This window comes from Microbacterium sp. Leaf320 (assembly GCF_001423485.1).
Taxonomy (GTDB): Bacteria; Actinomycetota; Actinomycetes; order Actinomycetales; family Microbacteriaceae; genus Microbacterium.
In genome coordinates this window covers 331,856-556,674 of the sequence record NZ_LMOD01000003.1, presented here as the reverse complement: position 1 = coordinate 556,674, position 224,819 = coordinate 331,856, and the positions used below count along the sequence as shown (strand labels likewise).

The window sequence follows — 224,819 nt, the reverse complement described above, 5'->3', positions numbered from 1 at the left end:
CACGACCTCGATCTCGGCGAGGTCGATGCCCACGGCCTCGCGCTGGGCTGTTCCAACGATCGCCCGCACCTTGAACGCCGGATGGCGCCATTTCTCGCCCGCGCGGTAGACGAGCCACGCGCCGTCCATGCGCAGATGGGAATGCAAGGTGCTGTCGCCGATGCGCAGCAGCAGGTGCTTGCCCCGCGCGATCGACGAGTGGATCGGCTGGCCCGTCAGATCGAGGGTCGCGAAGCGGGGGACGCGCAGGTCGAAACGGGTGACCTCGCCGCCGACCAGGGCCTCGTCGAGACGTCTGGCCGCGCGGAAGACGGTGTCGCCTTCGGGCATCAGACGCGTCCTGGGCCGGGACGCGGCGGAGCGGCCGGCGGCGGGACGGCCGGCGGCGGGACGGCCTGCGGCGGGAGAAGCGGTGCGGGGGTGGCGCCCGATGCGGGCGGCGGGAGAAGCGGTGCGGGGGTGGCGCCCGATGCGGGCGGCGGGGGGAGCGGTGCGGGGGTGGCGCCCGATGAGGGAGGCGGGGGGAGCGGCGCGGTACTGGAGCCCGGCGCGGGCGGCGGCGGAGTCGCTGGCGCGACCGCCTGCAGGGCTGTGCGCTGCAGCATGGTGCGGGCGAGGGTCGTCGCTCCGGCCACGGCCGCCGGCATCACCGCGACGGCACCGCCGGGGATCAGGAAGCACAGCTGCGTCGCGACGCCGAACCCGAGCACCCGCGCCCTGCTGCCTCGGAACAACGCGGCGCGGTCGGCGGGCGAGAGATCGCGGGCGTCGAAGGCGCGGCCAGTGAGCTCGCGTGCCAGCATCCGTCCCGAGAGCACGACACCGGCGACCGCGGCCACGAAACCGCCCACGAGAGGGACGAGCCCCAGGAGCAGCACGAAGAGCGCGATCAGGATGCCGAGCAGCACGAGGCGGAGGCCTTCGCCCACCGCCATCCAGAAGCCGCCGCCGTCCGTGGCGGGGGCGTCGCCGAGATCCGTCTCGACGGCTCGCCAGATGCGCTGATAGAACGGGTCGCCGATCGCCAGAGCGAGAGCGCTGAACACGGCGCTCGCGAGAGCGAGTGCGGCGACGAAGACGACGATGCCGACGGCTGCCCGGAGCGCGGAACGCCACGCGGGGATCCAGCCGTCGGCGAACGGCGTCAGCATGTCGGAGATCGGGCCGAGCGAGAGAGCGAGGGGGATGAGCCCCGCGAGCAGGACGATGGCTGCGATGACGCCGGGAACGAGTCCCAGTGCCATGAGGCCCGGACGTCGCCGCCACGTGCCGAAGCCGCGCAGCAGAGTGCGGACGCCGTCGAAGAACTCCCGGATCATGCGTCCAGCCTAGGAGCAGGCGCCACGCGCACCGTCAGATCGCCTTGCGAAGCGTGTAGCCGCGAGGCGTCGCCACGAACCCGGCCTCCTGCAGCGCCAGCGCGAGATCGGTGCCGTAGACGCCTTCGCCGTTGACCTTCTCGACCGTGAGGGTGTCGAGACGTCGTGCGCGGGCGGTCGTGGCCAGGTCCGTCGCAGCCGCCCGCAGCACTTCGGCGTCGTCGGTGAAGCACAGCACCGTGCGCCCGCCGCGTTCGAGATAGAGGACGAGTGATCCGTCGACGAGCACGACCAGGCCGCCCGCCTTTCGGCCGGGGCGGTGCGACACGTCGTCGCGCTTGGGCCATCCGAGCGCGGCGCCGTAGGGGTTGGCGGGGTCGGTCGCGGCGAGTGTGACCGCCTTGCGCGGAGGAGGATCCGCGAGGCCGGCGAAGGTGCGAAGACGGTCGACCGTGGCGGATGCCGCGAACTGCGCCGCCCCGAGTCGCTCGATCACGTAGCCGCGCCGGCAGTGCCCCGCCTCCTCGAAACCGGCGAGCACCCGATACGTCTGGGCGAAGCCGCCGGGTACGCCCTCGGCCTGCACGGCTCCGCGCGTGACGACGCCGTAGCGGTCGAGAAGCAGACCCGCGGTGACGGTGGCTCGGCGCGCAGCATCCGTCTCGACGGAGGGGAGCAGCGACCAGCGTCCGCCGATCGAGGACGCGCGCGGTGCTGTGCGGGCGAGCGACATGCCCCGGTAGGCGCGCGTACGCGGGGCCCGCCGCGTGACCCGATGCGCCTGCGACCCTCCGGCGAGCAGCGACCGGATCGGGGCGAAAGTGTCGTTCGTCACTCGTCCTGCCCAGGTGAGCGCCCACAGCGCTTCGAGGACGGACTGCTCGTTCTCGGCGGCGGCCATCTCCTTCAACTGCGACGCGAAGTAGGCGCCACCCGCCTCGAGCGCCGTGAGCACGCGCGCCTCGAGAGAGTCGGCGGCGATCTCGTCGTCGGGTTCGGGAAGGGTGAAGGGCGCGAGATCTGCGGGGTGCAGCGATACCCAGCCGTCACGACCGGGCAGGGTGCCGTGGCCCGACCAGATGACCTCGCCTGCGGCGGTCAGCTCATCGAGCAGTGCGGGCGAGTAATCGCGCACGCGTGACGGCAGAACGAGGGACTCCCAGGCACTGGCGGGGATCGGAACGCCGGCGAACTGCTCGATCACGGCAAGGACTCCGTCGAGTCCCTCCAGCGGACGCCCCAGATGCTGCCAGTCGGGGAGGAAACGCGCGTACGCCTCCGGTGATACGGGTTCGACGCTGCCGCGGATAGCGGCGAGCGACCGCATCCGCAGGCGGCGCAGCACCTCGGTGTCGCACCATTCGGTCTCGTTGCCGGAGCCCGAGGCCTCGGGAAGGAAGTAGCCGCTGGTGAGGCGGCCCGAGTGCTCGAGTCGTTGGAGGGTGTGGCGGGCGACGGCGGCGCCGAGCCCGAAGCGCGCAGCGACGGCATCCGTCGTGAACGGACCGTGCGTGCGCGCGTAGCGGGCGACCAGGTCGCCGAGCGGGTCGGCGAGCGGTTCGAGGAACGCGACCGGAATGCCGGTGGGCAGCGCCGCACCGAGCGCATCGCGCAGACGGCCGGCGTCTTCGATCGCGGCGACCCTGGTGGTACCGGCGACCGTGACCGGGATCGCGCGTCGTGCGGCGATCAGCGCGTCGAGGTGGTCGGAGCCCGAACCCGTCTCGGGATCGAGCCTTGCGTCGATCTCGGCCGCGTCCATGGGCCCGAGCATCCGCAGCAGGTCGGCGACGCCCTCGAGTCCGCGAGCGCGCCGCTCGGGGTCGAGCCGCTGCGCCTCGCGCTCGAACTGGGCGATGACGTCGGGGTCGAGGAGCTCGCGCAGCTCGACCGTGCCGAGCAGCTCGCCGAGAAGCGCGGGGTCGACCGACAGTGCGGCCGCACGGCGTTCGGCGAGCGGAGAATCGCCCTCGTACATGAACGCGCCCACGTAGCCGAACAGCAGGTCGCGTGCGTAGGGCGAGGGCTGCGACGGCTGGGTCTCGATCAGTCGGATGCGGCGGTCGGCGATCGACACCGCGAGCTTGCGCAGCGACGGAAGATCATAGACGTCCTGCAGCACCTCGCGGAGCGTCTCGAGGATCACCGGGAAGGTCGGATGCCGTCTCGCCACCTCGAGCAGCTGCGCGGATCGCTGCCGCTGCTGCCAGAGCGGTGTGCGCTTGTTGGGGTTCATGCGCGGCATCAGCAGCGCTCGGGCGGCGCACTCGCGGAACCGGGAGGCGAAGAGCGCCGAGCCGCCGACCTCCTGGGTGACCAGCTGCTCGAGCTCGTCGGGGTCGAACACGAACAGCTCGGCGCCGGGCGGCTCGGCCTCGGCATCCGGGATGCGCACGATGATTCCGTCGTCGCTCGCCACGGCCGACCCCTCGACGCCGAGGCGCTCGCGGATGCGCGCGTTGATCGCCAGAGCCCAGGGCGCGTGCACCTTCATGCCGTATGGGGAATGCAGGATGACCCGCCAGTCGCCGACCTCGTCGTGGCCGCGTTCGACCGTGAGAGTGCGGTCGGTCGGCAGTGTTCCCGTCGCCTCGCGCTGCTCGGTCAGGTGCGCCATCAGGTTCATCCGCGCCTGCTCGTCGAGTCCGGCCTCGATCAGCCGCTGCGCCGCCTTCTCGGGGGTCGCCGCCGACACCTCTCTCGAGAACTTGCCGAGGGCCTCTCCGAGCTCGAACGGACGGCCGATTCCGTCGCCATGCCAGAACGGCACTTTGCCCGGCTGCCCGTAGGCGGGGATGACGTTGACCCTGTCGTGAGTGATCTCGGCGATCCGCCAGCTCGTCGTGCCGAGCGTGAAGACGTCGCCGACGCGGGACTCGTAGACCATCTCCTCGTCGAGCTCGCCGACACGGGCGCCGGTGGACTCGCCGGCCACGAACACCCCGAACAGGCCGCGGTCGGGGATCGTGCCACCGCTTGTGACGGCGATGCGCTGTGCGCCGGGGCGTCCGGTGAGGGTGCCGGCATCTCTGTCCCACACGAGACGCGGGCGCAGTTCGGCGAACTCGTCAGAGGGAAAGCGCCCCGCGAGCAGGTCGAGAGTCGCTTCGTACGCCGACCGGGGGAGGGACTGGAAGGGTGCGGAGCACCGCACGGTCTCGAACCACTCCTCGACGCCGATCTCGCCGAGCGCGCTGGCCGCGACGGTCTGCTGGGCGAGGATGTCGAGCGGATTGCGAGGCACCTGGATCGCCTCGATCTTGCCCGCCAGCATCCGCTCGGTGACGATCGCGGTGTGCAGTACGTCGCCGCGGTGCTTGGGGAAGAGCGCCGCGCGGCTGATCTCACCGACCTGGTGGCCCGCTCGTCCGACGCGCTGCAGCCCGGAGGCCGCAGACGGCGGGGCCTCGACCTGGATCACCAGATCGACCGCACCCATGTCGATGCCGAGCTCGAGACTGCTCGTCGCGACGACGCAGCGCAGCACGCCGGATTTGAGTTCCTCCTCGACCTGGGCGCGCTGCTCCTTCGACACCGAGCCGTGGTGGGCCTTGGCGAGCACGGGGTCGGCACCGGCCGTTGCGCCGGCCTGGGCCATCATGGCGGCGGGCACCGATGCCTCGGGAAGCGCGACGCCGATGCGCTCGGAGTAGATCTCGTTCAGTCGTCCGGTGAGACGCTCGGCGAGGCGGCGCGAGTTCGAGAACACGATGGTCGACTTGTTCTGGAGGATGCGATCGACGATCGCCTCCTCCACGTGCGGCCACACGGAGCCGGTGACCTCGGTGTACTCGGCGTCGGCGGCATCTCCGGCATCCTTCGGCGCGCCGGGAGGCGGCGGCGGGTTCGTCATGTCGTCCATCGGCACGACGACGCCGAGCTCGAAGGTCTTCGATGCGGGTGGGGCGACGATCTCGACAGGGGCCGCGCCGCCGAGGAATCGCGCGACCTCGTCGATCGGGCGCACCGTCGCCGACAGGCCGATGCGCTGTGCAGCGGCTTCGTGGCCATGAATGCGGCGCAGTGCGTCGAGTCGTTCGAGGCTCACCGCGAGGTGGGCCCCTCGTTTGGTCGCGGCGACCGCGTGCACCTCGTCGATGATGACCGTGTGCACGTCGCGCAGGGTCTCGCCCGCGCGGCTCGTGAGCATCAGGTAGAGCGACTCGGGGGTCGTGATGAGGATGTCGGGGGGATCGGCCACGAGCTTGCGGCGATCGCTCGAGGTCGTATCGCCCGAACGCACGCCGACCGTCACCGCCGGGGCCTCGACGCCGAGGCGCCGCGCGGACTGCCCGATGCCGATGAGAGGGGACCGCAGATTGCGCTCGACGTCGACGCCGAGCGCCTTCAGCGGCGAGATATAGAGGATGCGAGTGCGGGAGCCGTCTTTCTCGCGCGCAGGCTTCCGCTCCCTCTTCTCGTTCTTCCCCGCGCGCTCGATGCTCGCCGTGCGCTCGCGGAAGACGCTGTCGATGGCCCAGAGGAACGCCGAGAGGGTCTTGCCCGACCCCGTGGGGGCGACGACGAGCGCATGCTTGCCCGCCGAGATCGCGTTCCAGGCTCCGGCCTGAGCGGGAGTGGGTGCGGGAAAGGCACCCCGGAACCAGTCTTGCGTGGCAGGGGTGAAGCGGTCGAGCACGTCGCTCATCCCTCCATCATCACCCGAGCCACCGACATCGGCGTCGCCATTGTCGGAGGGCGAGGGCATGCTGTAGGCATGGCAGCGCACACCACCAACTACGTGAGCACCTTCATCGAGGTCGCAGAGGACTGCCCCGTCGACCACGCCGAAGAGCCGCCGGTAGGCGAGAAGCCGACGATCGCGGCCCTCCACTACCGCTTGATCGCGGAGCATCCGTATGCCCACACCTCCGACGACGTGATCTTCACGACCCATGCGCTGCGGAACGGACTCGATCCCGACGACGCGGCGGCCCGAGAGACGTTCTTCTCGAAGGGGCAGCCATGCCTGCGCTCGTCCCCGTTGGGCAAGCGCTACGGCTGGGGCATCGCCCACGACGGCGAGGGGCGGGTCGCACTCGTGTCTCGCGACTCCGAGGACTACGCAGAGTTGGCCGCCGACCCCGCGATCGCTCACACGCGGGCGATGCGAAGTCGGCGGGCCTGACAGGACGTCAGGCGAGGGGGAGCAGTGCGAGCGCACCCCACGCGGCCAGGGCACACACGACGGCGAACACTGCCGCGGCGATAGGAGACCTTCCGGCCGCGAGCCCGATCGCCCCGAGGCCGGCCGCGACTGCCGCCGACAACAACGTGATCGCGGCCCACGTCGAAGCGATCTCGGGGGCCGAGGGTTCGCCGCGAAGAGTGGCCACGAAAGTCGTGATCAGCGTGATCACGACCGAGATCCCGCAGATCACCCATACGATCGCGGTGATGTTGTCGACGATGTCGGCGAATCGTGTGGGTGTCGGCGCAAGGACTGACGTCAACATCTCGGACACTCGCGCCTCGACCGCCGGATCCTCCGGCAGGCGACTGAGCTCTCGCATCCGTTCGTCGTCAGCGCCCAAGCCGCGCAGCAACGACGAGTACTGGCGAATCTCGTCTTGAGTCGCGAGGCCATCGACCGCGATCGCATACCGACCCGCCTGATCGCCGTGACCAACTCCGCGGTACCAGGTGACGAGGCCGAGACGTGCCTCATGGTCGAGTGGGTCGGCCGCGAGGCGCGCCTTGAACACACCTCGCTCCTGCGGACTGAGCGAAGGCGCTGTCGGGTTCTCTGACACGAGAACATTATGGCGTGGGCACGGTGCCCGACCTCAGTGGGTCGCCGCCGCGAGCGAGCCGTCCGACTGGATCTCGAGCGTGAGGTCCAGATCGAGCCTGGCGAGGAACGCGTCGTCGTGACTCACGACGAGCACCGCCCCGCGGTAGGCGCGCAACGCCTCGACGAGCTGATCGACGGTGTCGATGTCGAGGTTGTTCGTCGGCTCGTCGAGCACCACGAGATGCGGCGCCGGATCCGAGAGCAGCAGCTTCGCCAGAGCCGCCCGGAAGCGCTCGCCGCCGGACAGCGCGGCGACCGGCCTCTCGGCGGTGGCGCCTCTGATCAGGAACCGCGCGAGTCGGTTGCGAAGCTCCTTCTCGGGCACCTGCGGCGCGGCATCCGCGATGTTCTCGAACACCGATCGGTTCTCGTCGAGCCCGTCGACGCGCTGCGGCAGGTAGCCGATGCGATCGGTGAGAGCTGTCGCGGTCAGCACCGGTCGTTCCATGCTGGTCGCCGGCTGTTCCGTATTCAGCAGGGATTCCTCGAGGGCACCCTCCGTGCCGCCATACGCGCGGATCGGCGGCATCTGTGCTGAATCGTGAACGCTGGCGGCATCCGCCACGAGCCGTTCGAGCAACGTCGTCTTGCCGGCGCCGTTGCGCCCGATCAGCGCGACACGATCGGGGCCCTGGATGACCCACGACCGTTCGCCGTCGCCGATCATCGCGATGCGGCGACTCCGGGACACCTGCGGATCGGGCAGCTCGATCTTCATCGACGCGTCGGATCGCAGGCGTCGCCCGGCCTCGTCGAGAGCGGTGCGAGCGGCATCCTCCTTCGCGCCGACCTCTGTGCGGAGCCTTCCCGCCGACACCTCGGCCGCCATCTTGCGGCCGTGGGCGATGATCTTCGGCACGCGCTTCTCGATCTCGGCCTTCTTCGCCGTGCGGGCTCGGTGGGCGAGCTTCACTTCAGCCTCGATGCGCTGACGCTTCTCCTTGCGGAACTCCTGCTTCGCGGTGACCTCGGCCTGCCTCGCCGCCTCCTGCTCGGCATCCAACCAGGAGCGCCATTCGGAGTACGGTCCGCCGAAGACGCTCAGTGTCTGGGCGTAGAGCTCGGCGGTGTCGTCCATGAGTTCGAGCAGTGTCAGATCATGGCTGACCACGATCAGCGTGCCCTTCCAGGACCTCACCATCGTCGCCAGCTTCGCGCGGGCGTCGCGGTCGAGGTTGTTGGTCGGCTCGTCGAGCAGTGTGATCGGGGCGCGGCGCAGGCGGATGCCGGCGATCGCGACGAGCACTGCCTCTCCGCCGGACAGCTCGCCGACCCTGCGGTCGAGGAACTCGGGAGAGAGGCCCGCTTCGGCCAGGGACATCTCGGCGCGTGCCTCGATGTCCCAGTCGTCGCCGACTGCATCGAAGTGCACCTGATCGACGTCGCCGGCACCGATCGCCCTGACGGCGTCCAGGGGCACGGCGACTCCGAGGAGATCGGCGACCCTGCGATCGACGTCGAGCGTGAGCTGCTGCGGCAGATAGGCCACCTCGCCGGTCGCCGTGAGGAAACCCGAGGTCGGGGTCAGCTCGCCCGCCATGAGCCGCAGCAGCGTGGACTTGCCTGCACCGTTGCGACCGACGAGTCCGGTGCGACCGGTGCCGAAGGATCCGGACACGGCGTCGAGCGCGGTCGTGCCGTCCGGCCAGGTGAACGTGAGACGGTCGAGAGTGACCGAGGAGTGAAGAGTGGGGACTGACATGGTGTCTCCTGTCGAGTGCGAGGGTGCACTGACACCGGTCGCCCAGGGCCCCGTCTGAGCGGGGATGCCGTCGCGAAGGACAGCGGGCGATGGTCTGCCGTGGAGTCGGCGATCGTCGGGTCAGCGCGCGAAAGAATGAGCGCGGAGGCGACGGATCAGATCAAAGGACTTCCAGACACGGCGGACAGGACTCCACGACGATACCCGGGCGTGTCGGAGTTTCGCAACCCCGGGCGTGTCGCGGTTCTGATCGCTCCGAGGTGCAGCTCAGCTCTTCGCTTTGCGGCTCAGCTCTTTGCTTTGCGGCCTAGCCACTTCGTGAGGAAGGCGTGCACGTCGCCGAGCTCGTCTTCCGAGATGCTGTGCGTGAGTCCGGTGTAGACGCGCCCCGACAGCTCCGAGTGTGCAGGAAGCCATTGCGCGGTGTGCGCGACGCGGGCTTCGGGGATCACCTGGTCGTTCGTGCCCCGACCCCAGAACACGTGAGGCTTCCGCTCGGTCAGTGCCTCGTCGTTCGGCAGCTCTCCCGAGGCGACGTATCCGCTGAGTGCCACGACGGTGTCGACCCGCTCGGGGTCGAGGCGCATGGCCTGGAGGGCGACGGCCGCGCCCTGCGAGAATCCGAGGAGCGCCACGGCTGGAGCATCCGCCGCGGCCTCGTCGAGCCAGCGGAGGAAGGCCTCGGCGGCGGCGGTCACCGAGTCCGAGCTGCGTCCGTCGAGTCCCTCGATCGCGTACCAGGAGCGGCCGGGCATCGGCCAGGGGGGTGAGAGAGGGGCGGCGACGGATGCCACGGCGACGCCCTCCGGCAGATAGGGCGTCAGCCCGAAGAGGTCGTGCTCGTCTGCTCCATAGCCGTGCAGCAGCACCAGCAGCGGCATCCCCGCCCGATCTGCGGTGGACCAGCGGGTGAGGGTGCCGTCGATCGTCAGTTCTTCGCTCACCTGCCCCATCCTGCCAGCGGGCTCGGACACGCGCCCGGTCGGCCTGACGAATCGTATGCCGGTGCGGGATGTCAAGTCAGTGTCGGGCCGAAGGTGCGGCTGGTAGAAAGGACACATGGCCGTCCGCACACCTGATCCCGACCCAGAGCCCGACGACGGGATCGAGGGCTTCGGCGCCGCTCAGCCCCCTGCGCGAGACACGAACCCCGGTTGGCTGAGCGAGTTCGAGCTCGAAGAGGCGCGTCGTCATCTGCCGATGCTCTACGTCGAGGCGATCCCGGTGCGCACCGACGGATCAGGGCAGGTGACCGAGATCGGCATCCTGCTGCGCTCCACCCCGATGGGCGAGATGACGCGCACGATCGTGTCGGGGCGCGTGCGATTCGGAGAGACGATCCGCGACGCGCTGTTCCGCCACGTCGAGAACGACCTCGGGCCCATGGCGTTCCCGCTGCTGCCGCCGCAGCCGCTGCCGTTCACGGTCGCCGAGTACTTCCCGATCCCCGGCGTCAGCGCCTACCACGACGACCGGCAGCATGCCGTCTCGCTGGCGTTCGTGGTCCCCGTGACGGGCACCTGCGAGCCCCGTCAGGATGCGCTCGAGGTCACCTGGTTCTCGGCGGAGGCCGCAGGGTCCGACGCGGTGGCCGCCGAGATGGAGGGCGGTCGGGGCACGCTCATCCGTCTGGCGCTCGCCAACCTCGGGCTGCTTCGCTAGCGGCCGATCCACGTCATACGCGAGAGACCCACCGTCACGACTTCTGACGGTGGGTCTCTTCGTATGTCGCAGGCGCCGTGACCGGATTCTCAGCGCGAGGTGAGACGGGCGAGTTCGGCGACGAACTCGTCGACGTCGGACTCCTCGGTGTCGAACCCGCACATCCAGCGGACCTCGTTGCGTGCGGCATCCCAGTCGTAGAAGCGGAACGACTCGCGCAGCTGGTCGGCAACGCCCTCGGGGAGCTGGGCGAAGACGCCGTTCGCCTGGGTCGGCTGCGTGAACGAGACGCCGTTGATCGCGCCGTCGGCGATGCCGGCCTCGATGGTGCCGCGCAGACGCTGGGCCATCGCGTTCGCATGCTGAGCATTGCGCAGCCACAGGTCGCCCTCGAGCAGCGCGATCAGCTGCGCCGACACGAAGCGCATCTTCGACGACAGCTGCATGTTGAACTTGCGCGAGTACTGCAGGCCGTTCGACGCCTCGGGGTTCAGAACCACGATGGCCTCTCCGAGCATGGCGCCGTTCTTGGTGCCCCCGAAGCTCAGCACGTCGACGCCGGCGTCGCGGGTGAAGGCGCGCAGCGGCACGTCGAGGGCGGCGGCGGCGTTCGAGATGCGCGCGCCGTCGAGGTGCAGCGTCATCCCGCGCTCGTGCGCGTGGTCGGCCAGTGCACGGATCTCGTCGACCGAGTACAGGGTGCCGAGCTCGGTCGACTGCGTGATCGAGACCACGAGCGGCTGCGCGCGGTGCTCATCGCCCCAGCCCCAGGCCTCGCGGTCGACGAGCTCAGGGGTGAGCTTGCCGTCATCCGTCGGCACGGCGAGGATCTTGAAGCCGCCGATCTTCTCGGGTGCACCGCCTTCGTCGACGTTGATGTGCGCGGATGATGCTGCGATCACCGCGCCCCACCGGGGGAGCATCGACTGGAGCCCGGTGACGTTGGCGCCGGTGCCGTTGAACACCGGGAAGGCGTGGACGCCCTCGCCGAAGTGCGCGCGGAAGACCTCCTGCAGCCGCTCGGTGTAGGCATCCTCGCCGTACGCGACCTGGTGGCCGCCGTTCGCCGCTGCGATGGCCGCGAGGACCTCGGGGTGGACGCCGGAATAGTTGTCGCTCGCGAAGCCGCGGACCGCGGGGTCATGCTGAATAGTCACCGCACAAGCCTACGGGCGGATGCGGGGCCGAGTCCGCAGATCGGGACGCGCTCTACCGAATGTCGGATGCTCCGCCTACCCTCGAACTCATGGAGCGCACCGCAGCGAAGACCGCCTTCGCGAACGTCCTCGTCAACACGCTCATCGCGAACGTGACGACGAGCTTCCTGTGGTTCGCCCTCACGTTCTGGGTGTACATCGAGACGCAGTCAGTGCTCGCGACCGGTGTCATCGGTGGCGCGTACATGCTGTTCATCGCCTTCTTCGCGATGATCTTCGGCACGATCGTCGACCGAAACCGCAAGCACACGGTGATGCTGCTCTCCAGCGTCATCTCGGCCGTCGCCTTCCTGGTCGCCGGTGTTCTCTACGTCTGGCAGCCCGAGGCGGCGCTGCTCGACCTCGGCGGTCCGTGGTTCTGGGTGTTCTCGGCCGTCATCCTGTTCGGCGGCGTCATCGAGCAGCTGCGCAACATCGCGCTCTCGACCACCGTCACGTTGCTGGTACCCGAAGACAGGCGGGCGAACGCCAACGGCCTCGTCGGCACCGTGCAGGGCCTTGCGTTCCTCGTGACGAGCGTGTTCTCCGGCCTGTCGATCGGCTTCCTCGGCATGGGATGGACGCTCGCGATCGCCATCGGCGCCATGGTGCTCACGTTCGTGCACCTGCTCTTCATCCGCATCCCCGAGGGCGCACCCAAGCCCGACCCCGACGCCACGAGCGCGCTCGACTTCCGCGGCAGCGTGAAGGCCATCCGGCTCGCACCGGGGCTTTTCGCGCTCATCATCTTCTCGACCTTCAACAACCTCATCGGCGGCGTCTACATGGCGCTGATGGATCCGTACGGCCTCACCCTGTTCGACGCCCAGATGTGGGGCTTCGCTCTCGCGTTCTCCTCGACGGGCTTCCTGATCGGCGGCGGCCTGGTCGCGAAGTTCGGTCTCGGCGCGAAGCCCATGCGCACCCTGTTGCTCGTCGTGATCGCCATGGGCATCCTCGGCTCGGTCTTCATGCTGCGCGAGTGGTGGCCGCTCTACGTCATAGGCATGTGGCTGTACATGGCGCTCGTGCCGCCCGCCGAGGCTGCCGAGCAGACGATCATCCAGAAGGTCGTCCGTTACGACCGTCAGGGCCGCGTGTTCGGGGTGGCCGCAGCGATGGAGGCCGCCGCCGCACCGATCACGGCGTTCCTGATCGCGCCGATCGCCGAGTTCCTGATCATCCCGTACATGAGAACCGACGCCGGTCAGCGGCAGTGGGAGTGGCTGCTCGGCGAGGGAGAGGCCCGGGGCATCGCCCTGATCTGCCTGTTCGCCGGCATCGTCATGGTGATCGCCGGAACACGGGCGTTCTTCACGAAGTCGTACCGCAAGCTCACCGAGCTCTACGCGAACGCGCCGGAGCAGGATCCGGCGCAGGATCCGGCGCAGGACGCAGGTGAGACGGTGCCGACCGATCCGGACGACGATGTGGATGCAGGCGCCCAGGCCTCCGATGTGGACCCGCACAACGAAGACGGGCGGCTCGTGGAGTCTCCGCCGCCGGTGCGCGGTCTGCCACCCGAGATACCGGAAGCGCGACGCTGACGGCGACGCTGACGGGGTCGCTGACGGCGTCCGGTGCTGTCGGTCGTGCCCGACGAATTCAGTCGAGCGTGATGACCTGGTCGTTGAGGTCGGCGGCGTCGGCATCCCAGAGCGCCAGGACTTTCGGCACGAGGGATGCCGGATCGAGAGCCTTCGCTCGGAAGACGACGGATGCCGCGCGCAGCGGCTCCGCGGCATCCCGTGCGGCCTTCGCGAAGCCCTGCGCGACCGCGCGGGTCCAGGCTTCGCTCGCCGCCTTCACGGCCGCATAGTTCGCGCCACCCGCGAGAGGGCGGCCCGCCGCGGTCGATGACACGATCGCGAAACGGCCGGCATCCGAGGCGCGCAGCGCGCTGTCGAACGCCCGGCTGGTCGCCCTGATCGCCTCGAGGGCGGGAAGGAGGGCGGCGAAGTCGGCATCGGTCTGTCCGGCGAGCCCGCCGCCACCGCGCCATCCGCCGACCAGCGGGATCACGGCGTCGACGGGGCCCAGCCGCGCGGCCAGCTCCGTCATCGACTCGAGGGAGGCGGCATCGGTCACCTCGACCTCGGCGCCGATCGCTCGCAGCGGTTCCAGACGTTCGGCCGATCGGCCCGTCGCCACCACCTTCGCACCCGCGTCGACGAGGGCCCGTGCGAGGGCGAGGCCGGAGTCGCTGGTGGCTCCGGCGAGGACGATCGTGCGATCCGTGACGGTCATGTGCTCAACTCTCGTGAAGAAACAGTTCTGCGGCCACCCCGGGCAGGAATGGCCGCAGACGCTGCGTCCGGTCGCACCACACGACCAGACCCCAGAAATGCGCGATTCGAGTCAGTCGTCGGTGCCTCGGATGCCGACGGTCGACTCGATGACCGTCTTCATCTTCTTGTCGAGGGTCTCGAAGAACATCGACAGCGGGAACTCGTCGTCCATCACGGCATCGGTGTACCCCTTCGGCGCGCCGGCGAGGATCTCGTCCGGCAGACCCCGAGCCCACTGCGATGCCGGGTGCGGCGTGAGCGTTCCGCGCACGAGCTCGTACGCGGCGAGCCAGTGAGCGACCTTCGGGCGGTCGATCGAGTGCCAGTACAGGTCATCGATCGCGTCGCCCAGAGCCACGACGGCATCCGGCACGTTGTCCCAGTCGAATGCGAGAGCGGTGTCTGTCCAGTGCAGCACTCCACGCTGGTGCAGCCAGGCGAACAGCAGCTGTCCGCCGACGGCGTCGTAGTTGCGCGTGCGGGTGCCGGTGATCGAGAAGCGGAAGATCCGGTCGAAGATCACCGCGTACTGCACGAGGTGCGCGTAGTCGTGCATCTCCTGCTCGGTCGCGGTGAGCTGCTCACCCGCGTCGATGCGGGCAGCGAGGGCGCGCTCGATGTTCACCGACTCGCGGAACGCCGTCATGTCGCAGCGCATCTCCTCGAGCGAGTAGAGGAAGAACGGCATCCGCTGCTTGATCATGAACGGGTCGAAGGGCAGGTCGCCGCGCATGTGGGTGCGGTCGTGGATGATGTCCCACATGACGAAGGTCTTCTCGGCCACCTGCTGGTCGTCGAGCATCGCGCTCGCGCGCTCAGGCAGCTCGAGGTTGGTGATCGCGGCGGCGGCACGGGTGACCCGGCGGTAGCGGGCGGCCTCGCGATCCTGGAAGATCGCGCCCCAGGTGAACGACGGGATCTCGCGCATGGCGACCGTCTCGGGGAAAAGTACGGCCGAGTTGGTGTCGTAGCCGGGGGTGAAATCGACCAGGCGCAGCGAGACGAACAGCTTGTTGCCGTAGTCGCCGGCCTCGAGGGTGGCGATGAACTCCGGCCAGATCGTCTCGACGATGAGCGCCTCGACGAGGCGATCGTTCGACCCGTTCTGCGTGTACATCGGGAAGACGACCAGGTGGCGGATGCCATCGACACGGTGCTGCTGCGGCTGGAAGGCCATGAGCGAGTCGAGGAAGTCCGGCACGCCGAAGCCCTCTGAGACCCAGCGGTCGAAGTCGACCACGGAGGCGGTGAGGTACTCGGCGTCGTGCGGGAAGGCAGGGGCGAGAGCACGGATGCCGGCGGTGATCGCGGCGACGAGCTCACGTGCGGCGGCGTGGTGCGCGGCATCCGGGATGGAGCCGTCCTTGATCTGCATCTCGCGGATCGCGACAGCGGCGTCCTTGAGCTGCGCCCAGGCGGCGCTCTGCTCGGCGATCGATGCGTCCTCGACGACCTCGGGTTCGCCGACGATGGCCTGAACAGCGGTGCTGTGGGCGGAAATGATGGACATCGGGACCTCCGATCGGAGAGTTTGACGGAAAGATTCCGGCATATACGGAATCCTGACGATAATCTTACATCCATGGATGATTCTGTCGACCGCGCGATCCTGGCCGCGATCTCTCGAGACGGCCGGGCGACGCTGTCGCAGTTGTCGGATGCCGTGGGCCTGTCGGTGTCGGCGGTGCAGTCGCGACTCCGCCGCCTCGAGACCCGCGGGGTCATCACCGGATACCGCGCGATCCTCGACCCCGAACTGGTCGGCACCCCGCTCTCGGCGTTCATCGAGATCACCCCTCTCGACCCCGCCCAGCCCGACAACGCGCCAGAACTCCTCGAGCACCTCGACGCGATCGAGGCGTGCCACTCGATCGCCGGCGACGCGAGCTACATGCTGTTCGTGCGCGTCGCCTCGCCCCGCGCGCTCGAAGAGCTCGTGCGCGACATCCGCCTGGCCGCGAACGTGAGCACCCGCACCACGGTCGTGCTGCAGACCTACTATGAGCACCGACCGATCATCGCCGTCGCACCGGAGTCATCCGAGTAGCAGGGGCGCCCGGCTGCTACAGCAGCGCGCCGACCATCGCCTCGCCGAGAGGGGTGCGCAGATGCATCATGCTGGCGCCGTCGCGTTCGCTCGAGACGAGCCCCGCATCGCGGAGGACCCTGAGGTGATGGGATGCCGTAGACACGGCGATCCCCGCATCCTGCGCCGCCTGTGACGTGGTGCGCTCAGCGCCGGCAGCGAGCAGGATCGATGCGCGGACGGGGCCGAGCAGGGCGCCGAGCGCGTCGGCGATCTCCTGGGCGTCGCGCGCCCAGCCCGAGGTCACGCCCCGCGCCGGGTAGAAGAGCGTCGGCTGCGCCGGCGGCTCGGTGAGCACCATGCATCCCCACGACGACATGACCGAGGGGACGAGCACGAGCCCGCTGCCGCGGCAGTCGACCTGCTCGCTGTGTCTGCGCAGCGAGACCCGCACGGCTCCGTCGCCCCAGCTCACCGTGGAATGCAGAGCTCCGGACATCCCCGCGATGCCGGACGTCGCGATGACGCGCGCTCGCACGGATACATCGGCACGCAGGAGCCGCTCGATCTGCGGCCACACCGGCGCGAGAGCGGCGTCCCACACCTCTGACCATGCGGTCGCGATCATCTCGCGGGCTCGAGCCGGATGCTCCTGCATCTCCCGCAGCGCCTGCTGACGCGATCCGGACGAGCGGAGCACCATCTTGCCGAGATCGACCCGCATCGGATCGAGGGCGGCATCTCGGAGCGCTGCGAGCTCGGCATCCGGGGTCATGTCCCACCGTGGCGTCGTGGTGAGGAAGTCCGGCAGGTAGCCGTCATCGCCGATCACGGCGGCGAGCAGTCGGAAGCTCTCACGCGGCAGCCGATCCCGCACGGCGCGCAGCCATCCCCACTGCAGCGGATGCTGCTCGGGGCGCAGCAGAATGCGCACTGCATGGGCGAGCTCGTGGCCGGGGGAGATCCCGAACCTGACGGCCTGGATGTCACCAGGGCTCAGATGGAACTCGACTCGGTGGCCCGGATGCTCGACGCCCTCGACCGGTGAATCCGCCCGCTCGAAAGATATGTTTCGATCCACATCGAAACTCTAGGACGAGGCGTCACGCCTGTCGAGACTGGGCTCATGAACATCACTCGCGCAGCGCTCGAAGCCGTCGCCGCAGCGGACATCCGCATCGGCACGGGCCGAAGCCGCAGGTTCGTCGGTGCCGAGCACGGTGCGGGGATCTCGTACTTCTACGTCGAGAACCAGCCGGGTGAAGGCCCCGGGCTGCACTGGCATCCATACCCCGAGACCTGGGTGGTGCTCGAGGGCACGGCGCGCATCACAGTCGGCGACGAGACGCTCGTCGCGACCGCGGGCGACACCGCGACGGGTCCCGCTTTCGTGCCACACTGCTTCACGAACGTCGGCGAAGGGACACTGCGCCTCATCGGCATCCACGCGTCGGCCACGATCATCCAGACCTTCCTCTCCGACGATTGACGCACCCGCACCCGCACCCACACCGACATATTCAGGAGCATCCATGTCCTTCCAGGCATACCTCGACAAGGTCGAGACCCAGACCGGCCTCACCCCACGGCAGTTCATCGAGCTCGCCAAGGAGCAGGGGTTCGACGCGACCACGAAGTCGACGGTCGTGCTCAACTGGCTCAAGGGGGAGTACAGCCTCGGTCACGGCCATGCCCAGGCGATGGTGCACGTGATCCTCAAGGGGCCGAAGATCAGCGACAAGCACGTCGGCAAGGGCGGTGCGCACGGCGATGCGTCCGACACGCTCTGGCTCGACGGCAAGGACAGCAACCCGAACGCCTGACCCGAATCATCCGGCACCTGCAGAAAAGAGACCATCATGGCTGTCCGCGTCGATCTCAACGTCTCCCTCGACGGGTTCGCGACCACCACCGATCAGACTCCCGAGAAGCCGTTCGGTGACGACTGGCCGCGTCTGGTCGCGGCGTACGCCGCCACGCGCACGTTCCGCACCCGTGTGCTGGGCGACGACTCCGGCGCCGGCACGACGGGGATCGACGAGAAGTACGCCCACGCCTACTTCGAAGGCATCGGCGCCGAGATCATGGGCGCGGGCATGTTCGGTCTGCACCAGAATCCGGATGACCCGCAGTGGCGCGGATGGTGGGGCGACGAGCCGCCCTTCCATGTGCCGGTCTTCGTGCTCACGCACACCCGCCGCGACCCGATCGAGTTCGCGAACGGCACGGTCTTCCACTTCGTCGATGCGGCGCCGGAAGAGATCCTGCCGCGTGCGATCGATGCGGCGGGCAGCGACGACGTGCGCATCGGCGGCGGCATCGACGTCGTGCGGCAGTTCCTCCGCGCGGGGCTGGTCGACCGGGTGCACCTCGCCGTCGCTCCGCTCGTGCTGGGCAGCGGAGAGCGCATCTGGGACGGCCTCCGAGGCATCGAGAACGGTTACGACGTCGAGTCGGAGGTCGCCGAGTCCGGCGTCACGCACCTGACGTTCCGTCGCGACTGACGGCCACAACCGCGCAGGCGTCCATCGCCTGCCCCAGTAGGATTCCCTGCGTGGCAGCATCCTCGAAGCGCAAGAAGAATCCGACCCGTGTGAGCGGCAACCCCGCGAAGCGGGCGAGCGGCAACCCGGCCCAGCGACCCGTCATCGAGGCGGGCCCTGTCACGGTCGGCGACTGGATCGGCGCCGCCCGAGTGCGCACCCTTCCTCTCGCGATCGCGCCGGTCGTGATCGGCACCGGTGCCGCGCGCAGCACGGGGCCGGAGTTCCACTGGGTCATCGCCCTCGCCTGCCTCGCGGTCGCGGTGCTGCTGCAGATCGGCGTCAACTTCGCGAACGACTACAGCGACGGCATCCGCGGCACGGACGCCGTGCGCGTCGGCCCTGCCCGCCTCACGGCGTCGGGTCGAGTGAAGCCTCGCACCGTGCTGATCGCGGCGCTCGTGTTCTTCGCCCTCGCCGCGGCGGTCGGCGTCGCGATCGTCATCCGCACGGAGCAGTGGTGGATGCTGGCGATCGGCGCTGCCTGCATCATCGCCGCCTGGTTCTACACCGGCGGCAAGAGGCCCTACGGTTACAACGCTCTCGGCGAGGTCTTCGTCTTCATCTTCTTCGGGCTCGTCGCGACCCTCGGCACCACCTGGGTGCAGGCCTTCACGCTGCCGCAGCAGGCCTGGCTCGGAGCCATCGCCGCAGGGCTGTTCGCGTGCGCCGTGCTGCTCGCCAACAATCTGCGCGACATCGACCAGGACCGTCTGGTCGGCAAGCGCACCCTGACGGTCCTGATCGGAAAGCGCGCGACGCAGGTGCTGTTCACGCTGTTCGTGCTGGCGCCCTTCGGCATCCTGGCGTTCATCGCGCTGCTGTACCCGATCGCCTGGATCGGACTGCTGGCGCTGCTCTCGGGGCTCCCGGCGATCCTGATCGTCTGGACGTACCGTCAGGCGAAGGAACTGGTCATCGCGCTGGCGCTGACCTCGCTGACCGCGCTGCTCTACGCCGGCGCGTTCTTCTGGGCGCTTGCCGGCTGAGCCAGTCGAACCGACGGGCTCGCGCATGGAGACATCCCGCAGGATCGACGGCTTCGTCGCACGGGCGCGGCGCCAGGAGCAGCAGAAACCTCCCCCTCAGGCTCCGACCTGGGCGGTGGTCGCGCTCGGTCTACTGCTGCTCGTGGGACTCGCGGTCGTCGTGGCGTCCGGGCAACCGGCGCTCTACGCGTTCGTCGCCGCCATGGTGGGTGCGGGTGTGCTGGAGCGTGTGCTCGACGGGCGCGCGCCGTCGTGGGGTGAAGGCCATGTCGTCGCGGATATCGAATCCGATGGTGTGATGTTCCGCACCTACCGCGGCGCGGTCGCACTCGCGGTCCTCTTCTTCGTCGCGCTCGCCGCAGCGTCGGTCCTCTTCGTCGTGGTGTGGACCACGCCCGGTCTCGACCTGCCGAGGTTCTTCGGCGGCTTCGCGATCCTCCTCTTCGCCGGGCTCGTGTATGCAGTGCGGCTCATCGTGCGCAGCATCCGACGCGTCGACATCCGTGTGAACGCCGACGGCGTCACGGCCGTCCGCGTTCTCGGTGCGTGCGAGACCGTGCGTTGGAGCTCACTCCTCGCCGCTTCCCCGCGGGGACGAGTGATCCTGCTCACGACATCGGAGAACGTCGTGCGGTGGCCGACGGACCGCTTGCGGGCCGACCCCGTCGCTGTCGCAACCATCATCGATCGGTGCGCGGCGCTCGACCATCATGATCGAGAGTCGATCGTCGCAATCATCGAGGAGATGTTCGTCGCGCCCGCCGGTCGTTGACCGAGCACGACGGCCACGCGTGACCTCTCGGTCTCGATCTCGTTCTCAGCCTCGCGGCGTCGACTCGGTGCTGCCCGACTCGGGGTGACCGGCACCGTCGATCGCCGCGTCCTCGGCGTCCGCGTCGGCCTGCTCGGCCTCGCCGCGTCCGCCCCGGCGCTCGACCAGCCGCGCCGACGCATCGGTCAGCGGTGCACGCAGGAAGAGCATCGAGATGCTGACGCCGATGAGGGCGGCGAAGATCGCGGCCAGCCACCAGAACTCGCGGAAGATCGGGAAGAAGAACCACAGGATCGCGAGCGGCACGAGGAATGCCAGCAGTCGGAGCACGGTGTAGACGAGGAAAGGTGCGCGGTTCTTCACCCGGACAGTCTACGTTCGCGACCTGAGGCGTCTGCTGTCAGCCGTCCGAGCGCTGTCCGTCGCCGAGGCCGAGAGAGCCGAACGGGATTCCCCTGACAACTCGACGCCACGGATGCTCCCCGAGAGACCACAGCAGCTTCGCGTCGAGGTCGAGGGCGAGGTCCTCGCATCCGACCGGAAGTGGCATCTCGTCGCGTTCCAGTTCGTCACGGTTGCCGGTCCAGAGGATTCCTGGGCGCATGCGGTCGGACTGCGAGATGAAGTGCCGGTCGCCCCAGCGCACCGCGCCCTGCATGTGGCGGATGCCGGGGGTGAAGCGGCTCTCCTCGTGGAAGGCGTCGTCGTCGGACTCCGGGACGGAGAACTCCGCGACGCGCCCCTGGTCGTCCTTCGTGTACTCGCCGATCAGGACGCGGCGGAGCGGCGTGCCGTCGTCGTCGAACACGCGGCCGAGGTACGAGCAGCGGATGTCGACGGGATGCACGCGGGTGCGCACCGCGACGAGTGCGGTGGCGCGCACGCCACGACCGCCGGCACCGGCGAGGCGTCGCGCGTCCGCGCCTCGGACGCGGCGGATGCGGGCGAGGTCGAACTCCCAGATGCCCTTGCCGGTCGCTGCGACGAAGAGGCGGTCGTCGAACCAGGCAAGGCCCCCGGCGTGGATCCGCGCGGGCTGCAGCTCGCCGTCCTCCTCGACGGCGAGCAGCACGTCGAGGTGGCGTGACCGGTCGAGGTCGACGAACGCGACCCGCGAGGCCAGGTGGTGCCCGTCGAGCTGTTGACGGAACCAGCTCACGGCGAGGGTGCGCCGACCGTGCCACAGTCCGAGGTCGATGCCCTGCGGATACCAGCGGCGCGTCCACGTGCGGGCGCTCAGCCAACGCAGGTCGACGGTGCCGCGGTGCTTCTGCCGCACCGGGCGCCATGTCGTTCCGAACGGCCAGAGCATGGTCCCATCGTCGCCGATCCCCGAGCGAGGCGCGAATCCGCCGTACCCGCGCTCAGCGGATGCATCCGATCGCGTCACCGCCCGTTCACCCTCGCGTCCCCGACCGGCAACGATCGCCTGCGAGCATGCCGAGACCGTCGACCCGGGGGAGTTCTGTGCGCACACCGCTCGTCACCGTCATCCTGCCCGCCAAGGATGCGGGCGCGTACATCGGCACGACGCTCGAGACGCTGACCCGCCAGTTCGACGATCCGGCGGCGCTCAAGCTCGTCGCGATCGACGACGGATCCCGCGACGACACCGGCACGCTGATGCGGCATTACGCCGAGCGTTTCCCGCACTCGACGGTCATCGAGAACCCGCAGCCCCAGGGGCTCGCGAGCGCCCGCAACCAGGGACTCGCGCACGTCGAGGGCGACGCCTTCTGCTTCCTCGACGGGGACGACTGGATGCAGCCGCAGCGGCTAGACGTGCTGACGCGTCGCCTGCGCGACCTGGACTGCGACTTCGTGCGCACGGATCACGTGACCGTGAAGGCCGGCGTGCGCACCCTCGTGTCGGCCCCGTACCCGTGGCGCGAGCGGGTGGGCTCGCCGCGCGAGGCGATCCTGCCCGAGAACGAGCCGACCATGGTCGACTACCCGTTCGCGTGGGCGGGCATGCTGCACCGCCGGCTGATCGACGACGGTCTCGCCGCGTTCACCCCCGGACTCTTCACCGCCGAGGATCGCCCGTGGATCTGGCGCCTGCACCTGCAGGCCCGCTCGTTCGCGGTGGTCGATGCTCCGGCCCTCCTCTATCGCCGAGGGGTGTCGACATCGCTCACACAGGTGCGCGATCGGCGGCAGCTCGACTTCGTGCGGGCCATGGACGAGGTGCTCGACATCGTGGCAGCGGATGCCGAGGCCGACCGCTTCCTGCCGAAGGCGGTGTGGAGCGTGCTTGCGCTGAGCTCGCGGCACCTCGTGCGGGCACGGCGGATGACGCCGTCTCTGCGCGCCGAGATGCGCGCGGGCATCCGCGGACTGCTCGCACGGCTGCCCGAGACCGAGTCTGCAGCGGTGCTGGCGCGACTCGACGGCCCGCGGCGGCGCGTGCTCGCCCCGCTGCTGCGCACGGTCGGTCGTGCCGCATGACCCAGCTCTTCGCGCTGCACAGCGCGTACGGACTCGCCACTGCCGCGGCCGCACTCGACGGAGGCCTCCTCGGAGAGCACGGCGAGCGCATCCTCGTGCCGTTCGTCTCGTCGCGGGTGCCGGAGACGTCGGTGGGCATCCTCGCCGACCCCGCGCTGGCGAGTCTTCGGGATCGGTTCGACCGGGTCGAGGATCTGAGTGCGCTGCTCGGTCCGCTGCATCCGAGCTCATGGAAGCCGGATGCCGCCGATCTGCCGCTGCTGCGCAGGCTGTTCATGCGTGCCTGGGGCCTCGACGGCGACGACCTCGAGGTGCTGGTGCAGAGCCCGCAGGTCGCCCCCGCTCGCACTCTGATGATGCTCTTCCCGCACGCCAGGCTCACGATCATCGGCGACGGGCTGATGACCTACTCGCCCATGCGTGTGCGTCTGCCCCACACGGTGACCGCCCGGATCGGCCGCGTCGTGCACGCCGACGTCGTGCCCGGAGTGACGCCGCTGGTCGGCGCACCCACCGCGACGCCGGCGCCGGTCTCTCCTGCCCTGTTCCGCGCGGTGCTCGCCGAGACGGCAGCGGGAGTGGATGACACGACCGATCTCGTCAGCGCGCTCGAGGGGGAGTCGACCGTGCTCGTCCTCGGTCAGTATCTGGCGGCGCTCGGGCTCGTGAGCGAGAGCGAGGAAGTGGCGCTGCAGGTGGGCATGATCGACCGGGCCGCGGACCTCAGGCCCGCGCACATCGTCTTCAAGCCGCATCCTGCCGCACCGCCTCGGTTGAGCGATGCACTGCGCGATCGAGCGGCGGTGCGCGGGGTCGTCTTCCACGAGTACCGCGGAGCGCTCGCCGCAGAGATGCTGGCCGAGCGGATCGACGCGCGCGCCGTCATCGCCGGGTTCTCGACCGCTCTGCCCACGGTGCAGGCGGTGTTCGGCACGGAGATCGAGGCGGTCGGCGCCGACACCGTGCTCTCTCGGCTGACCCCGTATGAGAACAGCAACCGCGTGCCCGCGACCATCGTCGATGCGCTCACCCGGCGGGACTCGCCGTATCGGCAGCCCGAGCAGATGCAGCTGCTGATCGACGCGGTCGGCTACGCGATGCAGCCGGTCGTCGCAGCACACCTGCGCGGGCGTGCGGAGGAGCTGCTGACGAGCATCCGGCCCTCCGACCGCGACAGGTACTTCGCTCCTGATCGGCTGGGCGAGCTGCGTCTGCCGGGTGCGCCGCCGGAGACGGTGGTTCGCCGCGCGCTGCGCCCGGCCGGCGGAATCGGTCGGGTCGAACAGCTGCGGCTGACGGCGCTGGGTGCGCGGCGACGGATCGGTCGCGCGTGGCGCGCACTGCGAGGACGGTGAGGGATGACGACCATGAAGACGGACATGAGCACGAGCACGAGCACGGAAGAGGGTCACGAGGACGCCGCACCCCGGGTGGTCGCGATCATCCCGGCACGGGGCGGCTCGAAGGGCGTGCCGCGCAAGAACGTGCGACGGGTCGGCGGCGTGCCGCTGATCGAGCGGGCCGTGCGCAGTGCGCAGGCAGCCGACGGCGTCGACCTGGTGGTGGTGTCGACCGACGACGACGAGATCGCCGCGGTGAGCGCGGCCGCCGGGGCGCGGGTCGTGCGGCGGCCCGCCGAGATCTCCGGTGACACGGCGTCATCCGAGAGCGCGATCCTGCACGCGCTCGACGAGCTCGACAGGTCGGGTGACGGGGTCGACGTGGTGGCCTTCCTGCAGGCGACATCGCCGTTCATCCCCAGCGGCGTGCTCGCGGACGCCGTGCGCGAGGTGCGCGCGGGCAGCGCAGACAGTGTGTTCTCGGCGCATGAGACCTTCGGGTTCCTGTGGGCGCGGGCCGACGCGGGGCAGGCTGATGCCGGGGCGGCCGTGGCACTGAACCACGACGCGACCCACAGACCGCGGCGTCAGGATCGCGAGCCGCACTTCCTCGAGACGGGCGCGTTCTACGTGTTCCGCGCCGACGGCTTCCGTGAGGCGAAGCACCGCTTCTTCGGACGCATCCGCATCGCCGAGGTGCCCGAATGGACAGCAATCGAGATCGACGACGAGCAGCAGCTGCGGATCGCGCGTGCGCTCGCTGCCCTGCACGAGACGCCCGAGCGGATTCCGGTGCGGGCGATCGTGACCGACTTCGACGGGGTGCACACCGACGACACCGCGACAGTCGACGCCGACGGCGTCGAGCGCGTGCGGGTCAGCCGGGAGGACGGCATGGGGGTGTCGCTGCTGCGTCGTGCCGGCATCCCGATGCTGATCCTCTCGACCGAGGTGAACCCGGTCGTACGCGCGCGGGCCGACAAGCTCCGCGTGCCGGTGCTGCACGGCATCGACGACAAGGAGTCGGCGCTGCGCGGATGGGCGGAGGAGAACGGCATCCCGCTCGGTGAGATCGCATACCTCGGCAACGACGTCAACGACCTGCCGGCGCTGCGCATCGTCGGCTGGCCGATCGCGGTCGCGAACGCGCATCCGCTCGTGCTCGAGGCGGCACGCGTCGTTCTGGGGCGCACGGGCGGGCACGGGGCCGTGCGCGAGCTGATCGAACGGGTGTTGCCTGCCTGACCGACCCCGGTAACCGACAGGTCTCCAGGTGTTCATCCCCGGCGCGTACTCAGAGGAGAAGGCCATTTCGACGACCGGAGGAACCATGACTGTCAGCATCGGCTCACGCGTGATCGGCGGCGGTCACCCCGCCTATCTCATCGCGGAGATCGGCCTCAACCACAACGGCGACGTCGACATCGCCAAGCGTCTGATCGACGTCGCTGCGAAGGCGGGTGCCGACGCCGTGAAGTTCCAGAAGCGCACGCCCGAGATCTCCACCCCCGAGCACATGCGCGACGTGCCTCGCGAGACGCCGTGGGGCACCATGAGCTACCTCGACTACCGCCGCCGCGTCGAGTTCGGCCGCGACGAGTACATCGCGATCGGCGACCATGCCACGATGCTCGGACTCGACTGGTTCGCCTCCCCGTGGGACGTGCCCAGCGTCGACTTCCTCGAGGACCTCAACGTCACAGCGCACAAGGTCGCCTCGGCCAGCCTCACCGACACCGAGCTGCTCGTCGCGCTGCGCGAGACCGGCAAGCCGATCATCCTCTCGACCGGGATGTCGACGATCGAGCAGATCGACCGAGCGCTCTCCACTCTCGGCACCGACCGCGTCGTGCTCATGCACGCCACGTCGACGTATCCGCTCGAGCCCGAAGAGGCCAACCTCCGGGCGATCGCCACGCTGCGCGACCGCTACCCCGGGGTGCCGGTCGGATACTCGGGCCACGAGCGCGGGCTGCAGATCTCGCTCGCGGCCGTCGCGATCGGCGCCGTCGCGGTCGAGCGTCACATCACCCTCGACCGCACCATGTGGGGATCGGACCACGCGGCCTCGCTCGAGCCGACCGGCCTCGAGCACCTCGTGCGCGACATCCGCGTGATCGAGACGGCGCTCGGCGACGGCGTCAAGCGCGTGTTCGACAGCGAGCGCGCGCCGATGGCGAAGCTGCGTCGCATCTCGGCGTGAGTGGATCGGGCATGATCAGTGCGGGCGTGAGCGGATCGGGTGCGCTGCGGGTCGTCGCGATCGCGGACGCCGATTCGTTCGTGAAGTGGTCGGCGTCGCTGCTCGGCAGTGTGCCGGGCATCCGTTCGCACCTGCTGCTGGTGCAGACGCCCCTGACGGCCAGCGTCGAGCAGCAGCGCACGGCGCTGACAGGCACCGGCATGCTGGGCGAGAACGTCATCCGGGTGGCCTTCGCGCAGGCTGCCGGGTGGCTCGAGGGTCAACGACCCGACGTCGTGCTGCTCGCCGGCCGCGGTCCGTTCGTGCGACTGATGGGCAGGGTGATCGACGGCCTCACCCGTCGCCCGGTCGTCGTGGCGGGGCTGCCCGGCATGGCGATCCCCGCCCAGCGCGGAGCCCTGGAGTATCGCCGCCACGCCGACCTGCTCGTCGTGCACTCGCATCGCGAGGAGCGGGCTTTCGCCGAGCTCGGCCGCCGGATCGGCGTGCAGGTGCCGACTGCGCTCGCGACCCTGCCGTTCGCGCGGTCGAGATCCCGGATGCTCGCGCATGATCGAGTGCGCGTCCTTGCGGCAGACCCGGCCGGCACCTCGGGAACGCTCCTCGCCGAACGGCCCACACCGTCGGAGCCGCAGCAGGACCGCCCGGTGCGGATGCCGGCCACCGACCTCGTGTTCGCCGCGCAGGCGCTGGTGCCGGTCGGCCGGGACGAGCGTGCGGAGATCGCCGCGACCCTCGTGCGGGCGGCTGAGGCCGACCCTGACCGCCGTGTCGTCGTGAAGCTGCGTTCACGGCCGGGGGAGTCCGAGACCCACCTCGAACGCGACCCGTACCTCGATCTGCTGCCGGCACGGCTGCCCGAGAACCTCGTGGTGTCGTACGGCTCCATGGCCAGGGCGCTGTCGACGGCCGCGGGGCTCGTCACCGTGAGCTCGACCGCAGCTGTCGAGGCGGTGGCGCTCGGCGTGCCGGTGATCGCACTCGACTCTTTCGGGGTGAGCAAGAGCCTGCTGAACACGGTCTTCGTCGGCAGCGGCCTGCTCGGCGGACGCAGCGAGGTCGTGGCCGGCCGCTTCCGGCATCCGCACCCCGACTGGCTGCGCGACAACTACTTCCATCCCTCGGTGGAGTCGACCTGGTGGGAGCACGTCGAACAGCTCGTCGCGCTGCGCCGGGCCGGCGCGCTGCCTGCCAGGCGAGTGCCCGCCGCACGGGGAGGGGCGATGCACGAGGCGTGGCACCGCGCGAGCGTGCTGGGTTCGGAGGATCGTACGCTCAGCGGTGCGGCCGCTCTGGCCTTCGGCGCTCCCGCGACGAAGGCGATCGCAGCCCTCCGCCGCGGACGGACACCGGTCGACGGCGGCACCTGGGCGGATGCGGCCACCGACTTCACGCTCGAGCCGAACCCGTTCCACGACTCGATCCGGCGCTGAGCGCCGGTCTCACCGATCGAGCAATGCGCCTACCTGGGTCCTGACATCGTCGGCGATCTCGTCGATGCTCGCGTCGGCGTTGACGCTCGCCGCCATGGTGACGAACATCGCGGCCGAGACGATGCGGGCGAGTGTCGGGGCGCGGTGCTCGTCGATCAGCGGATCGCGGTTCAGGATGCCGGTCAGCGCCGCCTCGGTCTCGCCGACGATCCGCAGGGCCTCAGCGTGATGCGAGTCGGCCGGATTGCCGAACACCATCTCGCGGAGGTAGGTGCGGCCGTTCTCGACCTGCACCCGATTGCACTCGATGATGGGGCGGAGAAGCGCCATGGTCGCGTCGAGGGTGTCCGCTGTCATGGCGGCCGCCGTGCGTCCGCTCTCCAGCGCCAGGGCGTAGTGCGCATTCTGCACGAGCAGAAGCAGTTCGCCCTTGGTCTTGGCGTAGAGGAAGAGCGTCCCGGTGCCGACATCCGCCTTCTCGGCGATCTGCTGGGTCGTGACGTCGTCGATGCCATGGGCGGTGAAGAGCTCGGCCGCGGCCGCCGTGATCCTCTCGAGTTTCTGCTGCTTGTTCCGCTCGCGGCGCCCGAGAGGCGTGGCCTGGCTCGACATTCTTCGTCCCCTCGGAATAGAAACTGAGTACAGTCGGTTATGACTGGAGTCGCTTGTGCGTACGCTCAGCGATGATCCACTCATTGTCGCAAAGAAGAAGTCGCACACAAGAAAGAGCGGTCCATGCCTTCACTCAACGGAGCTGTCGTCCTCGTCACCGGCGCGAACGGAGGTATCGGCACCCAGTTCGTGCACCAGGCCCTCCAGCGGGGAGCTGCCAAGGTCTACGCCAGCGCCCGCACGCCGCGCGAGTGGGACGACGCTCGGATCGTGCCGCTGACGCTCGATGTCACCGATGCGCAGTCCATCCGCGATGCCGTGGAGGTGGCATCCGACGCGACCGTGCTGATCAACAACGCCGGCGCCTCCGTGCCCACGGCGGGCATACTCACGCATACGGACGACGAGATCCGCCGCAACGTCGAGACCAACTTCCTCGGCCCGCTGTTCCTGACGCGCGCATACGCCCCGCTGCTGTCGGGACGCGACGGAGCCACGGTCATCGACATCCACTCGGCTCTCGCGTGGTTCGCGGTCGGCGGCATCTACAGCGCCACGAAGGCAGCGCTCTGGTCGGCGACCAACTCGCTGCGTCTCGAGCTGGCGCCCGAGGGAGTGCACGTCGTCGGCGTGCACGTCGGATACGTCGATACGGCGATGGCCGAGCACGTCTCCGACCCCAAGACCGACCCGGCCGACCTCGTGCGGGCGATCCTCGACGCGACCGAACGGGGCGAGTACGAGGTGCTCGCGGACGAGATCTCGGTGCAGCTCAAGGCCGGTCTCAGCGCGCCGCTCGACGCGGTCTACCCGCAGCTGCGCGGCTCGGCCGTCTGACCTCGGCCCCGCAGACAAGAAGAGGAACGATCATGCGAGCATTCGTGCTCACGAAGTACACGAGGCCGCTCGAGCTGCAGGAGACCGCCGAACCCGAGATCGGTGACCGAGACGTCCTGATCCGGGTGGAGGCGACCGGGCTCAACCAGCTCGACGAGAAGATCCGCCTGGGGGAGTTCGCGCAGATCCTGCCGTACTCGCTCCCTGTCGTCCTCGGCAACGACGTCGCCGGCACCGTGATCCGCGTCGGCGGGCTCGTCGAGTCGTTCCGCCCGGGGGATAGGGTGTTCGCACGGCCCGACGAGCGCCGCATGGGGGCGTTCGCCGAGCGGATCGCCGTCGCCGAGTCGGATCTCGCCCTCGTCCCGGCGCGCATCACGGCGGCCGAGGCCGCATCCCTGCCGCTCGTGGCGCTCACGGCCTGGCATGCGCTGGTCGAGCAGATCCCGGCGGCCCTCGCCGACCTCGCGTCCGGTGGCGGTCGGGGCAAGATCGTGGCCACGCTCGAGGTCTGAACGCGACGCCGGCCCCGCGCCTCCCGCCCGAATCGGGCGAGGATGCGCGGAGCCGGCGCCCTGTCGTCTCAGCTGCTGCGGCGGATGGCCCGCACTCCGACGACGAGGCCGATCGCGGCAACGGCCAGCGCCGATACCCAGCCCCAGAGCACGGTCGCATCGCCGAGGTCGCCGGAGAACAGCGCCCGCTCGGCCTGCACGACCCAGTTCACCGGGTTGACGGCGGCGACCGCGCGCATCCACGCGGGTCCGTCATCGAGCGGCAGCAACATTCCCGAGAGGATCAGCAGCGGGAAGATCAGCGACTGCTGCACTCCCCAGAACAGCCACTCCCGGTCCTTGGTGGCCAGTGCCAGCGAGTATGACAACGAGCCGAGCCCGACGCCGAAGACCGCGAGCAGGGCGAGCCCGATGAGCAGCCCGGGCACGTCGATCGCGAATCCGAACGGCCAGGCGATCAGCACGATCACGAGCGCCTGCACGACGATCGGCGCGATCTCCTTGAGCGCCCGTCCGACGAGCAGCGACGAGCGGGCCAGGGGAGCGACCAGGGTGCGCTCGTGCGAGCCCGTCATCATCTCGTATTGCAGGTTCGATCCGGTCGCCCCGGTGCCGAACAGCACGATCATCACGAGCACCCCAGGCACGAACCAGGCCAAGGTCTCGCTCGCCGGCTGACCGGAACCGCCGATCAGCAACGGCGCGAACAGCCCCAGGAACACGAGCGGCTGCAGCAGGCTGAAGATCAGCGTGAACGGATCGCGCAGCACCGGCTTGAGCTCACGGGTGAGCACGTTCTTCGTATCGCGTGCGAGGTTCGAACGCACAAGGGTGTCGGTGCGGGGAAGGTCGGTGGTGGTCATGAGAGGACTCCTGTCTTGTCGTTCTCGCTGCTGTCGGCTGGGCTGTCGGCCGCGGTGTCCGCGTCGGATTCGCCGGCGCCGCCCTCTCCTGCTTCGCGCAGCGTGCGCCCGGTGAGGGCGAGGAACACGTCGTCGAGCGTGGGAGGCACGCCGGTCGCCCGACGGACGAGGATGCCGGCGGCATCCAACTCGCGGACGATCACCGGCAGCAGCTGATCGCCGTCGGGGACTGCGAGCGACACCGCGTCGCCGTCGATGGTCGCGTCGGCCGTGCTGAGCCGTGCGATCACGGGGCGAGCGCTCGCCGCATCCGCCTCGCTCGCGAAGCCGAAGGTGAGCACGTCTCCGGCGAGGGTCGCCTTCAGCGACGACGCGTCGTCGTCGGCGATGATCCGCCCCTTGTCCATGACCATGACGCGTTCGGCATAGCGGTCGGCCTCTTCGAGGTAGTGCGTCGTGAGGAACACCGTCGTGCCGTGTTGCGTGCGGAGGTCGAGGATGTGCTGCCAGAGATTCGCTCGGCTCTGCGGGTCGAGCCCGGTCGACGGCTCGTCGAGGAAGATCAGCGGCGGGGCGTGCATGAGTCCGAGCGCGATGTCGAGCCGCCGTTTCTGCCCTCCGCTGAGCTGCTGCACCGTGCGCGTCGCGAACGATGCGAGGTCGAGCGATTCGATCAGCTCGTCGGCCCGACGGATGCTGTCGCGTCGGGTCATGCCGTAGAAGGCGCCCTGACTCAGCAGCTCGTCGCGGACCCGCTGCGAGAAGCTTCCGCTCGTGAGCTGGCCGACATAGCCGATGCGGGCGCGCACCCCGGCGGCATCCGTGTGGATGTCGTGGCCGACCACCCTGGCTGTGCCAGCGGTCGGGGGGATCAGTGTCGTCAGCATCCGCAGGCTCGTGGACTTGCCCGCGCCGTTCGGACCGAGGAACGCGACGAGCTCGCCGCGGACCGCGGTGAAGGAGAGGTCGGTGACTGCGTGGACCGGCGTCTTCTTGACGGTGAAGACCTTGGTCAGGCCTTCTGTTTCGATGATGGATTCGTTCGACATGGCTCGAGAGTAGAAACAAACCAGGACAGATCCTGTCCGCAATGTCTGGCAATCTGAAATCATGTCCGACACCACCACCCGCGCGCTCGCACTGCTCAACCTGCTGCAGACGCACCGGCACTGGCCCGGCACCGAGCTCGCCGGCCGACTCGGGGTCACCGAGCGCACCGTGCGCCGAGATGTCGACCGACTGCGCGAGCTGGGATACCGGGTCGAGTCGACCCCGGGTGCGGCCGGCGGCTATCGCCTGGAGGCGGGCAGCGCAGTGCCGCCGCTGCTGCTCACCGACGACGAGGCCGTCACGATGGCGATCGGCCTGCGGGTCGCCGCGACGCAGCAGCTCGTCGGCGGCGCGGAGGTCACCCTCACCGCCCTCGCGAAGCTCGAGCAGGTGCTGCCGTCGGCGCTGCGGCAGCGGGTGAATGCGCTCGCCGCCTCCGTGCAGCCGCCGCGCATCGGTGACGGGCCGGTCGTGTCGCCGGCGGTGCTGGGCGAGATCGCGCTGGCGACCCGCGATCACGAGCGACTGCGCATGCGGTACGTCGACGGGGCGGGTGTCGAGAGCAACCGGCGGGTGGAGCCGCATGCCCTCGCTCCCTCGGGACGCAAGTGGTTCCTGCTGTGCTGGGATCTCGATCGCGACGACTGGCGCACTTTCCGCGTCGACCGCATCGCCTCGGTCGAGCACACGCGAGTGCTGTTCACCCGCCGCGAGATCACCGAGGAGGAGATCGAGGAGCGGGTGCTGATCGCCGCATCGTGGACTCCGCAGAAGGTCGAGGCGGATGCGGTGATGAACCTGCCGCTGCCTGTGATGGAGGGCATGTTCGGCCCGTGGTCGGAGGGGGCGACGGCCGAGGGTGAGGACCGCACCCGGTGGCCGTTCGGCGGGTCGGACTGGCGGGAGGCGATGTACGCGCTGCTCTGGATTCCCGAGGGTGTCGAGTACACGACGAGTTTCCCCGAGCCGCATCGCGCGGAGCTCAGGGAATCCCTGGAGCGGCTGCGGCGGGCGCTCGATGCACCCGCTCCCGGCTCACGCGGGTAGCGGCCGTCGCGCGACGATCGACGGCGGGTTCGGGTCATCCCATCGCTGGAACGTCTGCACCCACCAGAACGTGGCGAACAGGATCAGGGCGACGGCCTCGCCGAAGAGCACGACCGGGGTCTCGCCGAACGCCTGGCGGAAGAGCAGAGCCACGACGAGCAGCAGGAGGTCGACGATCAGCAGCCCCGCGATCCAGCGGTAGATCGATCGTTGGCGAGGAGTGGGTGGGGTCTCGCCGGGGTCGAGCGGGCCGCCCGCATAGAGGATCGGCACCGCGGCGAACACCCCGAAGAACACCAGAGTCACCACGAAGTGGATGCTGTGCACAGGCCAGAAGTTGAAGGGGAATTGCGGGTTGAGTGCGGGCACGAAAGCCAGCGCGGCGACGGCCGCCGCGGTGATGACCGCGATGATCGACACGAGCCGGGCCGAGGGATTCGGCGTGCGGGTTCGACGGCGGATCACCGCCATCGTGAGCACCACGACGACCACGACCACCACGTAGACGGCGATGCCGAGCCGCATGTCGCCCTGGAACTCGACCGGCACGCACTCGAAGTTGTCCGGGCACTCGAATCCTCCGATCCGCTGGCGGTTCGCGAGACCGGTCGGCACGATCGCGATCAGCGGCGCGAACAGCGCCGAGATGTCGAGCAGGGTGGTCGCGCGGTCACGTCCCGACAGGGCGAGAAGAGCGAGAGATGCCGCGATCAGGGCCCCGACGAACACGGTGCGAGCCGGTGTGTAGAAGTAGTGGCTGATCGAGGGCAGCGGCTTCCATCCGAGAGCGAACGGCTCCCAGGACGTCACCACCGTCTGGATCACCACCGACGTCAACAGCGCGAAGACGATGAATACGAGCGACAGCCGCAGATAGCGGTGGGTCCTCAGGCTGGTGGGGGCGGTGTCCTCATCAACGGCCATGAGGCGAACGTACACCGCAGTCCGGACGGAGTCGGATGACGCGGCGTGACGACTCTCGTCATGCTCGGACTCACTCTGTCAATCCCCGCAACGTTCCTGGCCTTCCGGATCACGGCCGGGTAACGTCATTCCCATCGCGGCGATCCGGGCGGTCCCGGGCCTCAGCTCATATCTGACGGCGTTGCGGGTTCGACTCCCGCCGTCGCGTCCACTCTGTCAGGGTTCCGAATGCCCGTTCAGCCCCCTGAGCGACGACCGCGATGCAGGCGCTCGACAGTCTCGCCCGCTGCGATGCCGACGAGAACGATCGCGGTCGTGATCGACAGCGTGAGGGCGTTGGCGATGAAGCCTGCGAATCCGACAGCGGCGAGCAGAGCAAGAGCCACCAGGCCGACCAGCTGCGCTCGCGCCCAGTGCCCTTCGAGCACGCGGCGGAACAGCACGGTGCCGGTGAGGAAGAGGATCGGTGCGCCGACGACCACGACCGTTGCGGCGAGGCCGCGCTGGTCGGGAAGCGAGAGCGTCTCTTTGTCGCCCACGCTCATCAGCACGATGCCGGCGATGATCGGAAGATGCACCCAGGTGTAGACGGTGCGCGCGAGCCGCGCAGGTTCCTCCGACGCCTCGATCGTTTCGGCCCCGATGCGTTCGCCGTGATCGAAGTAGATCCACCAGGTGGCCGCTGCAGTGACGAACGCCGTCACCATCGCGGCGATGGATGCGACGGACGACTCCTTGCCGACGAATGCGAAGCCGGTGACGAGGAGGCCTTCACCGAGCGCGATGAGTACGAAGAGGGACGTGCGCTCGGCGATGTGGGGACCTGAGAGATCCCAGGAGCGCAGCAGAACCTTCCCCCGTCCGGGGACCGGAAAGCCGAGCGCGGTGCCGAGCAGCTCGAGTGCCAGCGCTGCGGCCCACAGCGGCAGCTGCCACTCGAGGGGCAGCAGTGCGCCGACGATCCACAATGCGCCACCGGCGACCGTCCAGCACAGGATGAGCGAGAAATCGCGGGCCACCCGCCGATCGTGACGGGCTGTCGCCCACACGATGAAGCCAGTGCGTCCGACCTGGAGCACGACGTAGGCGATCGCGAAAGCCCACGCACGCTCGCCGAACGCCTCGGCGATCGAGACGCTCATCACGAGCGCCACGAAGGCCAGTGCGATCACCGCCCCGCGCACGGGAAGCTTCACGGGGTCGAGCCAGTTGGTCACCCAGGTGGTCGACACCCATGCCCACCACAATGCGCACACCATGATGGCCCCCTCGAAGGCGCCCAGAGACGTCTGGTTCTCATAGAGGTAGGCAGAGAGCTGAGTCAACGCGAGGACGAACAGGAGGTCGAAGAACAGCTCGACATAGGTCACTCGATCCGCGCGCGGAGAGTCCGTGGGGCGCAGCACGTCACGAGCCATCCCGAATGCCATGCGACCATCCTGGCACCGCCGACACGGCGGAGGGCGTTGACGTCGCCAGGGCGGATTCAGTCCTCTGACGTCGTCAGGGCTGCCTCCACCGGGGCCCAGCCGTTCTCGAGCACCGCGAACCCGGCGTCGAGGATCCCGAGCTGGTCCTCGTTCTCGTTCACGAGCAGCTGCATCTGCAGCACGAAACGCGAGTACACGCGGATCTCCGCCGTGGGTTCGGTGAGTCCGAGCTCGCCGGCGATCGCGTCTGCGAGAGCATCCTCATGCCGCAGCCACATCTTCGCGGCGTACTCGCGCAGCGCGGGCGTCTCGTTGAGGAAGGTGAGGAAGATCCGCGTCACGTCGTTGCCGTGCTCATCGATGTTGGCGCCGACCTCGACCACGTAGAAGTCGCGGATCGCCTGGTTGATCGTGATGCCGTCGGCGCGGTCGCGGACGGCCGAGACGAGGCGATCGCGCTGCTCGTCGTCCTCGTCGAAGACGAGCGCCTCTTTCTGGGGGAAGTGCGCGAACACGGTGGTGGGGGAGACGTCGGCAGCATCCGCGACCTCGCGGATGCTGACGTTGTCGAAGCCGCGCTCGAGGAACATCATCGTCGCCACGTCAGAGATGTTCTTGCGCGTCGCCGCCTTCTTGCGTTCGCGGCGTCCGAGCGGCTCAGAGTTCGTCATGCCTCCACGCTATCGCGAACTCGATACAGAATCGGCTTGACAACAAAACTGGTATTGCTACAGTTTCGGAGTGACTTCACTAAAGAACCCGCCTGCGCGCAGCGAAAAGCGCGCCTGGATCATGCTCATCGTGCTGACGATGCTCACCGTCATCGGCATGACCGTCGTCCTCCCCGTCCTGCCCTTCGTCGTGCTGCAATACGTGTCGCACGAGGGCGATCTCGCGATCTGGGTCGGAGTGCTCGAAGCGATCAACGGCCTGTGCGCCTTCCTGGTCGCCCCCTTCCTCGGTCGCCTCTCCGACCGCTTCGGGCGACGACCGGTGATCATCGCCGCCGCCTTCGGAGCGGCATTCGCCATGGCGCTGTTCGGCATCGGGGGAGCGATCTGGGTGCTCGTGCTCGCGCGTGTCATCCAGGGACTGACCGCCGGCGACCTTCCGGCCCTCTTCGCCTACCTCGCCGACATCACGCCGCCCGAGAAGCGCGCTCAGCGGTTCGGCCTGCTCGGTGCTCTCTCGGGCATCGGCATGATGATCGGACCCGCGATCGGCGGACTGCTCGCGGCCGTCAGCCTGCAGCTGCCGGTCTTCCTCACCGCAGCCGTCGCCCTCGTGATCGCCATCCTCAGCATCTTCCTGCTGCCCGAGAGCCTGAAGCCCGAGAACCGGATCGAGCGCATCTCGGTGCGCGAGATCCAGCCGTTCGGCGTCTTCAAGGAAGCATTCGGGCGCAAGGAGCTGCGGGGGCTGATGATCGGATTCGGCCTGCTCGCGCTGCCGTTCGGCTTCTTCGTCAACAACTTCAGCGTGCTGGCGCTCGACTCGATCAGCTGGGGTCCGACCCAGATCGGCCTGCTCACCGCGGGTGTCGGCATCATCGACATCCTCATCCAGGGCGTGCTGCTCGGCATCCTGCTGCCTCGCATCGGCGAGCGCGGTGTGATCATCAGCGGCATCGTGGCGCAGACGATCGGACTCGTCGGCCTCGCGATCGTCGCTTCGGTGTTCGCGCAGCCCTGGGTGTTCATCGTCGGTGCGCTGATGCTCGCTGCAGGCCAGGGAGCATCGACGGCCGCGCTGGACGGTGCGATGTCGAATGCGGTCGGAGACGACGAGCAGGGGTGGCTCGGGGGAGCGACCCAGTCGCTCAACGCCGCGATGAACACCGCCGCACCGCTGATCGCGGGTGCTCTGTACGTCACGGTCAGCCACGCTGCCCCGTACTGGCTGGGGGTCGCGCTGATGGTCGTCGCCGTGATCGTGGTCTCCCGCGCGCACATCGCGAACACGGCGAAGACGAATGCCGTGCCGCAGTCCGAGGGCACCGCGAACGGCACCCCCCTCGAGGCGGCTGACGCACTCGGCTGATACGCGCACCCCGCGCCGGGGGATGATGGATGCATGCCCACCCCTCATCGCCCCGGTCTCCGGGTCTCGGCGGGTCTCACGATCCCCGAGGCCGAGCTGTCGTGGCGCTTCTCGCGCTCGTCAGGGCCGGGCGGTCAGGGTGTGAACACGGCGGATTCCCGAGTGGAGCTGGTCTGGGATGCGAGCGCTAGCGCGTCGCTCACTCCGCACCAGCGCGAGCGCATCCTCGAGCGACTGAGCGGCCGTCTCGTGAACGGGGTGCTGACGATCGCCGCCTCCGAGCACCGCGCCCAGCTGCGCAACCGCGACGCCGCACGCGAACGGCTCGTGGCCCTGGTCGCCGACGCTCTGCGCCCGCCAGCGCCTCAGCGTCGAGCGACCAAGCCCAGCCGCGGGTCGAAGGAGCGGCGGCTGACCGCCAAGAAGCAGCGCACCGACGTCAAGAAGCTGCGAAGGCCCCCGCGCGACGGCTGAGAAGGTCGAATCGGCGCCTCACTCCGTCAGGGCGTCCGGAGGCTCGGGAACGACCACGTGCCGTCGATGACCTCGGGTCTCGGGCGGTAGAGGCGCACCAGGTAGTTCCACCCCTCAGGCAGGGGCAGCGCATTCGGCAGGTCGACATCACCGCCGAATCGGATCGTGATCGAACCGTCGGCGTCTCGCACGCCGGTCACGCTGTTGACGCTGTACGCCCCATGCTCGTTCGCTGCGAAGTATCCGTCGCCGTCGTACAGCGACACAGACCAGAAGCCGTCGACGGGCACCTCATCGACGCGCAGCGTGTACTCGCCGAGAGGGAGGCGCGGGTCGACGTTTATGTAGAACGCCTCGTCCTCCGGCAGACCTCCCCAGCCCGCCGCCGTGGCGAGGAGATGGCGGATGGGATCCACGGCGTCGGCGCGGCCGAAGCACCGCTCGAGTCCTCCGAGCCCTTTCGCCAGGGTCAGGATCGCCGCGCGCGTCTCTGCGAAGCTCGCCTCGTCGTAGACGGGGGCGGGGAACTCGCCGCCCCCGACCGACGTCAGCGCGAAACGGTCCTGCAGGGCGTTGACCGTCGCGACATCGTCGGCATCCTCGGAATCCACCAGCACCCGCACCGCTGCGAGGACGAAGTCGGATCCGAGGTCCTGCGCCGACAGCTCGTGGGTGCCGGGGTCATGGAGCACACGATTGATGTAGTGGTCCTCGTTGACGAGCATCACCGAGATGTACCGGTCGCCGGCGTCGGGGATCGTGATGGTCGCGCCGTGCGAGACGTCGATGATCGCGGCGCTGTACAGAGTGTCGCGATTCATCCGGATCACCGTCTGCTGGTCGATCGGGGTGGGCACGCGGTAATGGTTCCAGCGATTCGACCCGCCGGCGGCGGAAGCGATCGCGTCGAACATGCGAGCGCTTTCGACCCGGGCGAAGTTCGCGAAAGTGACGGGCGCAGGAGTGTCGGTCATCGTGGGTCCTTCCTCGACGGTGACTTCATCCTGGCTGTGCGAGGCGATCCGCGCACCCCAGATCACCCCTTGTGGGTGAGCTTGCACCGGCTGGTTCGAGTCGGGTCGGCCCGGGCCGATCAGTCCTTGTTGCCTCGCACCAGTTCGAGTCCCGCACCCGCGAACTGCCGCAGCGTCGCATCCGGCAGGAACGCCCGGGTCAGGGCCGTGCCGATCGCTGCGAGGTCGGCCTCGTCGCGGAACAGCAGGTACATGGTCTCGTAGCGGGGGTGGAACTTCTGCTTGAACCGGTGCAGCGATCCGAACCCGTAGACGGGCTCGAGCGCTTCGGCGAGACGATCGCTCAGCGCGGCGATCATGCCGGCATCCGGCGGATAGTCGTGAGCGAGGGGTGCCCCCGAGAGCGACATGATCTCGGCACCCTCCTCCGAGAACTGCCGCGCGGATGAGCCGATCAGATACTCCATCACCGGGGCGAAGCCGCCCTCCCGCCGACGCATGAGGTCGAGCGTCCACCCGCGCACGGTGCCGCCCTCGCCGTAGACGGGAAGCCACGACAAGAACCCGTCGACATCGCCGTTCGGGGCGATCGCCAGCGCGAGCCGCACCTCCGGATCCTCCGCCTCCTCGAGCGTTCCGAGCGTGAAGCGCATCTCGGGGAGGTCTTTGTCGCCGACCCACGCCTCCGAGATCGCCCGCAGCTGCTGCTGCACGCCCCACGGCTCGGACTTCAGGTGCGTCATCCTGAACGTCATCGCGTCACGACCCGCGCGGTTGAGGGATGTCCGCACCGAGTTCCAGCGCTTGCCCGTGAACTCGAGCCCGGGCAGGTCGACGATCGTGTCGTCCGCGACGACGATGCTCCGCCACGTCGACGGCACAGCCTGACGGGTGGCGTCGTCCGCGCTGAAGAAGCAGGGCACGAGGCCCGCGTTCTCCGCCGTGCGGATGAAGTCCGCGACCGCATCTGCGCGAGCATCCGTCGGGCCGATCGGGTCCGCGAGCGCGAGAGCGACGCCGGCCCGTCGCTGATACGCCACGATCCCCGCGGCGCTGCGCGCGTAGCTGTTGCCCTCCCAGGTCGTCATCCACGACAGAGTGCCGCCACCGTGGGCGCGCAGTTCGGTCTTCACGTCGTCGACCGAGGGGGCCGGCTGGATGCCGAGGGGCGACTTGCGCTTCGCTCGGAAGGCCCGGCGCACGGCGATCAGATAGACGAGCAGGACCATCCAGAGGAAGCCGTTGGCGAGGGAGAGCTCGGTCTCGCCGTCCCACCGCAGGTCGACCTGGGCCTGCGAGAAGACGGTGATGAGCGTCAGCACGAGTGCCGCGATCAGGATGTTGAACAGGCCGAGCAGGATCACGAGCACCCACGACCAGTGGCGGCCCCGCAGAAGCCCGTTCATGAGCACGACGATCACGACGAGGTCGATCGCCAGATCGATGAATCCGCCGGATGCCGGCTCGGTCGGGCCGAACGGTCCATCGGTCGCCACCAGCGTCGTGATGATCTCGACGGCCCCCAGCACCAGCAGCGCGATGACCGCGATGAGCCGCTGTTCGCGCACCGTGGTCCGCTGCACGCGCAGAGTGCGGTCGGCGAACAGGATCAGCAGCACCGCGAGCAGGTGCTCGAGGTCGGCGAGTGCGCCCCAGAACAGCATCGCGATGAAGACGAACCCGAGCAGGATGAGCCAGCCTCGCACGCGCCACGGCGGGCGGAACAGCCCGACGGCGGCCGCGATGCACGCCATGGTGCCGCCGGATGCTCCGACGTCGAGCGCCTGAGCCTGAGCCTCGGCCCACGCCCACGGCAGCTGCGACGCGAAGGCGAGCACCAGAGCGGTCGCGAACATCGCGAAGAGCTGACCCACCCAGTAGTAGGCGAGTGCGACGCGGGATCCTCGACGGAACTCTAGGTACGCCATGCCCCAGAAACCCGAGATCGTGAAGAGGTAGACCCAGGGTGTGTTGACGAAGAACGTCCCGGTGAGGGGCGTCCACCACTTGCCGTCGAGGAAGTTCGGCAGCCCGTAGGCCACGGTCGAGAACAGCGGCGTGTCTTCGAACGGGCGCCACAGTCCCTGCCACGCCACGCCGACGACGAGTATCAGCGCGACCATCGTGAGCGTCGCGGGGATTCGCCGGACCACGGCGAGGACGGGATGCGTGGGGATTCGCGCCTCGGTCATGCGCTCAGCGTAGCGAGGACGACGCGCTTTCCGGAGTGGGGCGACGAGCGGAGTAGTGGCTCCACGCCCACCGGAAGCCGACGCCGCCGAAGATCATGAAGCCCGCCGCGAAGAGCAGCCCCGCGATGATCCCGAGCGCGATCGCCCAGGCGAAGGAGCCCCCGCCGGCGATGATCGCCGAGCCGACCAACAGCCCCACCACGCACGCGTTCACGACGATCAGCAGCATGACCGAGCTTCCGAGAAGGATGCTGACGCTGCGAGGCCGCAGGAACGAGTACGTCCTCTTCATGCCCGGAAGGTCGTCGTACGGCGAGGCGAGAAACACCTCTTCGACGTGCGGGTCGATGTCGACGTACGCACCGCGGATGCGGTTCATCGCGACGACGTACATCATGTCCTCTTCCGAGACGTTCATCACCCGCACCTGCGTCATGAAGCCGATGAGCGCGAGGAACGCGAGGATGGCGAGCGAGGCACCGCCGAACCAGCCGCCGAAGTCGGAGGCCTGACCCAGAAGACCGATCGTCACGAGGCCGGCCGAGACCAGAGTCAGGAAGATCGTGATCCGGGTGAGCACCTCGCTCTGCGCGGTGCTGCGCGCGGCGAGCAGGCCCCAGTGCTCGGTGGCGAGCAGCTGCGCACGACGTCCCAGCGCCGCGTCCGATTCGCTCGGCGGCGGCGCGACCTCGTCATCGGATGCCGGTGCCGTCCCCTCGCCCGGCACAGGCTGCTCCAGAGAAGAGCCCTCGCTCATATCGGTATTGTGCTCCTGCATCCGGGCTCGCCGATACGGGTTCTGTGGGGGTTCTCGGGCCGAGGCTGTCGCTCGACGTCGATACCGCGTTGGATGGAGGCATGCTCGCGAAATCCGCACTCCGCGCGTCGACTGCTGTCGTCGCGGCATCCGCGGTCGCTCTGATCGTCGCCTCGTGCGCGGCCGAGCCGGCCTCGGTCTCGGCACCGACGACCGAATCCGTCGTCGAAGGGCTCGACGCACCCTGGTCGATCGCATTCCACGACGGCGTCGCGCTGGTGAGCGAGCGTGACAGCGCGCGGGTGCTCGAGATCGCCGACGACGGCGAGACCCGGGAGGTCGCCGTGATCGACGGTGTCGCACCCGCCGGCGAGGGCGGGCTGCTCGGACTCGCGGTGCACGAGGGCGAGCTGTTCACCTACTTCACCGCTGATGACGAGAACCGTGTGGAGCGGCGAGAGATCACCGGGGAGGCGGGGGATCTCTCGCTCGGCGAGCCGACGACGGTGATCGACGGCATCCCGGCGGCGGGCAACCACAACGGCGGACGCATCGCCTTCGGACCGGACGGGATGCTGTATGTCTCGACCGGTGACGCGGGTGACCGCGACAGCGCCCAGGACATCGATGCCCTGTCTGGCAAGATCCTGCGACTCGCCCCCGAGGGAGGCATCCCCGACGACAATCCCTTCGACGACTCGCCCGTCTACAGCTACGGGCACCGCAATCCGCAGGGCATCGCCTGGGATGCGGAAGGCGCGATGTACGCGAGCGAGTTCGGACAGGACACCTGGGACGAGCTCAACGTGATCGAATCCGGCGGCAACTACGGCTGGCCCGACGCCGAGGGGATCGCCGACGATGACGACTTCATCGACCCCGTGCAGCAGTGGTCGCCGGACGATGCGAGCCCGAGCGGCATCGCGGTCACCGGATCCGACATCCTCATCGCGAACCTCCGCGGCGAGCGCCTGCGCGTCGTACCGCTCGACGATCTGACGACCAGCACCGAGCAGTTCGTGGGCGAGCTGGGCCGCCTGCGCGACGTGGTCACAGGTCCGGACGGTGCGACCTGGGTCCTCACGAACAACACCGACGGACGCGGCAGCCCCTCGCCCGGGGACGACCGCGTCCTGCGCCTCGACAGCGACTGATCCCGGGGCGGGCTCGGCAGATCATTCGTTCACGGCCTTCTCGATGGCAGCCTCGAGGTCGCCCCAGGCTTCCAGCACGACGGGCTCGCCGTCGATGAAGAAGCTGGGGGTGCTGCGCACGCCGAGGGCTTCGCCGTCGTTCTTGTCGGCCTGAACGCGCGCGAGGGTGGCGGGGTCGGCGACCGCCGCGTCGTACGCCGCCATGTCGAGTCCGAGGTCTGCGGCGAATCCGCGGAACACCTCGGGCGTCTCCTGCGACTGCTCGCCCCACTGCGACTGCGTCTCGAACAGGCGGTGATACATGTCCTCGAACCGGTCCTGCTGCGCGGCGGCCTCGGCAGCGAGTGCGGCCTGGGTCGAGTTGATGTGACCCGGCAGCGGGAAGTACCGCACGACGTAGGTGATGTCACCGGCGTACTGCTCCCGCAGGTCTTCGACGATCGGATAGAACGCGCCGCAGGCCTCGCACTCGAAGTCGAGGAACTCGACGACGATCACAGCATCCGCGCCTCCCTCGTCGAGCACGTGCGAGTCGGTGCGCACGGTCTGCAGCTTCTCGCCCTCAGGGGGAGCCGGCTCGTCGGCGCGCTGCGACATGGCGTAGGCGATGCCGACGATCGCGAGGACGATGGCTGTGGCGATGGCGATCAGGGTCGCCTTGACAGGGCTCTTCATGGGGTACTCCAACGGGTGATATCAGGCAGGGGTGAGGGTGCCGCGGTGCGGCCGGGGTCGCCGAACGGCGGCGTGCCTGATTCAGGTGCGCGAGAGGGAGAGCTGAGTGAGCGTGAGAGCGGGGACGTACAGGCGAGGGCCGGCGCGGGTCGGAGCGGCGGTCAGGAGCCCGCGGCTCCTCACGAGGAGGCGCGCGGCGCGACCGAAGCGCAGGAACAGAAGCACGAACACGAGAAGGATGCAGCACAGCGCGGCGACGACGGCTGTGCCGGTGTCCGACGACACCGCGTCGACGACCGTGACCCCGCCGTCGTGATGGACGGAGGCCGAGGCCGCGGAGACCCCGGGCGCGAGGCACAGTGCGGCATGCGCATCGGCCTTGCCGTGCGATGTCGACCACGCGCCGATGACCAGCAGCAGAGCGAGGCCGAGGGCGAGAGCGATCCGCAGGATCAGCACCCGCTCGGGGCCGTGCTGTCGCAGGCGCATCGACGGGGTGGACATGATCCGCGCAGTCTAACAATCGGGTGTCGGAACACGATCTGAGCCTCCGTCATGCCGCCGCGGCCGATCCACCTCCCGTTCACCCGCCTACACTGGAGGGGTGGCGAGACTGTTGATCGTAGGCGGGTTCCTGGCAGCCATCTTCTGGGTGTACAGCATCGTCGACTGCGCCGTCCAGCCGCCGACGAGGCACCGCGGAGTGCGTAAGGCGATCTGGATCGTCATCGTCATCCTCGTCCCGGTCATCGGCGGGATCCTCTGGTTCACGATCGGCCGCCGCCGTGCGAACGACAACGGCGGGGAGATCCGCATCGTCGCTCCTGACGACGACCCCCAGTTCCTCCGCAGCATCAGCAAGACCGAGCAGGATGCCCGCATCCGCCGCCTCGAAGAGGAGCTCGCGCGGCTCGAGGACGAGACCGACGACGGCGCTGCACCCGACGGCCCTGCACCCGACGGCACAGCGCCCGACGGCACAGCGCCGGACACGCGTCCGTGACGGCATCGCCGGCGATGCATGCCGCGGCATCCCTGATCGCCGACCTCATCGCCCACGGAGTGCGCGATCTCGTGCTCTCACCCGGCTCCCGCTCCCAGGCGCTCGCGCTCGCCGCGGTGCATGCCGCGAACCAGGGGCACCTGCGGGTGCACGTGCGCATCGACGAGCGCGTCGCAGGATTCACCGCCCTCGGTCTCTCGCGTGAGACCGGCGTCCCGACGGCAGTCCTCTGCACCTCGGGCACGGCGGCCGCGAATCTGCTGCCCGCCGCGATGGAGGCCTTCCATTCCGGGGTGCCGCTGCTGCTGCTGACCGCCGACCGTCCGCCCGAGCTCCGGGGCGTCGGCGCGAACCAGGCGACCATCCAGCCCGGCCTGTTCGGCGCCTGGGTGCGCGAGCAGAACGACGCACCCGTGCCCGGCGACGGCGACTGGTCGGGTCTCGCCTCGCGCGCCGTCGCGGCGGCGCTGGGTGCGGATGCCGCACACGGTCTGCCCGGAGTCGCCGGCCCCGTGCATCTGAACCTGCCCTCTCGCGAACCGCTCTCGGGCGAGATCCCCGCTCTCGAGATCACCCCCGGTGACGCACCGACGGCTCGTGTCGCCGAGTCTTTCGTTCTCGATCGCGGCCCGCGAACCGTCGTGATCGCCGGCGCGGACGCGGGTCCGGACGCCGAGGAGATCGCTCACGCAGGATCGTGGCCGCTGATCGCCGAGATCGTCAGCGGCGCCCGCTTCGGGCGTCAGATCGTGCACGGGTACCGCGCGCTGCTGAGCGACGACGACCTCGGGGGGCGCATCGAGCGGGCGGTCGTGCTCGGGCATCCGACGCTCAGTCGTGAGGTGACCCGGCTTCTGTCGCGCGCCGATGTCGACGTGATCGCGGTCCGCCGTGGCGGCGAGGCGCTGAACCTCAACGGACGCACGACCCCCGCGGCATCCCTCTCCGTCGCCCCCGGCGCCGCAGACCGCGAGTGGCTCGGCGCCTGGCTCACGGCATCCGCAGCTCACACCGTCGACCTCAGCGAGCGCGCGCCCGACCAGGACGGACTCGCCTCCAGCGACTTCACCGCTCGTCGCGATGCCGTGAAGGCCGAACTCGCGGCCGTGCGCCGACCTCTCGACCGCGAACTCCTCGCCGACGCCGTCTGGCGGGCGACGTGGCCGCATGACCGCCTCGTGTTCGGCTCGTCTCGGCTGGTCCGTGTCGCCGATGCGGTGCTCGGCGGCAAGAAGGTGCCGGTGCACGCCAATCGCGGACTCGCGGGGATCGACGGCACGATCGCCACCGCGACGGGTATCGCCCTGGCCAGTCAAGCGGGCGGGTCTCCCGGAGTCACCCGGGTGCTGCTGGGCGATCTCGCGTTCCTCCACGATGTCGGCGCGCTGCTGCTGCCACCCGATGAGGACGAACCGCGCATCCAGGTCATCGTCGGCAACGACGGCGGCGGCACGATCTTCGACGGACTCGAGGTGGCCTCGACGGCCGACCGCGCCGACCTCGACAGGGCGTTCTACACGCCGCACACCGTGCGACTCGAGAAGATCGCCCTCGCATACGGCTGGGAGTACCAGCGCGTCACCACCCGTACGGCTCTCGACCAGGTGCTGACCGCCCCCGCCGGCGGACGCCAGCTGATCGAGGTTCCGCTCACCCGCTGACCTGTTCTCCTCACGGCGTGAGCGCGCAGTGGCAGGATGAACGCATGACAGCGCATGAGTGGGCCAAGACCCTGCAGGTCGGCGACGGATTCCGTCTCGCGGACGTCGACCCCGAGAGCACTCCCGGCTATCACGGGGCCAAAGCCGACGGTGCGCGCGATCTCGCGGCGGGCCTGCACGAACTCAACCAGCTGCAGGAGCGACTGTTCGCCGAGAGCCGCGTGGGCGTCGCGAAGGACTCGGTCCTGCTGATCCTGCAGGCCATGGACTCGGCAGGCAAGGGCGGCATCGTGCGTCACGTCGTCGGCGGTGTCGACCCGCAGGGGGTGGCGCTCTCGGCGTTCAAGGCGCCGACCGATGAAGAGCTCGCCCATGACTTCCTCTGGCGCGTCACGCCGCGTCTGCCCGAACCGGGGTTCATCGGCGTCTTCGACCGCTCGCACTATGAGGACGTGCTGATCGGTCGGGTGCGCTCACTCGCTCCGGGTGACGAGATCGAGCGCCGCTACGACGCGATCAACGCGTTCGAGGGGGAGGCCGCGGCGTCCGGCATCCGCATCATCAAGGTCATGCTGCACATCTCGCCCGACGAGCAGAAGGCGCGCCTGATGGAGCGACTCGAGCGACCGGACAAGTACTGGAAGTACAACCCGGGCGACGTCGACGAGCGGCTGCTGTGGGACGACTACATGGCCGCGTATCAGACCGTGTTCGAGCGCACGTCGACGAGCGCAGCGCGGTGGCACGTGATCCCGGCGAATCGCAAGTGGTTCGCCCGCCTCGCGGTGCAGGAGCTGCTGCTCGACGCGCTGCAGGGCATCGACCCGCAGTGGCCGGAGGCGACCTTCGACGTCGAGGCCGAGAAGACGCGTCTCGCAGCGAGCTGAGCGGCAGTCTCCCGTCGTTGAGCGAAGAGCGCGCCCCTGTCGTTGAGCGAGGAGCGAAGCCCCTGTCGTTGAGCGAGGAGCGAAGCCCCGAGACGAAACGCGGCGAGCGACCCTCGGGACTCAGGCGAGGGCGTCGACCAGGGGGCGGAACTTGACCCGCGTCTCGAGCATCTCGGACTCGGGGTCCGAGCCCGCGACGATCCCCGCGCCGGCATAGGCCGTGACGGCGATCTCGGAAGAGGCGGGGGAGAACTGCGCGCAGCGCAGAGCGATCGCCCACTCGCCGTTGCCCGCGGCATCCACCCATCCGACCGGACCCGCGTAGCGGCCTCGGTCGAACGGCTCGAGTTCGCGGATCGCCGCGATCGCCGCAGGGGTCGGGGTGCCTGCGACGGCGGCGGTCGGATGCAGTGCGCCGACGAGGTCGAGTGACGAGCCGCCGTCGGCGAGCTCACCCTCGACGTCGGTCGCCAGGTGGAAGAGGTTCGGCAGCTTCAGCAGGAACGGCTGCTCGCTCGCGGCGAGGACCCGGGTGTGCGGACGAAGAGAGGCGAGCACGCTCTGGACGGCGTACTCGTGCTCGTCGAGATCCTTCGTGCTGGAGGCGAGGTGAGCGGATGCCACGGTGTCGGCGTCCGCATCGGCTCCACGGCCGATGGTTCCTGCCAGCACTCGCGCGGTCACGGTGCGCTGCTGCACGGTGACGAGGGTCTCGGGACTCGCGCCGATCAGTCCGTCGACCGCGAAGGCCCACGTGTCGGGGTAGCCGGTCGACAGCGCCCTCACGAGGCGACGGAGATCGGAACCTGCCGGGATGCTGCCGGTGAGGTCGCGCGCGAGCACGACCTTGCTGAGCTCGCCGTCAGCGATGCGACCGAGGGCCTGCCGCACGGAATCCTGATAGCCCTGCGGGCTCTGGGCGCCTGGGCCCACGGTGCCAGCCCAGTGCGGGCCGTACTCGCGAGTCGCCGCGTTGTCTGCCGTCGCGGCGGAAGACGAGAAGCGGATGCGGGTGAGCCAGGTGCGTCCGCTGTGACGCCCGATCACGAGCGACGGGACGATCAGCACGCTGTCGGCGGCGGAGTCCTCGTCGAACGTCAGCGCCCCGAAGGCGACGAGGCCCGAGCCGGGGAGTCCGAGTCCGTCGTCGACCTCGGCATCCTGCGCGAGCTCTCGCCAGGCGTCGGCGATCGCCGCAGAGCGCAGCGGCGCCGTGCCTGCCGGCACACGGATGGTCTCGACGACCCCGTCGCCCACGGCGACGATCCCGTCTCCGCGGCGCAGCCACGCGAGGGGCCGCGCCGGGTCGGCGAACGCCAGGAGATCCTCGACCGGATCGATCTCACGGGTCTCCACGACCAGCCTGCTGCTCACCCCTCCAGCCTAGTTCTTCGGTCGGAGGGAAGGTCGGGGGCGCGGCCTACGCTGAAGGCATGAGCGATGCGCGACCCGCCCCCGGCACCGAGATGATCTTCCAGTGGCGCAAGTGGGACGGATCCCCGCACTGGCGGCACGAGTGCGTGTACCTCGGCGCCGACGAGTGGGGCGACTGGCTCGGGCAGCCCGCCGGCTGGCACAGCGCGCGCCCCGGGGCATCCTTCGTGACTTCCGGTCCGAACGTCACCCTCGTCCCGCGGCAGACCGACTACGCGCTGACGGTCAACCGCGACCACCCCAAGGCCATGCGCATCTACATCGACATCGGATGGGACGTGCGCTGGTCGGACGACCCGCTGCTGGCTGTGGGCATCGACATGGATCTCGACGTCGTCCGGGTCGACGGCGACCGCGGGATCTGGGTCGACGACCGCGACGAATGGGAGGAGCACAGCGCGCAGTACGGGTATCCGGCAGACGTCATGACGAGGCTCGAAGCGCTGGCGCTCGACCTCGAGCAGCGCGTGCGCCACCGGACCGCACCGTTCGACGATGCGACGGGAGATCTCTGGCTCGACCGCCTCGAAGCCCTGCACCTCGCACCTAGACTGGACTCGTGACCTCGAACGATGCAAACCGCGCCGATCTCGGCAAGGACCCCGCCCGCGTCAGCGGCATGTTCGACCAGGTCGCCGCGGGCTACGACCGCACGAACACGGCGATGACGGTCGGCAACGACGCGCTGTGGCGCGCGGCCACGACCCGCGCCGTCGCCCCGAAGCCCGGCGAGAAGATCCTCGACCTCGGTGCGGGCACCGCGTCGTCGTCGGCATCCCTCGCCCGCAGCGGAGCCCAGGTCGTCGCCGCCGACTTCTCGCCCGGCATGCTCGCCGAGGGGCAGCGCCGTCACGGCAGCATCCGCAATCTCTCGTTCGTGCAGGCGGATGCGACTGACCTGCCGTTCGCCGACGGGGAGTTCGACGCCGTCACGATGTCGTATGCGCTGCGCAACGTGAACGACCCGAAGAAGGCGCTGCGCGAGCTGCTGCGCGTGACCAAGCCCGGCGGTCGCCTCGTGATCAACGAGTTCTCCACCCCTCCCGGGTCCGTGTTCCGCGCCGCCTACCGCTTCTACAACTCGCAGGTGCTGCCCAGGGTGGCCCGAGTCGCCGGCACCAACGGCGACGCCTACGACTACCTGAACGAGTCGATCCGCGACTGGCCCGATCAGAAGAAGCTCGCGGCGTGGATCCGCGAAGCGGGCTGGGCCGAGGTCGAGTACCGAAACCTGTCGTTCGGCATCGTCGCGCTCCACCGGGCGTTCAAGCCCGCGTGAACACCGCGCGCGAACCCGTACGTCTGACGAAGGTAGGCTGAGCACGTGACTTCGAGCCGCGTAGCCCCGGGTTCGCGACTGGCGAGCCGTCTCGGTTTCAGCGACCGTGTCTTCATCGGCACCGCCGGGCGACGCATCGCTCAGGCGATCGAAGACGGCCTCGAGCTCGTCGAGACGGGACTCGCCGACGACGTGCGCGTCGCCGATCCTCTGGCCGACGCCGCGAGCCGGTACCTGTACGAGGCCGGAGGCAAGCGCATCCGCCCCGTGCTCACGCTGCTCGCCGCCCAGCTCGGCGACGGCAACACCGAGAAGGTGATCGACGTCGCCAAGGCGCTCGAGATCACCCACCTCGGCTCGCTCTACCACGACGACGTCATGGACGGTGCCGATCGCCGCCGAGGCGTGCCCGCTGCACAGACCGTGTGGGGCAACAACATCGCCATCCTCACCGGCGACATCCTCTTCTCGCGTGCGAGCCAGCTGATGTCGCGCCTGGGGGAGCGGGCGATCCGCCTGCAGGCCGACACGTTCGAGCGGTTGGTCCTCGGTCAGATGCACGAGACGATCGGCGCCCAGCCCGACGACGACCCCATCGAGTTCTACATCCAGGTGCTCGCCGACAAGACCGGATCCCTGATCGCCGCGGCGACCCAGGGCGGTGTGATCTTCTCGAACGCCCCGTCGGAGTACGAGGAGCCGCTGCGCGTGTACGGCGAGAAGATCGGCGTCGCCTTCCAGCTGCTCGACGACGTGATCGACCTGTCGGCCAAGCCCGAGGACACCGGCAAGGTGCCGGGAACCGATCTGCGTGCCGGCGTCCCGACCATGCCCTACCTGCTGCTGAAGGCCGAGTCCGATGAGGCCTCGATCGACCTCGCGGCTCGCATCGACGACGGGGTCGCCCGCATCGCCGAGGGGGAGGAGCCCGCGATCCTCGACGGACCGCTCACCGAGCTCCGTGACCACGTCGGCACCCAGAAGACTCTCGCGCTCGCGCATTCCTGGACCCAGGATGCGATCGACGCGCTCGCCCCGCTTCCGCGAGGCACCGTGCGCGAAGCGCTCACCCGTTTCGCCGAGACCCTCGTCGAACGCTCCAGCTGACCGCTGGCGGCCGCAGGCCGCGTGCATCGGGCGTGACGGCATACGAAAGGACCCCTTATGACCAAGCTCAGACTGGCCATCGTCGGAGCGGGCCCCGCCGGCATCTATGCCGCCGACATCCTGCTGAAGGCCGAGCGCAAGTTCGATGTCTCGATCGACCTCTTCGAGCAGCTCCCCGCGCCCTATGGCCTGGTCCGCTACGGCGTCGCACCAGACCACCCGCGCATCAAGGGCATCATCAACGCACTCCGCGACGTTCTCGACCGCGGTGACATCCGGCTGTTCGGCAACGTGCGCTTCGGTGAGGACATCACCCTCGACGACCTGAAGAAGCACTACAACGCGGTGATCTTCGCGACCGGCGCGATCCGCGACACGACCCTCGACATCCCCGGCATCGACGCCGTGGCCTCGTACGGCGCAGCGGACTACGTCAGCTGGTTCGACGGTCACCCCGACGTGCCGCGCGAGTGGCCGCTGGATGCCGCATCCGTCGGCGTGCTGGGCAACGGCAACGTCGCACTCGATGTCGCGCGGATGCTGGCGAAGCACGCCGAGGATCTGCTGGTCACCGAGGTTCCCGACAACGTCTACGAAGGACTCAAGGCGAGCGAGGTCACCGACGTCCACGTGTTCGGCCGCCGCGGCCCAGCGCAGGTGAAGTTCACCCCTCTCGAGCTGCGTGAGCTCGGCGAGCTGCGCGACGTCGACATGGTCGTCTACGACGAGGACTTCGACTACGACGAGGCCTCGAAAGACGCCGTGGCGAGCAACAAGCAGGTCATGGTCATCGACCGCATCCTGCAGTCGTGGCGCAAGCGCCCGTCCGTCAATGACGCCAGAGGCGATGAGAACAGCGCCGGCGGCACCGCATCCCGTCGTCTGCACCTGCACTTCTGGGCCCGCCCGGTCGAGGTGCGCAAGGACGAGGCCGGCCGTGTCGCCGCTCTCGTCTACGAGCGCACGAAGCCCGACGGGCAGGGTGGCGCGGTGGGCACCGGCGAGATGCGCGAGGTGCCGATGCAGTCGCTCTATCGTGCGATCGGCTACTTCGGCTCTCCGCTTCCCGGTGTGCCTTTCGACAAGAAGCACGGTGTGATCCCGAACCGCGAGGGCCAGGTGCTCGCGAAGGACTCGAACCAGCAGATGACCGGCATCTACGCGACCGGCTGGATCAAGCGCGGGCCGGTGGGACTGATCGGTCACACGAAGTCCGACGCCATGGAGACAGTGCGCCACATCATCAACGACCAGGGCTCGTGGTGGCACCCGGAGGACCCCTCGGAAGAGGCGATCCCCGCGCTGCTGCAGGAGCGCGGCGTTCGCTGGACCGACCTCGACGGCTGGCACCGTCTCGACGAGCACGAGGTGGCCCTCGGCGCCCCGCACGAGCGTGCCCGCGTCAAGGTCGTTCCCCGTGACGAGATGGTGCGCGTCTCCCGAGGCGAGTGACCGTCATCCGATCGTTGTCGGCGCCTCGCGTGTCGGAGTCTCGCCGTCCCTAGGCTGGGCGCATGCGACTGCGCTCTCTCCTCGTGCTCGGTACGGCGGCCCTGCTGCTGGTCTCTGGATGCACTCCTGAGCCGGCCCCGACCCCGAAGCCGACGGCATCCCCGTCGGCTTCCGTGACCCCGACGCCGACACCCGAGCCGATCGTCGACCCGGAGTCGGCGTTCGACGTGACATGCGACGACGTCGCCGCCGAGATGCGCGCGCTCGTGGGCGAGCCTGAGACGCCCGTGCAACCCGTGCTGTCGGTGGTGTCGACGATGAGCTGGATCCCCGGACCCGGGCAGCACATGTTCCAGCGAGCCGGCGGGATCGCCTGCTCTGCGGGGGCGACGTTCGATCGCAACTGGGAGGTCGTGCTCGTGCCGGGTGCAGCTGCCGTGATCGCCGGTGCGACCGAGCGGCAGGGATACTGGGGGGAGCAGGCGCGCTGCGAAGACGGTGGGTGCTACTTCGAGTTCCCCGACGGAGAGGTGCTGCTCACCGCCACGGTGACCGAGCCCGGCCTCGGCGAGGCGGACACCGAGAGGATGGAAGAGGCGATGCGTCGTCTCGCGGCCTCAGCTGCATCCTCTCTCCGGGCGGTGGAGTACATCGACAGCGAGATCGTCGGCGCCCCGTGCGAGCGGTTCATCACCGAGCAGGAGGTGAACACGCTGTTCGGCGTGTCTGATGCGTTGCTCATCACCGAGTTCGGGGGATGGGGCATCCCTGCAGAGGTGTACGAATACGTGAACGGGTCGCGGATCTGCTATTTCCGAACTTCGGCGAGCGAATATGAAGGGGCGGCGTACCTGATGCTGACGACGCTCCCGGCAGGGGCGTGGGCGTTCGAGAAGCTCGATGGCACACCGGTCGACGTCGACGGGGCTGATGCCGCGAAAGCGAGTTCCGGTGACCACGGCGAGAACATCCTCGACGTGCGGGTGGGCATCGACTGGCTCCGATTCATGACCTACGACAACGGGGCGGGTGCGGCGGATCCCGCTCCTCTGGCAGCGGCGGCAGTGCGCAACCTCACGGTCGGACACACCGCTCCGCAGTAGTCGGGCAGGGGTCGGCTAGCCTGGCCGCATGCCTGAGTGGATAGCGGACGTCCTCGGCGACGAGTTCGAGCAGCTGACGCTCGAGCTCACCGCAGACGACGAGGGGCCTGTCGCGGCCACGCTCGTGCGGGCTCTGCCGAGCGAGCAGGGATGGTGGGACCGCCTGCGAGGCAGCCGCCGTCTGCTCGAGGACGTCGACGTGCTGTACGTGCACGGGTGGTCGGACTACTTCTTCCAGAAGCGGCTCGCGCGGTTCTGGACAGCGCGGGGCGCACGCTTCTACGCGCTCGACCTGCGCAAGTACGGTCGCAGCCTGCGAGACGGGCAGACGCCCGGATACATCACCGACCTCGCGACCTATGACGAGGACATCGCCGCGGCTCTCGAGGAGATGGGGCGCGGCGCCGAAGGCAAGGCATCCGCGCGTCGTCTCGTGCTGTTCGGGCACTCCACCGGAGGGCTCACGCTGAGCCTGTGGGCGTCGCGACACCCCGACACCGCCGACGCCGTGATCCTGAACAGCCCGTGGTTGGAGTTCCAGGTCGCATCGGCGCGGCCGCTCATCGCGCCGGTGGCGGAGCTGCAGGCACGCTGGGCTCCGCGTGAGGTCGCCCCGCAGGTCGATCTCGGCTTCTACACGCGCGCGCAGCAGGAGGTCGCGGATCCCGACGACCCCGTCGAGGTCGACCTGCGGTGGCGCCCCGCGCAGACGATGGCCGTGCACGCCGGGTGGTTCCACGCCGTGCTCTCGGGGCACGCCGCAGTCGCAGCCGGCCTGTCGATCGATGCCCCCGTCTGCGTGCTGCTCTCTGCGCGCTTCGCGCCCCCCACGCGGTGGTCCGAAGACCTCACCCGAGCGGACTCCGTCCTCGTCGTCGACGACATCGCGCGCGCAGCCCTCAAACTCGGACCGTCGGTCACCGTCGAGCGCATCGACGGTGCGCTGCACGACGTCTTCCTCTCTCGCCATGAGGCGAGAGAGGAAGCGTACCGCCGTCTCGATGCGTGGGTCAGAGGGTGGTCGGCAGCGCGCTGACCGCCATCAGACTCAGCGTCTCGTCGCCCGATCAGACGTAGTGCATCTGCCGGGCGAGTCGCTCGGCCTCGTCGGCGTCACCGCGCAGCACAGTGACCCGGAAGTCCCGGTAGATCTGGAGCATCCGCTCTCGATCGCCTTCGGGAACGATCCAGCCCCGAAGATTGCGGAACAGCGCCAGACTCGCGTCGTTGATCAGCACCTGGTGCTGGAGGTTGCGAGTGCGCTCGCTGAGAAACGAGAACACCGCCCACCGCGTGTTCGAGATGTGCACATCGTCATCGAGCCCGGTGTACATCTCCTCGACGAGTGCCGCGAGGCTCTCCCGTTCCTGTTGAGTCATTCTGGCGACGCCCATGCGCGCCGCCATCCCCGCCTGGTATCCGGCGAACTCGAGCGTCTGCTCCACGGTCTCCGGTGTGACCGCGGTGACCTCGGTGTATCTGCTCGGGTACATCGTCACGAGACCGAGGCGCTCGAGGCGCTGTAACGCCTCTCGCACCGGAGTCCGCGACACATGCAGTTCTTCGGCCACATCGACGTCGCGGATGCGATGCCCCGGTTCCAACACGCCTTCCACGATCTGCGCGCCGATGTGCTGGAACACCTCCTCTGCCAGAAGCTGCTTGCTCTCTCGGATACTCGTCATCGAGTTGTTGCTGTTCATGGACCGCCCCCAGTTACTTTCCAGATCCGGGCCCCCCATGATGTGCCCGGACGGCCACTACATCACGAAGTAGATCGCGATGCCAACAATCCACAGGCGCATTTTTCGGAGAGCGATTTGGCGCTCGCCGGCGGTGCGTGATCTCGGGATTGGTACAGGTGAAATTCTGCGGCCGGCGAGTGTTCAGAACACTCGCCGGCCACAGACGATGGCGTGCACGGAGCTGACTGCGCCCAGTCCCCACAAGGCGGGAACCGCGATCCGCGAAGCGCGGAACCGAGGTTCGGCAGCGCGTCATGCATCGCCGCATCGTCTGTCGCATCGGGACGCGACTCAGACCAGTCTCGGGCACTCGCGCCCATATATCGGAATGCGATCTGCGGGCATGGCGAAGGGGACGGATGCTCGGCATCCGTCCCCTTCGTTCTACGGCGTCAGCGGTAGTTGATGAACGGCCCCCGACTCATCGTCGGTTCGCGGGGGTTAGCGTGTGCGCGGTGATTCCGCGGGACGGCTGAGCGTCCAGCACTGCGGGTTATCGCCCATGAGCGTACGTTCTGCGGACTGCTTGCGGACTCCTCGACAGGTGTCCCAGATTGGGACACCTGTCGCCAGTTCGCAGGCTTGGTGTTCCCGGGAACACGAAGCCATCGCGAATCCGAGCGCTTGGGCACGCAGAGAAGGCCCCGTCCCAGCCGAAGCTAGGACGGGGCCTTGGTGGTCATTCCGTCACGTCGACGGGGTGGCGGGGCTTGTAGATCGACTCGGGCATGGCCGCGTTCATCTCGGCGTGGTCGGGCCACTGGTAGATGCGGTGGGTCTCGCTGCTGTTCCTCGACAGGAAGGTGACGAACAGGTCGCCGCCGATAGCTACCGGGTACTCCGTGCGCAGTTCGTCGTTCTCGTCGCGCAGCTTGATCGCGAGGGCCACGATCTCGTCGGGGGAATCCGGGTAGACGAGCTCGAACTGCTGAGGCGGCGGCTTCACGGCCATGCTGCTGCCACCTTCGTGCCGTTCGGGTGCGAAATCGTTCTTCGCCCGGTAGATGTACCTGACGACCTTCTCGGAGCCCTCGGGGAAGCCGAACAGGTGCACTGTGGCGTGCCCGATGTCCACCGGAGCGTGATACTCCTGCCAGCCCTTGAAAGAGTCCCTCAGCGTCTCCTGCGCCGTCTCGTTGACGTGTTCGATGTCGCGGAGCCCGGGCGTGAAGTCGATGTCCTGGAAGAACTGGTAGCCGAAGCTCCCGAAGCCCGTGACGACGCCAATCATGTTGAGGTGCGGGAATGGCTTGACCTTGTGCTGGTACATCATGGGATCACGGTTCTCGTCGCTGACGAGGGTGTCGGTGACGATCTGCACGGTGGTGTCGGTCTGGACGTAGAAGAGCAGCGACATCACATCACCCATCCCGAGAACTTCTCCCGCATTGTGTCGGGGGAGGACGGGGCCACTTCTACCTCTGGCAGGATCTCCGCTGTGCGGCCGTTCGATGCGAACTGCGCGCTCGTGGCGGGATTCTGCAGGAGCGCTCGATACGCCTCGATGACCTCGTGTCCGCCCGCGTTCCTGACCTCGTTGGCGGGGATGACGTGCTCACCGTTGGAGAGCTTCGCGTCGACGTCGTCGGAGGTTCCCGTTCCGGGCCCGATGACGCGGCCGCCGCCGGCGAACGCAGAGACGGTCTTGGACCCGACCTGGAAGGACTGATTTCCGGTCTCCGCGTCGACGAACACCTTCACGCGTCGGCCGTTGTTTAGGGTGACGAACTTGTCGACCTGCGACTGCGCCGCGGCCGTCTCGACGAGGAACGCGATCTCCTTCTCGGTCGGCATCTGGAAGATGCGATCCGCGAGGGCCTGCACCTCACCTGCGTTGTACCCAGCTGCGGTCGCGCTGTCGATGAACGCCTGCTTCTGGGCCGCGAGAGTCCCGTTCCACTTCTTCGCCGCGTCGTCAGCCGACATCGTCGCAAGGTCCTGCTCGAACTGCGCCTCGGCGGCGTCTCGAGCCTTCTCCGCGAGGTCACCCATTGCCGCGGCGTTCGCAGAACCCGACACCGTGTTCTCGTCGAGAGAGACACCAGCCTTCTCGGCCTGAGCGCTCAGCCCGTCGAGAGCGGAGAGGTAGTTCGCGTTGGCGGTGATCGCATCGACGGCGACGCCGTTCGCATCGTTGATCTTCGTGATGAGGTCGGTGAGCTTGGAGTTCAGGTCACCCACAGCGTCTGCTTCGGCCACGTACGCCTCTGCAGCGGTGTCTGCGGCTTCGGAACTCTGGCTCGTGGCCTCCGCCTTGTTGCGTGCCGCTTCCGCGGCCTGGTCGAGCGCGCCTGTCTCCTTCTCGACCTCGCCCCGAAGGTACTGAGCGGAGCTCTGCAGCTTGATCGACTCCGCGTCCCAGAAGTTGTACCCGTCGATCGCCTCTTGGGTCTTCACGTTGAGCTTGTCGATCGCGTCGGCGTCGCCCTCGATGGCCTTGCGGACCACGTCGAGAGAGATGCCGAGATCCTTCGCCGCATCCGACGCTGCGGACCCTTCGAGCCACAAGAACCCGTTCTGCTTCATCGTGAGGTTCTCGGCGATCAGATCGCGGGTCGCGTCCGTGATCTCGTGGGTACCCTCGGCGAGCGACGAAGCGTATGACTGTGCCTTCTGCTGTGCGCGCTGATGCTCGGCGGCGAGTTCACCGACGATGAGGAACAGGCCACCGAGAGCGAGCCCCGCGGCGCCGGCTGTCATGCTGATCCCCTTCATGGACATGCCTGCGTTCTCCACCGTGTTCTTGAGTTCGAGGTACTTCGGCACGGCGAGCAGCGCCGCACCACCCGACAGCCCGATCGCGGCTGTCGCGCCGCCCACGGCCATCACACTGGCCTGGACGGGCCCAGGGAGGTCGTTGTAGAGGCCGACGAGCCCCGTGAGCGCCTGAGCCATCGTGCGGAGTGTGTCGTTCGCGGTCGACCCTGTGTCGATCAGAGCCGTCTCGAACGCGCCTCCCAGGGCTTCGATGTCCCCCTTCAGGTTGTCGAGTCGCAGAGCAGCCGTCTCCGCGGCATACCCCTGGTCATCGACGGCGGCGGTCCACTCGTCGATTCCTTCCGCTCCCTGCTGATAGAGCACCGTCGCGGCGCGTACGGCGTCGGACCCGAAGATCGTCTTGAGGGTCGCGTTCTGCTGCTCCGTCGACAGGCCCGACAGTCCGGTCTTCAGCTTGCCCGCGTACTCGGACAGGCCGATGAAGTTGCCCTGCGCGTCGTACGCCTCGAGGTTGTACTTCTTCATCAGCTCAGCCGCCGCGGCAGAGTTCGGGTTGAGCGCCTGCAGCATCGACTTGAACGAGGTGCCCGCGTCAGAGCCGAGGAGACCTGCGGCCGCGAATGCTGACAGGCCCGCCGTCGTCTCTTCGATCGAGAGCCCCGTCTGCTTGGCGACGAGAGCCGCCTGGTTCAGAGCCTGGGACAGGTCGGTGACATCACCCATGGCTTTGCCGCTGCCCGCGGCGAGCAGGTCCGCGACGTGCGCCATGTCAGAGCCGTCGAGATTGAACTGCTGCAGCGCCGTGGCTGCGATACCAGCTGCTTCCGCGACACCGATACCGCCTGCCGCTGCGAGGTCGAGTGCGCCGGTCAGGCCACCACCGAGGATGTCTGCGGTCGACACTCCCGCCTTGGAGAGTTCCTCGATCGCGTTCGCGGCCTCCGTGGCGGAGAACACCGTCGACTCGCCGGCGTCGAGCGCCGCCTGCCGCAGGGTCTCCATGCCGCTCGCCGATTCGTGCGTCGCCGCCTGCACGTTGGACATGGCCGCGTCGAAGTTCATCGACGCGGTGACCGCGGCTCCGAACCCGGCGGCGAGGACAGCGCCCATCGCCACTCCGGCCGCGCCCACGGCGTTGAAAGCGTCCTTGTACGCCTTCACCTTGTCGGCGGCGGAATCGACGTCCTCACTCGTCTTCTTGGTCGCGTCCTGCGCTTCCTGCATCGCCTTCTTGTACTCGGCGATGCTGGCGGACAGCTTGACGCGGACTATGCGCTCAGGCATCTGCGGCCTCCTTCTCTCGAGCGAGGGTCTTCGCCTTCGCGTTCTTCAGCGCCTGCTGCGGCTCCCACACGTACACGCCCCAGATCGCGGCCTGCACCGACTGGCGGTCCGTCTCTCGGAGCGCTTCGTAGACGTCGGGCCACCGGTAGACGGCTTCCTTGCCCCGAAGCTCGTACAACTCATCGGTCCCGTCGCCGTCGATGAGCACGACGTCGGGATAGTCCTTCGCGACGCCGTCCAGGTTGAACCAGGCACCGCGGGTGTCGGTGAGGTTGACGATCGGGTGCTTCGATGCGATCCGCTCGAAGTCGTCTCGGCGCTGGTACGTCAGACGGACCGTGACCAGCTCTTCCGCGAGGATCACCTCCACATCGATCGGCGTCTTGACGCGCTGTTCTTCCAGCTCGTCGGCCTGCTTCAGCAGGTTGTCGAGCCACTCCTTGTCCTTCGGCATGACGGATTCCTTCCTAGAGATTCAGCGCGCGACGAAACACGCCACGCAGGGACACACGGCACGCTTGCCGGGATAGTCGGGGTACTTCTCCGCGAACTCGACCAGGAACGCGGCGTGCTCGCTGGGGGAGCGGTCTGCGAGGCCTTGGTAGAGCGCGTTGTGAGCGACGCTGCGGCGGTAGCGATTCCCGCTCATCGGGGCGGAGTCTGCTGCGGGCTTCGGTGCTGATACCCACCGCACCATCAGTTGACCGCCCTGAGATCGCGATCCCAGCGCCCCTGGGCACCGGCCTTCGCGCGCTTCTGCCGGAACTCGTTGGTGGCGGCGACGTCCTCGGGGAGGTTCAGCGAAGCGACGAGTCGCACGTACGATGCCTGCTGCTGCCGCAGCTCGCCGATCGCCGGGTGCAGGATCATCTGTTCCTTCGATCCGGGGATCATGGTGCCGTCTCGGTCGATTGCGGCAGTCAGATTGTCGATTCTGTCGAGTGTTCGGCACGCTTCGAGCAGGGTTTCACGCTCAGCGGTGCTGAAGTCCAACACCTGCTTCCGCTCGTTCGAAGCAGTCGTGAGAGCCCGCCAAAACGCGCGACCGCGCTTCTGAAGGCCATCAGGGTAGGTAGCTCGTGACATGGTGTGCCCCTCCTTTCAGGGACGGAAAATCAGAGGTTGAGAAGCATGGACATCGGAAAGGCCTCCCAGGCGACCAAGAGGGGTTGAGCGTTTGGGGCATCCCCCCACTCGCGTCGGCTCGAAACTTTTCAGGTCCGTGGACTGCGAGTGTGCTCCCAGGCGACCGGGAGTCTGTGTTGCTTAGGGGAGGGGTGCCCACCTGTCAGCGTGCGTTCCACCCGCCTGGTTGGTGCTTGGCTGTCTCGATGCTGTGGCATTGGTGACAGAGTCCGCGTCCGTACTGCGGATCGTTGGGGTTGAGGCCAGCGTCCACGAGTTCACGTCTGCTGTATGGGTAGTGGTCTGCGACTGTGGCGCGGGCATTGCGGCATCGTGAGCAGACCGGTTCGCGTTGGAGTACCGCGGTTCGGAAGTCTCGGTGTCCGCTACTGCTGTACACGTCGTTGCCGACGCGGGCTCGGCGTGCTTGCTTGCTGTGCTCTGGGCATCGTCCACCTGTGCCCTTGAACAGGGTGGGGCAGTTCGGTACGTTGCACACGCGCATCGTCGTCAGCTCTTCTCGATGGCTTCTGCGGTGGCGTCGAAGATGGCAATCTCGAGTCCACGCAGGAAGTCGTCTTCGTTTGCTTCGAGAGCGTCACGGCCTGCGTGTTGTGGTGCGGACCTGACCTTGCCGTTCGCTTCTTCGACGAACGCGTGACGACCCTGACGTTTGCTGGGGTTCGGCCCGATCTCCGACTCGATCCCGTCAGGAGATTCGGTGATGTCGAAGTCGATCGACTTGGAGTAGTTCGCGAGGCCGCTTGCTGCGGCGCCCTGTTGCCAGTCGTCCTTCAGGTCCACTGACGTGCGCATCACCGCGGGCTTGATGTTCTTGTGTGCCGCGGCCGGCGCGGTCCCCAAGTCCTTCGCGAGATCCCACAGCTCGGATGCGTCGCTCATAGGGTGCTCGCTCGGGTGCCGTGTCGACGCTGGTAGGCGTCGGCTCCCGTCTCGTCGGACTTCTCCGCGACTGATCGGGGCTTGGGTTCCTCGAACGGTGAGCGTCTCGTGTTGGCACCGTGGCGTCGCTTGTACGCGTCGGTGCCTGACTCGGTGCCGGTCATGCGTTCTGTCCGACCTGGGCGAGTGCGGGGATCTCCGTGCTGGTGATTTCGGCATAGGTGCGCAGTCCCTCCCACAGGTGGGCGGTGGCACCGTTGCCCTGCGTGGGCTGGCTTGCCGTGGTTCCGGCCGATCCGGCTGCGCTGAGGGTGTCCCAGTCGGGGAGCCAGGGGTGAGCGTGCGTGCAGATATCGCGCAGGTAGCTGAGCCTGTCGTTCGCGGGCAGTGCCAGGTCTGCGCCGAGATCGGGAACCGTGTGCTCGGATTCGCTCTGGAGCCATGCAACCCACTTCAGCTCTGCCGCGTAGGTTGTCGGGCTGTTCCGCGCCGCGTGGCGTCGCTCGGAGATGAGCGTCGGCGTGACGGTGAGCGCGTCGGCGAGCAGACCGTAACGGCGGAGACTGTTGATCGCCGTGTCCTGGTTGGCTTTCACCGACTCGTAGGCGTCGAGCTGTGCGGTGCGGATCTCGAGGTAGCGGTCTGCGGCCTCGTCGAGTGCACGCCACTTGTCACTGACGCCCGCGTGGATGGCACCGGTCGGGGTGGCGATCGTCCCGAGCTGCCGGTCGAGAGTCTTCACATCGGCGACGACGGTGCGGAGTTCACCCCGCAGGTAGTCGAGTGCGGGCTGGATTGCGCTCGTCGTGGCGGTGAAGTTCATGCGGAGGTTCTCGATCTCGCTGCGGATCATGTCGCCGTAGATACCGCGGATCTGGTTCTCTCGGAGACCGTCGAGAACCTTCTCGGCGGCGGCGTGGAGATCTACGTCTTCCCCGTCGATGAACCTGCGGAAGGTGGCGGCGAGTGCGGTGCGCGGTGCGGCCGAGTGGTCTTCGCTGTGGCCGTCGAGGCCCTGCATGAGGCGGGCGATCTGTCGTTGCCGGTCCCCGCTCGGAAGCAGTGCGGCGGCGCGTTCGGTGATGGTTGTCATGGTGTTCCTTCGTGTTGGAGGGACGCCCGCTGTGCGGCGGTCACAGCCTTGGCGGGCGTCCCGGTCTTGAGGGTCAGACGATGCTGACGGCGAGGGGTGCAGCGGGCTCGAGGTCGCGAGCGGTGTAGTACGCCTCGTGTGCTGCCGTGCGCTGGCGGATCGGGTAGTGGGAGAGCATGGTCTCTGCGAGCTCATCGACGCGGACGAGCTCAGCGACATCGGGAACCCACGCCTTGTTACCGTCAGCGATCCACCGCAGGTAGGCGATCGGGTCGTCGGGGAACACGGCGTTGCCGGTGCGTTCGAACTCGAGGCGGGGCGGGTGCTTGACCCAGTCGACGAACTCGGATGCTCCGCGTTCGGCGCTGCGCGGCGACCACATGATGCGACGCTGCTGGAAGTCGTACTCGTGATCGAATGCGGCGCGCAGCAGACCTGACCTGTTGATGAGCTTCACGAACGTCTCGCGCTGATCAGAGCCCGAGATCGTGATCGTGATCTTCCGCTGTGCGGCCCGGAGTTCCTCGTAGCGCGTGACCTGTTCGACGACGGTCTGCCAGGCGTCCTGGGAGTTGCCGCCGCCGCGGAGCGCGTCGGTCGCGTTGGTGATGCCGCGGAGGGCTGGCTCCTGGGCCCGCACAGTCCGCATCAGGTCGCTGAGCTCATCGTTGAGGAAGTCGAGCGCGGGCTTCGTCTCGTCGGGTTCGTAGATGCGCGGGTTCGACCGTTGTGCCTGCACCTGGGCGCGCAGGTCGTCACCGATCATCGCGGCTGCTCTCGCGAGCCGCTGAGAGTCCTGCACTGCGAGAGCGGCCTGCAGGATCACGTCGTAGTCGTCAGCGCTGCTGATCGCGTCCTGATAGGTCTTCCATGCTGCGGCGCCGGCCTCGAAGCTGGGCTGGTTCGCCTGGTGCAGCCGATTGGCTCGCTGGTTGGTGCCATCGGGATGGGTGTACCCGTCGATCCGATCGAGGGCTTCTTTCAGAAGGTCAGTCATTCGTTTTCCTAGTGGTCGTATGCGGAATCGCGATGAGCCGATGCGATATCGGCTATCTGGTTGGCGATGCGGAGTGCGTCGCCGAGGGGGATGACGAAGCGCACGTTCTGATCGACGTACACGGCAACCCCGGGTTCCGCTGTCCCGTAGGGGGTGTTGAGCAGCGCGGGAGTCGCCATCGTTCGGCTGCCCTCCGCGACGTTCTGGGTATAGCGGTCGGACTTGGCGTAGAAGGTGTCGGACGTCACTGTGTCTCCTGGTCATGCGCCGGATGGGTGGCGCTGGTGATATCCGGTGCCGCTAGGCGGTGCCCGGAATCGGTGAGCTGCGAGTAGTACTTCGCTAGCTCTGTGGCGAACGCGATCGGAGAGTCCCACGCGTCGGCGAGAGCTCTGAAGTTGGCGGGCTTGGGGGCGGGCATCGTGATCCTTCCGTGCGCGTAACCGAGTCGGTTCGGATGGGGTTATCCACAGCTTTTGCAATGCACATGCATCCCCTGGTGAGGTGGTCGGGTTAGGCGACCTGTTCTTCCTCCTGTTGATCCTGTTTTCCTGTTGTTCCTGAGGGGGACTGCCGTAGTCCCTCGTCGGTACTGCCGTAGTCCCCCAACGGGGACTGCCGTAGTACCTTCACGGGTACTGCGGCAGTACCTCCGCCTCTTCGCCGCCGAGCTTCTGTGGCGGTCATCGACGGCCGTCGATCGCGCGCTTTGAAGACGCTTGACTGTTGAGCCTTGGCGACGTCGAGAATCACCTCGAACTCTGCGCGGCGACCATGCCCGCCCGTCTTCGTCCGCCGAAGAGCGTGCAGGTCCGTGAGCCCCTTCATCGCGACCTTCACGGACTTCAGGCCCGCGGCCCGCTCCGGAGGGTCAGGCAGGCCGGTCACGGCGTCCGGGATGCGCCTCCCGAGGATCAGAGCCATCGCTTCGCGCGAGTCGAAGTAGCGCGGTGGGGTGTGATCGTCGTGAGCAGTCAGGCAGATCCCGACGAGTAGTCGAAACTCGTTCGGCTGCAGAGGGACGTCAACGGCGTAGGCGATCGCGCGTCCGACAAGATTGGCGCCCAATGGTCACCTCCTCGATCTTCAGTTGGAATGCGGATGCCCCGCAGGCCGGTGCGGGGCATCCGGGTCTTTCAGGGCTCAAGCGACCGCAGCTGCTCGTCTACGGCTGCGAGACGACGCAGCGGACGCGGTGATTCCGCTTCATCAGCCTCCTGAATCCTCTGGCGCCAAGAGTCGAAGTCCGGACGTTTGACGAGCTCGGTGGCGATGGTGACGAGTGGGGCCGTTCGGGCGATGTCATCGGCGAGCACTTCAACGGTCAGGGCGACCATTGCGAGGGCTCCGACGGCGACCTCGCGGCCGTCTCGGTCTCGGCGGCCGTGCACCTCACGCATGATCAGAGACTCGATCATCTCGGTGCGCAGATCCTCGAACTCGGTGTTAGACGCGATGCGGACGATCTCTTTCGCGAGCTTGATCGACGCGGGCGACTGCTGGATGCCGAACGGGTTGGGGGTGCTCATGCTGCGTCACTCCAATCGGTGGTGATTTCGAAGGCCAACTGACCGGTGCGGAGCATCTCTGCTTCGAGCAGCTCGTCGGCGAGGGCGAAGAGATCCGGGCGCGTGTTCCGTGCCTGCAGTTCCGTGATCACGCTGCACGCCCCTTCGTGTTCGCGGTGGTGCACGTGATCCCGAGCCAGCGGAGATCGTTTGCGAGGTCCGCGACCTGTGAGGGGGTCAGCTCGGTGCAGTCGCCACTCAGCCAGACATTCACAAACCAGTCGCTGTCGGGCTTGGTCACGTCCTTGTTGATCTCGATCTCGTATGAGCCTCGGTTGTTGAGGGACTTCTCGATCGAGTCGAGTGTGTGGCTGCCGGTGTGCTCGTCGTGAAATTGCTCACGGCATGCGGCCTCGGCGCAGGGGTATCCCCATTCGGTGCCGTACCCGACGAGGCTTTCGGACTCGGACGGCTCCTCGATGATCACGAAGGCGGGCGTGGGCTCCTTCAGCGACGTGGTCTGATAGTTCGGGAACTCGTACAGCCACCCCTCGTCGCCGTCCTTGAACGTGTGGCGTACCCAACCGGCCATGCGACCGTTGCGGGCATCAAGGATCACCTCGTCGAAGTAGCGAAAGTCGTGGTCGACGGAGCCTTCGTGCATGTAGGCGGTGAACCGGCGGACGCCGTCTCGACCGGCACGGATGTACAGGTCGCCGGCGGTGCGGAAGGTGTCACCATCCGGGGTGCAGAAGTCCTCGGGGCGGGGACGCTTCGTGAGCACCCACATGGTGTCGAGTGTGCGGATCTGCTCGGATCTGGAGAAAGCGCGCTCCTCAGCCGTGTAGTCACTCCGGTCGCGCACGATGGTCTCGCGCGCCTTGACCGGCAGCTTCGTCTGGCGGTTGTGGATGGTTTCGGGTAGCGTTATGTCCATCAGATTTCCTTCGTAGTGGTTGGGTTCTGGTTGAGCCGGGCTGGCAGGCCCGGCTTTTTTTCGCCCACGCGGGCGATGTTCTTGATTGAGGACGTCCGAAGGGCCCTCTCGTAGGTCTCAATGTCGTAGCCAACTCGCATGGTGAAGAGATCGATGATCTCTGCCCTCGTGCGTTCGTATCCAGCCGTTCGTAGTCCGGCCCGAACGATCTTCCGCAGCCTGGTCTCAGGTGCGAAGAGGCCTTCTCGCTCGAACAGCTCCCTGCCGAAGTTGATGAGTTCGTCGGCCCGAGCTTCCGTCCTGCCTCGGGCCTGATCCTGATCGGCGGTCACTCTTCAGATGCGAATGCTGCGGCGATGAACTCGTTCAGGTCCGACTCGCGGACCATTCGGCGTCCGCCGACGCGTCCTGACTTGAGCTGTTCGCTCGCGATGAGGTGGCGCACCGACGTGGGGGTGCGACGAAGGCGCTCGGCGACATCGTCGACCGTGAGCAGGCTGGTGATCGTGGTCTTCTCCGGGGCGGTGATCGACACTGGATCTTCCTTTCCTAGACGTTTCTGTGGAGACCCCCACAGTAACGCGTGTCCACGATAATGCGCAAGCACCCGCGGGAATGTGGGAGCATTCCTCTATGGAAAGAGACGACGAAGCGAACTTCATCCGTCGAATGGCAGAGCTACGCGCCGATGCCGACATGAGTCAGAGCGAGCTGGCCCGCCGGATGGCCGAGCGAGGGTTCGAAACCTACTCGCAGACGACAGTGAGTCGGACAGAGAAAGGCGAACGCCCGATTCGCCTGGGTGAGGCAAGAGTCCTTGCCGAGATCCTCGGCTCGAGCATCGCCATGATGGTGCAGGACACCGAGATCGCGGAGCTACAGAACGAGTCGCGAAACTTGCAGCGAGTGATGGAGAAGCTCCTTCTCGATGTCGCCCGCTCGTTGTCTCGCTATGAGCAGGGGGTGCAAAGTGTCCGCGACTTCCAAGAGTTTCCCGCGTCTTTCGAAGGCGCAGAACGAGAGATCGCCGAACAGGAGGTTCGGCTCCTGAAGGGGTTCGTGTTCCCCAGCGCGGCGGTGGCGCTTTGGGCCGTGGAGGTCGCTAGGGATAGCAACCGCGACCGGGACTCGACAGAGCTCTTGTATACCGACGCGCAGCGCATTCGTGAGTTGGCCAGCGAGCATGGCCTCGATTAAGCAACGCCCGAACGGTGTTTGGCGAGCCCGCTACCGGGATCAGAACGGCAAGGAACACACCAAGCACGAGAAGACGAAGCGTGCAGCGCAGCGATGGCTTGACGAGCAGACAGCTTCGATCGTTACCGGCCAGTGGGCTGATCCTGGCGCTGGCCGTGCGACGTGGGATGAGTGGGTTTCCCGCTGGGTCGAGATGCAGGTCTGGACTGACGGCACGAAGACGGCGGTAGCGACGGCTGTTGAGTCGGTCTCGTGGCGGCAGAAGGCCATACGCGACGTCAAGCACGGAGACTTGCAGACCTGGGTTACGAAGGAGTCTGAGCGGGGCCTGGCGGCATCAACTATCCGAACTCGCCTCAACTATGTGCAGATGGCGTTCCGGGCTGCTGTCGACAACCAGGTGATCTCTCGCAATCCGGCGTCGCGTGTAAAGACACCTCGCATCCGCAAGCGTGAAGCGACGATGAAGATCCTCACTGCTGAGCAGGTGAACGCGGCACTCGAGGCCGCGGGGGACTTCCGGCCGTTTGTCGCTGCGTGCGTCTTCGCTGGGCTGCGGCTCGGCGAAGCGGCTGGTCTGCAGGTCGGTGACGTGAACCGAGACGCCAGCACGATCTCCGTACGCCGGCAGGTACAGGGAACGTCGATCCCTACGACGACGATCACCCCACCGAAGGCGGGCTCCGAGCGTGAAGTCTTCGTGCCTCTCGAGCTCGTCGACATGATCGACCCCATAGCGTCCGTTCCCGGGAACACAAGCTATGGGACATCGTGTTCCCGGGAACGCGATGTGTTCCTGTTCCGCACCCCCCTGGGGCACCTGTACAACCGCAATAGTGCCGGTGAGGAGTGGCGCCGCATCCGCCGGAAGCTCGGGCTGTCAGAGGACGTGACTATCCACACGCTGCGCCACACGTTCGCATCGAACCTGATCGCCTCAGGCTGCGACGTCGTCACCGTGCAGCGCGCCCTCGGCCACTCTCAGCCGTCGATCACGCTCAACGTCTACAGCCACCTGTGGCCGTCAGCGGAGGACAAGACGCGCTCCGCGACGGCCACATTCATGGGGCAGGTTCTAGGTTCTGCGGACTCCTCGCGGACTCCAAGCTAGAAACCCCAGGTCACAAGGGCTGCTTACCGGTAGTTGATGAACTGCAGATCGAGGTCGAGGTCGGCGCCCTTGAGCAACGCGATCACCGACTGCAGATCGTCACGGCTCTTGGACTGCACGCGCAGTTCGTCACCCTGGATCTGGCTCTTCACGCCCTTGGGCCCCTCGTCGCGGATGAGCTTGTTGATCTTCTTCGCGTTCTCCGAGGAGATGCCGTCCTTGAGGGTCGAGACGATGCGGAACTCCTTGCCGCTCGCGAACGGCTCGCCGGATTCGAGGCTCTTGAGCGAGATGCCCCGCTTGATGAGCTTCGACTGGAAGACGTCGAGAACGGCCTTCGCCCGCTCCTCTGTGCCGGCGATGATCAGGATCTGCTCGCCACTCCAGGCGATGGAGGAGCCGGTGCCCTTGAAGTCGTAGCGCTGCTCGATCTCCTTGCGCGCCTGGTTGAGGGCGTTCTCGGCCTCCTGGTGATCCACTTTCGAGACGATGTCAAAGGAACTGTCAGCCATACCCAAAGTGTATCGACACCGCTGTTCTACCGCGTGTTTGGAAGCGTTTCCACTGCGCCGTAGTCGCACAGCTCCGGTCACAGCTTGGTATCAACGCGTTCCTTCGTTGCGAATCACATCGACTTCGATGCATACTGTAAGCGCTTGCAGTCCTGCAGGTCACAGCATTCAGAGAGGCACACACCAATGAAGGTGAACAAGAGGGGCATCGTTGCCGCCGGAGCCATCGCGCTCGTTTCGACTCTTACCCTTGCCGGTTGCTCGACCGGCACCGACGGCGGCGACTCGTCGTCCGACGGCGAGAGCAGCGGAACCTTGACCGTCTGGGTCGACGCCGAGCGCGTCGATGCGCTGCAGAGTGCCGCAGACTCCTACGAGGAGAAGACAGGGGTCAAGGTCGAGCTCGTCGGCAAGTCTGTCGACGACATGAAGGACGACTTCATCCAGCAGGTGCCGACCGGCAAGGGCCCTGATGTGGTCATGGGCGCGCATGACTGGCTGGGCGAGCTGTCGACCAACGGCGTCGTGGCGCCCCTCGAGCTCGGCGACTCGTCGGCCGACTATCTTCCCGTCGCCCTCCAGGCGGCGACGTACGACGGCACCGTCTACATGCTTCCCTACGCCGTCGAGAACATCGCCGTGCTGCGCAACGCCGACATGGTTCCCGAGGCCGCGACCAGCTTCGACGACATGGTCTCGAAGGGCGCATTCGTCGTCGAGCAGGGCGCCGAGGGCAACCCGTACCACCTGTACCCGTTCCAGACGGCATTCGGTGCTCCGGTCTTCGGCACCGACGACTCCGGCAGCTACGACTCCGCAGACCTGCAGCTCGGCAGCGCGGGTGGCACGGCGTTCGCCGACTGGCTCGCAGCGCAAGGTGCAGCAGGCACGCTGAACACCGACATCGACGGCGAGATCGCCAAGCAGCAGTTCCTCGACGGCACCGCGGCCTTCTGGCTGACGGGCCCGTGGAACGTCGGCGCAGCCACCGAAGCGGGCATCAACGTCGCGATCGACCCGGTCCCGAGCCCCACGGGCGAGACCGCTTCGCCGTTCGCCGGCGTGAAGGGCTTCTTCGTGAGCTCCGAGTCGAAGAACAAGGTCGCTGCGAACGACTTCCTCGTGAACTACATCGGCACCGAAGAGGTGCAGCTCGAGCTGTTCAAGGCCGGCAATGTCCTGCCCGCGCTCACGGCCGCCGCTGACTCCGCCGCATCCGACCCGATCATCGCCGGCTTCCAGGCCGTCGGTGCCGACGCGGTGCCGATGCCCGCCATCCCGGCGATGGGCGCCGTGTGGGAGTTCTGGGGCGTCGCGGAGGCTGCGATCATCAACGGCTCCGACCCGGCATCGACGTGGCAGAAGCTCGTCGACGACGTCACCACGGCGATCAAGTAACACACCCAGCACCATCCCTGCCGGGGCGGACATCGTCCGCCCCGGCAGCTCGACGACGGGGACGAGATGACAGAACTCGCTGAGCCCACGGCTCCACTGAACAAGCGCCAGCGCCAGGCGGCGAAGATCGCCGAGGCCGCATCCGGGCCCATCGGCTGGATGCTGCTCAAGATCCTGCTGCTGGCGGTCGTCGACGCGATCGCGCTCTATGCGGCATTCGTGCTCTTCGGCCAGCAGGAGTGGCTGGTGCTCGGCCTCGTCGTCGCCGTCACCGTGCTGGTCAACTACATCTACTTCTCGCGCAAGCGGGTGCCGGCGAAGTACCTGACGCCCGGGATCATCTTCCTGATCGTCTTCCAGGTGTTCACGCTGCTCTACACGGGGTACATCGGCTTCACGAATTACGGCACCGGGCACAACGGCACGAAGGATCAGGCGATCTCCTCGCTCCTCGCCTCCGCCCAGGAGCGGGTCGAGGATTCCGCCACCTACCCCGTCACGGTCGTCGAGCAGTTCGGCACCTACGGCCTGCTCGTGACGGATCCTGATTCCGGCGACGCGCTGCTCGGCACGGCCGAGCAGCCCCTGCAGGAGGTCGACGCCGATTTCGAGGGCGATCAGGCCGTCGCCGTCGACGGGTGGACGACGCTCCCGCTCGCGAAGGTCTTCACCCTGTCCGAGCAGCTCGAGAAGCTCTCGGTGCCGTTCAGCGACGACCCGAACGACGGCAGCCTGCGCGCCCCCGACGGGCAGAAGGGCTATCTGTACGTCTCGACCCTCGAGTACGACGCCGATGCCGACACCATCACCGACACGACGACCGGTGCGGTCTACACCGACACCGGCGAGGGGGCGTTCACCGCCGAGGACGGCGAGGCGCTGCTGCCCGGCTGGCAGACGACCGTCGGGTTCGACAACTTCGTGCGCGCGGTCGCCGACGAGTCCATCCGCGGTCCTCTCATCTCGGTGACCATCTGGACCTTCGTGTTCGCCCTGCTGTCGGTCGCGACGACGTTCTTCCTCGGGTTGCTGCTCGCTCTGGTGTTCAACAACACGCGGATGCGGTTCCGCAACGGCTACCGGATCATCCTGATCCTCCCGTACGCCTTCCCGGCGTTCCTCTCCGCCCTCGTCTGGGCCGGGATGATGAACGAGAGCTTCGGATTCATCAACCAGGTGATCTTCGGGGGAGCGGACATCCCTTGGCTCACCGACCCGACCCTCGCGAAGGTATCGGTGCTCCTGGTCAACCTCTGGCTCGGGTTCCCGTACATGTTCCTCGTCTGCATGGGTGCCCTGCAGGGGATCCCGGAAGACGTGAACGAGGCGGCCGTGATGGATGGCGCGAACCCGTGGCAGGTCTTCCGCCGCATCAAGCTGCCTCTGCTGCTCGTGACCGTGGCTCCGCTGCTGATCTCGTCGTTCGCCTTCAACTTCAACAACTTCAACCTGATCTACATGCTGACCAAGGGCGGGCCCCGGTTCGACGACGTGAGCATCCCGGTCGGACACACCGACATCCTGATCTCGATGGTCTACAAGGTGGCCTTCACGGGGCAGTCACGCGACTACGGCCTGGCCTCCGCGTTCACCATCCTGATCTTCATCGTGGTTGCGACGATCTCGATCATCAGCTTCCGCAAGACCAAGGCCCTCGAGGAGCTGAACTGACATGAGCACCACGGATATCAGGACCTCTCGTTCCACCTCCGTCGAGCGCAGCCTCGCACCCCGACGTCGCTCCTTCGGCGCCTGGTTCGCCGACACCGGATGGCGCCACGTCGTCGCCATCGTCGTCAGCGCGTTCGCCCTCTTCCCCCTGCTGTACGTCGTGTCGGCATCGCTGAACCCGCGCGGAACGCTGACGGGATCCAACCAGCTGTTCTCCGCGTTCGGATTCGACAGCTACGTGCGCATCCTCAGCGATCCGCAGAATCCCTACGGACTGTGGTTCCTGAACACGCTGCTCATCGCCGTCGTCACGGGAGCTGTGACCGTGTTCATCGGGGCGCTCGCGGCATATGCCTTCTCGCGCATGCGTTTCGCAGGCCGTCGCATCGGACTCGTCACGATCGTGGTCGTGCAGATGTTCCCGCAGCTGCTCGCGGTCGTCGCGATCTTCCTGCTGATGTCGACGCTGGGCGATTGGTTCCCCGCCATCGGCCTCAACACGCACACCGGTCTGATCCTGGTGTACCTCGGCGGCGCGCTGGGCGTGAACACCTACCTGATGTACGGCTTCTTCAACACTCTGCCGATGGAGCTCGACGAGGCGGCGCGCATCGACGGCGCCGGTCACGCGCGCATCTTCTTCACGATGATCCTGCCGCTCGTGGCGCCGATCCTCGCGGTCGTCGCGCTGCTGTCGTTCATCGGCACGGTCAACGAGTACGTCATCGCGAGCGTCATGCTAGTCGACGTCGAGCAGCAGACGCTGGTCGTCGGCCTCACCAAGCTCGTGGCGAACCCGCGCTATGCGGACTGGTCGGCGTTCTCGGCGGGAGCTGTGATGGCCGCCATCCCGGTGATGATTCTCTTCCTGTTCCTGCAGCGCTACATCGTCGGCGGGCTCACTGCCGGGGCGACGAAGGGCTGATCGGCGCACGCTCCTCGGCGTTGCGACACGGTGGTGGCATCCGCCGGTCGTAGCGTGGAGGCATGGCACGGGTCGCGGGGCGCAACGTGGCGATCAGCTGGATCGCCGGAGTGCTGTGCGCGGGTGTCGTGAGCGCTCTGATCTGGTTCGCGATCCCGATCATGCCCGCGGTGGCCTCCTTCGTCGGAGACACTCTTCGGTCGACGCTGCCCTGACTCGCAGGCGCCACCGGGAACGCGGAGATCCGCACGGAGACGGGGTGGGCGACACGTCGGCACGCCTCCGTCAGCGGGCGCGGGGGCGGCGGTAACCTCGCAGAGCACACATCCGATGAGAGGCGCACCCCATGAGTGACCCCGAGGTTCCACAGCCCGAGCGGCCGAAGGACGTCAACGACGTCGTCGACAGCGCGAACGCTGGACTCGACGCCGCCGCCGCAGCGGGTGCAGGTGTCTCCGGCACGCCCGCCGACACCACCGACCCTGCTGACCAGAAGTCGGCCGCGACGACGACACCCGCCGTCGACCCCGACCTCGCCGCGTTCGAAGCGGCCGAGAACGACCACCCCGGCACCTTCGCGACGCCGGAGCTGAACGACCCCAAGTACCTGGATGACGAGCAGGACGTCAAGACGACGTCGTGGAACACGGATGCCGACGCCACCGCGGCGTACACGCCTCCCGTGGCGCACGAGCAGTCGGCCCTGGCCGGTGCCGCGTACTCATCGGTCGACGACACCCAGACGCGCATCGTCCCGTCCGAGCCCGCGGTCGCCGAGCCCGTCATCGCTCCGCCCCTGCAGCAGCAGCCGATCTTCGTGCAGGCTCCCGAGCCGCCTCGCGAGCGCGGCAACCGCGGCACGGCAGGCGCCATCGGCCTGCTGGCCACCGTCGCCTTCGCGATCCTGTATCTCGGCGCCACGCTCGGACTCGGCGCCTTCGCCGGCGACGTCACGGGTGAGAACATCGCCGAGGCGGCGCTCGCACCGCTCACCACCTGGGGCTACTGGGTCCCCGTCGTGGTGTTCTTCCTCGGCTTCTGGCTGCTCGGCGCGTTCATCAACCGCGGTCGCTGGGGCCTCTGGGTGGTGTTCGGCATCATCGTCGGTCTGATCGCCTACGGCGGTCACATCCTCGGGGCTCTCTTCGAGGCGCCTTTCTGGCTGCTCAGTGCGAGCGAGGGCAACGACCTCGTCGGCGCACAGCTCTTCCACCCCCTGGCGATCGCCGCGTTCGTGTTCGCTCGCGAGCTGACGATCTGGTTCGGTGCCTGGGTCGCCCGCAGCGGAGCCCGCAAGACCGAGCTGAACGCCGAGGCGCAGCGCGAGTACGAGCGCACGCTCGAGGCCGGCCCGACGCTGTCGAGGTAGTCACGAACATGTCATCGTCGAACCCCCGTGGACCCGAGTCCGCGGGGGTTTCGGCCGTCTTGGCGCTGGTGCTCGCGGCGGTGGGGTTCTTCGCGCTCGCCGTCTTCGGCCTGGGTGCGGTGAGCATCGCGACCGACACCGACATCATCTCCGTCCCTGGTCTCGGACCGGTGCCGGGGGTGGTCGGCATGATCGCCGCCGTGCTCGTCTTCGCGCTGTCGCTGTGGGGCGCACTGCGGCGACCGCGCCCGTCTTTCCTCGCCGTTCCCGGCATCGCGATCGCGACGGCGCTGGCGCATCTGGTCGCCGTGTGGATGGGTGCGGCGATGGCGCGGGGCGATCTCATCGTGGCAACGGCCGTGGCGGGCGCTCTCGTGACGGGGGGAGCGAGCGCGGTGCTCGGCCTCGCCGCCGCCATCGCAGCCTGGGGCGGCATCGCTCTCCGCCGCACTCGAGCGCAGCATCCGCAGTGGCCCTGGGAGCGCGAAGACGAGGAATGACGCCCCGCCGTCATGGCGGAAATCGCCGCCTGCGCGCCGTGTGCGCCGTACGCTCTAGGTGTGGAGCGCTCGTTGGAGACGCAGGTCGACCAGGCCGTCGAGGCCTGGCTGCGCTGGGTGCCTCGGTGGGAGCCGGCCACCCATCGAGGACGAGTCGCGCCCTGCCGACGCTGTCTGGGTTCGCCCATCCTGTCGGCGGCCGGCATCGGCTCGAACACGCCGCACGGCGTGCAGCACGGACTCTCGACGAGGATCAAGACCCTCGTCGACCACGCCGTCGCCGAGTACACGGCCCGGAACCTGCCGATGCTGCAGCGCGAACTCGACCAGCAGGCCGCGCGCAACAGGGCGCGCAGCTACCGGCCCGCCGACGGGCTCGACCCCGAGTTCGACGGCCTGCCGCTGGACCCGGAGCCGATTCCCGGCGCACCGTTCCTGTTCACGATCGCAGGCATGGCCGACGACGCGACAGCGGATCTTCCTCCCCTTCCACCGCTGAGCGATGAGGCGAAGGCGGCGCTGCGGCAAGAGGTCGCTCTCGCCGACGAGTACGCCAACATGGTGGGGCGCGAGATCTGCAGCATCCTGCTCCGTCACCGCATCCACATCCAGGCGGCGATCTCGCAGCATGTCGAGCCCCAGATCGAGGCGCTGCTCGCGGAGCTGACCGACTCGCTCGACTCGCCGTTCGACCCCGACCTGCCGTAGGCGAGCCCGCTTCCCCTGGGTGAGGCCGCCAGGCTGCCTGCACATCCGCTGAGAGGTCGACGCGGGAGTGGCGACGCTGCGTGGTCAAGGGTATCGTTTTTCGATAGATACCCATTGGCGATCGATAGGGCCATTCATGCATCCTCGTGTCTCGCGCGTCCTCAAGGCGCTGATCATCCTCCTGCTCGCGCTTCTGCTGGCCAGTCAGACCCTGGTCATCCCCGAGGTCGCGCGCATCACCGCGATCCGTAACCCCGACGTCGCGCAGCTCGAGGTCCCCGGGATCATCGGCGCCGTGGTGTTCATCGCCCTGATCGAGGTGACTCTGGTGTGCATCTGGTTCCTGCTGTCTCTCGTGCAGGAAGGGCGCATCTTCCGAGTCGAGGCGTTCCGCTATGTCGACATCATCCTCGGCGCCCTGATCGCCGCGGGGGCGATCATCCTCGTCTCCTACATCGTGATCGTCGGCAGCCGCGCGGTGTCGCTGTCGCTGTCGCTCCTGGCCGTGCTGGGGATCGTCGTGAGCGCCGCCCTCGCGCTGCTCGTGGTGGTGCTGCGGGGACTTCTGCGCAAGGCCCTCGAGCTCGAGCAGGACATGTCGGAGGTCGTCTGATGCCGATCGTCATCGACCTCGACGTGCAGCTCGCCATCAAGAAAATGAGCGTGCAGGACTTCGCGGATGCCATCGGGATCACTCCAGCGAACGTCGCCGTGCTCAAGAACGGCAGAGCCAAGGCGGTGCGCTTCACGACGCTCGAGGCGATCTGCCGCGTGCTCGAATGCCAGCCGGGCGACATCCTGCGCTGGGTCCCCGACACCGAGGAGCGGTGATGACCACCACGTCCGTGACCCCGTCCACCCCGAGCTCGCCGTCGGAGACCTGGGGTGAGGTCCTCGCCCTGCAGATCCTCGACCACACGAGCTGCCCCCTCTGCCGCGGGATGCTGGACGGCGGATGCTGCGCGAGATGCGGCGCGGACCTTCGCGGCCCGATCGGCACCGAGGTGTGGGAGGCGTCGCTCGCGGCCGCCGCGGCGATCCGCACTCGCGACGAGACGCTCACCCGTGTCCCGCTCGTCACCCGCCTCCCCGTGGCAGCTGCCTCGAGAGGTGCTTCGGCGGCTGCATCGGCATCCGTCCCGGTGTCCGTCGCCGTGCCGGAGACGGCGCGTACCGCGGCAACGTCCGAGTCGCAGCCCCCGCCGCCCCCTCCGACAGCAGGCAGCGGTGGGAGGACCCCGGCGTCCCCGCAGAGCAGTGCGACGCTCCAGTCGGTCCTCGCGACCGCCGGTGCCGGCCTGTTCGCCGTGGCCGCGATCGTGTTCACGTACTTCAACCCCGACCTCGCCGATCGCGCCCTGCGCAGCGTGATCGTCGGGCTCATCACTCTCCTGTTCCTCGGCGGAGCCTGGTTGCTCTCCCGTCGTGGCCTGCGGTTCTCCGCCGAGGCGGTCGGCGGTCTCGGGCTGGTGTTCGCTGGGCTCGACGTGCACGCGGTCGCGCAGCTCGCAGCGCCCGGGGTCGACCCCTGGCTCACGGCAGCCGTCGTCTCCGCCGTCGCCGCGATCGTGATGCTCGGTGCCGGCACGCAACGCGGCATCAGGGTCTGGCAGTGGACGGCGACGGTCACGCTGGCGCTCACCCCCGCGATGCTGGGCGCGGCGGGGGCGACCTCGATCTCGGGCGTGGCGGGCGCGATCGGCGTCGCCCTCGCCGGAGCCGCCATCGTCGAGTTCCTCCGGCCACCGATCGTCGAGCGCGTCACCCTCGTCGCCGTGCAGCTGATCTCGAGTGCGAGCGCACTCGTGCTCGTCTGGCGAATCGATCTCGGGAGCGAGACCGCGTCGCTGCTCGCCGTGAGCGGGATGCTCGCGCTGATCGCGGTGCATGCCGTGATCGCGGCTCGGCGGATGCTCCGCCCCCTCTGGGCCTACGTCGCGGGAGCGACGGGTTCGGCGGCGATCGTTCTGCTCGTGTATGCCGTCCCCGTCATCCGGGAGCTCTCGATCTCGTGGTACTTCGCGATCATCCCCGCGGTGGCCGCCGTCGCGCTCGTGCTGATCGGCGCCGTGGTGCCTCTTCCTGCGCGGGTGCCGCGCGGACATGTCGCCGGGGGAGCACTGTCGGTGCTCGCCGTGCCGACCCTCGCCCTGCTCGCCGACGCCGTGATCACCGGCGGGACCACCGTCACCGGCTTCCTCCGGCGCGTCGACGGTGTCGAGGCATTCGGGTTCGCCGGTGCGGGAACCCCGCTCGGTCTCGCGGCCGTCTGCGTCGGTCTCGCCGTCTTCGGCGGCCTCGCCCGCGAGCGGGACGGCATCCGCGCGCTCTCCGTGCCCGCCGCGCGGATCTCCCTCGCATCCGGTGTGCTCGCGGTTCTCGTCCTCGGCTGCAGCGGACTGCTGGTGCTGCCCGCCGCTGTCGCCGTCCTCGCGGGTGCAGTCGTCGCGGTCGCCGTGGCGATGGCGCGCATGCCGGAGCGCACCGCGGGCAGAGGCATCGTGCCCCTCCTGCTCATCGGTGCCTATCTCGCTCTCGTCGCCTCGGTGATCGTCGCCTGGCGCGACGTATCCGCCGTCCCTCTCGCGGGCATCGCGACGCTGATCGCGCTGGGCGCCCTCGCGGCCGTGCGTCCGATCCGACTGCGCTTCCTCTCGGTCGGCGCGGGCTTCGCCTACGGGCTGATCCTCGTCGCGACGGCGCTGGCCGAGGGCGGGGTCGGCAGCATCGCGCAGCTCTGCCTGACGGCATCCGCGGGTCTGCTCGTCGCGATCTCGGCCACGTATCTTCCGCGCATCGGTGCGCGGTCATGGCAGGCGATCCTCGTCGTCTCCGCGGTGCCCTTCGGAATCGGCGTCCTGCAGGTCGTCGAGGAACGCAGCGGCTGGACCGCGCTCTCCACCGGTCTGATGTTCGTCCTCGCCCTGACGCTGCTGCTCACGCGCCGCCCCGGACTCACGCGCCTGGTGCGCACAGCGGCAGCGGGGATGCTCGTGCCGACCCTCGCGGTCGTCGTGGTCTGTCTCGGGGCCCAGCTGCTCGCCTCGAGCGGGTCACCGGTCGCTCTCCCGATCGTCGCGGTGCTCGTCGCCCTCGCCCTCGCGGCGTCGTCCTCCATCCGCGACGCGCTCGTCGCGAGGGGGCACGCGGCGGCGACGGCCGATGCGGCGCGAGTCGCGATCGAATGCTCGGCACTGCTCACCGGGCTCATCGCCACGGGCCTCGCGGTCGGTCGCGAGGCGGCGGGCCTCGGCACCGCGCTGATCGTGCTCCTCGTGATCGGGATCGGCGGCGTCGCCGCCGCGCTGTTCGCACGTCGCCGATATGCCTGGGCTGTTGCGGGCGCGTCGTTCACCGGGGCACTGTGGTGCGTCTGGGGGATCACAGGTGTCGACCTCCTCGAGGCGTATCTGCTCCCGCCCTCCCTCGGCGCCGCGTTCGTGGCCGTGCTCGTCACGGTCCGCGGCGGTCGGGCGACCGCCCTGTATGGCGCAGGGCTGCTCATCGCGATCGGGCCGATCCTCGCGCTCGTCGCGCTCATCGAACCCGACGCCTCCGGGCAGACGGGTGTCACGTGGCGAGTCGGAGGGCTCCTCGCCGGTTCCGGGGTGCTGCTCGCGCTCGAGGCTCTGATGCGCCGCACCCGGCCCGGATCCCGGCTGCACAGGCTCCGTGTGCTGCGCATCCCGACCCTGATCGCTGCGGGCCTCGCGGCAGTGGTCGGACCGCTCCAGGGCGTCCGCATCGGACTGGGCTGGGACTTCGCGCAGCTGCAGGGGCTGGGCCTCTTCGTGGCCTGCCTCGGCGTGAGCGCGGTGGGCGCCGTGGTGCTCGCGTTCGCCGCCCGGGCCCTCCGCGCCTCGGCCGGCGTCGACTCCGCGCTGCGGAGAACGCGTTGGCTGGGGGCGCCCGCCGCCCTCGCGCTCGCAGCCGGCACCTGGACCGCGATCGAGCGGGACTGGCTCTCGATCTGGCCGATGTGGGTGCTGATGCTCGGCTACCTGATCGCGACGGTCGTGACCGCACGCAGGGTGAGCGTGCGGGTGACGACCGCCCCGCCCGTGTGGTTCCTCTTCGCGATAGCCTTCGTCACCGCCGTCGTGGCGTGGAGCCCGCGTGATCTGCGGGTCGAGTGGTTCTCGCTGCCGCTGGGCGCCTTCCTGCTGGTCGCCGGTGCGCTCGCCATGCGGCGGGCCGACGAGGAAGGCACGGGAGAGCGCGGCACGCTGAACAGCTGGCCCGCACGGTGGAGCGGCTCGTGGGCGCTGCTCGCGCCGGGGATCGTCACGATGATGATCGCGTCGATCGTCTCGACCTTCACGGATCCGCTCACCTGGCGGGCGATCCTGGTGATGGTGCTCGCTCTGGCCGCGATCCTCATCGGCTCTCGCAACCGCCTCGCCGCCCCGTTCCTGCTCGGACTCATCGTGCTGCCGATCGAGAACGTCTTCGTCTTCTCGGTGCAGATCGGCCGCGGTGTCGAGTCGATGCCCTGGTGGATCACACTCGCGGTGATGGGAGCGGTGCTCCTCATCATCGCGGTGACCGCGGAGCGCCGGACGGGGGAGGGCGGTGGAGTCGCGGCGCGGATGCGGGATCTGCGCTGACCGTGCGGTGCGGAGGCCGACGCTCATTTGACCGTCACGTTACGTGGCATTACACTTGATCAGGTGTGTGCACGTCTCGACGTGTGCGCTGGGCGTCGGCACCATGCCGGTCCGCCCCCACGGCATACCCACCACCACAAAAGCTCGCCGGTTCCGGCGTGCCGGTGGGTCATGATGTGAAACCCATCACGCTGTCACCGTGCAGCATTATGAGGAGAGAACGTGCCAACCATTCAGCAGTTGGTTCGCAAGGGTCGCTCGCCCAAGGTCACCAAGACCAAGGCGCCCGCACTCAAGTCGAACCCGCAGCAGGCCGGGGTCTGCACCCGCGTCTACACCACCACCCCGAAGAAGCCGAACTCGGCGATGCGCAAGGTCGCTCGTGTGAAGCTCCGCAACGGCTCCGAGGTCACCGCCTACATTCCCGGCGAGGGCCACAACCTGCAGGAGCACTCGCTCGTGCTCGTGCGTGGAGGCCGTGTCAAGGACCTCCCCGGTGTCCGTTACAAGATCGTCCGCGGCGCCCTGGACACCCAGGCCGTCAAGAACCGTAAGCAGGCTCGCAGCCGCTACGGCGCGAAGAAGGGCTGAGTCCAATGCCTCGTAAGGGTCCCGCCCCCAAGCGTCCCGTCGTCAACGACCCGGTATACGGCGCTCCGATCGTCAGCCAGCTGGTCAACAAGATCCTGGTCGACGGCAAGAAGTCGCTCGCCGAGTCGATCGTCTACACCGCCCTCAAGGGCGTCGAGGCGAAGAACGGTCAGGACGCCGTCGCCACTCTGAAGAAGGCGCTCGACAACGTGCGCCCGACTCTCGAGGTCAAGAGCCGCCGCGTCGGTGGCTCGACCTACCAGGTTCCGGTCGAGGTCAAGCCGCACCGCGCGAACACCCTCGCGCTTCGCTGGCTCGTCAGCTACGCCAAGGGTCGTCGTGAGAAGACGATGACCGAGCGTCTCCAGAACGAGATCCTCGACGCGTCGAACGGTCTCGGCGCAGCGGTCAAGCGCCGCGAGGACACGCACAAGATGGCCGAGTCGAACCGCGCGTTCGCTCACTACCGCTGGTAAACAGCTTCGCCCGCCCCCGATCACACATCGGGGGCGGGCACCCCCCTCTTCGCAGTACGACTGCACAAAAGATAAGGACACTCCTGTGGCACAAGACGTGCTCACCGACCTGAGCAAGGTTCGGAACATCGGCATCATGGCTCACATCGATGCTGGCAAGACCACCACGACCGAGCGCATCCTGTTCTACACGGGCGTCAACCACAAGCTCGGCGAGACCCACGACGGTGCATCGACCACCGACTGGATGGAGCAGGAGAAGGAGCGCGGCATCACGATCACGTCTGCCGCCGTGACCTGCTACTGGAACAAGAACCAGATCAACATCATCGACACCCCCGGTCACGTGGACTTCACGGTCGAGGTGGAGCGTTCGCTCCGCGTCCTCGACGGTGCCGTCGCCGTGTTCGACGGCAAGGAGGGCGTCGAGCCCCAGTCCGAGACCGTGTGGCGTCAGGCCGACAAGTACAACGTCCCCCGCATCTGCTTCGTCAACAAGATGGACAAGCTCGGCGCGGACTTCTACTTCACCGTCGACACCATCATCAACCGCCTGGGCGCCAAGCCGCTGGTCATCCAGCTGCCCATCGGTGCGGAGAACGACTTCATCGGCGTCATCGACCTCGTCGAGATGCGTGCGCTCGTGTGGGCGGGTGACTCCAAGGGTGACGTCACCATGGGCGCCTCCTACGAGATCCAGGAGATCCCGGCCGACCTCAAGGAGAAGGCGGACGAGTACCGTCAGCAGCTCCTCGAGACCGTCGCCGAGACCGACGACGCTCTGCTCGAGAAGTTCTTCGGTGGCGAAGAGCTGACCGTCGCCGAGATCAAGGGCGCGATCCGCAAGCTCACCGTGGCTTCCGAGATCTACCCGGTCCTCTGCGGTTCCGCGTTCAAGAACCGTGGCGTCCAGCCGATGCTCGACGCGGTCGTCGACTACCTCCCGAACCCGCTCGACGTGGGCTCGATCGAGGCGCACGACCCCAAGGACTACGACACGATCATCGAGCGTCACCCCGACGCCAAGGACCCGTTCGCAGCTCTCGCGTTCAAGGTCGCAGTGCACCCGTTCTTCGGTCGCCTCACCTACGTGCGCGTCTACTCGGGTCAGCTCGACTCCGGTGCCGCGGTCATCAACTCGACCAAGGGCAAGAAGGAGCGCATCGGGAAAATCTTCCAGATGCACGCCAACAAGGAGATCCCTGTTCCCTCGGTCACCGCGGGCAACATCTACGCGGTCATCGGTCTGAAGGACACCACCACCGGTGACACCCTGACCGACCCGGCCTCGCCGGTCGTCCTCGAGTCGATGACGTTCCCCGAGCCCGTCATCGAGGTCGCGATCGAGCCGAAGACCAAGGCCGACCAGGAGAAGCTGGGTGTCGCCATCCAGAAGCTCGCTGAGGAGGACCCGACCTTCCGCACGGAGCTCAACCCCGAGACCGGTCAGACGACCATCAAGGGCATGGGCGAGCTGCACCTCGACATCCTCGTCGACCGCATGAAGCGCGAGTTCAACGTCGAGGCCAACGTCGGCAAGCCGCAGGTGGCGTACCGCGAGACGATCCGCAAGGGCGTCGAGAAGTACGACTACACGCACAAGAAGCAGACGGGTGGATCGGGTCAGTTCGCGAAGATCCAGTTCAACATCGAGCCGCTCGACCTCGACGACGAGAAGACGTACGAGTTCGTCAACGCGGTCACCGGTGGTCGCATCCCGCGCGAGTACATCGGCTCGATCGATGCCGGCTTCCAGGACGCGATGAACGTCGGCGTGCTCGCCGGCTACCCGATCGTCGGCGTCAAGGCGACGATCGTCGATGGTGCGGCCCACGACGTCGACTCTTCGGAGATGGCGTTCAAGATCGCAGGATCGATGGGCATGAAGGAAGCCCTGCGTCGGGCGAGCCCGGCGCTCCTCGAGCCGCTCATGGCGGTCGAGGTGCGTACTCCCGAGGAGTACATGGGCGACGTCATCGGTGACCTGAACTCGCGTCGCGGCCAGATCCAGTCGATGGAGGACGCCGCAGGCGTCAAGGTCGTCCGTGCACACGTCCCGCTGTCCGAGATGTTCGGATACATCGGCGACCTGCGCTCGAAGACCTCGGGTCGCGCCGTCTACTCGATGGAGTTCAACAGCTACGCTGAGGTTCCCCGCGCTGTGGCGGACGAGATCGTCCAGAAGCACCAGGGCGGCGAGTAACAACTTCCTGGGAGCCGGGTTCCGGCCCGGCTCCCAGGTCCCCTACAACTTCACATTCCCTCTCTACTAAACTGAGAACCTAACCCGTAGAGATCCGGTCGCAATCCAGTGCCCGGTGACCTCTACACGACGTCCTGAGGAGGACCAAGTGGCTAAGGCCAAGTTCGAGCGGACCAAGCCGCACGTCAACATCGGAACGATCGGTCACGTCGACCACGGCAAGACCACGCTCTCCGCAGCGATCTCGAAGGTGCTTGCTGACAAGTACCCCTCCGACACGAACGTGCAGCGCGACTTCGCTTCCATCGACTCGGCGCCGGAAGAGCGCCAGCGTGGAATCACCATCAACATCTCGCACATCGAGTACGAGACCCCGAAGCGCCACTACGCGCACGTCGACGCACCCGGCCACGCCGACTACGTCAAGAACATGATCACCGGTGCTGCTCAGATGGACGGCGCGATCCTCGTGGTCGCCGCCACCGACGGCCCGATGGCTCAGACGCGTGAGCATGTGCTGCTCGCCAAGCAGGTCGGCGTGCCGTACCTACTGGTCGCGCTGAACAAGAGCGACATGGTCGACGACGAGGAGATCCTGGAGCTCGTCGAGCTCGAGGTCTCCGAGCTGCTCGCCTCGCAGGGCTTCGCCGAGGACGCTCCTGTCGTCCGCGTCTCCGCTCTGAAGGCACTCGAGGGTGACGAGAAGTGGACCCAGTCCATCCTCGACCTCATGGAGGCCGTCGACAACAACGTCCCCGACCCCGTGCGCGACAAGGACAAGCCGTTCCTGATGCCCGTCGAGGACGTCTTCACGATCACCGGTCGTGGAACCGTCGTCACCGGCCGCGCCGAGCGTGGCACGCTGGCCATCAACTCCGAGGTCGAGATCGTCGGACTGCGTCCGACCGTCAAGACCACGGTCACGGGTATCGAGATGTTCCACAAGCAGCTCGACGAGGCATGGGCCGGCGAGAACTGCGGTCTCCTGCTCCGTGGCACGAAGCGTGAGGACGTCGAGCGCGGTCAGGTCATCGTCAAGCCGGGTTCGGTCACGCCGCACACCGACTTCGCGGGCACCGCGTACATCCTGTCCAAGGATGAGGGTGGGCGTCACAACCCCTTCTACACGAACTACCGCCCGCAGTTCTACTTCCGCACCACCGACGTCACCGGCGTCATCACGCTGCCCGAGGGCACCGAGATGGTCATGCCCGGCGACACCACCGACGTGACGGTCGAGCTGATCCAGCCGATCGCCATGGAGGAGGGCCTCGGCTTCGCCATCCGTGAGGGTGGACGCACCGTCGGCGCCGGTACGGTCACGAAGATCATCAAGTAAGCATCTGCTTCCTGACAACAGGGGTCGGACCTTCGGGTCCGGCCCCTTTTGTCGTCCCCCGAAACGCCACGCCGATGTATGTCGTTGAATATAACGCGAAGTGTCATACATCGTTGTGAGTGCTGCGTTCCGCGCAGTACGCACGCTCGTGCCCGAGGTCAAGGCCGGTCACGACACCGCTGATGCTCGGAGAGCCCCGAAGCCCTCCTGAAGCCCGTGTCGCGGTGCGCGTGCGGATAGGGGAGTGCCTGCACACCGGGGAGTGGCGTGCAGGGTTAAGGGGAGTTTCAGCATGCGTTCGACCCTGCGTCGAAAGAACATTCAGCGCGCCCGGAGACTGACGGCGATCACCGCCGTCGTCTCTCTGATCGCCGGGGCGCTCGCCCTCGGGGTCACGGCTCAGACGGCATCCGCCGCTCTGTGGGCGCCCACGATCTCGGCACAGAACGTCGATCCGGCCTCTGCCGGAAAAGACTTCGTCCTCGCCGGGGAGAACGTCGGATTCGACGTCGACGTCACCAACAGCGGCGGGGGAGCGCAGTTCAACCTGAGCCTCGTCGCGGCGGTTCCCGCATCGGTCACCCTGGTCTCGGGCGGCGGCTTCGGAGCGCCGACGGTATACGCGGAAGGGGACGCCCTGCCGAACCGCTCGCGCACCGCAGCCGATGCCTCGTGTGAGTCGCTCGGCCTCGTGAACGCGCCGGGCCAGTCGCTTCTGTGCGCTGTTCCCGTCGGCCAGCAGGTCTGGGTGTGGTCCAACGTCAACGACCTCCCGCAGGGTGGCACGGTCTCTTCGCGGATCACGATCGCCCCGAACGGCGACGAGTACCCCGTCGGCAGCGAGGTCGGCTTCGCGATCCGCGCCTATACGAGCAACGATCCGGCGCGTATCCCCACCTTCGACGGATCGACCAGTGTCTCGCGCACCACCGCGCACACGTCGGGCGCTGCCCTCGCGACCGATGAGGTGCCGGTGCGCGCACTGCGCATCGTCAAGACCGAGCCGAGTGCCGAGACCGAGCTCCTGCGCGGTGCGCACAGCAGCATCACGACCTATACGCTCGACGTCGAGAACACGACCAGGGGTGCGACGACGGGAGCGGAGACGGCCTGGAGCCTGATCGCCATGGCGCTGCTGATGCTCATCTCCGGAGGGCTGTTCCTCGCGTACCGCCGTCGACGGGATGCCGTCGCCGCCGAGTAGTCGCGCCAGGGAGGGGCGGTCTATATGACCGCCCCTTTCGGGTCTCTTCCGCCCAGGCGCCGATCCGGGCAGAATGAACGTGCGTCGGGGATCCGCCGCATCCGATCGCATACAAGGGGGCCCGCATGGGTATCGAGGACACCGTCAACAAGGGCAAGGATCTGTACGAGCAGAACAAGGACAAGATCGCCGAGGCCGTCAAGAGCGAGCAGGCCGAGGACATCAGCGACAAGGTCCTCGACGGCGTCGCCGACTTCGCGAAGAAGCTCGCCCCGGGTGCCGCGGACAAGATCGACGAGATCCGCGACAGCGCCGACAAGGCCGTCGGCAACGAGTGACAGCTCGCCACTGAGACCGAGAGCGGCGGCTCCCCGAGGGGAGTCGCCGCTCTTCTGCGTCCGGAACCAAGTATTCCGGGCGGCGGTATCGCGTTTCAGTGGCCTGTTCCCGTAAGATGGTTCTCGATCGCCTGGGGAACTTGCGATCAGGGATGTCGAAGGGGTTCGACCTCCCGAATTCACGCGGTTCGCCGCGTCAAACTGGGGAATACGATTTTGGGGATCATCGTGCGACGCGCGCACTCTGTGCGCTCTGACGTCTTCCCGCCCGCGCGGCGGTCGCTTCGCCGCGCCCTCGGTCGAGGAACCCGGCGTCCCTTCACGCCGGTGTCCTCGCGTTCGGTGTGCCCCCTCGCACTGAACGCCCTCCCCAAGCGGGGCGAGGCATGGGGATGCCTCGCCCCGCTCTCCTCAGCGCGCTGAGGGGTCGTCGGCGGCGTCGATCAGAGGCGCCGATCCGACGGCTGGGGCGTGCCCTCAGGAGATGCACAGCCGGCGCGACACGCCCGGGTTTGCGCAAGTGAAATCGCCCGTGGCAGAATAGACAGGTTCGACATTCCGGCGCGCTCAGCGTTGCTGGATCACCATCACGGCAGTGCATAGGCGGCGCAGACGCGCAGGGACCTAGGCCGCGGGTGGCAGAACGATCCCGACATCTTCATCACGAGGGCTCCGCCGTGCGCGGCGGAGGTCGGACATCCGCTCGTCGTGAGGCGTGCGGGATGACAGCAGAACAGTGGTGCAGCAGATCGACTCGCGAGAGCCGTTCGAGTGCCGAGGCGCGAACAGCGCCGACGTGCGTCCAATGCCCCTGGGTCACCCGGCCCAGGTCGGTAAGACGCTTAAAGAGAGAGAGCAGACAATGGCGGGACAGAAGATCCGCATTCGCCTGAAGTCGTATGACCACGAGGTCATCGACACGTCCGCACGCAAGATCGTCGACACGGTGACCCGCGCGGGCGCCACGGTCGTCGGCCCCGTGCCCCTTCCGACCGAGAAGAACGTCGTGTGCGTCATCCGGTCGCCGCACAAGTACAAGGACAGCCGCGAGCACTTCGAGATGCGCACCCACAAGCGTCTGATCGACATCGTCGACCCGACGCCCAAGGCTGTCGACTCGCTGATGCGTCTCGACCTTCCTGCCGATGTCAACATCGAGATCAAGCTCTGAGGTCGGACATGGTTGACATCAACTCCAAGATTTCCAAGGGCATGCTGGGCACGAAGCTCGGTATGACCCAGGTCTGGAACGAGAGCGGCAAGCTCGTTCCCGTCACCGTCATCGAGCTCGCCTCGAACGTGGTCACGCAGATCCGTACCCCCGAGAAGGACGGCTACAACGCCGTGCAGATCGCGTACGGCCAGATCGACCCGCGCAAGGTGAACAAGCCGCTGACCGCTCACTTCGAGGCTGCAGGCGTCACGCCGCGTCGTCACGTCACCGAGATCCGCACCGCGGATGCCGGCGACTACTCGCTGGGCCAGGAGCTCACGGTCGACGGCACCTTCGAAGCAGGCCAGCTCGTCGACGTCGTCGGCACGAGCAAGGGCAAGGGCTTCGCCGGTGTCATGAAGCGTCACAACTTCAAGGGCGTCTCGGCTTCGCACGGTTCGCACCGCAACCACCGCAAGCCCGGCTCGATCGGCGCATCGTCGACCCCGAGCCGCGTCTTCAAGGGAATGCGCATGGCCGGCCGTATGGGTGGCGAGCGCGTGACCGTCCTCAACCTCACGGTGCACGCCGTCGACATCGAGAAGGGTCTGCTGCTCGTCAAGGGCGCCGTCCCCGGTGCTCGTGGCCGCATCGTCTACGTCCGCAACGCAGTGAAGGGTGCCTGATCATGGCTGACTCCACTCTCGCGCTTGACGTCCTCAAGGCAGACGGCAAGAAGGCTGGCTCGATCGAGCTTCCCGCCGAACTGTTCGACGCCAAGACGAACATCCCGCTCATCCACCAGGTCGTCGTCGCGCAGCTCGCGGCGGCTCGCCAGGGAACCCACTCGACCAAGCGTCGCGGTGAGGTCTCGGGTGCCGGCCGCAAGCCCTTCAAGCAGAAGGGCACGGGTAACGCCCGTCAGGGCTCCATCCGCGCGCCGCACATGACCGGTGGTGGAATCGTGCACGGCCCCAAGCCGCGCGACTACTCGCAGCGCACCCCCAAGAAGATGATCGCCGCTGCCCTCCGTGGTGCACTGAGCGACCGCTTCCGCGGTGACCGCATCCACGCCATCGAGTCCTTCGGCATCGACGGAACGCCTTCGACCAAGACCGCGGTGAACTTCCTCACCAACGTCGTCTCGTCGAAGAACGTGCTCGTCGTCATCGAGCGCAACGACGACGTGACGCTGAAGAGCATCCGCAACCTGTCGAACCTGCACGTGCTGACGTTCGACCAGCTCAACGCATACGACGTGCTCGTCTCCGACGACATCGTCTTCACCCAGGCCGCGCTCGAGGGCTTCATCGCCTCCAAGTCCGGCGCCAACCAGGAGGTCTCCGCATGAGCGAGCAGGCATCTGTTCTCCAGACGGCCCTGAACAAGGACCCGCGCGACATCATCCTGAAGCCGGTCGTGTCCGAGAAGAGCTACGGTCTCATCGACGAGGGTAAGTACACCTTCCTCGTGGACCCGCGCGCTTCGAAGACCGAGATCAAGCTCGCCATCGAGAAGATCTTCGGCGTCAAGGTCGCTGGGGTCAACACCCTCAACCGCGTCGGCAAGGCTCGTCGCACCCGCTTCGGCACGGGCAAGCGCAAGGACACCAAGCGCGCCATCGTGACCCTGAAGTCGGGCACCATCGACATCTTCACGGCAATCGGCTGATCCGGGGGATAAGGACAATCATGGCTATTCGCAAGTACAAGCCCACGACCCCGGGCCGTCGCGGCTCGTCGGTGGCTGACTTCGCCGAGATCACCCGATCGACGCCGGAGAAGTCGCTGCTGCGCCCGCTCTCGAAGACCGGTGGTCGCAACAACCAGGGCCGTATCACGACCCGTCACATCGGTGGTGGCCACAAGCGCCAGTACCGCGTCATCGACTTCCGTCGCAATGACAAGGACGGCGTGGACGCCAAGGTCGCTCACATCGAGTACGACCCCAACCGCACGGCACGCATCGCGCTGCTGCACTACTTCGACGGCGAGAAGCGCTACATCCTCGCGCCGGCGAAGCTGAAGCAGGGCGACGTCATCGAGTCGGGTGCAGGCGCCGACATCAAGCCGGGCAACAACCTCCCGCTGAAGAACATCCCGACGGGTACCGTCATCCACGCGATCGAGCTCCGTCCCGGTGGCGGCGCGAAGATGGCACGTTCGGCCGGTGCATCCGTCCGTCTCGTCGCCAAGGATGGCAACTTCGCTCAGCTGCGTCTGCCCTCGGGCGAGATCCGCAACGTCGATGCGCGCTGCCGCGCGACCATCGGCGAGGTCGGAAACGCCGAGCAGTCGAACATCAACTGGGGCAAGGCCGGCCGCATGCGCTGGAAGGGCGTCCGCCCGACCGTCCGTGGTGTCGCCATGAACCCGGTCGACCACCCGCACGGTGGTGGTGAGGGCAAGACGTCCGGTGGACGTCACCCCGTCTCCCCGTGGGGCCAGGCTGAGGGTCGCACCCGTCACGCCAACAAGGAAAGCGACAAGTACATCGTGCGTCGTCGTAACGCCGGCAAGAAGCGTAAGTAGGAGTAAGAGAAGATGCCTCGCAGTCTTAAGAAGGGCCCCTTCGTCGACGATCACCTGCTTCGCAAGGTGGTCGTGCAGAACGAAGCCGGCACCAAGAACGTCATCAAGACCTGGTCTCGCCGGTCCATGATCATCCCGGCCATGCTGGGTCACACGATCGCGGTCCACGACGGTCGCAAGCACATCCCTGTGTTTGTGTCCGAGACCATGGTCGGCCACAAACTGGGCGAGTTCGCGCCCACCCGCACCTTCCGCGGCCACGAGAAGGACGACAAGAAGGGCCGCCGCCGCTGACGCGGTGGCGATAGAGGAGAGAGAAATGGTGGAGTCCATCGCACGCGTGCGACACATCCGCGTGACCCCTCAGAAGGCTCGTCGTGTCGTCGCGCTCATCAAGGGCAAGCAGGCCCAGGAGGCTCTGGCGATCCTGAAGTTCGCACAGCAGAGCGCCAGTGAGCCGATCTACAAGCTTGTCGCGTCGGCCATGGCCAACGCGCAGGTCAAGGCGGATCGTGACGGCGAGTACCTCGACGAGCAGGACCTGTACGTGGCTAACGCCTACGTAGACGAGGGCACGACGCTCAAGCGTTTCCAGCCCCGTGCACAGGGTCGCGCTTTCCAGATCAAGAAGCGCACGAGCCACATCACGGTCGTGCTCTCGACGCCTGAGGCAGCTCCGGCTGCGGCAAGCGACAGCAACAAGAAGGCGAGCAAGTAATGGGACAGAAAGTAAACCCGTACGGCTTCCGCCTCGGCATCACGACTGACCATGTGTCGCGTTGGTTCTCGGACTCGACGAAGCCGGGTCAGCGTTACGCCGACTACGTCGCCGAGGACATCAAGATCCGCAACCTGCTGAAGACGCAGCTCGACCGCGCCGGTGTCTCGAACATCGAGATCGAGCGCACCCGTGACCGCGTCCGCGTCGACATCCACACCGCCCGTCCGGGCATCGTGATCGGTCGTCGTGGAGCCGAGGCCGAGCGCATCCGCGGCGACCTCGAGAAGCTCTCGGGCAAGCAGATCCAGCTGAACATCCTCGAGGTCAAGAACCCCGAGGCCGACGCTCAGCTCGTCGCACAGGGCATCGCCGAGCAGCTCTCTGCTCGCGTGGCGTTCCGTCGTGCGATGCGCAAGGGTCTCCAGGGCGCGCAGCGCGCTGGCGCCAAGGGCATCCGCATCCAGGTCTCCGGCCGCCTCGGCGGCGCCGAGATGAGCCGTTCGGAGTTCTACCGCGAGGGTCGTGTGCCGCTGCACACGCTGCGTGCGAACATCGACTACGGCTTCTACGAGGCGAAGACCACCTTCGGCCGCATCGGTGTGAAGGTCTGGATCTACAAGGGCGACCTGACGGCGAAGGAGCTCGCTCGCGAGCAGGCCAACGCCCCCAAGGCTCGTCGTGATGACCGTGGTGGCGACCGTCGTCGTGCACCGCGCAACGAGGCACCCGTCGCAGAAGGAGCGTCTGCCTGATGCTTATTCCCCGTAAGGTCAAGTTCCGCAAGCAGCACCACCCCGGCCGTAGCGGCCAGGCGACCGGTGGCACGAAGGTCTCCTTCGGCGAGTACGGCATCCAGGCACTCACGCCTGCATATGTCACCAACCGCCAGATCGAGTCCGCTCGTATCGCGGTCACGCGTCACATCAAGCGTGGCGGAAAGGTGTGGATCAACATCTACCCCGACCGTCCGCTGACGAAGAAGCCTGCTGAGACCCGCATGGGTTCCGGTAAGGGTTCGCCCGAGTGGTGGGTCGCCAACGTCAAGCCGGGTCGCGTCCTCTTCGAGGTCTCCGGCGTGAGCGAGGAGCTCGCTCGCGAGGCACTGACCAGAGCAATTCACAAGCTGCCTCTCAAGGCACGCATCATCAAGCGCGAGGAGGGCGACGCGTAATGGCGATCGGCACCAAGGAGCTCGCTCCGGCAGAGCTCGACACGTTCGAAGACCAGCGCCTCGTTGAGGAGCTGCGTAAGGCCAAGGAGGAGCTGTTCAACCTCCGTTTCCAGTCGGCCACCGGCCAGCTGGAGAGCCACGGCCGCATCCGCGCCGTCAAGCGCGACATCGCGCGCCTGTACACCGTGATCCGCGAGCGTGAGCTGGGCATCCGTGCGACGCCCGCTCCCGTCGAGGCTCCGGCCAAGAAGGCGACCAAGTCGAAGGCGAAGAAGGCGGATTCCGCCGACGACGCCGTGAAGGAAGAGGCTGAGTGATGGCCACCAAGAAGGAAGCCGCCGTCGAGGCTGAGCACGCCGCACACGATGTCCGCGATGCGGATGCCCGTGGGTACCGCAAGTCGCGTCGTGGCTACGTCGTCAGCGACAAGATGGACAAGACCATCGTGGTCGAGGTCGAGGACCGCGTGAAGCACCCGCTTTACGGCAAGGTCATCCGCCGCACCTCGAAGGTCAAGGCGCACGATGAGGCGAACTCCGCCGGCATCGGCGACCTCGTCCTGATTAACGAGACCCGCCCGCTCAGCGCCACGAAGCGCTGGCGTCTGGTGGAGATTCTGGAGAAGGCCAAGTGATCCAGCAGGAATCCCGCCTCAAGGTCGCCGACAACACCGGCGCGAAGGAACTGCTCACCATCCGTGTTCTCGGCGGCTCGCGTCGTCGTTACGCCGGTCTCGGTGACACGATCGTCGCGACCGTCAAGGACGCGATCCCGGGCGGAAACGTCAAGAAGGGCGATGTGGTCAAGGCCGTCATCGTCCGCACGGTCAAGTCCACGCGCCGTCCCGACGGCTCGTACATCAAGTTCGACGAGAACGCCGCCGTGATCCTGAAGAACGACGGGGAGCCCCGCGGCACCCGTATCTTCGGACCGGTCGGTCGCGAGCTTCGTGACAAGAAGTTCATGAAGATCGTCTCGCTGGCGCCGGAGGTTATTTAAGTCATGGCGAAGATCAAGAAGGGTGACCTGGTTCAGGTCATCACCGGAGCGACGCAGGAGCGTGGCGGAGATCGCGGCAAGCAGGGCAAGGTCCTCGAGATCCTGGCCGACAAGAACCGCATCATCGTCGAAGGCGTGAACTACGTCACCAAGCACACGCGCGTCGGTCAGACGCAGCGTGGCACCAAGACGGGCGGCCTCGAGACTGTCGAGGCCTCCATCCACATCTCGAACGTCGCAGTCGTCGACCCCTCGACCAAGAAGCCGACCAAGGTCGGCCACCGGGTCGAGGAGCAGACCAAGGACGGCGTCAAGCGCACCGTCCGTGTGCGGTACGCGAAGAAGTCAGGTAAGGACCTCTGATGGCAACCACCGACGCTGCGGTGGCTGGCAAGATCCAGCCCCGCCTGAAGGCGAAGTACAAGGCCGAGATCCAGCAGAAGCTGCAGGATGAGTTCGGCTACACCAACGTGATGCAGATCCCCGGTCTGGTCAAGGTCGTCGTGAACACCGGTGTCGGTGAAGCGGCCCGTGACAGCAAGGTGATCGACGGCGCGATCGACGATCTCACCAAGATCACCGGTCAGAAGCCGCTCGTCACGAAGGCACGCAAGTCGATCGCGCAGTTCAAGCTGCGCGAGGGCCAGCCCATCGGCGCACACGTCACCCTCCGTGGTGACCGTGCGTGGGAGTTCCTGGACCGCCTCGTCTCGCTCGCCCTGCCCCGCATCCGCGACTTCCGCGGTCTGTCGGCCAAGCAGTTCGACGGCAACGGCAACTACACCTTCGGTCTCCAGGAGCAGAGCGTGTTCCACGAGATCGATCAGGACAAGATCGACCGGGTTCGCGGTTTCGACATCACTGTCGTCACCACCGCGAAGACGGACGACGAAGGTCGCGCACTTCTGCGTCACCTCGGCTTCCCCTTCCGTACGGAAGACGCCAAGGCGTAAGCGGTTTCGGGCGGGGCGCACAGCGCCCCGCCCGATCCCGTACAATTGAAGATTGCGTGTCATCGCAGGCCGTCTGTCGTGTAACGGCAGCCGGAACCTCATGAACAAAGGAAAACAACAATGACAATGACAGACCCGGTCGCAGATCTGCTGACCCGTCTGCGCAACGCGAACTCGGCGCACCACGATTCCGTGACCCTGCCGTCGAGCAAGCTCAAGACGCACATCGCCGAGATCCTCCAGCAGGAGGGCTACATCGCTGGATGGGAGACGACTGACGCTCGCGTCGGCTCGAACCTCACCCTGCAGCTGAAGTACGGCCCCAACCGCGAGCGCTCGATCGCGGGCATCAAGCGCGTGTCGAAGCCCGGCCTCCGCGTGTACGCGAAGTCCACCGAGCTCCCCAGGGTCCTCGGCGGCCTCGGCGTGGCCATCCTGTCCACCTCCTCCGGTCTTCTCACCGACCGTCAGGCAGAGCAGAAGGGCGTGGGCGGAGAAGTTCTCGCCTACGTGTGGTAATCGAAAATGTCGCGTATTGGACGACTTCCCATCGACGTTCCCGCGGGCGTGACCATCTCGGTCGACGGCCGTGAGGTCGCGGTGAAGGGCCCCAAGGGTGAGCTCACCCTGACGGTCGCAAAGCCCATCGAGGTCGCGGTCGAGGAGAACCAGGTTCTCGTCACCCGTCCCGACGACGAGCGCGAGTCCCGGTCGCTTCACGGCCTGACCCGCACGCTCATCAACAACAACATCATCGGCGTGACCCAGGGCTACACCAAGGGTCTCGAGGTTGTCGGAACCGGTTACCGCGTCGCTCAGAAGGGCAGCTCGGTCGAGTTCGCCCTCGGCTTCTCGCACCCGGTCCTCATCGACCCGCCCGCCGGTATCACGCTGACGGTCGAGGGCAACAACAAGCTCACGGTCAGTGGTATCGACAAGCAGGCTGTCGGCGAGGCAGCTGCGAACATCCGCAAGATCCGCAAGCCCGAGCCGTACAAGGGCAAGGGCGTGCGCTACGCCGGCGAGGTCGTGCGTCGCAAGGCCGGAAAGAGTGGTAAGTAACCATGGCTCTCAAGTCAAAGTCTGACGCCCGCGCGCGTCGTCACGCCCGCCTTCGCAAGAAGGTCGTCGGCACCGAGGTGCGTCCGCGCCTCGTCGTCAACCGTTCGGCTCGCCACGTCTTCGTGCAGCTTGTCGACGACAGCAAGGGTCACACCGTCGCGTCGGCATCGACGCTCGAGACCGACCTGCGCTCGCTCGAGGGTGACAAGACCGCCAAGGCACGCAAGGTCGGCGAGCTTCTCGCCGAGCGCGCGAAGGCTGCCGGCGTTTCCGAGGCAGTGTTCGACCGTGGCGGCAACCGCTACGCAGGTCGTGTCGCCGCCATCGCCGACGGCGCCCGCGAAGGGGGTCTGGCACTGTGAGTGACAACAAGGAGAACGAAGTGACCGAAGCGGCAGCTGCCACTTCCGAGACTGCCGCCGGCACCACGCAGGCAGAGCCGTCTCAGCGCGACAACCGCCGCGGCGGTGGCCGTGGTGACCGCAACCAGGGTGGCCGTGACCGCAACTCCCGCGACCGTGGGGACAACCAGTTCCTCGAGCGCGTGGTCACCATCAACCGCGTCTCGAAGGTCGTGAAGGGTGGTCGTCGCTTCAGCTTCACCGCTCTCGTGGTCGTCGGCGACGGCAACGGTCTGGTGGGCGTCGGCTACGGCAAGGCCCGCGAGGTCCCTCTGGCGATCTCGAAGGGTGTCGAAGAGGCCAAGCGCAACTTCTTCCGCGTTCCGCGCGTCGGAAGCACCATCCCGCACCCCGTGCAGGGTGAGGCAGCAGCAGGCGTCGTCCTGCTCCGCCCGGCCGCTGCCGGTACCGGTGTCATCGCCGGTGGTCCCGTCCGCGCCGTGCTCGAGTGCGCCGGCATCCACGACGTGCTGTCGAAGTCGCTCGGCTCGTCGAACACGATCAACATCGTGCACGCCACGGTGACGGCTCTGAAGCAGCTCGAGGAGCCCCGTGCGGTCGCCGCACGTCGTGGCCTCGAGTTCGACCAGGTCGCACCCGCGCGTCTCGTCCGTGCGGAGGCTGACGCCATCGCCGCACAGAAGGTAGGTGCCTGATGGCTGCGCGCCTGAAGGTCACGCAGGTCAAGTCCAAGGTGAGCGAGAAGCAGAACCAGCGTGACACGCTGCGCAGCCTCGGTCTGAAGCGCATCGGTGACAGCACCGTTCGCCCCGACGACGCGCAGACGCGCGGTTACGTCAAGACCGTCGCCCACCTCGTCAAGGTTGAGGAGATCGACTAATGGCTGAGAAGAACGAAGCCGTCGAGGCTGAGAAGGCCCCGAAGAAGGCTGCCGCTCCCAAGGCCGCAGCCGAGAAGAAGCCCGCCGCCAAGAAGGCACCGGCGAAGGCGACCGAGGCCAAGGCCGACGCCGTCAAGAAGCCGGCTGCCAAGAAGGCTGCGCCGAAGAAGGATGCTCCGGCATCCCGCCCCGGCGTGCTCAAGGTGCACCACCTGCGTCCGGTCCCCGGATCCAACACCGCGAAGACCCGTGTCGGTCGCGGTGAGGGCTCCAAGGGCAAGACCGCGGGTCGCGGTACCAAGGGTACGAAGGCTCGCAACACCGTTCGCGTCGGCTTCGAGGGTGGGCAGATGCCTCTGCACATGCGCACCCCGAAGCTGCGCGGGTTCAAGAACCCGTTCCGCGTGGAGTACCAGGTCGTGAACCTGGAGAAGCTCGCGGAGCTGTACCCCAAGGGTGGCGACGTCACCATCAGCGACCTGGTCGCCAAGGGTGCCGTTCGCAAGAACGAAAAGGTCAAGGTTCTCGGAAACGGCGACATCGCCGTGAAGCTCACCGTCGCGGTCGACAAGGTCTCGGGTTCTGCCGAGCAGAAGATCGTGGCGGCTGGCGGATCCGTCAAGTAACCACTTCATGAGAGGGGTCGGAGATTCTCCGGCCCCTCTTATGGGTTAGCCTGTTCTTTCAGCCGTCCCTCGGGGATCGGCAACCTTTTCAGGAGGACGTCCTTGTTTAGCGCCATCGCGCGGATCTTCCGCACGCCCGACCTGCGTCGGAAGATCGGTTTCACCCTCGCCATCGTCGCCATCTACCGGCTTGGCTCGAATGTCCCTGCTCCGTTCGTGAACTTCCCGAACGTCGAGGAGTGCCTGGCTCTGAACTCAGGCACGGAGGGACTCCTCGGGCTCGTCAACCTCTTCTCCGGTGGCGCGCTCCTCCAGCTCTCGATCTTCGCGCTCGGTGTCATGCCGTACATCACCGCGACGATCATCACCCAGCTCCTCCGGGTCGTCATCCCTCACTTCGAGGCGCTGCACAAGGAGGGTCAGGCCGGTCAGGCACGACTCACCCAGTACACGCGGTACCTGACGATCGCGCTGGCACTGCTGCAGTCGACGACCCTCGTCACGGTCGCCCGCAGCGGACAGCTCTTCGGCACGACCGACGTCGCCGCGTGCCAGAACCTCCTCACCAACGACGTGTGGTGGGCGCAGCTGCTCATCATCATGGCGATGACCGCAGGCACCGGCCTCATCATGTGGTTCGCCGAGCTCGTCACCGAGCGCGGCATCGGCAACGGCATGTCGCTTCTGATCTTCACCTCGATCGCCGCCACGTTCCCCGGTGCCATGTGGCTCATCTGGGAGAGCAAGGGCTTCGAGGTCTTCCTCCTGGTGCTGCTGGTCGGGATCATCGTCATGGGCCTCGTCGTGTTCGTCGAGCAGTCGCAGCGTCGCATTCCGGTGCAGTACGCCAAGCGCATGGTCGGACGCCGCACCTACGGCGGCACGAACACCTACATCCCGATCAAGGTGAACATGGCAGGTGTGATCCCCGTGATCTTCGCCTCGTCGCTGCTGTACATCCCGGCACTGATCGCCCAGTTCAACACCCCGCAGGACGGCTCCGAGCCCGCCGCGTGGGTCACCTGGATCAGTGCGAACTTCACCACGGGAAACCACCCGGTCTACATGGCGGCGTACTTCCTGCTGATCATCGGGTTCACCTACTTCTACGTCGCGATCACGTTCAACCCTGTCGAGGTCGCCGACAACATGAAGAAGTACGGCGGGTTCATCCCCGGCATCCGTGCCGGTCGTCCGACCGCCGAGTACCTCGACTACGTGCTCACACGCATCACGCTTCCCGGCTCGATCTACCTCGGTCTGATCGCGCTGATCCCGCTGATCGCTCTCGCCACCGTCGGCGCCAACCAGAACTTCCCGTTCGGTGGCGCGTCGATCCTCATCATCGTGGGTGTCGGTCTCGAGACGGTCAAGCAGATCGATGCGCAGCTGCAGCAGCGTCACTACGAAGGGCTCCTCCGATGACTCGATCAGCTCGTCTCCTCATCGTCGGACCGCAGGGATCCGGCAAGGGCACCCAGGGTGTTCGCATCGCCGAGTCCTACGGCATCCCGGTCGTCTCCACCGGCGACATCTTCCGGGCGAACATCAAAGAGGGCACGCCGCTCGGCCAGCAGGTCACGGCTGTCCTCGACCGAGGCGACCTGGTTCCCGACGAGCTGACGAGTGAGATCGTCCGCGATCGCCTGTCGCAGGATGACGCCGCGAACGGCTTCCTGCTCGACGGATACCCGCGCAACTCGGCTCAGGTGGCTCACCTCGACGCGTTCCTCGCGGAGCGAGGCGAGTCCCTCGACGCCGTCATCCTGCTCGACGTCCCTCGCGAGGAGAGCATCGAGCGTCTCAAGCTCCGCGCAGCGGAGCAGGGGCGGTCGGATGACACCGACGAGGCCATCGCGCATCGCCTGGACATCTACGAGCACGAGACGGCTCCGATCCTCGAGGTCTACGGCCCGCGGGGCATCGTCGACCGCATCGACGGAGTCGGCAGCCTCGACGAGATCACCGAGCGCGTGTTCGCGGCGCTGACCGCACGCGGTCTGCGTCTCGCAGCCTGATCTGCGCACGATGTTCCGCAAGTCGATCTACAAGAGCGCCGCACAGCTGAGCGCGATGGTCGAACCCGGCCTCATCACGGCAGCGGCCCTCGAGGCCGTGCGTCTGCTGATCCGGCCCGGCGTGACGACGCTCGAGCTCGACGCCGAGGCGAACAGGGTGATCCTTGCTCGCGGCGCGGAGTCGAACTTCCAGCTCGTGCGCGGCTACCGCCACACGACCTGCATCTCGGTCAACGAGGAGGTCGTGCACGGCATCCCCGGCGAGCGTGTGCTGCAGGCGGGCGACATCGTCTCGATCGACTGCGGCGCGCAGTACCAGGGCTGGAACGGTGACAGCGCGATCACCGTCGTCGTCCCGGATGACAGCCGCCCCGAGCTGGTCGCCCAGCGTGAGGAGCTCTCCCGGGTGACCGAGGGGTCGATGTGGGCCGGGATCGCCGCCATGGCGTCCGCCTCGCACCTGGGGGACATCGGAGCAGCCATTCAGGGCTACATCGAGGCACAGGGCCCGTCAGCGGTCTCCGGTGAGACCTACGGCATCCTCCGTGAATACGTGGGTCACGGCATCGGCCGCAAGATGCACGAGGCGCCGAGCGTCTTCAACTACCGCACGCCCGACCCCGGCGCAGAGGTCAAGCCCGGGCTCGTGCTCGCCATCGAGCCGATGGTCACCGCCGGCAGCGACGAGACCTTCGTCGAGGACGACGACTGGACCGTCTCGACGGTCGACGGCACCGACGGCTCGCACTGGGAGCACAGCGTCGCCCTGCACGAGGGCGGCATCTGGGTGCTCACGGCGGTCGATGGGGGAGCGGCTGGCCTCGCACCATTCGGCGTGACGCCGACGCCGATCGCCTGAGCCGACACGAGCTTCGAGCGTCGTCCGCGCCGATGCAGAGCGTCGTCACAACGCGCACATAGGTTTCTCCGGGCACAATGGGTGTATGGGTGCGCATGCACCCGAAGACTTCAGGCCGGGTCCACCGTGAGTGGGCCTCGACAGAAACGGAAGACCATGGCAGCCGCGAAAGGCAACACCAACTGGTTCGTGATCGGCGTCTCGGCGGCAGTGGTGGTCGTTCTGGCCGTCCTCGCCTTCGTCGTCGTGTTCCTGAACAACCAGGCCACCTCTCCCGGCACCGCGCCGCAGAGCTCGATCGTGAACGAAGAGACCGGTGCGATCTCGTTCGGCACGGGCGAGGACGAGATCGACACCTACGTCGACTTCATGTGCCCCGTGTGCGGCCAGTTCGAGGACGCATACGGCGAGCAGCTTCAGGCGGCAGCCGCCGACAACCAGATCACGTTGAACATCCACCCGGTCTCGATCCTCAACCGGTACTCGACGACCGGTCAGTACTCGTCCCTGTCGGCAGGCTCCATGTACTGCGTCGCAGCCGAGGCGCCTGACGCGACACTGGACTACTTCAACCTGCTCTTCACGAACCAGCCGGAGGAGAACTCCGCCGGGCTCAGTGTCGCGGAGCTCAGCGCCCTCGCCGAGCAGGCGGGCGCGGGAGCCGCCGCCGACTGCATCGCGGACGGGACGTACACGAAGTTCGCCGACTCGCAGACGAAGGCGCACGAGATCACCGGAACCCCGACCGTCGAGGTCAACGGCACGCGCATCGACAACAGCGAGATCGCGACCGAGTTCGCCAAGATCCTCGGCTGATCCACTCACGTCCACCGACGGGAGTTCCGGCATCCTGCTCAGGTTGCCGGAACTCCCGTTGTCGGATAACATGGATCCTTGGTGCCTTGCGCCTTGATTCGGCGTGTCTGAATCGGCACAGGTATCGCAATCCAACCACCCACCGCAGATCGACCGGTCTGCAGAAGCGTCAGCGAGGCTATGGCTAAGAAAGACGGTGTCATCGAGATCGAGGGCGTGATCTCCGAGGCTCTGCCCAACGCGATGTTCCGCGTTGAGCTCTCCAACGGACACAAGGTCCTGGCAACGATCTCAGGAAAGATGCGGCAGAACTACATCCGCATCATCCCCGAAGACCGCGTGGTCGTGGAGCTCAGCCCCTACGACCTCACCCGCGGCCGTATCGTCTACCGCTACCGCTGATCGGTCGAGAAGTAACGGCCTGCCCCAGCTCGGGGCGGTACGAAGACAGCGAACAGGAAACATCATGAAGGTCAACCCCAGCGTCAAGCCCATCTGCGATCACTGCAAGGTGATCCGTCGTCACGGCCGCGTCATGGTGATCTGCAAGAGCAACCCGCGCCACAAGCAGCGCCAGGGTTGAGTGCCCGTCGGCCATGCCGACGGACTCTTCGGATCTGACTCACAACTCAATACACACAACGGCAGGATCAGATCCCACGCGAGTGGGGGACACCTCGGGACAGAGGCCCGGGCACCGATCCTGCTCCACACCTCTACCAAACTCAGGAGAACCGCATGGCACGTCTTGCCGGCGTTGACATCCCGCGCGACAAGCGCGTGGTGATCGCCCTTACCTACATCTACGGCGTCGGCCGTACCCGCTCGGTCGAGATCCTCAAGGCGACGGACATCGACGAGAGCATCCGCGTGAAGGACCTTAGCGATGACCAGCTGATCGCCCTCCGCGACCACATCGAAGGTACCTACAAGGTGGAGGGTGACCTGCGCCGCGAGGTCGCCGCAGACATCCGCCGCAAGGTCGAGATCGGCTCCTACGAGGGCATCCGCCACCGTCGTGGCCTCCCGGTCCGTGGTCAGCGCACCAAGACCAACGCCCGTACCCGCAAGGGCCCGAAGCGCACCGTCGCAGGCAAGAAGAAGGCCCGCTAAGCGCGGCCCCCAGGGACTAGGAGAACACTTTCATGGCTGCACCCAAGGCCGCCGCGCGCAAGCCGCGCCGCAAGGAAAAGAAGAACATCGCGCTGGGCCACGCCCACATCAAGTCGACGTTCAACAACACCATCGTCTCGATCACCGACCCGTCCGGCGCTGTCATCAGCTGGGCATCGTCGGGTGGCGTGGGCTTCAAGGGCTCGCGCAAGTCGACGCCCTACGCCGCTGGCATGGCTGCCGAGTCGGCCGCCCGCCAGGCGCAGGAGCACGGCGTCAAGAAGGTCGACGTCTTCGTCAAGGGACCGGGCTCGGGTCGCGAGACCGCGATCCGTTCGCTGAGCCGTTGTGGTTGAGGCCGATCTCCGCGATGAGATAGGCGGGGTGACCGCCGCCGATCACGCGTGAGCCGATCCGTGCCTCAGGGCCCGAGCGGCTCGACGCCCGCCAGCGGGCATCGACTCACAAAAACTCAAGACCTCACCCCACCACATGTCATATAGCGGGCATGTGATCGAAAGGAACACAGAGTGCTTATTGCACAGCGTCCCACACTGACCGAGGAAAAGATCGTCGAGAACCGGAGCCGGTTCATCATCGAGCCTCTGGAGCCCGGCTTCGGATACACGATCGGCAACGCGCTTCGTCGCAGCCTGCTGTCGTCGATCCCCGGCGCCGCGGTCACCAGCGTTCGCATCGACGGCGTGCTGCACGAGTTCAGCACCATCCCCGGCGTGAAGGAGGATGTCACCGAGATCATCCTCAACATCAAGCAGCTCGTCGTCTCGTCGGAGCGCGATGAGCCGATCACGGCGTACCTGCGCAAGACCGGTTCGGGCGAAGTGACCGCCGCCGACATCTCGGCTCCGGCCGGTGTCGAGATCCAGAACCCCGAGCTCGTCATCGCGACCCTCAACGAGACCGCGAAGTTCGAGCTCGAGCTCACGATCGAGCGTGGCCGTGGCTACGTCTCGGCGACGCAGAACCGCAACGAGTACGCAGAGGCCGGTCAGATCCCGATCGACTCGATCTACTCGCCGGTCCTCAAGGTCAGCTACCGCGTCGACGCCACCCGTGCGGGTGAGCGCACCGACTTCGACAAGCTCGTCCTCGACGTCGAGACCAAGTCCGCCATCAGCCCCCGCGACGCGGTCGCTTCGGCTGCGAAGACGCTCACCGAGCTGTTCGGTCTCGCTCGCGAGCTGAACGTCGAGGCTGAGGGCATCGAGATCGGCCCGGCACCGGTGGAGGCAGTGAACTCCAGCGAGCTGTCGATGCCGATCGAGGACCTCGACCTCTCGGTCCGCTCTTACAACTGCCTGAAGCGTGAGGGCATCAACACTGTTTCGGAGCTCGTCGCCCTCTCGGAGACGCAGCTCATGAACATCCGCAATTTCGGCCAGAAGTCGGTCGACGAGGTGCGCGACAAGCTCATCTCGCTCGGTCTGTCGCTCAAGGATTCGGTGCCCGGTTTCGACGGCGCCCACTTCTACGGCGGCAGCGAAGACGAGTCCTTCTGACCCACCCGGATTGTCATCTGGCAGAGGCCAGCTGACCCGACCTTTCCTGACCAGGAGCTAGATATGCCCAAGCCCACCAAGGGTCCCCGCCTCGGAGGCGGCCCCGCACACGAGCGCCTGCTGCTTGCCAACCTCGCGGCGGCTCTGTACACCCACAAGTCGATCAAGACGACCGAGACCAAGGCCAAGCGCCTGCGTCCGCTCGCCGAGCGCCTGATCACCTTCGCCAAGCGCGGAGACCTGCACGCTCGTCGTCGCGTTCTCTCGGTCATCGGTGACAAGGCAGTCGTGCACACGCTGTTCGCCGAGATCGCACCGCTGGTCGCCGACCGTGAGGGTGGCTACACCCGCATCACGAAGGTCGGCAACCGCAAGGGCGACAACGCGCCCATGGCCGTGATCGAGCTCGTCCTCGAGCCCGTCACCCCCAAGGCGAAGTCGACCAAGAAGGCCGCCAAGGCTGAGAAGCCTGCTGAGGTCGTCGAGGAGGCTCCGGTCGAGGAGGAGGCTCCCGTCGAGGAGTCCGCCGACGCCGGTGCAGAGTCGCAGGCCGAGGGTGAGGCAGCCGAGGCTGCCGCCGAGGACGCCGTCGAGAAGAAGTCCGAGTAAGCACCTCGCTCGCATGAAGAAGCCCGCCGCCCCGAAAGGGACGGCGGGCTTCTTCGTCGTCGGCGTGTGCCGCCGTGGCGATGTCGATCAGCGGACGCGAAGATCTTTGCGGAGGATCTTGCCCGACGCGGATTTGGGGATCGCCTCGATGAACTCGACCTGACGCACCTTCTCGTGCGGGGCGACATGCGCGGCGACGTGCGCCATCACCGCATCCGCCTCGAGCACCGCACCCGACTGCCGCACGACGAAGGCCTTCGGGACTTCCTGGCCGTCGTCGTCGAGAGCACCGATGACTGCGGCGTCGGCGATGGACGGATGCTCCAGCAGCACAGCCTCCAGCACGGCGGGAGCCACCTGGTATCCCTTGTACTTGATGAGCTCCTTGAGCCGGTCGACGATGCGGAAGATCCCGTCGGCCGTGACCGTCGCAACGTCGCCCGTATGCAGCCACCCGTCCGCGTCGAGCATCTCGGCCGTGGCATCCGGTCGGTTCAGGTAGCCCTTCATGACCTGGGGGCCGCGGATCAGCAGCTCGCCTGGAGCGCTGGGGCCCTCGTCGGGCTCGTCGATGTCGCGCCCGTCCTCGCCGAGCAGCCTCGCCTCGGTGTTCGCGAGCAGCATGCCGACCGAGGACCGGTCGATGTCCGCGCGGTCGTAGGGGATCGCATGCGTGACGGGGCTCGTCTCGGTCATGCCGTAGCCCTGGCAGACGATGCATCCGAGACGGTTCGCGACGGCCGAGGCCAGAGCCCCGTCGAGGGGAGCGGCGCCCGAGAAGATGACCTTGATCGCCGAGGTGTCGTACTGCTCGACGAGCGGATGCTTGGCCAGCGCGACGGCGATCGGCGGGGCGATGAACACCCAGGTCGTGCGGTGCTCCTGCACGACGCGGAGGAACTCGGCGAGATCGAACTTCGGCATCGTGACCAGCGCGGCACGCTGTCGCAGCGCGAAGTTCAGCAGGACGGTCATACCGTAGATGTGGAAGAACGGCAGGACGGCGAGCACGCGGTCGTCGTCGCCGAGCGAGATCGTCGAGCGGCACTGGCTCACGTTCGCGATCAGGTTGCGGTGCGTGAGCATGACCCCCTTGGGGCGTCCGGTCGTACCGGACGAATACGGCAGCACGGCCAGGTGGGTCGCCGGGTCGAACGAGACCTCGGGTGCGGAGTGACCTTCGCCCAGAAGCGATGGGAGAGACGGGTGGCCCTCCGCCCCGTCGAGGACGATCACGTGGTCGTCGTCGAAGCCGAGGGCTGCTGCTGCGGCTTTCGCACCGGGGAGAAGGGGGGAGACGGTGACGAGCCAGGTGGCCTCGGCATCCGTCAGCTGGTTGGCGATCTCTTCCGGTGTGTACAGGGAGTTGATGGTCGTCGCGGTCGCTCCCGCGCGCAGGATGCCGTGGAACACCGTGGCGAACGCCGGGACGTTCGGGCACAGCACTCCCACCTTCGTGCCGACTCCGACGCCACGCGCGGCGAGGGCTCCCGCGAACAGGTCTATCTGTCGGATCAGCTGCCGATAGGTCGTCGTCGCGCCGCTGACGCCATCGATGATCGCGACCGCGTCGAGCCGGTGCTCCTCGACATCGCCGAACAGGAACTCATGGATCGAGACCGCAGGGATCTCGACATCGGGATAGGAACTGCGCACCATGAGATCTCCTTCGATCCGGTGAGGCGACGACGCCGTCTGATGCGATCCAGTGTCGCACACCGAGGCACCGAGTCCCAGGGTGGGTGCGGGAACCGTCGATGCCATCGGAGAGCCGGGAGTAGGCTGAACCGGTGACTGATGCAGAGACCCTGAGCAGAGGGCCTCGCGCCTATACGGCATTCATCGGGATCGGCCTGATCGCCGGCCTCCTCTCCGGCCTCTTCGGCGTCGGCGGCGGCACGGTCATCGTCCCGCTCCTCGTGCTCTTCCTGCATTTCAACCAGCGACTCGGGGCCGGCACATCCCTCGCGGCGATCGTCCCGACCGCGACCGTCGGCGTCATCTCGTACGCGATCAACGGCTCGGTGGCCTGGATCCCCGCTCTGATCCTCGCCGCCGGCGCGGTCGTCGGCGCGCAGATCGGCACCCGACTGCTGCCGAAGATCTCGCAGACCGTGCTGCGCTGGTTCTTCGTGGGCTTCCTCGTGGTCGTGATCGTGAGCCTGTTCCTCGTCGTTCCCTCGCGTGACGCCGAGTTCGAGCTGCAGCTGCTCAACGGTCTCGCCCTGCTCGCGGTCGGTGTCGGCACCGGCATCCTCGCCGGTCTGATCGGCGTCGGCGGGGGCGTGATCGTGGTGCCCGTGCTGATGCTGGCATTCGGCACGAGCGACCTCGTGGCCAAAGGCACCTCGCTGCTCATGATGATCCCCACCGCGATCTCGGGCACGATCGGCAACCTCCGAAACCGGAACGTCGACCTCCTCGCCGCAGCGATCGTCGGGGTCTCCGCCTGCACGACCACCGCACTCGGAGCCTGGCTCGCCACCTTGATCGATCCTCTGGTGGGCAACATGCTCTTCGCGGCATACCTCGTGGTGATCGCCGTGCAGATGGCGATCAAGGCGATCAAGGGGCGCAAGAAGAAGGACTGAGCGGTGTTTGATCCGGCCGCAGGTCACCGTGCCCCACGACCGAGAAAGTAGGATCGAGGGGTGGCAGTGAACCAAGATCTGGTCGGACGGGAATTCCCGCCGACGGCCCCTTACCTCGTCGGCCGTGAGAAGGTGCGCGAGTTCGCGCGCGCCGTCTTCGCCGACGCACCCCAGCACACCGACGTCGAGGCCGCTCGTGCGGCGGGCTTCGACGATGTCGTGGCACCCCCGACCTTCGCGATGGTCATCCAGGACCACACGCTTCAGCAGCTGCTCGCCGAACCGGATTCGGGCATCGTCCTCGCGCGCACGATCCACGCCGAGCAGAAGTTCTCGTACACCCGGCCGATCGTCGCGGGCGACGAGCTCGTCGGGCGGCTCAGCGTCACCGGCATCCGCATGATGGGCGGCAACGCCATGATCACGAGCGCCGCCGAGATCACCGATGCCGCAGGCGCACACGTCGTCACCGCCACCAGCGTGCTGCTGGTCGGCGCCGAAGAAGGAGCCGCGTGATGCCGTTCGCTGTCGGAGACGTCGTCGCAGAGCGCACCGTCCACCTCACGCGGGAGTCGCTCGTCCGGTACGCCGGCGCATCCGGCGACTTCAACCCGATCCACTACCGTGACGACATCGCCGCCTCGGTGGGACTGCCCGGTGTCCTCGCGCACGGGATGCTCACGATGGGCATCGCCTCGTCCGTGGTCGTCGCAGCTCTCGAGCCGGGCGCGCGGATCCTCGACTACGGCGTGCGCTTCACCAAGCCCGTCGTCGTCGACCCGGAAGACGGAGCCGATCTGCACGTGCTCGCAACGGTCGGAGCGGTCGATGAGACGTCGACGCGGATCGACCTCAAGGTCACGTTCGGCGAGACGACCGTGCTCGTCAAGGCGCAGCTGCGCATCGCCTCCTGATGGGTGACCACGTGGTGCACGAGATCGAGCCGTTGCAGCTCTCGACGCTGACGACGCTCCGCACCGGGGGAGCGCCCGAGCGGATGCTCGAGGCCTCGACCACAGCAGAGCTCGTCGACGCCCTCACCGAGGTGTGGTCCCGCGGCGAGGAGTGGTTCGTCCTCGGCGGCGGCTCCAACCTGTTCATCGGCGATGAGCCGTTCGAGGGCACGGTGATCCGCGTCCTGACCCGCGGCATCGAAGAGCTTCCGTCTCCGCATCCGGGGCGGATCCGGCTGCGGGTGCAGGCGGGCCACAGCTGGGATGACCTCGTCGCCTACGCCGTCGAGCACGGCTATGCCGGTCTCGAGGCGATGAGCGGCATCCCGGGCACCGTCGGCGCCGCTCCCGTGCAGAACATCGGCGCCTACGGCCAGGAGATCCAGGAGACCCTCGTCGAGGTCGAGCTGATCGACGAGGCGACGGGTGAGGTCTCCGTGGTGTCCGCCGCCGATCTGGGTCTCGGATTCCGCACGTCCGTGCTCAAGCACCACTACGGCAGCGTGCCGCAGCGACGAGCCGTCATCCTGTCGGTCACGGTCGATCTGGTCGTGGCCGAAGAACGTATCGTTCGCGGCGAGCAGCTGCGTCGGGCTCTCGCGCTCGACTCGGATGCTCCGGTGCCGCTCGCATGGGTGCGTGAGCGCATCCTCGCGACGCGGGCGTCGAAGGGCATGCTGCTCGACGAGCATGATCCAGACACCCACGGCGTCGGATCGTTCTTCCAGAATGCGATCGTGCCCGATGCCGTGGCGCGCGCGCTGCCGCCCGAGTGCCCTCGCTGGCCCGTGGCTCCAGACCTCGATGCCGTGACGGTGATCCCGCTCGCCTCGTACGACGGGTTCGTGCCGCCGGTCAAGACCGAGGCTCCGGACGTCAAGGTGAGCGCCGCGTGGCTGATCGAGCAGGCCGGGATCCGCAAGGGCTTCACGCTGCCTCGGTCGCGTGCGTCGGTCTCGACCAAGCACGCCCTGGCACTGACGAACCGTGGCGGCGCGACCGCCGCCGAGGTCTCGGAGCTCGCGCGCTTCATCCAGAGCCGCGTGCACGCCGAGTTCGGTCTGGTGCTGCAGCCGGAGCCCGTGCTGCTCGGCGTCGAACTGTAGGAGCCCCGTGCTCGAATGGCTCCAGGCCGAGTGGCCTCAGGTTCTCGGTTTCGTCACGGGAGCGGTCTGCGTCTGGCTCGCCGGGCGTCGGAACGTCTGGAACTACCCGATCGGCATCGCCAACAACGTCGTGCTGTTCGTCGTCTTCATCGGCGCGGGGCTCTACGCCACGGCAGTGCTGCAGGTCGTCTATCTGCTCATGGGAGTGCACGGCTGGTGGCGCTGGACGCACGGCGCCGAGCAGAGCCGCACGTACGTCGTGCACACCCCGCGCCGAGCATGGCCGTGGCTGGCGCTCGCCGCGATCGCCGGCGCTGCCGTGCTGGTCTGGGTGCTCACCACGTTCACCGACTCGCAGGTGGCGATCCCGGATGCCGCGACGACCGCCGCGAGCCTCGTGGCGCAGTACATGCTCAACCGCAAGTGGATCGAGAACTGGTTCGTCTGGATCGGCGTCGACATCGCATTCGTCGGCCTGTCGATCGTCGCGGGCCTCTGGGTCATCGCCGCGTTGTACGCCCTCTTCATCGGACTCTGCGTGATCGGCTACCGATCGTGGCGGCGGGTCGCGGGCACCGATCGCGATTCTGCGGCGACGGGAGCGACGTCTGCTCCCGCTCGGGCCTGAGGGGGCGGGCATGAGCGGTCACGGCCTGGTCCTCGGCAAGTTCTACCCGTTCCACAGCGGGCACTCGCATCTCATCCGCCAGGCGCAGCGCGCGAGCGACCGCGTCACCGTCCAGGTGCTCGGCGCCTCGGTCGAGTCGATCCCGCTCGAGGTGCGCGCCGACTGGATCCGTGAGTCGCACCCGGGTGTGCGGGTGGTCGCCGCGATGGACGACGCCCCGGTCGACTTCGAATCGGAGGCCGCGTGGGACGAGCACATGGCGCTGATCGAGTCGCTGGTCGACGAGCCCGTCGACACCGTGTTCTCGTGCGATGCCTACGGGGGCGAGCTGGCGAGGCGACTGGATGCCCGCTGGGTGCGGATCGACGAGGGGCGGCGCATCAACCCCGTCTCGGGGACTGCCATCCGCGCCGATGTCGCCGGCAACTGGCACGAGCTGGCGCCGGCGGTACGCGCCTGGCTGACCGCCCGTGTCGTGGTGCTGGGGGCGGAGTCCACCGGGTCCACGACTCTCGCTGCGGCGCTGGCCGAGATGCTGGGAACGCTGTGGGTGCCGGAGTACGGTCGCGAGCACTCCGAGATCCGCGAGGGGGGCCTGGATGCGCCGTGGCGCAGCGACGAGTTCGACCTGATCGTCGATCGGCAGGTCGCTCTCGAACGGCGCGCTCTGCGGGAGGTGCCGGTGCCGGTGCTGGTCTGCGACACCGACGTGCTCGCGACAGCTCTGTGGCACGAGCGCTACGTCGGTTCGACGGCCGCGCGCCTGTACGAGGCCGCGGCCGCGCATCGGCCGCTGCTCTACGTGCTCACGGGCGACGAGATCCCGTTCGAGCAGGACGGCATGCGCGACGGCGAGGACATCCGCCATGGCATGCAGCAGCGCTTCCGCGATGTGCTGGCGACGCAGGACGTGCCCTGGCTCGAGGTGCGTGGCGATGTGCCGACACGGGTCGAGGCCGCGGCATCCGCTCTGCAGCCCCTCCTCGCCGAGCACCTGAGCTTCGCGGTTCCGCTCGAGGCACGGCCGATCGACGAGCAGCGTGCGCTCCAGCGGCACGCCCGATCGACATCGTTAGGATGATCGCATGCCCGACCGCTGGAACAGAGTCTCCGCCTCGCCCACGAACCCCGGCAGCGGACACGGCGTCGAGGCGCTGACCGCCGAAGACCTGTTCCGTCCGGCCGCACGGGCCGCGGTTCCGCTCGACGAGAAGCTCCGCCAGGTCTACTACTGGATCGTCAATCGGGCGGTGATCTCGCCCTACTACGACATGGAGTTCTCGCACGGCGAGCCGCTCTTGATCGGGCTGGGCGATGCCGGGGCTGCCGTATCGCTGCCGACCCAGGCGTCGTTCTCATCCAACGTCCTCGTGCCGCTGCTCACGTTCGCGGTGGGCGGCAAATGCCTGCTGATCGGCGGGCCCGGTCGGGGCAAGACCACCGTCGCCGTGCTCATGGGGGTGCTCGCGGGCACCTCGTCGGCGGACGTCAGGCGGGCCGTGCAGCAGGGGCAGCCGCAGCTCACGGTCAGCGATCTCGTCGGCATCCCGTTGCCGCGCGATCTCGTCGGAGCCGAGCGGCTGACCGACATCCGCATCGCCTGGCGCGACTGGCTGGGCCTTCCCGTCAAGATCATCGACGAGTACAACCGGATCCCCACCAAGACCCAGTCGGCGCTGCTGACGATGGTCGCGGAGGGCTACGTCGAGAGCCACGACCAGATGCGCCGCACCGCGCCGGACGGCGGAGTGGAGAGCTGGTTCTTCACCGCGAACGATGACGCGGGCGGCGGCACCTTCCCGGTCATCCAGGCGCTGCGCGACCGCATGGACGTCACCGTGCAGGCGGCCGGGTTCAACAGCCGGTTCTTCGACGAGCTGATCACCCGGGTCGAGGCGGGGGAGAAGCCTGAGGAGCACGTGCCGTCCGAGCTCTCGTTCGACCCGGCGCAGCAGTCCGAGATGCGCGCGCAGATCCGCGCGGTGCCCATCCCGGATGCCGTGCGCGAGCGCCTGCGGTTCTTCCTCAGCCACTTCGAGTTCGTGCAGCACGGCGGACGCCGTTTCGAATACCGCACCAAGGACGTCGTGACGACCGCGGGCGGACGCGTCGGCGAGGTCATCGAGGCGAACAGCGGTGCCGATCTCGAGGTCGATCTCGGGGCGCAGACCCGCAACGGACTCTCGGTGCGCGCTCTGCAGACGCTCATCATGTACGCCAAGGGCATGGCCTGGTTCCGGGGCGTGGACGCCGTCGAGCTCGACGACGTCGCGGCGGTCCTGCCGTTCGTGCTCCGTGGCAAGCTGCTGCCCAACGCCACGCATCCGCGCTTCGACGTCGGAGCCGAGCGCGAACTCAGCACCGACACCGTCAGCTGGCTGGCCGATCTTTTCGCCCAGTCGTGCCGACAGTACGACGCGCTCGGACGCGATGCCGACGACGAGGTGGCCGCGCTCCTCGCGGAGTTCGACCGCGGCCTCGACGGCCTTCCGGCACTCGAGGCCTCTCGTCGCATCACCGCGGTCGAGGCTCAGCTGCGCCGGATCGCCACGGTCGGCAAGCTGTACGGGCGCGACTTCGACGACGTCATCGCGCTGAAGTACCTGCATCAGCGCTACACGGCATACGTCCGGTGGCAGGAGCTGAGCGGGTGAACCGCGTCCCGGTGCAGCTGGCGAACGTGTCGGCGCCGTTCCCACTCGCCGAGCGTCCCGATCTCTCAGCTTCGGGGCTCGATGCGGCGCTCGCGGCGGAGTCGGTGCGGGCTGCCCACGGTGATCCTCTGCTGTTCGGACGAGCGCTCGCCGCGGGCATCGAGTTCGACCCGGCGTCCTTGACCGACCGCGAGCGAGCGCTCGATCTCGTCGCGATCGCCGCGTGGCGCGCGGGCGCACTCGGGCTGCGCGTCGATGCTCTCAGCAGACTCGACGATCTCGACTCCGCGGAGCATCGGGTGGCGGCCGCTGCGGCCCTCGGCATCGGCGTCGACCTGCTCGACGAGTTCCGGCGCCGGCAGCGGAGCGATCGCTTCTGGTGGCCGGGCCGTGCCGATCAGCGGGGATACGTGCTCGCCACCGGAGGCTTCCGAGGCCTCGGCGGTGCGTGGGTCCGTCCTCCCGAGCGTGTGGAACGCCTGCCGGATGACGGGGCCTTCGCGTTTCTCGTCGCCGGCTCCTGGTGGCGTCTCGACAGCGACGTGTGGGGCGCGCGGCTCTCCCTGCTTCCCGAGCGACCGACGACGACCGAGTCGAGCGATGACGGGGTGACCATCGTGATCGGGCCGGACACGCATCTGGCCTGGGTGCACGTGCGGGAGCAGGAGTGACGTCCCTCCCCGATCGGGTCCCGCTCACCGACGACGCCCGATCAGCGTGGGAGCGGGCGCTCGCCCTGTGGCGGGTGTGGCTCGACGACCCGACGGTCCGACCGGGCGCCGCCGATGCGCACGGTGCCCCCGCGTGGTTCTCGTTCCCTCCGTCGGTGACCGTCGACCCGCGCTACCTCGCCGACCGCGGGCTCGCCGACGAGCTGTGGAGCATGTTTGCCCACGAGATCGGGCACCATGTGCTGGCGCCGAGCACACGGATCGATTCGCTCAAGATCGACCATCAGATGGCGCGCGCGATCACCGCCGCCACCGCGCGCGTGAAGGCGGGGGAAGGGGCGCGGAGACTCTCGAACCTGTGGTGCGATCTGCTCGTGAACACACGCGTCGCCCAGCTGCAACGGGCGGAGAAGGAGGGCGGGGCCACGGCCACCCGCGACCTCGGCATCGTCCGGCTCGGCCTCGCACTCTATCCGGCCCCCGAGGGCAGCGGCGACCGGCTGTGGTGGGTGTACTGCCGCGCGTACGAGCTGCTCTGGCAGCTGCCGGCAGGCACCCTGTGCCCGCTCGAGCCGCCGCCCCGACCGGAGCGCGCTCGCGTGCAGACCACCCTCGTGCCGCTGAGCCAGATCCCCGAGAAACACCGTGAGAAGGAACGCCTGCTGCGTGCAGCCCAGACCGAACGCGAGAGGGTGGCGGCAGAGCTCGCCGGAGCGACGGCGACGAACCCGGCCGTCGATGCCGCTCTCGTCGCGGACGCCGTGCGCTCCTTCGCCACCGACCCGGTCTCGGGGGCCGCGCTGTTCGGGGTGATCGCAGCCCCCTATCTCGCCGAGCAGGCGGGAGCGGCGGAGATCGGTGCTGGCGAACCGCTCGCCGGGTGCGGTGTCGACGACGCTCCGGCCACCGCCGATGAGCTCGGCCGCATCCTTGCCGACCAGCGCCTGCGCGACGACCTGCCGCGGCACCCCGGCATGGTGAGGGCCCCGGACGGACAGGGCGATCCGGAGGACACGACCGACGAGGGAGCGAAGAAGGACGGACAGCGTCTGACGATCGCGCGCACTCTCGCGCTGTACCGCGAGAGCGGTGAGGATGCCGTGCTCGCCGCCTGGTATCGCAACGAAGCGGCCGCATGGGTGCGCCCGTACACGCGCCAGGCTCCGTCGACGCCGACCGGCGGCATCCCCGGGCCCGTCGAGCTCTGGGAGGTGGGAGACGCACTCGCCGACCTCGACTGGCCGCTCACTCTGAGGTCGGGGACCGTGATTCCCGGGGTCACGACCCGTCGGCGTTCGGAGCTCGACGACGAGCCGATCGTCCGCGAGACGAGTCTCGAGCTCGACCTCTACATCGACTCCTCGGGGTCGATGACGCATCCGCGCAACGGCTCGCCCGCCGTGCTCGCCGGCACGATCCTCGCGCTGTCGATCCTCCGCGGCGGAGGAAGAGTCAGGGTCACGAGCTTCTCGGGCACGGGAGAGGTGGCGGGGATGCCGCGGTTCGGCCGCGACCCCGCTGAGATCATCGCCGCGATCTCGCTGTTCTTCGGCAGGTCGACGTCGTTCCCGCTCGACCTGTACGCCGCGAGATACGCGGGGCTTCCGCCGGCGGGCGACGACGACCAGCGGCACGTGGTGGTGCTCTCCGACGACGGACTGGTGTCGATGTTCGGCGTCGGCAACGAGCCGTACCAGGGTGTCGCCCGCACCGTTCGAGAGGTGCTCACGACCGGTACGCTCGTGCTCATGGATCGCAGACACCAGGTCGCCCAGCTCGCCGAGCGCGACGGCTACGACGTGGTGTACCTGCAGACGATGGCGGACGCGCCGGCGGCGTGCGCGGCCCTGGCAGAGGCGCTGCATGGCTGAGACCGAGGCGCTGCTCGCCGCGTGGAGCGAGCGATCGGGCGGAGAGCCCGAGGCCTGGGCGCGCACGAGACAAGGGCCCTCGCTCGAGTCGGTCGCCGCTCGCATCTCCCGCGTGCCCCAGGAGTTCCTCGACGAGCGGATCTCGCTGCGCGCCCTCGCGGGAGACGTCCTCGGCGGTCAGATCGTCTCCGTCCGGTTCGACGACGACCCCCGTGTGCGCCAAGGGGCCGCGATCGGACTGTGGCTCGTCGCCAGCGAGGGGCTCATCGAGCCGCTCGTCCCGGCGCTCTCGACCGGACGGGCCGCCCTCGCCGTCGATGCGCTCGCTCTGCGTGTCGCCCCGGTCGCCGCTCCCGCGGAGTGGACCTCCGATGATGAGCGGCGCACCGAGGCCGCCCGCACGTTCCTGCTCTGGTGCGGCTTCCTTCCTGCGGGGGAGGATGCGGCGACCGCCGCGTCGCTTCTCGCCGCGTGCGACTCCCTGGCCCGCGACCGGGCGCTCGCCGAGGCATACGAGGGCCACAGGCACCGCGCCGACATCGCCCGCAAACTCGACGAGGCCCGCCGCAAGGAGGCGGCGGCGCGGTACTCCAGTGAGTGACCCCGATCTCAGAGGTGCGCTGACCCTCGCCGAGTACGCGCCGGGAGAGGCTGCCGTGCTCACCGACGCGGAGCGCTGGCCGACCATCGATGCCGGGGGAGTGTCGAGACTCACGCACTGGCGTGCGCATTCTGACGCTCCCCAGTGGACCCACGCCACGGGTGACCGCCTCACCGCCGAGCAGGCCGAGCGGGTGCGGCATCCGCTCTCCGCCGACGGCTGGCTCCGCGAACATCTCGCGGCCGCGCGGCGCACGCTGCGCTATCGGGGGATGCCGGAGGATGCCGCGCTCGAGGACTTCCCGACGATCGCACGGGCCGACCTCGTCGACGACCTCGCCGCGTTCGTGCCGCTCGATGCGGATCTCTCCCGCATGCTGCACGGCACGAGCTCGGGCTCGACCGGAGCGGCGCTGCTCATTCCCGACGACGTCGAGGAGGTCGCGCGCGGCTTCCACCTGCTGGTCGCGCTCGCCGCATCCGCCGGGGCCACGGTCGCCGCCGACGACGAGCGGATGGCAGTGGCGAACCTCGTCTTCCAGAGGCAGGCGTTCACCTACGTGTCGGTGATCTCGAGCTTCTCGCACCGCGCCATGGCCCGGCTGAACCTGCATCCGTCCGCGTGGGACGACGTCGACGCACGCGCCCGATTCCTCGCGGAGGCGGATCCGCAGATCCTGAGCGGGCATCCGACGAGCCTCGCCGAGCTGCTGGATGCCGGACTCGACGCCGTGCTGCACCCCGCCGTGATCTTCTCGGGTGCCATGGCGCTCTCCGCACCGCTGCGGGCGCGCCTCGAAACGGCGTTCGGATGTCCGGTGATCGACGTCTACGGGCTCCACGAGACGCGCCCGATCGCCGCGCGCACCGACGACGGGCCGTTCCGGATCCTCGATCGGCGGGTGCGTGTCGAGATTCTCGAACCGCATCGAGACGTCGCTGTGCCCCCGGGTGTCATGGGAGAGATCGTGGTGACCGCGGGTGAGAACCCGCTGCTGCCGCTGGTGCGTTATCGCACCGGCGACTTCGGCCGGCTGGTCCGCCTCGAAGACGGCGCGTTCGGCATCGCCGACCTCGAAGGCCGCGAGAACACGCGCTTCCGCGCCGCCGACGGCACGCTCGTGCCGTGCGTCGAGCTGACGCAGCAGCTGCAGGCCAGAGGTGCGCTGGGGTGGTCGATCGAGCAGGGCGACGACGGGCGGGTGCGCGCGACGATCGCGGGCGGTGACGACGCAGGCATCCGCACGGCTCTTCACGCGCTGCTCGGGATGCCGGTGGAACTGCACAGCGTCGCACGCCTCATCGACCTCGGCGAGGGGAAGCCCCGGCGCTATCGCAGCAGGGTTCCCGACTGACGGCATCGCCCTGACTGACAACGTCACCCTGACTGACAACGTCACCCGTTCGCCGTACACTCGCGGCATGAGCGGACTGATCCCCTACCTGCTGTTCCCGGGAAACGCGGCCGAGGCCCTGGAGCACTACCGCTCCGTCTTCGGCGGCGATCTGCAGCTGCTCGACTACTCGCAGGCCGGGCGCCATGACGGCCCGGGCGATGCGATCGCCCACGGACAGCTGTCCGGCCCGGTCGAGCTGGCAGGTGCCGACGCCGGAGCCGACGACGATGCCGTGCAGATGAGCGGCATGTTCCTCTCGCTGCTCGGCACGGCCGACGCGTCGACCCTGACCAGCTGGTTCGACCAGCTGTCCCTGGAGGGTCGAGTGCTCGATGCCCTGCAGAAGCGACCGTGGGGCGACTACGACGGCACCCTCGTCGACCGCTACGGCGTCCGCTGGCTCATCGGATTCCACGACGAGGAGTGACCGGTCGTCTCGTCTCGTCGCTGCGCTTCTCGCTCGACGACCGGGATGCTTCCGATCCTGGTCGTCGAGCGAGCGGAGCGAGACGAAACGCGGGTCAGCTGAACAGTCGCTGCAGGCGCTGCACGCCCTCGAGGAGCTGGTCGTCGCCGAGCGCGTACGACATGCGGATGTATCCGGACGGGCCGAAAGCCTCGCCAGGGACGACGGCGACCTCGGCACGCTCGAGGATGAAGTCGGCGAGTTCGAGCGAGGTGGTCGGCGTCACGCCGTCCCAGGTGCGGCCGAGCAGGCCCTGCACATCGGGGTAGACGTAGAAGGCGCCGAGCGGGTTCGGCACGACGAGGCCGTCGATCTTCGACAGCTCCGACACGATCAGGCGGCGTCGGCGGTCGAAGGCCTCGCGGAACTGCTCGGCCTCGGTCTGCGGGCCGGTGAGGGCTGCGATAGCGGCCTTCTGGGCGACGTTGTTGACGTTGCTCGAGAGGTGCGACTGCAGGTTGCCGGCGATCTTGATGGCATCCGCGGGGCCGACCATCCAGCCCACACGCCATCCGGTCATCGCGTAGGTCTTCGCGACGCCGTTGACGAGGATGGTCTGGCCGGCGAGAGCAGGAACGGCCTCGACGATGGAGGTCGCCTTGACGCCCTCGTAGGTGAGGTTCTGGTAGATCTCGTCCGAGATCACCCAGATGCCGTGCTCGAGTGCCCACTCGCCGATGGCGGCGGTCTCTTCGGCGGTGTACACGGAGCCGGTCGGGTTGGACGGCGAGACGAAGACGAGCACGGTCGTGCGCTCGGTGCGAGCGGCCTCGAGCTGCTCGACCGTGACCTTGTAGTCCTGGTCGGCGCCGGCGAAGACCTCGACCGGGGTGCCGTCGGCGAGGCGGATCGCCTCGGGGTAGGTGGTCCAGTACGGCGCGGGCAGCAGCACCTCGTCGCCCGGGTTCACCACGGCCTGGAAGGCCTGGTACACCGACTGCTTGCCGCCGTTGGTCACGATGACCTGGCTCGGTGAGACCTCGAGGCCCGAGTCGCGCAGCGTCTTCGCGGCGATGGCCTCGCGGAGCGCGGGCAGTCCGGGCGCCGGGGTGTACCGGTAGCTCGCGGGGTCTGCCAGAGCGTTGGCCGCGGCATCCACGATGAACTGCGGTGTCGCGAAGTCGGGCTCGCCCGCGGCATACGAGATGACGGGCTTGCCTTCGGCCTTGAGGGCCTTCGCCTTGGCATCGACCTTGAGGGTCGCCGATTCGGCGATGGCGGACAGCTTGCGAGAGAGAGGAGCGCGTTCGGTCACGATTACGAGCGTACTCGGATCGACGCTGTCGATGACGGGTCAGGAGCCGTCAAGAATCGCTGTTCTTGACGGCACTCGACCGCACTGCCGGTCACGCCGTGGCGAAGCCGTGCGCGCGGGCGACGGCATCCAGTGTGATGCGACCGCCCTGCACGTTGAGGCCCTTGGCGAGTGCGGTGTCGTCCGCCGCCGCTCGCTCCCACCCCTTGCCGGCGATGGCCGACACGTAGGGGAGGGTGGCGTTGGTGAGGGCGCGGGTGGCCGTCTCGGGCACGGCGCCCGGCATGTTCGCGACGCAGTAGTAGATGGAGTCGTGCACTGCGAAGGTGGGGTCGTCGTGCGTGGTCGGGCGCGAGCCCTCGAAGCATCCGCCCTGGTCGATCGCGATGTCGACGAGCACCGATCCGGGCTTCATCGCCGCGACCATGTCGTCGGTGACCAGCTTGGGTGCGGCGGCACCGGGGATCAGCACCGAGCCGATCACGAGGTCGGCCGTCGCCAGCTCCTCGGCGATGTCGTACCTGCTCGACGCTCGGGTCTGCAGAGCGCCGCCGTAGTGGTGCTCGAGCTCGCGGAGGCGGGGCAGAGAGATGTCGATCACGGTCACCTGAGAGCCGAGCCCCAGGGCGTTGGCTGCCGCGTGCTCTCCGGCGACACCGCCGCCGATCACGACGGTCTTGGCGCGAGGAGCGCCGGCGATCCCACCCATCAGGACGCCTCGCCCGCCGGCTGACCGCATCAGGGAGTACGAACCCATGGTCACGGAAAGGCGGCCGGCGATCTCGCTCATCGGCACGAGCAGCGGCAGGCTGCGATCGGGCAGCTGCACGGTCTCATAGGCGACGGCCGTGGTTCCCGCGTCGACGAGCGCAGTGGTCAGCGCGCGATCGGCCGCGAGGTGCAGATAGGTGAAGAGAGTGAGGTCTGGGCGCAGGAAGCCGTACTCCTGTGCGATCGGCTCCTTCACCTTGATGAGGAGCTCGGCCTCGCCCCAGGTCTCTTCGGCCGTAGCGACGATCTCGGCGCCGGCCAGGCGATAGGCCTCGTCGGAGATGCCGGAACCGACGCCCGCGCCCGACTGCACGAGCACGCGGTGGCCCTCGTGCACCAGACGGTCGGCGCCCGCAGGCGTGAGCGCGGTGCGGTTCTCGTTGTTCTTGACCTCTGTGGGCACGCCGATCTTCATCGATCCTCCAAGTGACGGTTGCGTGGGTACATCTCAGAATCGCAGAAACGTCGACTGATCGACAGAATGCCTGAAGAACATTCGCCTGTCTCGTGAATCCTGCATAATCGTTCGCATGGAGACGTCATCCGAGGCCGCACAGTCGAACACTCTTCGGGCCCCGGCGCTCGACGCGATCGATGCGCGAATCGTCCAGCTGCTGAGCGCCGACGGGAGGATGACGAATGCCGAGCTCGCCGGTCACCTCGGTGTCGCCCCGTCGACCGCGCACGCGCGTCTGCGCGCCCTCGTCGACCGCGGTGTGATCAGCGGCTTCCACGCGAGTGTCGACGAGCGGATGCTCGGCGCGGGCCTGCAGGCGATCATCGGCGTCACGCTGCGTCCGAGCGGGCGCAGGGAGAGCATTGTCGAGTTCGCCGACCGCGTGCGGGGGCTGCCGCAGGTCATCCAGGTGTTCTTCCTCGGAGGAGACGACGACTTCCTGCTGCACATCGCCGTCGCCGACTCGTCGGAGATGCGCGAGTTCGTGCTCGAGCACCTGTCGGCGCAGTCGAGCGTCGCCTCGACCAGGACCAGCATCGTGTTCGACTATCACCGCAACTCGGTGGCGGCGTCGTTCCGCTGAGCGTCCCTGCCCGCCGTTGAGGCTGTGCCCCTGCGCCGTCGAGGCGTTCCCTGACGTCGGACGAATGTATATTGCTCGGTTTTCCCTGCGTCCATAGGGTGAGGGCGGGGACGGAGCGGTCGCTGCGGATGCGGCGCGCATCCGATGGGGGTTGCTATGGAGCGAGTGATCGACGATGCGGAGTTGACTGCCTGGCTCGGTCGGCTCGCCGGTGGATCCTGGCCGCCGTTGGGCCATGATCCGCAGATCGCGCCGCCCGGCTGGTTCGCGGGACAGGTGATCCGTCTCGACGGGCGACTCGGCATGATGCAGCTGTCGAACTTCGGATCGATGACAGCAGACGACCCCGATGCATTCGAGGCTGCGCTCCTGCGTCGATCGATCGGCGCGACGATGCTCTACAGCACCCTCGAGACAGCGCACACGGTGAGATACGACCGCGCCACCCCCGAAGACGACGACATCGTCATCATCGGGATGGTGGGTCAGGGCGGGCAACGCCTGCACACTGCGTCAGGTGTCCAGCTCATGAGCGTGGGGCGGGTGGGCTTCATGTCGAGCCTCGGAGCGTCGGCGGTCGAGCAGTTCGGCGTGACGAACACCACGGGCGTCGTGGTGCCCGCAGCCGCGATCGCCGGTTATCGACACGTGCTGGCCAGGGGAGCGGACATGTTCCCGGACACCCCGCTCACCAGGGCTGCGGGTGCGGCTCTTGCGAGGATGCTGTTCGAATGGGCTCAGGACCCCGACCAGGGGGTGGGGGCGCTCGCCGGCACCGAGGCCGCGCTCCTCGCACTGGTGCGCGGGTTGTTCCGGCAGTTCCCCGGTGACGGCGAGACGGACAGAGCGAGCGAGCTGCGGGCCGAGGCCGGCAGGATCATCGAGCGGCGCCATCGCGATGCGGCATTCGGGATCGAGGAGCTCGCCGCCGAGCTGCACGTCAGTCGACGCCAGTTGTTCCGGCTCTACGCGGGAACCGACGAGAGTCTCGCGTCGAGGCTGTTGCGACGGCGGCTGGTGACCGCTCGAGAGGAACTGCTGTCGGTTCCCCCGCAGGACCTCACCACGGTCGCCGAGCGATCCGGATTCACCGACGCAGCGGCGCTGCGCGCCCAGTTCTCGCGCCATGTCGGCCACAGCCCCAGTGCTTTCCGTCTCTCTGCGCGCGCCCGGCCGCCGCGCCTCGCAGAGGCCATGCTGCTCAGCGACGAGCAGGCAGGGTCATCGCTCTGATCCGATCGTCTGCTCGACGTGGCTGCCGTGAGCGGCCGGAGTGAGCGGACAGGGGTGTTCGGCGCGCCCGCAGATCAGTGTCGACGAGGCGTGCGCAGGGTGACGGGTGATCGCGAATCTCGTGCCAACGCGAGTGCTGAGTGCCGCGTAACGCGCAGCATGTGACGTAACGCGCTCCCGCACCTCGAGACCGGGGAGCGCGGCTCTAACCTGGGCCTGCCCGTGTCCCCAGGCGGGTCATGACGGCAGATGGCGACGGAGCTCCGGCTCCGGGATCGTCGGCTGTCACGGCTTCCGGACGTGGTGGACCGCCCGTCCGGAAGCTCGGGGACAGGCGCGTGAGCGCCGGGCACGACGGACCACCCGCGGGAGAACGGGTGGACGTGCGGGTGCTTCGGTCGGGGGAACCGAAGCACCCGCGAACCCCAGGGTTCGCGTCAGGAACCGAACGACGAGGGAAGCGCGCAGTAGTCCGCGAAGCGCCGAGTCGGATTCGCGGGGTCGGTCACGTCGACGAGCGCCGAGGCAATCGCATGCGGAGCCTCGTCTCCGGCGAGCTGCCAGACGATGAAGTTCCAGAGACCGCGCGCGGTCTCACTCAGCAGCGCGGGCGGACCCGAGACCACGAGCACGCTGCCGCTGTCGGGGGACTCTCGAAACGGAGCGATGACATCGGTGCGCAGAACCTGCTCGTCGCCGTCGGTCGTGTGCTGGCGCTCGACCTGTTGCCCCGCGGTGATGAGAGCTGCGGCGAGCCCGTCGGCCGCGTGGCGTGAACGCTCGGCATCCGCTCCCGCGACGACCAGCAGGCGGCGTCCGCGCGGGTACAGGTGCAGGAACTCGGCGGAGATATCGGACCAGGCGTCGCTCATGATCTCAGGCTACGCCCGCCTGTGATCGCAGGCGCCGCCGGTCAGAACATGGTCAGTAGGCCGGCGAGCATGGAGGCGACCATGAGGAGCACGGGCATCGCCAGCAGCACCATCGACGTGCCGGCGGTGAGGAGCGCCGCCACCCCCAGTTGCACCGGGAGTCTCGGTCTGGGGACGCCCTCGAGTGGCAGGTTTCCGCCGAGCACGAGCCCGACCGCGCCCGTCGCGACCGCGATGGTATGGGATGGACGAACGAGCTCGATGGGAAGAGGGAGAACAGCGGTCTCCTCGAAGCCGAACAGGACCAGGGCGATCGGGATCGCCGTCAGCAGGGTGAGCGCGAGCGACGCGGAACTGAGGCTGAGCGAGGCGGTGCGGCGGACGCGGAGAGCGTGTTCGGAAGGGGGAGTAGGTGTCGGCATCCCGCGAGCGTAGGGCGGGGCGGAGACGCTCGAACCCGGTTGTCCACAGGGCGGAACGGCAGAGCCCCTCGGATGCCGGATCGCGGCATTCGAGGGGCTTCTGTGCAGTGTGAGTCAGTCCTCGTCGACGAGGAAGCGGCTGTACGCGCCGAGCGTGAGGAACGCCGGGAACTCCTCCTGCAGCGCGACATCGCGGAAGATCTCCGCCGCGTCGTCGAATCGGTCACCGGCAGATCGTGTCGCCTGAGCGAGCACATCGCGGATCAGGCTCTCGATGTACTCGGCAGTGATCGGTGTGCCGTCTTCGGTGGTGCGGTCCTGGTGGATCCACTGCCACACCTGCGAGCGGCTGATCTCGGCGGTGGCGGCATCCTCCATCAGGTTGTCGATGGCGACGGCGCCCAGGCCGCGCAACCACGCCTCGAGGTAGCGGATCGCGACCGAGACGTTGTCGCGCACGCCGCGGGCCGTGATCGGCCGCCCGATGTGCACGTCGAGCAGCTGCGCCGCGGTCACCGTGACCTCGGGGCGCTGACGGTCGACCTGGTTCGGTCGCTCCCCGAGCACGGCATCGAACTCCGCCTGTGCCGTGGGGATCAGATCGGGGTGGGCCACCCACGTGCCGTCGAATCCGTCGCCGGCCTCGCGCTTCTTGTCGGCCGAGACCTTCTCGAACGCCCGCTCCGTGACCTCGGGGTCGCGACGGTTGGGGATGAAGGCGCTCATGCCTCCGATCGCGTAGGCGCCCCGCTTGTGGCAGGTCTGCACGAGCAGCTCGGTGTATGCCCGCATGAACGGCACCGTCATCGTGACCTCACTGCGATCGGGGAGCACGAAGCGGGCGCCGCGACCGCGGTAGTTCTTGATGATCGAGAAGATGTAGTCCCAGCGTCCGGCGTTGAGGCCTGCGCAGTGGTCGCGCAGCTCGTAGAGGATCTCGTCCATCTCGAACGCGGCGGGCAGTGTCTCGATGAGCACCGTGGCGCGGATCGTGCCGTGCGGGATGCCGATGTACTCCTCGCTGAACGAGAACACGTCGTCCCACAGCTTCGCCTCCTCGCTCGACTCCAGCTTCGCGATGTAGAAGTACGGTCCGCGCCCGTTCGCGATGAGCTCCTTCGCGTTGTGCAGGAAGTACAGGCCGAAGTCCACGAGCGAACCGGATGCCGCGGTGCGTCGCCCCGCCCGATCGGTGAACTGCAGGTGCTTCTCGGGCAGGTGCCATCCGCGGGGGCGCATCACGATGGTGGGAGTGCGCTCGGCGGTGACGCGGTATTCCTTGCCCGGCCCCGACTCGGTCGACGGGCCCGTGAAGGAGAGCTCGCCGCGGATCGCGTCGCGGAGCGACAGCTGGCCCTCGATGACGTTCTTCCACGTGGGGCTGGTCGCGTCCTCCTGGTCTGCGAGCCAGACGCGAGCGCCCGAGTTCAGGGCGTTGATCGTCATCTTCGGGTCCGTTGGACCGGTGATCTCGACGCGGCGGTCCTCGAGGCCGGGGCCCGCACCGGCGACGCGCCACTCGGCATCCTGGCGGATGTGCGCGGTGTCGTCGCGGAATCGGGGATCGTGGCCGTTGCCGATCTCGAACCGCCGACGCATCCGGTCGGCCAGCCGGTCGTGGCGTCGGGAGGCGAACCGGTGGTGCAGCTCGGTGAGGAACGCGATCGCCTCGGGGGTGAGGATCTCGTCGTAGCGCTCGCGCTGGGGGCCGGTGATGGTGATCGCCGGACCCTGCTGCGTGGTCTGGATCGGAGCGGTGGTCGGGGGAGCGGTGGGAGTGGTCATGATCTGAGTCCTTTAGGTGAGTGGGTGCGTTTCGTCTCGGTCGGCTTCGCTGTCCTCGCTCAACGACCGGGTGGGTGGTCGGTCGTTGAGCGAGGGGCGGAGCACCGAGACGAAACGCGGTGCGGATCAGTGGAACTGCGCGGCTTCGGTGGAGCCGGCGAGGGCGAGGGTCGCGCTGTCGGGGTTGAGCGCGGTGGAGATGACGTCGAAGTAGCCGGTGCCCGCCTCGCGCTGGTGCTTGGTGGCGGTGTAGCCGTTCGCCTCGGCGGCGAACTCGGCCTCCTGCAGCTCGACGTACGCGCTCATGGCGCGCTCGGCGTAGCCGCGGGCGAGGTCGAACATCGAGTGGTTCAGGGCGTGGAAGCCGGCGAGCGTGATGAACTGGAACTTGTAGCCCAGATCAGCCAGCTCCTGCTGGAACGTCGCGATCTCGGCGTCCGACAGGTGGCGCTTCCAGTTGAAGCTCGGCGAGCAGTTGTACGCGAGCAGCTTGCCGGGGAACTGCGCGTGGATGGCCGCGGCGAACTCACGAGCCAGCTCGATGTCGGGCTCACCCGTCTCGACCCACAGCAGATCGGCGTATGGAGCGAACGCGAGTCCGCGGCTGATGACCGACTCGATGCCGGGACGGATGCGGTAGAAGCCCTCGGCGGTGCGCTCGCCGGTGGTGAACTGCTGATCGCGCTCGTCGACGTCGCTGGTGAGCAGGTCGGCGGCGAGAGCATCCGTCCGGGCGATGATGACCGTCGGGACACCTGCCACGTCGGCCGCGAGGCGTGCTGCGTTCAGCGTGCGGATGTGCTGCTGGGTGGGCACGAGCACCTTGCCGCCCAGGTGGCCGCACTTCTTCTCGCTCGCGAGCTGGTCTTCCCAGTGGATCGCCGCGGCGCCAGCCTGGATCAGCGACTGCGCGAGCTCGTAGGCGTTGAGCGGCCCGCCGAACCCGGCCTCGGCATCGGCGACGATCGGGGCGAGCCAGTCCTGGGTGACGTCGCCCTCGGCGTGCTCGAGCTGGTCCTGACGGATCAGCGCGTTGTTGATGCGACGCACGACCGCCGGCACCGAGTTGGCGGGGTAGAGCGACTGGTCGGGGTAGGTCTGGCCGGCGAGGTTGCCGTCGGCCGCGACCTGCCAGCCCGAGAGGTAGATCGCCTTGAGGCCCGCACGCACCTGCTGCACGGCCTGGCCGCCGGTGTAGGCGCCGAGAGCCCGCACGTAGTCCTCGGTGTGCAGGAGGTTCCAGAGGTTCTCGGCTCCGCGGTGGGCGAGGGTGGAGTCCTCGCGCACCGACCCGCGGATGCGGATGACGTCTTCGGCCGAATAGGTGCGCTCGACACCGTCCCAACGGGGATCGGTCTCCCAGATCTCCCGGAGCTCGGCGGCCGTCTGAACCTGGTCGCCGGCGCGCAGACCTGCGGGGCGAGGGGTGTGGTTCTGATCGGTGTTCGTCATGGTGTCTCCTCCGTTGGATGCCCGGACCGTGAAGCCGGGTGGCGTGTTTCCACTGTGGGTGAAGAAGTCGCGCTCGACCGACCGATCTGCGTGTGAAGATCACCGGAAATTCTGTTTCTGTGACAGAATCGGCCTCATGAGCACCTCAGCGGTCGAAGAAGACGCCGACGCCCTCACGATCGGGCGACGCATCCGTCAGTTGCGCACGGCGCGCGGGATGACCCTCGACGACCTCGCGGCGGCCGTCGAGCGGGCCCCGAGCCAGATGTCGATGATCGAGACGGGCAAGCGCGAACCGAAGCTCACCCAGCTGCAGGCGATCGCACGTGCGCTCGGCGTCACGATCGATGCGCTTCTCGAGGGTGAGCCGCTCGACGAGCGCAGCGCGATCGAGATCGCCCTCGAACGCGCCATGAAGGGCCAGACCTTCCAGGCGCTGGGGATCGAGCCGTTCCGGATCGCCAAGAGCATGCCGACGGATGCTCTCAAGGCGCTGCTCGCGCTGCACGGTGAGATCGACCGGCTCAAGGACGAGCGGGCCGCCACACCGGAGGAGGCCCGGCGCGCGAACGTCGAGCTGCGTCACCTGATGCGACGGCAGGACAACCATTTCGCCGACCTCGAGGCGAAGGCGGCCGAGATACTCGCGGCGGTCGGGCATCCGGGCGGCCCGCTCACCCAGCGGACCGCATCCGAGATCGCCGCGTACTTGGGATTCACCCTCCACTACGCGCCTGATCTGCCGCAGACCACGCGCAGTGTCGCCGACCTCGCGAACGGGCGGCTGTACCTGTCGAGCAGTGTTCCGGCGAAAGGCGATGCGCGGACAGCAGTGCTCCAGGCGCTGTCGAGCCGCATCCTCGGCCATTCGGAGCCGCGCAGCTATGCCGAGTTCCTACGCCAGCGGGTTGAGACGAACTACCTCACCGGCGCGCTGCTCGTGCCCGAGGCACACGTCGTTCCCGCGTTGAAGGACGCGAAAGCACGCAGGGCGATCTCGATAGAGGACCTGCGAGATGCCTACTCGGTCTCATACGAGACCGCGGCGCACCGCTTCACGAATCTCGCGACCCGTCATCTCGACATCCCCGTCCATTTCCTCAAGGTGCACGAGTCGGGCACGATCACGAAGGCGTACGAGAACGACGACGTGAACTTCCCGACCGATCGGCTCGGCTCGATCGAGGGCCAGATGTGCTGCCGTCGCTGGACGAGTCGCGTGGTGTTTGACGAGGACGACCGGTTCAACCCCTATTACCAGTACACCGACACGGGCAACGGCACCTACTGGTGCACGGCCCGCGTCGAGGCGTCGAGTGAAGGGCTGCACTCGGTCAGCGTGGGCGTGCGCTTCGATGACACCAAGTGGTTCGTCGGCCGGGACACGCCGCACCGGGGGGTCTCGAAGCATTCGGTCGAGGTGTGCTGCCGCAGGGCGCCGGCCGACCTCGAGGGGCGGTGGCGCGAGAACTCCTGGCCGAACGTGAAGACGCCCCGCACCCTGCTGGCGACTCTGCCGACGGGGGCCTTCCCTGGCGTGGACACGACCGACGTGTACGAGTTCCTCGAGGCGCACGCGCCGCGGTGACGGTTCAGGGCGTCGGCACCTCCGGCTTCTGTGGAAAGACTGCGACGGCCACCGATGCCCGAGCCGCGGCTACCCTGAGACGGTGAGTCTCGGGGGAGTGTCCGGATTGCGGCGGCGCCGCACATTCATCGGTCGTCCGCCGCAGATTCGTGGATGCGATGGTGGGTCCCGGTGTCATGGTGTTCGGCTCTCGTCGCCGAGTGGCATGGGTCGGTGTCGACACGGTGTTTGAGTCGCACTCACACGGTCGGATGGGCGGACGTTCTCACTGCATTCATCGATGAGAAGCATGTCTTTCTGTCGCGGATGGACGGCGGAAGGCCGCGCGTCGGCTCGCGATATCTGCGAACCGACCCGGCGATCATCGACGAGATGCATGCCGAGGAGCGCTGGCGCCGGCACCCTCGAGCGGCGCCGGCGGGGTCATGACATCGATCGTCTAATCCCGCGCGGTCTGCAGCAGCGCCCACAGCTCTGCGCGGGCGGGGAACGACGACAGATCGCTGCCGAGCAGGGCACCGGCCTGCGTGATCCGCGACCGCAGCGTGTGACGGTGCACGCCGAGAGCAGCGGCCGCCGGATCGGACTTCGCATCGTGCTCCAGCCACGTGCGCAGGGAGCGTTCGAGGTCGCCGCCCGATCGCGCATCGTGGTCGCGCAACGGCGCGAGGCGCGACTCGGCGACCAGGCGTGCCTCGTCGGTGGCGAGTGCGCTGAGGATGCTGGATCCCGCGGCGTCCGCGAAGTGGAACACCCCCGCCTCCGACTGCTGGCGCAATGCCGCGAGGGCCTGTGCGTGCGCGCGCGAGAACGCGTCGTACGATTCCGACCCCGAGGCGCCGATGCGGATGCCGAAGCGGATCGCGATCTCGTCGAGCAGCGCCTCATCGGTCATCGACAGGCAGAGCACGACGCCCTCCGCCGATTCCGCGAGGAAGCTCGCGGTGCCGTGCTCGGAGCGCCGCCGCTCCCACCAGTCGGTCAGAGGGCCGGCTGGGGCATCGGCGGCGATGGCCACCACGACGGGCGCCGCGGGCATGCTGCCGAGCACCCTCCTGGCGAGGGACGGGTCGTCGTCGAGCAGCGAGCTGAGAAGCTGAGAGTTGAGCTTGCGTCGACTGCGGGCGAGCTGGTCGCTCTGCTCGAGCGCGAGCCCCGCCATCGCGATGACCGATGTCACGACCGTGCGGGCCTCGGAATCGAGTGCGTCGACCGCGAGCGCGATCACGCCGCGCAGCTGCCCGCCGCGGCCGACCGTGAACAGCATGAACGTCTGCTCGTCGATCGTGAGCGACTGCCCTGCTTCGAGTCCGCGGGTGAGGATCTCGGTGGCGCGCTCGCCGAGTGCTGTCAGGCGGTCCGTCGAGACGGACGCCCGCGGATGCGACAGCTGCAGGGCACCGGATGCGTCGTACATGCCGACCCAGACTCCGAGGCGGCGGCCGAGCTCGGCGACGGTCGCGTCCAGTCCGTGCGGGCGGAGCGCGGCGAGCGCCAGTGCACGCTGCGTGTCGAGCGCCCATGACCTGCGGGCATACGCCTGAGCCGCGATCGCCTCGGAATGCGCACGGGCGACGGCGATGAACGGCGTGCGGTAGGGCACCTCGAACAGCGGGATCCCTCGGCGCGCGCACTCGGTGACGAGTTCGTCGGGGATGCCGGCGCGGTGCACGTCCGTGCCGAATCCGAGGCCGAGCACACCTCGGTCGGACAGGCGCCCGACGTACAGCTCGACGTCGATGCCGGCGTCGAACTGGGTGCCGGTTGTCAGCAGTGCGAGGTCTTCCGCGAGGAAGGGCGTGGGGTCGGCGAGGTCGGAGCTGTGCACCCAGCGCAGTGGGCGATCCACCGCGCCGAGCGGGAGATCGGTCTCTGCCGAGACGAGCCCCAGACCGAGGTCGCGACGGCTGAGGAGTGCGCGAAGAGTGGGCTGCTCTGCGGCATCCATGCAGGTTCTCCATCTCCATCTCGTGACCGGTCTTTGTACGGCCCGGCGATGATCTCGATCAGATTGTACAGCTGGGCGAATGCGGCGGTCGATGTTCGAGTCGTACGCTCGCCCACATGGCACTCCTCGACAACGCAGCTGTTGCAGTTCCCCTCGGCGGACCCGAGCTCCCCCAGGAGCGTCGCCTCGTGACAGACCTTCCCGGCCCCCGGTCGGCGGAGATCCTCGCACGCAAGGCAGACGCCGTGGCAGCGGGTGTCGGGCACACTGTTCCCGTCGCGGCCGTCGCCGCAGGCGGAGGAGTGGTCGTCGACGCCGACGGCAACTCGCTCATCGACTTGGGATCCGGCATCGCCGTGACCACGGTCGGCAACGCGCACCCGAAGGTCGCCGCAGCCGTCGCCGCTCAGGCCGCGCAGTTCACGCACACCTGCTTCATGATCTCGCCGTACGAGTCGTACATCGAGGTCGCCGAGGCCCTCAACCGCCTCACCCCCGGCGACTTCGCGAAGAAGAGCGCGCTGTTCAACTCCGGCGCCGAGGCCGTCGAGAACGCGATCAAGATCGCCCGCAAGCACACCGGTCGCCAGGCGGTCGTCGCCTTCGACCACGGCTACCACGGCCGCACCAACCTCACCATGGCGCTGACCGCCAAGTCGATGCCCTACAAGAGCGGGTTCGGCCCGTTCGCGCCCGAGGTGTACCGCGCACCGATGTCGTACCCGTTCCGCGACGGGCTCGCAGGCCCCGAGGCGGCATCCCGCGTCATCCTCCAGCTCGAGAAGCAGATCGGTGCCGACAACCTCGCCGCCGTGATCATCGAGCCGATCCAGGGCGAGGGCGGCTTCATCGTCCCCGCCGAGGGCTTCCTGCCGGCGATCGCCGAATGGTGCCGCGCGAACGGCGTCGTCTTCATCGCCGACGAGGTGCAGACGGGCTTCGCCCGCACCGGGCACATGTTCGCGAGCGAGATCTTCGGCATCGAGCCCGACCTCATCACCACGGCCAAGGGCATCGCGGGCGGCCTGCCGCTCGCCGCCGTCACCGGCCGCGCAGAGATCATGGACGCCTCGCACTCGGGCGGCCTCGGCGGCACCTACGGCGGCAACCCGATCGCCTGTGCCGCAGCGCTCGCCGCGATCGACGTCTTCGAGAACGACGGCGTGATCGAGCGGGCCCGCGAGATCGGCGAGATCCTCACGACACGCCTCGCAGCCATGCAGCAGCAGGATGCCCGCATCGGCGACATCCGCGGACACGGTGCGATGATCGCGGCCGAGTTCGTCGATCCCGAGACCAAGGCGCCGGATGCCGCACTCACCGCAGCTGTCGCCAAGGCGTGCGTCGCCCAGGGCGTCATCGTCCTCACCTGCGGCACCTACGGCAATGTCATCCGCTTCCTGCCGCCGCTCGCGATCGGCGACGATCTGCTGAACGAGGGCCTCGACGTCGTCGCTGCGGCGCTCGCTGCGGCCTGACATGTCGACCCAACCGGAATCGCAGTGGGATCGGCCCGTCTCCCCTGAGACGTCGGCCGGTTTCGCCGGCGCGAACCCGCGCACGAAGAAGCTGCGGTCCCGTCACGTCACGATGATCACGCTCGGCGGGATCATCGGCGCGAGCCTGTTCGTCGGATCGGGCAACGTCATCCGCGCCGTGGGGCCCGCGGCCGTGCTGTCGTACCTCATCGGCGGCCTGCTGGTATTCCTGGCGATGCGGATGCTCGGCGAGATGGCGGCATCGCGTCCGGCCATCGGCTCGTTCATGGAGTACGCCAGGGTCGGCCTCGGCAACTGGGCCGCCTACCTCGTGGGCTGGCTGTACTGGTACTTCTGGGTCGGCGTTCTCGCTTACGAGGCGGTTCTCGGCGGCGAGACGATGGCCAGCTGGTTCCCGGTGGTGCCGTCCTGGGCCTGGTCGCTGATCCTCATCGCGATCTTCGTCGGAACCAACGTCATCTCGGTCCGCACATTCGGCGAGGTCGAGTTCTGGCTCGCCAGCATCAAGGTGCTCGCGATCGTCGTGTTCCTCGGCGCCGGTCTGCTCTTCGCCTTCGGACTCTGGCCGAACTCCGAGGTCTCGGTATCGAACCTCTGGGAGCACGGCGGCTTCGCCCCGAACGGCTACGGCGTCGCCTTCACCGGTGTCGCGCTGGTGATCTTCTCGTACTTCGGCACGGAGATCGCCGTGATGGCGTCGGCCGAGTCCGAGGATCCGGCCAAGGGCATCCGTCAGGCGACGAGCACGATCATCTGGCGCATCCTGCTGTTCTTCGTCGGATCCGTGCTCATCATCGTCACCGTCGTGCCGTGGGACGAGCTCCCCGTGCCGACCGATGTCGCCAACGCGCCGTTCACGTACGCGCTCGAGCAGTTCGGCATCCCCGGCGCGAGCATCATCATGCAGCTCGTCATCTTCACCGCCGTGATCTCGGTGCTGAACTCCGGCCTGTACTCCGCATCGCGCATGTTCTCGGCGCTGGCCGAGCAGGGCTTCGCGCCGAAGATCATGACGAAGAAGTCGAAGAGCGGCGTGCCCGTCATGGCGCTGCTCGCCTCGACCATCGGCGGCCTCATCGCCACCCTCGTGAACTTCTTCACACCCGGCTCGGGCATCTTCGACTTCATCATGAATTCGGCGGGTCTCGTCGCGCTGTTCGTCTACGTCTTCATCGCGCTGACCCAGTGGCGGCTGCGTCAGAAGATGACGCCGGAGGAGGTCGCGAACCTCAAGCTGAAGATGTGGCTGCACCCGTGGCTCAACATCGTGCTGATCACCTGCATCGCCGCAGTGCTCGTGGTGATGCTCACGACCGAGGGCGGACGCACCCAGGTCTGGACGAGCCTCATCGCCACCGGCGTGCTCGTGCTTTTCTGGCCGTTCGTGCGTCGCAATCTCACCAAGCGCAACGCCGCACAGGCGACCGAGACATCGGGAAGCGACGCCGTCGCGACCTGAACAGACGTCCGGTCGCGATTCGTATCGGGGGATTTCGGATCGCGACCGGCACTACCCCTTTCCAACGAAGGAGAAGCAGATGGCTGAGATCACCCGTGACGTGCTGATCGTCGGTGCGGGAGCCGCAGGGCTCACGGCGGCGAACGACCTGCGCAAGGCCGGCCTGTCGGTCGCCGTCCTGGAGGCCCGCGACCGCGTCGGAGGCCGTCTGTGGACCGATGTCATCGACGGCGCCATGCTCGAGATCGGCGGACAGTGGGTCTCGCCCGATCAGGACGCGCTGAAGGACACCATCGAGGAGCTGGGGCTCGAGACCTACAGCCGTTACCGCGAGGGCGACAGCGTGTACGTCGGCCCCGACGGTCAGACGCACCGCTTCACCGGCGAGATGTTCCCGGTGTCGGCTGCGACCGAGGCGGTCATCGCCGAGATCACCGAACGCCTCGACGCCATGGTCGCCGAGATCGACCCCGATCGTCCGTGGGAGCACGCGAACGCCAAGGAGTGGGACTCGGTCACCTGGGATGCCTGGCTGCGAGCGCAGACCGATGACGATGAGGCCGTGCGCAACCTGGCCTTCGCCACGGGATCCGCGATGCTCACCAAGCCCACGCACTCGTTCTCGCTGCTGCAGTCGCTGCTGATGGCGGCATCCGCAGGTTCCTACTCGAACCTCGTCGACGCCGACTTCATTCTCGACAAGCGCGTCGTCGGCGGCCTGCAGAAGGTGCCGCTGCTGCTGGCCGAGCGCCTCGGCGACGACGTCTACCTCAACCAGCCGGTGCGCTCGCTCGAGTGGGGCGCCGACGGCGTGACCGCCACGACCGACGAGCTCACCGTGCGCGCGCGGTTCGCGATCCTCGCACACGCGCCGGTGCTCTACAGCCGCATCGCCTTCGTGCCGCCGCTGCCGCGTCGTCAGCACCAGATGCACCAGCACATCTCGATGGGCTTCGTCATCAAGGTGCACGCCGTCTACGACCGTCCGTTCTGGCGCGAGCAGGGCCTCAGCGGCACTGCGTTCAGCCCGTACGAGCTGGCGCACGAGGCGTACGACAACACGAACCACGCAGACGAGCGCGGCACCCTGGTCGGCTTCGTCAGCGACCAGAACGCCGATGACCTCTTCACGCTCACGGCCGAGGAGCGCAAGGAGCGCATCCTCGAGTCGCTGTCGCACTACTACGGACCCGAGGCCAAGAACCCCGTCGTCTACTACGAGAGCGACTGGGGCACCGAGGAGTGGACCCGCGGCGCGTACGCGGCGAGCTTCGACATGGGGGGCCTGCACCGCTACGGCGCAGACCTGCGCTCGACCGTCGGCCCGATCCACTTCGCGTGCAGCGATCTCGCGGGCGCCGGCTACCAGCACGTCGACGGCGCGATCCGCATGGGCCACCTCGTGGCCTCGAACATCGTCGACTCGAGCCGCGCCGCCGGCGACACCGCCGAGGTCGGCTGATGACCGGCGCAGTCGTCGTCGGCTACACGGCGACGGATGCGGGTGCGGATGCCGCGGCTCTGGGCGCGCGGCTCGCACGCAGCCTCGGGGCTGTTCTGCACCTCGTGATCGTGCTGCCCTCGGAGGGCACCCGCAGCGCGGCGGTGCCTCCGGAGCGGGCCTACGAGGACCACATCCGCCGACAGGCGAAGGAGTGGCTCGAGGATGCGGTCGTGCGCCTGCCGCAGGAGCTGACCCGTACGGGTCACGTGCGCTTCGGCGAGTCCTTCGCCGAGGGGCTGATCGCCGCGGGTGAGGAGTTCGACGCCCGACTGATCGTCATCGGGACCGCCGGCGGCAGCATCTTCGGCCGCCACCGTCTCGGCAGCGTCGCCTCGGAGCTGCTGCACTCGTCGACCATCCCCGTCGCACTCGCCCCGGCGGGCACCGCCGACGAGGACGACCACGTCCTGCCTCGGGTGACGGCAGCCGTCGGCAACCGCGCAGGAGCAGACAACCTGCTCGACGAGGCTGCGGCGATCGCGACCGAGTCCCGCGTCGGTCTGCGTCTGGTCTCCCTCGTGCCGTTCGACGTGCCGCCCGGTCTCGACACCGGTGCGATCCGCGTGGTAGGAGAGGCGCATGCACACGACGTTCTCGCCCTCGCGAAGGGGCTTCTTCCCGAAGAGCTCAAGGCCGAGGTCGAAGAGGCACCGGGTGACAGCGTCGAGGATGCCGTCGCGAACCTCTCGTGGCTGCCCGGTGAGGTCGTCCTCGTCGGCTCCAGCCGTCTGGCGCAGCCGCGCCGCCTGTTCCTGGGCTCCACCGCAGCGAAGATGCTGCACGAACTGCCCGTACCCATGATCGTCGTCCCGCGCACCCGCGCCGAAGCAGGAGTCCGCTGATGAGCAGCACGAACCGGGCGACGGAGCCCGAATCCGGTGTGACGACCGGGATCTCCCAGAAGGGGCTCAGCGCAGGTGCCGTCGGCGTCCTCGGAGCCGTCGTGATCGGCGTGTCCACGATCGCGCCCGCATACACCCTCACCGCATCGCTCGGACCGACGGTCGCGGTCGTCGGCACCCAGGTGCCCGCGATCATGCTCGTCGGCTTCATTCCGATGCTCTTGACCGCCTTCGGCTATCGCGAGCTCAACCGGATGATGCCGGACTCCGGAACGTCGTTCACCTGGGGCGTGCGAGCGTTCGGCCCGTGGATCGGCTGGATGACCGGCTGGGGCCTGATCGCCGCGACCGTCATCGTGCTGTCGAACCTCGCCGGCATCGCCGTCGAATTCCTCTTCCTGCTGATCGCGCAGCTCAGCGGCAACCCCGAGATCGCGGATCTCGCCTTCAACCCGTTCATCAACGTCGTCGTCTGTCTGCTCTTCATGCTCGGGGCGACGCTGGTGTCGTACCGCGACATGCAGACCACGCAGAAGTTCCAGTACATCCTGGTCGGTTTCCAGGTGCTCGTGCTCGTCGTCTTCGCGACCGTCGCGATCGTCAAGGCCGTCAACGGAGACGCCCCCGAGCCGACCGCGTTCTCGTGGTCGTGGTTCAACCCGTTCGAGGTGCCGTCCTTCAGCGCCTTCGCCGCGGGCCTGTCGCTGTCGATCTTCATCTTCTGGGGTTGGGACGTCGTCCTGACCATGAATGAAGAGACGAAGGACCCGGCCAAGACCCCTGGTCGCGCCGCGATGGTCACCGTCGTGGTCGTCGTCGCCCTGTACCTGCTGCTCGCGATCGGCCTGATCATGTTCGCGGGTGTCGGCACCGGCGAGTACGGTCTCGCGAACGAGGACATCTCGGCGAACGTGTTCTTCGCCCTGTCCGACCCGATCCTCGGACCGCTGGCGTTCCTCGTGTCGCTCGCGGTGCTCTCGAGCTCGGCGGCATCTCTGCAGTCGACCGCCGTCGGCCCTGCCCGCACATTGCTGGCGATGGGGCACTACGGGGCCCTGCCGAAGAAGTTCGCTCGGGTGAGCCCGCGCTTCTTCACGCCGGGCTACTCGACGATCGTCTCTGCCGTGGTCGCATCCGTCTTCTACGCCGTGATGCGCCTGGTGAGCGAGAACGTGCTCACCGACACGATCCTCTCGCTCGGCATGATGATCTGCTTCTACTACGGCCTCACCGCGTTCGCGTGCGTCTGGTACTTCCGCAAGCAGTGGTTCGACTCGGCCAGGAGCTTCTTCTTCACGTTCCTGTTCCCGCTCGTCGGCGGCGCGATCCTCGCAGTGCTGTTCGTGACGACGCTCATCGACTCGATGGATCCTGCCTACGGCAGCGGCTCGAGCATCGGCGGCCTCGGCCTCGTGTTCGTCCTCGGCGTCGGCATCATCGTGATCGGCATCGTCATCATGATCTGGCAGTCGATCAAGCGCCCGGCGTTCTTCCGCGGCGAGACGCTCAGCATGGATGCTCCCGCGAGCGTTCGCCGACGCTGACCCCACCCACGTCCCCACAGAAAGAGATTCCATGAGCACTCAGACAGAGCAGGCGCTGCTCGACAGCATCCCCACCGGCCTCTTCATCGGGGGAGAGTGGATCGACGGCGAGACCGGCGGCACGTTCGACGTGCAGGACCCTGCGACCGGTGCGGTGATCCGCACGATCGCCGACGCGACGCCCGGCGACGGCATCCGCGCCCTGGATGCGGCCGTGGCCGCGCAGGACTCGTGGGCAGCCACCGCTCCCCGCACTCGCAGCGAGATCCTGCGCCGCGCATTCGACCTCGTGCAGGAGCACAAGGAAGACCTCGCGCTGCTGATGACGCTCGAGATGGGCAAGCCTCTCGCCGAGGCGCGCGGAGAGGTCGCCTACGGCGGCGAGTTCCTTCGGTGGTTCAGCGAAGAGGCCGTGCGCATCAGCGGTCGCTACGGCATCAACCCCGAGGGCACCGGCCACATGGTCGTCTCGCAGCGTCCCGTCGGTCCGTCGTTCTTCGTGACGCCGTGGAACTTCCCGTTCGCGATGGCGACGCGCAAGATCGCTCCCGCCCTCGCGGCAGGCTGCACCGTGGTGATCAAGCCCCCGGCACTCACGCCGCTGACGACGATCTTCTTCACGTCGCTGCTCGAGAAGGCCGGGCTCCCCGCCGGCGTCGTCAACGTCGTGCAGACCTCGAAGTCGTCGGCGCTGTCTGCCCCGATCATCGCCGACCCGCGCCTGCGCAAGCTGTCGTTCACCGGCTCGACCGAGGTGGGCCGCAAGCTCATCGCACAGGCGGCCGAGGGCGTGCTGCGCGTGTCGATGGAGCTGGGCGGCAACGCCCCGTTCGTCGTGTTCGACGATGCCGACCTCGACAAGGCCGTGGACGGCGCGCTGGCCGCGAAGTTCCGCAACATCGGCCAGGCATGCACCGCCGCCAACCGCTTCATCGTGCACAAGGGCGTCGCCGAGGAGTTCGCCCGCAAGGTCACCGAGCGGGTCAACGCCATGAAGATCGGCCGCGGCACCGAAGAGGGCGTCGCCATCGGACCGCTCATCGATGAGGGCGCGGTCGCGAAGGCCGGAGAGCTCGTCGACGACGCCGTGGAACGCGGTGCCACGCTGCTCGCCGGCGGCAAGGCGCTCGAGGGCACCGGCACGTTCTACGAGCCCACCGTCCTCACCGATGTCGTCGCAGGGTCGGCGATCCTCCGTGAGGAGATCTTCGGACCGGTGCTCGCGATCGCGACCTTCGACACCGAGGACGACGCGGTTCGTCTCGCGAACGACACCGAGTACGGGCTCGTCTCGTACGTCTTCACCGAGAACCTGCAGCGCGGACAGCGCATGATCGACAAGCTCGAGACCGGCATGATGGGTCTCAACGTGGGCGTGGTGTCCAACGCCGCCGCACCCTTCGGTGGCGTCAAGCAGTCCGGCGTCGGCCGCGAGGGCGGTCTCGAGGGCATCCACGAGTACCTGTCCACCAAGTACACGCTGATCCCGGTCTCCTGACCGGTCGGCCCAGAGGAGGAGAGAAAATGACCGATTACGCCGTCATCAACCCCGCCACCGGAGAGACGCTGGCGTCCTTCGACACCTTCACCGACGCGCAGATCGAGGCGGCCGTCGCAGCTGCCGATGAGGCGCACCGCGAGTGGTCGCGGTCTTCGACCGTGGCGGAGCGTGCAGCGCTGCTGCGCCGTGCGGCCGAGCTGCACCGCGAACGCCGCGAGGCGCTCGCCGACGTCTTCGTGCGCGAGATGGGCAAGCCCCGCGAGGCCGCGCTCGGCGAGGTCGACTTCGCCGCCGACATCGCCGAGTACTACGCCGACCAGGCCGAGGCGATCATGGCCGACCAGCCGATCGCGATCCTCGGAGACGGCACGGCGATCGTCCGCCGCTCATCGCTCGGACCGCTCGTCGGCATCATGCCGTGGAACTTCCCGGCGTACCAGATCGTGCGTTTCGCGGCTCCGAACCTGATCGTGGGCAACACGATCCTGCTCAAGCCCGCACCGCAGTGCCCCGAGTCGTCGACCGCGATCGAGGCGATCTACCACGATGCCGGATTCCCGAAGGGCGCGTACCAGAACGTGCTCGCGACGAACGACCAGATCGCCGACATGATCGCCGACCCCCGTGTGCAGGGCGTCTCGCTCACGGGATCGGAGCGCGCGGGCGCCGCAGTGGCCGAGATCGCCGGACGCAACCTCAAGAAGGTCGCACTGGAGCTCGGTGGATCCGACCCGTTCATCGTGCTCTCCACCGACGACCTCGACGCCACCGTGCAGGCGGGCGTCGACGCACGTCTCGACAACAACGGCCAGGCCTGCAACGGAGCGAAGCGCTTCATCATCGTCGACGGTCTGTACGACGCGTTCGTCGAGAAGTTCACGGCGGCGATGGCATCGGTGACGGCGACCGACCCGACGCTCGATGACACCGTGCTCGGCCCGGTCTCGTCCGAGACGGCGGCCGAGAACCTGCAGAAGCAGATCGACCAGGCCGTCGAGCAGGGGGCGACGCTGCTGACCGGAGGCACCCGTGACGGGGCGTTCTTCGCGCCGACCGTGCTGGCCGACGTGACTCCCGAGATGAACGTCTACCGCGAGGAGCTCTTCGGTCCCGCGGCCGTCGTCTACCGGGTCGCCGATGAGGACGCCGCGGTCGCCCTCGCGAACGACACCACGTTCGGCCTCGGCTCGTACGTCTTCACGACCGACGCCGAGCAGGCCGAGCGCGTCGCCGACAACATCGAGGCGGGCATGGTCTACGTAAACCTCGTGCTGGCCGACAGCCCCGAGTTGCCGTTCGGCGGCATCAAGCGCAGCGGCACTTCGCGCGAGCTCGGCCACCTCGCCGCCGACGAGTTCGTCAACAAGAAGCTCATCCGCATCGGCTGAGCTACTCGCAGGGCAGGAGGGGCGGATGCTTCGGCATCCGCCCCTTCCTCGTGCCTGCCGCCCTCTTCTCGCGCCCGCCCCCGGGTGCCGTCTGCAGGACCGTGGCACGTCCGCAGGACCGGAGATCGTTTCCGGGCCCTGCAGACGTGCCTGAATCCTGCAGCCGGACGTGAGCAACGGATGACGAGCCGAGGTTCGACGGATGCCGGAGCCCGCCGACGTGCCCGGGCGTAGGTTGGAAGCATGGCAACCGTCGCAGCGAACATCGTCAAGACTCTCCGCGCGAATGGGATCGACCGTGTCTACGGCCTCCCGGGTGACTCCCTCAACGGTTTCACCGATGCGCTCCGCAAGGACGGCGGCATCCGATGGGTGCACGTGCGACACGAGGAGTCCGCGGCGTTCGCGGCGGCGGCGGATGCGGCGCTCACGGGCGACCTCGCAGTCGTCGCCGGTTCGTGCGGCCCCGGCAACCTGCACCTGATCAACGGCCTCTACGACGCCAACCGCTCGCGGGTGCCGGTTCTGGCGATCGCGGCCCACATCCCGACCACGGAGATCGGCACCGGATACTTCCAGGAGACCCACCCGCAGGAGCTGTTCCGCGAGTGCAGCGTCTACGTCGAGTACGTCGCCGACCCCCAGCAGATGCCGCGCCTTCTCGAGATCGCGATGCGTGCGGCGATCGAGCAGCGAGGAGTCGCGGTGCTCGTGATTCCGGGCGACGTCGCGCTGTCCGAGATCGCCGACGACCGCGCCGTCGTGATCGAGCGAGCGCATCCCGTGGTGGTGCCGAGCGGTGATGAGCTCGAGCGCGCAGCCACTCTGCTGAACGCCTCGAAGAAGACCACGATCCTCGCGGGTGCCGGCGTCGAGGGCGCCCACGATGAGGTCATCGCGCTCGCCGACCGACTCGGCGCGCCGATCGTGCACGCGCTGCGCGGCAAGGAGTTCATCGAGTACGACAACCCGTTCGACGTCGGCATGACCGGGCTTCTCGGCTTCGCCTCGGGTTATCGGGCCATGGAAGCGGCCGACACCCTGTTGGTGCTGGGCAGCGACTTCCCGTACGAGCAGTTCTACCCCGAGCACGCCACGACCATCCAGGTCGACATCCGCGGCTCGCAGCTGGGCAAGCGGCATCCGCTCGACCTCGGTCTCGTCGGAGACGTCGGAGCGACCGCCGCCGCACTGCTGCCGCGTCTGGCCGAGAAGAGCGATCGCGGTCACCTCGACGACTCGACCGCGCACTATCGCAAGACCAGGGCGAAGCTCGACGACCTCGCGACCCCGACGAAGGCCGGTCGTCCGATCCATCCGCAGTACCTCGCCCGACTCCTCGACGAACAGGCGGCGGATGACGCGATCTTCACCGCAGACGTCGGCTCGCCGACCGTATGGGCGGCTCGGTACCTGTCGATGACCGAGAACCGACGGCTGATCGGCTCGTTCACGCACGGGTCGATGGCCAACGCGCTGCTGCACGGCATCGGCGCGCAGGTCTCGCATCCTGATCGGCAGGTCGTCGCACTCGCCGGTGATGGCGGGCTCGCGATGATGCTGGGGGAGCTGCTGACCCTCACGCAGAACAGGCTTCCGGTGAAGACGATCGTCGTGAACAACTCGTCGCTGAACTTCGTCGAACTCGAGATGAAGGCCGCCGGCTTCGTCAACTACGGCACGTCCCTCGACAATCCGAGCTTCGCGGCGATCGCCGAGGCCATGGGCATCTTCGCGCGCCGCGTCGAGAACAGCGAGGACCTGCCGGATGCCGTGCGAGAGGTGCTCGCGCACGACGGCCCTGCGCTGCTCGATGTCGTCACGGAGCGGCAGGAGCTGTCGATGCCGCCCGCGATCGAGGCCGCGCAGGTCAAGGGCTTCGCGCTGTACGCGATCCGCACCGTGATGTCGGGCAAGGGAGACGAGCTGCTCGACCTCGCGCGGGCGAACTGGCGTCAGTTCCTCTGAGCCGCGACCAGGAGGCGGCGTCGTCTCCGGTCGTTGAGCGAGCAGCGGAGCAGCGAGACGAAACGGGCCACGATGCGGGGGAGGGCGTTTCGTCTCGGTCGACTTCGTCGTCCTCGCTCAACGACCGGGAGGTGGTCGACTTCGTCGTCCTCGCTCAACGACCGGGGGGCGGCGTCAGCGAGCCGTTCAGCTCTCGAGCAGCGCTCGCACCTCGGCTGCTTCGACCTGGCGACCGAGGGACTCGAGCACGTCGCCCAGCTCGAGTGCCGACACCTGACGGAGCGGCGGATGCTCGGTCGCGTGCTCCAGTGCGTTGCGGTAGATCGGCACGGCGTCGGCCGCGCGGTCGTCGCCGGCGAGCAGGCGGGCGGCGAACAGCTCTGAGCCGCCGGCGGAACCTGCATCACCGACCGCGGCGAATCCGTCGGCAGCGGTCAGCGCCGCGGCCACGGCCTCGTCCGTGTGGCCGAACTGCGCGAGCGCGCGGCCGCGCGAGTCGGTGACGTCGGCGAGCAGCCAGCCGGCCTCGTGCTCCTGGGCGAGCGCTGCGACCTCGTCGAAGAGGGCGAACGCACGGTCGTCCTGCCGTGCGCCGTAGGCCTGACCCAGGTTGTGCAGGACGTCGGCGAGGGCGCCGACCGCATCCGGGGCCTTGCGGACGATCTCGGCTGCCGTCTCGAGCGACTCGATCGCCTCGTCGTTCTCCTCGAAACGGGCGAGGATCTTCGCGCGCTCGGTCAGCGCCACTGCGTGATCTGCGTGCTCCTCCGCCTCGCCGAAGAGCTGTGCGGCGTACCCGAAGGCGCCGACGGCCTGCCCGAACTCGCCGGATGCGCCCAGCGCGCGGGCGAGGAGGGATGCCGTCATCGCGCGCGATGCGGGGTGCACCTCGGCCTGCTCCTCGCTCTCGAGCACCTGGCCGAACAGCTCAGCGGCGACCTCGGCGTCGCCCGCAGCGAGCATGGCGCGCGCGAGACGGAAATCGGCCCCCGTCTGATCGCCGCCCTCCTGGGCGACGAGACGGGAGGTGACGCGGTAGCGGGTGACGGCCTTCTCGGGGTCGCCCGCGTCCTCCCAGAGCGCTCCGGCGAGCAGATGTGCCGCGGCCAGGGCTTTGGTGGCTCCGAGCCCGGCCAGCAGGCGTGACGCCTCGTCGGCGTCCACCGCACCCTCCACGAACGCCTCGCTGCCGCCGCGCACTCTGGCGCGCGTCTGCAGGGCCTGCGCGCGGTGACCGATGCTGAGGTCGTCCTGGGCGAGGAACCGATCCAACAGCGCGGATGCCGCCTCGATGTCGTTCTTCTGCAGCACGGCCGCGATCGCGATCAGCGTCGTGGTGTTGGACAGGCGGGCGTCGTCGGCCTCGGCGAAGGCGCGGGCGGCGATCTCGGCCATGTCGAGGGCGGCGCCGGGCTCTTCGGCGTGCATGTGCAGCGAGGCACGGCTGATCGCCAGGTCGCCGCGGGACCACGCGGGAAGGGCTGCGGCGGTCGCGAGCTCGTCTTCGAGGGCGGCTGCCGCGTCGGGAGTGTTCAGCCCGAAGGTCGCGAGGCCGAGCCGCTGCTCGAGGTCGGCCTGCACGTCGAACCCTGCGGCTCGCAGCGCGTCGATCCGCGTCGGAAGCAGCTCGGCGGCTTCGTCGGCGCGATCGAGCGCGATCAGGATGCCGAGGCGCATCGACATGAGCTGGGCGAGCTTCGACGGATCCTCGACGGAGAGGGCGTGGGGGAGCGCCTGCAGCGTCTCGTGCTCTGCCCCGAACTGGGCGAGGTCCATCACACGGTCGAACCAGGCATCGGCATCGATGGGCGTCGAGGCGTCGGGGGCAGCGGTGAACGCGTCCGACCGGATGGGAACGTCGTAGTGCTCGGTGGCCAGGGCGCGAGTGCGGGCGAGTGCGCGTGCGTGCCCCTCGGTGCCGTCGCGGCGGTCGAAGTCGGCGCCGATGCGCTCGGCGGACGCCCAGGCGGCGGCAGCGAGATCGGCGGCGCCCCAGATGCCGTCGTGCTCGCCGAAGAAGACGGTGAGCGCGGGAGCATCGGCTCCTCGCACCGGGGTGTCGCCGTGGCCGGTCGCCGCAACGCGGTCGAGCGCGAACGCGAATGCGGCGAGGGCGGCGAAATGTGCGTCGACGTTGAGACCGTCGTGCGCGAGCCACGAGATGTGACGCTCGATCTGCGCGAGAGCTCGGGCCTCATTGCCGGTCAGTGCCGAGAACACGATGTTGTTCGCGACGATCCGCAGGTTGTCGGGGTTGTCCTTCGCGAGGCGATAGCTGCGCAGGTGCGCGCTCTTCGCCTCGTCGAGGCGTCCGGCGCGCAGGTACGGCACGAGCACACGTGAGAGGGCATGCTCGGGCTCCTCGCCGCACGAGAACCCGCCCTCGAGCATCTCCTCGATGAGCCGGATCGCCTCCGCATCGCGATCGGTCTCGGCGAAGAAACCGGCGACCTGACTGCGGCCGCACGCGTCGCAGTGGCTGTGGTCGTCTCGTGGTGTCGCCTCCAGCTGCACGCGCAGCGCCTCGGCCTCGTCGATGCGGCCGGCATCCCAGGCATCCTCGAACCGTGCGGTGAGCACTCCGCTGAGACCGAGCCCCGCGGTGCGGTAGTGCGCCTCCATGTCATCGAGCACCGCGGCGATCTGCTCGACCGAGAATGCGGGCGACGACCGCAGCGACGATGCCATCCACTTGAACTGCCACATCAGGTCGGCGCCGCCGTACTCCAGATCGGCCGGGAAGCGCTGCGGGTCGGCGTCATGCCGGGCGAGGCACCACGCGAACGAGTTCAGCATCACGTCGGTCGCGCCGTTCATGTTCGCCGATGCGGTCTGGCGCATGCGGGCCTCGTACTCGAGGCGCTCGTCGCCGAGTTCGACGGCGAGGGCGACGGCCTCTGCCACGAGCGTCTGCTCGGCGGGGCCCCACGGGGTGCGGTCGATCTCCTCGATGAGCTGTGTGAAGCGCTTCTGCGGACGTGCCATGCGGGGTTCTTTCGGACGGAGTGCGGATCAGAGCGCGTCGTCGAAGGGGACAGAGTCCTCTTCGACGCCGGCCGAGAGCGAGACGAGGTCGGCGAGCGCCGTGGACATGAGGGCGCGGTCAGCGTCCGAGAGCGGATGGTGCCCGGCCAGGAGCGCCTGGATGTAGAGCAGCTGCACTGTGCGGGCGAACACCGCGTCGTCCTGCACCCGCACCAGGGCGCGCACGACCCGGTTGGACCAGTTCAGACACAGACGGGCGCTCAGATCGTCGTCGCGTGATGCCGAGAGCGTCGAGTCGATGCGGTCGAGCACCCCGCCCCACAGCGAGCCGGTGATGCCCTTGGTGCGGCCGCGGTCGATCCGGCGGAGCACCTCGGGGTCGGCCACGTAGAGGGCGGCGAGCTCCGGCTGGTCGATCGAGCGCACCGTGACCGAGCATCCGGATGCCGTCAGCACGCCTCCGGCGCGGGCCTCGAGCGCCACGGCGGCGTCGCGGTCGTCGAGCGGAGGAGGGTCCAGACGGTCGAGCTCGCCGGTCACGTCGACGAGTTCGACGGTGATGTGCGGGTAGAGATCGGGCAGCATCCGCACGAGGTCGGCGTCGTAGAGGTAACCGCCGTTGACCAGCACTTCGGAGCTGGGGGAGATGCCGGCGACCTGACGGAACTCGTCGACCGACGGGGCGAAGCGCACATGCGGGTACCGCTCGACGAGATCGCCGATGCGCATCGTGCCGTGGGTGGTCTCGAGAGTCAGCCAGCGGGTGATGAACCGCGCGAGCTCCTCATCGTGTCGCACCAGCGACTTCAGCCCCACCTCGTGGATCGCGACGAACTGGGCGAGCCGGTGCGGCTCGCGCAGGCCGAGCTCGAGCACCCAGCGACGGATGCCGGCGCCGAACTGCTCGCGCACGCGCTCCAGCGCCGCGTCGTCGACCAGGGACTCACGACTCGCGGTCGGCGCGAGGCCGGTCGAATCGACGACCGCTCGCACGAAGAACGCCCACTCCGGCAGCACGTCGTCGACGCGCTCGCCGAGCAGCATCCTGCCGAGGTACATGCGCGTCGCCTGCCGTGCGCCGGGCGGGGGAGCGTAGGGGAGCACATAGGCGAGTCCGCGGGTGCCGGTGGCGGGCTCGGTGAGTTCGATCGCATCGAGCGGTGAGGCGCCGAGGAGGTCGCGCCCGTACTGCACGGCGCCGTCGACGTCGTCGGCGGCGTCGAGGAACGGTGCGCGGCGGGTCACGTCGACGTCGCCGTTCGGGGAGTCGATCGTGACGCGAACGGGGAGGAACTCGGCGAAGGTCGACGCCAGCTCGCGAACGGCCGCGGGGCGAAGCAGATCATCGGCGTCGAAGCGGGGCACGAGGTGCACGCTCGTGCCGATCGGCAGGTCGTCGTCGATCTCGACCACGCGGAACGTGCCGTCGGCGCTGCCCGTCCACTCGACGGCCTGGCCGCCCCGCGCGCTGCGCGAGCGGATCACGATCGTGTCGGCGACCATGAAGCAGCTGAGCAGGCCGATGCCGAACTGGCCGAGGTAGTCGCTGCGGGGAAGGTCGAAGATGTCGCGCTTCGAGCTGCGTCCGACCGTCGCGAGCAGGTCGGCCACCTCGCCGGCGGTCAGGCCCACGCCGTCGTCGCGCAGGACGAACTCGCCGGAGGCCTCCGTCAGCGGCGTGATGCGGATGCGTCCGCCCTCGCCGTCCACCTCGCGTCGGGCCGTGATCGCGTCCCTGGCGTTCTGCAGAAGCTCCCGCAGATACACCCGAGGGCTCGAATAGATGTGGCGACTCAGAAGGTCGACGACCCCGCGCAGGTCCACCTGGAACTGCTGCACGTCAGCGCTCACTGCGCTCCCTCCGGTTGCATCCGCCCGCCGAGCCTAACAACAACACCCCGGCCGGGCCCGGTTCGGCACCGGCCGGAGGATGCCGTATGCTTGACGAGCAGTTGTTGTCTGCATTCTTTCGCCGTGCCCCGGTCCTTCCGGTCCGGTTGCGGTGGCAAGATGAAGATGACACCCCGAGACCTCCCGGTCTCTAGGGCGGTAGCTCAATTGGCAGAGCAGCGGTCTCCAAAACCGCAGGTTGCAGGTTCGATTCCTGTCCGCCCTGCGCGTCAGCACACGCTGACACACGAAAGGTACATTCAGGATGGATCAGGACGAACCGCGCGGCGAGGTCGTCGCGTCAGGAGCCACCCGCGAGAAGAAGCGTGGCATCGCAGGCTTCTTCGGGAGCATCGCCCTGTTCTTCCGTCAGGTCATCGCAGAGCTGCGCAAGGTCGTCACGCCGACCCGCAAGGAACTGGTCAAGTTCACCGCGGTGGTGCTCGTCTTCGTTCTGATCGTCATGGGCATCGTCTACGGACTTGACACCCTGTTCGCCTGGGTGACGCACGTGGTGTTCGGAGTCCCGGGCGCCTGACGCCCTCGCGGCTCCGGCCGCAGTGATTGGAAAGAAACAACGTGTCTGAACGATATTCCGACGACGCCGACTGGGCGACGGCTGCCGAGCAGTCCAGCGAAGAGGACGAAGCCCAGGAGGGCAACGTCCTCGCTGCGGAGGAGAACTCGGTCACCCCGGCCGAGCACGTCGCGCTCCACATCGAGGATGTCGACGGCGACGACGAGTCCGACACGCAGGACGACACCGACATCGAAATCGACGACCCGGAGGCTGACGCGATCGTGAACGACGCTCTCAATCTGGACGAAGCGGCTGAGTCTGAGGCTGCCGCTGAGGTCCTCAACGACTCTGTGGCGGAAGAGACCGCCGAACTCGAGGCCGCTGAGGCCGACGAGGTCACCCCCTACGACGGCCCCGACCTCGGCGCCGACGACGAGCAGGCCGACGACGAGCAGGGCGACGCCGACGCCGAGTCCGATGAGGACGAGGACGCCGAGGACGACCCGTACGAGGCGTTCCGCCTCGACCTGCGGATGCTCCCGGGCAAGTGGTACGTCATCCACTCGTACGCCGGTTTCGAGCGCAAGGTCAAGGCGAACATCGAGCAGCGCAAGTCGACGCTCGAGGTCGAGGACGAGATCTACCAGATCGAGGTCCCGATGGAAGACGTCGTCGAGATCAAGAACGGCCAGCGCAAGATGGTCACCCGCGTGCGCATCCCGGGCTACGTGCTCGTGCGCATGGAGCTCACAGAAGACACCTGGTCTGTCGTGCGCCACACCCCGGGTGTCACCGGCTTCGTGGGCAACGCCCACAACCCGACCCCCCTGCGTTTCGAAGAGGCCTTCAACATGCTGAAGTCCCTCGTCGAGGTCAAGGATGCCCCGACCGCGAAGAACATCGCGTCGAAGGGCGGCCTCGCCGTCGCGCGTCCGCTGCCGGCCGAGGTCGACTTCGAGGTCGGCGAGACCATCACGATCAAGGAGGGCTCGTTCGCGGGTCTTCCCGGTTCGATCAGCGAGATCAAGCCCGAGAGCGGCAAGCTCACGGTGCTCGTCTCCCTCTTCGAGCGCGAGACCCCGGTCGAGCTGTCGTTCGACCAGGTCACCAAGATGGTCTGACACCCGCTTTCTCGAGAACGGCCGTCCCATGCGGGGCGGCCGTTCTCGCGTATCAGGCATGCCGTCGGATCAGGTAGACTTGTCTGGTTTGTGTGCCGCTTCGGCGTGTGCGCAGACGACCGCAGCCCGGAGATGCCGGGTTCGCGGGAGAGCGGATGCACCCGCATCCGTTCGATGAAAGGAAGAGGATATGGCACCGAAGAAGAAGGTGACCGGCCTGATCAAGCTTCAGATCAACGCCGGTGCAGCCAACCCGGCGCCGCCGATCGGCCCCGCGCTCGGTCAGCATGGCGTCAACATCATGGAGTTCTGCAAGGCGTACAACGCCGCGACCGAGTCGCAGCGCGGCAACGTCATCCCCGTCGAGATCACTGTCTACGAGGACCGCAGCTTCACGTTCATCCTGAAGACCCCGCCGGCCGCGGAGCTCATCAAGAAGGCAGCCGGCGTGCCCAAGGGCTCGGCGACGCCTCACACGGTCAAGGTCGCAAAGATCACCAAGGACCAGGTCCGTCAGATCGCTGAGACCAAGCAGGCCGACCTGAACGCGAACGACATCGAGGCTGCCTCGAAGATCATCGCCGGCACCGCCCGTTCCATGGGCATCACGGTCGAGGGCTGAGGAGAATAATCATGGCTACGAAGTCCAAGGCTTACAAGGCTGCCGCCGAGAAGATCGAGGCAGACCGTTTCTACACTCCCACCGAGGCAGTCGCCCTCGCCAAGGAGACCGGCTCGTCGAAGTTCGACTCGACCGTCGAGGTCGCGCTGAAGCTCTCGGTCGACCCCCGCAAGGCAGACCAGATGGTGCGCGGCACCGTCATCCTGCCCCACGGCACCGGTAAGACCGCCCGCGTCATCGTCTTCGCCACCGGCCCCGCGGCCGAGGCAGCGATCGCCGCAGGTGCAGATGAGGTCGGCGGCGCCGAGCTCATCGAGAAGGTCGCCGCAGGCTGGACCGCGTTCGACGCGGCCGTCTCGACCCCGGAGCTCATGGGTCAGGTCGGTCGTCTCGGAAAGGTCCTGGGTCCGCGTGGACTCATGCCGAACCCGAAGACCGGCACCGTGACCCCCAACACGGCCAAGGCCGTCGAGGAGATCAAGGGCGGAAAGATCGAGTTCCGCGTCGACAAGCACGCCAACGTGCACTTCGTCGTCGGCAAGTCCTCGTTCTCCGCTGAGCAGCTCGACGAGAACATCGGCGCAGCGCTCGAGGAGATCGTCCGCCTCAAGCCGTCGAGCTCGAAGGGCCGTTACATCCAGAAGGGCGCCGTGTCGACCACGTTCGGCCCCGGCATCCCGCTGGACGTCAACTCCATCTGAGTGTGATTCCTGAAAGGCCCCCGCAGCACGCGGGGGCCTTTCTGCATCCCCGGACGACATCGAGCGTCATCGGATGTTGGGATGAGAGGCGGATGCCACGTACTGTGGGTGAGTTCCGCGCCACAGCAATCGCGCCTCACACCGCACCCCAGGAGGGTCACATGTCCCGTCGCCTCATCGCCGTCACCGCACTGGTCGTCGCCGCCGCAGCACTCACCGCCTGCAGTGGCAGCACCTCGCCCGCCGAGAGCAGCTCGACCGAAGAGGGCGCGGGCGACGGCTTCGGCCTCGTCAAAGACGGCGTTCTCACGGTCGCCACTGAGGGCACCTACCGTCCGTTCAGCTTCCACGCCGACGGCGGCACGGGCGACCTCACCGGTTTCGACGTCGAGATCATCCAGGCCGTGGCCGAGAAGCTGGATCTCGAGGTCGAGTTCCAGGAGACTCAGTGGGATGCGATCTTCGCCGGCCTCGACGCAGGCCGCTTCGACGTGATCGCGAACCAGGTCAGCATCAACGACGAGCGCGAGGAGAAGTACCTGTTCAGCACTGCGTACACCGTCTCGCCCGGCGTGATCGTCGTCCCCGAGGACGACGACTCGATCTCGTCGTTCGACGACCTCGAAGGCAAGACCACCGCGCAGTCGCTCACGAGCAACTGGTACGAGCTGGCCACCGAATCGGGTGCCACCGTCGAGGGCGTCGAGGGCTGGGCCCAGGCGGTCGAGCTCGTGCGCCAGGGTCGCGTCGACGCGACCGTCAACGACAAGCTGACCTTCCTCGACTACGAGACCACCAACAGCCCCTCCGGGCTGAAGATCGCCGCCGAGACCGACGATGCCGGTGAGCAGGCGTTCGTGTTCACGAAGGACAAGACGTCTCTCGTCGAGGCGATCGACGGGGCCCTCGAAGAGCTCCGCGCCGACGGGACCCTGGCGGAGATCAGCGACAAGTACTTCGGCGAAGACGTCACCCAGTAATCCATGGAGAACCCCTGGCAGCTGTTCCTCGACTCGCTCGGGCCCATCGCCCTGGCAGGGGTGACGGTGACGGTTCCGCTCGCGCTGATCTCGTTCGCCGTGGGTCTGGTGATCGCCGTCGGCGCTGCGCTGATGCGCATCTCGGTGAACCCGATCGTCTCGGGCATCGCCCGGTTCTACATCTCGGTGATCCGCGGGACGCCGATGATCGTGCAGCTGTTCGTGATCTTCTACGGCCTCGGGTCGATCGGACTCAAGATCGACCCCTGGCCGAGCGCGATCATCGCGCTGTCGCTCAACGTGGGCGGCTACGGGGCCGAGGTCGTGCGCGCCGCGATCATCTCGGTGCCGAAGGGCCAGTGGGAGGCCGCCTACACGGTCGGCATGAACCGCACGCGCACGCTGACGCGCATCATCCTGCCGCAGGCCGCCAGGGTGTCGGTGCCGCCGCTGTCGAACACGTTCATCTCGCTCGTGAAGGACACGTCGCTCGCGTCGCTGATCCTGGTGACCGAGCTGTTCAAGGTGGCGCAGCAGATCGCGTCGGCGACCCTGGAGTTCATGGTGCTCTATCTCGCCGCAGCACTGGTCTACTGGGTGCTCTGCCTCGTGCTCTCGTTCGGGCAGAGCGCGCTCGAGAGGAGGCTCGACCGTAATGTCGCCCATTGACCCCACGCCTTCGGTTCAGCCCACGACCGACGCGCTTCTGACCGCGCGCGGTCTGCACAAGCGCTTCGGCGACAACGAGGTGCTCCGCGGCATCGACCTGACGCTGCACCGCGGCGAGGTCGTGGTGCTGATCGGTCCGAGCGGATCGGGCAAGACGACGGTACTGAGGGCGCTCAACGGTCTCGAGACGCCGGACTCCGGCACGATCGTCGTGGCCGGGGGCCCCGACATCGACTTCGCACCGGAAGCGCCGGTGAAGCAGCGCGTGCGCAAGCAGAAGCGTCTGGCGCTGCGGGACCGTTCGGCGATGGTCTTCCAGCACCACAATCTCTTCCCGCATCTCTCGGTGCTCGAGAACGTGATCGAGGGTCCGTGGCGCGTGCAGGGGCGACCCAAGGTCGAGGTGATCGCCGAGGCGCGTGTGCTTCTCGCAAGGGTCGGACTCGCCGACAAGGAGAATGCGCGTCCGCACGAGCTCTCCGGCGGTCAACAGCAGCGGGTGGGCATCGTCCGCGCGCTCGCACTGCGCCCCGACCTGCTGCTGTTCGACGAACCGACCAGCGCGCTCGACCCCGAGCTCGTCGGCGAGGTTCTGCTCGTGATCAAGGAGCTCGCCGATGAGGGCTGGAGCATGGTGGTCGTGACCCATGAGCTGAGCTTCGCGCGCGAGGCGGCTGACCGCGTGTTCTTCATGGACGCGGGCGTCGTCGTCGAAGAGGGCCCGCCCTCCGAGATCTTCGGGGCTCCGCAGCACGAGCGCACTCAGAGATTCCTCACTCGCATCCTGCGTCCGCTCGACGGGGACTGACTCCCCGCCAGGAACGCACTCAGCCGCCGAGCACAGGCAGCACGAGGCTCACGGCGAGCGTGATCATCACGACGGCGATCAGCGCGTCGAGGATGCGCCATGACCGCTCGGTGCGCAGCCAGCGGCCGACGTAGCGGGCGCCGAAGCCGAGAGCCGTGAACCACAGGATGCTGGCGGCCATCGCTCCGGCGGCGAACAGCCACCGCTGCTCGCCGTGGGTGGCGGCGATGGAACCGAGCATCAGCACGGTGTCGAGGTAGACGTGCGGGTTCAGCCACGTGAGCGCGAGCACCGTCGCGATCACAGGCACGAGGGAGGTGCGGGTGGCGGTGCGGGTTGCGGTGGCAGTGTGGCCGGCATCCCGAGCGGAGGCGATGTGCTCCGTGGGGTCGGTGTCCACTCGCAGCTCCTCGCCACCGCGCCACGCACGGCGAGCGGCGATGATGCCGTACGCGAGCAGGAACAGGGCGCCCGCCCATCGGGCCACGACCACGAGCCAGGGGGCGGCGGAGATGACGAAGCCCAGCCCGGCGACGCCTGCGGCGATCAGCAGTGCATCGGAGACGGCGCAGATGATCACCACCGGAAGGACGTGCTCGCGGCGGATGCCCTGGCGCAGCACGAAGACGTTCTGAGCGCCGATGGCGACGATCAGGGAGAGGCCGAGTCCGAGGCCGGCGAAGAGGGAGAGCATGGTTTCACGCTAGACATGGCTGAGCATCAGCACCAGCGAGGATAACTACCGGACCATTAGCATGGCTAATGTGAAGATCGACCCCGAGCTCGCCGCCACCGTGGCCGCCGTCGCGGACGAGGGAACCCTCGACGCGGCGTCTCGAGCACTGCGCGTGACTCCGTCCGCGGTCAGCCAGCGGCTCAAGGCGCTCGAGGAGCAACTGGGGCGCGTGCTCGTCGTGCGCACGAAGCCGGTGCAGCTGACAGAAGCGGGGGAGGCCGTCGTGCGGCTCGCGCGACAGATCGCCCTGCTCGAGCACGACGCACTCGCCGGGTTGGGGCTCGAGGGCGGGGGCGCTTCGCGCACGCGCATCCCGCTCGCGGTCAATGCCGACTCGATGGCGACCTGGTTCCTGTCGCCGCTCGCGCGTCTCTCGGCAGCGTACGACCTCGACTTCGATCTGCACCGGGATGACCAGAACTTCACCGCGCGGCTTCTCGAATCGGGCACGGTGATGGCGGCGGTCACGAGCGAGGCCGAGCCGGTGGCAGGATGCTCGGTCGCACCGCTCGGGGTGCTGGAGTACCACGCGATGGCCGAGCGGCGCTTCGTCGAGCGCTGGTTCAGCGGGGGCGTGAACCCCGAGGCCCTCGCGGCGGCGCCGTTCGTCGACTTCGACCGCCGTGATGCTCTGCAGCATGAGTGGCTCGCGTCCATGGGGGTGCCGCATCAGGGGGTGCCCAGGCACTACGTGCCGGCATCCGCCGACTATGCGCTGGCGGTGCGTCTCGGGCTGGGGTGGGGCATGGTGCCACTCCTGCAGCGCGAAGACGGGCTGGTGCCGCTCGGTGGGCCCCCGCTGCGAGTGCGGCTCTACTGGCAGCAGTGGAACCTGCGCTCGACGCTGCTCGACACGATCGCCGCCGAGGTCGCGAGCGAAGCGCGGCGCGTTCTCGCGAGGTGACGGCGACCTGGGAGAGAGGTCGGCGTCGAGGGTATCGACGTACCTCATCCGCTCGACAGGTTCTCAAGACACCTGGACGTTTACTGCTCCGATAACGCAGGAAGTGTTCAATCGTGATCCGTATGCCCTTGATTTGCGAGCAGTCGTGGACAAAACTGACCCGAACGAACTGAACACGTGGATGCAGGCCACTGAGGGGCGGCCATTCCCAGGCATCCGCGCGTCGGAATTCCTGAGGGGGAATGTGCAATGTCAACGAAGGACACGCAACGCAAGGTTCTCGCAGTGCTCGCTGGAGGGCTCGTGCTCGGCGTCGGGATCGGGGTGACCCTCGCGGCGTGGAACGACTCGGAGTTCGCGACCGGCACCTTCACCGCCGGATCGTTCAACCTCGAAGGCTCCACGACCAGCGCGACCACCGGATACGACGACCACAACGTCGACAACGGCGACACCGCGGCATCGCTCGTGTTCCAGCTGCCGGCCGTCGCCTCGTCGATGTCGCCCGGCGACGTCGTGTACGCGCCGTTCTGGGTGCGCCTCGACGCCACGACCACCAACTCCGCCACGCTGCTCCCCGCGGGGATCACCGCGGGCACGGGCGGCAATGAGGCGAACCTGTCGTACGCGGTCACGGCGATCGCCGCCGGCGACACGTGCGGTGCCGCAGCGACCGGAACCGTCGTCGCGAGTGGCGCGACGCTCAGCGAGCAGACCGGTGCCACCTCGGTGCCGCTCGCCGAGGGCGCTCCGGCCGGAACGGCAGGAACACCCGTGCAGCTGTGCTTCGCGGTGACCGCCGGCGCAGGGCTCACCCAGGGCGCTGCCGCGACCGCGACGTGGGAGTTCACCGCCACCTCGACCGCGGACTGATCATGGCCGACACCCGCAGAGGCATGCGGGAGGGGAAGCGACTGCGCTCCCGTCGGATACGCGCTCTGCTCGCGGGCGGGCTGGTGTTCGGCGTCGGCGCGACGATGACGCTCGCCGCATGGAACGACTCGGAGTACGGCAACGCGACCTTCACCGCCGGACGGTTCGACATCGTCGGGGCGACGGATGGAGCGACGTTCTCGAGCCATCCCGTCGGCACCCCGGCGGCCCTGTCCTTCAGCGCGCCCTTCAGCGCCATGGCGCCCGGCAACACGGTGTACGCACTGTTCAGTGTGCGCACGGCGAACCCGTCGGTCGCGGGAACGCTGCAGCTGAGCGTGACGTCCACGGCGGGTACCGGACTCGGGACCTACCTCCGCTACGGCGTCCGCTCGATCGCCGGGACGACGTGCAACGGCACCACCTACTCGGCGGGAACCGCCGTCGTGCCCGACAACTCGACGATGGCGACAGGGGGGACCGGCACCCAGGCCGTCGCGGCGAACGGAGGCACGACCGTCAATTACTGCATCGCTGTCACGCTCCCCGCGGCGACCGACAACGGTGCGCAGGGTCTGACCGCGATCCAGACCTGGCAGGTGGCAGGCACGTCGTCATGACGGCGGCGAGCGGCAGCACGAGAGAAGCGGAAGGGACGTCGATGAGCACACCGACGAGGCGGAGCCTGCGCGAGCAGGCGGCGTCCGTCGACGAGCCTGCGGGTCTGCCCTCCGGTCAGGTGCCGTCAGGCTCGACGCGAGGGGCACGGCGCGGCGTCGGTCGGGTGCTCGCCGACATCCTGCTGTGGGTCGCGGCGATCGCCGGCGTCGTCTGCATGGTTCTGGTCGTGCTCGCCCTCACAGTGAACATCACTCTCATCATGTTCCGCACCGGATCCATGTCCCCGACGATCACGGCCGGATCCGTCGCGGTGGTGCAGGAGGTCGCGGCATCCGAGATCGAGGTCGGAGACGTGGTCACGGTCGACAGGGTGGGCGACCTTCCGGTCACCCACCGCGTCACCTCCATCTCGCCGGGGGCGAGCGACGCCGAGCGGGTGATCACGATGCGCGGAGACGCCAACGCCGGCGACGATCCGTACCCGTACACGGTGCAGACGGTGCGGGTCGTGCTGTTCTCGGTGCCGGGTATCGCGTCGGCGATCGTCGCGATGGGCAACCCCTACGTGCTCGGTGGGCTCACGATCGCGGCGACGACGCTCGTCGTGTGGGCATTCTGGCCCCGCTCGTCGACTGCACGGCGCCGAAGCGCCCCAGAGGAGCCGGGCTGATGATGTGGGGGAGCGGAAGACCGGTGGTCGTCGCGGTCCTCGCCGTCGGCCTCGTCGTCGCGGCGACTCCCGCCTGGGCCGCCCCCTCGACCCAGGTCGTTCAGGGAGACGTGCTCCGTCTCGTCTCCGTCGCCGACTGGGATGCCGCGTCGAGCCTGCTGCCGGGCCAGCCCGTGCAGTGGGATGTCACTGTCAGCGCCGAGGCTCCCGATCCGGGAACGGTGACAGTGGGCATCAGTGCGAGCGGCGACGCGGCCCTCGTCGTCGACGCTCTCGAATGCGCGGAACCGTGGGAGGCGACCGGATGCGCGGGGGGAGCGGTGTCGCTGAAGACCGGCTGGGCCATACCGCGTGACGGCATCGAGGTGCAGCTCCTCGAGACCGCAGACACCGAGGTCACCCACCTGAGGTTCGTCATCGCGCTCGCCGGGGAGGAGCTCGGCAGCACGCAGGTGCGGGTGCACGCGCGAGGCGCGGGAGAGTCCGCGGTGATCGGGCCCGACGGCGGCGGACTCGCGACCACCGGCATGCCGCCGACCGCACCCTGCTTCGTCGCCGGGGGCGTCATCCTGGTCGGGGCGGGGGTCGCATCGATCGCCATGCACCGCCGGCGGCTGCACGCTCGCGCGGGGTTCGCTCGCGAGGACGAGTCATGAGCGTGCGGCGGCGACACCGCATGCTCGCCGGCGTCGCCGGGGTGGCGCTCCTCGTCGGCGTCGGGATCGCGCCGGTCGCCCAGGTCACGGATGCCGCGTTCACCGACTCCGAATACGGCCGTGCGACGATCACGGCATTCCGTGTTCCCGCGCCCACAGTCATCGCCTGCGCGGTCACGAACAACGGCCTCGGAATCTTCCAGAGCGTCAGGATCGACTGGACCTCGCCCTATCCCGCGACCGGCGTCCGACTCACACTCACGCAGGGTGCGACGACAGCGACGGTGCCCGCCGCCAACATCTCGACGTCAGGGCCCGCCGGCGGCCTCTACACGCATACGGCAGTGCTCACCCAGGCCCTGCTCACGAGCCTCATCTCGAACCTGCTCGGCAGCACGACGACGTTGACGGCCACGAACCTTCTGGTGGGCACGACGTGGGTGTCGGCCGGAGCATCCCGCCAGCTCTCCATCGCGCTGCTCGGGCTCAACGCCTCGTGCACCTGAGTGCAGGCAGGGTGGGAGTGCTCAGTCGGCGAGAGCGAGCGCGCGGAAGGCATCGCGCTCACGGAGGTGCTCCCGGCGGCTGGCCGCTGCGGCGGCCGTGGCCTCCGCGATCCGCGCCGGCACCTGCAGGCCGGTGGTGCGGCGATACAGCTCGTCGATGAGGTCGGTCGCGAGGCCCACGAGCTTGGCGATCTCACGGTCGTCCCGATCGATCCAGACACAGCGCGGCTCGTCGTGGATGGGGGCGAAGTCGACGTGCTCCTCCCAGACGAACAGTGTGCGCTCGGCGCCCAGCACGTGCTGCTGCCACCACACCTGGCGGAGGTAGGTGCGGGGGATGCCGCGGAACGCCTTGTTCGTGGTCTTGATCTCGGCGAGCTCGACACGTCCGTCCGCATCGACGGCGATGCCGTCGGGAGTCGCGAGGTGGCGGTGCTCGACCTCGGCGCGGAACAGTGCGGATGAGGGAAGGATGCCGTGCGTCGCCGCGACCCACGCGGCGATCTCGGGCTCGCGCCGGCGGCCGTGGTCTGTGTACGCGTTGCCGCCGAAGCGGGGTCCGCCACCGAGCTTCGAGTCGGCCGCTCGGATGATCGACCGCTCGCTGGTGAGTCCTGCCACATCCGTCGCGGTGATCCCGCGTGAGCGGGCCCGCATCCAGGCGACGCGGTCGCGGGAGTCCGCGACGATGCGAGCGTGGAGTTCGGGGGTCACCCATCGAGCGTAACCCCGGTCGGGGACTCTCGTTCCCCGTACACGCCGCTCGCCGGCATCCCTCGTGCGTGCGGCTCGCTCTCAGTCGAGTGCCGGCCAGCCCTCGGGGCCGAGCGAGCCTGCGACGTAGTCCTCGAGAGGAACGTCGTCGCGCCCCCACGCGTCGAGGATCGGCGCCACGATCCGCCACGACTGCTCCGCGGCATCGCCGCGCACGGACAGCATCGGGTCGCCGTCGAGGACGCCGGACAGCACCTCGGCATAGGCCTTGAGCGCCCCCTCGCCGAGCTCTGCCGACAGGGCCGCCCGTTCCAGCTCGAACGGATCCTCCGACGCGTTGAGGTTCAGTTCGAGCGACATCCGGTCGGGCCCCAGGGAGAAGCGCAGCACGGCGCCGGCCGATGAGCCAGTGAGTCCGCGCGGAACGTGGCGGACCGAGCGGAACCGCACGACGATCTCCCTGGCCGGTGTCCCGAGAGCCTTGCCGGAGCGGAGCCGGAACGGAATCCCGGCCCAACGGCTGTTGCGCACCTCGAACGTCGCTTCGGCGAGGGTCTCGGTCCGGCGCGCGGGGTCGACCCCCGGTTCGTCGATGTAGGACGGCTTCTCGATGCCGTCGACCGTGCCGGCCGTGTAGCGCGCTCGGCGCGACGACCCGGCCGGGTCGTCACCCCATACCGAGGTCGCGCGGAGCACGGCACCTGTGGCCGCGCGGAAGTCGACCTCGTCGAGTGTCGCCGGCTCCTCCATCGCCAGCACGGCGAGCACCTGGAGCAGGTGGCTCTGGATCATGTCGACCAGTGCGCCGGCTGCGTCGTAGTATCCGGCACGTCCCTCCAGCGCGAGCGATTCGTCGTAGACGATGTCGACCGACTCGATGCTCTCCGCCGACCACAGGGGCTCGAGGATGCGGTTGGCGAAGCGCGCGCCGAGAAGATTGAGGGTGGTCGAGCGGCCGAGGAAGTGGTCGACCCGGAACACCTGGCTTTCCGGGACGAGTGCCGTGAGCGTCCGGTTCAATGCTCGCGCGCTCTCCTCATCGGTGCCGAACGGCTTCTCCATGACGAGCATCGCTCCGTCCGGCAGCATCTCGGGGGTGAGCGCCTCGATGGATGCCGCGGCCACCGACGGCGGCACGGCGAAGTAGATCGCGACCTGCCCCGTGCAGTCCTTCAGCAGTGCGCGCAGATCGTCCGGCCGGGTGATGTCGGTGCGCACGTACGTCACGTCGACGTGCGACGCGGCCTTCTCCGCATCCATCGATGCGAACGACGAGCGGACCACGGACTCGAGATCAGCGTCGGTCCATTCCTCGCGGTCGGCGCCGACGATGCGCACCGCACGGGAGGGCTCCCGAGTCAGCAGCTGTCCCAGCGCGGGAAGGAGGAGCCGGGAGGTGAGATCGCCACCGGCTCCGAGGATCACGAGCGTCGTCGCATCGGCCATGGTCCCACCGTAACCCGTCCACCCTGCGGGCAGTCGTGTCAGAATCGGTCGATGCCCGCTCCCATCGAGGACTACGCCCTGCTCAGCGACTGCCGCACCGGCGCGCTCGTCTCGAAGGAGGGCAGCATCGACTGGCTCTGCCTTCCTCGCTTCGATGCGCCGTCGCTCTTCGGAGCGCTGCTCGGAGAAGCGAGCAACGGATGCTGGAGCCTGCGGCCGCTCGATACCACCGCGACCTCGCAGCGCCACTACGTGTCGGACACGTTCATCCTCGTCACCCGATGGGAGACCGCCGATGGCGTGGCGGAGGTGCATGAGTTCATGCCGCTGCAGCCCGCGCGCAGCGATGTCGTGCGCCGGATCGTCGGAATCTCGGGTCAGGTCGAGTTCGTCACCGAGCTGCGGCTGCACTTCGACTACTCCCGCAGGCTCCCCTGGGTGCGGCAGGTGGGTACGAGAGAGGAACCTGCGCTGCGCGCGACGGCCGGACCCGAGGCGGTGATCGTGCGGGGAGTGCGGCTCGTCGCGGAGGACCACCGCCACAGGGCGGGGTTCACCGTCGCGGCAGACGAGGTCCGTGATCTGACCCTCAGCTGGTTCCCCTCGCACGAGCATGCACCGGCCGCGCTCGACGTCGACGACGCGATCGCCGCCACGCGATCCTGGTGGCAGGGGTGGGCGAGCGGGATCCAGCACGACGGCGAGTACCGCGGCGAGGTCGTGCGGTCGCTGCTCGTGCTGCGGGCTCTCACGAACAAGGACACCGGCGGAATCGTGGCCGCCGCCACGACCTCGCTCCCCGAGGAGTTCGGCGGCTCGCGCAACTGGGACTACCGCTTCGTCTGGCTGCGGGATGCCGCGTTGACGCTCGAGGCGCTCATCGCGCACGGGTTCCTCACCGAGGCCCACCACTGGCGTCGATGGCTGCTCCGAGCCGTCGCCGGTGAGCCGAACGAGGTGCAGATCATGTACGGGATCGCGGGGGAGCGAGACCTCATCGAGCGCGAGCTCACGAGCCTCCCCGGTTACGCAGGCGCGGCGCCGGTGCGGATCGGCAACGGCGCGGTCGACCAGTATCAGGGAGACGTGATCGGCGAGGTGCTGGTCGCGCTGGAGTCCGCACGGATCGCCGGCCTCGAAGAGGGCGACTTCTCGTGGCCCCTGCAGCGGGCGCTCATCGAGCAGGTGATCGCCTCGATCGACCGGCCGGACAACGGCATCTGGGAGATCCGGGGCGAGCCGCAGTGGTTCACCCACTCCCGGGTCATGATGTGGGCAGCTCTCGACCGCGGCGTACGCGCCGTGCGGGAGCACGGCCTCCCAGGAGACGCGGACCGGTGGTCGGTGGTCCGCGACGGGCTGCGGCGCGAGATCGACGAGCGAGGGGTGGATGCCGATCAGGGGTACTTCGTCCAGCACTACGGCTCGACCGAGGTCGACGCCTCGCTGCTCGTGCTGCCGCAGGTCGGGTACTGTGCCCCCGACGACCCCCGGATGCTGCAGACGGTGGAGCAGATCGAGCGCACCCTGTTCACCGGCGGATTCCTCCGGCGCTACCGCACGGAGTCGGGTGTCGACGGACTCGACGGGGGAGAGCACCCCTTCATCGCCTGCAGCTTCTGGCTGGTCGAGCAGTACGCGACGAGCGGCCGTGTCGACGAGGCCCGGGACCTGATGGCGCGGTTGATCGAGATGGCGAACGATCTCGGTCTGCTGTCGGAGGAATACGACGTGGCGAACACGCGGCAGGCGGGCAACACCCCGCAGGCGCTCTCGCATCTGAGTCTTATCCGCGCGGCCGACGCGCTCGGGGGGCATGGGGGCCGCGCGGCGCACAGGCGGTGATCCCGCCTGATTTGGGCAGACCGGACGCGGTGGGGTACAGTGGGATCAACCGAAGACCGCTGGTCATCGTCATGCGCGCAAGCGCAGGAGGATTGAAGCTCTGCTCAGCAGGGGCCCGCGCAGGACACGAACTTTCCAAAGCTCCGTGCGCTTGCGCCGGAGCTTTTCTGTTGCCAGGGGTCGGACCCGGTGCCTCACCGCCGTGAGGCACCTCGTACACACCAAGGAGTGACCATGGCGCAGAAGGATGCATCGGTCGCCGAGCTCACGAAGTCATTCGAGAACTCGACTGCCGTTCTGCTGACCGAGTACCGCGGTCTGACGGTTGCCCAGCTCAAGGAGCTGCGCAACAGCATCCGTCAGGACGCTGAGTACGCCGTGGTGAAGAACACGCTGACCAAGATCGCCGCCAACAAGGCTGGCATCACCGCGCTGGACGACGACCTCAAGGGTCCGTCGGCCGTCGCGTTCGTGCACGGTGACTTCGTCGCCACTGCCAAGGCTCTTCGTGACTTCGCCAAGGCCAACCCGCTTCTCGTGATCAAGTCGGGCATCTTCGAGGGCAACGCCCTCTCTGCCGACGAGGTCAACAAGTACGCCGCGCTCGAGAGCCGTGAGGTTCTGCTGGCGAAGGCTGCGGGCATGATGAAGGCCACGATGGGCAAGGCTGCCGCCACCATCGATGCTCTTCGCGAAAAGCTGGAGACCGCCGAGGCCGCGTAAGCGACCTGACGTTCTCGTTCAACAAAACCCATCTATCTAGGAGATACATCATGGCTAAGCTCACCACTGAGGAGCTGCTCGAGCAGTTCGCAGGCCTGACCCTCATCGAGCTCAACGACTTCGTCAAGGCGTTCGAGGAGAAGTTCGAGGTCACCGCTGCTGCCCCCGTCGCCGTCGCAGGTGCCGCTGGTGCTGGCGCAGGTGCCGAGGCTGAGGAAGAGAAGGACTCCTTCGACGTCATCCTCGAGGCTGCTGGCGACAAGAAGATCCAGGTCATCAAGACCGTCCGCGAGCTCACCTCGCTGGGTCTCGGCGAGGCCAAGGCTGTTGTCGACGGTGCTCCCAAGGCCGTGCTCGAGGGCGCGAACAAGGAAGCAGCCGAGAAGGCCAAGGCTGCCCTCGAAGAGGCAGGCGCCACGGTTACCCTCAAGTAATCCGTTTCAGGTCGCGGCCTCGCGCCTCGCCCTGGATGCGTCTGAACGCTTCACGAAAGCCCCGGGTTCGCCCGGGGTTTTCGTGCATCCGGGCGCCGATGCGGTTGATGACGCTCAGCGTCGGCCGGCGGTGGAGCTGCGCACGACCAGAGTGGACGCCGTGACGGTGCGCTCCCGCGGGGAGTCCGGGTGGTCGATCTGCTGCTGCAGCAGCCGCACCGCCTCGTGACCCTGTTCGCGCGGGGACTGCTTGATGGTGGTCAGCGCGAACATCTCGGCGTGCTGGTGGTCGTCGACGCCGACGATGCTCAGCTCGGTGGGCACCGCGATGCCCAGCCGCCGCGCGGCGATCATCGCTCCGATCGCGGCCTCGTCGCAGACGCCGATGATCGCGGTGGGGCGGCCCCGGCGGTCGCCGAGCAGCTCGACAGCAGCGGCATAGCCGCCCGGCATCGTCGGGGGAGAGTCCGCGATCCGCGCGACCGCCTCGAGTCCCGCCGCGGCCAGCGCCTCGAGGTATCCCTCGACGCGCTGGGCGTCGCCGAAGCTGAGGTCGTCAGGGTCGGCGGACCCGCCGACGAAGGCGATGTCGGTGTGACCCAGTTCGATCAGGTGCTCGGTGGCGATGCGCGCGGCGGCGACGTCGTCGATCGACACGGCACTCGAGCCTTCGCTGTAGGGACCGACGCTGACGAGCGGGCGCTCCGAGCGGTGCAGCCGCTCGAGCTCCTGCGCGCTCGGCTGAATGCCGACCGCGATGATCCCGTCGAAGCGTCGACCGGGGAGCACGGCGTCGAACAGTCGCTCACGCGTCTCGGTCCCCTCGCGGATCCCGTACAGGGCGAGCTCGTAGTCGAGGGCGAACAGCGATTCCTGGATGCCGGCGAGCAGCTCCGAGAAGAACCAGCGGTCGACGGGGGGCATGATCACCCCGACGGTCTGGGTGCGTCCGGTCGCGAGGCTGGTGGCGGAGGAATGAGCGACATAGGCCAGCTCATCGGCGGCATCCGCCACTCTCTTGCGGGTGTCTTCTGAGACGTATCCGCGGCCGCTGAGCGCCCGACTCGCCGTCGCCTTGGACACGCCGGCACGCGCCGCGACGTCCGCGATCGTGCTCATCGGTCCTCCTCGACCATGCGTGTGACGCCTCAGCCCCTCCTGCGCGCCGATGTCAGCGTAGCCCGTGTCCGGGCTGAAAGGAACCGGTTCCACACGAATCGTGAGGGAGCGCTCCCATGCATCGTGCGTGAACCGTCGGAAAGGTTGCCGTGTTGTGATCCTGGCTTATTGTGCCGCGGTATCGGACCCCGATAGGTTGTCCTGGAATCGGTTCCCGATTCTGCGCCCAGGGGCGGCGCAGAACACGGCGGGAGCCGTGAAACTCGAAGAGGAGAATTCACATGGGTCTGTCACAGCGTTCGCGGCGTTACGCGCCGATCGCCCTGCTGGGAGTCGCGGGCATCGCGCTCGCCGGTTGTGGTGCTCCCGGCGGCACGGACGGCGGAAGCGAAGGCGGCGGCGAGGGAGACAACACCGTCACCATCTACGGCACGATCGTCGAGGGAGAGGCCGAACTCCTGGCGGAGTCCTGGGCGGACTTCGAAGAAGAGAACGACATCACCATCAAGTACGAGGGCAGCCAGGACTTCGAGACTCAGCTCGGCACCCGCGCACAGGGCGGCAACCCGCCTGACATCGCGATCTTCCCGCAGCCGGGTCTGTTCGCGGACTACGCCTCGCGCGACCTGCTGAAGCCGGCTCCTGAGGCGGTCAAGGCGAACGCCGAGGAGTACTGGACTCAGGGGTGGGTCGACTTCGGCACGTACGACGGCACCTTCTACGGCGCGCCGCTGATGGCCAGCGTCAAGGGCTGGATCTGGTACTCGCCGACGAAGTTCGCCGAGTGGGGCGTCGAGGAACCGACGACCTGGGACGAGCTTCTGGCCCTCACCGAGACCATCAAGACCGCGAGTGGCAAGGCTCCCTGGTGTGCCGGCTTCGAATCGGGCGTCGCGACCGGCTGGCCCGGGACCGACTGGATCGAGGACCTCGTGCTCCGCAACGCGGGCCCCGAGGTGTACGACCAGTGGGTCAAGAACGAGATCCCGTTCACCGACCCCCAGATCAAGGAGGCGTTCGACGCGACCGGTGAGATTCTGCTCAACCCGGAGTACGTCAACGCCGGCTTCGGCGACGTGCGCTCCATCAACTCGACCGCATTCGGTGATGTGGCGGCGCAGGTCGCCAGCGGCGAGTGCGCGCTGACCCACCAGGCCTCGTTCCTCTCGGGCTTCTACCCTGAGGGCACGAACTTCGCCGAAGACGGAGACGTCTGGGCGTTCCTGACGCCGAGCACGAACGCAGACGAGACGCTCATCACCGGTGGTGGCGAGATCGTCGGCGCGTTCAGCGACGACGAGGCGACGCAGAAGGTGCTCGAGTACCTGTCGAGCCCCGAGTGGGCGGACAGCCGCCTCGCTCTCGGTGGAGTGACGTCGGCCAACAAGGGCGTGAACCTCGATGTGGTCGAGGACCCCATCCTGCAGGAGTCGATCAAGCTGCTCCAGGACGACTCGATCACGTTCCGCTTCGACGGTTCTGACCAGATGCCCGGTGCTGTCGGCTCGGGAACCTTCTGGAAGGGCATCGTCGCATGGGTGAACGGCACCTCGACCGATGAGGTCCTGACCCAGATCGAGACCGGCTGGCCTTCCAGCTGATCGGATGAGGTGGGCCGCCCCGATGGGCGGCCCACCGTCTCGCACTCGGTCCGCGCATCGCCGCGCGGACCGCTGATCAGCTCCGTCTCATGAAGGGGAATCCATGAACGCGACTGTGTTCTTCCAATGGATCGGGTCACTGCCCCCGATCGTCCAGGCCCTCGCCGTCGTCATCGCGTTCGCGGTGGTCGTCGTCGTCATCCTGCTTCTCGTCGACATCGCCCCTCGCAAAGGTGCGCTCTACACCGGCATCCGCCTCGCGATGTGCCTCCTCATCCCGTTCGCGGTGATGTGGTTCTTCAACTCCTACTACTGGGCCATGGGAGTCGCGGTCGCCGTCGGCGCCCTGTTCTTCTTCCTGGACTACCGATCCCGCGACGGCGTGGGGTACCTGATCCAGCTCGTCGCCTTCATGGCCCCGGCGATTCTGCTGCTCCTGGCAGGCCTCATCCTCCCGTCGATCCAGACCGTGTACGCATCGTTCTGGAACTCGACCGGCAGCGACTTCGTCGGCTTCTCCAACTACCTGTGGATCTTCACGCAGTCCGACGGTGTCACCTCGGTCGTGAACACGATCGTGTGGGTGCTGCTGGTGCCGACGCTGTCGACGATCGTCGGTCTCGCTTATGCGGTCTTCATCGACAAGACCCGTGGCGAGAAGATCTACAAGCTGCTGGTCTTCATGCCGATGGCGATCTCGTTCGTCGGCGCGAGCATCATCTGGCGTTTCGTGTACGCCTACCGTGGTCCTGAGTTCGAGCAGATCGGTCTGCTCAACCAGATCCTCGTGTGGTTCGGCGGAGAGCCGCAGCAGTTCCTGCTGAACAATCCGTGGAACAACCTGGCCCTCATCGTCGTGCTGATCTGGGTGCAGACCGGTTTCGCGATGGTTGTGCTCTCGGCATCCATCAAGGGAGTTCCCACCGAGCTTCTCGAGGCGGCCGAGCTCGACGGCGCGAACGCCTGGGAACGCTTCCGCTCGGTGACGATCCCGTCGATCAGGCCGGCGCTCATCGTCGTGCTCACGACGATCTCGATCGCCTCGCTGAAGGTCTTCGACATCGTGCGCACGATGACAGGTGGAAACTACGGCACGTCGGTGTTGGCGAACGAGATGTACACCCAGTTCTCCAAGTTCGAGGCGGGACGCAGCGCTGCGCTCTCCGTCATCCTGTTCATCCTGGTGCTCCCGATCGTCATCTACAACGCGCGCCAGATCAAGAAGCAGCGGGAGATCCGATGACCGACACCGTGAACTCAGACACCGGCCAGAGCACGAGGGCGATAACCACCGCCGGACGCTTCGAGGCCTCGGCAGGCCGCGCGCGCAAGCGTCTCAGCCGTCCGTGGGCCACGGTCGCCTCGATCCTGATCGCCGTGGTGTGGACCATCCCGACGCTCGGGCTCTTCATCTCGTCGTTCCGTGAGAGGGACGCGATCGAGACCACAGGATGGTGGACGTTCTTCACCAACCCGCAGTTCACGCTCGACAACTACGCGGCCGTGCTGCAGTCGGGCACCACGCAGCTGACCATCCTCGAGTCGTTCTTCAACTCGATCGTGATCACGATCCCGGCAACGATCATCCCGCTGATGATCGCTGCCATGGCGGCGTACGCGTTCTCGTGGATCGAGTTCAAGGGGCGCAACGCCCTGTTCATCTTCGTGTTCGCGCTGCAGATCGTGCCGATCCAGATGGCGCTCGTTCCGCTGCTGTCATCTTTCTCGCGGGGCATCAACCTGTTCGGCGTGCAGGTCACTCAGGGACTCGATGTGGCGGGTGGGTACGCCCAGGTGTGGATCGCGCACTCGATGTTCGCGCTGCCGCTGGCGATCTACCTGCTGCACAACTTCATGTCGGAGATCCCCGGCGAGATCATCGAGGCCGCTCGCGTCGACGGTGCATCCCGCGGCCAGATCTTCTTCCGAATCGTGCTGCCGCTGACGATGCCGGCGATCGCGTCGGTCGCGATCTTCCAGTTCCTCTGGGTCTGGAACGACCTGCTCGTCGCCCTGGTGTTCGCCGACGGCGCTGCGTCGCCGATCACCAAGGTGCTCGCCGAGATCACCGGTCGCGGCGAGGGCTGGTACCTGCTCACCGCAGGCGCGTTCGTGTCGATCATCGTCCCGCTGATCGTGTTCTTCTCTCTCCAGCGATACTTCGTGCGAGGACTCCTGGCGGGTTCGACGAAGGGCTGATCGCCTCTCGCAGAACTGCGGAACACACGATGCCGCGACCGGGTGCAACACAACCCCGGTCGCGGCATCGTCGCACGTACGCTGTGAACATGAAGTACGCAGACTCCATCGTCGACCTCGTCGGCAACACGCCCCTCGTGAAGCTCCAGCACGTCACCGAGGGCGTGGAGTGCACCGTGCTCGTGAAGCTGGAGTACCTCAACCCCGGCGGATCCGCGAAGGATCGCATCGCCTCGCGGATCATCGACGCGGCCGAGGCATCGGGCGACCTGCGGCCCGGAGGCACGATCGTCGAGCCGACGAGCGGCAACACCGGGGTGGGCCTGGCGCTCGTCGCCCAGCAGCGCGGGTACAAATGCGTCTTCGTGCTGCCGGACAAGGTCGGTGAGGACAAGATCGACGTCCTGCGCGCATACGGTGCCGAGGTCGTCGTCACACCGACCTCGGTCGCGGCAGACAGCCCTGAGTCGTACTACAGCGTGAGCGATCGCCTCGCGCGCGAGATCCCCGGCGCGTTCAAGCCGAATCAGTACGAGAACCCGAACGGCCCTCGCAGCCACTACGAGACCACCGGTCCCGAGATCTGGCGTGACACCGACGGCACGATCACGCACTTCGTCGCGGGTGTCGGCACCGGCGGCACGATCACGGGCACGGGACGGTACCTGCGCGAGATCTCGGACGACCGCGTGCGCATCGTCGGGATCGACCCCGAGGGCAGCGTCTACAGCGGCGGCACCGGACGTCCGTATCTGGTCGAGGGAGTCGGCGAGGACATCTGGCCCGGCGCCTACGACCCGAAGATCCCGCACGAGATCGTCGCGGTCGGCGACGCCGAGTCGTTCGCGATGACCCGCCGCCTCGCCCGTGAAGAGGGAATCCTCGTCGGCGGGTCGAGCGGCATGGCGGTGGTCGGCGCACTGCGCGTCGCCCGGGACCTTCCGGCGGATGCCGTCATGGTGGTGCTCCTCCCCGACGGCGGGCGCGGCTACCTGAGCAAGATCTTCAACGACGGATGGATGCGCTCCTACGGCTTCAGCGAGGTGGAGGAGGGCGAGACGGTCGCCGACGTGCTGGCTGCACGCTCGTCCCGGCTCGGCGACGGCATCCCGGCCCTCGTGCATGCGCACCCGACCGACACCGTGCTCGAGGCCATCGGCATGATGACCGAGTACGACGTGTCGCAGCTCGTGGTCCTCAGCGCCGAGCCCCCGGTGATGATGGGCGAGGTCGTCGGCACGGTCGATGAGAAGGGCCTGCTCGACCTGCTGTTCCGGGGCGACGCGAAGCCCGCGGATGCCGTGGGCGATCACGTGGGGGAGCGGCTGCCGCTCATCGGCATCCATGCTCCTCTCGCGCAGGCGCGGGCCGCGCTCGCCGACGTCGACGCGCTGCTCGTGACCCTCGACGGCAAGCCGCACACCGTGCTCACCCGACAGGACCTGCTCTCGTACATCTCACGCTGACGTCGCACGACGCCGCACTGACGCCGGGCGTAACAGGGCCGGATGCCGGTGTCGGGGTCGACGTAGGCTGAGAGACATGTCCGAGCATGCTTTCGCCACCCGAGCCATCCACGCAGGTCAGGCGCCTGACCCGACCACGGGGTCGATCATCCCGCCGATCTATCAGGCCTCCACGCATGTGCAGGACGGCATCGGCGGATTCCGCGACGGATACGAGTACAACCGTGCGGGCAACCCGACGCGCTCGTCGCTCGAGACGCAGCTCGCCGCGCTCGAAGGAGGGGCGAATGCGCTGTCGTTCGCCTCGGGCCTCGCCGCGGAAGATGCGCTGCTGCGCGGCATCCTGAAGCCGGGCGACCATATCGTGCTCGGCAACGACGTCTACGGCGGCACGTACCGTCTGCTCACCAAGGTGCTCGCTCCGTGGGGCATCGAGACCACCACGGTCGAGCTGTCGGATGCCGACGCGCTGCGCGCGGCGATCCGCCCCGAGACGAAGATCGTCTGGGTCGAGACGCCGAGCAACCCCCTGCTGAAGATCGTCGACATCGCGCTCATCGCCGAGATCGCGCACGCATCCGGGGCGATCGCAGTCGTCGACAACACGTTCGCGTCGCCCGCGCTGCAGCAGCCCCTCTCGCTCGGGGCCGATCTGGTCGTGCACTCGACCACGAAGTACCTCGGCGGACACTCGGATGTGCTCGGCGGCGCCGTTGTCTTCGGCGACGACCGTTTCTTCGAGCAGATCAAGTTCCAGCAGTTCGCCGTCGGTGCGGTCTCGGCCCCGCTCGACGCGTGGCTCACGACGCGTGGCATCAAGACTCTCGCCGTGCGGGTGCGTCAGCACTCCGAGAACGCGCAGGCGATCGCCGAGTGGGCGGCCGCCCGCCCCGAGTTCGCGACCGTCTACTATCCGGGTCTCGCCTCGCACCCGGGCCACGACATCGCTGCTCGCCAGATGAGCGGCTTCGGCGGGATGCTCTCCCTCGGCCTTTCTGCGGGAGCGGCGGCCGCGAAGGCCTTCGCCGAGTCGACCGAGCTCTTCCAGCTCGCCGAGTCGCTCGGCGGGGTCGAGTCGCTCATCGGATACCCGCCGGACATGACTCACGCTTCGGTGCGCGGCACCGAGCTCGCCGTGCCCGAGAACGTCGTGCGCCTCTCGGTGGGCATCGAGGGCGTCGACGACCTGATCGCCGATCTCGAGCAGGGGCTCGCGCGGCTCAGCTGATTCACCCGGCTTTCGGCGTGCAGGGGGGATGAGCCCGGGCTGCGACGATGGTCCGGCGGCCTGTAATATGGAGACTTCGCCCGAATCGAATCGTTTCGAGAAATCATCGACGATCCGACCGCTCTCGCGACTCGACCTCATCCCCTCGAACTCCGGAAGGACCGTCGTGCCCGACGCTCCACGCACTGACTCCATCCCGACGACCTCCGCCACCGAGCGCACGGCCACCGGCAGCATCCGCATCCCGTCGGCGACGGGTGCGATCCGCACCCTCGGATCGAATCCCGCCACCGCGCCGATCATGCTGCACCCCGGCGACTCGATCTCGAACGGTCGCCGCGCGCTGTACATCGTGCTGCTCGGAGCGCTCACGGCGCTCGGCCCGTTCACGATCGACCTCTATCTGCCTGCGTTCCCCGTGCTCGAGCAGGACTTCGAGACCACGGCCGCGGCCATCCAGCTCACCCTCACCGGCACCATGATCGGCTTCGCGCTCGGGCAGCTCGTGGTGGGTCCGCTCAGTGACAAGGTCGGACGCCGCATCCCTCTGATCGCCGTGACCGCGCTGCACGTGCTGGCCAGTGCCGCGGCCGCCTACGCCCCGACGCTGCCCCTGCTCAGCGGTGCTCGCGTTCTCATGGGTGTCGGCGCCGCTGCCGGTGGCGTCGTCGCGATGGCGATCGTGCGCGACCTGTTCGGCGGACGCCGCCTGGTCGTGATGCTGTCGCGCCTCGCCCTCGTGTCGGGCGTGGCTCCGGTCATCGCGCCCCTGATCGGCTCGTGGCTGCTCACCCTCATGCCCTGGCGAGGGATCTTCGTCGTGCTCGCGCTCTACGGCGTGGTGATGCTCGTATCGGCGATCGTGTTCATCCCCGAGACGCTCCCCATCGCCCGCCGGCAGGAGAAGGGCGGCGCGACCGTCCTTCAGCGCTACCGCTCGGTGTTCTCCGACCGGGTCTTCATCGGCGTGCTGATCATCGGCGGCATGACCTTCTCGGGGCTGTTCTCGTATCTCTCCGCCTCGCCGTTCCTGTTCCAGCAGACGCACGGACTGGATGCGCAGCAGTACGGCCTCCTGTTCGCGGTGAACTCCCTCGGCGTCGTCGCCGGTGTGCAGACCGCTTCGCGGCTCGCGGCGCGCTTCGGTCCTCAGTGGGTCATGGCCTACTCGACCGCGGTGCTGCTGCTCGCGGGAGCGGCGATCATCGTCACAGACCAGCTGGGTCTCGGCCTCTGGGGCACGGTCGTCCCGCTGTTCGTCTTCATGACGGCCTGCGGGTTCACGTTCCCGAACGTGCAGGTGCTCGCGCTCGACAGGCACGGCAAAGCGGCAGGCACCGCGGCGTCCGTGATCGGAGCCACCAACTTCGGTGTCGCCGGGCTGATCTCGCCGGTCGTCGGCTGGGTCTCCCAGGGGGCGGGAATCACCGCGACCACCATGGCCTCGGTCATGGTCGGATGCGCGGCGATCGGCGTTCTGTCGCTGTGGCTGATCGTGCGCCCCCGGACTGTCGGCATGCTGGCTCCCTGATATTCAGCATCCACCGGGCAGAATGGTTCGATGAGACGACGAACGCTGCTGTGGTGGGGAATAGGGATGCTCGTCGCGGCGACGCTCCTCGGAGCGGCGATCGTGTTCGGGTACACCGAGCCTCCGGGGTTCGACACATGGTGGAACGAGACGATCAGCACGTACCGCGCTGAGTGGATGCTGTCGTTCGCGCTGATCCTCAACGACATCGGCGGCGGGTGGGTGGCCATCATCCTCGTGCCGCTCCTGATGATCATCGCCCTGCTGCTCGCTCGGCGATGGCGTGCGGCGGTGTTCGCCGCCGCGGCGTTCCTCGCCAGTGCCGGAGCGGTGCAGCTGCTCAAGCAGCTGTTCGGACGTGCACGCCCGGAGGACATGATCGTGGTGAGCGACTACGGGTCGTTCCCCTCGGGTCATACAGCCAACGCGGCGACGATCGCGGTCGTGCTGTGGCTCGTGTTCCCGCGAGTGTGGACAGCGATCCTCGGAATCCTGTGGGTCCTCGCGATGGCCATCTCCCGCACGCTGCTCTCGGTCCACTGGGCCACGGACACACTCGGCGGTGCGCTCGTCGGGGCCGGGGTGGTGCTGGTGCTGGGCTCCGTGATGCTGCCGTGGGTGCAGTCGGCGTCGCGCCGAGCGGAGGCACCCGCGCCGATAGGCTGACGGGACACACCCACTCACCGAGGAGCCGTCGTGTCTCGCATCCGCCCGTATCGTCCGTCCGACCGCGCAGCTCTGTACGAGGTGTGCACGAGGACCGCGGATGCCGGCGCTGACGCGACCGGCGTCCTCTCGGACGATTCCCTCTGGGGCGACCTTTTCGCGGTGCCCTACGCCGAACGGCATCCGGACCTCGCGTGGGTGGTCGAGACCGACGACGAGCGCGTGATCGGCTACATCGTCGCGACCGACGACACGGAGGCTTTCGCGACCTGGTTCCGTGACGAGTGGTGGCCGACGCGGCAGGAGCGGTATCCGCGTGCGGCCGAGCCGAAGACCAGCGAAGAGCGGATGATCGAGCACGGGTACAGTCAGGCGCCGGGGCGCAACCCGAATGCGGAGGAGTACCCGGCGCACCTGCACATCGACCTGCTGCCCGAGACGCAGGGGCAGGGACTCGGACGCGCGCTCATCGAGACGCTGTTCACCGAGCTCAGCCGCCGTGGAGTGCGCGGACTCCACTTGGGCATGGACCCCAAGAATACGGGTGCAGCTGCGTTCTACGAGCGACTCGGCATGACGGCGTTGCCGGCTGAGCCGGGCGGGCAGAGCTACGGGGTGCGGTTCGCCTGATCGGCGTGTGTCGGTGCCTCAGCTGTCGATCGCGCGATCCTCGGCGTGTGTGCCGTAGTGGTCGGACTGCTGCCGCATGAGATCTCTCATCGACGCCTCCGGTCCGACGCCGTAGACCGTTCCCACGAAGTCGAGATCCCGCTGGATCGCCCAGATCTCCTCATGCCGTTCGGGTGGCAGGATCGAGGCCGGCGTGCCCACCGCGACCCACCCGATAGGAACCACTGCGCCGGGCTCCACGGAAGTGTTGACCTGTACGACACCGTTGATCCGCACTTCGGCCCCGGTGCCGATGCGGCTGCCGGGGAACAGGGAGGCGCCGGTCGCGATGAAGGCCTCGTCCTCGATGATGCTGCCGTTCACATGGGTGTGGGGGCCGATCATCACTGACGCCCCGATGTGGGCAGGGTGACCGGAGCGACCGCGAATCAGCGCATGCTCCATCACCACAGTGTTCTCGTCCACGGTGACTTCGCCGTCCTCGGCGGTGAGTACGGCTCCGTGCAGAACGCGTACGCCGGGACCGATTCGGACATCGCCCACGATCATCGCGGACGATGCGACGTAGGCGGTCTCGTGGATCACGGGTTCACGATCGCGGTGGGTCATGAGCATCTGCTCGCTCCATTCCTCGCTCTCACCCTACGGCGACGGCGGGACTCCGGTGCTCGCTTCGCTCGCGCCTCCCCGAATCCCTCGGTGCTCGATGAAAAAGCATGAAGGGCCCCCGCTGGCGCGGAGACCCTTCATGCTTTTTGGCGGTGACGGCGGGATTCGAACCCGCGGTTGCTTGCACAACACACGCTTTCCAAGCGTGCTCCTTCGGCCGCTCGGACACGTCACCAAGGAACAACCTGAACAGTCTATCCGATCGCGCGGACCGCCTACGACCAGCCTGAGGCGCTGCCTCCGCGAGCGGGATGCCGTCGCACCGGAATGCGATCCGCCGCAGCCTTGTGCGTTACCCGAGGGCTATCTAGCCTCAAATGAATACAGTACGAAGTCATGCGGAACGGACATCGAGCTGTTCGAGCCGCGATCTGTGGAATCGACCGACGTCGGTCGATATGCATCGCCCCGAAAGGACCTCCATGACGTCAGCCGACACCGCAGCGTCGACCAGCACGGCGGTGCGCACCGCACTGCGATTGGCGTACTCGCGAGCGCTCGCAGACTTCGGGCTCGACGCGATCGGCCGGGCCCGCTTCGGATGGCGCGATAGATCGATCGGCTCGGTGGTCGAGCGCGCCGGCACCAGGCAGTGGCTCCGGGTGGTGTGGTCTCGCAGACAGTGGGCGCGCAATGCCTGGTGGACGGGCAATCAGGATGCGGCCGTGATCGCCGGCGTCGAGAAGCCGCGGCTGCTCGACGTGCGCGCGTGGGAAGAGGGGCCGCTGGTGTATCGAGCCGAACTCATGAGCCTGCTGCCGGGTAGAGCGTGCGCCCCGGCCTCCGTTCTGGCGCGGACCCCAGGGGTCGATGAATCGTGGTGGACCGACCTCGAGCGCAACCTCGATGCGCTGGCCGCGACAGCGACGGATCGCACCATGCTCGACCCCGAGATCGTGCGTCGACGGATCACCGTGTTCTTCGGCATCGACCTCCCCGTCGATCAGGACGATTGGGTGCCGAGCCACGGCGACCTGCACTGGAACAATCTTCACCGCGACCCCTTCGGCATCGCGGACTGGGAGTCCTGGGGACTCGCGCCGCAGGGCTATGACGCGGCCTTCCTGCTGGGGCACTCGCTGGCCGTGCCGCATGTGGCCGAGCAGGTCGCCCGGCGTTTCCGGCGCGACCTCGAGACCGAGGGCGGGATCGTCTCGCAGCTGTACGTGATGACGAAACTCCTGACGAGGGCTGACGCGGGAGAGCACGTGGGTCTCGTGCCCGCCGTCCATCGCCATGTCGGGCGGCTTCTCGGCACCCGGATGCCTCTCCGGCGCGGGGCTCCTGTCAGGGCGACGTAAAATCTCCAGGTGGCAACCCCCAAGATCGTTCTCTTCTACGTGTTCACCCCGCTCGCCGACCCCGAGGCGATCCGGGTGTGGCAGCGCGACCTCGGCGAGGCGCTCGGACTCCGCGGTCGGCTCTTGATCTCGAAAGACGGAGTCAACGGCACCCTCGGCGGCGACCTTCTGGCTCTCAAGAAGTGGGCGCGGTCCTTCCGGTCGTACGCACCGTTCGCGAATGCCGACATCAAGTGGAGCGAGGGCAGCGGAGTCGATGCCGACGGCCGCAGCATCGACTTCCCGAAGCTCAGCGTCAAGGTGCGCGACGAGATCGTCTCGTTCGGGGCGCCCGGCGAGCTGCGCGTCGACGAGCAGGGCGTCGTCGGCGGCGGCACTCGACTCACCCCCGAACAGCTGCACGAGCTCATGGGCGAGCGGGGAGACGACGTCGTGTTCTTCGACGGACGCAATGCGCTGGAGGCGCAGATCGGCCGCTTCCGCGGAGCCGTCGTGCCCGACACCGAGACCACGCGTGACTTCGTCCAGCTGCTCGACTCCGGTGAGTACGACGACCTCAAGGGCAAGCCCGTGGTGACGTACTGCACCGGCGGCATCCGCTGCGAGGTCCTCTCGAGCCTGATGACGTCGCGCGGATTCGGTGAGGTCTACCAGCTCGAGGGCGGCATCGTCCGCTACGGCGAGCAGTACGGCGACGACGGTCTCTGGGAGGGGTCGCTCTACGTGTTCGACAAGCGCGGATCCGTCGACTTCTCGGATCGCGCCGCCGTCATCGGCGAGTGTGTCGGATGCGGGGCTGCGGCCAAGCGCACGGCGAACTGTCCCGATCTCTCCTGCCGCACGCAGTTCGTGGTGTGCGAGTCCTGCGACGCCGTGCGCTGCGCGCAGCACGCAGCCTGACAGCTCAGCCCGACGGGTCAGGCGACCAGCGGCACGTCGGTCCGGCGACTCGCGAACAGCGACCGGGGCAGAAGGAACGCCAGGACGCGCGAGCGTCGGTCGACGCTCCGCCGCAGCTGGACGATCACCTCTCCCAGTGCCTCATCGAGATCGCCGGACTGATCAGGCGACGGTCGCGCGTAGCTCGATCGCTCGACGGCGTCGACCAGGGCGCGCATCGCGTCGGCATCCACGCCGTTCTCCCTGACGAGGTCGACACCGCGCATGCGCGGTGTCTCCGCATCCGAGAGCGGAAGCCGCAGGTCCTGCATCGTCGCCCGCAGCTCGGTCCAGGCCGATGCCGCGTCACCGCTCTTGGCCCGACCACGCCGCGCGACGCGGATCGCGAGGCGAATCAGTGCAGGCAGAAGCAGCGCCACCATCACACCGAGGGTCGTCAGCATGACGGGCGTCGGATCGAGACGTCGCAGCTCGCCGTTCGCACCCGCGTTGTCACCTGCGTCCTCGCGCTCGATGACCGGCCCCGAGCTCTGCTCAGCGCTGGGGGCGGCGGAGGGAGCGGTCGGCGTCGATCCGCCGGATCCGCCACCCGTGGTGGAACCTGCCGCGAACGCCGTCGGCACCCCGAGAGAGGCTGTCGGTTCGAACGGCACCCAACCGACCCCGGGGAAGAGCACCTCCGGCCACGAGTGCAGCTGATCGCTCGAGACGGAGTAGACGGCCTCATCGCCACGGGTGTTGTCGGTGCGCACTCCGGGCAGGTAGCCGACGACGATGCGCACCTCCATGTCGAGGCTCTCGGCCATGAGCGCGAACGCGCCCGCGAAGTGGATGCAGTATCCCGAGCGCACCTCGAGGAACTGCGCCACCGCATCGGCTCCGGTGCCGTCGAAGCCTTCGTCGACCGGGGTGTCGAGCGAGTACGCGAACTGACTGCGGAACCACGACTGCAGGTCGATCAGCCGGTCGTAGTCGTTGGTCGCATCCGCGGTGACCTCCGCGGCCGTCTCAGCGATCACCGCGGGCAGCTCCACGGGCTCCGCATCGGGATCGACGATCCGCTCTGCGGCCGGGATCGCACGGATCTGCTCGAGTGTGGGCGCCACCTCGATCGACCGGACTGTGTAGTCGTTGCCGACGGCATCCGCGGTGCGGGAGGTGATGGTGCGGTTCTCGGTGCTCACGCGCCACCCGGCCGTGATGCCCTGCACGCTGGTCGCGGGGTAGGGCACCGGCAACCAGGAACTCGACATCCGGACGACGCGGATCGAGGTGTTCTGGTCGGTCGTCTCGATGTCGTCGCCCCACTCGTCCGGGCCGAAGCCGTCGCTCAGGGACTGCAGGTCGCCGCGATCCGGTTCCCACACGCGGCCGTCGAACTCCGACAGCGTCGTGAGTCGCAGGTAGGGCGCCGTGTCGGCCGTCGTCGCCATCGTGAGCACCTCGACAGGGTTCGGCTGGCGAAGGTCGTCGCCGAGCCGCAGCGATGCATCGACCGTGACGCCCACGCCTGTGCCGGCGAGGCTGGCCGACACCGGCAGGACGGGCGCGACGATGACCGTGACCGCGAGAGCGGCGACACCGACCCCCGCCGCGACCGCGGTGGACGTGCGCCGAGGAGATTCCGGGTTCTGAGCCGCGGTGTACCTCAGCAGGACGACGATCAGGATGCCGAGCATGACGAACCACACGACGTTGACATCGCCGAGCGTGACGATCATCGGCACCGACCCCACGACGGCGGTCAGCAGACTCGTCAGGATCGCTCCGCGCTGAGCGACGAGCTGATCGAGCAGGATCGCCACCACGGCGAACCCGATGCCCATCATCGCCTCGAGTCCCGGTGATGCGGCGATCGGCGCAGACCCGAACATGACCTCCTCCCAGGCGGAGGCCGCCAGGGTCTGGAAGGTGAAGATCGTGGCGTCGGTGGGGATCACCCCGAAGACGGCGGTGTCTCCCGCCACCAGCAGCACCACGGCGCCGGTCGCGACGAGAACCTGCACTCCGATGGTGGCGAGGTCCCGAGCCCAGGCTGCGCGACGGCGCATCACCGTGCGCATCGTCATGCCGGTGAGCGCGGTGACCACGATCACGACCAGCACGGCGAAAGACCAGGTGCCCGGTTCGATGACCGAGGTGTACGGCCACATCGCGACGAGCCCGGCACCCGCGGCCAGCACCGACGGCAGGACGGTGCCGGCGGGCAATTCGTGTTCCCGATGCCACGACAGCCGCGACGCCCGCGCGGCCTGACGGTCAGCGCGCGACATCGGCTGCTCCCCGGTGTTCGGCGGGCCCGAGCCCGACTCGGTCGGGAAGCACATCCTCCCAGGACTCGGTCACGTCATCGCCGAGGGTCGCGACCCGCCAGCCGTGCTGCTCCGCCGCCTGCACCGCCCCGGGCTGAGGGGAGGTCGCGAACAGCATCGGTGCAGCCGCGCCGGAGGGGCGCAGCAGCGCGGCATCCTCTTCGTCGATCTCGCCGGTGATGTAGACGAGCGGGCCGGGGGGAGTGCCGCCGACCAGAGCGGTGATGTCGCGGGCCTCGCCGCGAGGGGCGACGAGTGCGAGTGCGACGAGCAGGCCATCGCGGTCGTCCTCGTGGCCGCGGAGCGTTCCCAGAAGCGTCCCCGCGCTGTCGATCACGTCGACACCGTACCCCTCCTGCACGAGATGAACCGCGACCGAGGCGCACATCGAGACGGCCCTCTCGAACGCGGGATCCGACTCGTCGCCGGGGCGGGACCAGCGAGCGGAGCTCCGGTCGAAGATGACGAGGGCATCCGGGCTCGACTCCTCCTCTTCCTGTCGCACCATCAGCTGCCCCCGGTGCGCGGTCGCCCGCCAGTGGATGCGTCGCATGGAGTCGCCCGAGATGTAGCGGCGCGGTGAGAGGTTGTCGCTGCCCTGGCCGAGGCGGCTCGACGACGTGTGAGCCGTGCCTCCGGCCGCCCCCACCTTCACGGTGAGCGGCGCGAGCGTGAACACCTCGGGTACGACCGTCACCGTGCGGGTCTCGCCGAACTCCTGTTCGCGCTGCGCGAGACCGAAGGGGTCGACGGTGCGCAGCACCAGCGGCCCGATCGGCCAGACTCCCCGGCACACCCCGGTGATCAGGTAGGTGAGCTGGCCCGTCTCAGACGGGTACTCGCCCGCCGAGTCGCCGGACACCGCGTCGGGGAGCACGTCTCGCCACAGGCCGCGGGGAACGCGCAGCGCCCGCATCGTGAACCGCAGGGTGACGCGCGACGTCTCCGAGACGGTCAGCAGATCGGTCGAGATCTGTCGTGCGACCGAACCCGAGCGCCGCGGCAGCCGCACCACGAGCACCGAGAACACGGTCAGCGTGAGCAGCAGAACGCCGACGTAGAGCAGGATCGGGGCGCCGAGCATGTTCGCCGTGATCAGGCATCCGAGCCCTGCTATGAGCGCACCAGTGCCTCGGAGGGTGAGGGTTCGACGACGATGCATGGCGAGCGGAGCAGGTCAGGACCGCGCGGTGACGGGAACCCGCACGCGCTCGACTATCTGCCGCAGCGCGGCCTCGACGGGCTGCGCGCCGGCTCGGTGCGCTCCACGAGCAGGGAGCAGCCGGTGCGCGAACACCGGGACGATCAGGGCGGTGACGTCGTCGGGGATCACGAAGTCGCGGCCGTCGAGCGCCGCCCACACCTTCGCCGCCCTGATCAGCTGCAGCGTCGCGCGGGGGCTCGCGCCCAGGTGCAGGTTGGGGTCGGCGCGGGTCGCCTGGGCGAGCGCCACCGTGTACTCCTCGAGTGCGGGGGCGACGTGCACCGAACGGGCCCAGGCGATCAGCCCCGAGATCGATGCCGCATCGGCGACGGCGCGCACGGCGGCGAGCGGATTGACCGTGTCGCGCTGGCGCAGCATGAGGGCCTCGGCCGCGGCATCCGGGTATCCCATCGAGATGCGCATCATGAAGCGGTCGCGCTGGGCCTCGGGCAGCGCGTAGGTGCCCTCCATCTCGAGGGGGTTCTGGGTCGCCACGACGAGGAAGGGATCGGGAAGCATATGGGTCGAGCCGTCGACCGTGACCTGTCCCTCTTCCATCGCCTCGAGCAGCGCGGACTGGGTCTTCGGGGACGAGCGGTTGATCTCATCGGCGATCACGATGTGCGCGAACACGGCTCCGCGCTTGAACTCGAATTCGCGGTCGACGGGGTTGTAGACGCTCACGCCTGTCACGTCTCCCGGAAGGAGATCGGGGGTGAACTGGATGCGGCGGACCGTCGCGTCGACGCTCGCGGCCAGAGCGCGGGCCAGCATGGTCTTGCCCACGCCGGGTACGTCTTCGATCAGCAGATGCCCTTCGGCGAGCAGACAGACGAGCGCGCTCCGCACGGCATCCGGCTTGCCGTCGATCACCCGTCCGACGGACTCGACGATGGCCGACGTCTGCGCGGCGAACTGCTCGGCGTCGACGACGGTCGGGATCAGGGGCGGATTCTCTGGCATGCGTTCCCTCTCGCGTGGGCGCTGCGGTGCGCGTGAACCGATCGTAACCCGGCTGTCTCGGGATGGGGTGGGAACCGGGCGATCGTCCGCCCCACGCAGCAGCCGGCGTCCACGACCGTTCAGCCCCAGACGCGCGCTCGCGGTTCCGCGGTGTCCATTCGGCTGTCGGCGCTGCGGGCGACACGCAGCAGGGCGAGTCCCTGCACTCCGTTCAGCTCGTGCAGCGAGCACGTGCCGACCAGGGCCTGCCAGTGATCGCGGAATCGCTCGGCGTCTCCGCGCCGCCGGGCGATCAGTCGGGGCACCGCCAGAAGTGTGCGTCCGGGCGAGAGACGGTCGGCGAGGCGTTCGATCGCGCGGACCCTCGGCAACCCGGCCGCGTCGATGCGCAGCAGGAATCGGGGAGTGCGCACCGGTGCGAAGAGCTCCTCGACGGCTTCCGCGATCGTACGTGCGTCGGCGGCGGAACCGCCCAGCTCGACGCGGATGCGGGTCGGGTCGCTGCCGTCAGGGCGCGCCGTGATCACGGACTCGTCGATCCGACCGATGCGGCCCGCTTCGGAGAGCGTGCGGGCGACGGCGATCGCCGCTGCCCGATAGATCTCGGCCGGCCGCGCGCGATCGCGCAGAGAGCGGACGAGCGTGCGCAGGGCGGATGCCGTCGCCGCCACCGCACCGCCGCCGAGCGCGACTGCCACCGCGAGAACGGGAGCGAGGGATGCCCCTGAGATGGCCAGCACGGCGACGAGGGCGCCGACGGCCGCGGTGCCGCCCACGAATCCGGCGACAGCACCGGCGCTCGCCGTCTGGCCGGCGCGCAGCAGCGGAGCGCGTGAGGTCCGGCGGAGCGCGATCGTCTCGCGCTCCTGGGGGCGATAGGCATCGCCGATCCGCCATTCCGCCCTGGTCGTGCTGCGAGAGGGCCAGCGCTCGCGCAGGACGGCGTCGAGATCCCCGATCGAGGTCGACGGATCCTTGTCGAGCACGCGCTCCCATGCCTCGATGGCGGGTGGGGGGAGCGCATGCCCGAGACCGCTGACGATCCGGCCGTCTCCTTCTGCGCTGAGACCCCACAGATGCGAATGCCGACGACGGAGCCGACCCGACTCCGAACCGTCGTCGAGGCCGACGTTCGAGGGGATCAGGCACACCACGGACCAGTTGTGCGCGACCTTCTCGGGCCACGCGGGGTCGAGTCGCAGGGTGCGACCTCGGAGCTGCTGGGTGCCCGATGACGTGGCCACGGTCGTGAGGTCCACGAGCGTGTTGACCGAGGGGCAGTCCCATCCTTCGCCGAGCAGTCCTCGGGTGCCGACGAGCAGCCGCACGTCGCCGCGGCGGATCAGCTCTGACACGGCACCGACCACCCGTCCGCTCCCGGCGGCGCGCACCTGCAGATCGCGCACGGGGCCGACGCCTTCTGCGATGCCGACGGGCTCGCCGAGCAGGTCGCCCAGCGCGGCGGCGATGTCGTCCGCATCGTCGGCGCGGACTCGCAGGTGCTGCGAGGTGAGCAGAGCCGGACGCAGTCTCGCCGTGACCGGATCGACCGCGAGGAGGTCGAACGTCCGCAGCGCCCCTGCCGGTGCATCCCCGGCGAGTCCCCGGTTGTTGCCGTGCTCGACGAAGTCGGTCACGACGACCGCGCGGATCCGGTCGCCGTCGGGGCCCGCGAGTTCTCGGTGCAGGATCTCGACGGCCGCGTGATCCTTGGCCGCCGAGAACGCCAGCGTGGTCTCGATCGGGTTGCGACCGCGCCGGATGCCCCGGTCGGTCAGCGCGTAGCCGAAGTCCGCGAGCGACCGCCGCACGTACTCCCACTGGCGCACGGCCGCGGGGTCGGCGAGCAGCCTCGTCTGGGCGAACCGCGACAGCACCGTGAGCAGGTCGTCGGTGGTGCAGCGATCGAGAAGCGCGGGAGGGATAGCGGCGACGAGCGGGTGATGCGGTGCGACCTCGCGCAGCACGAGGGCGCAGGATCGGGTGAGGGCGAAGTCCGTCGAGAAGGCCAGGTCGAGGCGCGAGAGCGGAGTCTCGGTCTCGGTCGTCGTCTCGGTGCTGCCGGGCATGTCCGAGGGTTGGAGATGCTCCTCGAGGTAGCAGAGCGCATCCGGCGTCGACAGCACCTGCCGGATCAGGTCATGCAGCAGGGACTCGTGCCGTCGGATGAAAGAGGCCTCTGCGGGTGTGGGCTCGGTGAACAGCACATGGTCGCGATACGGGGCGAGGTGCCCCTCCTTCACGACCGCGGGCGTCGGCACTTCGTAGTCGACGTCGCCGAGCAGGTGGCTGTAGTTCTCGAACTCGGTCTCGTCGTCGGGGGAGGGCAGGGTCGCGGTGAGGCCGATGAGCTTCGGCTCCGTGCCGCTCTCGCGGATACGAGCGGCGAGATACGCCACCACGATCGCCCAGTGATCGAGCAGGTGATGGCATTCGTCGAGGACGACGGTGCGCACACCCGCCCCGACGAGCCGGTCGATGAGGGCGACGGCGTTCGGATGCAGCACGCGGGCGAGCTCGGACGGGCGCTGACGGGTGAATCGCGAACGCAGTCGGCGCGCACGACTGCGGATGCCGGAACGGTGACGCGCGGGGTTGTCGACCGCGAGCTCGGCGAGCCAGGTCGCGGCATCCGCTTCGGTGCGCCCGCTCGCGACGAGCTCGTCCGTCCACACCGCGCGGGCGAGGTCGTCGAAGGGGGAGCCGTCTGCGGTCACGCTGAGCAGCTGGTAGGTGAGCACCGTCAGGTCCCCGAGACGCTCGGGGTCGTCGGAAACCGCCGCTTCGTCGGTCGCGAGCTCCGTCGCGGTGCGCAGCCACTGCTGGCGGATCGTCACGGTCGGCGACAGCACGAGCGCGCGATGGCCCTCGCGCGCGGCGAGCAGCAGACCGAGCAGGGTCTTTCCCGATCCAGGTGGCGCCACGATGTGCAGCGGGTCGTCACCTCCGGGAGCGAGCCGATCGAGGACCTCGGCCTGGTACGTGCGCAGTGTGCCGGAGAAATGCCACGACGACAGGGGCGAGGCGGTGGCGGGATCCATGACCTGCCCAGTCTGTCAAAGAGCACGTGCAGACATCGGCTAGACTGGTCGACGGCTCTCCGCGTGGCGGCATCCAGGCCAATTCCCCCAGGGCGGAAACGCAGCAAGGGTAACCGGGCTCTGCTGGGTGCGCGGAGGGTCACTTTCTTTTTGTCAGCGTCCTCCGGGGCAGTCCTGCCAGGATCGTGACGTGACAAGACCAGACGTGATCAGCACCGCCGACTCTCCGCGCTCGAGCGCTCTCGGCCGATTCGCGTCTCCCATCCTCCTCGTCGCACTCATGTGGGTCGTCCAGCTCGCCGACGCGATCCTCCCCGGTTCCTTCACCGGCTTCGGACTGCGCTCGTGGGATGTCGAGGGACTCGGCGGCATCCTGGTCGGGCCCCTGCTGCACGCCGACTGGGCGCACCTGATCGGCAACACCGTGCCGTTGCTCGTGCTCGGCTGCCTCGTCGCCGTCGAAGGGGCACGCCGGTTCTGGGCCGTGACCGCGATGGCCGCCGTGATCGGCGGGGTCGGAACGTGGCTGGTCAACGCGCCGGGAACGCTCACCGTCGGCGCTTCCGGTCTCGTCTTCGGATACTTCGGCTACACCCTCATGCGCGTGTTCGCCCCCGGTCGCGTCGCACACCGCGTGCTCTACGCCGTCATCGCGCTCATCGTCATCGCGTTGTACGGCGGATCCATGCTGGCGGGCGTCGTCGGCGTGCGCGAGGGGATCTCGTGGCAGGCCCACCTGTTCGGCGCGATCGGCGGTGGCCTCGCGGCGTTCATCGGCAGAAGCGGAACGCGGCGCACATGAGCGTCGCCCAGAGCTCGCGACGCGCGACATCGCGCACGCGCAGGCGCCCAACCCGTCGTCCGCGCTCGCGGACCCGACGGATGTCGCCGCGTCGTCGAGCCCAGCGCCGGCTGCGGCGGGTGAAGATTCTCCGCCGCATCGGCTGGTCAGCCGCGGCGGTGGTCGTCGTCGCGCTCGCCGCAGTGCTGATCCCCCTCGGGCTCGCTCACGAGAAGCCGCTCGCCGTCTGCATCACCGACCCCGCGACGTTCCCTGTGGCCGGCGTCGAGGGCTGGGAGGGGGAGCAGCTCGAGAACGCCGCGACCATCATGCAGACCGCCACAGCGCTCGGGTTCGGACGCGACGGTCAGATTCTCGGGGTGATGACAGCGATGGGCGAGAGCAGCCTGCGCAACATCGACTACGGAGACTGGGAGACGAGCGGGTTCACGAACCCCGACGGCAGTCGCACGACCAGCATCGGACTCTTCCAGCAGCAGGAGTGGTGGGGAACGGCGGAACAGCGGATGGATCCGGCGACCGCAGCGACGCTGTTCTACGAGCGACTCGCGCGCGTGCCCGACTGGCCGTCGATGGAGCCGTCGCTCGCCATCCACCGAGTGCAGATCAACCTCGACCCGACCTATTACACGCGGTACTCCGCGGATGCCACCGCGGTCGTCGACGCTCTCTCGACGCCCTGCTGATCGGATTTCGCACGGCTGTCAACCCGGCGCGGCCAACGGGAGCTGCGCCTAGTGTGGAGCTGTGGCGAAGAGCATCTACATCACCTCGGCCGAAGGTCATACCGGCAAGTCCACGATCGCCCTCGGCGTTCTCGACGCGCTCATGCGCGTGACGCCCCGGGTGGGGGTCTTCCGCCCGATCGCCCGTTCGGTGACCGAGCGCGACGACGTGCTCGAGCTGCTGCTCGCGCATGACGGCGTGCAGCTCGACTACGAGGACTGCATCGGGGTGACCTACGACGACGTCCGCGACGACCCTGACCGCGCGCTCTCGACCATCGTCGCCCGCTACAAGGCCGTCGAGGCCCAGTGCGACGCCGTGGTGATCATCGGCAGCGACTACACCGATGTCGCGAGCCCCGCAGAACTCGGATACAACGCCCGGATCGCCGCGAACCTCGCAGCCCCCGTCCTGCTCGTGCTCAGCGGGCGCGATCAGCAGCGTCAGGCCGAGCAGCTCGGCACCACGACCGCACGGATCCCCGCGGCCGTCGGGCAGATCGCCGCGCTCGCGCTCTCCGAACTCGAGGTCGAGCGCGCCGAGCTCTTCGCGGTCGCCGTGAATCGGGCCGACCCCGAGGCGCTCACCGACATCGAGGCCGCCGTCGCCGCGGTGCGACCGCAGAAGACCACGCCCGTGTGGGCGATCCCCGAGGACCGCACCCTGGTCGCGCCGTCGATCGATGGCATCCTGTCGGCCGTCGACGGGCGACTGATCAAGGGCGACCCCGACCGACTGGCACGCGAGGCGCTGACCATCGTCGTCGCCGGGATGTCGATGGTGAATGTGCTCCCGCGTCTCACCGAGGAGTCGGTCGTGGTGATCCCCGCCGACCGCACCGAGGTGCTGCTGGCGACCCTGCTCGCCGACGCGTCCGGCACCTTCCCGCGGGTCGCCGGGATCATCCTGAACGGCCCCTTCCCGCTGCCTGATCCGATCGTGCAGCTGCTCGACGGGTTCACGTCGACCGTGCCGATCATCGCCACGGACCTCGGCACGTACGACACGGCGGTGCGCGTGATGGGCGCTCGTGGCCGGATCTCACCCGAGTCGCGAGGCCGGTACGACCGCGCGCTCGGGCTCTTCCAGACCCACGTCGACATCGCCGAGCTCACCACCCAGCTCGGCCTCGCCGAGTCCCGCGTGGTCACGCCCCTCATGTTCGAGTACGGACTCATCGAGCGGGCGCGCGCCGACCGCCGACGGATCGTGCTGCCCGAGGGGGACGACGACCGCATCCTGCGTGCCGCCGCGACACTGCTCGCGCGGGAGGTCGCAGACCTCACCATCCTCGGAGACGAATCCGCCGTGCGTTCCCGAGCCGTCGAGCTCGGCGTCGACATCACCGCCGCGCAGGTCATCAGCCCCACGGATCCCGAGATGGTGGAGCGCTTCGCGACCGAGTACGCGCGACTGCGTGCGCACAAGGGCATCACGCTTGCGCAGGCGGCCGACACGGTCACGGATGTGTCGTACTTCGGCACCATGATGGTGCACCTCGGGCTCGCAGACGGGATGGTCTCGGGCGCAGCGCACACCACGGCGCACACCATCCGTCCGTCGTTCGAGATCATCAAGACCAAGCCGGGCGTCACCGTCGTCTCGAGCGTGTTCCTGATGGCCCTCGCCGACCGTGTCCTCGTCTACGGCGACTGCGCGGTGATCCCCGACCCGACCAGCGAGCAGCTCGCGGACATCGCGATCTCGTCGGCCGCCACCGCCCGCCAGTTCGGAATCGAGCCGCGCATCGCGATGCTGTCGTACTCGACGGGGGAATCGGGATCGGGCGCCGATGTCGACAAGGTCCGCGCCGCCACCGCGCTCGTGCACGAGCGCGCGCCCGAGCTGCTCGTCGAGGGGCCGATCCAATACGACGCCGCGGCAGACGCCGCAGTGGCCAAGGCCAAGCTCCCCGACTCCGCCGTGGCAGGGCGAGCCACCGTCTTCGTCTTCCCCGACCTCAACACGGGCAACAACACCTACAAGGCCGTGCAGCGGTCGGCGGGTGCCGTCGCGATCGGACCTGTGCTGCAGGGACTCAACAAGCCGATCAACGACCTGTCCCGCGGAGCGCTGGTGGACGACATCGTGAACACCGTCGCGATCACGGCCATCCAGGCGCAGACCGGTGAGTGACGGCGTCCCCCCTATGCTTTCCAGCATGACGATTACCTCGATCCAGCAGCAGCTCGCGACACCCGAGGGGTTCGCCAAGGCCGTCTCGCCGAAGAGCACGATCTTCGGCATCGCGATCACGTCGCTGGTTCTGAGCGTCATCGGAATCGGCATGAACCTGTTCCAGCTGGGATCCGCGAGCGGATGGCAGTGGTCGCTCATGTTCCGCTTCTTCTTCGACGCCGGGGCGATCGAGTTCACCGGCAGCCGATCGGGTCGCAGCGAGATCTGGCGCTTCTTCTACGTGTACGGACCCATCGTCCTGCTGCCGCTCGGCATCATCCTGCTGATCGTGCACTTCGCCACCCGCGGCAAGGCGGGGGCCGGGCTCTACGACAGCTACCGCCAGCGCGGCTGGATCGGTCGTCAGCTGCTCCCGGGGCTCAAGGTCAAGAACGGCAACAACCAGGTGGACGTCGCCTTCATCTCGCACCCCAGCGTTCCGGATGCCGAGTTCGAGGCCGCGGCTCACCACTACGCCGGCTACCTCGGCACGCTCGACAAGAAGGCCACCAAGGCCGCGGCGTCCGCGGCGCTCAAGCAGAAGGTGCTCGCAGGTGTCAGCGCCGCAGCGCTCGCGCCCGGCGTGCCCCCTGCCATCCTCGCGGCCCCGGCGCAGGGCGACGGACAGTACGTGATCGTCGTTCCGCCGGACGCCTCGGGCAAGGGATCGCTCCAGGTCCTGCCGATCAAGGCCTGAGGCGCGACGATGAGCGCGATCCTCGTCATCAACAGCGGGTCCTCCTCGCTGAAGTACAGCCTGATCGACATCGAGAACGAGAACGAGCTCGCGGCCGGTCTCATCGAGCGGATCGGCCAGGACATCAGCGCGATCCGGCACACGGTGCGACCGGATGCCTCCGCGGATGCCGTCGTGACCATGCTCGACGCCTCGTACGAGTCCGAGCAGCCCCTCGCGGACCATGACGCGGCCTTCGCCGTGATGCTCGAGCAGTTCGCCGAGCACGGTCCGCTGCTCGACCAGCATCCGCCGGTCGCCGTCGGTCATCGCGTGGTGCACGGAGGCGCCCGCTTCTATGCGCCGACGCTGGTCACGCGCAACGTCGAGGAGCAGATCGAGGAGCTGTCGGTGCTCGCTCCTCTGCACAACCCGGCGAACCTGGCCGGCATCCTCGCGGCGAAGGCCGTGTTCGCGGAGGTGCCGCACGTCGCGGTGTTCGACACCGCGTTCCACCAGACGCTTCCCCCCGCGGCGTACACCTATGCGATCGACGCCGAGCTCGCAGCCCGGCACCGCGTGCGCCGCTACGGGTTCCACGGCACGAGTCACCAGTTCGTCAGCGAGTCGGCCGCCGCGTTCCTCGGACGCGACCTCGGCACGCTCCGCCAGCTCGTCTTCCACCTCGGCAACGGCGCGTCCGTGACCGCGATCGACGGAGGCCGATCGGTGGAGACCTCGATGGGGCTCACCCCGCTCGAGGGCCTCGTCATGGGCACGCGCTCGGGTGATCTCGACCCGGCGGCGCTCGTGCACCTCTCCCGTCGAGCCGGCCTGTCGATCGACGACCTCGACGCGCTTCTGAACTCCCGCAGCGGGCTCAAGGGCCTCGCGGGCCGCAGCGACATGCGCGACATCCTCGCCGGTCGCGAGAGCGGCGACGAGGCGGCGACGCTCGCGTTCGACGTCTACATCCATCGCCTGCGCGCCTACGCCGGCGCGTACATCGCCCAGCTCGGCGGGGTCGATGTGATCTCCTTCACAGCGGGCGTCGGAGAGAACGCCGCAGCAGTCCGCGCGGAGGCCATGTCGACGCTCGGTTTCGCCGGGGTCGAGATCGATCCTGCGCGCAACGAGGAGCGACAGCGCGGCATCCGTCGGATCTCCACCGACGACTCGCCCGTCACCGTGCTCGTCGTACCGACGAACGAAGAGCTCGAGATCGCCAGACAGACCTCGCGCATGCTCTGATCCACGCCCCTCGGGGGTTACCGCCGATGCCGTGCCGCACTACGCTTGCACAGTGGCACGGAGAGGTGCCGGAACCCGTCGTCCTTCTCCTGGAGGCTGTTGTGCCCGAAGCCCTGCCCGATCCGCTCCGCGCCGAAGGTGTCCTGTTCGACCTCGACGGCGTGCTCACGCCGACGGCCGAGGTGCACATGCGCGCGTGGAAGGTCGTGTTCGACGACGTCTTCGAGCGCTGGGGAATCACGCCGCCGTACTCGGATGCCGACTACTTCGACTACGTCGACGGCAAGAAGCGCTATGACGGCGTGGCGAGTCTGATGCGCAGTCGCAACGTCGAGATCCCGTGGGGCGCGGTCGACGATCAGCCGGAGGCCGAGACGATCTGCGGCATCGGCAATCGCAAGAACGCCGCCTTCGCCCAGTCGCTCCGCGCCGAGGGCATCGCGCCGTTCCCCGGCTCGCTCGCGCTCGTCGAGAAGCTGTCCGCGGCGGGTGTGCCGCTCGGCGTCGTGTCGAGCTCCAAGAACGCCGAGGAGGTGCTGGCCGCGGCCGGCATCCGCTCGTTCTTCCGCATCGTGGTCGACGGCGTCGTCGCCGAGCGCGAGAATCTCGCCTCCAAGCCCGCCGCCGACATGTTCCACGCCGGTGCCGTGGCTCTCGGGGTCGACCCGGCTCACAGCATCGCCGTCGAGGATGCGACGTCCGGCGCGGCGTCCGCCGCCGCCGCCGGATTCGCGACCGTCATCGGCGTCGACCGCGGCGCGGGAGCGGATGCTCTGCGTGCCGCTGGCGCGACCGTCGTCGTCGAGGATCTCGACGTGTTCCTCGCAGAACAGGCCGCCACGGCCACCGACTCCACCCTCAGCCCCGACTCCGAGGAGACCGCATGATCGACCGCGACCGCTTCCCCGTCGACCCCTGGCGGCTCATCGAGACGCGCTACTCCGAAGACGGAGTGGGGGAGACCCTCTTCAGCGTCGGCAACGGCTATCTCGGCCTCCGCGGCAACCACATCGAAGGACGCGGCGCGCACGAGCACGGCACGTTCATCAACGGCCTGCATGAGACGTGGCCCATCCGCCATGCAGAGCAGGCGTACGGCTTCGCCGAGGTCGGGCAGACGATCGTCAACGCACCCGACGCGAAGGTCATGCGCGTCTACGTCGACGACGAGCCGATCTCGTTCGACGAGGCCGACGTCCGCGAATACCGCCGCACGCTCGACATGCGCACCGGCGTGCTCGAGCGGGTCGTCGTGTGGGAGACCCCTTCGGGCAAGCGCGTGCGCATGCGCGACGAGCGGATCGTCAGCTTCGAGGAGCGCCACCTCGCGGTGCTCCGTCTCGAGGTCGTCGTCGAGAACGCCGACGCCCCCGTCACGGTCAGCTGCCAGATGATCAACCGTCAGGACGGCGCCGGCGTGTACGCGGGCACGCCCAACCAGGCGAAGAGCGGATTCGACCCCCGCAAGGCCGAGAAGATCGCCGAACGCGTGCTCGAGCCCGCCGAGCACTGGCAGGACGGGCTCCGGTCCGCGCTGTCGTACTCGGTGGCAGCCTCGGGCATGACGGTGGCGGTCGTCGCCGACCACCTCATCGACACCGAGAACGACTACACCTCGCGCACGCTCATCGAAGAGGACATCTCGAAGAACGTCTTCCGCGTGCAGGCGAAGGCGGGTGTTCCCATCTCGGTCACCAAGCTCGTCAGCTACCACACCTCGCGCGGCGTGCCCGCTCGGGAGCTCGTCGACCGCTGCCGCCGGTCGCTCGACCGCGTCGCCTTCGAGGGCGTTCAGGCGCAGTTCGACCGCCAGGCCGAGTGGCTCGCGGCGTTCTGGGCCCGCAGCGACGTGCAGATCGGTGAGCACGACGACATCCAGCAGGCCACCCGCTGGTGCCTCCTCCAGCTCGCTCAGGCATCGGCGCGCGCCGACGGCACCGGCGTGCCGGCGAAGGGCGTCTCAGGGTCGGGCTACAGCGGCCACTACTTCTGGGACACCGAGATCTACGTCCTCCCGTTCCTCACGTACACCTCGCCGCAGTGGGCGCGCAACGCGCTGCGGGCACGCGTGCTCATGCTCCCTGCGGCCCGTCGTCGGGCGGCCCAGCTGAACGAGGCGGGGGCGCTGTTCCCCTGGCGCACGATCAACGGCGAAGAGGCGTCGGCATACTACGCGGCGGGCACCGCGCAGTACCACATCAACGCCGACGTCAGCTTCGCGCTGGGCAAGTACGTGCGCGCCACCGGCGACGACGACTTCCTGCGCCGCGAGGGCATCGACATCGCGATCGAGACCGCGCGCCTGTGGGCGACGCTCGGCTTCTGGCGCACCTCGCGCCTCGTCGCGGACACCACGGACGACGACGGCATCGAGACGTTCCACATCCACGGCGTCACGGGCCCCGACGAGTACACGACCGTCGTGAACGACAACCTGTACACCAACGTCATGGCCCGCTACAACCTGCGCTACGCGGCGCGGGTCGTGCGGGAGGCGCAGGAGGCCAACGGCGAGGAGTTCGCCAGGGTCGTCGAGCGCACGGGGCTCGCCGAGGGCGAGGCCGAGGGCTGGGAGCGCGCGGCGGATGCGATGTTCATCCCCTTCAGCGAGAGCCTCGGCATCCATCCGCAGGACTCGCTGTTCCTCGAGCGCGAGCTCTGGGATCTCGCGCACACCCCGTCGGAGCAGCGTCCGCTGCTGCTGCACTTCCACCCGCTCGTGATCTATCGCTTCCAGGTGCTCAAGCAGGCCGACGTGGTGCTCGCGCTGTTCCTGCAGGGCAACCACTTCACGCCGGAAGAGAAGAAGGCCGACTTCGACTACTACGACCCGCTGACGACGGGCGACTCGACGCTGTCGGCGGTCGTGCAGTCGATCCTCGCGGCGGAGGTCGGATACCAGGATCTCGCGCTGCAGTACTTCCAGCAGTCGCTGTTCGTCGACCTGCACGACCTTCACCACAACGCGGCCGACGGCGTGCACGTCGCATCCGCCGGCGGCGTGTGGACGGCTCTCGTGTGCGGCTTCGGAGGCATGCGCGACTACGCGGGTGAGCTGAGCTTCGATCCCCGCCTGCCGGCGGACTGGCCGTCGCTGTCGTACCCGCTGCAGTGGCAGGGATCGGCGCTGCAGATCACCCTCACTAAGGATGCTCTGCGCGTGCAGGTTCGCACCGGCGACCCCGTGCCGTTCACGGTGCGCGACGTCGCGTACATCGCCACCACGGACGAAGAGGTCGTCGTACCCCTGGTCGACCAGGGGCCGTTGATCCCGGGACGCCCGTCACTGCGCCAGTTCGCCGATGCGCTTCGCGAGGACGGCACGCGGTTGTCGGCATCGGTCCCCGTCATCACCACCGCGATCCCGGTGATCGAGCCGATCGACTGACGGTGCTGATCACCGCTTCGCTGCTCGGGCTCGCGCCCGCGCTGCTGCTGCTCGTCCTCGCTGTCATCGAGCGGGTGCGATCGGTGCAGCGCGTGGCGTCGCCCGGACCGCGGTTCGCACCGTCGCCCGGTGCGACGGTGCTGTACGACGCGCTGCTGCTCAACGCCGACCGCAGGGCGATCGCCGCGGCGCTGATCGACCTGGCGGTGCGCCGGAAGGTGCGGCTGCTGGTGGATGCCGAGGACGTGCCGTCCGGGGGATCGCGCAAGCGCGCGCCGATCGGCATCGAGGTCGTCGACGGCGCGACATTCACGCCGGAGGAGCTGAGCGTCCTCGAGGCGCTGTTCGGTCCGGACCACACCTCGGGTCGGGTGCGACGATTCAGCTCGGATGCTCGGGCGCTGCACCGACGAGTGCGTGGCGTGCTCGACGAGACCGAGACACGGCTCGCCTCCGCAGGGCTGATCGGCCGAGGCCGCCGCGGCTGGGCGACCTTCCTGCTGCGGGCGGCCGCCTGCCTCGTGATCGGCGTGTGTCTGCTGCTGCTCTTCGCAGCGCTCGTGGTGAGCGAACCGGGCGCCGGCGTGTACGCCGTGCCGATCGCGGGTGTCGTGGTCGCCGTCGCGGTGATCGTGATCGCCCCGAGGCCATGGCGCCGGTTCCTTCCGGCCGCGCAACCGCTGCGCGCGCACCTCGCCGGCATCCGGGAGTACGTCGCCCTCGCCGAGGCCGAGCCGCTGCGTTTCCTCCAGTCGGCGGACGGGGCGGATCTGCGGTCAGACGTCTCCGTCGAGGCGGCGTCCGAGCGGCTGCAGCGATTCCTCCTGAACGAGCGGCTGCTGCCCTATGCCGTGCTGTTCGGGCTCGAGCGTTCGTGGACGGCCGCACTCCGCACGGAGTCGCAGGTGCTGCGAGCGGGGGAGAGTCTGGACAGCGCGATCGAGGTCGCCGGAGCCGTCTTCGACGTGATCGAGATCGTCGGAGGGGTCGTGCATCTCGTCGGCGCGGTCGGAGACCTGGTCGACGCGACGGGCGGGGTCGTCGAGGTGGTCGGCGGCGTGTTCGAGGCCGTCTCGTCGTGATTCGCGGCGTCGCCCCCGATGACTCGGCAGCGCGGCGCGGGTCGCTCGGTCGATCGGCCGGACCCGCCTGCCTGAACGTCCGTGGCACGCCGTAGGCTGGTGTGGTGACCACAGCCCTCTACCGCCGCTACCGCCCCGAGTCGTTCGGCGAGATGATCGGGCAGTCCCAGGTGACCGATCCGCTGATGACCGCGCTGCGCGGTGACCGTGTCGGCCACGCCTATCTCTTCTCCGGACCCCGTGGATGCGGCAAGACCACTTCTGCTCGCATCCTCGCCCGGTGCCTGAACTGCGCCGAGGGGCCCACCGACGTCCCGTGCGGCACGTGCCCGAGCTGCGTCGAGCTGTCGCGCGCGGGTGGAGGATCACTCGACGTGGTCGAGATCGACGCCGCCAGCCACAACGGCGTCGACGACGCCCGCGACCTGCGCGAGCGGGCGACGTTCGCCCCCAGCCGCGACCGCTACAAGATCTTCATCCTCGACGAGGCGCACATGGTGACGCCGCAGGGGTTCAACGCGCTGCTCAAGCTCGTCGAAGAGCCGCCCGAGCACGTCAAGTTCATCTTCGCGACCACCGAGCCCGAGAAGGTGCTCGGCACGATCCGCTCGCGCACGCACCACTACCCGTTCCGGCTGGTGCCGCCGGCCGCGATGCTCGATTACGTCGAGAAGCTCTGCACCGAAGAGGGCGTGGTCGCCGAGCGCGGTGTGCTGCCTCTCGTCGTTCGTGCCGGAGGCGGCTCGCCCCGAGACACCCTCTCGCTGCTCGACCAGCTGATCGCTGGCTCCGATTCCCCCGCCGGTTCCGAGACCGTGACGGTGGCGTACGAGCGGGCAGTGGCCCTGCTCGGCTACACGCACGCCACTCTGCTCGACGAGATCGTCGACGCGTTGGCCGCCGCCGATGCCGCCGCCGCCTTCCCCGCCATCGATCGCGTCGTGCAGACCGGGCAGGACCCCCGTCGCTTCGTCGACGATCTGCTCGAGCGGCTGCGAGACCTCATCGTGATCGCGGCCGTCGGCGCCGGTGCTGCCTCGGTGCTGCGCGGGGTCGCCGAAGACGAGCTCGCCCGCATGCGCACGCAGGCCGAGTCGTTCGGCTCCGCCCGTCTGTCGCGCACGGCCGACGTCGTCAGCGCAGCCCTCGACGACATGTCCGGCGCGACATCGCCCCGACTTCACCTCGAGCTGATGGTCGCCCGTGTTCTGGCCGCTGGAGCGGATGCCGGGGCTGCCGCCCCGCCGTCCACCTCCGTGTCTGCCGCGGCGCCTGCGCGGGTTCAGACGCCGTCGGCTGCCACGCAGTCCGGGCCGAGCGCTCACGCCACCGGGTCGACAGCGGCCCCTGCTGCTGCGCCGACTCCTGCTGCCCCTGCTGCTGTTGCTGCGCCTGCTCCTGCTGCTGCGCCGACTCCTGCTGCTGCGCCGACTCCTGCTGCTGCGCCGGCCCCTGCTACTGCCGCTGCCGCCGCGCCGACTGCTGCCGGTGCAGCCGCGACGACGCAGGACGACGTGCCCGCGGGTGCATCGCCCGCATCCGATGCACCTGGAGCCGTGGTATCCGAAGCCGCCGCCGCTTCCGAAGCCGCTGCATCCGAAGCGGCGTCGGCCGCCGAGACCGAGGCGGCGCCCGCAGCGCCGGCCGGTCCGGTCACGTTCGACGGAATCACCGCCGCCTGGCCCGGGGTGCTCAAGCGACTCGAGGGGCTCAGCCGCACCTCCTGGCTGCTTGCGACCGCGGTTCAGCCGCTCGCCTACGACACCGATTCCGAGGTGCTCACCCTCGGCTTCACGAGCCAGCACGACGTCGCGAAGTTCAAGGGCACGATCCCGGGCGCAGGCCCGTCGGATCACCTTCGCATGGCGATCGAGCACGAAGTCGGCGTCAAGGTGAAGTACCGTCCCGCACCGATGCCCGCGGGCGGGGCGCCTCGTCAGCCGGCGACCTCCTCGTCCGGTGCGCCGACAGGCGACGCCGCCGCATCGGAGCCTGCGTCAGCGGGCTCACCGCGCTCTCAGACACGTAGTGCTTCTGCGGGGCCGGTGACCGAGTGGGCGGTGGCCGCCATCCCGGCATCCGCCGACCCTGCAACCTCTCCGGTCGCTGCTCAAGCGGCGCCGAGCGCCCCGACCGCCACCCCGGCCACGGCATCCCCGACCGCTCAGGCAGCGCCGAGCGCCCCGACCGCCACCCCGGCCACGGCATCCCCGACCGCTCAGGCAGCCCCGAGCGCCCCGACCGCTCCGGCCGCCCCGGCAGCCAGCACCGCGCCAGGTGCCGGCCATCCGGTCGACGCTCCTGGGGCCGGCCGGCCTGTCGGAGGCGACGAGCCGCCGCCTCCGCTCGATGACGAGCCGCCGTACTTCGATGACGAGCCGCCGTACGACCCGGCGTACGAGCCGGTGCCGACACCTCAGACCGCGGCATCCGCCGGCCGCGCGCAGGCGCATCCGTCGTCATCGCCCCCGGCTCAGTCCGCACCCGTGCAGCCCGCTGCGCCGGTGCGCAACGCGGCATCCGCCGCCGCAGCCCCGGTGATCACCGAGCGCACCCCTGCCGGGGGAGTCCAGCGCTACGGTGAGGCCGTGATCCGCCAGGTGCTCGGCGCGACATTCGTGCGCGAAGAGCCCTACGAGCCCCCGACGAGGTTCTCCTGATGTATGACGGAATCGTCCAGGAGCTGATCGACGAGTTCGGCCGGCTCCCCGGAATCGGCCCCAAGTCCGCGCAGCGCATCGCGTTCCACATCCTGCAGACCCCGACGTTCGACGTCGCACGTCTGTCGGAGCTGCTGGTCGAGATCCGCGTCCGTGTGCGCTTCTGCGAGGTCTGCGGCAACGTGGCAGAGCAGGAGCGCTGCACGATCTGCCGTGACCCGCGTCGCAATCCCGAGCTGATCTGCGTCGTCGAGGATGCCAAGGACGTGGCTGCCATCGAGCGCACCCGCGAGTTCCGTGGGCTGTACCACGTGCTCGGCGGGGCGATCAGCCCCATCGCCGGCATCGGACCCGACGATCTGCGCATCGCCCAGCTCATGACGCGTCTCGCCGACGGGACGGTGCAGGAGGTCATCCTCGCGACGAACCCGAATCTCGAAGGCGAGGCGACGGCGAGCTACCTCAGCCGTCTGCTCACGACCATGCAGATCACCGTGTCGCGTCTCGCCTCCGGGCTCCCGGTCGGCGGCGACCTCGAGTACGCCGACGAGGTCACCCTCGGTCGAGCATTCGAGGGCCGGCGCGTGCTGTGATCGCCGGGCGCGTGCAGTGAACGCCCAGGGCGGGTTCTCCCGCCGCGGGTGGCTGCTCTTCGGGGCGATGGCCCTGCTGTGGGGCGTGCCCTACCTGTTCATCAGCATCGCGGTCGAGTCGCTCTCGCCGCCCGCCATCGTGGCTGGCCGCACTCTCATCGCCGCGCTGCTCCTCCTTCCGTTCGCGCTCCGTGGGGGCGCGCTGCGTGCGGCGCTGAAGCACTGGCCGTGGGTTCTGGCGTTCGGCGTCGTCGAGATGGCCGGCCCCTTCGTGCTCTTGGGTCATGCAGAGATGACGCTGCCCTCGGGGATGACGGGCCTGCTCGTCGCGACGGTGCCGCTGTTCGCTGCGCTCATCGCCCTGGGCGGGGGAGACCGAGGCGTCCTTCGCCCTGCACGAGGCATCGGCCTGCTGGTGGGCTTCGTCGGTGTCGCGGTCGTCGTCGCCGGTCCAGGACTCTTCGGTGGCGAGGTCAGTCTTCTCGCCGCGGGGGAGGTGCTGCTGGTCGCCATCCTCTATGCGATCGCGCCGTTCATCGTCGCCCGCAAGCTGAACGACGTGCCCTCGCTCGGCACGATCACGCTCTCTCTGCTGATGATCGGGGTGATCTACCTTCCGATCGGACTGCTGACTCAGCATGAGACGCCGACGCTGCCCTCGATCGGCGCGCTGCTCGCTCTCGCCGTCATCTGCACGGCTGTCGCGTTCCTCGCCTTCTTCGCACTGATCCGCGAAGTGGGCCCGGTGCGGGCGCCGCTGTTCACCTACGTCAACCCGGTGGTCGCGATCATCCTCGGAGCGATCGTGCTCGCCGAGCCGCTGACTCCCGGTCTGCTCATCGGATTACCGCTGATCATCATCGGATGCTGGTTCGCCGCCACCGGAGGGCGATTGCGCCCACCGGCATCCGTCGCTCCCGATCTCACGCCCGCTCCACTCCCGCCCGCGCCCTGATCCGTCCTGATCCCGTCACATGCGAAGCAGGGCATATGCGCCGATCGTAGAATGAGCGGTGGGCGGATCCGCCCGACATCCCAGGGAGTGAACGTGGCCCTCATCGTGCAGAAGTACGGCGGCTCCTCAGTCGCCGACGCAGAGAGCATCAAGCGCGTCGCCAAGCGCATCGTCGACACGCGTCGCGCCGGCCACGACGTCGTCGTCGCCGTGAGCGCGATGGGCGACACGACCGACGAACTGCTCGACCTCGCCAACGAGGTCGCGCCGATCCCGGCACCGCGCGAGCTCGACATGCTGCTCTCGAGCGGCGAGCGGATCTCGATGGCTCTCCTCGCCATGGCGATCCACTCGATGGGCTTCGAGGCCCGATCGTTCACCGGCAGCCAGGCCGGCATGATCACCGACTCCCAGCACGGCGCCGCCCGCATCGTCGATGTCACGCCGATCCGTCTGCGCGAAGCGCTCGACGAAGGCGCGATCGTCATTGTCGCCGGCTTCCAGGGGTTCAACCGCGACACCCGCGACATCACCACGCTCGGGCGCGGTGGCTCCGACACGACGGCCGTCGCTCTCGCCGCGGCTCTCGACGCCGACGTCTGCGAGATCTACAGCGACGTCGACGGCATCTTCACGGCAGACCCCCGGGTCATCCCGAAGGCGCAGAAGCTCGACCACATCGGCAGCGAAGAGATGCTCGAGCTCGCCGCCAACGGCGCCAAGGTGCTCTACATCCGCGCCGTCGAGTACGCACGCCGTCACGGCGTCCTGATCCACGCCCGGTCGACGTTCTCGTCGTCCGAGGGTACATACGTTCTGGGCGAGGGCATGAAGAACCCTCGCGAAGCCGAGGGAGCAGCAGCCATGGAAGAACCGATCGTCGCCGGTGTCGCCACCGATTTCGGCCAGGCCAAGATCACCGTCGCCGGCGTGCCCGACGTCCCGGGCAAGGCGGCCGAGATCTTCAAGATCGTCGCCAAGTCGGGCGCGAACGTCGACATGATCGTGCAGAACGTGTCGGCCACAGGACGCACCGACATCTCGTTCACGGTTCCCAAGGCCGATTCGGCGGCAGCGCTCAAGGCGCTGGCCGGTGAGCAGACCGAGGTCGGCTTCCAGAACCTCGTGCACGACGACCAGATCGGCAAGCTCTCGGTCGTGGGTGCCGGAATGCGCACGCACTCCGGAGTCTCGGCGGTGCTGTTCGAGGCGCTGTCCGCCGGTGGCATCAACATCGAGATGATCTCGACGTCCGAGATCCGCATCTCTGTCGTCCTTCGCGACACCGACCTCGCCGAGGCCGCACGCACCGTGCACACCGCCTACGGTCTCGACGGCGACGCCGAGGCCACGGTCCACGCCGGCACCGGTCGCTGACCCACGCCCGCACACCGCGCCACGGTCCACGCCGGCACCGGTCGCTGACCGCGGCACGGTAGACTCACCGAAACCCTGACACCGGCGCCAGGCGCGGCATCCGCACCCCGACGTCGCGCCGGAAGCCTCTCATGCAGTACTGCACGACGCCAAGGAACATCATGACCCGCATCTCCGACTCAGGACTCTCCGTCGCCATCGTGGGCGCCACCGGCCAGGTGGGCACCGTGATGCGCGAGATTCTCATCGAGCGATCCTTCCCGATCCGCGAGCTGCGCCTGTTCTCGTCGTCGCGCTCTGCAGGAACGGCGATCGATTTCGGGGGAGCGACGGTCATCGTCGAAGACGTCGAGACCGCGGATGCCCGTGGCATCGACATCGCCCTCTTCTCGGCCGGTGCGACGGCCAGCCGCGCGTACGCTCCCCGGTTCGCCGAGGCCGGAGCCGTCGTGGTCGACAACTCCAGCGCCTGGCGCAACGACCCCGAGGTGCCGCTCGTCGTCAGCGAGGTCAACCCGCATGCGATCGATGACCGCCCCCGCGGCATCATCGCGAACCCGAACTGCACCACGATGGCCGCGATGCCCGCGCTGAAGGCACTGGATGCCGAAGCAGGCCTCGAGCGGCTCATCGTCTCGACGTATCAGGCGGTCTCCGGTTCGGGTCTCGCCGGCGCGCAGGAGCTGCTCGGTCAGGTCGAGGGTGTTCTCGCCCAGGGCGACACCCTGCGCCTCGTGCACGACGGGTCGTCGATCGACTTCCCCGAGCCCGAGAAGTACGTCGCCCCGATCGCGTTCGACGTCATCCCGTTCGCAGGCAACCTGGTCGATGACGGGCAGAACGAGACCGACGAGGAGAAGAAGCTCCGCAACGAGAGCCGCAAGATCCTCGAGCTGCCCGACCTCCGCGTCGCCGGCACCTGCGTGCGCGTCCCCGTCTTCACCGGTCATTCGCTCTCGATCAACGTCGAGTTCGCGAACGACATCACGCCGCAGCGCGCCGCCGAAGTGCTCTCGGCCGCTCCCGGTGTCGTCCTCGACGAGGTGCCCACCCCTCTGCAGGCCGCGGGCAAGGACCCGAGCTTCGTCGGACGCATCCGTGCCGACCAGTCCGCTCCCGAGAACAAGGGCCTCGTGCTGTTCATCAGCAACGACAACCTGCGCAAGGGCGCGGCGCTCAACGCCGTGCAGATCGCCGAGATCCTCGCCGAGCGCCTGGTCGCCATAGCCTGATCGCATCGCCGCCATGCGGATCCGGTCTCACGAGGCCGGTCCCTGTGGTCAGGTGTGCCGTGACCTCGAACTAGACTGTCGTGGTGACCGAAACCGTCGATGTCGTCTTGATCGGTGGTGGCATCATGAGCGCCACCCTGGGTACCCTTCTGCACGAGCTGCAGCCGGATTGGAAGATCGTCGCGTTCGAGCGACTCTCCGATGTGGCTCAGGAGTCATCGAACCCCTGGAACAACGCGGGTACGGGCCATGCGGCGCTCTGCGAGCTGAACTACATGCCGCAGCAGAAGGGCGCGCCCCTCGACCCGGCGAAGGCCGTCTCGATCAACGAGCAGTTCCAGCAGAGCCGTCAGTTCTGGTCGTCGCTGGTCGATCGGGGAGTGCTCGACGCTCCCTCGACCTTCATCAACGCCACACCGCACATGACGTTCGTGCGCGGTGAGAAGGACGTCAAGTACCTCAAGGATCGCTACGAGGTGCTCAAGAAGCAGCCGCTGTTCGACGGCATCGAGTACAGCGAGGACTCCCGCGTCATCAACAAGTGGGCGCCGCTCCTCATGCAGCAGCGCCGCAAGGGCGAGCCGTTCGCCGCGACCCGAGTGCCAGCCGGCACCGATGTCGACTTCGGCGCCCTGACGCACCAGCTCTTCGACCACCTCACCGACTCGGGCGTGACGCTGCGCACCAACCACGAGGTCAAGAGCCTGAAGAAGCAGAAGGACGGCACCTGGCTGGTCAACTACCGCACGACCATCGGGCGTACCCCGAACCAGATCAAGGCGCGGTTCGTGTTCGTCGGCGCCGGCGGCTGGGCGCTCAAGCTTCTGCAGCGCTCGGGCATCCCCGAGATCAAGGGCTACGGCGTCTTCCCGATCGGCGGTCAGTTCCTCAAGACCTCCAACCCGAAGATCGTCGCGCAGCACCAGGCCAAGGTCTATTCGCAGGCTTCCGTGGGCGCTCCGCCCATGTCCGTGCCGCACCTCGACACACGCGTGGTCGATGGCGAGGCATCGCTGATGTTCGGTCCGTTCGCGACCTTCAGCCCCAAGTTCCTCAAGAACGGCTCGATGCTCGACATCGTGTCGCAGGTGCGCACACACAACCTGTGGCCGATGCTGCGGGTCGCTTTCGCGAACCCCGACCTCATCACCTACCTCGTCGGCGAGCTGATGAAGAACCACGCCAAGAAGGTCGACAGCCTCCGCACGTTCATGCCCACGGCCAAGGACGAGGACTGGACACTGATCGATGCCGGTCAGCGTGCACAGGTGATGAAGAAGGATGCCAAGAAGGGCGGCATCCTGCAGTTCGGCACCGAGGTCGTCGCGGCGGCCGACGGATCGATCGCTGGTCTGCTCGGTGCATCGCCCGGAGCATCCACCGCCGTGCCGATCATGCTCGATCTGCTCAAGAAGTGCTTCCCCGCCGAGTACCCGGGCTGGGAGTCCGAGCTGCGCGAGCTCATCCCCACGTTCGGCGAGAAGCTGAACACAGATGCCGCGCTGGCAGCGAAGTCCACCGCGGCGACTGCCGCCACGCTCGGCATCAACGAATAAGCGGCCTGTGGCGAAGCTCTACTTCCGCTACGGGGCGATGAACTCGGGCAAGTCCACTTCGCTGCTGCAGGCCGCGTACAACTACGAGGAGCGCGGGCAGCATGTGCTGCTCGCCAAGCCCGAGATCGACACCAAGGGCGCGTCGGAGATCGCGAGTCGCCTCGGCGTCACGCGTGAGGTCGACTACCTCATCGCGCCGGACGCCGACGTCCGGGCGCTCTTCGGCGAGCATCGTGAGCGCGTACGCCGCGCCGTCGCCGGTGAACCGGTCCGCGGTGGATCGGTCGACGTCGCCTGCCTTCTGATCGACGAGGCGCAGTTCCTCACCGCCGAGCAGGTCGACGATCTCTTCCGCATCGCGATCGAAGACGGCATCCCCGTGATCGCCTACGGCATCCGCAACGACTTCCTCACCCATGCCTTCCCCGGTTCGGCTCGCCTCCTCGCCATCGCGCACTCCCTCGAGGAGCTGAAGACGATCTGCCGCTGCGGACGCAAGGCGGTCTTCAACGGTCGAGTGATCGGCGGACGCTTCGTTTTCGACGGAGACCAGGTCGCCATCGACGAGGGCGCAGATGGTTCTGTCACACCCGAGGTCACGACCTACGAGTCGCTCTGCGGCGCGTGCTACCTCGAAGAGTCCGGCGGACGCCTGGGCTGACAGCCCACTCCCGCCCGCCTACGGGCGGTGTCTTGCCATGCCCGGATTGCGTGGTCTGACCACACGCGATACTGTGGTCAGACCACATGGGGTGCGTCGAAGGTCGACGCACCCGACGCGAACGACGAGGAGAGCGTATGCCCGAGCAGCCCGCCCGCGCCTGGCGCCTCGTCCTCGAACACGTCGAGCGTGACCTGCTCGAGGGTCGTCTCGGTCCTGGCGACCGACTCGCCTCGGAGCGCGACCTGGCCGCCGATCTCGGCGTGGGACGATCGAGCGTCCGCGAGGCGCTGCGGGTGCTCGAGGTCATGGGCCTCATTCGCACGGCTACGGGTTCCGGACCCCAATCGGGCGCCATCGTCATCGCGACCCCGACCGGAGGCATGTCGACACTGCTGCGCCTGCAGGTCGCCGCTCAAGGCTTCCCCCTGACCGATGTCGTGCAGACGCGGCTGCTGCTCGAGGACGCCGTCGCCGCAGCCCTCGCCGGCCAGCAGGCCCCGGATCTCGCCGCTGCGCACAGCGTCCTCGATGCGATGGATGCGGAGGGTCTGACCCCCGCCGAGTTCCTCGCTCTCGACGCGCAGCTGCACCTCGCGCTGGCTGAGTCGAGCGGCAACACGGTCGTCGCGGCGATCATGGCCGGGCTCCGCACCGCCATCGAGTCATACGTGCAGGAGGGGGCGGCATCCATCGCCGACTGGGATGCCATGGCCGACCTCCTGCGCGCCGAGCATCGCGCGATCATCACGGCCATCGCCGCGGGTGACGCGACGACAGCGCAGGCCCTCGTGCGAGCGCACATCACCGGCTACTACACGGCGGCGGGACTCACCCGCAGCACCCGACCCACCGACTGAGAGGACACGACATGGTCCAGCGCCAGCTTCCCAATCCCGCAGAGCTGCTCGAGCTGATGAAGTTCAAGAAGCCCGAGTTCGACGGCAAGAAGCGCCGCCTCGACTCGGCGCTCACGATCGACGACCTGCGTACCATCGCCAAGCGCCGCACGCCGAAGGCGGCATTCGACTACACCGACGGCGCTGCTGAGGGCGAGCTCTCGCTCACGCGTGCGCGCCAGGCCTTCCAGGACGTCGAGTTCCACCCCGGCATCCTGCGCCCGGCTCCCTCGGTCGACACGTCCGTCGACATCCTCGGCGGCCCGTCCGCGCTTCCGTTCGGCATCGCGCCCACCGGGTTCACGCGCCTCATGCAGACCGAGGGCGAGGTCGCGGGGGCCGGCGCCGCCGCCGCGGCAGGCATCCCGTTCACCCTGTCGACCCTGGGTACGACGTCGATCGAAGGCGTCAAGGCGGCGAACCCCCACGGTCGCAACTGGTTCCAGCTGTACGTCATGCGCGACCGCGAGATCTCGTACGAGCTGACTCGTCGGGCGGCCGCCGCCGGTTTCGACACCCTGCAGTTCACGGTCGACACCCCCGTCGCGGGCGCGCGTCTGCGCGACAAGCGCAACGGCTTCAGCATCCCGCCCCAGTTGACGCTCGGGACGATCATCAACGCCATCCCTCGTCCGTGGTGGTGGTACGACTTCCTCACCACGCCCAAGCTCGAGTTCGCGTCGTTGAGCACCACCGGCGGCACCGTCGGCGAGCTGCTCGACGCCGCGATGGACCCGACCATCAGCTACGACGACCTCGCGGTGATCCGCGACATCTGGCCCGGCAAGATCGTGATCAAGGGCGTGCAGAACGTCGAGGACTCGGTGCGACTGCGCGACGCGGGCGTCGACGGCATCGTGCTCTCGAATCACGGAGGGCGCCAGCTCGACCGTGCGCCCATCCCGTTCCACCTGCTGCCGGAGGTGCGCAAGGCCGTCGGCGACGAGTTCACGGTCATGATCGACACGGGCATCATGAACGGCGCCGACATCGTCGCCGCGGTCGCGCTGGGTGCCGACTTCACGCTCATCGGTCGCGCCTACCTGTACGGACTGATGGCCGGAGGCCGCTCGGGCGTCGACAGGACGATCGACATCCTCCGCACCGAGATCGAGCGCACCATGCGCCTGCTCGGCGTGGCCTCGCTCGCCGAGCTCGAGCCCGCGCATGTCACACAGCTGACGCGCCTCGTGCCGGTGACGCGCTCCGCGTCCGACGCTGTGGTGCGCTGACGCGAGCCCCGGTCAGGCCGCGGACTCGGCGACTCGTCGGGTCCGCGGCGGCCAGGGGATGAGCATCGACGTCGTCCGGCGGTATTCGGCGTACGCGGGGTACTTGCCCGCAGTGATCGACTCGGTGAAGATCGTGGAACCGATGAACAGGATGCTGAGCAGGAAGGGCCCGATCACGCTCCAGTTCAGTGCTCCGCCGAGGAAGCCGGCGCCCGAGGCGACCGCGGCCGTCGCTCCGATCGCGTAGAACGCCCACCACTGGCTCTGCTCGAAGAAGAAGTTGGGGTGACGGCTGACGCGGAACAGCCCCTCGGTGGCGAAGCCTGGTGAGAGCGTGCCGCCCGCCTGCTTCTTGCGTCGATGGAACTCCCATTGCTGCTGGTCGGCGACGGTCTCGCCGATGAGCAATGCCAGGAATATCACGGCGAACACGAGGTCCCACGCGTTCAGTGGAGCGGGATGCTGCAGGGCGATCTCCGCCGGCAGCGTGATCAGCACGAGCAATGTCATCTGGTACCCGATGATGAACACCAGGTTGAAGAGCTGGAACTGCCACGGCTTCATGCGTCCGCGAAGGATCGCCCACCGGTAGTCCTCCATGCCGGTGTACCCGCCCTTGCGGGCGAAGTTGTAGGTCAGACGCACGCCCCACAGGGTCACGAGCACGGCCATGAGCACCAGACGGCTCGCGTCCTCACCGCCGGCGAGGGCTGTGCCCGTGAAGATCCACACGTAGACGACCGGCACGATCGACCAGGCGCGGTCGACCCACGAGGTGTCCCGGGTCACGAGCGACAGGATCCAGCACGCCGCGCTCGCGACGGCCGCGGTCAGGATGACGATCAGCAGCGGTTCCATATCGACATGCTAGAACTCTGTCACCCGTGCGGGCCGGAGGCAGGGGTCGAGCGTCAGAGCGTGGGGAGGAGGGCGTCGAGCTTGTCGGCGGTGTCCTCCCAGCCCTCCACGGCGACCGAGGGAACGCCGATCGCGAGGACGGGGTAGTCGTTGCCGCCCTCGTCGAGACGGTCGCCGTAGAACAGCATGGAGGTCAGGGGAATGCCGGTGTGCTCGGCGAGCTGCCGCATCCCGTAGGCCTTGTCGATGCCGGCGAGGGTGATGTCGATCGACGTCGAGCCGCCTGAGCGCACCTCGAGGTCGGGAAGGCGGGCGGCCACGGCATTGCGCAGCGCCTCGCGCTTCGCTCCGGACGGATCCCAGTCGCGCTTCGCATCATGCGGAGCCTTCTGCCCGAGGGCCGAGAAGGTGATCTGCGAGCCGCGGTCCTCGAGGATGTCGCCCCACGGTTCCGCCTCCCACAGCCCCAGGCGCTCGGCCTCCTCGCGCAGCGCGGTCAGCGCACCGGTCTTCTGCTCGGCAGTGAGATCCTGTGCGTACACGGGAGCGAAGTCCGCGCCGTCATGACGCAGATACCGGGTTCCGCATGTCGGAAGCAGATGCAGTCGTGCGGCCGTGGTGGCATCGATATCGCCGAGCTGGGCGATGACCTGCGAGCGGAACTGGGCCTCGTTCCCGCCCGAGATGATCGCGACGTCGACCCTCTGCATCAGCGCGAGCAGCAGCGAGGCGATGCGGGGGTCGATGGCGCCCTTGGAAGGGGCGAGGGTGTCGTCGAGATCGAAGGCTACGAGATCAGGCGAGGTCATGATGCTTCCAGATTACGGGGTGGATGGAGAGAGCTCTGAGGCGCGAACAGCAGTGTGGCGGCGATCGCGACGAAGACCCCGATCAGGGCGCCGCCCGAGTTCGCGATGACGTCGGTCACGGTGGCGGCACGATGCGGCAGCGCCACACGCTGTGCGATCTCGATCGAGAGCGAGAGCGCGGGCCCCAGGATCACCGCGAACGGCCAGAGGCGCCGAGGCACGAGCACGAACGAGAGGATGCCGACCGGCACGAACACGAGCACGTTCGCGATGATCTCGAGGCGCGTGAAGTCGAGCGACTCCCAGCCCAGCCGGTGAGCCGCCGAGAGCACGAGGTCGAGCAGGTTCGGCATCGTCTCCTCGACTCGCGCGGGGGTGAGGGTGAGCAGCGCGAGCCCCGCGAAGAAAGGGATGCCGAGCGCCAGCGCGATGCCGCGAGTGAGACGACGCGGGGGAGGGAACAGGGTGCTCACGCCGTCCCTTTCGCTTCGGTCCTGGTACAGAGAAGGCCGCCCGTGAGGGCGGCCTTCCGGTGTTACTGGTCGGGGTGACAGGATTTGAACCTGCGACCTCTTCGTCCCGAACGAAGCGCGCTACCAAGCTGCGCCACACCCCGTTTTGCAACCCTCCGAGTCTACAGCGAAATGCCCTCAGCGCCGAATCGAGGGGTCAACCGCGCGCCATCAGCGTCAGCAGCGTCGCCTCGGGGCGGCATGCGAAGCGCACGGGCGCATAGATGGAGTGCCCGCAGCCGGCGCTGACATTGAGGGGCACGGTGCGCCCGCCGTGCGTCCACGTGCTCAGACCCTTGGCCTGCTTGAGCGGGATGTCGCAGTTCGCGACGAGAGCGCCGAAGCCGGGGAGGCACACCTGCCCGCCGTGCGTGTGCCCGCCGAAGATCGCATCCGCACCGAGCTCGATGTAGCGGTTCATCACGCGCTGGTACGGCGCATGCGTCACTCCGAGCACCGAGGTGCCCGGTTCCCGCGGACCGAGCGCGTCGATGGCCGTCGGCAGATCTTCGAGGCGATCCCACTGCCGGTGCGCATCGCTCACGCCGAAGAAGTCGAGCGTGTCGCCGGAGACGGTGAGCCGAGCGGCCGTGTTGTTCAGGTCCGTCCAGCCGAGCTCGTCGATGAAGAATGCGTCCATCGCATCGGTGTCGAGGAACGTGGGCTCGTGGTGCCGCTGCGAAGGGCCGGCGAAGTAGCGGATCGGATTGCGCGGCGACGGACCGTTGACGTCGTTCGAGCCGTGCACGAACACGCCGGGGATGCCGGCGAAAGGCTCGAACGCCCGACGGATCCCCTCGAGGCCGTCGCGGTGCCCGAGGTTGTCGCCGGTGTTGATGATGAGGTCGGGCTTCAGCTGCGCGAGTGATGCGAGCCAGTCCTGCTTGCGATGCTGCCACGGCGCCATGTGCGCGTCCGAGATGTGCAGCACGCGCAGCGGTGCGGATCCGGGAGCGAGAGCGGATGCCGTCGCCTCGCGCACGGTGAAGAGGTAGCGCTCGATGCCGATGCCCCAGACAGCTGCCGCAGCACCAGCGGCCCCCACCGCGCCGAGCGCGATGAGGGCCGGGTGTGCCGTTGGTCGTGAGGTCACTGGCAGGTGACCGAGATCGCCGTCGACTTGTTGGTCGCGGTGTTCGCGGGCGGGTTGGTGCTCGCCACGACCGCGTTCGGCGGGTTGCACGAGTTGTCGAAGGAGATCGACGAGAACCCTGCGCCGAACAGCGCGTTCTGGGCGGCGGCCTTCGGCTGCCCGGTGATGTCCGGCACGGTCGTGCCCTGGCCGTTGCTCGGCGAGATCGTGACCGTGGCACCGCTCGGGGCCTGACCCGAGGGGTCCTGCGCGACGATCACGTCACCGGCGGGGCCGTCAGCCGGCGCGCCGACCGCGACCTGGAAGCCGGCGTTCTCGAGCGTGGCGGTCGCCGTCGCGGTGTCCATCCCGATCACGGACGGGACATCGGTCAGCACCTGCTTGCTCAGGTTCGCGTCCGGCTGGGGGAACGCGTCGCCGCCGTAGATGTTGTTCGCCGCACGCTGCATCGTCTTGGCGAGCTCGTAGCGCATCGCGTTCAGTGCGGTGCCGCCCCAGCTCTGACGGAGGATGCTGGCCTGGCCCTCCGAGCGTCCGACCCAGATCGCGGTGGTGACCTTGGTGCTCGACTCGATCATCATGGTTCCCCATGACTCGTGGGTACCGGTCTTGCCGATCAGCGGGGTTCCGTCGTTCGTGTTCGCCTGTCGGCCGGTTCCGCCGTTGATGACGCCCTGCAGCGCGAATGCCGCAGTCGCGGCGACCTCCGGCGAGATCACCTGCGAGCACTTCGACTCCGGGATCGGCAGGTCGTTGCCGTCGGCGTCGACCACGCGGTCGATCGCCTTCGGAGTGCAGTAGATGCCGCCGTTCGCGACGGTGGCGTAGGCGCCGGCCATGGCGAGCGGGGAGATGTACTTCGAGCCCAGGATGTCGTAGGGGGCCGGGCTGCCGTCGGTGGTCTTGCCGCCGTTGGCGAGAGTGACGCCCATGCGGTCGGCGACGGCGTTGATCTTGCAGAGGTCGAGCTTCTCGGCCATCGCGAGGTAACCGCTGTTGAGCGAGTCGGCGGTGAACTTCATGACCGTGCCGGTGTATCCGCCGGCGTTGTTGAAGTTCTGGATCTTGGTGGTGTTGCGGATCCCGTCATCGCCGCACTTGAACTTCGAGAAGACGCGGTTGCTGCCGTTCAGGGTCTCTCGCACCGAGTGGCCCTCTTCCAGCCAGTCGATGAGGGTGAAGAGCTTGTAGGTCGAGCCGACCGAGAATCCGTTGGATCCACCGTGCGCCTTGTCGGTGCCGAACACCAGCGCGGTGTACGCCTGGTCGCCCTGGATCGTCTCGCTGAAGGTGGTGTTCTGCGTGATCGCGAGCACGCGACCCGTGCTGGTCTCGAGCGAGATGCCCGCCGCGCCGAAGTACTGGTTGTCGTAGTTCGCCGGAACGGTGTTCGCCATGACCTCGGCGCCCGCGCTCTGGATGTCGATGTTCATCGTCGAGTAGATCTTGAGTCCACCCTGACGAAGCAGATCGCGGCGCTCCTGCTCGGTCTCGCCGAAGGCGGGGTCGTTGAGGACGACGGACTTCACGTACTCGCAGAAGTAGGCGCTGCGAGCCACGTTCCCGGCCGATACGCAGCCCTGCGTGGGCTGCGTGATCGCGGGAGTGATCGGGGAGGCATCCGCCTCGTCGAACTGGGCCTGCGTGATCTTTCCGAGTGCGAGCATGCGGTCGAGCACATAGTGACGTCGATCCAGCGTCTGGGCATAGCCGTCCGCCTCGCTGTTGTGCCCGACGCCGTCCTCGTCCGTCCAGGTGCCGGCGGGCCGGTCGATCCGGTACTGGTTCGGGTTCTGCACCATGCCGGCGATCGTGGCGGCCTGCGCGACCGTCAGGTTCGCGGCCGTGGTCGAGAAGTAGTAGTTAGCCGCCGACTCGATGCCGTACACCGTGCCGCCGAAGTTCGCGATGTTGAGGTACCCGAGCAGGATGTCGTTCTTCGAGTACTCCTTCTCGATCTGCAGGGCATAGCGCATCTCCTGCAGCTTGCGCTCGATGCCCTTGGCACCGACTGCGTTGGTCGCATCGGCCCAGCACTGCTGAAGGTCGTCGGCGTAGGTGCCCGACGCGGGGTCGGCCTCCTGCTCGCACTCCTGGATCAGCACGTTCTTGACGTACTGCTGCGTGATGGTCGACGCGCCTCGGTCGTCGGTGCCGCGCAGGTTGTCGACCAGGGCCTTCGTCGTCGCGCCGACGTTGATGCCGCCGTGGCTGAAGTAGTCCTTGTCCTCACTCGAGAGGACCGCGTCGAACACGACGGGGTTGATCTGCTCGTACGTCACAGGCACGCGGTTCTGCTCGTAGAACGATGCCAGCTCGACCGGGGTCCCGTCGGATGCGGTCGCGTAGATCGTCGACTGCTCCATCGGCCGGTTCACCTGCAGGTTCGCGGGGAGGTCTTCGAAGATCGTGAGGGCCTGGGATCCGGCGATACCCGTCATGGCGAGAACAGGGGTGACGCTGGCCGCGACGAGGAGGCCGGCTACGGCGCTGAGCCCGACGAGTCCGAGGACTCCGCCGAGCGCACCTTTCACCGTGCGATTCTTTTGAGGCATACGCTTGATCGTAGGGGAGTTCCCTGAATACCGCCTTTGACGCATCCGCGCGCGCGGATGCGGCCAGACAGGAGTGCCATGACCACGTGGGAGTACCTGACCACCCCGCTGCTGATCCACAACACCGCTGCGATCCTCAACAACTGGGGCAAGCAGGGCTGGGAGCTCGTGCAGGTCATCCAGGGACCGGAGGGCGGACTCGTCGCCTACTTCAAGCGTCCGGTGACCGCAGATGCCGCAGGCAACGCCGGTCTCGCAGCGGCCGCCGAGGCGTCCCGCCAGTTCGACGGGGGCGAGGCATGAGCGTCTCCGAGCGACTGAGCGAACTCGGCATCGAGCTGCCCGCGGTCGCCGCCCCCGTCGCGGCCTACGTCCCCGCGGTCGTGCACGCCGGTCTCGTCTACACCTCCGGCCAGCTGCCCTTCTCGGGCGGAGCGCTGCCCGCCACGGGCAAGGTCGGCGCCGAGGTCTCCGCCGAAGACGCGAACGCCTACGCTCGCACCTGCGCTCTCAACGCCCTCGCGGCGGCTGCGGATGTGGCAGGCGGTGTCGACCGGATCGCCGGAGTTCTCCGCGTCGGCGGCTTCGTGGCATCCACTCCCGACTTCACCGGCCAGCCCGGCGTCATCAACGGCGCGAGCCTCGTGCTCGGCGAGATCTTCGGAGATGCCGGTCGACATGTGCGCGCCGCAGTCGGGGTGCCCGTGCTGCCGCTCGACAGCCCGGTCGAGGTCGACGTCGTCTTCATCCTCGCCTGAGTCCGTACGTGCAGAACGCCCCCTCCCGGATCCGAATCGGGAGGGGGCGTTCTGCGTTCGCGCTACTTGACCTGGGCCGAGATGATGCTCATCACGGCGGTGTCGGCAAGTGTCGTGGTGTCGCCGACCTCGCGGCCCTCGGCGACATCGCGCAGGAGGCGTCGCATGATCTTGCCCGAGCGGGTCTTCGGCAGCTCGCCGACGATGTACACGTCTCGCGGGCGGGCGATCGCACCGATCTGCTCGCCGACCCAGAGTCGCAGCTGCTGGGCGAGACCTGCCGGGTCGTGGGCCGAGAGGTAGCTCTCCTTGATGATCACGAAGGCGACGACCGCCTGGCCCGTCGTCTCGTCCGCGGCGCCGACGACCGCCGCCTCGGCGGTGGCCTCGTGCGCGACCAGCGATGACTCGATCTCGGCCGTCGATAGGCGGTGGCCCGAGACGTTCATGACGTCGTCGACGCGGCCGAGAAGCCACAGGTCGCCGTCCTGATCGAGTCGTGCGCCGTCGCCCGCGAAGTAGTAGCCCTGCTTCTCGAACTTCTCCCAGTACGTCTCTGTGAAGCGCTCCGGATCGCCCCAGATGCCGCGGAGCATGCTCGGCCACGGCTCGGTGACCACCAGCAGACCGCCGTTGCCGTTGCCCACCTCGGATCCTGACTCGTCGACCACATCGATCGAGATTCCGGGAAGCGGTACCTGCGCCGAACCGGGCTTGGTCGCCGTGACGCCGGGAAGCGCCGAGACCATGATCGCGCCCGTCTCGGTCTGCCACCACGTGTCGACGATCGGGGTCTTGCCTGCGCCGATCACATCGCGGTACCAGATCCATGCCTCGGGGTTGATGGGCTCGCCCACCGAGCCGAGCAGGCGCAGCGACGACAGGTCGAACTTCGCGGGGACGCTGCGACCGATCTTCATGAACGAGCGGATCGCGGTCGGTGCGGTGTAGAAGATCGAGACCTTGTACTTCTCGATGATCTCCCACCAGCGGCCGGGGTGCGGAGCATCCGGTGTGCCTTCGTAGATGACCTGGGTCGCGCCGTTCGCGAGGGGGCCGTAGGCGACGTAGCTGTGGCCGGTGATCCAGCCGATGTCGGCCGTGCACCAGTAGACGTCGGTCTCGGGGTGCAGGTCGAACACGTACTTGTGCGAGTAGGCGGCCTGGGTGAGATAGCCGCCTGACGTGTGCAGGATGCCCTTCGGCTTTCCGGTGGTGCCCGAGGTGTAGAGGATGAACAGCGGGTTCTCGGCGGGGAAGGCCTCGGCCGTGTGCTCGGGGGATGCCGCGGGGACGACCTCGTGCCACCACAGGTCGCGGCCCTCTTCCCACTCGACCTCGTTCTCGCCGCGCTTGACGACGAGCACGTGCTCGACCGTCTGCTGTTCACCGTCTCCCCGGTCGGCCAGTGCCTGGTCGACTGCGGGCTTGAGAGCGGACACTCGGCCCTTGCGGTATCCGCCGTCGGCGGTGATCACGAGCTTCGCACCGGCGTCGTCGATGCGCGAACGCAGGCTGTCTGCGCTGAATCCGCCGAACACGACGGAGTGGATGGCCCCGACGCGGGCGACCGCGAGCATCGACGCGACTGCTTCGGGGATCATCGGCAGGTAGATCGCGACACGGTCGCCGTGGCCGATTCCGAGCCCCTCGAGCACGTTGGCGACGCGCTTGACCTCCTCGGTCAGCTCGGCGTAGGTGATCGACCGGGAGTCGCCCGGCTCACCTTCCCAGTGCAGCGCGACGCGGTCGCCGTTGCCCGCCTCGACGTGCCGGTCGAGGCAGTTGTAGGCGACGTTGAGCTCGCCGTCGCCGAACCACTTCGCGAACGGGGGAGTCGACCAGTCGAGCACCTGAGTGAACGGCTTGTGCCACTCCAGGAGCTCGCGGGACTGCGTGGCCCAGAACGCCTCGCGGTCGGCCGCCGCACTCTCGTACAGGGCCGGTGACGAGACCGACCGGGCGACGAACTCCTCGGACGGCGGGAACTGGCGGGTCTCATCGAGAAGATGATCGATCTGGCTGCTCATCGGCAGACGCTCCTTTGCGGCATGGCAGGTACTGCGGGCGTGACCGTACGGGGAACGATCAGGTCAGGGCGAATCTAGTCCCGGCCACCGACGTCGCATACTGTCGAAAGTAGGTAGTGCGACGGGTTTTGTCAGGACGCTTGCCTTGCGTACACTCGACGTCAGCCGAATTCTCATTCTGGCCTTGGCGTGCCCGATTCCCCCATGAGGGACGCCGTGGGCGGCATCTCATTCCCCCCGTGAGATGCCGCCCTTCTCTGTGCGGGAGCGTTCTCACGGATCGCGCGTCTCTGCGCTGTCGTGAACCGCATTCCCTCTGCACGGACGATGTCCGTTCGGGGTTCCTCACAGGGCGTGACCATATGCCTCGCTACGGCGGATGCAGGGCTGACCCCTCGCCTACTTTCGGGGGATGCCCGATCCTTTCGTCCTCCAACCACGCGGTGTCTCGTCGCGGAGCGCAGATCTCCGCTCCGGCGCGCACACACCCCTGACGGTCGACCCGGTGTTCGGCCCGCTCGCGGAGCACTGCGCCGATGAGACGGTCACCGACATCTTCGTCAACGGCGCCTCCGGACTCTTCGTCGATCGCGGTCACGGCTCCGAACCCGTCCGCGATTGGAGTGCATCCGAGCGCGAGGCGCGCGACCTCGCCGTCGCACTCGTCGGGCTCGGTGGCAGACACCTCGACGATCAGGCGCCGTGCGTCGACGTGAGGCTGGAGTCCGGCATCCGGGTGCACGCGGTGCTGGCACCGATCTCCACGACGGGCACGGCGCTCTCGATCCGCGTGCCGCGGGTGCGCGCAGCCGACCTCGAGGCGCTGGCTGCGCTCGGCTCCTTCGACGCTCGTCAGCACCGTTGGCTTCGGAGGCTCGTGGCGGAGCGCGCGAACATCCTCATCACCGGGGGCACGGGCACGGGCAAGACGACTCTGCTGTCAGCGCTGCTGTCGGAGGTGCCGACCGCTGAGCGCATCGTCACGATCGAAGACGTGGCCGAGCTGCGGCCGCGGCATCCACACCATGTCGCGCTCGAGGCCAGGCAACCGAATCTCGAGGGTGCGGGCGGCATCAGCCTGGCGAGACTCGTGCGTGAATCGCTGCGCATGAGACCCGACCGGCTCGTCGTCGGCGAATGTCGGGGTGAGGAGGTCAGAGAGCTCCTCACCGCGCTGAACACCGGACATGACGGCGGCGCAGGCACCCTGCACGCCAGCGGACTGAGCGATGTGCCCGCGCGCTTGGAGGCGCTCGGCGCCCTCGCCTCGATGGACGCCACGGCGCTCGCGCGCCAGGCGGTGAGCGCGTTCACCGTGGTCCTGCATCTCGAGCGAGCGCCGGGTGGGCAGCGACGCATCGCACAGGCGGGGGAGTTCACGCTCATCGGCGACCGCCTCGGTATCGACGAGGTCCGACCGTGGTGAGCTTGCGACGGCGGGGCGTGCTCTCCACCGGCGCAGACACGGCGACGTCGGTGCAGACCCTCGCGGTGCTGCTGCAGGCGGGCGCGGTGCCCGTGGTCGCGTGGCGTCATCTCGCCTCGATCGGCGACGTCCACGCCGAGTCGATCGTCGCTCGAGTCGACGCGGGTGCGTCGCTGGTCGCCGCGATCGACGCCGAGGGCGGCTCCTGGCGGGATATCGCCGCTGCGTGGGAAGTGGCGACGATCGTCGGGGCTCCGCTCGCAGAGGTGCTGAGGATGATCGCCGAGACGCTTCGCGACGCGGCATCCGCCGCCGATGATGTGCGCATCGCCCTGGCCGAGCCGGCCGGCACCGCCCGGTTGCTCCTCTGGATGCCGTTCGCCGGACTGCTGCTCGGGTTCGCTCTCGGATTCGACACGGTCGGCGTGATCATCGGAACTCCGGCCGGCGCGGGCTGCGTCGTCGCCGGTCTGCTGCTCGTCCTCGCGGCGCGCGGGTGGACCGCCCGTCTGCTCAGGCGTGCTCGTCCCGAACCGGGCACTCCCGGAATGCGGGCAGAGCTCATGGCCGTCGCCCTGTCCGGCGGCGCCTCCATCCCACGCGCCCTGCGGCTCGTCGACGAGAGTCCCGCATCGCACATGGGGGATGGCGCTCGAATCAGCTCGGTTCTCGACCTGTCGCGCTCCGCCGGCGTGCCCGCCGCCGAGCTCCTCCGTGCCTCCGCGGGCCAGGAACGCCACGCGTCCCGCGTCGAGGGCCGCATGCGCGCGGCGAAGCTCTCGACGAAGCTCCTCATTCCGCTCGGGGTCTGCACGCTGCCGGCCTTCCTCCTGCTCGGGGTCGCCCCTCTCCTGCTGAGCGTCCTCCGATCGACACCGCTGCCGCTGTGACGGCCGCGCCACCGGATGCTCCGAGCATCTGCCCAAAGAAAGAAGGAATCCATGAACACCATCCCGCAACTCACCCGCAGCCGTGCAGCGTCGCTCTTCGGCGACGACAGTGGCGCTGCCACCGCCGAGTACGCGATCACGACGATGGCAGCGGTGGCCTTCGCCGGCCTCCTCGTCGTCATCATGAGATCGGACGAGGTGCGCGGCATACTCACCGACCTCGTCCGCCGGGCACTCACGGTGTCGTGATGGGCGCCGTCCGCGACGGGGAACGCGGCTCCGTCGCGGCCGAACTCGCGCTCGCGCTTCCCGCGGTCGTCCTCGCACTGCTGCTCGGGGCGGGAGCGTTGGGAGCTGCCTCCCGTCAGGTCGCCCTTCAGGACGCGACGGCGGATGCCGCACGCCTGCTCGGCCGAGGAGAAGATGAGGGGGCCGCGGCGCGGGCCGTGAGCACGGCCGTCCCGGGAGCCGAGATGTCGACGAGTTCGTCCGGAGATCTCGTGTGCGTATCCGCGCAGACGGACTTCGAGGTGGGCGGGCTCATCAGGATCGGGCTGCAGGCGTCCAGCTGCGCGCTCGCCGGAGGGCTGTGATGCGCAGGCCCTCGGAGGGGGAGGGCTGATGGCGGGCTCAGCACTCGCCGCCGGTCTCCTGTCGGTCGCCGCCGCTCTCTCGCTGGGCCTCGCAGCCGTCGGGGGAGCGGCGGTGACGGCGCAGCGCGCGGCCGGGGCGGCCGATGCGGCGGCGCTCGCGGCGGCGGACGCCGCGAGCGGCGCGATTCCGACCGGCGAGGATCCGTGCGCGCTTGCCGCTCGGGTCGCAGCCGCCTCCGGCGCGACGCTCACCGAGTGCGCGGTCGACGGCTTCGTGGCGACCGTGCAGGTGAACGCGGCGTACGCTGGACTCGCTGCCGTCTCCCGAGCCCGTGCTGGGCCACCCGAGGGGACATGACGGCGGCACGAAGCACTTTCCGGCGAAAATGCAGGCGACCACTGTGACCAACCCATCACGGCGGTGTGTATGGTGTGCTTCGAAGAAAGGACGCTCCCTTGGCTGAAGGCAAGAAGCTCGTCATCGTCGAGTCTCCGACGAAGATGCGGTCGATTCAGGGGTACCTCGGCGATGGCTACGAGGTGCTCAGCTCTGTCGGCCACATCCGCGACCTCGCAGACAAGAAGGACATCCCTGCCGCCGACAAGCAGGCATACGGGAAGTACTCGATCGACGTCGACAACGACTTCGACCCCTATTACGTGGTCTCCGATCGCAAGACGAAGACCGTCGCCGAGCTCAAGCGCGCGCTCAAGACCGCCGACGAGCTCCTGCTCGCAACTGATGAGGACCGCGAGGGCGAGGCCATCGCGTGGCACCTGCTCGAGACCCTCAAGCCCAAGGTGCCCGTCAAGCGCATGGTCTTCCACGAGATCACCAAGGACGCGATCCAGGCCGCCATCGGCAACACCCGCGAACTCGACATCGACCTCGTCGACGCGCAGGAGACCCGCCGCATCCTCGACCGGCTCTATGGCTGGGACGTCTCGCCCGTGCTCTGGTACAAGGTCAAGACCGGACTCTCGGCCGGACGCGTGCAGTCCGCCGCCACCCGCATGATCGTCGAGCGCGAACGCGAGCGCATGGCGTTCGTCTCCGCCGAATACTGGGACGTCGAGGCGCTCGCCTCGTCGTCTTCCGGATTCAAGGTGCGCCTTGTTCGCGTCGACGGCGGCCAGCTCGCCCGTGGCACGGACTTCGACGACGACGGAAAGCTCAAGAAGGCCGTCGTCATCCTCGACGAGAAGAAGGCCGCGGCGCTCGCCCACGCGGTCGATGCGGCAGGCACCGGTGCGGTGACCAAGGTCGAGGCGAAGCCCGGAACCCGCAGCCCGTACGCGCCGTTCACGACCTCCACGATGCAGCAGGAGGCGGGGCGCAAGCTCTCGATGAGCGCCAAGCAGGCGATGAGCGTCGCCCAGCGTCTGTACGAAAAGGGTTACATCACCTATATGCGTACCGACTCCGTGGCGCTGAGCACCCAGGCGGTGCAGGCGGCCCGCAGCCAGGCCGTCGCGCTCTACGGCGACACCGCAGTGCCGCTCAAGCCGCGCGTCTACAAGTCGAAGAGCAAGAACGCGCAGGAGGCGCACGAGGCGATCCGCCCGTCGGGAGAGACCTTCCGCACGCCGAAGTCCGTGTCGTCCGAGCTCGACCGCGAGGAGTTCCGCCTCTACGACCTCATCTGGAAGCGCACCGTCGCGAGCCAGATGGCCGATGCCAAGTACGAGACGACGACGGTCACGATCGCCGTCGATGCCGCAGGGCAGAAGGCGGAATTCACGGCATCCGGAACCGTCTACACCTTCAAGGGTTTCCTCGAGGCGTACGAAGAAGGCCGCGACGAGAAGCGCAACGACAAGGACGCCGACGAGAACCAGTCGCTCCCGATCGTCGCTGTCGGCGACGAGCTGCGCATGTCTGAGTCCGAGGCCAAGGGCCACCGCACGACGCCGAAGCCGCGCTACACCGAGGCGTCGCTGGTGAAGGCGCTCGAAGAGCACGGCATCGGGCGTCCCTCGACGTTCGCCAGCATCATCGGCACCGTGATCGACCGTGGGTACGCGACCAAGCGCGGCCAGGCACTCGTGCCGACCTGGCTCGCGTTCAGCGTCGTCCGTCTGCTCGAGGAGCACTTCGCCGACCTGATCGACTACGACTTCACCGCCGCACTCGAAGACGACCTCGATGCGATCGCCCGTGGCGAGCAGAAGCGCGTCGAATGGCTGCGCTCCTTCTATTACGGGTCCGACTCGCACGTCGGACTCCGTCAGGTCGTCGACAACCTCGGCGAGATCGACGCCCGTGCTCTGAACTCGACGCCGATCACCGATAACGCGACTCTGCGGTTCGGCAAGTACGGCCCCTACCTCGAGGTCGCGAACCCCGAGGCCCCGGACGAGAAGCCGCGCATCGTCAACGTGCCCGAAGACCTCGCGCCCGACGAGCTCACGGCGGCCAAGGCGCAGGAGCTCATCGATGCTCCGGTCGCCGGCGATCGCGTGCTCGGAACCAACCCCGACAACGGCAAGATCGTCGTCGTCAAGGACGGCCGGTTCGGTCCTTACGTGCAGGAGAACGACCCGGTGTCCGAAGACGCCGCCGTCGACGAGGCGACCGGCGAGGTCGTCGAAGCGCCCAAGCCGAAGCGCGGAGCGAAGAAGGCCGCAGCGCCCAAGCAGCGCACCGCCTCGCTGTTCCGTTCGATGTCGGTGGACACGATCGAGCTCGATACCGCACTGCAGCTGCTCAGCCTGCCGCGCGTCGTCGGCAACGACCCCGAGACCGGCGACGAGATCACCGCGCAGAACGGCCGCTTCGGTCCGTACCTCAAGAAGGGCACCGACTCCCGGTCGCTCGAGAGCGAATCGCAGATCTTCGACGTGACCCTCGAGAAGGCCCTCGAGATCTACGCGCAGCCCAAATACGGGGCAGGTTCCCGCCGTGCGTCGAGTGCGCTCGCCGAGTTCGAGGCCGACCCCGTCAGCGGAAAGCCGATCCGCATCCGCGACGGCCGTTTCGGTGCATACGTCACCGATGGCGAGACCAACGTGACGATCCCGCGAGGCCAGAAGGTCGAGGACATCACGTTCGAGACCGCCGTGCAGATGCTGGCGGACAAGCGGGCTAAGGGTCCTGCTCCCAAGCGGGGCGCGGCGAAGAAGCCTGCGGCGAAGAAGGCTCCTGCGAAGCCCGCAGCGAAGAAGGCCCCCGCCAAGAAGCCCGCAGCCAAGAAACCTGCAGCCAAGAAGACCGCGACGGATGCCGAGAAGGCCGCCGCGCGCTCCGCGGCAGCCAAGAAGGCGGCGGCGACCCGCGCCGCGAACGCCGCGAAGCGTCGTACTGAGTGAGCGGAGCGAGTCGAAGTGAAGGCCGGTTCGTGACGTCGGAATCCGGTGTCTGGATCACGCTCGAAGGCGGAGACGGCTCAGGCAAGACCACACAGGCCGAGCTTCTCGGAGAGTGGCTGAGCGGCGCAGGCCGAACTGTCGTGCGCACTCGCGAGCCCGGAGGGTCGGAGGTCGGTCAGCTGATCCGCGACATCGTGCTGCACCATCGAGGCGACATCGCTCCGCGTGCGGAGGCCCTGCTGTATGCGGCAGACCGCGCGCACCACGTGGCCACGGTCGTCCGACCCGCGCTGGCCCGAGGCGAGGCCGTGCTTCAGGACCGCTACCTCGACTCGTCCGTGGCCTATCAGGGTGCTGGCCGCGTGCTCGACGGCGATGAGATCCGCAACCTCTCGCTGTGGGCCGCCGAGGGGGCTTTGCCCGACCTCACGGTTCTGCTCGACCTCGATCCCGAGTCCGCTCGCGTGCGTCTCGACTCTGCGGACAAGCCCTTCGACAGGCTCGAGGCAGAGAAGACCGAGTTCCACGCGCGTGTCCGTGAATCCTTCCTCGCCCTGGCGGCGGCCGAGCCCGATCGATTCCTCGTCGTCGACGCGTCGGCGACTCCCGAGGCGATCGCCGCGCAGATCCGCGAGCGCGTCGCGGCCCTCCTCGGCTGAGAGCTCTCAGGCTCTTCGCATCACCCGGGAGTGACGCGCACGTCCGTGCTCCCGATTAGGCTGAGTCCATGCCCCAGACTGTCGCCGCCCCCTTCCCGTGGGCCGATGTGTGGGGGCAGGACGCCGCCGTCGAGACGCTGCGCAACGCGGCATCCGATCCGACTGCTCTGTCGCATGCGTGGCTGATCACCGGGCCTCCCGGCTCGGGGCGCTCCACCCTCGCCCACGCCTTCGCGGCCGCTCTGGTCGCCGATCACCCCGACGACGAGGCGGCGATGCGTCAGGTGCTCGCCGGTACGCATCCCGACGTGACTGCCCTCCGCACCGACAAGGTCATCATCACGATCGCCGAGGCCCGTGCCCTGGTCGAGCGATCCTATTTCGCACCGTCTGCCGGCCGTTACCGAGTGATCGTGGTCGAAGACGCCGATCGCATGGTCGAGCGCACCTCCAACGTCCTCCTGAAGGCACTCGAGGAGCCGCCCGAGCAGACCGTCTGGATCCTCTGCGCGCCCAGCGAGGCCGATCTGCTGCCGACGATCCGCTCTCGCGTGCGCTCGCTGCGACTGCGCGAGCCCGACGTCGCAGACGTGGCGCGGCTGATCACGCTCCGCACGGGTGTCGACGAGGTCGTGGCCGAACAGGCCGCTCGTCACGCGCAACGCCACATCGGCATGGCTCAGCGTCTGGCCACCGACGACGCGGCCCGCAGACGTCGTGACGAGACCCTGCGATCGGTGCTGGGAGTCCGCGGCGTCAGTGACGCGGTCGAGGTCGCCGGGCGCATCATCCAGGCAGCCACCGACGATGCCAAGGCGCTCACCGCCGAACGCGATGCGGCCGAGCGCGCGAGCCTGTTGCGCACGGTCGGCATCGCCGAGGGCCAGGCCGTGCCCCCTGCTCTGCGTTCCCAGATCTCCGCGCTCGAAGACGATCAGAAGAAGCGTGCGACCCGCAGCCTGCGCGACGGGATCGACAGGGTGCTGACCGACCTGCAGTCGCTCTTCCGCGACGTGGTCATGCTGCAGTTCGGTCGGAACGACGAGCTGATCAACCGCGAGCTCCGCGAAGAACTGGCGGCGCTGGCGGCCGCCTGGCCCGAGACCCGTACGCTTGTCGTACTCGACCACCTTGCCGACACCCGCCAGTCGCTGGAGCGCAACGTCGCACCGCTGCTCGCCCTCGAGAGCTTGCTCGTGACTGTCACGAGCGGGAGGACACCGTGAACACTCGACCGACTTCCCGCATCCGACGCGCTGTCGCGGTGATCGCCGGGCTCGCCGCGGCCTCCGTGGCACTTTCCGGCTGCCTGTACGCGATGATCCCCGAGGGGGCTGAGCCGAAGCCGTCGGTGACCAACGCTCCGGACACAGAGGGTGTCGCAGAAGACCTGCTCCCCTTCTACGGGCAGACGCTCAGCTGGACCGAGTGCGGCACTGGCTTCGACTGCACCGACGTGACCGCCCCACTCGACTGGGAGAACCCCGGAGAGGGCGAGATCACCCTGTCGGTCGTGCGTCACCAGGCGGAGGGCACGTCGCAGGGGTCGCTGCTGACCAACCCGGGAGGTCCCGGTGCCAGCGGCGTCGAGCTGGTCCGCGACAGTCTGGACTTCGCCGTCGGTGCCGACCTGATCCAGAACTACGACGTGATCGGGTTCGACCCGCGCGGCGTCGGACAGTCGAGCGCCGTCACCTGCTTCGATGCGGCGGGCATGGACGACTATCTCTACACGATCCCCACCGCTCCGCGGGGGAGTGCCGAGTGGGAGGCCGAACTGCTGCAGGCGCACAAGGAGTTCGCCGACGCGTGCGAGGCGAACAGCGGCGGCATCCTGCCCTACGTCACGACCATCAATGCGGCGCGAGACATGGACTTGATCCGCGCGGTGCTCGGCGACAAGCAGCTGAACTATCTCGGCTACTCGTACGGGACCTTCCTCGGTGCGACCTACGCCGATCTGTATCCCGAGAAGGCGGGGCGCCTCGTGCTCGACGGCGCCATCGACCCGGCGGTATCAGGTCTCGACGTCGGAGCGACCCAGGCGATCGGCTTCGAGTCCGCGCTCCGCGCCTACATGCAGGACTGCCTGGATTCGGGTGAGTGCCCGTTCAACGGTTCGGTCGATGAGGCGATGGCCGACCTCGGTGCACTGCTCGCGAGCGTCGACGCGTCGCCCCTCGAGAACGGCGACGGACGCATGCTGGGCGCCGATGCGCTGATGACCGGCATCATCGCCGCGCTGTACTCGGCCGACAGCTGGACCTACCTGACGCAGGCATTCGATGAGGCCCTCCAGGGTGACCCGACGACAGCGTTCTTCCTCGCCGACTTCTACAACGGTCGGGAGAACGGCACCTACCTCGACAACTCGAGTGAGGCGTTCCGCGCGTACAACTGCATGGACTATCCGGTCGAGGACGACCCGGCGGCCGAGGCCGACACCATGGCGAAGATCGCCGCGGGCGCACCGACGATCGCCCCCTACTGGAACGGTCCCGACTCCTGCTCGGTGTGGCCGTACCCGCCCACCGGCACCCGAGGCGAGATCACGGCAGAGGGTGCAGGGCCCATCCTCGTCGTCGGCACGACCAACGATCCGGCGACGCCGTACGAGTGGTCCGAGTCGCTTGCAGACCAGCTCGAAGAGGGCGTTCTGATCACCCGCGTCGGCGAAGGCCACACCGGGTACAACAAGGGCAACACGTGCGTCGACAGTGCTGTGGAGGCCTTCCTCCTCGACGACGTCGTGCCCGAAGACGGCCTCCGCTGCGAGTGATTCGGGCTCGATTCGCGGTGCGGCCCCGGAACGGGTAATATCGATGATCGCGCCGCTTTAGCTCAGTCGGCAGAGCATTTCACTCGTAATGAAAAGGTCGTCAGTTCGATTCTGACAAGCGGCTCCAGCAGGCCCTGTGATGTGAACAGCATCACAGGGCCTTTTGGTTCCCTGTGCGACACGCACTCCAGACCCGCCACAGTCGCCGGACGCGGCATGCGCGGAGCCACAGTGCGTCCCTCTCGGCGTACCCTCGAGACATGAGCAGAGCGCTTCTGATCGTCGATGTGCAGAACGACTTCACCGAAGGCGGTGCGCTGGCCGTGGTCGGCGGCGATGCCGTCGCATCGGCCGTGTCCTCCTTCCTCGCCGCGCATGCCGGCGAGTACGACGTGATCGTCGCCTCGAGGGACTGGCACGATGCCTCGGGTGACAACGGGGGGCACTTCGCCGACAGCCCTGACTTCGTCGACACCTGGCCCGCGCACTGCGTCGCCGGGACGCCAGGGGCCGAGTACGACCCGCTGCTGGTCACGGATGCCGTCACGCACCACGTGCAGAAGGGGCAGGGGGTGCCGGCCTATTCGATGTTCGAGGGGACGACCGAGGCGGGCGACACCGTCGGAGCGATCCTGACGGGTGCGGGCGTGCTCACCGCCGATGTGGTCGGGATCGCCACCGATCACTGCGTCCGAGCATCCGCTCTCGACGCGATCGCGCACGGCGTGCAGGTGCGGATCCTCACGGATCTGATCGCAGGCGTCGCTCCCGAGCCGAGCGAGGCGGCGCTCGCCGAGCTCGCCCACGCGGGCGCCGTGCTCGTCGAGAGCGGCGCTGCGTGACGCGCAGCGCGCTCCTGCTGCGTGCGGTCAACGTCTCCGGGCGCAATCGAGTTCCGATGGCAGAGCTGCGTGAGGCGCTGGTCCCGGTACTGGGCGAGGTGTCGACCTACATCGCGAGCGGGAACATCCTGTGCGAGCATCCGCACGATCCGGCATCCGCCTGTGCGGAGGTCCGCGCGCTCATCGCCCGCGAGTTCGGCGTCGACACTCCGGTGATCCTGCGGACGCACGAGGCGCTCGTGCGGGCGTTGCAGTCGCACCCCTTCAGCGGTGCGACCGAGAAGCTGCTGCACGCGATGTTCCTCGAGGGTCCGGCAGCCGCCGGGGCCGTCGAGACGCTGCAGCAGCGTCTCGTGCCGGGGGAGCGGATCGCGCTCGTCGGCGACGACCTGTGGATCGACTACGCCGAGGGTGGTGTGCACAGCACGAAGCTCACGAAAGCCGTCCTCGACCGCGCGCTCGGTGTCGCCGGCACGGCGCGCAACCTCCGAACCGTCAGGAAGCTCGCCGAGCTGACCGCATGAGCGCTCAGCCCGAGGTCTCTCGGCTGAGGGCAGCCGGCGGCACCTGCGGGTGAGCCTGGAGATCCACCCTGCGCGTGCCGCATCCGCCGCAGCGAACGTAGAGGACGATGCCCTCGCTGGTCGGATGCCGTGAGTCGACGAGCCAGGAGTGCTCGTGCGCGGGGGCGGTCTGACGGGGGATCGGGAGGGTGTGCAGTGAGGTCATGCATCCAGCGTGATGTAATGGCCTTATGCATCTCAACCCTTACGGCGAGTATGCGGTGCTGCTGGCCGCATCGCTCGCCGACGACTTTCCCGTCGATCGCGCCGGCATCGAGGAGAGAACGCTCCAGATGGGCATGACGATGACGTTCCCGCCTGCACCCGACGACCATGAGCGCGTCCGCGAAGTCGTCGACGACTGGCTGCAGATCGTCGACGAGCGGGACCCCGCGGCCAGAGCCGAGGTGCTCAACGCGCAGATGGCGAAGGCCGCGGCCTATCCGCGCCTGACGAACCATGACGGCGAGGGCTGGCACCTGCACTACCGAGACGACGTGCAGTCACTGCCGTACGTACTGCGGGCGATCTTCGCGGTCGGCACGTCGCTGCACCTCGTCACGCGAGGCATGGATCGCCTCGGACGCTGCGAGGCCTCGCCGTGCACGAACGTCGTCGTGGACGTGACGCGCAACGGCAGGCAGCGCTTCTGCTCGGTGCGCTGTTCGAACAGGGCGGCGGTCCGGCGTCACAGGGCGCGCGCGGGCTCCTGACTCCGGACCGCCGGGTTCTCGGTTCAGATCACGCGGTCTGCTCGGCGTGACGTCCTTCGGCGACCTCTTCGATCAGCTTGGCGTTGAACGCGGGCAGGTCGTCGGGGGTGCGGCTCGAGACCAGGCCCTCGTCGACCACGACCTCTTCGTCGACCCAGGTCGCTCCGGCGTTGCGGAGATCTGTCGCGAGACTCGGGTAGCTCGTCAGGGTGCGTCCGTCGACGACGCCGGCCTCGATCAGGATCCAGGCGCCGTGGCAGATGACGGCGACGGGCTTGTGCTGCTCGAAAAATGAGCGGGCGAGGTCGATCGACGGCTTGTCGAGCCGCAGGTGGTCGGCGTTCACCACGCCGCCCGGAAGCACGAGCGCGTCGAACTCGTCGGCCTTCGCGGCGTCCGAGGTGAGGTCGACATGCTGGACGTGACCGTTCTTCCCGGTGATCTGCAGTCCTTCAGGTGCGATCAGTGTGGCGCTCGCGCCCTCGCTCTGCACTGCTTCCCACGGACTGGTCAGCTCGCTGTCCTCGAATCCGTCCGTGGCCAGGAATGCCACTCGGCTGTCGGTGAGAGTCGCCATGATGCGTCCTTTCGTGGAGGTGGAGGTCCCGGTGGGGATGACTCGACACTCTCGCACGGGGCGGATGCCGTGAAGGGGGTGGCCGGATGGACGCGGCGATGATAACGGTGGGCCCCGTGGGGCTCGAACCCACGACCCGCGGATTAAAAGTCCGATGCTCTGCCAACTGAGCTAGAGGCCCGCCCCTCCAGTCTAGGGCGCAAAGAAGGAGCCGCTGACGACGTGTCGCCAGCGGCTCCTTCTCCATCTCACCGTCCTCCCCCTGAGTGGCGAGATGGTGTGTGCCGAGTCCTGCCTCGGCATCCCATGGCTTACTCAGCCGGGGGCATCAGCACCGAGTCGATCAGGTACACGGTGGCGTTGGCGGTCTTGACGCCACCGCAGATGACGTTCGCGTCGTTGACCATCAGCGAGTCGCCGCTGCCGGTGACCTCGAGGTCAGCGCCCTGAACGGTGGCGTGGGTGCCATCGATGTCAGAGGGGGCGATCTGGCCGGGGACCACGTGGTACGTCAGGATCGAGCTCAGCGTGGCGCTGTCGGTCTTGAGAGCCTCGATGGTGGCGGGGTCGATCTTCGCGAAGGCGTCATCGACCGGAGCGAAGACGGTGAACTCGTCACCGTTCAGCGTGTCGACGAGGTTGACATCGGGGTTGAGCTGGCCGCTGACTGCGGCGACCAGGGTCTTGAGCAGCGGGTTGTTGGATGCGGCGGTGGCGACCGGGTCAAGAGCCATGCCCTCGACCGAACCTGCGCCATCCGGCACTGCCTCTGCGTATGCGGCGCAACCGGGGCCGACGAGGTCCGCGGCGGGATCCATCGTCTCGGGAGCGGTCGTCTCGGACGACTCCGGTGCCATCGACTCCGACGGCTCGTCGGTGGTTCCACCCATGGAACATGCGGAGAGCAGGAATGCGCTCGCAAGGCCGAGGGTGATCGCTGCGGTGACCTTCTTCTTGGTGCTGAACATCTCGAGCTCCTTCAGAACTGTGCCACGGCCTCTCCGTGGCGTTGACAGCTGTTCGGAGCCCCCCGGAGATCGGATGGGAGAAAGTTCAAAAGATTTTCCGGATCCCTCCGACCCAATCCGTTTCGAGGGCTGCTGCGAACAGCTTTCGACGAACAGCACTTAAGAGGACTCGATTCCGTCACTTTCGGGCGGCGGCTGCACGAGAAAGCAATGTGGATGCGGCATGCTGGTAGAGATGGTCATCGATGGGATGGACGTACCCGAAGACGGTACGGCAAAGGATGCTGTCGCTGACCTGCTCGTTCGCATCGGCGACGG

Annotated in this window: 226 protein-coding genes, 5 tRNA genes, 1 other RNA gene and 3 pseudogenes (2 of these 235 running past the window's edge); 162 read left to right on the top strand and 73 right to left on the bottom strand. The window is 68.1% G+C overall.

All coding sequences use genetic code 11. From position 1 onward, the window contains the following. The 3 genes in view from ASF63_RS12650 to ASF63_RS12640 are tightly spaced (at most 34 nt apart) and all read right to left on the bottom strand, a layout consistent with a single transcriptional unit that may run on beyond the window. On the bottom strand, window positions 1-330 hold the beginning of the coding sequence (locus ASF63_RS12650; RefSeq protein WP_056514380.1) for a DNA-formamidopyrimidine glycosylase family protein. It extends 444 nt beyond the left edge of the window; only the first 330 of its 774 coding nucleotides appear in the window; it begins with the start codon at window positions 328-330; the stop codon falls past the left edge of the window. Then, window positions 330-1,319: an EI24 domain-containing protein gene (locus ASF63_RS12645; RefSeq protein WP_082478105.1), complete on the bottom strand. Its 990-nt coding sequence runs from the start codon at window positions 1,317-1,319 to the stop codon at window positions 330-332. The genes ASF63_RS12650 and ASF63_RS12645 overlap by 1 nt, the downstream gene beginning before the upstream one ends. A 34-nt stretch (window positions 1,320-1,353) precedes the next feature. Then, window positions 1,354-5,967, bottom strand: coding sequence for an ATP-dependent helicase (locus ASF63_RS12640; RefSeq protein ID WP_056514377.1), 4,614 nt, complete (start codon window positions 5,965-5,967; stop codon window positions 1,354-1,356). A gap of 69 nt (window positions 5,968-6,036) precedes the next feature. Here ASF63_RS12640 and ASF63_RS12635 point away from each other — a divergent pair, with 69 nt between their 5' ends. After that, window positions 6,037-6,447, top strand: a complete 411-nt coding sequence (locus tag ASF63_RS12635) for a DUF6157 family protein (RefSeq protein ID WP_056514374.1) — start codon at window positions 6,037-6,039, stop codon at window positions 6,445-6,447. Window positions 6,448-6,454: 7 nt separating this feature from the next. On the opposite strand, the gene ASF63_RS12630 is transcribed toward ASF63_RS12635, so the two are convergent. The 3 genes from ASF63_RS12630 to ASF63_RS12620 all read right to left on the bottom strand — a co-directional run bounded on the left by ASF63_RS12630 (window position 6,455) and on the right by ASF63_RS12620 (window position 9,768). Next, a complete protein-coding gene (locus tag ASF63_RS12630; protein ID WP_157534324.1) occupies window positions 6,455-7,072 on the bottom strand; it encodes a hypothetical protein in 618 nt (205 codons plus the stop codon). Between the two features lie 33 nt (window positions 7,073-7,105). Beyond that, window positions 7,106-8,815 (bottom strand): ABC-F family ATP-binding cassette domain-containing protein, encoded by a 1,710-nt coding sequence (locus tag ASF63_RS12625; protein WP_056514370.1) that lies wholly within the window; start codon window positions 8,813-8,815, stop codon window positions 7,106-7,108. Between the two features lie 287 nt (window positions 8,816-9,102). Then, the gene (locus ASF63_RS12620) at window positions 9,103-9,768 is read right to left on the bottom strand and encodes an alpha/beta hydrolase (protein ID WP_056514367.1); all 666 of its coding nucleotides are present in this window, start codon (window positions 9,766-9,768) and stop codon (window positions 9,103-9,105) included. A gap of 106 nt (window positions 9,769-9,874) precedes the next feature. On the opposite strand from ASF63_RS12620, the gene ASF63_RS12615 reads away from it, so the two are divergent. Further along, entirely contained in the window at window positions 9,875-10,477 is a 603-nt protein-coding gene (locus ASF63_RS12615) for a DUF4916 domain-containing protein (protein WP_056312995.1), read from the top strand. A gap of 89 nt (window positions 10,478-10,566) precedes the next feature. Here ASF63_RS12615 and ASF63_RS12610 read toward each other — a convergent pair whose 3' ends face one another. After that, complete coding sequence (locus ASF63_RS12610; RefSeq protein WP_056514366.1) at window positions 10,567-11,634, bottom strand: threonine aldolase family protein; 1,068 nt, start codon at window positions 11,632-11,634, stop codon at window positions 10,567-10,569. Between the two features lie 89 nt (window positions 11,635-11,723). Here ASF63_RS12610 and ASF63_RS12605 point away from each other — a divergent pair, with 89 nt between their 5' ends. Further along, window positions 11,724-13,220 carry an MFS transporter gene (locus ASF63_RS12605; protein WP_056514361.1) on the top strand — a complete coding sequence of 499 codons (1,497 nt, stop codon included), beginning with the start codon at window positions 11,724-11,726 and terminating at the stop codon, window positions 13,218-13,220. 58 nt (window positions 13,221-13,278) lie between these two features. Here ASF63_RS12605 and ASF63_RS12600 read toward each other — a convergent pair whose 3' ends face one another. Then, window positions 13,279-13,920, bottom strand: a complete 642-nt coding sequence (locus ASF63_RS12600; RefSeq protein WP_056514358.1) for an SDR family NAD(P)-dependent oxidoreductase — start codon at window positions 13,918-13,920, stop codon at window positions 13,279-13,281. Between the two features lie 111 nt (window positions 13,921-14,031). Further along, window positions 14,032-15,471 (bottom strand): DUF6421 family protein, encoded by a 1,440-nt coding sequence (locus tag ASF63_RS12595; protein WP_056514354.1) that lies wholly within the window; start codon window positions 15,469-15,471, stop codon window positions 14,032-14,034. Window positions 15,472-15,543: 72 nt separating this feature from the next. Between ASF63_RS12595 and ASF63_RS12590 the strand changes: the two genes are divergently transcribed. Then, complete coding sequence (locus ASF63_RS12590; protein ID WP_056514350.1) at window positions 15,544-16,008, top strand: Lrp/AsnC family transcriptional regulator; 465 nt, start codon at window positions 15,544-15,546, stop codon at window positions 16,006-16,008. Between the two features lie 16 nt (window positions 16,009-16,024). Here ASF63_RS12590 and ASF63_RS12585 read toward each other — a convergent pair whose 3' ends face one another. Continuing rightward, complete coding sequence (locus tag ASF63_RS12585) at window positions 16,025-17,068, bottom strand: ArsR/SmtB family transcription factor (protein ID WP_235560785.1); 1,044 nt, start codon at window positions 17,066-17,068, stop codon at window positions 16,025-16,027. Window positions 17,069-17,113: 45 nt separating this feature from the next. On the opposite strand from ASF63_RS12585, the gene ASF63_RS12580 reads away from it, so the two are divergent. Genes ASF63_RS12580 through ASF63_RS12560 form a run of 5 tightly spaced genes read left to right on the top strand, consistent with a single transcriptional unit; the run spans window position 17,114 to window position 20,291 of the window. Then, window positions 17,114-17,476, top strand: coding sequence for a cupin domain-containing protein (locus ASF63_RS12580; RefSeq protein WP_056514347.1), 363 nt, complete (start codon window positions 17,114-17,116; stop codon window positions 17,474-17,476). Between the two features lie 43 nt (window positions 17,477-17,519). Next, window positions 17,520-17,810 (top strand): DUF4287 domain-containing protein, encoded by a 291-nt coding sequence (locus ASF63_RS12575; protein ID WP_056514344.1) that lies wholly within the window; start codon window positions 17,520-17,522, stop codon window positions 17,808-17,810. A gap of 33 nt (window positions 17,811-17,843) precedes the next feature. Further along, window positions 17,844-18,491: a dihydrofolate reductase family protein gene (locus tag ASF63_RS12570; RefSeq protein WP_200934024.1), complete on the top strand. Its 648-nt coding sequence runs from the start codon at window positions 17,844-17,846 to the stop codon at window positions 18,489-18,491. A 50-nt stretch (window positions 18,492-18,541) separates the two neighbouring features. Continuing rightward, a complete protein-coding gene (locus ASF63_RS12565; protein WP_056514340.1) occupies window positions 18,542-19,519 on the top strand; it encodes a 1,4-dihydroxy-2-naphthoate polyprenyltransferase in 978 nt (325 codons plus the stop codon). 25 nt (window positions 19,520-19,544) lie between these two features. After that, window positions 19,545-20,291, top strand: a complete 747-nt coding sequence (locus ASF63_RS12560) for a hypothetical protein (protein WP_056514337.1) — start codon at window positions 19,545-19,547, stop codon at window positions 20,289-20,291. Between the two features lie 45 nt (window positions 20,292-20,336). Here ASF63_RS12560 and ASF63_RS12555 read toward each other — a convergent pair whose 3' ends face one another. Both ASF63_RS12555 and ASF63_RS12550 read right to left on the bottom strand, forming a co-directional pair. After that, window positions 20,337-20,654: a DUF4229 domain-containing protein gene (locus tag ASF63_RS12555; protein WP_056514333.1), complete on the bottom strand. Its 318-nt coding sequence runs from the start codon at window positions 20,652-20,654 to the stop codon at window positions 20,337-20,339. A gap of 37 nt (window positions 20,655-20,691) precedes the next feature. Next, window positions 20,692-21,681: a hypothetical protein gene (locus tag ASF63_RS12550; RefSeq protein WP_056514331.1), complete on the bottom strand. Its 990-nt coding sequence runs from the start codon at window positions 21,679-21,681 to the stop codon at window positions 20,692-20,694. 47 nt (window positions 21,682-21,728) lie between these two features. On the opposite strand from ASF63_RS12550, the gene ASF63_RS12545 reads away from it, so the two are divergent. The 5 genes from ASF63_RS12545 (at window position 21,729) to ASF63_RS12525 (ending at window position 27,715) form a co-directional block, all read left to right on the top strand. After that, on the top strand, window positions 21,729-22,739 hold the full coding sequence (locus tag ASF63_RS12545) for a glycosyltransferase family 2 protein (RefSeq protein WP_056514328.1): 1,011 nt from the start codon (window positions 21,729-21,731) through the stop codon (window positions 22,737-22,739). Next, window positions 22,736-24,094 carry a polysialyltransferase family glycosyltransferase gene (locus tag ASF63_RS12540; protein ID WP_056514325.1) on the top strand — a complete coding sequence of 453 codons (1,359 nt, stop codon included), beginning with the start codon at window positions 22,736-22,738 and terminating at the stop codon, window positions 24,092-24,094. The genes ASF63_RS12545 and ASF63_RS12540 overlap by 4 nt, the downstream gene beginning before the upstream one ends. A 24-nt stretch (window positions 24,095-24,118) precedes the next feature. Further along, a complete protein-coding gene (locus ASF63_RS12535; protein ID WP_056514936.1) occupies window positions 24,119-25,324 on the top strand; it encodes an acylneuraminate cytidylyltransferase in 1,206 nt (401 codons plus the stop codon). An 85-nt stretch (window positions 25,325-25,409) separates the two neighbouring features. Further along, window positions 25,410-26,282 (top strand): N-acetylneuraminate synthase family protein, encoded by an 873-nt coding sequence (locus ASF63_RS12530; RefSeq protein WP_056514320.1) that lies wholly within the window; start codon window positions 25,410-25,412, stop codon window positions 26,280-26,282. Window positions 26,283-26,293: 11 nt separating this feature from the next. Beyond that, window positions 26,294-27,715 carry a DUF6716 putative glycosyltransferase gene (locus ASF63_RS12525; RefSeq protein WP_056514317.1) on the top strand — a complete coding sequence of 474 codons (1,422 nt, stop codon included), beginning with the start codon at window positions 26,294-26,296 and terminating at the stop codon, window positions 27,713-27,715. A 9-nt stretch (window positions 27,716-27,724) separates the two neighbouring features. Here the strand turns inward: ASF63_RS12525 and ASF63_RS12520 are convergent, their stop codons facing one another. Further along, on the bottom strand, window positions 27,725-28,327 hold the full coding sequence (locus ASF63_RS12520; protein ID WP_056514314.1) for a TetR/AcrR family transcriptional regulator: 603 nt from the start codon (window positions 28,325-28,327) through the stop codon (window positions 27,725-27,727). 123 nt (window positions 28,328-28,450) lie between these two features. Between ASF63_RS12520 and ASF63_RS12515 the strand changes: the two genes are divergently transcribed. Together ASF63_RS12515 and ASF63_RS12510 are read left to right on the top strand one after the other, a co-directional pair. Next, window positions 28,451-29,164 (top strand): SDR family oxidoreductase, encoded by a 714-nt coding sequence (locus ASF63_RS12515; protein ID WP_056514311.1) that lies wholly within the window; start codon window positions 28,451-28,453, stop codon window positions 29,162-29,164. Between the two features lie 32 nt (window positions 29,165-29,196). Further along, window positions 29,197-29,607: pseudogene (locus ASF63_RS12510) on the top strand (alcohol dehydrogenase catalytic domain-containing protein); the annotation flags it as partial. Window positions 29,608-29,747: 140 nt separating this feature from the next. Here the strand turns inward: ASF63_RS12510 and ASF63_RS12505 are convergent. Beyond that, window positions 29,748-30,542, bottom strand: a complete 795-nt coding sequence (locus tag ASF63_RS12505) for an ABC transporter permease (RefSeq protein WP_056514307.1) — start codon at window positions 30,540-30,542, stop codon at window positions 29,748-29,750. After that, window positions 30,539-31,591: an ATP-binding cassette domain-containing protein gene (locus ASF63_RS12500; protein ID WP_056514304.1), complete on the bottom strand. Its 1,053-nt coding sequence runs from the start codon at window positions 31,589-31,591 to the stop codon at window positions 30,539-30,541. Before ASF63_RS12500 ends, ASF63_RS12505 begins: the two co-directional genes overlap by 4 nt. 61 nt (window positions 31,592-31,652) lie before the next feature. Between ASF63_RS12500 and ASF63_RS12495 the strand changes: the two genes are divergently transcribed. Next, window positions 31,653-32,639, top strand: a complete 987-nt coding sequence (locus tag ASF63_RS12495; RefSeq protein ID WP_056514301.1) for a helix-turn-helix transcriptional regulator — start codon at window positions 31,653-31,655, stop codon at window positions 32,637-32,639. Here ASF63_RS12495 and ASF63_RS12490 read toward each other — a convergent pair. Next, a complete protein-coding gene (locus ASF63_RS12490) occupies window positions 32,628-33,563 on the bottom strand; it encodes a hypothetical protein (RefSeq protein WP_056514298.1) in 936 nt (311 codons plus the stop codon). The two genes, ASF63_RS12495 and ASF63_RS12490, sit on opposite strands and share 12 nt — an antisense overlap. Window positions 33,564-33,698: 135 nt before the next feature. Between ASF63_RS12490 and ASF63_RS19070 the strand changes: the two are divergent. After that, window positions 33,699-33,774: pseudogene (locus ASF63_RS19070) on the top strand. Window positions 33,775-33,799: 25 nt separating this feature from the next. Here ASF63_RS19070 and ASF63_RS12485 read toward each other — a convergent pair. Beyond that, complete coding sequence (locus tag ASF63_RS12485) at window positions 33,800-34,993, bottom strand: low temperature requirement protein A (protein WP_056514295.1); 1,194 nt, start codon at window positions 34,991-34,993, stop codon at window positions 33,800-33,802. 56 nt (window positions 34,994-35,049) lie between these two features. Next, a complete protein-coding gene (locus ASF63_RS12480) occupies window positions 35,050-35,664 on the bottom strand; it encodes a TetR/AcrR family transcriptional regulator (RefSeq protein ID WP_056514293.1) in 615 nt (204 codons plus the stop codon). A gap of 70 nt (window positions 35,665-35,734) precedes the next feature. On the opposite strand from ASF63_RS12480, the gene ASF63_RS12475 reads away from it, so the two are divergent. After that, window positions 35,735-37,033, top strand: coding sequence for an MFS transporter (locus ASF63_RS12475; protein ID WP_235560784.1), 1,299 nt, complete (start codon window positions 35,735-35,737; stop codon window positions 37,031-37,033). Window positions 37,034-37,066: 33 nt separating this feature from the next. Continuing rightward, a complete protein-coding gene (arfB, locus tag ASF63_RS12470; protein WP_056514287.1) occupies window positions 37,067-37,507 on the top strand; it encodes an alternative ribosome rescue aminoacyl-tRNA hydrolase ArfB in 441 nt (146 codons plus the stop codon). Between the two features lie 26 nt (window positions 37,508-37,533). Here arfB and ASF63_RS12465 read toward each other — a convergent pair whose 3' ends face one another. The 3 genes from ASF63_RS12465 to ASF63_RS12455 form a co-directional block, all read right to left on the bottom strand. Further along, a complete protein-coding gene (locus ASF63_RS12465; RefSeq protein WP_056514934.1) occupies window positions 37,534-38,481 on the bottom strand; it encodes a DUF1214 domain-containing protein in 948 nt (315 codons plus the stop codon). Between the two features lie 119 nt (window positions 38,482-38,600). Next, the gene (locus ASF63_RS12460; RefSeq protein ID WP_056514284.1) at window positions 38,601-40,673 is read right to left on the bottom strand and encodes a bifunctional lysylphosphatidylglycerol flippase/synthetase MprF; all 2,073 of its coding nucleotides are present in this window, start codon (window positions 40,671-40,673) and stop codon (window positions 38,601-38,603) included. A 4-nt stretch (window positions 40,674-40,677) separates the two neighbouring features. Next, window positions 40,678-41,430 carry a hypothetical protein gene (locus tag ASF63_RS12455; protein ID WP_157534323.1) on the bottom strand — a complete coding sequence of 251 codons (753 nt, stop codon included), beginning with the start codon at window positions 41,428-41,430 and terminating at the stop codon, window positions 40,678-40,680. A gap of 101 nt (window positions 41,431-41,531) precedes the next feature. Here ASF63_RS12455 and ASF63_RS12450 point away from each other — a divergent pair, with 101 nt between their 5' ends. Next, window positions 41,532-42,584, top strand: a complete 1,053-nt coding sequence (locus ASF63_RS12450; protein ID WP_082478097.1) for a PQQ-dependent sugar dehydrogenase — start codon at window positions 41,532-41,534, stop codon at window positions 42,582-42,584. 21 nt (window positions 42,585-42,605) lie between these two features. Here ASF63_RS12450 and ASF63_RS12445 read toward each other — a convergent pair whose 3' ends face one another. Together ASF63_RS12445 and ASF63_RS12440 are read right to left on the bottom strand one after the other, a co-directional pair. Beyond that, window positions 42,606-43,259 carry a DsbA family protein gene (locus ASF63_RS12445; protein WP_056514280.1) on the bottom strand — a complete coding sequence of 218 codons (654 nt, stop codon included), beginning with the start codon at window positions 43,257-43,259 and terminating at the stop codon, window positions 42,606-42,608. Window positions 43,260-43,340: 81 nt separating this feature from the next. Next, window positions 43,341-43,763: a hypothetical protein gene (locus tag ASF63_RS12440; protein ID WP_235560783.1), complete on the bottom strand. Its 423-nt coding sequence runs from the start codon at window positions 43,761-43,763 to the stop codon at window positions 43,341-43,343. Window positions 43,764-43,863: 100 nt separating this feature from the next. Between ASF63_RS12440 and ASF63_RS12435 the strand changes: the two genes are divergently transcribed. From ASF63_RS12435 to ASF63_RS12425, 3 genes are read left to right on the top strand one after another with little or no spacing between them, the layout of a single operon-like run. After that, window positions 43,864-44,262: a PLDc N-terminal domain-containing protein gene (locus ASF63_RS12435; RefSeq protein WP_056514279.1), complete on the top strand. Its 399-nt coding sequence runs from the start codon at window positions 43,864-43,866 to the stop codon at window positions 44,260-44,262. A 14-nt stretch (window positions 44,263-44,276) separates the two neighbouring features. Further along, on the top strand, window positions 44,277-45,923 hold the full coding sequence (menD, locus tag ASF63_RS12430) for a 2-succinyl-5-enolpyruvyl-6-hydroxy-3-cyclohexene-1-carboxylic-acid synthase (RefSeq protein WP_056514922.1): 1,647 nt from the start codon (window positions 44,277-44,279) through the stop codon (window positions 45,921-45,923). A gap of 44 nt (window positions 45,924-45,967) precedes the next feature. After that, a complete protein-coding gene (locus ASF63_RS12425; RefSeq protein ID WP_056514276.1) occupies window positions 45,968-46,810 on the top strand; it encodes a PPK2 family polyphosphate kinase in 843 nt (280 codons plus the stop codon). Between the two features lie 120 nt (window positions 46,811-46,930). Here ASF63_RS12425 and ASF63_RS12420 read toward each other — a convergent pair whose 3' ends face one another. After that, window positions 46,931-48,184, bottom strand: coding sequence for an isochorismate synthase MenF (locus ASF63_RS12420; RefSeq protein WP_056514273.1), 1,254 nt, complete (start codon window positions 48,182-48,184; stop codon window positions 46,931-46,933). 59 nt (window positions 48,185-48,243) lie between these two features. Between ASF63_RS12420 and ASF63_RS12415 the strand changes: the two genes are divergently transcribed. From ASF63_RS12415 to ASF63_RS12390, 6 genes are all read left to right on the top strand, one after another. Further along, window positions 48,244-48,807, top strand: coding sequence for a hypothetical protein (locus ASF63_RS12415; protein WP_056514270.1), 564 nt, complete (start codon window positions 48,244-48,246; stop codon window positions 48,805-48,807). 56 nt (window positions 48,808-48,863) lie between these two features. Beyond that, window positions 48,864-49,523: a ubiquinone/menaquinone biosynthesis methyltransferase gene (locus ASF63_RS12410; RefSeq protein WP_235560798.1), complete on the top strand. Its 660-nt coding sequence runs from the start codon at window positions 48,864-48,866 to the stop codon at window positions 49,521-49,523. A gap of 45 nt (window positions 49,524-49,568) precedes the next feature. Next, a complete protein-coding gene (locus ASF63_RS12405) occupies window positions 49,569-50,630 on the top strand; it encodes a polyprenyl synthetase family protein (protein ID WP_056514263.1) in 1,062 nt (353 codons plus the stop codon). A gap of 57 nt (window positions 50,631-50,687) precedes the next feature. Then, complete coding sequence (locus ASF63_RS12400) at window positions 50,688-52,082, top strand: FAD-dependent oxidoreductase (RefSeq protein ID WP_056514260.1); 1,395 nt, start codon at window positions 50,688-50,690, stop codon at window positions 52,080-52,082. A 62-nt stretch (window positions 52,083-52,144) separates the two neighbouring features. After that, window positions 52,145-53,185, top strand: coding sequence for a hypothetical protein (locus tag ASF63_RS19350; RefSeq protein WP_056514258.1), 1,041 nt, complete (start codon window positions 52,145-52,147; stop codon window positions 53,183-53,185). Between the two features lie 28 nt (window positions 53,186-53,213). Then, window positions 53,214-54,221: an alpha/beta hydrolase gene (locus tag ASF63_RS12390; protein WP_056514254.1), complete on the top strand. Its 1,008-nt coding sequence runs from the start codon at window positions 53,214-53,216 to the stop codon at window positions 54,219-54,221. Window positions 54,222-54,252: 31 nt separating this feature from the next. Here ASF63_RS12390 and ASF63_RS12385 read toward each other — a convergent pair whose 3' ends face one another. The 17 genes from ASF63_RS12385 to ASF63_RS12320 all read right to left on the bottom strand — a co-directional run bounded on the left by ASF63_RS12385 (window position 54,253) and on the right by ASF63_RS12320 (window position 66,030). Then, window positions 54,253-54,888: a GntR family transcriptional regulator gene (locus tag ASF63_RS12385; RefSeq protein ID WP_056514251.1), complete on the bottom strand. Its 636-nt coding sequence runs from the start codon at window positions 54,886-54,888 to the stop codon at window positions 54,253-54,255. Between the two features lie 721 nt (window positions 54,889-55,609). Continuing rightward, a complete protein-coding gene (locus ASF63_RS12380) occupies window positions 55,610-56,299 on the bottom strand; it encodes a hypothetical protein (protein WP_056514248.1) in 690 nt (229 codons plus the stop codon). Further along, window positions 56,287-58,932: a phage tail tape measure protein gene (locus ASF63_RS12375; RefSeq protein ID WP_056514246.1), complete on the bottom strand. Its 2,646-nt coding sequence runs from the start codon at window positions 58,930-58,932 to the stop codon at window positions 56,287-56,289. Before ASF63_RS12375 ends, ASF63_RS12380 begins: the two co-directional genes overlap by 13 nt. Then, window positions 58,925-59,386, bottom strand: a complete 462-nt coding sequence (locus ASF63_RS12370; RefSeq protein WP_056514244.1) for a hypothetical protein — start codon at window positions 59,384-59,386, stop codon at window positions 58,925-58,927. The genes ASF63_RS12375 and ASF63_RS12370 overlap by 8 nt, the downstream gene beginning before the upstream one ends. A gap of 21 nt (window positions 59,387-59,407) precedes the next feature. Beyond that, window positions 59,408-59,581 carry a hypothetical protein gene (locus ASF63_RS19060; RefSeq protein ID WP_157534322.1) on the bottom strand — a complete coding sequence of 58 codons (174 nt, stop codon included), beginning with the start codon at window positions 59,579-59,581 and terminating at the stop codon, window positions 59,408-59,410. Between the two features lie 47 nt (window positions 59,582-59,628). Next, entirely contained in the window at window positions 59,629-59,826 is a 198-nt protein-coding gene (locus tag ASF63_RS12365) for a hypothetical protein (protein WP_157534321.1), read from the bottom strand. A gap of 741 nt (window positions 59,827-60,567) precedes the next feature. Beyond that, window positions 60,568-60,960, bottom strand: coding sequence for a hypothetical protein (locus ASF63_RS12360; protein ID WP_056514240.1), 393 nt, complete (start codon window positions 60,958-60,960; stop codon window positions 60,568-60,570). A gap of 160 nt (window positions 60,961-61,120) precedes the next feature. Next, window positions 61,121-62,053, bottom strand: a complete 933-nt coding sequence (locus ASF63_RS12355) for a hypothetical protein (RefSeq protein WP_056514237.1) — start codon at window positions 62,051-62,053, stop codon at window positions 61,121-61,123. Between the two features lie 73 nt (window positions 62,054-62,126). Next, entirely contained in the window at window positions 62,127-63,050 is a 924-nt protein-coding gene (locus ASF63_RS12350; RefSeq protein WP_056514234.1) for a hypothetical protein, read from the bottom strand. A gap of 8 nt (window positions 63,051-63,058) precedes the next feature. Further along, window positions 63,059-63,298, bottom strand: a complete 240-nt coding sequence (locus tag ASF63_RS12345; protein WP_056514230.1) for a hypothetical protein — start codon at window positions 63,296-63,298, stop codon at window positions 63,059-63,061. After that, on the bottom strand, window positions 63,295-63,471 hold the full coding sequence (locus tag ASF63_RS19055) for a hypothetical protein (RefSeq protein WP_157534320.1): 177 nt from the start codon (window positions 63,469-63,471) through the stop codon (window positions 63,295-63,297). The genes ASF63_RS12345 and ASF63_RS19055 overlap by 4 nt, the downstream gene beginning before the upstream one ends. Window positions 63,472-63,563: 92 nt before the next feature. After that, window positions 63,564-64,118, bottom strand: a complete 555-nt coding sequence (locus ASF63_RS12340) for a hypothetical protein (protein ID WP_056514226.1) — start codon at window positions 64,116-64,118, stop codon at window positions 63,564-63,566. A 68-nt stretch (window positions 64,119-64,186) separates the two neighbouring features. Continuing rightward, window positions 64,187-64,579: a hypothetical protein gene (locus ASF63_RS12335; protein ID WP_056514224.1), complete on the bottom strand. Its 393-nt coding sequence runs from the start codon at window positions 64,577-64,579 to the stop codon at window positions 64,187-64,189. After that, entirely contained in the window at window positions 64,576-64,710 is a 135-nt protein-coding gene (locus tag ASF63_RS19555; RefSeq protein WP_268770761.1) for a hypothetical protein, read from the bottom strand. The genes ASF63_RS12335 and ASF63_RS19555 overlap by 4 nt, the downstream gene beginning before the upstream one ends. After that, the gene (locus ASF63_RS12330; RefSeq protein ID WP_056514221.1) at window positions 64,707-65,495 is read right to left on the bottom strand and encodes a hypothetical protein; all 789 of its coding nucleotides are present in this window, start codon (window positions 65,493-65,495) and stop codon (window positions 64,707-64,709) included. Before ASF63_RS12330 ends, ASF63_RS19555 begins: the two co-directional genes overlap by 4 nt. Then, window positions 65,495-65,827: a hypothetical protein gene (locus ASF63_RS12325; RefSeq protein ID WP_056514220.1), complete on the bottom strand. Its 333-nt coding sequence runs from the start codon at window positions 65,825-65,827 to the stop codon at window positions 65,495-65,497. The genes ASF63_RS12330 and ASF63_RS12325 overlap by 1 nt, the downstream gene beginning before the upstream one ends. Then, window positions 65,824-66,030: a helix-turn-helix domain-containing protein gene (locus ASF63_RS12320; protein WP_056514216.1), complete on the bottom strand. Its 207-nt coding sequence runs from the start codon at window positions 66,028-66,030 to the stop codon at window positions 65,824-65,826. The genes ASF63_RS12325 and ASF63_RS12320 overlap by 4 nt, the downstream gene beginning before the upstream one ends. A gap of 98 nt (window positions 66,031-66,128) precedes the next feature. Between ASF63_RS12320 and ASF63_RS12315 the strand changes: the two genes are divergently transcribed. Together ASF63_RS12315 and ASF63_RS12310 are read left to right on the top strand one after the other, a co-directional pair. Further along, window positions 66,129-66,692, top strand: coding sequence for a helix-turn-helix transcriptional regulator (locus ASF63_RS12315; protein ID WP_162238884.1), 564 nt, complete (start codon window positions 66,129-66,131; stop codon window positions 66,690-66,692). Beyond that, window positions 66,679-67,803: a tyrosine-type recombinase/integrase gene (locus tag ASF63_RS12310; protein WP_056514210.1), complete on the top strand. Its 1,125-nt coding sequence runs from the start codon at window positions 66,679-66,681 to the stop codon at window positions 67,801-67,803. The genes ASF63_RS12315 and ASF63_RS12310 overlap by 14 nt, the downstream gene beginning before the upstream one ends. 23 nt (window positions 67,804-67,826) lie before the next feature. On the opposite strand, the gene ASF63_RS12305 is transcribed toward ASF63_RS12310, so the two are convergent. Continuing rightward, window positions 67,827-68,315 (bottom strand): YajQ family cyclic di-GMP-binding protein, encoded by a 489-nt coding sequence (locus tag ASF63_RS12305; protein WP_056514207.1) that lies wholly within the window; start codon window positions 68,313-68,315, stop codon window positions 67,827-67,829. A 186-nt stretch (window positions 68,316-68,501) separates the two neighbouring features. Between ASF63_RS12305 and ASF63_RS12300 the strand changes: the two genes are divergently transcribed. The 46 genes and pseudogenes from ASF63_RS12300 to rplQ all read left to right on the top strand — a co-directional run bounded on the left by ASF63_RS12300 (window position 68,502) and on the right by rplQ (window position 103,037). Further along, window positions 68,502-69,713 (top strand): maltose ABC transporter substrate-binding protein, encoded by a 1,212-nt coding sequence (locus ASF63_RS12300; RefSeq protein ID WP_056514204.1) that lies wholly within the window; start codon window positions 68,502-68,504, stop codon window positions 69,711-69,713. 66 nt (window positions 69,714-69,779) lie between these two features. Further along, window positions 69,780-71,384, top strand: a complete 1,605-nt coding sequence (gene malF, locus ASF63_RS12295) for a maltose ABC transporter permease MalF (protein ID WP_056514202.1) — start codon at window positions 69,780-69,782, stop codon at window positions 71,382-71,384. Between the two features lies 1 nt (window position 71,385). After that, window positions 71,386-72,309 (top strand): sugar ABC transporter permease, encoded by a 924-nt coding sequence (locus ASF63_RS12290; protein ID WP_056514200.1) that lies wholly within the window; start codon window positions 71,386-71,388, stop codon window positions 72,307-72,309. A 62-nt stretch (window positions 72,310-72,371) separates the two neighbouring features. After that, window positions 72,372-72,524: a hypothetical protein gene (locus ASF63_RS19345; RefSeq protein ID WP_200934017.1), complete on the top strand. Its 153-nt coding sequence runs from the start codon at window positions 72,372-72,374 to the stop codon at window positions 72,522-72,524. A 131-nt stretch (window positions 72,525-72,655) separates the two neighbouring features. Then, complete coding sequence (locus ASF63_RS12285) at window positions 72,656-73,678, top strand: hypothetical protein (RefSeq protein WP_056514197.1); 1,023 nt, start codon at window positions 72,656-72,658, stop codon at window positions 73,676-73,678. 8 nt (window positions 73,679-73,686) lie between these two features. Beyond that, entirely contained in the window at window positions 73,687-74,178 is a 492-nt protein-coding gene (locus ASF63_RS12280) for a hypothetical protein (RefSeq protein ID WP_235560782.1), read from the top strand. 60 nt (window positions 74,179-74,238) lie between these two features. Beyond that, complete coding sequence (locus tag ASF63_RS12275) at window positions 74,239-74,886, top strand: hypothetical protein (protein ID WP_056514192.1); 648 nt, start codon at window positions 74,239-74,241, stop codon at window positions 74,884-74,886. Between the two features lie 136 nt (window positions 74,887-75,022). Further along, window positions 75,023-75,499, top strand: a complete 477-nt coding sequence (locus tag ASF63_RS12270) for a DUF2975 domain-containing protein (RefSeq protein WP_056514188.1) — start codon at window positions 75,023-75,025, stop codon at window positions 75,497-75,499. After that, window positions 75,499-75,717, top strand: coding sequence for a helix-turn-helix domain-containing protein (locus tag ASF63_RS12265; RefSeq protein WP_056514185.1), 219 nt, complete (start codon window positions 75,499-75,501; stop codon window positions 75,715-75,717). The genes ASF63_RS12270 and ASF63_RS12265 overlap by 1 nt, the downstream gene beginning before the upstream one ends. Next, the gene (locus tag ASF63_RS12260; RefSeq protein ID WP_056514182.1) at window positions 75,717-79,493 is read left to right on the top strand and encodes an SCO7613 C-terminal domain-containing membrane protein; all 3,777 of its coding nucleotides are present in this window, start codon (window positions 75,717-75,719) and stop codon (window positions 79,491-79,493) included. The genes ASF63_RS12265 and ASF63_RS12260 overlap by 1 nt, the downstream gene beginning before the upstream one ends. Window positions 79,494-79,715: 222 nt before the next feature. Beyond that, window positions 79,716-80,084, top strand: coding sequence for a 30S ribosomal protein S12 (rpsL, locus tag ASF63_RS12255; RefSeq protein WP_056223944.1), 369 nt, complete (start codon window positions 79,716-79,718; stop codon window positions 80,082-80,084). Between the two features lie 5 nt (window positions 80,085-80,089). Next, window positions 80,090-80,560, top strand: coding sequence for a 30S ribosomal protein S7 (rpsG, locus tag ASF63_RS12250; protein ID WP_056117669.1), 471 nt, complete (start codon window positions 80,090-80,092; stop codon window positions 80,558-80,560). A gap of 85 nt (window positions 80,561-80,645) precedes the next feature. After that, window positions 80,646-82,763: an elongation factor G gene (fusA, locus tag ASF63_RS12245; RefSeq protein ID WP_056514179.1), complete on the top strand. Its 2,118-nt coding sequence runs from the start codon at window positions 80,646-80,648 to the stop codon at window positions 82,761-82,763. Window positions 82,764-82,911: 148 nt separating this feature from the next. Continuing rightward, window positions 82,912-84,102 carry an elongation factor Tu gene (tuf, locus tag ASF63_RS12240; protein WP_056514176.1) on the top strand — a complete coding sequence of 397 codons (1,191 nt, stop codon included), beginning with the start codon at window positions 82,912-82,914 and terminating at the stop codon, window positions 84,100-84,102. A gap of 292 nt (window positions 84,103-84,394) precedes the next feature. Then, the gene (locus ASF63_RS12235) at window positions 84,395-85,306 is read left to right on the top strand and encodes an LPXTG cell wall anchor domain-containing protein (protein WP_056514174.1); all 912 of its coding nucleotides are present in this window, start codon (window positions 84,395-84,397) and stop codon (window positions 85,304-85,306) included. A 125-nt stretch (window positions 85,307-85,431) separates the two neighbouring features. Next, a complete protein-coding gene (locus ASF63_RS12230; protein WP_056312873.1) occupies window positions 85,432-85,644 on the top strand; it encodes a hypothetical protein in 213 nt (70 codons plus the stop codon). Window positions 85,645-86,506: 862 nt separating this feature from the next. Next, window positions 86,507-86,815 carry a 30S ribosomal protein S10 gene (rpsJ, locus tag ASF63_RS12225; protein ID WP_017201594.1) on the top strand — a complete coding sequence of 103 codons (309 nt, stop codon included), beginning with the start codon at window positions 86,507-86,509 and terminating at the stop codon, window positions 86,813-86,815. A gap of 8 nt (window positions 86,816-86,823) precedes the next feature. Beyond that, on the top strand, window positions 86,824-87,483 hold the full coding sequence (rplC, locus tag ASF63_RS12220; RefSeq protein ID WP_056312872.1) for a 50S ribosomal protein L3: 660 nt from the start codon (window positions 86,824-86,826) through the stop codon (window positions 87,481-87,483). A gap of 2 nt (window positions 87,484-87,485) precedes the next feature. Then, window positions 87,486-88,148 carry a 50S ribosomal protein L4 gene (gene rplD / locus ASF63_RS12215; RefSeq protein WP_045253843.1) on the top strand — a complete coding sequence of 221 codons (663 nt, stop codon included), beginning with the start codon at window positions 87,486-87,488 and terminating at the stop codon, window positions 88,146-88,148. After that, window positions 88,145-88,468 carry a 50S ribosomal protein L23 gene (gene rplW, locus ASF63_RS12210; RefSeq protein ID WP_017829206.1) on the top strand — a complete coding sequence of 108 codons (324 nt, stop codon included), beginning with the start codon at window positions 88,145-88,147 and terminating at the stop codon, window positions 88,466-88,468. The genes rplD and rplW overlap by 4 nt, the downstream gene beginning before the upstream one ends. A 20-nt stretch (window positions 88,469-88,488) precedes the next feature. Next, window positions 88,489-89,328, top strand: coding sequence for a 50S ribosomal protein L2 (gene rplB, locus ASF63_RS12205; protein WP_045253842.1), 840 nt, complete (start codon window positions 88,489-88,491; stop codon window positions 89,326-89,328). A gap of 12 nt (window positions 89,329-89,340) precedes the next feature. Next, entirely contained in the window at window positions 89,341-89,622 is a 282-nt protein-coding gene (gene rpsS / locus ASF63_RS12200) for a 30S ribosomal protein S19 (RefSeq protein WP_017829205.1), read from the top strand. Window positions 89,623-89,647: 25 nt separating this feature from the next. After that, the gene (rplV, locus tag ASF63_RS12195) at window positions 89,648-90,046 is read left to right on the top strand and encodes a 50S ribosomal protein L22 (protein WP_053097482.1); all 399 of its coding nucleotides are present in this window, start codon (window positions 89,648-89,650) and stop codon (window positions 90,044-90,046) included. Then, the gene (gene rpsC / locus ASF63_RS12190; RefSeq protein WP_017201587.1) at window positions 90,046-90,801 is read left to right on the top strand and encodes a 30S ribosomal protein S3; all 756 of its coding nucleotides are present in this window, start codon (window positions 90,046-90,048) and stop codon (window positions 90,799-90,801) included. The genes rplV and rpsC overlap by 1 nt, the downstream gene beginning before the upstream one ends. Then, entirely contained in the window at window positions 90,801-91,220 is a 420-nt protein-coding gene (gene rplP / locus ASF63_RS12185; protein WP_056312870.1) for a 50S ribosomal protein L16, read from the top strand. Before rpsC ends, rplP begins: the two co-directional genes overlap by 1 nt. Further along, the gene (rpmC, locus tag ASF63_RS19450) at window positions 91,220-91,537 is read left to right on the top strand and encodes a 50S ribosomal protein L29 (RefSeq protein ID WP_017829202.1); all 318 of its coding nucleotides are present in this window, start codon (window positions 91,220-91,222) and stop codon (window positions 91,535-91,537) included. The genes rplP and rpmC overlap by 1 nt, the downstream gene beginning before the upstream one ends. Beyond that, window positions 91,537-91,854 carry a 30S ribosomal protein S17 gene (rpsQ, locus tag ASF63_RS12175; RefSeq protein ID WP_045264643.1) on the top strand — a complete coding sequence of 106 codons (318 nt, stop codon included), beginning with the start codon at window positions 91,537-91,539 and terminating at the stop codon, window positions 91,852-91,854. Before rpmC ends, rpsQ begins: the two co-directional genes overlap by 1 nt. Further along, window positions 91,851-92,219 carry a 50S ribosomal protein L14 gene (gene rplN / locus ASF63_RS12170; RefSeq protein WP_053097479.1) on the top strand — a complete coding sequence of 123 codons (369 nt, stop codon included), beginning with the start codon at window positions 91,851-91,853 and terminating at the stop codon, window positions 92,217-92,219. The genes rpsQ and rplN overlap by 4 nt, the downstream gene beginning before the upstream one ends. A 3-nt stretch (window positions 92,220-92,222) precedes the next feature. Continuing rightward, complete coding sequence (rplX, locus tag ASF63_RS12165; RefSeq protein ID WP_056514171.1) at window positions 92,223-92,582, top strand: 50S ribosomal protein L24; 360 nt, start codon at window positions 92,223-92,225, stop codon at window positions 92,580-92,582. After that, window positions 92,582-93,172: a 50S ribosomal protein L5 gene (gene rplE / locus ASF63_RS12160; protein WP_056514168.1), complete on the top strand. Its 591-nt coding sequence runs from the start codon at window positions 92,582-92,584 to the stop codon at window positions 93,170-93,172. The genes rplX and rplE overlap by 1 nt, the downstream gene beginning before the upstream one ends. Window positions 93,173-93,292: 120 nt before the next feature. Continuing rightward, window positions 93,293-93,691, top strand: a complete 399-nt coding sequence (gene rpsH, locus ASF63_RS12155) for a 30S ribosomal protein S8 (protein WP_045253835.1) — start codon at window positions 93,293-93,295, stop codon at window positions 93,689-93,691. Window positions 93,692-93,697: 6 nt separating this feature from the next. Continuing rightward, entirely contained in the window at window positions 93,698-94,234 is a 537-nt protein-coding gene (rplF, locus tag ASF63_RS12150; protein ID WP_056514166.1) for a 50S ribosomal protein L6, read from the top strand. 2 nt (window positions 94,235-94,236) lie between these two features. Next, window positions 94,237-94,596, top strand: coding sequence for a 50S ribosomal protein L18 (gene rplR / locus ASF63_RS12145; RefSeq protein ID WP_029260926.1), 360 nt, complete (start codon window positions 94,237-94,239; stop codon window positions 94,594-94,596). After that, a complete protein-coding gene (rpsE, locus tag ASF63_RS12140) occupies window positions 94,593-95,291 on the top strand; it encodes a 30S ribosomal protein S5 (protein ID WP_056514163.1) in 699 nt (232 codons plus the stop codon). Before rplR ends, rpsE begins: the two co-directional genes overlap by 4 nt. Further along, a complete protein-coding gene (gene rpmD / locus ASF63_RS12135) occupies window positions 95,291-95,476 on the top strand; it encodes a 50S ribosomal protein L30 (protein WP_042538783.1) in 186 nt (61 codons plus the stop codon). Before rpsE ends, rpmD begins: the two co-directional genes overlap by 1 nt. Continuing rightward, entirely contained in the window at window positions 95,476-96,102 is a 627-nt protein-coding gene (rplO, locus tag ASF63_RS12130; protein WP_082478091.1) for a 50S ribosomal protein L15, read from the top strand. The genes rpmD and rplO overlap by 1 nt, the downstream gene beginning before the upstream one ends. 102 nt (window positions 96,103-96,204) lie before the next feature. Beyond that, window positions 96,205-97,527, top strand: coding sequence for a preprotein translocase subunit SecY (secY, locus tag ASF63_RS12125; protein WP_056514161.1), 1,323 nt, complete (start codon window positions 96,205-96,207; stop codon window positions 97,525-97,527). Next, entirely contained in the window at window positions 97,524-98,120 is a 597-nt protein-coding gene (locus ASF63_RS12120) for an adenylate kinase (RefSeq protein ID WP_056514158.1), read from the top strand. The genes secY and ASF63_RS12120 overlap by 4 nt, the downstream gene beginning before the upstream one ends. A 10-nt stretch (window positions 98,121-98,130) precedes the next feature. Continuing rightward, window positions 98,131-98,979 (top strand): type I methionyl aminopeptidase, encoded by an 849-nt coding sequence (map, locus tag ASF63_RS12115; protein ID WP_056514155.1) that lies wholly within the window; start codon window positions 98,131-98,133, stop codon window positions 98,977-98,979. Window positions 98,980-99,135: 156 nt separating this feature from the next. Next, on the top strand, window positions 99,136-99,795 hold the full coding sequence (locus tag ASF63_RS12110; RefSeq protein WP_056312856.1) for a DsbA family protein: 660 nt from the start codon (window positions 99,136-99,138) through the stop codon (window positions 99,793-99,795). 180 nt (window positions 99,796-99,975) lie between these two features. Next, on the top strand, window positions 99,976-100,197 hold the full coding sequence (gene infA / locus ASF63_RS12105; protein WP_017201569.1) for a translation initiation factor IF-1: 222 nt from the start codon (window positions 99,976-99,978) through the stop codon (window positions 100,195-100,197). Window positions 100,198-100,261: 64 nt separating this feature from the next. Beyond that, entirely contained in the window at window positions 100,262-100,378 is a 117-nt protein-coding gene (gene rpmJ, locus ASF63_RS12100) for a 50S ribosomal protein L36 (RefSeq protein WP_005050492.1), read from the top strand. Window positions 100,379-100,533: 155 nt separating this feature from the next. Beyond that, entirely contained in the window at window positions 100,534-100,908 is a 375-nt protein-coding gene (gene rpsM / locus ASF63_RS12095; protein WP_045253827.1) for a 30S ribosomal protein S13, read from the top strand. Between the two features lie 32 nt (window positions 100,909-100,940). After that, window positions 100,941-101,261, top strand: a pseudogene (rpsK, locus tag ASF63_RS12090) (30S ribosomal protein S11); the annotation flags it as partial. 177 nt (window positions 101,262-101,438) lie between these two features. After that, a complete protein-coding gene (locus ASF63_RS12085; RefSeq protein WP_017829188.1) occupies window positions 101,439-102,428 on the top strand; it encodes a DNA-directed RNA polymerase subunit alpha in 990 nt (329 codons plus the stop codon). 63 nt (window positions 102,429-102,491) lie between these two features. Next, window positions 102,492-103,037: a 50S ribosomal protein L17 gene (gene rplQ, locus ASF63_RS12080; RefSeq protein WP_056514152.1), complete on the top strand. Its 546-nt coding sequence runs from the start codon at window positions 102,492-102,494 to the stop codon at window positions 103,035-103,037. Between the two features lie 87 nt (window positions 103,038-103,124). Here the strand turns inward: rplQ and ASF63_RS12075 are convergent, their stop codons facing one another. Next, on the bottom strand, window positions 103,125-104,696 hold the full coding sequence (locus tag ASF63_RS12075; protein ID WP_056514149.1) for an AMP-binding protein: 1,572 nt from the start codon (window positions 104,694-104,696) through the stop codon (window positions 103,125-103,127). 131 nt (window positions 104,697-104,827) lie between these two features. Between ASF63_RS12075 and ASF63_RS12070 the strand changes: the two genes are divergently transcribed. From ASF63_RS12070 to ASF63_RS12015, 12 genes are all read left to right on the top strand, one after another. Further along, complete coding sequence (locus ASF63_RS12070) at window positions 104,828-105,628, top strand: sulfite exporter TauE/SafE family protein (RefSeq protein WP_056312846.1); 801 nt, start codon at window positions 104,828-104,830, stop codon at window positions 105,626-105,628. A 60-nt stretch (window positions 105,629-105,688) separates the two neighbouring features. Next, on the top strand, window positions 105,689-106,144 hold the full coding sequence (locus ASF63_RS12065) for an FAS1-like dehydratase domain-containing protein (protein ID WP_056514147.1): 456 nt from the start codon (window positions 105,689-105,691) through the stop codon (window positions 106,142-106,144). Then, window positions 106,144-106,542 (top strand): MaoC/PaaZ C-terminal domain-containing protein, encoded by a 399-nt coding sequence (locus tag ASF63_RS12060; protein WP_056514144.1) that lies wholly within the window; start codon window positions 106,144-106,146, stop codon window positions 106,540-106,542. Before ASF63_RS12065 ends, ASF63_RS12060 begins: the two co-directional genes overlap by 1 nt. Window positions 106,543-106,556: 14 nt before the next feature. Then, window positions 106,557-107,687 (top strand): UDP-N-acetylmuramate dehydrogenase, encoded by a 1,131-nt coding sequence (locus ASF63_RS12055; protein ID WP_056514916.1) that lies wholly within the window; start codon window positions 106,557-106,559, stop codon window positions 107,685-107,687. Between the two features lie 7 nt (window positions 107,688-107,694). Beyond that, the gene (gene pnuC, locus ASF63_RS12050) at window positions 107,695-108,315 is read left to right on the top strand and encodes a nicotinamide riboside transporter PnuC (RefSeq protein ID WP_056514139.1); all 621 of its coding nucleotides are present in this window, start codon (window positions 107,695-107,697) and stop codon (window positions 108,313-108,315) included. A gap of 10 nt (window positions 108,316-108,325) precedes the next feature. Next, a complete protein-coding gene (locus tag ASF63_RS12045; protein WP_056514137.1) occupies window positions 108,326-109,396 on the top strand; it encodes an AAA family ATPase in 1,071 nt (356 codons plus the stop codon). A 4-nt stretch (window positions 109,397-109,400) separates the two neighbouring features. Further along, entirely contained in the window at window positions 109,401-110,969 is a 1,569-nt protein-coding gene (locus ASF63_RS12040) for an AAA family ATPase (RefSeq protein ID WP_056514133.1), read from the top strand. After that, the gene (locus ASF63_RS12035; RefSeq protein WP_235560781.1) at window positions 110,966-111,640 is read left to right on the top strand and encodes a potassium transporter Kef; all 675 of its coding nucleotides are present in this window, start codon (window positions 110,966-110,968) and stop codon (window positions 111,638-111,640) included. Before ASF63_RS12040 ends, ASF63_RS12035 begins: the two co-directional genes overlap by 4 nt. Then, complete coding sequence (locus tag ASF63_RS12030; protein ID WP_056514127.1) at window positions 111,637-113,511, top strand: VWA domain-containing protein; 1,875 nt, start codon at window positions 111,637-111,639, stop codon at window positions 113,509-113,511. The genes ASF63_RS12035 and ASF63_RS12030 overlap by 4 nt, the downstream gene beginning before the upstream one ends. Continuing rightward, on the top strand, window positions 113,504-114,112 hold the full coding sequence (locus tag ASF63_RS12025; RefSeq protein ID WP_056514124.1) for a hypothetical protein: 609 nt from the start codon (window positions 113,504-113,506) through the stop codon (window positions 114,110-114,112). Before ASF63_RS12030 ends, ASF63_RS12025 begins: the two co-directional genes overlap by 8 nt. Next, window positions 114,105-115,466, top strand: coding sequence for an AMP-binding protein (locus tag ASF63_RS12020; protein WP_056514120.1), 1,362 nt, complete (start codon window positions 114,105-114,107; stop codon window positions 115,464-115,466). Before ASF63_RS12025 ends, ASF63_RS12020 begins: the two co-directional genes overlap by 8 nt. Window positions 115,467-115,533: 67 nt before the next feature. After that, window positions 115,534-115,935: a VOC family protein gene (locus tag ASF63_RS12015; RefSeq protein ID WP_056514117.1), complete on the top strand. Its 402-nt coding sequence runs from the start codon at window positions 115,534-115,536 to the stop codon at window positions 115,933-115,935. Between the two features lie 94 nt (window positions 115,936-116,029). Here the strand turns inward: ASF63_RS12015 and ASF63_RS12010 are convergent, their stop codons facing one another. Beyond that, window positions 116,030-117,229, bottom strand: a complete 1,200-nt coding sequence (locus tag ASF63_RS12010; protein WP_056514114.1) for a pyridoxal phosphate-dependent aminotransferase — start codon at window positions 117,227-117,229, stop codon at window positions 116,030-116,032. 91 nt (window positions 117,230-117,320) lie between these two features. After that, a complete protein-coding gene (ald, locus tag ASF63_RS12005; RefSeq protein WP_056514111.1) occupies window positions 117,321-118,415 on the bottom strand; it encodes an alanine dehydrogenase in 1,095 nt (364 codons plus the stop codon). A 115-nt stretch (window positions 118,416-118,530) separates the two neighbouring features. On the opposite strand from ald, the gene ASF63_RS12000 reads away from it, so the two are divergent. Then, complete coding sequence (locus tag ASF63_RS12000; protein ID WP_056514108.1) at window positions 118,531-119,040, top strand: Lrp/AsnC family transcriptional regulator; 510 nt, start codon at window positions 118,531-118,533, stop codon at window positions 119,038-119,040. A 156-nt stretch (window positions 119,041-119,196) separates the two neighbouring features. Beyond that, window positions 119,197-120,273 carry an AraC family transcriptional regulator gene (locus ASF63_RS11995; protein WP_056514105.1) on the top strand — a complete coding sequence of 359 codons (1,077 nt, stop codon included), beginning with the start codon at window positions 119,197-119,199 and terminating at the stop codon, window positions 120,271-120,273. Between the two features lie 437 nt (window positions 120,274-120,710). Here the strand turns inward: ASF63_RS11995 and ASF63_RS11990 are convergent, their stop codons facing one another. The 4 genes from ASF63_RS11990 to aceA all read right to left on the bottom strand — a co-directional run bounded on the left by ASF63_RS11990 (window position 120,711) and on the right by aceA (window position 124,804). Then, window positions 120,711-121,145 (bottom strand): hypothetical protein, encoded by a 435-nt coding sequence (locus ASF63_RS11990; RefSeq protein ID WP_056514102.1) that lies wholly within the window; start codon window positions 121,143-121,145, stop codon window positions 120,711-120,713. A 41-nt stretch (window positions 121,146-121,186) separates the two neighbouring features. Continuing rightward, the gene (locus tag ASF63_RS11985; protein WP_056514101.1) at window positions 121,187-121,567 is read right to left on the bottom strand and encodes a hypothetical protein; all 381 of its coding nucleotides are present in this window, start codon (window positions 121,565-121,567) and stop codon (window positions 121,187-121,189) included. A gap of 114 nt (window positions 121,568-121,681) precedes the next feature. After that, on the bottom strand, window positions 121,682-123,352 hold the full coding sequence (aceB, locus tag ASF63_RS11980) for a malate synthase A (protein WP_056514097.1): 1,671 nt from the start codon (window positions 123,350-123,352) through the stop codon (window positions 121,682-121,684). A 126-nt stretch (window positions 123,353-123,478) separates the two neighbouring features. Further along, window positions 123,479-124,804 carry an isocitrate lyase gene (gene aceA, locus ASF63_RS11975; protein ID WP_056514094.1) on the bottom strand — a complete coding sequence of 442 codons (1,326 nt, stop codon included), beginning with the start codon at window positions 124,802-124,804 and terminating at the stop codon, window positions 123,479-123,481. Window positions 124,805-124,940: 136 nt separating this feature from the next. Between aceA and ASF63_RS11970 the strand changes: the two genes are divergently transcribed. Further along, window positions 124,941-126,392 carry a helix-turn-helix domain-containing protein gene (locus ASF63_RS11970; protein WP_056514091.1) on the top strand — a complete coding sequence of 484 codons (1,452 nt, stop codon included), beginning with the start codon at window positions 124,941-124,943 and terminating at the stop codon, window positions 126,390-126,392. 439 nt (window positions 126,393-126,831) lie between these two features. Here the strand turns inward: ASF63_RS11970 and ASF63_RS11960 are convergent, their stop codons facing one another. Then, entirely contained in the window at window positions 126,832-128,340 is a 1,509-nt protein-coding gene (locus ASF63_RS11960; RefSeq protein ID WP_056514086.1) for a PucR family transcriptional regulator, read from the bottom strand. Window positions 128,341-128,456: 116 nt separating this feature from the next. On the opposite strand from ASF63_RS11960, the gene gabT reads away from it, so the two are divergent. The 8 genes from gabT (at window position 128,457) to poxB (ending at window position 140,045) form a co-directional block, all read left to right on the top strand. Next, the gene (gabT, locus tag ASF63_RS11955) at window positions 128,457-129,818 is read left to right on the top strand and encodes a 4-aminobutyrate--2-oxoglutarate transaminase (protein WP_056514082.1); all 1,362 of its coding nucleotides are present in this window, start codon (window positions 128,457-128,459) and stop codon (window positions 129,816-129,818) included. A 1-nt stretch (window position 129,819) separates the two neighbouring features. Next, window positions 129,820-131,298: an amino acid permease gene (locus ASF63_RS11950; RefSeq protein WP_056514077.1), complete on the top strand. Its 1,479-nt coding sequence runs from the start codon at window positions 129,820-129,822 to the stop codon at window positions 131,296-131,298. 79 nt (window positions 131,299-131,377) lie between these two features. After that, window positions 131,378-132,760 carry a flavin monoamine oxidase family protein gene (locus ASF63_RS11945; protein ID WP_056514074.1) on the top strand — a complete coding sequence of 461 codons (1,383 nt, stop codon included), beginning with the start codon at window positions 131,378-131,380 and terminating at the stop codon, window positions 132,758-132,760. Continuing rightward, the gene (locus tag ASF63_RS11940) at window positions 132,760-133,644 is read left to right on the top strand and encodes a universal stress protein (RefSeq protein WP_056514070.1); all 885 of its coding nucleotides are present in this window, start codon (window positions 132,760-132,762) and stop codon (window positions 133,642-133,644) included. Before ASF63_RS11945 ends, ASF63_RS11940 begins: the two co-directional genes overlap by 1 nt. After that, window positions 133,644-135,188 (top strand): APC family permease, encoded by a 1,545-nt coding sequence (locus tag ASF63_RS11935; RefSeq protein ID WP_056514068.1) that lies wholly within the window; start codon window positions 133,644-133,646, stop codon window positions 135,186-135,188. Before ASF63_RS11940 ends, ASF63_RS11935 begins: the two co-directional genes overlap by 1 nt. Window positions 135,189-135,219: 31 nt before the next feature. Continuing rightward, complete coding sequence (locus ASF63_RS11930) at window positions 135,220-136,686, top strand: NAD-dependent succinate-semialdehyde dehydrogenase (RefSeq protein WP_056514067.1); 1,467 nt, start codon at window positions 135,220-135,222, stop codon at window positions 136,684-136,686. Window positions 136,687-136,712: 26 nt separating this feature from the next. After that, a complete protein-coding gene (locus ASF63_RS11925; protein ID WP_056514064.1) occupies window positions 136,713-138,077 on the top strand; it encodes an NAD-dependent succinate-semialdehyde dehydrogenase in 1,365 nt (454 codons plus the stop codon). Window positions 138,078-138,320: 243 nt separating this feature from the next. After that, window positions 138,321-140,045 carry a ubiquinone-dependent pyruvate dehydrogenase gene (poxB, locus tag ASF63_RS11920; protein ID WP_056514061.1) on the top strand — a complete coding sequence of 575 codons (1,725 nt, stop codon included), beginning with the start codon at window positions 138,321-138,323 and terminating at the stop codon, window positions 140,043-140,045. Between the two features lie 186 nt (window positions 140,046-140,231). Here poxB and ASF63_RS11915 read toward each other — a convergent pair whose 3' ends face one another. After that, window positions 140,232-143,030 (bottom strand): hypothetical protein, encoded by a 2,799-nt coding sequence (locus ASF63_RS11915; protein WP_056514058.1) that lies wholly within the window; start codon window positions 143,028-143,030, stop codon window positions 140,232-140,234. Between the two features lie 27 nt (window positions 143,031-143,057). Beyond that, a complete protein-coding gene (locus tag ASF63_RS11910) occupies window positions 143,058-144,881 on the bottom strand; it encodes an HSP90 family protein (protein WP_056514055.1) in 1,824 nt (607 codons plus the stop codon). A gap of 192 nt (window positions 144,882-145,073) precedes the next feature. Here ASF63_RS11910 and ASF63_RS11905 point away from each other — a divergent pair. From ASF63_RS11905 to ASF63_RS11870, 8 genes are all read left to right on the top strand, one after another. After that, window positions 145,074-145,146 (top strand) — tRNA-Trp (locus ASF63_RS11905). A 39-nt stretch (window positions 145,147-145,185) separates the two neighbouring features. Then, complete coding sequence (secE, locus tag ASF63_RS11900) at window positions 145,186-145,458, top strand: preprotein translocase subunit SecE (protein WP_056514052.1); 273 nt, start codon at window positions 145,186-145,188, stop codon at window positions 145,456-145,458. 41 nt (window positions 145,459-145,499) lie between these two features. Further along, window positions 145,500-146,561, top strand: coding sequence for a transcription termination/antitermination protein NusG (gene nusG / locus ASF63_RS11895; protein WP_056514050.1), 1,062 nt, complete (start codon window positions 145,500-145,502; stop codon window positions 146,559-146,561). A gap of 190 nt (window positions 146,562-146,751) precedes the next feature. Continuing rightward, window positions 146,752-147,183: a 50S ribosomal protein L11 gene (rplK, locus tag ASF63_RS11890; RefSeq protein ID WP_056312763.1), complete on the top strand. Its 432-nt coding sequence runs from the start codon at window positions 146,752-146,754 to the stop codon at window positions 147,181-147,183. An 11-nt stretch (window positions 147,184-147,194) separates the two neighbouring features. Beyond that, complete coding sequence (gene rplA / locus ASF63_RS11885) at window positions 147,195-147,884, top strand: 50S ribosomal protein L1 (protein WP_056514047.1); 690 nt, start codon at window positions 147,195-147,197, stop codon at window positions 147,882-147,884. A gap of 161 nt (window positions 147,885-148,045) precedes the next feature. Beyond that, the gene (locus tag ASF63_RS11880; RefSeq protein WP_056514045.1) at window positions 148,046-148,864 is read left to right on the top strand and encodes an amino acid ABC transporter substrate-binding protein; all 819 of its coding nucleotides are present in this window, start codon (window positions 148,046-148,048) and stop codon (window positions 148,862-148,864) included. A 3-nt stretch (window positions 148,865-148,867) separates the two neighbouring features. Continuing rightward, complete coding sequence (locus tag ASF63_RS11875) at window positions 148,868-149,533, top strand: amino acid ABC transporter permease (protein ID WP_056312758.1); 666 nt, start codon at window positions 148,868-148,870, stop codon at window positions 149,531-149,533. After that, window positions 149,520-150,341, top strand: a complete 822-nt coding sequence (locus tag ASF63_RS11870; protein WP_056514042.1) for an amino acid ABC transporter ATP-binding protein — start codon at window positions 149,520-149,522, stop codon at window positions 150,339-150,341. The genes ASF63_RS11875 and ASF63_RS11870 overlap by 14 nt, the downstream gene beginning before the upstream one ends. Window positions 150,342-150,360: 19 nt before the next feature. Here the strand turns inward: ASF63_RS11870 and lysE are convergent, their stop codons facing one another. Next, the gene (gene lysE / locus ASF63_RS11865; RefSeq protein ID WP_056514034.1) at window positions 150,361-151,035 is read right to left on the bottom strand and encodes an L-lysine exporter; all 675 of its coding nucleotides are present in this window, start codon (window positions 151,033-151,035) and stop codon (window positions 150,361-150,363) included. Between the two features lie 70 nt (window positions 151,036-151,105). Between lysE and ASF63_RS11860 the strand changes: the two genes are divergently transcribed. The 6 genes from ASF63_RS11860 to ASF63_RS11835 all read left to right on the top strand — a co-directional run bounded on the left by ASF63_RS11860 (window position 151,106) and on the right by ASF63_RS11835 (window position 155,307). Beyond that, window positions 151,106-151,981: a LysR family transcriptional regulator ArgP gene (locus ASF63_RS11860; RefSeq protein WP_200934022.1), complete on the top strand. Its 876-nt coding sequence runs from the start codon at window positions 151,106-151,108 to the stop codon at window positions 151,979-151,981. A 249-nt stretch (window positions 151,982-152,230) separates the two neighbouring features. Then, window positions 152,231-152,854 carry a SipW-dependent-type signal peptide-containing protein gene (locus ASF63_RS11855; RefSeq protein WP_056514028.1) on the top strand — a complete coding sequence of 208 codons (624 nt, stop codon included), beginning with the start codon at window positions 152,231-152,233 and terminating at the stop codon, window positions 152,852-152,854. Window positions 152,855-152,856: 2 nt separating this feature from the next. Further along, window positions 152,857-153,474: a SipW-dependent-type signal peptide-containing protein gene (locus ASF63_RS11850; protein WP_056514026.1), complete on the top strand. Its 618-nt coding sequence runs from the start codon at window positions 152,857-152,859 to the stop codon at window positions 153,472-153,474. Between the two features lie 41 nt (window positions 153,475-153,515). Continuing rightward, window positions 153,516-154,145, top strand: a complete 630-nt coding sequence (locus ASF63_RS11845) for a signal peptidase I (RefSeq protein ID WP_056514024.1) — start codon at window positions 153,516-153,518, stop codon at window positions 154,143-154,145. Continuing rightward, window positions 154,145-154,801, top strand: coding sequence for a hypothetical protein (locus tag ASF63_RS11840; protein WP_157534319.1), 657 nt, complete (start codon window positions 154,145-154,147; stop codon window positions 154,799-154,801). Before ASF63_RS11845 ends, ASF63_RS11840 begins: the two co-directional genes overlap by 1 nt. Next, entirely contained in the window at window positions 154,798-155,307 is a 510-nt protein-coding gene (locus tag ASF63_RS11835) for a hypothetical protein (RefSeq protein WP_157534318.1), read from the top strand. The genes ASF63_RS11840 and ASF63_RS11835 overlap by 4 nt, the downstream gene beginning before the upstream one ends. Before the next feature lie 21 nt (window positions 155,308-155,328). Here the strand turns inward: ASF63_RS11835 and ASF63_RS11830 are convergent, their stop codons facing one another. Next, window positions 155,329-156,021 (bottom strand): YqaJ viral recombinase family protein, encoded by a 693-nt coding sequence (locus ASF63_RS11830; protein ID WP_056514019.1) that lies wholly within the window; start codon window positions 156,019-156,021, stop codon window positions 155,329-155,331. An 81-nt stretch (window positions 156,022-156,102) separates the two neighbouring features. Continuing rightward, window positions 156,103-157,467, bottom strand: a complete 1,365-nt coding sequence (locus ASF63_RS11825; protein ID WP_056514018.1) for a glucose-6-phosphate dehydrogenase — start codon at window positions 157,465-157,467, stop codon at window positions 156,103-156,105. A gap of 51 nt (window positions 157,468-157,518) precedes the next feature. Between ASF63_RS11825 and ASF63_RS11820 the strand changes: the two genes are divergently transcribed. The 3 genes from ASF63_RS11820 to rplL all read left to right on the top strand — a co-directional run bounded on the left by ASF63_RS11820 (window position 157,519) and on the right by rplL (window position 160,469). Continuing rightward, window positions 157,519-159,312 (top strand): glycoside hydrolase family 15 protein, encoded by a 1,794-nt coding sequence (locus ASF63_RS11820; protein ID WP_056514016.1) that lies wholly within the window; start codon window positions 157,519-157,521, stop codon window positions 159,310-159,312. Window positions 159,313-159,546: 234 nt separating this feature from the next. After that, window positions 159,547-160,035: a 50S ribosomal protein L10 gene (rplJ, locus tag ASF63_RS11815; protein WP_053097428.1), complete on the top strand. Its 489-nt coding sequence runs from the start codon at window positions 159,547-159,549 to the stop codon at window positions 160,033-160,035. Between the two features lie 50 nt (window positions 160,036-160,085). Next, window positions 160,086-160,469 carry a 50S ribosomal protein L7/L12 gene (rplL, locus tag ASF63_RS11810; protein ID WP_056514013.1) on the top strand — a complete coding sequence of 128 codons (384 nt, stop codon included), beginning with the start codon at window positions 160,086-160,088 and terminating at the stop codon, window positions 160,467-160,469. 114 nt (window positions 160,470-160,583) lie between these two features. On the opposite strand, the gene ASF63_RS11805 is transcribed toward rplL, so the two are convergent. After that, the gene (locus ASF63_RS11805; protein WP_056514011.1) at window positions 160,584-161,588 is read right to left on the bottom strand and encodes a LacI family DNA-binding transcriptional regulator; all 1,005 of its coding nucleotides are present in this window, start codon (window positions 161,586-161,588) and stop codon (window positions 160,584-160,586) included. Window positions 161,589-161,869: 281 nt separating this feature from the next. On the opposite strand from ASF63_RS11805, the gene ASF63_RS11800 reads away from it, so the two are divergent. From ASF63_RS11800 to ASF63_RS11765, 8 genes are all read left to right on the top strand, one after another. Further along, window positions 161,870-163,189: an ABC transporter substrate-binding protein gene (locus ASF63_RS11800; RefSeq protein WP_056513998.1), complete on the top strand. Its 1,320-nt coding sequence runs from the start codon at window positions 161,870-161,872 to the stop codon at window positions 163,187-163,189. A 103-nt stretch (window positions 163,190-163,292) separates the two neighbouring features. Then, entirely contained in the window at window positions 163,293-164,432 is a 1,140-nt protein-coding gene (locus ASF63_RS11795) for a carbohydrate ABC transporter permease (protein ID WP_056513994.1), read from the top strand. Beyond that, window positions 164,429-165,388, top strand: coding sequence for a carbohydrate ABC transporter permease (locus ASF63_RS11790; protein WP_056312730.1), 960 nt, complete (start codon window positions 164,429-164,431; stop codon window positions 165,386-165,388). The genes ASF63_RS11795 and ASF63_RS11790 overlap by 4 nt, the downstream gene beginning before the upstream one ends. An 89-nt stretch (window positions 165,389-165,477) precedes the next feature. Next, the gene (locus ASF63_RS11785; RefSeq protein ID WP_056513991.1) at window positions 165,478-166,854 is read left to right on the top strand and encodes a cystathionine beta-synthase; all 1,377 of its coding nucleotides are present in this window, start codon (window positions 165,478-165,480) and stop codon (window positions 166,852-166,854) included. 76 nt (window positions 166,855-166,930) lie between these two features. Further along, window positions 166,931-168,082, top strand: a complete 1,152-nt coding sequence (locus tag ASF63_RS11780; protein ID WP_056513988.1) for a cystathionine gamma-synthase — start codon at window positions 166,931-166,933, stop codon at window positions 168,080-168,082. A 166-nt stretch (window positions 168,083-168,248) separates the two neighbouring features. Then, a complete protein-coding gene (locus tag ASF63_RS11775) occupies window positions 168,249-169,613 on the top strand; it encodes a multidrug effflux MFS transporter (RefSeq protein WP_414843721.1) in 1,365 nt (454 codons plus the stop codon). Window positions 169,614-169,643: 30 nt separating this feature from the next. Beyond that, on the top strand, window positions 169,644-170,279 hold the full coding sequence (locus ASF63_RS11770; protein WP_157534317.1) for a phosphatase PAP2 family protein: 636 nt from the start codon (window positions 169,644-169,646) through the stop codon (window positions 170,277-170,279). 30 nt (window positions 170,280-170,309) lie between these two features. After that, window positions 170,310-170,909: a GNAT family N-acetyltransferase gene (locus ASF63_RS11765; protein ID WP_056513985.1), complete on the top strand. Its 600-nt coding sequence runs from the start codon at window positions 170,310-170,312 to the stop codon at window positions 170,907-170,909. Window positions 170,910-170,927: 18 nt separating this feature from the next. Here ASF63_RS11765 and ASF63_RS11760 read toward each other — a convergent pair whose 3' ends face one another. Both ASF63_RS11760 and ASF63_RS11755 read right to left on the bottom strand, forming a co-directional pair. Next, window positions 170,928-171,518, bottom strand: coding sequence for a gamma carbonic anhydrase family protein (locus ASF63_RS11760; protein WP_235560780.1), 591 nt, complete (start codon window positions 171,516-171,518; stop codon window positions 170,928-170,930). Window positions 171,519-171,665: 147 nt separating this feature from the next. After that, window positions 171,666-171,753, bottom strand: a tRNA-Ser gene (locus ASF63_RS11755). Between the two features lie 247 nt (window positions 171,754-172,000). Between ASF63_RS11755 and ASF63_RS11750 the strand changes: the two genes are divergently transcribed. Beyond that, complete coding sequence (locus ASF63_RS11750; protein WP_056513980.1) at window positions 172,001-172,879, top strand: hypothetical protein; 879 nt, start codon at window positions 172,001-172,003, stop codon at window positions 172,877-172,879. Window positions 172,880-172,888: 9 nt separating this feature from the next. Continuing rightward, window positions 172,889-173,779 carry a rhodanese-related sulfurtransferase gene (locus ASF63_RS11745; protein WP_056513977.1) on the top strand — a complete coding sequence of 297 codons (891 nt, stop codon included), beginning with the start codon at window positions 172,889-172,891 and terminating at the stop codon, window positions 173,777-173,779. 17 nt (window positions 173,780-173,796) lie between these two features. Here the strand turns inward: ASF63_RS11745 and ASF63_RS11740 are convergent, their stop codons facing one another. From ASF63_RS11740 to ASF63_RS11725, 4 genes are all read right to left on the bottom strand, one after another. Continuing rightward, complete coding sequence (locus ASF63_RS11740) at window positions 173,797-176,052, bottom strand: transglutaminaseTgpA domain-containing protein (RefSeq protein WP_056514906.1); 2,256 nt, start codon at window positions 176,050-176,052, stop codon at window positions 173,797-173,799. Continuing rightward, the gene (locus ASF63_RS11735; RefSeq protein WP_056513974.1) at window positions 176,039-177,253 is read right to left on the bottom strand and encodes a DUF58 domain-containing protein; all 1,215 of its coding nucleotides are present in this window, start codon (window positions 177,251-177,253) and stop codon (window positions 176,039-176,041) included. Before ASF63_RS11735 ends, ASF63_RS11740 begins: the two co-directional genes overlap by 14 nt. A 15-nt stretch (window positions 177,254-177,268) precedes the next feature. Continuing rightward, on the bottom strand, window positions 177,269-178,258 hold the full coding sequence (locus ASF63_RS11730; protein WP_056513972.1) for an AAA family ATPase: 990 nt from the start codon (window positions 178,256-178,258) through the stop codon (window positions 177,269-177,271). A gap of 119 nt (window positions 178,259-178,377) precedes the next feature. Then, on the bottom strand, window positions 178,378-181,299 hold the full coding sequence (locus tag ASF63_RS11725) for a DEAD/DEAH box helicase (protein ID WP_056513968.1): 2,922 nt from the start codon (window positions 181,297-181,299) through the stop codon (window positions 178,378-178,380). A gap of 50 nt (window positions 181,300-181,349) precedes the next feature. On the opposite strand from ASF63_RS11725, the gene ffs reads away from it, so the two are divergent. From ffs to ASF63_RS11640, 18 genes are all read left to right on the top strand, one after another. Continuing rightward, an RNA gene (gene ffs / locus ASF63_RS18845) (signal recognition particle sRNA small type) lies at window positions 181,350-181,446 on the top strand. 43 nt (window positions 181,447-181,489) lie between these two features. Continuing rightward, window positions 181,490-182,101, top strand: a complete 612-nt coding sequence (locus tag ASF63_RS11720; protein ID WP_235560779.1) for a rhomboid family intramembrane serine protease — start codon at window positions 181,490-181,492, stop codon at window positions 182,099-182,101. A 119-nt stretch (window positions 182,102-182,220) separates the two neighbouring features. After that, the gene (locus ASF63_RS11715; protein ID WP_235560778.1) at window positions 182,221-182,787 is read left to right on the top strand and encodes a hypothetical protein; all 567 of its coding nucleotides are present in this window, start codon (window positions 182,221-182,223) and stop codon (window positions 182,785-182,787) included. Window positions 182,788-182,848: 61 nt separating this feature from the next. Beyond that, entirely contained in the window at window positions 182,849-184,963 is a 2,115-nt protein-coding gene (pta, locus tag ASF63_RS11710; RefSeq protein ID WP_056513962.1) for a phosphate acetyltransferase, read from the top strand. Window positions 184,964-184,988: 25 nt separating this feature from the next. Further along, on the top strand, window positions 184,989-185,702 hold the full coding sequence (locus ASF63_RS11705; RefSeq protein ID WP_056513959.1) for a hypothetical protein: 714 nt from the start codon (window positions 184,989-184,991) through the stop codon (window positions 185,700-185,702). A gap of 9 nt (window positions 185,703-185,711) precedes the next feature. After that, window positions 185,712-186,932 (top strand): acetate/propionate family kinase, encoded by a 1,221-nt coding sequence (locus tag ASF63_RS11700; protein ID WP_056513953.1) that lies wholly within the window; start codon window positions 185,712-185,714, stop codon window positions 186,930-186,932. 101 nt (window positions 186,933-187,033) lie between these two features. Then, complete coding sequence (locus tag ASF63_RS11695; protein WP_056513950.1) at window positions 187,034-187,819, top strand: HAD family hydrolase; 786 nt, start codon at window positions 187,034-187,036, stop codon at window positions 187,817-187,819. After that, the gene (locus ASF63_RS11690) at window positions 187,816-190,320 is read left to right on the top strand and encodes a glycoside hydrolase family 65 protein (RefSeq protein WP_056513948.1); all 2,505 of its coding nucleotides are present in this window, start codon (window positions 187,816-187,818) and stop codon (window positions 190,318-190,320) included. Before ASF63_RS11695 ends, ASF63_RS11690 begins: the two co-directional genes overlap by 4 nt. Window positions 190,321-190,322: 2 nt before the next feature. After that, complete coding sequence (locus ASF63_RS11685; RefSeq protein WP_056513946.1) at window positions 190,323-191,402, top strand: DUF2207 family protein; 1,080 nt, start codon at window positions 190,323-190,325, stop codon at window positions 191,400-191,402. 104 nt (window positions 191,403-191,506) lie between these two features. Further along, window positions 191,507-194,062 (top strand): DNA polymerase III subunit gamma and tau, encoded by a 2,556-nt coding sequence (locus tag ASF63_RS11680; protein WP_056514900.1) that lies wholly within the window; start codon window positions 191,507-191,509, stop codon window positions 194,060-194,062. Beyond that, on the top strand, window positions 194,062-194,655 hold the full coding sequence (gene recR, locus ASF63_RS11675) for a recombination mediator RecR (RefSeq protein WP_056312693.1): 594 nt from the start codon (window positions 194,062-194,064) through the stop codon (window positions 194,653-194,655). Before ASF63_RS11680 ends, recR begins: the two co-directional genes overlap by 1 nt. Before the next feature lie 16 nt (window positions 194,656-194,671). Further along, complete coding sequence (locus ASF63_RS11670) at window positions 194,672-195,610, top strand: DMT family transporter (protein ID WP_082478081.1); 939 nt, start codon at window positions 194,672-194,674, stop codon at window positions 195,608-195,610. Between the two features lie 93 nt (window positions 195,611-195,703). Beyond that, window positions 195,704-196,987, top strand: a complete 1,284-nt coding sequence (locus ASF63_RS11665; RefSeq protein ID WP_056313625.1) for an aspartate kinase — start codon at window positions 195,704-195,706, stop codon at window positions 196,985-196,987. A 161-nt stretch (window positions 196,988-197,148) separates the two neighbouring features. Beyond that, a complete protein-coding gene (locus tag ASF63_RS11660; RefSeq protein WP_056513944.1) occupies window positions 197,149-198,219 on the top strand; it encodes an aspartate-semialdehyde dehydrogenase in 1,071 nt (356 codons plus the stop codon). An 83-nt stretch (window positions 198,220-198,302) separates the two neighbouring features. Next, window positions 198,303-199,775 carry a malate:quinone oxidoreductase gene (locus ASF63_RS11655; RefSeq protein WP_056514895.1) on the top strand — a complete coding sequence of 491 codons (1,473 nt, stop codon included), beginning with the start codon at window positions 198,303-198,305 and terminating at the stop codon, window positions 199,773-199,775. Between the two features lie 7 nt (window positions 199,776-199,782). Next, on the top strand, window positions 199,783-200,436 hold the full coding sequence (locus tag ASF63_RS11650; RefSeq protein WP_056513943.1) for a thymidine kinase: 654 nt from the start codon (window positions 199,783-199,785) through the stop codon (window positions 200,434-200,436). Between the two features lie 137 nt (window positions 200,437-200,573). After that, window positions 200,574-201,296, top strand: coding sequence for a FadR/GntR family transcriptional regulator (locus tag ASF63_RS11645; protein WP_056513940.1), 723 nt, complete (start codon window positions 200,574-200,576; stop codon window positions 201,294-201,296). Between the two features lie 11 nt (window positions 201,297-201,307). After that, entirely contained in the window at window positions 201,308-202,567 is a 1,260-nt protein-coding gene (locus ASF63_RS11640) for an alpha-hydroxy acid oxidase (RefSeq protein WP_056513937.1), read from the top strand. A gap of 12 nt (window positions 202,568-202,579) precedes the next feature. Here ASF63_RS11640 and ASF63_RS11635 read toward each other — a convergent pair whose 3' ends face one another. From ASF63_RS11635 to ASF63_RS11610, 6 genes are all read right to left on the bottom strand, one after another. Beyond that, window positions 202,580-203,425, bottom strand: a complete 846-nt coding sequence (locus tag ASF63_RS11635) for a DUF1295 domain-containing protein (RefSeq protein WP_056513934.1) — start codon at window positions 203,423-203,425, stop codon at window positions 202,580-202,582. A gap of 53 nt (window positions 203,426-203,478) precedes the next feature. Further along, a complete protein-coding gene (locus tag ASF63_RS11630; protein WP_056513931.1) occupies window positions 203,479-204,234 on the bottom strand; it encodes an HAD-IIB family hydrolase in 756 nt (251 codons plus the stop codon). Continuing rightward, window positions 204,231-204,707 (bottom strand): VanZ family protein, encoded by a 477-nt coding sequence (locus ASF63_RS11625; RefSeq protein WP_056513928.1) that lies wholly within the window; start codon window positions 204,705-204,707, stop codon window positions 204,231-204,233. The genes ASF63_RS11630 and ASF63_RS11625 overlap by 4 nt, the downstream gene beginning before the upstream one ends. A 66-nt stretch (window positions 204,708-204,773) precedes the next feature. Continuing rightward, window positions 204,774-204,850, bottom strand: a tRNA-Pro gene (locus ASF63_RS11620). Between the two features lie 53 nt (window positions 204,851-204,903). Next, window positions 204,904-205,839 (bottom strand): metallophosphoesterase, encoded by a 936-nt coding sequence (locus ASF63_RS11615; protein ID WP_056513925.1) that lies wholly within the window; start codon window positions 205,837-205,839, stop codon window positions 204,904-204,906. Then, complete coding sequence (locus tag ASF63_RS11610) at window positions 205,836-208,394, bottom strand: penicillin-binding protein (protein WP_056513922.1); 2,559 nt, start codon at window positions 208,392-208,394, stop codon at window positions 205,836-205,838. The genes ASF63_RS11615 and ASF63_RS11610 overlap by 4 nt, the downstream gene beginning before the upstream one ends. Window positions 208,395-208,472: 78 nt before the next feature. On the opposite strand from ASF63_RS11610, the gene ASF63_RS11605 reads away from it, so the two are divergent. After that, window positions 208,473-208,697, top strand: a complete 225-nt coding sequence (locus ASF63_RS11605) for a hypothetical protein (RefSeq protein WP_056513919.1) — start codon at window positions 208,473-208,475, stop codon at window positions 208,695-208,697. Further along, entirely contained in the window at window positions 208,694-209,152 is a 459-nt protein-coding gene (locus tag ASF63_RS11600; protein ID WP_056513916.1) for a RidA family protein, read from the top strand. The genes ASF63_RS11605 and ASF63_RS11600 overlap by 4 nt, the downstream gene beginning before the upstream one ends. A 62-nt stretch (window positions 209,153-209,214) precedes the next feature. On the opposite strand, the gene acs is transcribed toward ASF63_RS11600, so the two are convergent. Next, window positions 209,215-211,182, bottom strand: coding sequence for an acetate--CoA ligase (gene acs, locus ASF63_RS11595; protein WP_056513913.1), 1,968 nt, complete (start codon window positions 211,180-211,182; stop codon window positions 209,215-209,217). 412 nt (window positions 211,183-211,594) lie between these two features. Between acs and ASF63_RS11590 the strand changes: the two genes are divergently transcribed. The 12 genes from ASF63_RS11590 to ASF63_RS11535 all read left to right on the top strand — a co-directional run bounded on the left by ASF63_RS11590 (window position 211,595) and on the right by ASF63_RS11535 (window position 222,204). Continuing rightward, complete coding sequence (locus ASF63_RS11590; protein WP_056513910.1) at window positions 211,595-212,608, top strand: TadA family conjugal transfer-associated ATPase; 1,014 nt, start codon at window positions 211,595-211,597, stop codon at window positions 212,606-212,608. Between the two features lie 17 nt (window positions 212,609-212,625). Further along, complete coding sequence (locus tag ASF63_RS11585; RefSeq protein ID WP_056513907.1) at window positions 212,626-213,498, top strand: type II secretion system F family protein; 873 nt, start codon at window positions 212,626-212,628, stop codon at window positions 213,496-213,498. 51 nt (window positions 213,499-213,549) lie between these two features. Beyond that, window positions 213,550-213,747 (top strand): DUF4244 domain-containing protein, encoded by a 198-nt coding sequence (locus ASF63_RS11580; protein WP_082478079.1) that lies wholly within the window; start codon window positions 213,550-213,552, stop codon window positions 213,745-213,747. After that, window positions 213,747-214,091 (top strand): TadE family type IV pilus minor pilin, encoded by a 345-nt coding sequence (locus ASF63_RS11575; RefSeq protein ID WP_056513902.1) that lies wholly within the window; start codon window positions 213,747-213,749, stop codon window positions 214,089-214,091. Before ASF63_RS11580 ends, ASF63_RS11575 begins: the two co-directional genes overlap by 1 nt. 28 nt (window positions 214,092-214,119) lie before the next feature. Then, complete coding sequence (locus ASF63_RS11570; protein WP_056513900.1) at window positions 214,120-214,449, top strand: Rv3654c family TadE-like protein; 330 nt, start codon at window positions 214,120-214,122, stop codon at window positions 214,447-214,449. A 98-nt stretch (window positions 214,450-214,547) separates the two neighbouring features. Next, a complete protein-coding gene (topA, locus tag ASF63_RS11565; protein WP_056513897.1) occupies window positions 214,548-217,400 on the top strand; it encodes a type I DNA topoisomerase in 2,853 nt (950 codons plus the stop codon). Window positions 217,401-217,429: 29 nt separating this feature from the next. After that, a complete protein-coding gene (tmk, locus tag ASF63_RS11560; RefSeq protein WP_056513893.1) occupies window positions 217,430-218,059 on the top strand; it encodes a dTMP kinase in 630 nt (209 codons plus the stop codon). A gap of 68 nt (window positions 218,060-218,127) precedes the next feature. Further along, window positions 218,128-219,285: a DNA polymerase III subunit delta' gene (locus ASF63_RS11555; protein ID WP_056513889.1), complete on the top strand. Its 1,158-nt coding sequence runs from the start codon at window positions 218,128-218,130 to the stop codon at window positions 219,283-219,285. Next, window positions 219,282-220,838: an alpha/beta hydrolase gene (locus ASF63_RS11550; protein ID WP_056513886.1), complete on the top strand. Its 1,557-nt coding sequence runs from the start codon at window positions 219,282-219,284 to the stop codon at window positions 220,836-220,838. Before ASF63_RS11555 ends, ASF63_RS11550 begins: the two co-directional genes overlap by 4 nt. A gap of 51 nt (window positions 220,839-220,889) precedes the next feature. Further along, window positions 220,890-220,965 (top strand) — tRNA-Thr (locus tag ASF63_RS11545). A gap of 133 nt (window positions 220,966-221,098) precedes the next feature. Beyond that, window positions 221,099-221,680 carry an isochorismatase family protein gene (locus tag ASF63_RS11540; protein WP_056513883.1) on the top strand — a complete coding sequence of 194 codons (582 nt, stop codon included), beginning with the start codon at window positions 221,099-221,101 and terminating at the stop codon, window positions 221,678-221,680. After that, window positions 221,677-222,204, top strand: coding sequence for a DUF1697 domain-containing protein (locus ASF63_RS11535; protein ID WP_056513880.1), 528 nt, complete (start codon window positions 221,677-221,679; stop codon window positions 222,202-222,204). The genes ASF63_RS11540 and ASF63_RS11535 overlap by 4 nt, the downstream gene beginning before the upstream one ends. 4 nt (window positions 222,205-222,208) lie before the next feature. Here ASF63_RS11535 and ASF63_RS11530 read toward each other — a convergent pair whose 3' ends face one another. Then, the gene (locus ASF63_RS11530; protein WP_056513877.1) at window positions 222,209-222,409 is read right to left on the bottom strand and encodes a hypothetical protein; all 201 of its coding nucleotides are present in this window, start codon (window positions 222,407-222,409) and stop codon (window positions 222,209-222,211) included. A gap of 25 nt (window positions 222,410-222,434) precedes the next feature. Here ASF63_RS11530 and ASF63_RS11525 point away from each other — a divergent pair, with 25 nt between their 5' ends. Further along, window positions 222,435-222,956 carry a CGNR zinc finger domain-containing protein gene (locus ASF63_RS11525; protein WP_056513875.1) on the top strand — a complete coding sequence of 174 codons (522 nt, stop codon included), beginning with the start codon at window positions 222,435-222,437 and terminating at the stop codon, window positions 222,954-222,956. A gap of 28 nt (window positions 222,957-222,984) precedes the next feature. On the opposite strand, the gene ASF63_RS11520 is transcribed toward ASF63_RS11525, so the two are convergent. From ASF63_RS11520 to ASF63_RS11510, 3 genes are all read right to left on the bottom strand, one after another. Beyond that, window positions 222,985-223,533, bottom strand: coding sequence for a type 1 glutamine amidotransferase domain-containing protein (locus ASF63_RS11520; protein ID WP_056513872.1), 549 nt, complete (start codon window positions 223,531-223,533; stop codon window positions 222,985-222,987). Window positions 223,534-223,641: 108 nt separating this feature from the next. Next, window positions 223,642-223,714: transfer RNA gene (locus ASF63_RS11515), tRNA-Lys, on the bottom strand. A 130-nt stretch (window positions 223,715-223,844) separates the two neighbouring features. Further along, complete coding sequence (locus tag ASF63_RS11510) at window positions 223,845-224,501, bottom strand: fasciclin domain-containing protein (protein ID WP_056513869.1); 657 nt, start codon at window positions 224,499-224,501, stop codon at window positions 223,845-223,847. Between the two features lie 223 nt (window positions 224,502-224,724). Between ASF63_RS11510 and sigK the strand changes: the two genes are divergently transcribed. After that, window positions 224,725-224,819 carry the 5' portion of an ECF RNA polymerase sigma factor SigK gene (gene sigK / locus ASF63_RS11505; protein ID WP_200934014.1) on the top strand. 505 nt of this gene lie beyond the right edge of the window, so only the first 95 of its 600 coding nucleotides appear in the window; its start codon is at window positions 224,725-224,727; the stop codon falls past the right edge of the window.

What these genes read in the sequence shown, in the direction of transcription:
- ASF63_RS12645 (WP_082478105.1), bottom strand. Translation starts at nt 1,319, where the DNA reads ATGATCCGGGAGTTCTTCGACGGCGTCCGCACTCTGCTGCGCGGCTTC.
- ASF63_RS12640 (WP_056514377.1), bottom strand. Translation starts at nt 5,967, where the DNA reads ATGAGCGACGTGCTCGACCGCTTCACCCCTGCCACGCAAGACTGGTTC.
- ASF63_RS12635 (WP_056514374.1), top strand. Translation starts at nt 6,037, where the DNA reads ATGGCAGCGCACACCACCAACTACGTGAGCACCTTCATCGAGGTCGCA.
- ASF63_RS12625 (WP_056514370.1), bottom strand. Translation starts at nt 8,815, where the DNA reads ATGTCAGTCCCCACTCTTCACTCCTCGGTCACTCTCGACCGTCTCACG.
- ASF63_RS12620 (WP_056514367.1), bottom strand. Translation starts at nt 9,768, where the DNA reads ATGGGGCAGGTGAGCGAAGAACTGACGATCGACGGCACCCTCACCCGC.
- ASF63_RS12615 (WP_056312995.1), top strand. Translation starts at nt 9,875, where the DNA reads ATGGCCGTCCGCACACCTGATCCCGACCCAGAGCCCGACGACGGGATC.
- ASF63_RS12605 (WP_056514361.1), top strand. Translation starts at nt 11,724, where the DNA reads ATGGAGCGCACCGCAGCGAAGACCGCCTTCGCGAACGTCCTCGTCAAC.
- ASF63_RS12600 (WP_056514358.1), bottom strand. Translation starts at nt 13,920, where the DNA reads ATGACCGTCACGGATCGCACGATCGTCCTCGCCGGAGCCACCAGCGAC.
- ASF63_RS12595 (WP_056514354.1), bottom strand. Translation starts at nt 15,471, where the DNA reads ATGTCCATCATTTCCGCCCACAGCACCGCTGTTCAGGCCATCGTCGGC.
- ASF63_RS12590 (WP_056514350.1), top strand. Translation starts at nt 15,544, where the DNA reads ATGGATGATTCTGTCGACCGCGCGATCCTGGCCGCGATCTCTCGAGAC.
- ASF63_RS12580 (WP_056514347.1), top strand. Translation starts at nt 17,114, where the DNA reads ATGAACATCACTCGCGCAGCGCTCGAAGCCGTCGCCGCAGCGGACATC.
- ASF63_RS12575 (WP_056514344.1), top strand. Translation starts at nt 17,520, where the DNA reads ATGTCCTTCCAGGCATACCTCGACAAGGTCGAGACCCAGACCGGCCTC.
- ASF63_RS12560 (WP_056514337.1), top strand. Translation starts at nt 19,545, where the DNA reads ATGGAGACATCCCGCAGGATCGACGGCTTCGTCGCACGGGCGCGGCGC.
- ASF63_RS12545 (WP_056514328.1), top strand. Translation starts at nt 21,729, where the DNA reads ATGCCGAGACCGTCGACCCGGGGGAGTTCTGTGCGCACACCGCTCGTC.
- ASF63_RS12540 (WP_056514325.1), top strand. Translation starts at nt 22,736, where the DNA reads ATGACCCAGCTCTTCGCGCTGCACAGCGCGTACGGACTCGCCACTGCC.
- ASF63_RS12535 (WP_056514936.1), top strand. Translation starts at nt 24,119, where the DNA reads ATGAGCACGAGCACGAGCACGGAAGAGGGTCACGAGGACGCCGCACCC.
- ASF63_RS12530 (WP_056514320.1), top strand. Translation starts at nt 25,410, where the DNA reads ATGACTGTCAGCATCGGCTCACGCGTGATCGGCGGCGGTCACCCCGCC.
- ASF63_RS12525 (WP_056514317.1), top strand. Translation starts at nt 26,294, where the DNA reads ATGATCAGTGCGGGCGTGAGCGGATCGGGTGCGCTGCGGGTCGTCGCG.
- ASF63_RS12520 (WP_056514314.1), bottom strand. Translation starts at nt 28,327, where the DNA reads ATGTCGAGCCAGGCCACGCCTCTCGGGCGCCGCGAGCGGAACAAGCAG.
- ASF63_RS12515 (WP_056514311.1), top strand. Translation starts at nt 28,451, where the DNA reads ATGCCTTCACTCAACGGAGCTGTCGTCCTCGTCACCGGCGCGAACGGA.
- ASF63_RS12505 (WP_056514307.1), bottom strand. Translation starts at nt 30,542, where the DNA reads ATGACCACCACCGACCTTCCCCGCACCGACACCCTTGTGCGTTCGAAC.
- ASF63_RS12500 (WP_056514304.1), bottom strand. Translation starts at nt 31,591, where the DNA reads ATGTCGAACGAATCCATCATCGAAACAGAAGGCCTGACCAAGGTCTTC.
- ASF63_RS12495 (WP_056514301.1), top strand. Translation starts at nt 31,653, where the DNA reads ATGTCCGACACCACCACCCGCGCGCTCGCACTGCTCAACCTGCTGCAG.
- ASF63_RS12490 (WP_056514298.1), bottom strand. Translation starts at nt 33,563, where the DNA reads ATGGCCGTTGATGAGGACACCGCCCCCACCAGCCTGAGGACCCACCGC.
- ASF63_RS12485 (WP_056514295.1), bottom strand. Translation starts at nt 34,993, where the DNA reads ATGGCATTCGGGATGGCTCGTGACGTGCTGCGCCCCACGGACTCTCCG.
- ASF63_RS12480 (WP_056514293.1), bottom strand. Translation starts at nt 35,664, where the DNA reads ATGACGAACTCTGAGCCGCTCGGACGCCGCGAACGCAAGAAGGCGGCG.
- arfB (WP_056514287.1), top strand. Translation starts at nt 37,067, where the DNA reads ATGCCCACCCCTCATCGCCCCGGTCTCCGGGTCTCGGCGGGTCTCACG.
- ASF63_RS12465 (WP_056514934.1), bottom strand. Translation starts at nt 38,481, where the DNA reads ATGACCGACACTCCTGCGCCCGTCACTTTCGCGAACTTCGCCCGGGTC.
- ASF63_RS12460 (WP_056514284.1), bottom strand. Translation starts at nt 40,673, where the DNA reads ATGACCGAGGCGCGAATCCCCACGCATCCCGTCCTCGCCGTGGTCCGG.
- ASF63_RS12455 (WP_157534323.1), bottom strand. Translation starts at nt 41,430, where the DNA reads ATGAGCGAGGGCTCTTCTCTGGAGCAGCCTGTGCCGGGCGAGGGGACG.
- ASF63_RS12450 (WP_082478097.1), top strand. Translation starts at nt 41,532, where the DNA reads ATGCTCGCGAAATCCGCACTCCGCGCGTCGACTGCTGTCGTCGCGGCA.
- ASF63_RS12445 (WP_056514280.1), bottom strand. Translation starts at nt 43,259, where the DNA reads ATGAAGAGCCCTGTCAAGGCGACCCTGATCGCCATCGCCACAGCCATC.
- ASF63_RS12440 (WP_235560783.1), bottom strand. Translation starts at nt 43,763, where the DNA reads ATGTCCACCCCGTCGATGCGCCTGCGACAGCACGGCCCCGAGCGGGTG.
- menD (WP_056514922.1), top strand. Translation starts at nt 44,277, where the DNA reads ATGCATGCCGCGGCATCCCTGATCGCCGACCTCATCGCCCACGGAGTG.
- ASF63_RS12425 (WP_056514276.1), top strand. Translation starts at nt 45,968, where the DNA reads ATGACAGCGCATGAGTGGGCCAAGACCCTGCAGGTCGGCGACGGATTC.
- ASF63_RS12415 (WP_056514270.1), top strand. Translation starts at nt 48,244, where the DNA reads ATGAGCGATGCGCGACCCGCCCCCGGCACCGAGATGATCTTCCAGTGG.
- ASF63_RS12410 (WP_235560798.1), top strand. Translation starts at nt 48,864, where the DNA reads ATGTTCGACCAGGTCGCCGCGGGCTACGACCGCACGAACACGGCGATG.
- ASF63_RS12400 (WP_056514260.1), top strand. Translation starts at nt 50,688, where the DNA reads ATGACCAAGCTCAGACTGGCCATCGTCGGAGCGGGCCCCGCCGGCATC.
- ASF63_RS19350 (WP_056514258.1), top strand. Translation starts at nt 52,145, where the DNA reads ATGCGACTGCGCTCTCTCCTCGTGCTCGGTACGGCGGCCCTGCTGCTG.
- ASF63_RS12390 (WP_056514254.1), top strand. Translation starts at nt 53,214, where the DNA reads ATGCCTGAGTGGATAGCGGACGTCCTCGGCGACGAGTTCGAGCAGCTG.
- ASF63_RS12385 (WP_056514251.1), bottom strand. Translation starts at nt 54,888, where the DNA reads ATGAACAGCAACAACTCGATGACGAGTATCCGAGAGAGCAAGCAGCTT.
- ASF63_RS12380 (WP_056514248.1), bottom strand. Translation starts at nt 56,299, where the DNA reads ATGGGTGATGTGATGTCGCTGCTCTTCTACGTCCAGACCGACACCACC.
- ASF63_RS12375 (WP_056514246.1), bottom strand. Translation starts at nt 58,932, where the DNA reads ATGCCTGAGCGCATAGTCCGCGTCAAGCTGTCCGCCAGCATCGCCGAG.
- ASF63_RS12370 (WP_056514244.1), bottom strand. Translation starts at nt 59,386, where the DNA reads ATGCCGAAGGACAAGGAGTGGCTCGACAACCTGCTGAAGCAGGCCGAC.
- ASF63_RS19060 (WP_157534322.1), bottom strand. Translation starts at nt 59,581, where the DNA reads ATGAGCGGGAATCGCTACCGCCGCAGCGTCGCTCACAACGCGCTCTAC.
- ASF63_RS12365 (WP_157534321.1), bottom strand. Translation starts at nt 59,826, where the DNA reads ATGATCCCCGGATCGAAGGAACAGATGATCCTGCACCCGGCGATCGGC.
- ASF63_RS12360 (WP_056514240.1), bottom strand. Translation starts at nt 60,960, where the DNA reads ATGAGCGACGCATCCGAGCTGTGGGATCTCGCGAAGGACTTGGGGACC.
- ASF63_RS12355 (WP_056514237.1), bottom strand. Translation starts at nt 62,053, where the DNA reads ATGACAACCATCACCGAACGCGCCGCCGCACTGCTTCCGAGCGGGGAC.
- ASF63_RS12350 (WP_056514234.1), bottom strand. Translation starts at nt 63,050, where the DNA reads ATGACTGACCTTCTGAAAGAAGCCCTCGATCGGATCGACGGGTACACC.
- ASF63_RS19055 (WP_157534320.1), bottom strand. Translation starts at nt 63,471, where the DNA reads ATGCCCGCCCCCAAGCCCGCCAACTTCAGAGCTCTCGCCGACGCGTGG.
- ASF63_RS12335 (WP_056514224.1), bottom strand. Translation starts at nt 64,579, where the DNA reads ATGAGCACCCCCAACCCGTTCGGCATCCAGCAGTCGCCCGCGTCGATC.
- ASF63_RS12330 (WP_056514221.1), bottom strand. Translation starts at nt 65,495, where the DNA reads ATGGACATAACGCTACCCGAAACCATCCACAACCGCCAGACGAAGCTG.
- ASF63_RS12315 (WP_162238884.1), top strand. Translation starts at nt 66,129, where the DNA reads ATGGAAAGAGACGACGAAGCGAACTTCATCCGTCGAATGGCAGAGCTA.
- ASF63_RS12310 (WP_056514210.1), top strand. Translation starts at nt 66,679, where the DNA reads ATGGCCTCGATTAAGCAACGCCCGAACGGTGTTTGGCGAGCCCGCTAC.
- ASF63_RS12305 (WP_056514207.1), bottom strand. Translation starts at nt 68,315, where the DNA reads ATGGCTGACAGTTCCTTTGACATCGTCTCGAAAGTGGATCACCAGGAG.
- ASF63_RS12300 (WP_056514204.1), top strand. Translation starts at nt 68,502, where the DNA reads ATGAAGGTGAACAAGAGGGGCATCGTTGCCGCCGGAGCCATCGCGCTC.
- malF (WP_056514202.1), top strand. Translation starts at nt 69,780, where the DNA reads ATGACAGAACTCGCTGAGCCCACGGCTCCACTGAACAAGCGCCAGCGC.
- ASF63_RS12290 (WP_056514200.1), top strand. Translation starts at nt 71,386, where the DNA reads ATGAGCACCACGGATATCAGGACCTCTCGTTCCACCTCCGTCGAGCGC.
- ASF63_RS19345 (WP_200934017.1), top strand. Translation starts at nt 72,372, where the DNA reads ATGGCACGGGTCGCGGGGCGCAACGTGGCGATCAGCTGGATCGCCGGA.
- ASF63_RS12285 (WP_056514197.1), top strand. Translation starts at nt 72,656, where the DNA reads ATGAGTGACCCCGAGGTTCCACAGCCCGAGCGGCCGAAGGACGTCAAC.
- ASF63_RS12280 (WP_235560782.1), top strand. Translation starts at nt 73,687, where the DNA reads ATGTCATCGTCGAACCCCCGTGGACCCGAGTCCGCGGGGGTTTCGGCC.
- ASF63_RS12270 (WP_056514188.1), top strand. Translation starts at nt 75,023, where the DNA reads ATGCATCCTCGTGTCTCGCGCGTCCTCAAGGCGCTGATCATCCTCCTG.
- ASF63_RS12265 (WP_056514185.1), top strand. Translation starts at nt 75,499, where the DNA reads ATGCCGATCGTCATCGACCTCGACGTGCAGCTCGCCATCAAGAAAATG.
- ASF63_RS12260 (WP_056514182.1), top strand. Translation starts at nt 75,717, where the DNA reads ATGACCACCACGTCCGTGACCCCGTCCACCCCGAGCTCGCCGTCGGAG.
- rpsG (WP_056117669.1), top strand. Translation starts at nt 80,090, where the DNA reads ATGCCTCGTAAGGGTCCCGCCCCCAAGCGTCCCGTCGTCAACGACCCG.
- ASF63_RS12235 (WP_056514174.1), top strand. Translation starts at nt 84,395, where the DNA reads ATGCGTTCGACCCTGCGTCGAAAGAACATTCAGCGCGCCCGGAGACTG.
- ASF63_RS12230 (WP_056312873.1), top strand. Translation starts at nt 85,432, where the DNA reads ATGGGTATCGAGGACACCGTCAACAAGGGCAAGGATCTGTACGAGCAG.
- rpsJ (WP_017201594.1), top strand. Translation starts at nt 86,507, where the DNA reads ATGGCGGGACAGAAGATCCGCATTCGCCTGAAGTCGTATGACCACGAG.
- rplC (WP_056312872.1), top strand. Translation starts at nt 86,824, where the DNA reads ATGGTTGACATCAACTCCAAGATTTCCAAGGGCATGCTGGGCACGAAG.
- rplD (WP_045253843.1), top strand. Translation starts at nt 87,486, where the DNA reads ATGGCTGACTCCACTCTCGCGCTTGACGTCCTCAAGGCAGACGGCAAG.
- rplW (WP_017829206.1), top strand. Translation starts at nt 88,145, where the DNA reads ATGAGCGAGCAGGCATCTGTTCTCCAGACGGCCCTGAACAAGGACCCG.
- rplB (WP_045253842.1), top strand. Translation starts at nt 88,489, where the DNA reads ATGGCTATTCGCAAGTACAAGCCCACGACCCCGGGCCGTCGCGGCTCG.
- rpsS (WP_017829205.1), top strand. Translation starts at nt 89,341, where the DNA reads ATGCCTCGCAGTCTTAAGAAGGGCCCCTTCGTCGACGATCACCTGCTT.
- rplV (WP_053097482.1), top strand. Translation starts at nt 89,648, where the DNA reads ATGGTGGAGTCCATCGCACGCGTGCGACACATCCGCGTGACCCCTCAG.
- rpsC (WP_017201587.1), top strand. Translation starts at nt 90,046, where the DNA reads ATGGGACAGAAAGTAAACCCGTACGGCTTCCGCCTCGGCATCACGACT.
- rplP (WP_056312870.1), top strand. Translation starts at nt 90,801, where the DNA reads ATGCTTATTCCCCGTAAGGTCAAGTTCCGCAAGCAGCACCACCCCGGC.
- rpmC (WP_017829202.1), top strand. Translation starts at nt 91,220, where the DNA reads ATGGCGATCGGCACCAAGGAGCTCGCTCCGGCAGAGCTCGACACGTTC.
- rpsQ (WP_045264643.1), top strand. Translation starts at nt 91,537, where the DNA reads ATGGCCACCAAGAAGGAAGCCGCCGTCGAGGCTGAGCACGCCGCACAC.
- rplX (WP_056514171.1), top strand. Translation starts at nt 92,223, where the DNA reads ATGGCGAAGATCAAGAAGGGTGACCTGGTTCAGGTCATCACCGGAGCG.
- rplE (WP_056514168.1), top strand. Translation starts at nt 92,582, where the DNA reads ATGGCAACCACCGACGCTGCGGTGGCTGGCAAGATCCAGCCCCGCCTG.
- rpsH (WP_045253835.1), top strand. Translation starts at nt 93,293, where the DNA reads ATGACAATGACAGACCCGGTCGCAGATCTGCTGACCCGTCTGCGCAAC.
- rplF (WP_056514166.1), top strand. Translation starts at nt 93,698, where the DNA reads ATGTCGCGTATTGGACGACTTCCCATCGACGTTCCCGCGGGCGTGACC.
- rplR (WP_029260926.1), top strand. Translation starts at nt 94,237, where the DNA reads ATGGCTCTCAAGTCAAAGTCTGACGCCCGCGCGCGTCGTCACGCCCGC.
- rpmD (WP_042538783.1), top strand. Translation starts at nt 95,291, where the DNA reads ATGGCTGCGCGCCTGAAGGTCACGCAGGTCAAGTCCAAGGTGAGCGAG.
- rplO (WP_082478091.1), top strand. Translation starts at nt 95,476, where the DNA reads ATGGCTGAGAAGAACGAAGCCGTCGAGGCTGAGAAGGCCCCGAAGAAG.
- ASF63_RS12120 (WP_056514158.1), top strand. Translation starts at nt 97,524, where the DNA reads ATGACTCGATCAGCTCGTCTCCTCATCGTCGGACCGCAGGGATCCGGC.
- map (WP_056514155.1), top strand. Translation starts at nt 98,131, where the DNA reads ATGTTCCGCAAGTCGATCTACAAGAGCGCCGCACAGCTGAGCGCGATG.
- ASF63_RS12110 (WP_056312856.1), top strand. Translation starts at nt 99,136, where the DNA reads ATGGCAGCCGCGAAAGGCAACACCAACTGGTTCGTGATCGGCGTCTCG.
- infA (WP_017201569.1), top strand. Translation starts at nt 99,976, where the DNA reads ATGGCTAAGAAAGACGGTGTCATCGAGATCGAGGGCGTGATCTCCGAG.
- rpmJ (WP_005050492.1), top strand. Translation starts at nt 100,262, where the DNA reads ATGAAGGTCAACCCCAGCGTCAAGCCCATCTGCGATCACTGCAAGGTG.
- rpsM (WP_045253827.1), top strand. Translation starts at nt 100,534, where the DNA reads ATGGCACGTCTTGCCGGCGTTGACATCCCGCGCGACAAGCGCGTGGTG.
- rplQ (WP_056514152.1), top strand. Translation starts at nt 102,492, where the DNA reads ATGCCCAAGCCCACCAAGGGTCCCCGCCTCGGAGGCGGCCCCGCACAC.
- ASF63_RS12075 (WP_056514149.1), bottom strand. Translation starts at nt 104,696, where the DNA reads ATGGTGCGCAGTTCCTATCCCGATGTCGAGATCCCTGCGGTCTCGATC.
- ASF63_RS12060 (WP_056514144.1), top strand. Translation starts at nt 106,144, where the DNA reads ATGCCGTTCGCTGTCGGAGACGTCGTCGCAGAGCGCACCGTCCACCTC.
- ASF63_RS12045 (WP_056514137.1), top strand. Translation starts at nt 108,326, where the DNA reads ATGAGCGGTCACGGCCTGGTCCTCGGCAAGTTCTACCCGTTCCACAGC.
- ASF63_RS12040 (WP_056514133.1), top strand. Translation starts at nt 109,401, where the DNA reads ATGCCCGACCGCTGGAACAGAGTCTCCGCCTCGCCCACGAACCCCGGC.
- ASF63_RS12025 (WP_056514124.1), top strand. Translation starts at nt 113,504, where the DNA reads ATGGCTGAGACCGAGGCGCTGCTCGCCGCGTGGAGCGAGCGATCGGGC.
- ASF63_RS12015 (WP_056514117.1), top strand. Translation starts at nt 115,534, where the DNA reads ATGAGCGGACTGATCCCCTACCTGCTGTTCCCGGGAAACGCGGCCGAG.
- ald (WP_056514111.1), bottom strand. Translation starts at nt 118,415, where the DNA reads ATGAAGATCGGCGTGCCCACAGAGGTCAAGAACAACGAGAACCGCACC.
- ASF63_RS12000 (WP_056514108.1), top strand. Translation starts at nt 118,531, where the DNA reads ATGGAGACGTCATCCGAGGCCGCACAGTCGAACACTCTTCGGGCCCCG.
- ASF63_RS11995 (WP_056514105.1), top strand. Translation starts at nt 119,197, where the DNA reads ATGGAGCGAGTGATCGACGATGCGGAGTTGACTGCCTGGCTCGGTCGG.
- ASF63_RS11990 (WP_056514102.1), bottom strand. Translation starts at nt 121,145, where the DNA reads ATGAGCGACGCCTGGTCCGATATCTCCGCCGAGTTCCTGCACCTGTAC.
- ASF63_RS11985 (WP_056514101.1), bottom strand. Translation starts at nt 121,567, where the DNA reads ATGCCGACACCTACTCCCCCTTCCGAACACGCTCTCCGCGTCCGCCGC.
- aceB (WP_056514097.1), bottom strand. Translation starts at nt 123,352, where the DNA reads ATGACCACTCCCACCGCTCCCCCGACCACCGCTCCGATCCAGACCACG.
- aceA (WP_056514094.1), bottom strand. Translation starts at nt 124,804, where the DNA reads ATGACGAACACCGATCAGAACCACACCCCTCGCCCCGCAGGTCTGCGC.
- ASF63_RS11970 (WP_056514091.1), top strand. Translation starts at nt 124,941, where the DNA reads ATGAGCACCTCAGCGGTCGAAGAAGACGCCGACGCCCTCACGATCGGG.
- ASF63_RS11960 (WP_056514086.1), bottom strand. Translation starts at nt 128,340, where the DNA reads ATGGATGCCGCAGAGCAGCCCACTCTTCGCGCACTCCTCAGCCGTCGC.
- gabT (WP_056514082.1), top strand. Translation starts at nt 128,457, where the DNA reads ATGGCACTCCTCGACAACGCAGCTGTTGCAGTTCCCCTCGGCGGACCC.
- ASF63_RS11950 (WP_056514077.1), top strand. Translation starts at nt 129,820, where the DNA reads ATGTCGACCCAACCGGAATCGCAGTGGGATCGGCCCGTCTCCCCTGAG.
- ASF63_RS11945 (WP_056514074.1), top strand. Translation starts at nt 131,378, where the DNA reads ATGGCTGAGATCACCCGTGACGTGCTGATCGTCGGTGCGGGAGCCGCA.
- ASF63_RS11940 (WP_056514070.1), top strand. Translation starts at nt 132,760, where the DNA reads ATGACCGGCGCAGTCGTCGTCGGCTACACGGCGACGGATGCGGGTGCG.
- ASF63_RS11935 (WP_056514068.1), top strand. Translation starts at nt 133,644, where the DNA reads ATGAGCAGCACGAACCGGGCGACGGAGCCCGAATCCGGTGTGACGACC.
- ASF63_RS11930 (WP_056514067.1), top strand. Translation starts at nt 135,220, where the DNA reads ATGAGCACTCAGACAGAGCAGGCGCTGCTCGACAGCATCCCCACCGGC.
- ASF63_RS11925 (WP_056514064.1), top strand. Translation starts at nt 136,713, where the DNA reads ATGACCGATTACGCCGTCATCAACCCCGCCACCGGAGAGACGCTGGCG.
- poxB (WP_056514061.1), top strand. Translation starts at nt 138,321, where the DNA reads ATGGCAACCGTCGCAGCGAACATCGTCAAGACTCTCCGCGCGAATGGG.
- ASF63_RS11915 (WP_056514058.1), bottom strand. Translation starts at nt 143,030, where the DNA reads ATGGCACGTCCGCAGAAGCGCTTCACACAGCTCATCGAGGAGATCGAC.
- secE (WP_056514052.1), top strand. Translation starts at nt 145,186, where the DNA reads ATGGATCAGGACGAACCGCGCGGCGAGGTCGTCGCGTCAGGAGCCACC.
- rplK (WP_056312763.1), top strand. Translation starts at nt 146,752, where the DNA reads ATGGCACCGAAGAAGAAGGTGACCGGCCTGATCAAGCTTCAGATCAAC.
- rplA (WP_056514047.1), top strand. Translation starts at nt 147,195, where the DNA reads ATGGCTACGAAGTCCAAGGCTTACAAGGCTGCCGCCGAGAAGATCGAG.
- ASF63_RS11880 (WP_056514045.1), top strand. Translation starts at nt 148,046, where the DNA reads ATGTCCCGTCGCCTCATCGCCGTCACCGCACTGGTCGTCGCCGCCGCA.
- ASF63_RS11875 (WP_056312758.1), top strand. Translation starts at nt 148,868, where the DNA reads ATGGAGAACCCCTGGCAGCTGTTCCTCGACTCGCTCGGGCCCATCGCC.
- ASF63_RS11870 (WP_056514042.1), top strand. Translation starts at nt 149,520, where the DNA reads ATGTCGCCCATTGACCCCACGCCTTCGGTTCAGCCCACGACCGACGCG.
- lysE (WP_056514034.1), bottom strand. Translation starts at nt 151,035, where the DNA reads ATGCTCTCCCTCTTCGCCGGCCTCGGACTCGGCCTCTCCCTGATCGTC.
- ASF63_RS11855 (WP_056514028.1), top strand. Translation starts at nt 152,231, where the DNA reads ATGTCAACGAAGGACACGCAACGCAAGGTTCTCGCAGTGCTCGCTGGA.
- ASF63_RS11850 (WP_056514026.1), top strand. Translation starts at nt 152,857, where the DNA reads ATGGCCGACACCCGCAGAGGCATGCGGGAGGGGAAGCGACTGCGCTCC.
- ASF63_RS11845 (WP_056514024.1), top strand. Translation starts at nt 153,516, where the DNA reads ATGAGCACACCGACGAGGCGGAGCCTGCGCGAGCAGGCGGCGTCCGTC.
- ASF63_RS11840 (WP_157534319.1), top strand. Translation starts at nt 154,145, where the DNA reads ATGATGTGGGGGAGCGGAAGACCGGTGGTCGTCGCGGTCCTCGCCGTC.
- ASF63_RS11835 (WP_157534318.1), top strand. Translation starts at nt 154,798, where the DNA reads ATGAGCGTGCGGCGGCGACACCGCATGCTCGCCGGCGTCGCCGGGGTG.
- ASF63_RS11825 (WP_056514018.1), bottom strand. Translation starts at nt 157,467, where the DNA reads ATGGCCGATGCGACGACGCTCGTGATCCTCGGAGCCGGTGGCGATCTC.
- ASF63_RS11820 (WP_056514016.1), top strand. Translation starts at nt 157,519, where the DNA reads ATGCCCGCTCCCATCGAGGACTACGCCCTGCTCAGCGACTGCCGCACC.
- rplJ (WP_053097428.1), top strand. Translation starts at nt 159,547, where the DNA reads ATGGCGCAGAAGGATGCATCGGTCGCCGAGCTCACGAAGTCATTCGAG.
- rplL (WP_056514013.1), top strand. Translation starts at nt 160,086, where the DNA reads ATGGCTAAGCTCACCACTGAGGAGCTGCTCGAGCAGTTCGCAGGCCTG.
- ASF63_RS11805 (WP_056514011.1), bottom strand. Translation starts at nt 161,588, where the DNA reads ATGAGCACGATCGCGGACGTCGCGGCGCGTGCCGGCGTGTCCAAGGCG.
- ASF63_RS11800 (WP_056513998.1), top strand. Translation starts at nt 161,870, where the DNA reads ATGGGTCTGTCACAGCGTTCGCGGCGTTACGCGCCGATCGCCCTGCTG.
- ASF63_RS11795 (WP_056513994.1), top strand. Translation starts at nt 163,293, where the DNA reads ATGAACGCGACTGTGTTCTTCCAATGGATCGGGTCACTGCCCCCGATC.
- ASF63_RS11790 (WP_056312730.1), top strand. Translation starts at nt 164,429, where the DNA reads ATGACCGACACCGTGAACTCAGACACCGGCCAGAGCACGAGGGCGATA.
- ASF63_RS11785 (WP_056513991.1), top strand. Translation starts at nt 165,478, where the DNA reads ATGAAGTACGCAGACTCCATCGTCGACCTCGTCGGCAACACGCCCCTC.
- ASF63_RS11780 (WP_056513988.1), top strand. Translation starts at nt 166,931, where the DNA reads ATGTCCGAGCATGCTTTCGCCACCCGAGCCATCCACGCAGGTCAGGCG.
- ASF63_RS11770 (WP_157534317.1), top strand. Translation starts at nt 169,644, where the DNA reads ATGAGACGACGAACGCTGCTGTGGTGGGGAATAGGGATGCTCGTCGCG.
- ASF63_RS11760 (WP_235560780.1), bottom strand. Translation starts at nt 171,518, where the DNA reads ATGACCCACCGCGATCGTGAACCCGTGATCCACGAGACCGCCTACGTC.
- ASF63_RS11750 (WP_056513980.1), top strand. Translation starts at nt 172,001, where the DNA reads ATGACGTCAGCCGACACCGCAGCGTCGACCAGCACGGCGGTGCGCACC.
- ASF63_RS11740 (WP_056514906.1), bottom strand. Translation starts at nt 176,052, where the DNA reads ATGTCGCGCGCTGACCGTCAGGCCGCGCGGGCGTCGCGGCTGTCGTGG.
- ASF63_RS11735 (WP_056513974.1), bottom strand. Translation starts at nt 177,253, where the DNA reads ATGCATCGTCGTCGAACCCTCACCCTCCGAGGCACTGGTGCGCTCATA.
- ASF63_RS11730 (WP_056513972.1), bottom strand. Translation starts at nt 178,258, where the DNA reads ATGCCAGAGAATCCGCCCCTGATCCCGACCGTCGTCGACGCCGAGCAG.
- ASF63_RS11725 (WP_056513968.1), bottom strand. Translation starts at nt 181,299, where the DNA reads ATGGATCCCGCCACCGCCTCGCCCCTGTCGTCGTGGCATTTCTCCGGC.
- ASF63_RS11705 (WP_056513959.1), top strand. Translation starts at nt 184,989, where the DNA reads ATGACGATTACCTCGATCCAGCAGCAGCTCGCGACACCCGAGGGGTTC.
- ASF63_RS11700 (WP_056513953.1), top strand. Translation starts at nt 185,712, where the DNA reads ATGAGCGCGATCCTCGTCATCAACAGCGGGTCCTCCTCGCTGAAGTAC.
- ASF63_RS11690 (WP_056513948.1), top strand. Translation starts at nt 187,816, where the DNA reads ATGATCGACCGCGACCGCTTCCCCGTCGACCCCTGGCGGCTCATCGAG.
- recR (WP_056312693.1), top strand. Translation starts at nt 194,062, where the DNA reads ATGTATGACGGAATCGTCCAGGAGCTGATCGACGAGTTCGGCCGGCTC.
- ASF63_RS11660 (WP_056513944.1), top strand. Translation starts at nt 197,149, where the DNA reads ATGACCCGCATCTCCGACTCAGGACTCTCCGTCGCCATCGTGGGCGCC.
- ASF63_RS11645 (WP_056513940.1), top strand. Translation starts at nt 200,574, where the DNA reads ATGCCCGAGCAGCCCGCCCGCGCCTGGCGCCTCGTCCTCGAACACGTC.
- ASF63_RS11640 (WP_056513937.1), top strand. Translation starts at nt 201,308, where the DNA reads ATGGTCCAGCGCCAGCTTCCCAATCCCGCAGAGCTGCTCGAGCTGATG.
- ASF63_RS11635 (WP_056513934.1), bottom strand. Translation starts at nt 203,425, where the DNA reads ATGGAACCGCTGCTGATCGTCATCCTGACCGCGGCCGTCGCGAGCGCG.
- ASF63_RS11630 (WP_056513931.1), bottom strand. Translation starts at nt 204,234, where the DNA reads ATGACCTCGCCTGATCTCGTAGCCTTCGATCTCGACGACACCCTCGCC.
- ASF63_RS11610 (WP_056513922.1), bottom strand. Translation starts at nt 208,394, where the DNA reads ATGCCTCAAAAGAATCGCACGGTGAAAGGTGCGCTCGGCGGAGTCCTC.
- ASF63_RS11605 (WP_056513919.1), top strand. Translation starts at nt 208,473, where the DNA reads ATGACCACGTGGGAGTACCTGACCACCCCGCTGCTGATCCACAACACC.
- ASF63_RS11600 (WP_056513916.1), top strand. Translation starts at nt 208,694, where the DNA reads ATGAGCGTCTCCGAGCGACTGAGCGAACTCGGCATCGAGCTGCCCGCG.
- acs (WP_056513913.1), bottom strand. Translation starts at nt 211,182, where the DNA reads ATGAGCAGCCAGATCGATCATCTTCTCGATGAGACCCGCCAGTTCCCG.
- ASF63_RS11590 (WP_056513910.1), top strand. Translation starts at nt 211,595, where the DNA reads ATGCCCGATCCTTTCGTCCTCCAACCACGCGGTGTCTCGTCGCGGAGC.
- ASF63_RS11580 (WP_082478079.1), top strand. Translation starts at nt 213,550, where the DNA reads ATGAACACCATCCCGCAACTCACCCGCAGCCGTGCAGCGTCGCTCTTC.
- ASF63_RS11575 (WP_056513902.1), top strand. Translation starts at nt 213,747, where the DNA reads ATGGGCGCCGTCCGCGACGGGGAACGCGGCTCCGTCGCGGCCGAACTC.
- ASF63_RS11570 (WP_056513900.1), top strand. Translation starts at nt 214,120, where the DNA reads ATGGCGGGCTCAGCACTCGCCGCCGGTCTCCTGTCGGTCGCCGCCGCT.
- ASF63_RS11555 (WP_056513889.1), top strand. Translation starts at nt 218,128, where the DNA reads ATGCCCCAGACTGTCGCCGCCCCCTTCCCGTGGGCCGATGTGTGGGGG.
- ASF63_RS11540 (WP_056513883.1), top strand. Translation starts at nt 221,099, where the DNA reads ATGAGCAGAGCGCTTCTGATCGTCGATGTGCAGAACGACTTCACCGAA.
- ASF63_RS11530 (WP_056513877.1), bottom strand. Translation starts at nt 222,409, where the DNA reads ATGACCTCACTGCACACCCTCCCGATCCCCCGTCAGACCGCCCCCGCG.
- ASF63_RS11525 (WP_056513875.1), top strand. Translation starts at nt 222,435, where the DNA reads ATGCATCTCAACCCTTACGGCGAGTATGCGGTGCTGCTGGCCGCATCG.
- ASF63_RS11520 (WP_056513872.1), bottom strand. Translation starts at nt 223,533, where the DNA reads ATGGCGACTCTCACCGACAGCCGAGTGGCATTCCTGGCCACGGACGGA.
- ASF63_RS11510 (WP_056513869.1), bottom strand. Translation starts at nt 224,501, where the DNA reads ATGTTCAGCACCAAGAAGAAGGTCACCGCAGCGATCACCCTCGGCCTT.